The organism is Streptomyces sp. 8N114, assembly GCF_052245835.1.
Taxonomy (GTDB): Bacteria; Actinomycetota; Actinomycetes; order Streptomycetales; family Streptomycetaceae; genus Streptomyces.
This window is the reverse complement of record NZ_JBQQBT010000005.1, coordinates 57,672-286,462: the sequence shown is the minus strand read 5'-3', so window position 1 is coordinate 286,462 and position 228,791 is coordinate 57,672. Positions and strand designations below refer to the sequence as shown.

Here is a 228,791-nt window from a genome sequence, read left to right as displayed (position 1 = left end):
CGGGTGGCGAGCCGCCGGGAGGTGGCGCCCAGCAGCTCGACCTTGCCCTCCTCGCTGATGTAGCAGTAGCCGCTGCCGGCCAGGTCGTCGGCGACGACCAGCCGGTTGTGCCGCATCAGGAACTCGTGGTCGGGCCCGTGGGCGCCGCCGCGCAGCCGCCGGTCGACGGAGTCGAGCAGGTCGCGGTCGCGCGGGCCGCCCTCCACAGCCGCGCCCTCGACGGTGCCCAGTCCCGCCGGGTCGACGACGCCGCGCATCCGGATGGTGGGGTGCAGTTCGAACCCGGCCTGCCGGTAGACCCGGGCGGCGGCCGGGTGCCGGGAGCAGCAGATGATGCCGCGCAGACAGCCGCGCCCGTACTCCAGCGTGCGCTGGAGCAGCGCACGGCCGACGCCCTTGCCCTGGAGCCCGGGCGGCACGACGAGGAGGGCCAGGCCCCAGGTGCCCTCGCGGATATGGGACTGCGCGGCGCCGACGGCCTGGCCGGTCTCGTCCTCGGCGAGCCAGCTGCCCGCGGGATCGTGCCGGGCGATGTGCAGGATCTGCTCGCGGCGGCGGGGCGCCTGCGGCGGGGCGTCGCCTTTGAGGGCGTGCGGGGTTCCGAAGGCCGCCTCGGCCAGCTTTCTTACGGTCTCCGCGTCTTCTTCTGTATGTCTGACAGGGCGCAACAGCATCCGCGCACGGTACGGCTGCGTGAGGGGCCGCCTCAATGGGGCTGCTGAGGGGGTGCCCCTGTCCGCCGCCAGCAGGCTGCGGGTGCGTTGTGGCTTGTCGCGCAGTTCCCCGCGCCCCTTCGGGGCGCGTCCCTTACGGCAGGGCCAGCATGCGTTCCAAAGCGAGCTTGGCGTACTTCTCCGTCTCCGGGTCGACCTGGATCCGGTTGACGACCGTGCCGTCGGCCAGCGACTCCAGCGCCCACACCAGGTGCGGCAGGTCGATGCGGTTCATCGTCGAGCAGAAGCAGACGGTGCGGTCGAGGAAGACGATCTCCTTGTCCTCGGCGGCGAACCGGTTGGCCAGCCGCCGTACGAGGTTGAGCTCGGTGCCGACGGCCCACTTGGAGCCGGGGGGAGCCGCTTCCAGCGCCTTGATGATGTACTCCGTGGAGCCGACCTGGTCGGCCGCGGCGACCACCTCGTTCTTGCACTCGGGGTGCACCAGCACATTGACGCCCGGGATGCGCTCGCGCACCTCGCGGACCGAGTCCAGCGAGAAGCGGCCGTGCACGGAGCAGTGGCCGCGCCACAGGATCATCTTGGCGTCGCGGAGCTGCTGCGGGGTCAGCCCGCCGTTCGGCTTGTGCGGGTTGTAGACGACGCAGTCGTCCAGCGACATGCCCATGTCGCGGACGGCGGTGTTCCGGCCGAGGTGCTGGTCGGGCAGGAAGAGCACCTTCTCCCCCTCGCCGAATGCCCACTCCAGGGCCCGCTTGGCGTTGGAGGAGGTGCATATGGTGCCGCCGTGCCAGCCGGTGAACGCCTTGATGTCGGCGGAGGAGTTCATGTACGAGACGGGGACGGTCACTTCGGCGATCCCGGCCTCGGTGAGAACGTCCCAGCACTCGGCAACCTGTTCGGCACTGGCCATGTCGGCCATCGAGCAGCCGGCCGCCAGATCGGGGAGGACGACCTGCTGCGCTTCGGAGGTGAGGATGTCGGCGGACTCGGCCATGAAGTGCACGCCGCAGAAGACGATGTACTCGGCCTCCGGGCGGGCCGCGGCGTCCCGGGCCAGCTTGAAGGAGTCACCGGTCACATCGGCGAACTCGATGACCTCGTCGCGCTGATAGTGGTGGCCGAGCACGAAGACGCGGTCGCCGAGCTTCTCCTTCGCGGCACGGGCACGGGCCACCAGGTCCGGGTCGGAGGGGGCGGGAAGGTCGCCGGGGCACTCGACTCCGCGCTCGCTCCTGGGGTCGGCCTCACGGCCGAGCAGCAGCAGCGCGAGCGGGGTCGGCTGTACGTCCAGCGGCTGGGCGGCACTCACAGGACCAGCCCTTTCTGTAGCTCAGTTCTGATCTCAGTTCGACTTCGCGTCGGATTCTCGTCTAAGTGACGTTATCTATCATAACTGCTTCACGTCAGTTTGACGATGGCCATCGCGTCGATGTGACGCATTCCCAGCCGCTCCGGCGGTGTGCGAGCATGAAGTGACGCTCCTGGAATGAATCCGGGATGCCGACGGTTGAGCCGACGGTAAGAGAGCAGTCCGTACAACCCGGGAGAGAAGCAGATGTCCGTTTCGGACGAGACCGCTGTAAGCGAGGGCATCATCCTGTCCGACGCCGCCGCGGCGAAGGTCAAGAGCCTGCTTGAGCAGGAGGGCCGCGAAGACCTGGCGCTGCGCGTCGCCGTCCAGCCGGGTGGCTGCTCCGGCCTGCGGTACCAGCTCTTCTTCGACGAGCGCTCGCTCGACGGCGACGTGGTCAAGGAGTTCGACGGCGTCAAGGTCGTCACCGACCGGATGAGCGCGCCCTACCTCGGCGGCGCCTCCATCGACTTCGTCGACACCATCGAGAAGCAGGGCTTCACGATCGACAACCCGAACGCCACCGGCTCCTGCGCCTGCGGCGACTCGTTCAACTGAGCCACCCCCGGTCGGCCGCTGCCGACCGGCCGAGGTCGTGACAAGGGCGGCGGACTCCCCCCACCAGGAGTCCGCCGCCCTTGTCGTTCCCAGGGGCGGCGCCGGCCGCTAGGCGCCGGCTGCCCGGATCACTTGCGGGGCAGCTTCTCGCCGTCCCGCGCGTCGACCACCTTGCGGTCGCCCAGCTTCTTGTCGAGCTCCACCTCTGCGGTCTGCTTCTTGGCGATCTTGATGCAGACGTTCTTGCCGTCCTTCTTCGGCTTGGCGTCGATCTTGACCTTCACCGTGGAGCCGGACTCGTCGGCGGTGGCCTTGTAGGTGTCGCACACCCCGCCCCAGAAGGTCAGCTTCAGGGTGCGGCCCTCCGCCTTGTACGACTCGATCGCCTGCGAGGGCTGCTTGCCGCCCGCGCCGACGTCACCGCTGCCCGGCTTCGAGGGGTGGCCGGAGGTCTTCGAGGGCTTGAGGTACTTCTGCTGCACGGCCGGGTGGGTGACCTCCAGATCACCGCCGCCGGGCCGCTCCACCTTGTAGATCCACGCCGGGACGAGCAGTGGCCTGCCGTGCGAGCGCTCCAGCGACAGCCCGAAGACGGCATCGCCGACCTTCGCCGGCTCGTTGCCCCGCTCGCCCTCGTCCCCGTGCCCGCCGCGCGACTGGTTCGCCTTGTTCATCTCGTCGAGCGTCGCGGTGGCGCTCTGCACCGGGTAGACCTCGCCCTTGTCGGTCTTGTTCCAGCTGCCCTGCGCCCGGGTGATGGTGCCCTTGTCGTCCACCACGAAGGTGCTGTCCCAGCCGTGTGTCGGCAGGTGGTCCACCCTGGGCGAGGCGGTGACGGTACGGGTGCCGCCGACCGACGATCCGGCGTCCAGCGTGGCGTCCTCCAGCCCGAGCGCGCGCAGCGCGGGGCGTACGGCATCCTCCGCCTTCTTCTCGGAGAGGGGCTTGCCGCCCGGTGCGGGGTCGGGGTCGGCGTCCAGCGGCACGGTCTGGCCGTTCTGGTACGTCCACGCGCCGCCGGCGGCCCCGCGCTCGGCGGTCAGCCGGGGTCCCTTGCCCTGGCCGCCGCCCGCCTGCCAGCGGCCTTCCTGGTCCTTGATGGTGCCCTTGACGTGCAGCGCCTCGGCGAGCTTCGCCACCTGGGCGCGGCTCACATCATGGCCCGGCTTGTAGACGGCCGCGGCCTTGGGGCCGTCCGGCAGCTCGCCCTCGGCGCGGTAGCCGCGCGGGCCCATCGGCTCGCCGGGCGCGACGCCCTCGCCGCTGTCCCGGGCCGAGGTGGCGGTGCCGTCCAGGGCCAGCCGCGGGGGGCCGCCGTCGGGGCTGCGGCCGGCATCCGTGCTGCCCGAGCCGTTCGTGTCGCCGGAAAAGGCGGTGGACGCCCAGTACGCGCCGCCCCCGCCCGCGACGAGGACCGCGGCGGCCACGGCGCCGACGGTAAGCTGCCGCCGCCTGCTCCGGGGTGCCGGCCGGCCCTCGGTCTCGGGGGACTGGTCTGTACTCACCGAAAACTCCTTTGGCTCCGCGTCCATGAGCCCTCCCCACGCGGGGAACACTCATGCCCCCTCATGCGGGGGACGTGAGTGGGACGGGGACCGCAAGCGGACGGTTCCCGCACGGCGCGCTCCGTGACAGAGTCGGCCGTTCAGTCGCCGTACTCGGACATCCCGTCCAGGAGGCGTGCGGAGCGTACCGGAACTCGCACGCCGTGCAGCGAGGCCGGGCGGACGGGGCGCCGTTCCTCGGGCACCGCGGGCCGGACCGTCCAGTGCGGGACCATCCGTGCGCAGTCGCCGAGCAGTTGCTCCATCGACTCGTGCTCGGCGTACTCGACCGGGAAAGGCGCTGTTTTCCACATGAGGATCACGCTACGCATCGGATGAGCTGCCCGGAAGACCCTACTATGAGGTAGTTGTGTCCTGTTCGGCTCCGGGGACCCAGCGGGTAGCGTGGCGAGCGCCTTTCCCTCGTGCGCTGGACGTACGGGGGTACCCGATGTCTCTCAGGAGCAGAATTCGTCGTGCGTATCGCAGTCTGCGGCTCCATCGCAAACGACCACCTGATGACCTTCCCGGGGCGTTTCTCCGACCAACTGGTCGCCGACCAGTTGCACACGGTCTCGCTCTCCTTCCTCGTCGACCGCCTTGACATCCGCCGAGGCGGCGTCGGTGCCAACGTCGCTTTCGGCATGGGCCAACTCGGCGTCCGGCCGGTCCTCGTCGGCGCGGCAGGAGAGGACTTCGAGGAATACCGCGCCTGGCTCGAACGCCACGGTGTGGACACCGAGTCCGTGCACATCTCCGAGGTCGCGCACACCGCACGATTCGTCTGCACCACCGACGCGGACAACAACCAGATCGGCTCCTTCTACACCGGCGCCATGAGCGAGGCCCGGAACATCGAGATCAAGCACGTCGCCGACCGCGTCGGCCGGCTCGACCTCGTGCTGATCGGTGCCGACGATCCCGAGGGGATGATGCGCCATACCGAGGAGTGCCGTACCCGCGGCATCCCCTTCGCCGCCGACTACTCGCAGCAGATCGCGCGGATGGACGGCGAGGGCATCCGCAACCTCACCGACGGCGCGACCTATCTCTTCTCGAACGAGTACGAGAAGGAACTGATCGAGACCAAGACCGGCTGGAGCGATGAGGAGGTCCTCCAGCGCGTCGGCACGCGCGTCACCACGCTCGGCAAGAAGGGGGCCCGCATCGACCGGGCGGGCGAGGAGCCGATCGTTGTCGGCGTCGCCGAGGAGAAGCAGAAGGCCGACCCTACCGGGGTCGGCGACGCGTTCCGTGCCGGTTTCCTGTCCGGGCTGGCCTGGGGGGTCAGCCTGGAGCGCGCCGCGCAGGTGGGGTGCATGCTGGCGACTCTCGTCGTCGAGACGGTTGGTACGCAGGAGTACGAGTTGAAGCGGGTGCACTTCATGGAGCGCTTCACCAAGGCGTACGGGCATGATGCCGCCGCCGAGGTGCAGGCCCACCTGCCGTAACGGCTTCGCGACGTTGCTGGGGGCCCAACTCCGGGCCCCCTCCCGTCGTTCGGGCGCAATACGTCACTCCGAGAGGGAGGGCCGCACCAGTCCGCTCTCGTACGCGGCCACCACCAACTGCGCCCGGTCCCGGGCGCCGAGCTTGGCCATGGTGCGGTTGACGTGTGTCTTGATCGTGAGCGGGCTGACATCGAGCCGTTCGCCTATTTCGTCGTTGGACAGCCCGGCGGCCACCTGGGCCAGCACCTCGCGTTCGCGTGCGGTGAGCACGTCCAGCCGGGCCGCGCCGCGCCCCTCGGCGGCCGGGTCGTCCGGGTCCGAACTGCCGCCCTGAGCAAGGAACCTGGCTATCAGTCCCTTCGTCGCCACCGGGGAGAGCAGGGCCTCGCCCTTGGCCGCCGTCCGGATCGCGGCGAGCAGTTCGCCCGGCTCGGCGCCCTTGCCGAGGAACCCGGAGGCCCCGGCGCGCAGCGAGCTGACCACGTACTCGTCCACCTCGAAGGTGGTGAGGATGACGACCTTGACGTCGGCCAGGGCCGGGTCGGCGCTGATGGCGCGGGTGGCGGCCAGACCGTCGGTGCCGGGCATCCGGATGTCCATCAGCACCACGTCCGCGCCCTTTTCGCGGACCAGCGCCACGGCCTGCTCCCCGTCGGCCGCCTCGCCCACGACCTCCATGTCCGCCTCGGAGTCCACCAGCACCCGGAACGCGCTGCGCAACAGCGCCTGGTCGTCCGCGAGTACGACTCGGATCATGCGGGGGTCTCCTTCCGGGGAGCCGTCGTCTGCAGCGGCAACCGTACGTGGACCCGGAAGCCGCCGCCGGGCAGCGGTCCGGTCTCGCACGCGCCGTGCAGCGCGGCGGCCCGCTCCCGCATCCCGACCAGGCCGTGCCCGCCGCCCGCGCTCTCCGCGGGGTGGGCGGCGTCGGGATCGGCGGGGTCGCCGGCGGGGGTGGCGTCCTCGGGGATGGTGTGGGTGGTGCCCGCGCCGTCGTCGATGACGACGATCTCCAGCGCCTCCGCGTCCCGCCGTATCCGCACCTCGGCGTGGGCGCCGCTGCCCGCGTGCTTCTGCACGTTGGTGAGGGCTTCCTGGACGACGCGGTAGGCGGTCAGGTCCACCGCCGAGGAGAGCGGTGCCGCCGCGCCGGGCGGCGAGGTGTCCACGACGACGGACATCCCGGCGTGCCGGAAGCCGTCCACCAGCTCGTCCAGCACCTCCAGCCCCGGTGCGGGTTCGGTGGGTGCGGTGCTCTCCCCGGACTGCCGCAGCAGCCCGACGGTGGTCTGCAGCTCGGCGAGGGCGTGCCTGCTGGCGTCCCGGACGTGTGCGAGTGCCTGTTTGGCCTGGTCGGGGCGCTGGTCCATGACGTGCGACGCCACCCCGGCCTGTACGTTGACCAGCGCGATGTGGTGGGCGACCACGTCGTGCAGTTCCCGGGCGATCCGCATGCGCTCCTCCGCGACGCGGCGCCTGGCCTCCTCCTCGCGGGTGCGTTCGGCCCGCTCGGCGCGCTCCCGGATGGCGTTCACGAAAGCACGCCGGTTGCGGACCGCCTCACCGACGGCGGCGGCCAGCGCGGTCCAGGCGAGGATGCCGAGGTTCTCCTGCGCGTACCACGGGCGAGCCCCGAAGAGCATGCTCGTGGCGGTGAGCACGCCGACGGTGACGGCGCCGACCCGCCAGCTCGTACGGCGGTCGGTGGTGTTGGTGACGGTGTAGAGCGCGATGACCGCGGCCATGACGAGCGGCGCCTCGGGCGCCGAGCCGGCGTTGGGCCCCTCACCGGTGACGAGCGCGACGACGGAGATCAGGCCGGTCAGCAGCAGCACCGGCATCGGGGCCCGGCGGCGCAGCGCCAGCACTCCGCAGATGAGGACTGCCAGCAGCACGGTCTGCCCGCTGATCTCCCGCTCCGCGAACCGGGGCTGGCCGTTCGGGCCGTGCGGCTCGGTGGCGGCGCCGAGGAGGATGCAGCCGAACGTGCCCAGGGCGATGAGGGCATCGACCGCGTGGGGGTGCGCACGAAGTCGCTCGCGGATGTCGCGGAGTGTCACGGCAGGCACCGTAGGCCCGGCTCTCCTGTGTGTGCTGTCGGATCTGCTCTTGCAGGTCGCGTTGTGCGGTGGTGCGTATGGGCTGTGCGGGTGGTGCGTGTGGGGGGTCGGGGACGGGGCCCGCCTGTGCATGGAACCGGCGCCGGGGCTAGCCGGGGATGAGTCCGCCGTCGCCGAGCATCTGCCGCACCTCGTTCAGGCCGGCGTCGGGGGCCGGCAGGATCAGCTCGGAGGGTTCGAGTGCGTCGTCGGGAAGCGGGCTGCCCAGTCTGCGGACGGCTTCGAGCAGCGCGTGGAGGGTGCGGCGGAAGCCGGCCTCGTCACCGCTCTCCATCTCCGCGAGCAGCTCGTCGTCGAGCTTGTTCAGTTCGACGAAGTGGCTGTCGTCCAGCCTGACCTGGCCTTCGCCCATGATCCGTACGATCATGACGTTCTCCTCCTCCGGCTACGGGGGTGCCGCCGAGGCCCGGGTTCACTCCTTGTTGAACTTGGGCGCGTCCTGCTGCTCGCCGTTGGTCTGGCCCTGCTGGGCCTGGCCCCCCTCGATGGCCTGCGGGCCGCCGCTGCTGCCGCCGGCCAGCTCCGCCTTCATCCGCTGGAGCTCCAGCTCCACGTCGCTGCCGCCGGAGAGGCGGTCGAGCTCCGCGGTGATGTCGTCCTTGGCCATGCCGGACTGGTCGTCCAGCGCGCCGGAGGCCAGCAGCTCGTCGATGGCGCCGGAGCGGGCCTGGAGCTGGGCCGTCTTGTCCTCGGCCCGCTGGATGGCCATGCCGACGTCGCCCATCTCCTCGGAGATGCCGGAGAACGCCTCGCCGATCCGGGTCTGTGCCTGGGCTGCCGTGTAGGTGGCCTTGATGGTCTCCTTCTTGGTGCGGAACGCGTCCACCTTGGCCTGGAGTCGCTGGGCGGCGAGGGTCAGCTTCTCCTCCTCGCCCTGCAGGGTCTGGTGCTGCCCCTCCAGGTCGGTGACCTGCTGCTGGAGCGCCGCCCTGCGGGAGAGCGCCTCGCGGGCCAGGTCCTCACGGCCGAGCGCGAGTGCCTTCTTGCCCTGTTCCTCCAGCTTCGAGGACTGCCCCTGCAGCTGGGTCATCTGCAGCTCCAGGCGCTTGCGGGAGGTCGCGACGTCAGCCACGCCCCTGCGCACCTTCTGCAGCAGTTCCAACTGCTTCTGGTAGGAGTAGTCGAGCGTCTCGCGCGGGTCCTCAGCCCGGTCCAGGGCCTTGTTGGCCTTCGCGCGGAAGATCATCCCCATACGCTTCATGACACCGCTCATGGGCCTCGCGCGCCCCCTTCGTAACGGACTCAAGCCCTCGGCAATCTACAGACCCCAGAGTACGGGGCTGTCTTCCATTACCGCACCGTTCGGGCGCGGATGCGCTCATCCTGGAGGACGATCAGCCGCCCGCCCTCTCCGGCGCAGGGAGTAGGCACTCCTCCACGGTGCGTCCCGGTGCTTCGGGCTGCTTTCCCCTGGGGGCTGGGGCCCACTCTGATTCACACCGTACTCTTGAGATGTGTTCCGTAGCCGTTCGACGAAAGCAGGGCAGGCCGACTCACCTCAGGTGACGGCGGCCGAGTCCAAGCAGCCCCGCGACCCGCAAGCCCCCAAGGGTCGCCCCACACCCAAGCGCAACGAGGCGCGCGGTCCGCGGCGCCCGGTGGCCGGGCCGCAGACCCGCAAGGACGCGGTCAAGCGGCAGCGCGAGGCCCGCCGAGCCGCGCTGGCCAAGCAGCGCGAGGCGCTGGCCAGCGGGGACGAGCGTCATCTGCCCGCCCGGGACAAGGGCCCGGTGCGGCGGCTTGCGCGCGACTTCGTGGACTCCCGGTTCAGCGTGGCGGAGTTCTTCCTGCCGCTGGCCGTGATCATCCTCGTCCTGAGCATGCTGCCCTCGCTCCAGGTGAAGAACATCTCGCTGCTGCTGTGGCTCGTGGTGATCCTGCTGATCGTCATCGACTCGATCGGCATCTCCGTACGGCTGAAGAAGAAGATCCGCGAGCGCTACCCGGACGAGAACCGCCGGGGCGCCATCGCCTACGCGCTGATGCGGACCCTCCAGATGCGCCGTATGCGCCTGCCCAAGCCGCAGGTCGCCCGCGGCGAGAAGCCCTGATCCGGCAGGAGCTGGTCGCCCGGCAGCTCGAGGAGCGGATCGCCGCGCACTTCGAGGTGGGGCGGCGGCTCAGAGTGCTGGACGCCGGGCTGGGCGACGGCGCGCAGGCGCTGCGGCTGGCCCGGGCGGGCCACGCGGTGACGGGGCTGGAGTCCGATCCGGCGCGGCTGGCCGCTCTCGACGCGGCACTGGCGGACGAGCCCGAGGGCATCCGCGCCCGCTTCCGCACGATGGCCGGCAGCGGCCAGGACACCGGGGCCCACTTCCTGCCCGGCACCTTCGACGTGGTGCTCGGCCACGATGTGCTCGGCCGGAGACAGGACCCGGACAGCACACTCGCCGGGCTCGCGCGGGTGCTCGACACCGGAGGGCTGCTCTCGCTGGTGCTGCCCAACGTGACGGCACGGGCAATGCGGCCGGGGCTGAGCGGTGACTGGGACGGCGCCCGTGCGGCCCTGGTGGCCGAGCCGGCCCCCAGCGACCGCTTTCTGCGCCTGGAGTCGCTGACCTCGTTCCTCGCCCGGATCGGGGTGCCCATGGAGCGCTGGTACGGCGTCGGGGTCTTCGCGGCGGACGATGCGGACGATGCGGGCGATGCGGCCACGAGCGCGGAGGCCCTCGATGTGGAGGAGCGCGCCTGCCGGATGGACCCGTACCGGGGAGTGGCTCAGTCGCTGCACCTGTTCGGGGTGCGGGGCTAGCGCCCGTACGTTCAGCTTCCCGGGGGCTGGAACTCCGGAGGCTCGCGGAGCTCTATGTCGGAGATGTCGATGCCCCGCTCGCGGGCCAGGTGGGCGAGGGTCTCGGCGCGGGCGGGCGCGGGGGCCTGGGTGTCGATGAAGGCACCCAGCCACTCCCCCGTCCGCCGGTTGTAGGCCAGCCGGCGGGAGGCGGCAGCGCTGCTGATGGTGCCCGTCTCCGCGACCTTGAAGTCGGTGCCGATGGCCGCCTTGGCGACATGCGCGGCACAGGCGTCCATGAAGCGAGGGCTCGGGCGCTCGTCGCCCCCGTAGAAGAACGCCTCTATCGCCTCGGAGCCGCGGACGGACTTCTCGGCGAAGATGCCCGCCTTCTTCAGCGTCGTCAGTGTCCGGTCCCGCTTCTCGGCCGGACCCCGCAGAACCACGTAAACCGCGCCACGTACGTTCATGAGTACCGAGGGTAGCGGTTCTTCGGAAAGATCAGACCCCGCGGCGAGAGCTCGCCCTCACTCCGAGGCGGCGCCCCCGGTGTCGCTCTCCTTGGCGGAGTGCAGGCTCATCGGCCCGTAGACGGTGCTGCCGTCCTCCTGGAGGGTCACCTGATCGGTCCCGCCCGCCAACAGCTCCCGCCACACCTCACCTAGCCAGGACTCGGCGTCCGACTGGGTGGGGAAGTCCTCGGGCTGTACGGCGGGTTCCGTCTCGGTGCCGTCGGCCTTCTCGAACCGCCACGTCCACGCCATCAGTGCCTCCGTAAGATCGCCGGTTGCTCCCGGAAGCGTAGTCCCCTGTGCGCACGCGGCGGCAGCTCACGAGACGATCAGAGGGTGGAACTCACTCTGCTCGGCACCGGCGAGCCCGCCGGTCTCCCCCGGTCCGACTGCCCCTGCGCGCGCTGCGCCGCCGCGACCGGCCACGAGGCGCGGGCCGCGACGGCGCTGCTGGTGGACAGCACCCTGCTGCTCGACCTGACCCCCGGGCCCGCCTTCGCCGCGGCGCGGGCCGGGCAGTCGCTCAGCGGCGTACGGCAGGTGCTGCTGACCCATCCGCACGACGGGCCGGCGCTGGAGATTCCCGCCGGGCTTCCGGCCCCCATCCGGGTGCCGGAGCGGCAGGAGCTGGCGCTGATCAGCGGGCACCGGGTGCGGGCGCTGGCGCTGGACTCGCCGGGCACCGGCTATCTGGTGACCGGCCCGGACGGGGAGCGGCTGCTCTATCTGCCGCCGGGTGCCGCGCTCGCCGGCAGCGGGGCCGGGCACGGCGGCCCGTACGAGGTGGTGCTGCTGGACGTGGTACGGCGGCCCGACGCGCTGGCCCGGCTGCGGGACGCGGGCCTGGTCGGCGCGGCCACGGATGTGCTCGCCGTCCACCTCGGGCACGACGTACCGCCGGGCCCCGAGCTGCACCGGCGGCTGGCCGCGGCCGGTGCGCGCGCGGTGCCGGACGGTACGACGCTCACGGTCGGCGAGTTCCACGGCGGAGTGGACGTCTCCCAGATCCCGCGCCGGACGCTGGTGCTGGGCGGGGCGCGCTCGGGCAAGTCGGTGGAGGCCGAGCGGCGGCTGGCCGCGTTCCCCGGGGTGGTGTACGTGGCGACGGGCGGCACCCGCGAGGGGGACTCCGAGTGGGCCACGCGGGTGGCCGAGCACCGCGAGCGGCGGCCCGCCTCGTGGCGGACCGAGGAGACCTGCGACCTGGTGCCGCTGCTGGAGCAGGACGGGCCGCCGCTGCTGATCGACTGTCTGGCGCTGTGGCTGACCCACACCATGGACGAGGTGGAGGCGTGGGACGACGACCGGTGGGCGCGGGGCGGCGCCGCGGAGCTCGCCGCGCGGGTACGGGCGCTGGTGGAGGCCGTACGGGGCACGCGGCGGCGGCTGGTGGCGGTCAGCAACGAGGTGGGCTCCGGGGTGGTCCCGGCGACCCCGGCCGGGCGGCGGTTCCGGGACGAACTGGGCAGGCTGAACGCGATGTTCGCGGAGCAGTGCGAGCATGTGCTGCTTGCGGTGGCGGGCGTGGCGCTGCCGCTGCGGTGAGGGGTGCGCGCCCCGTCAGGGGGCGCGGGGAACGGCTCCCCCTGGGGGTACCTCCCGGCCGGAGGCTGGGGGACTCCGGCCGGGAGGTGCCCCCACCAGCCACAACGCACTCGCAGCATGCGACGCACAGCAAGGGGCACCCCCAGTGCAGCAAGGCGCCGGACACAGGCGCAGCCCGCAGCAGCTGATGAAGCCGAAAAGGCACTGACGTACGCTCAGCGAGCATGAGCGAGCGCAGCCTGGATCTGGATGACTTCTCCGACCTCATCGAGCGGCCGCACGGCGGCCTGCGCCGGGAAGCCGAGGAACGCCGGGCGCTGACCGGGCTGCCCCCGCAGGCGCTGGGGCGGCTGGAGGACGTGGGCGAGTGGCTCAGCTCCGCGCAGGCCCGGGTGCCGGTGCGGCCGGTCGCCGACCCGCGCCTGGTGGTCTTCGCGGGCGACCACGGCGTCGCCGAACTCGGCGTCTCCACCCGGCAGCCGGGCACCGCCACCGAACTCGTGCGCGAGCTGCTGGACGGCGCCTCCCCCGCGGCCGTGCTGGCGCGGCGCTTCGAAGTGCCGGTCCGCGTGGTCGACATGGCGCTCGACTGCGACCCGGGCGAACTGCCCGCCGAGGTGACCCGGCACCGGGTGCGCCGCTCGTCCGGACGGCTGGACACCGAGGACGCGCTGACGCCGGAAGAGGCCGAGGCGGCGTTCCGCGCGGGGATGGCCGTCGCCGACGAGGAGGCCGACGCCGGGACCGACCTGGTGGTGCTCGGCGATCTGAGCGTGGGCGGCACCACGGCGGCCGGAACGCTGGTCGCCGCGCTGTGCGGCACCGACGCTTCCGTGGTGACCGGGCGCGGCGGGGGCGGCATCGACGACCTGACGTGGATGCGCAAGTGCGCCGCCATCCGCGACGGACTGCGCCGGGCCCGGCCCGTGCTGGGCGACCAGCTGCAGCTGCTGGCGACGGTGGGCGGCGCCGACCTGACGGCGATGACGGGGTTCCTGCTCCAGTCCGCGGTACGGCACACCCCGGTCATCCTCGACGGGGTCGTCTCCGCGGCGTGCGCGCTGGTCGGCCAGCGGGTGGCCTTCCGCGCACCGGACTGGTGGCTGGCGGGCCAGGCCGGCAGCGAACCGGCACAGGCCAAGGCGCTGGACAGGCTGGCCGCCGATCCGCTGCTGGAGCAGGGCGTGGAGGTCGGCGGCGGCACCGGCGCACTGCTGGCCCTCCCCCTGGTGCGGGCCGCGGCAGCGCTCGCCGCCGAACTCCCGGTGCGGGAAGGGCCGGTGGACCCCGCGGAGGACCCGTCCGCCGAGCAGGCTTCCGGGGTGGGGGCGATGGACGCCACCTGAGGCCGCTGGTGGCGCGGGCGGCGCCGGTAGCCTGCTCGGCCATGGAATCCTCCTCGCCGCCTGCGGACACCAACAGGGCCTCGACAGCCGAGGGGCTGCGGTTCGCGTTCGGCACGCTGACCGTGCTGCCCGTACGCGTCGCCCGGTGGGACAGGGCCGCCGCGCGGACAGGCATGGTGTGCGCGCCGCTGGTCGGGCTGGTGGTGGGGCTGGTGGCCGCCGCCGTGGGCACCGTGCTGCTGTGGTGCGGGGCCTCTGCGCTGCTCGCCGCAGTCGCGGCCGTCGCGGTCCCCGCCGTACTGACCCGGGGCCTGCATCTGGACGGGCTCGCCGACGTCGCCGACGGGCTGGGCAGCGGCAGGCCCGCCGAGGATGCGCTGCGGGTGATGAAGCAGTCCGACATCGGGCCGTTCGGCGTCATCACGCTGGTGTTCACGCTGCTGGGCCAGGTGGCCGCCCTCGCCGCGCTGTACGGGGACGGGTGGGCTTACGGGGCCGTCGGCACCGTGGCCTCCGCCGTCGTCGCGCGGGGCGCGCTGACCCTCGCCTCCCGGGAGGGTGTTCCTGCCGCGCGGCCCGAGGGGCTCGGCGCTGCTGTCGCGGAGACGGTGCCGTTCGGCGCCGCGCTGGGGGTGGCCGCGTGCTGTGTTGCGGTGCCGGCCGCTGCGTCGGCCGCTGTTGCGGGGTCGGCGGGGCAGGTGGTCGGGGCTGCGGCCGGCGCGGTGCTCGGACTGTGTGCCGCGGAGGTGTTGTTGCGGCGCTGTGTGCGGCGCTTCGGGGGTGTGACGGGGGATGTGTTCGGGGCGGTGGCCGAGGTCGCGGCCTGCAGCACGCTCGTTGTGGTCGCTGTCCTTTGATTCTGCATGCCCGTCCATAACTCCCCCGACGTTGTGGGAATGCGGGCATACGATGCCCGGAGCGTCCGAAGCCGGAGGCGCCCCTGCGCCTTCGAAGTCATGTCCAGGAAGAAGGTCTCTCCCACGTGTCTGCACTGACTCTCAGCTCCTCGTCCGCGGCGACGCTGCGCGCGGACGCTGTCGTCGTCGGTGTCGCCAAGCGCGACACCGACGGCAAGGCGACCCGCACGGCCAAGGCGTCCGTCGTCCTCGCTCCCGGCGCCGAGGCCGTGGACAAGGCGTACGGCGGCAAGCTGGCCGCGACGCTGGAGACGCTCGGCGCGAGCGGCGGCGAGGGCGAGGTCACCAAGCTGCCGGCACCGGCGAGCGGTCTGAAGGCCCCGCTCGTGGTGGCGGTCGGCCTCGGCAACGCGGCCGGCAAGCAGGAGTCGTACGACACCGAGGCGCTGCGCCGCGCGGCGGGCGCCGCGGCCCGTGCGCTGTCCGGCACCAAGAAGGCCGCGTTCGCGCTGCCCGTCGAGGACGCCGAGGCGGTGTCGGCGGTTGCCGAGGGCGCGCTGCTGGGTGCGTACTCCTTCACCGCGTACCGGGGCAAGGACGAGAAGAACGGCAAGGCTGCCAAGGACGCCTCAGCGCCGCTCGCGGAGATCGCGCTGATCGGCGCCAAGCCGCGGGACAAGGCGCACAAGGCGGCCGTGGAGCGGGCGCTGGTGGTGGCCGAAGAGGTGCACCGGGCCCGCGATCTGATCAACACCCCGGCCAACGGGCTGGACCCCAAGACCTTCGCCGCCGAGGCCCGGGCCGCGGCCAAGGCGTTCGGCCTCACCGTCGAGGTGCTGGACGAGAAGGCGCTGGCCAAGGGCGGCTACGGCGGCATCCTGGGGGTCGGCAACGGCTCGGCGCAGCCGCCGCGGCTGGTCCGTATCGGCTGGTCGCACCCGAAGGCGAAGACGTCGCTCGCGCTGGTCGGCAAGGGCATCACCTACGACTCGGGCGGCATCTCGCTGAAGCCCGCGGGCCACAACGAGACGATGAAGTGCGATATGAGCGGTGCGGCCGCCGTCTTCTCCGCCGTCGTCGCCGCGGCCCGGCTGGGCCTGCGGGCCAATGTGACCGGCTGGCTGGCGCTGGCGGAGAACATGCCGTCCGGTTCGGCCACTCGTCCGGGTGATGTGCTGACCATGTACAGCGGCAAGACGGTGGAGGTGCTCAACACCGACGCCGAGGGCCGGCTGGTGCTGGCGGACGCGCTGACCCGGGCCGGTGAGGAGCAGCCGGACGCGATCGTGGACGTGGCGACGCTGACCGGTGCGATGGTGCTGGCGCTGGGCAACCGGACGTTCGGGATCATGGCGAACGACGACGCCTTCCGCTCCGCGCTGCACGAGGTGGCCGAGGAGGCGGGCGAGGCCGCCTGGCCGATGCCGCTGCCCGGACATCTGCGCAAGGGCATGGACTCCCCGGTCGCCGACCTCGCCAACATGGGCGAGCGGATGGGCGGCGGCCTGGTGGCCGGCCTGTTCCTGAAGGAGTTCGTTCCCGAGGGCACGCCCTGGGCGCACCTGGACATCGCGGGCCCGGCCTTCAACGACTCCGGCCCGTTCGGCTACACCCCCAAGGGCGGCACGGGCTCGGCCGTGCGCACGCTGGTCCGCTTCGCGGAGCGCGCCGCCGCGGGCGACCTGCCGTCCCTGGGCTGAACCTGCCCGGCTGAGGTGGCCGAACGGCGTGCTGACGGAGGTCGGCGACGACGCCGGACGCTCGCCGTGGTAGCGGACCGCCGTTGCGGCGGGAGGGAGCCTGGGGGCTTTGCCCCCAGGCTCCCAGGGCCCCACGTCCGTGTTCTCCGGCGGCGTGCGAAGATGGGTGACTGGCAGGACAGGGCCCCCGCACGGCTTGACAGAAGCCGAGACAGGGCCGAGCAGACAAAAGCGGCCGAACCTCAAGCCGCCCGGTCGCAGGAGACCGGCTACGGCGTACCCATGCATGGAGGACGTGACGTGGCGAACGACGCCAGCACCGTTTTCGACCTAGTGATCCTCGGAGGCGGTAGCGGCGGTTATGCCGCTGCCCTTCGCGCCGCGCAGCTCGGTCTTGATGTCGCCCTCATCGAGAAGGACAAGCTGGGCGGTACCTGCCTGCACCGGGGCTGCATCCCGACCAAGGCGCTGCTGCACGCCGGCGAGGTGGCCGACCAGTCCCGGGAGAGCGCCGAGTTCGGTGTCAAGACCTCGTTCGAGGGCATCGACATGGCCGGCGTCCACAAGTACAAGGACGGCGTGATCTCCGGGCTCTACAAGGGCCTGCAGGGGCTGGTCGCCTCCCGCAAGGTGACCTATGTGGAGGGCACCGGCTACCTCTCCTCGCCCACTTCCGTGGACGTCAACGGCCAGCGCTACGAGGGCCGCCACATCCTGCTGGCGACCGGCTCCGTGCCGAAGTCGCTACCGGGTCTGACCATCGACCACGAGCGCATCATCAGCTCCGACGACGCGCTGGTCATGGACCGGGTGCCGAAGTCCGCGATCATCCTGGGCGGCGGCGTCATCGGCGTCGAGTTCGCCTCGGTGTGGAAGTCCTTCGGCGCGGACGTCACCGTCATCGAGGGCCTCAAGCACCTGGTGCCGGTTGAGGACGAGAACAGCTCCAAGCTGCTGGAGCGGGCCTTCCGCAAGCGCGGCATCAAGTTCAACCTGGGCACCTTCTTCGACAAGGCCGAGTACACCGGCGACGGTGTCAAGGTCACGCTGGCGGACGGCAAGGAGTTCGAGGCCGAGGTGCTGCTGGTCGCCATCGGCCGCGGCCCGGTCTCCGAGGGCCTGGGCTACGAGGAGGCCGGGGTCGCCATGGACCGCGGTTTCGTGACGGTGGACGAGTACTGCCGCACCAGCGTCCCGACGATCTCCGCCGTCGGTGACCTCATCCCCACTCTCCAGCTCGCGCACGTGGGCTTCGCGGAGGGCATCATGGTCGCGGAGCGGCTGGCCGGGCTGAACCCGGTGCCGGTGGACTACGCCGGTGTGCCGCGCGTGACCTACTGCAACCCGGAGGTGGCCTCGGTCGGCCTCACCGAGGAGCAGGCGAAGGAGCGGTACGGTGCCGACAAGGTGGTCACGCTCAAGTACAACCTCGCGGGCAACGGCAAGAGCAAGATCCTGAAGACGGCGGGCGAGGTGAAGCTCGTCCAGGTACGCGACGGTGCCGTGGTCGGCGTCCACATGGTCGGTGACCGCATGGGTGAGCAGGTCGCCGAGGCCCAGCTCATCTACAACTGGGAGGCGCTGCCCGCCGAGGTGGCCCAGCTCATCCACGCCCACCCGACCCAGACCGAGGCGCTCGGCGAGGCGCACCTGGCGCTGGCCGGCAAGCCGCTGCACTCCCACGACTGACCGCCGGGTTCCAGTCAGGGCGCGACCCATCCGCACAGTTTTGTAAGGAGCAACAGAAACCATGGCGGTTTCCGTAACCCTGCCGGCGCTCGGCGAGAGCGTGACCGAGGGCACCGTCACCCGCTGGCTGAAGGCCGAGGGTGAGCACATCGAGGCCGACGAGCCGCTGCTCGAGGTCTCCACAGACAAGGTCGACACCGAGATCCCGGCCCCCGCTTCGGGGACCATCGCCTCCATCAAGGTCGCCGAGGACGAGACGGTGGAGGTCGGCGCCGAGCTGGCCATCATCGACGACGGCTCCGGCGCCCCGGCCGCCGCTGCTCCGGCCGCTGCGGAGCAGCCCGCGCAGGCCGAGGCCCCGGCTGCCGCTCCGGCCGCCGCCGAGCAGCCCGCGCCGCAGGCGCAGCCCGAGCCCGCTGCCGCTGCCCCGTCCGGCGGCGGCGCAGCCGAGGGCACCGACGTGGTGCTGCCCGCGCTGGGCGAGTCCGTCACCGAGGGCACCGTCACCCGCTGGCTGAAGCAGGTCGGTGACGAGGTCGAGGCGGACGAGCCGCTGCTGGAGGTCTCCACCGACAAGGTCGACACCGAGATCCCGGCCCCGACCTCCGGCACACTGCTGGAGATCTCCGTCGGCGAGGACGAGACGGCCGAGGTCGGCGCCAAGCTGGCCGTCATCGGTGCGGCCGGTGCCGCTCCGGCCGCCGCTGCCCCTGCACCTTCGGCCCCGGGCAAGCCTGCCGAGGCCGCGCCGCAGCCCGTGCAGGAGGCCCCGCAGGCCCCGGCCGCTCCGGCACAGCCCGCCGCGCCGGAGCCCGCACCGGCCCCGGCGGCGCCCGCACAGCCGGCTCCGGCGGCTCCGGCGGCCCCGGCCCAGCCCGCTCCCGCGGCGCAGGCCCCGGCTGCTCCGGCCGCCCCGGCTCCGGCCGCCGTGGCGGAGAGCGAAGGCGCCTATGTGACGCCGCTGGTGCGCAAGCTGGCGGCCGAGCAGGGCGTGGACCTGACCGCAGTGCGCGGCACCGGCGTGGGCGGCCGGATCCGTAAGCAGGACGTCATCGAGGCGGCCGAGGCCAAGAAGGCGCAGGCTCCGGCGGCCCCCGCCGCTCCGGCGGCTGCCGCCCGGCCGACGTCGCCGAAGCTGGAGCCGTCGCCGCTGCGCGGTCAGACGGTGAAGATGCCGCGGATCCGCAAGCTCATCGCGGACAACATGATGAAGGCGCTGCACAGCCAGGCGCAGCTGTCCACGGTCGTCGAGGTGGACGTCACCCGCATCATGCAGCTGCGGGCCCGCGCGAAGAACGCGTTCGCTGCGCGGGAGGGCGTCAAGCTCTCGCCGATGCCGTTCTTCGTGCAGGCGGCGGCCGAGGCGCTGAAGGCCCACCCGTCCGTCAACGCGCGGCTGAACGACGACGGCACCATCACCTACCACGACGTCGAGAACATCGGCATCGCGGTGGACTCGGAGAAGGGTCTGATGGTCCCGGTCATCAAGGAGGCCGGGAACCTCAACCTGGCGGGCATCGCCCGCAAGACCGCCGAGCTGGCCAAGAAGGTCCGTGAGGGCGGCCTGGGCCCGGACGACATGTCCGGCGGAACGTTCACGATCAGCAACACCGGTTCGCGGGGCGCGCTCTTCGACACCATCATCGTGAACTACCCGCAGGTCGCCGAGCTGGGCATCGGTGCCACCGTGCGCCGCCCGATGGTCGTCAACCACCCGGACCTGGGCGAGACCATCGCGATCCGCGACATGGTCTATCTGACCCTGTCCTACGACCACCAGCTCGTGGACGGCGCCGACGCCGCCCGCTACCTCAACGACGTCAAGGCCCGCCTGGAGGCCGGCGAGTTCGAGGGCGAGCTGGGGCTGTAACCCCTCCTGGTTGCCTGTTCAGCTGAAGACGGTGCCCCCGCCACATCCACGTGGCGGGGGCACCGTCGTGTGAGGGGTCCGTCTTCCGGCCCGACTTCCGGCCTGGCGGGTTATTCGATGTCCGACCTGATGTAGAAGCGCGTGGTTCCGGGCTCGTATTCGTGGGTGAAGAGGTGGATGCAGTGTCTCAGACGCTTGAGCCCGGTGGGTTCCTCGTCGATTTCATCCAACGGCATGCTGTCCGGGCAGAGAGAAGTCATCCGCAGTCCCTTGGTGAGGGTTTCGGGCTCCGGGAGGTGCAACCGGCCGTAGGGTGCCGTGGGCTGGTAGCCAGCCTTCCTGGGGTGTTTGTTGGGAACCATCACTTCACTTGACGGCTTCATGGTGGCGACGTACTTTTTCGCTTCGCCCGAAGGAAGAGTGAAGACCAGCAAGGCCGTGTCGTACCGCGACCCGCTCTTGAGGGCAGCCCGCCTGTCGGTGGCCTCATTCGGCACCCGAATCCCTAGCTTCCGACTCAGCGAAGCCGGTGTGACACCCTTCTTCCAACAGCACTTCTTCTCTTTACCTACCTGGTCCGACTCCACGGCGTCGGCGAGGAGGGAGAGGCCGACGACGAGTGCGGTGATGCCGCCCGACACTGCCACACCGATGATGAGGGCCAAGCGGCTGGTGCGCGACATCAACTGTCTCCCGGGAGTTTCTCGCTGTGCTTTCACAACTGCCTGTCGGGGTCTGCTCTTCCGCCGTCCTGTCCCAGACCAGGCCCCTCAGGCACCGGAAACTCCCCGTCACCGGAGCCGGTCAACTCGCGGTACATGACCGCACTGTTGCCGGACACGTCGAACTCTTTGGCCAATCCGGTCTCATGAAGGCTCGCAGGCTGTCCGTCAGGAACGGAAATCGGGCCGATATGTATTCCCTTGCCCTTGGACCAGTTGTAACGGTCCCATGCGTTCACCTGGTAATCGAGACCGACTTTGGGATCACCGTTGTCATCGGCCTTCACAGTGACCACGCCGGTCACGTTGGCCTGCGCCGAGCCGAGAGCGTAGAACCAGTTCGGATCGTCGTCCGGATCGAACCTGAAACCGTCACTTCGAGTCTCCACAGGGATGGAAACCGGCCTGTTGCCGTTCTCCTTGAACTCTTGCAGCGCCTGGTCGCGCCACTCGTCCTCCTGAAGCGAAATCAATTTTTTGACCTGGTCCCTGAAGAAGTGGGAGTCTTCCATCATCTTGTCGACGGAAATCTCCATAGGGGTGCCATCATTCGACAAGTAATGGTCCAGGTACCGAGAGGCATCCGACATGCCCAGCCAGCCCCCGCCCCCGGCGAATGCCAGCATCTCCGCCTCGGTCAGGCGCTCCCGTACCCCCGGCTCCCGCGCCCCGTGCCGTCCGGACCCGGCGTCCGGCGAGATCCGTTTGACGGTGGGTCCGAAGATCCCGGCGTCCTTCAGCCCGTCCTTGTGCTTCTCCCACAACTCGGCGCGGGCGCCCGGGCTCAGGGACTGCCAGAGTCGTCGTAGCTCCGCCTTCTCCTCCTTACCGGCGCTGTCACCCTGCGCGGCGAGCTTCATGGCCCGGGGCAGTTGGGCGGCGTCGAGCGAGGCGTACTTGCCATGACCCGCGTTGTGCGGCGACTTTCCATGGCTCTTGCGCAGCAGATCCCGGGTGGCCTTGTCGATCTCCGCGGCATGCGCGACCAGGTCGGTCAGATTTTCGGCGTAGTAGTCGATCAGGCCCTGCGCCCGGGCGGGGATGTAGCCGTCGACCCGGCACTCCATCGGCGAGACCCGCACGGTTCCTTCCTTGCCGTCGAAGACCAGGAGGCTGGGATTATTGGACTCTATATCGGGTGAGCCCGCCCTGGCCTCACTCGTCAACGCCTTCGCCAGCTTCTGCAGCCGGGACAGTTCCGTATAAGCGTCGTCGAGCACGGCATGAATGCTCTTCGCTTCCGCATGCAGGTCCCCGACCTCTTTGGCCGTGGCGGTGACGAACTTCTTCGTCACCGTGGCATTGGCGCCGCGCCAGACGGCTGCATTCGCCTTCGCCCGCAACCCATCGGTGGCCAAGGTCCGCAATTCGTCGAGTCCGCCCACCATGGATTTCCAGTCATCGACCGCGGCCTTGAGCTTTCCGAGGTTCAGTCCGACCAGATCCGTGTACGTAAATTTAGCCATTTGTCCCCGCTCCGGCGCGCACTACCGCTACTTCACGTATTTGAGAATTTCGGAGGGACTCATCGGACTTCCGTCCCGATGGCGCATTGAAGCCGCTATCTCACGGTCGTCATGCTCATGCGCCTTCTTCGAGTAGTCCAGGTGATTCGAGATGTGGGCGCACATCTGGAGCACCGTCTTCACCTGGGAACTCCACACGGCGAGCGTGTTGTCGAGTTCGTCACCCGTTACCAGGTGATGAGAGGACAGCTCCTGCGCCGCACTCGCAGTGGAGCAGTTACCGCCCTTGTCCAGACTTGCGTTCGCGATATCGGCCTTCTTCCGCAACATCGCATGCAGGGTGAACGCCTCATGCCCGACGGCACCGAGATCGTCCTGTTGCACCGCGAGAACGGGCTCGTCCGAAGCCGCACCGCTGCCGGCGCCGTCGGCAGGCGGGGCGTGGTTCAGTTGCATGCGGGTTTCCTGCGGCTCTTGGCCGGCTTTCAATTGCGTCCATTCACGTTCGAAGGTCATCTCGTCCCCCATTGACCAGCAAAGCGGACAGCGCACACGCTCAACTCTGCGTAAGAGTATGACGGCACGGATCGTAGCCGCCCACACTTAGCGGCCCGTCGGCTCCGTTCGGCCTGGCCTGGAATGGCAGCGCATCCCTCCGCGGGTGGCACGGAGTGCCGCGGTTGGTCGTATTGTCTATAGCGCCCTCGGCATCAACTCGCCAGGCAACCGGTAAGGAGCTTCCATGACCCCGCCCGTCGTCCAGTCGCTGCGCGAGCAGATCCGCGAGCACCTCGTGGAGGGCATCGTCAGCGGGCGGTGGAAGCCCGGTGAGCGGATCGTGGAGCGGCGGATCGCGGTGGAGCTGGAGGTCAGCCAGACCCCGGTGCGGGAGGCGCTGCGGGAGCTGGAGGCGCTGCGGCTGATCGAGTCGTCGCCGAACAAGGGCGTACGGGTACGGGAGCTGTCGGCGGCGGATCTGGAGGAGATCTATCCGGTGCGCGCCGGGCTGGAGCAGATCGCCGCCGAGCTGGCGGTGCCCCGGCTGGCGGGCGACGTCTCGGCGCTGCGGCCCCACGTGGCGGCGCTGTACGAGGCGGACCGGCACGGGGACGGAGAGGCCCAGGTGCGGCACACCGTGGCCTTCCACCGCGAGCTGGTCCGCGCCGCGGGCAACAGCGTGCTGCTGCACACCTGGGAGGGCCTGGGGATCGAGGTGTGGACCGCACTGTCGATCCGTTGGCTCGGCACGGTGCAGCAGTCGTACGCCGAGGAGCACGAGGCTGTGATGGCCGCGATCGAGCGATGTGACCCGAACATCGGGCTGCTGGTGAAGGAGCACGTGCTGGGCTGCGCCCCGGCGCCCCGGGATTGAGACGGAAACCCGCCGTTGCAGGTGGGGTCGTCGCCCGGGTGCGGGCCCTCCCCAAGCTCTTCGAGCAGGGGGTACCGCCAGGCTGGTCGCGCAGTTCCCCGCGCCCTTCGGGGCGCGTCCCTTCCGCCTGACATCCGGTGCCTATTTCCAAGGCACGGAATGCCAATTTCGGGAGAAGCTTTGATCGATCATCGATCAGAGGCGTACAGTCCCTCCGTTGGGTGCCCCCTGTCCTGCCCGTCAGGGTTCACAACACCCACCCGCACAACCGCCCTCCCGACCCGTTTGGAGGGGCCTACACGTCCGGAAGGTGGCCACCATGCCCGATCCCGTACGCCCGCGTCCGAGCGAGCTGGACCAGCTCCCGGACCGTGATCCGCAGGAGACCGGCGAGTGGCGCGAGTCGCTCGACGCCGTCGCGGCGCATGCGGGCGACGAACGAGCCGCGTACCTGGTGCGTCGTACCGTAGAGCACGCGCAGCACAGCGGACTGGCCGTGCCGGCCCTGCTGGAGACGGAGTACGTCAACACCATCCCGACCTCGGCCGAGCCCGCCTTCCCGGGCGACGAGGCGATGGAGTCCCGGATCACCGCGTGGAACCGCTGGAACGCGGCGGCCATGGTCACCCGCGGCAGTCGCTACGGCCTCGGCGGTCACATCGCGACCTTCGCCTCGGCGGCCTGGCTGTACGAGACGGGCTTCGAGCACTTCTTCAAGGGCAAGGAGGCTCCGGGAGGCTCCGGCGACCAGCTCTACGTCCAGGGCCACGCCTCCCCCGGTATCTACGCCCGCGCCTTCCTCGACGGGCGGCTGACCGAGGCGCATCTGGACCGCTTCCGGCAGGAGGCGGGCGGCGACGGGCTGCCGTCCTACCCGCACCCGCGCCGGCTGCCGTGGCTGTGGGAGTTCCCCACCGTCTCCATGGGTCTGGGCCCGATCTCGGCGGTCTACCAGGCGCGGTTCAACCGCTATCTGACCCACCGCGGCATCAAGGACACCTCCACCTCTCACGTATGGGCCTTCCTCGGCGACGGTGAGATGGACGAGCCCGAGTCGACCGCGGCCCTCGCCCTGGCCGGGCGCGAGCAGCTGGACAACCTCACGTTCGTCATCAACTGCAACCTCCAGCGCCTGGACGGCCCGGTCCGCGCCAACTTCAAGATCGTGCAGGAGCTGGAGAGCCAGTTCCGCGCCGCCGGCTGGAACGTCATCAAGTCGTTGTGGGGCTCCGCCTGGGACGAGGTGTTCGCGCTGGACACCACCGGCGCGCTGACCCGGCGGCTGCGCGAGGTGCCGGACGCGCAGTTCCAGACGTACGCCACCCGCGACGCCGCCTACATCCGCGAGCACTTCTTCGGCGCCTCCCCCACCCTCGTCGAGATCGGCAAGCTGCTGTCCGACGACAAGATCACCGAGCTGTTCAAGACCTCTCGCGCCGGCCACGAGCCGCGCAAGGTCTACGCGGCGTACAAGGCGGCCGTCGAGCACAAGGGCGCCCCGACGGTGATCCTGGCGCAGACCGTCAAGGGCTGGACGCTGGGCCCGGGCTTCGAGTCCCGCAACGCCAACCACCAGATGAAGAAGCTCACGGGCAAGGAGTTCCGCGCCATGCGGGACCTGCTGGAGCTGCCCATCCCGGACAGCAAGCTGGACGACGAGCTGGTGCCGTACGTGCACCCGGGCCCCGACTCCCCCGAGGTGCGCTACCTCCAGGAGCGCCGCGCCGAGCTGGGCGGCCCTGCGCCGGCCCGCAAGGTGCACCCGGTCGGCCTGCCCTCCCCCGCCGACAAACCCTTCGACGTGCTGAAGAAGGGCTCCGGCTCGCAGGAGATCGCCACCACCATGGCGTTCGTGCGGCTGGTCAAGGACCTGATGCGGGAGAAGGAGACCGGCAAGCGCTGGGTGCCGATCGTGCCCGACGAGGCGCGTACGTTCGGCATGGAGTCGCTGTTCCCGTCGGCGGGCATCTACTCGCCGCTCGGCCAGAACTACGACCCGGTCGACCGCGACCAGCTGCTGTACTACAAGGAGGCCAAGGACGGCCAGATCCTCAACGAGGGGATCACCGAGGCCGGTTCGCTGGCGGACTTCACCGCGGCTGCCACGTCGTACGCCACGCACGGCGAGCCGATGATCCCGTTCTACATCTTCTACTCGATGTTCGGGTTCCAGCGCACCGCCGACCAGTTCTGGGCGCTCGCCGACCAGCTGGGCCGCGGCTTCGTCATCGGCGCCACGGCAGGTCGTACGACGATGACCGGCGAGGGCCTCCAGCATGCCGACGGCCACTCCCACCTGCTGTCCTCCACCAACCCGGCGGTCATCTCCTACGACCCGGCGTTCGCCTACGAGGTGGGCGTCATCGTCAAGGACGGGCTGCGCCGGATGTACGGCCCGGACCCGGCGGCGCAGGAGAACATCTTCTACTACCTGACGGTCTACAACGAGACCAAGGTGCAGCCGCCCATGCCCGAGGGCGAGGGGATCGAGGAGGGCATCCTCAAGGGCCTCTACCGCTTCAAGGAGGCGGAGGACGCCTCCGCCGACGCCCCCCGTATCCAGCTGCTCTCCTCAGGTACAGCCATCCACTGGGTGCTCGAAGCCCAGCGAATCCTCGCCGAGGAGTGGGGCGTGGCCGCCGATGTGTGGTCGGCGCCGTCCTGGACGGAGCTGCGCCGCGAGGCCATGGAGTGTGACGCGGCGGCGCTGCGCGGCGAGGAGCGGGTGCCGTACGTGACCCGCGCGCTGGAGGGCGCACCGGGCCCTGTGCTGGCCGTCAGCGACTGGATGCGGGCGGTGCCCGACCAGATCAGCCAGTGGGTCGAGCAGGACTGGGCCTCGCTGGGGACCGACGGGTTCGGGCTCTCCGACACCCGGGAGGCCGCGCGGCGGTACTTCGGCGTGGACGCCGAGTCCGTGGTGGTGGCTGCCCTGTCGCGGCTTGCGCGGCGTGGTGAGGTCAAGTCCGAGACGGTGCGCCAGGCCGCCGAGAAGTACGGCCTCGCGTAGACCGTCGGCCTACGCTTCGTCGGGCCCCGCACTTGCGCCCGCCCACCCACCCCTGACCGGGGCGGGTGGGCGGGCGTCGTATAACAGGCGGGGACGGTGACAGCGGGACACGGGCCCGCAGGAGGGATATTAAGCATGCGGGCAGCCCGGTTGATCAAGATGGTGCTGCTGCTCCAGGCGCGGCGGGAGATGACCGCCGCGGAACTGGCGGCGGAGCTGGAGGTCTCCGAGCGCACTGTCTCGCGTGACGTCCTGGCGCTCTCCGAGGCAGGCGTGCCGGTGTACGCGGACCGGGGCCGCGCGGGGGGCTACCGGCTGATCGGCGGCTACCGCACCCGCCTCACCGGGATGGGCCGCAGCGAGGCGGAGGCGCTGTTCCTGTCCGGGGTGCCCTCGGCCCTGCGGGACCTGGGGCTGGACGACGCGGCCTCTGCGGCGAAACTGAAGGTCTCCGCTGCGCTCGACCCCGCGCTGCGCAATGTGCACGACAGTGCGGCGCAGCGCTTCCACCTGGACGCCCCGGGCTGGTGGCAGGCGCCCGAGACACCGCCGCTGCTGCCCGCGCTGGCCGACGCCGTCTGGTCGGACCGGCAGGTCGCCGTCCGCTACCGCCGCAGGGACGAGCGGGACGGCGGGGAGGTGGAGCGGGAGCTGGAGCCGTACGGGCTGGTGCTGAAGGCGGGCCAGTGGTATCTGGCGGCCCGCGTCCCGGCGGACGCGGGTCACCCGCACCGCAGCCCCTGGAGGGTCTACCGCGTCGGCCGGTTCACCGAGGTGTGCGTCCACGACGAGAGGTTCGACCGCGACACCGGTTTCGACCTCGCCGCGTTCTGGACGGAGCAGGCGGCGGCGTTCGCCCGCTCCCTCCAGCGGTGGGAGGTGACGCTGCGGCTGACCGAGTCCGGTGCCCGTCGGCTGCGGTACGTCATCGACCGGGCCGCGGCCGACGAGGCGCTGGCGGACGGCTCCGTCGACGATCAGGGCCGTACGACGGTGACGCTGCGGGTGGAGAACGAGGAGGTCGGCTACAGCCAGCTGCTCGCTCTGGGCCCGGAGTGCGAGGTGCTGGGGCCGCCGTCGCTGCGGGAGCGCTTCGCGGACGCGGCGCGGCGGACGGCGGCCCTCTACGAGTGACCGTTGCCGGCGCAGGGCTCAGCGGTAGCCGGTCACGTCCGCCGGCTTGCCCGCGTGCTCGACCTCGGTGATGTAGCGCCAGGCGTCGGGCGCCGAGCCGTCCACATCGGTGAAGCCGTAGACCTGGGCGAGTCCGCCGCTGGAGAGGGACTGCCCGTTCCAGCGGGCCACGTCCGGGTCTCCGGCGAGCGCGGCCACGGCGCGGCCGACGAAGACGGGGCTCTCGGAGATGGCGAAGTGCGGGTCTGTGGCACAGCCGTCCCGCCAGTTCTCCTCCGTCACCTTGAAATAGGTATCGAGCATCGCCTCCGAGCGCAGCCAGCCCGGGGTCAGGCAGACCACGGTGGTGCCGTACTCCTTGGTCTCCTCCGCCAGTGCGCGGGCCATCCGCAGCGGGGCTGCCTTGGCCAGGTCGTAGTAGACCGGCTCCCGGTAGCGCTGGTTGAACTCTTCGGTGCCGTCGGTGATCTCGATCAGTAGCCCGCCGGGCCGCCGGTTCAGCAGCGGCAGGGCGTAGCTGCTGGTGATCAGGTGGCTGTCGATGCCGAGCCGCAGTACGCGCAGCCCCTCGGCCAGATCGTGCTCCCACAGCTTCTTGTCGAAGCCGACCAGGTGGTCGCCGCCCCACAGGTCGTTGACGAGGATGTCGAGGGCGCCCCGTTCGCTGTCGATACGCGCGATCAGTTCCCGCACCTGCTCGGGGTCGAGGTGGTCGACGGCGACGGCGATGCCCGTACCGCCCCTCTTCCCGCCCGCCTCGGTCGCCAGTTCGGCCGTCTCCTCGATCGTCTCGCTCGCCCGGCCGACCTCGCTGGCCTTCTCCCGGGTGGTGCGGCCGGTCGCATAGACGGTGGCCCCGGCCCGGCACAGCTCGACGGCCATGGCCCGGCCCGCTCCTCTGGTGGCGCCCGCGACCAGGGCGACCTTGCCGGCCAGCGGGCCCTCGGAGCTGCTCGGTTCCTGCTGCACCTGTTCCTCCTCGCTGTTGTTCTCGTGCACGGGAGGAACACGCTGACAGCGATACCGGACAGCCTCTGTCGGGTATGTGCCAGGTATCACCTCTGCATCACGTCTCATAACGACACAGCCGCATCTGGCGCACTCCGCGTGCGTTGTGGGCGACAAGGCCCGATGCTGAGGGCGTGATGGACGAGACGGAGTTCTGGGAGCTGATCGACTCCACCCGGCAGGAGGCCGACGGCGACGCCCAGGAGCAGGCGGATCTGCTGGTCGAGCGGCTCACACAGCTCGACCCCGACGCGGTGACGTACTTCGCCCGCCACTTCGAGTCGCGCTACAACCGTGCCTACCAGTGGGACCTGTGGGCGGCTGCCTGGATTCTGCTGGACGGCGCGAGCGACGATGTGTTCGACGCCTTCCGCTGCTGGCTGATCGGCCAGGGCCGGGAGGTCTTCGAGGGTGCGGCGCACGACGCCGACGCGCTCGCCGAACTGCTGGCCGACTTCGACGAGGAGCTGGACGGCGACGGCGAGGAGCTGGGCTTCGCGGCGGACGAGGCGTACGAGCAGCTGACCGGTACCGTCCTGCCGGACCTGGGGTTGCCGGAGGCGTCGGCCGACCCCGACGGCATCCCTCTCGACATGGAGGATCCGGCAGCGCTGGCCGACCGCCTGCCCCGGCTCTGGGACCGCTTCCGGAGCGAGTGAGCACGCCGCACGGCCCCCGGTTCACTCAGGCCGTACCGACTCCAGATACTCCGCACACCGGCCCAGCAGCGAGATCAGCTGCTCGCGCTCCTCGTCGGTGAACGCGGCGGCCAGTCCCCGCTCGACGCGGATCGCGTTCTCGTCCGCCTGTGCCATCACCTCCGTACCCAGCTCCGTCAGCCCGGTCTCCAGCACGTTGCGGTGCCAGGCGTGCGGAGTGCGGGTGATGAGACCGCGCTGCTGAAGGTTCTTGAGGATCGTGTTCATCGTCGGCGCCGTCACCCGGCACGCCCGGGCGAGGGCCGCCGCCGGCATGCCGGGGTTCTCCGCGAGCTGGAGCAGCGCCGCGTACTGAGGGACCGTCAGCCCGGTGGGCTTGAGCACGGCGTGCTTCGTCGCGTTGAGCGCGTGCTCGGCGGCCTTGATGTGCGAGCCGAGGCGCTCGGCGGCGGGCATGGAGGTCATCCCTGCATCGTATCGACCAGCACAGGGATAAGTATCTTGACGAAGATTAGAACTCTAATTAGTGTGCGTACACGTCACATCGATAGGGGTCTCAGAATCGTGGCGGCCGTGCTCGCCGCCCGTGCCCCTTCTGCCACTGGAGGCACACCATTTCCCGCACGCTCCCCCTCCCCCGGCGCCGTGTCGCGCTGACCGCGCTCGCCGTGGCGACGGCGGCCACCGCGCTCACGGCGTTCACCGCGCCGGCCGCCGGCCCGGCGCCGACCGCGCACACGGCGCCTGCCGCTCACCCCTCACACGCTTCCCAGCTGCGGGTCTCCACCGCGTACGAACTGCCCGGCGACCGCGTCTACCCGGAGGGGATCGCCGCTGATCCCCGTTCGGACCGGCTGTACGCGGGGTCGTACGAGACCGGTGCCGTCTACCGCATGACGCCCGGACACCGGGTGGCCGAGACGTTCCTGCCCGCCGGTGCCGACGGGCGGCACACCGCCAACGGGCTCAAGGTCGACAACGCGGGACGGCTGTGGGTCACCGACTCCACCAAGGGTGTCTCCGTCTACGACACCCGCACCCGGAAGTTGCTGGCCCGGTTCGACGTCCCCGGCGACGATCCCTCCTTCGTCAACGACCTTGTCCTGACCCCGGACGGCTCCGCCTATCTGACGGACAGCGTGCGCAATGTCGTCTACCGCGTCACGCCCGCGCAGCTGGCCCGCGCCCAGGCGGAGGGAGGACGCGGGCGGCTGGTCACCCGCTTCGACCTGACCGGACTGCTGCCCCCGCCGTCCGGCGGAAATCCCTACGCCCTGAACGGCATCGCGGCCGGACCCGGTGGCCGCTATCTGCTCACGGCCGACATGACCGGTGGCGGCCTCTACCGCCTCGACCCGGTCAACGGCAAGGCGTCCCGCGTCCGGCTGCACGGCGCCGATCTGCGCAACGCCGACGGCCTGGAGACCGCGGGAAACCGGCTGTGGGTCGTACACAACACGGACAACGCGCTGAGCCGCTGGCGGCTGAGCCACGACGGCACCGAAGCCCGCCAGGAGGCCCGGGCGAGCGACCCCGATCTGCAACTGCCCACCACCCTCGCGCGGGCGAACGGCACCCTGTTCGTGGTCCGTTCGCAGTTCGACAAGGGCGGGCCGATGGGCCCGGGTACACCGCAGACGCCGTTCACGATCGCGGCTGTGCGGGGGCTCTGAGCCGCGACCGGCGCATCCGGTACGCATGCGCCAGGATGGGCGCATGCGTATCGCGGTCACCGGCTCGACCGGACTCATCGGCTCGGCGCTCACCCGCTCGCTGCGGGCGGAGGGCCACGACGTGCTGCGGCTCGTACGGCGGCCGGCGGCGGCGGCCGACGAGCTGCGGTGGGACCCGCAAGGGGGCCAGGTGGAGGTGGCCGGACTCGTCGGCTGCGAGGCCGTCGTCCATCTGGCGGGCGCGGGCGTCGGCGACCACCGCTGGACGGACAGCTATAAGCGCGAGCTGCGCGACAGCCGGGTACTGGGCACCCGGACCCTCGCCGGCGCCCTGGCCACGCTGGACACCCCGCCGGCCACCCTGATCGTCGGTACCGCGATCGGCTACTACGGCGACACCGGGGACCGGGCCGTCGACGAGAGCGCCGGCCCCGGTGAGGGCTTCCTGGCCCAGTTGTGCCAGGACTGGGAGGCCGCGGCGGGGGCCGCGCAGGACGCCGGGATCCGTACGGTGTTCGGCCGCACCGGGCTGGTCGTCGCCCGTGGCGGCGGGGCGTGGGGGCAGCTGTTCCCCCTCTTCAGGGCCGGGCTCGGCGGCCGACTGGGCAACGGCCGCCAGTACTGGAGCCATATCGCGCTGCACGACCATGTGGCGGCGCTGCGGTTCCTGCTGGGGGAGCCGTCGCTGAGCGGCCCGGTGAACCTCACCGCACCGGAACCGACCACCAACCGGGAGGTCACCGCCGCCATGGGCCGGGTGCTGCGCCGCCCCACCCTCTTCGCGGTCCCGGCGCCCGTGCTCCGTATCGCCCTGGGCGAGTTCGCCCAGGATGTGCTGGGCAGCCAGCGGGTGCTCCCCCGCCGGCTGCTGGACGCCGGCTTCCGCTTCGCCTTCCCGACGGTCACGGACGCCATCCGCGCCGCCCTGTGAGGCCACCCACCCCTCACAGGTGACAGGAGGGGGCTTCGTGGAATTGGCGTGCTGTATACGGGAGTTGTGCGTACCGTAATCGTTTGACGAGCGAACCGGACGGGGGCGGCGTGCAGGTTGAGATCTCGGTGCTCGGCGACGACGCGACGGCGGTCGCGGATCTGTACCAGTGGCTGCGGGACGACCCCGACGTGCGCCGGCACGCGGAACCGAGCCTGGTCCACATCCCGGGCGACGGCACCGCCATGGGCGCGCTGGAGGTCATCAACCTCGTGCTGCAACAGGGCTTCGCCGCGGCGAACCTGGGACTCGCCTACGCCGCCTGGCGAGCCGCGCGCCCCACGGCCCCGCCGCTCGCCGTGGAGGTGGACGGCAGGCGGATCACAGTACGGGGCGGCTCCGAGGAGGAAGTGGCGCGGCTGGTGCGGGCCCTGACCGGCACGGATGAGGACAGGAGCCAGGACGAGGACGGGAACGAGGAGGAGTAGCGAGATGGGGGCAGGTCTCACGGGGCCGCCGGACCCCAGCCGGTCGCGGGCCGTCATCATCGGAGCGGCCGAGTACGACGTCCTGGACAACCTTCCGACGGTGAAGAACAACGTCAACCGGCTGGCGGAGCTGCTCCGCGGCCCGGACGGCTGGGCGCTGCCGAGCGAGCACTGCGTGCCGCTCCTCGACTGCAGCCGCGAAGACGTCTTCAAGGCCGTCAGCGTTGCCGCGACGGCGGCCGAGGACGCGCTGCTGGTGTACTACGCGGGCCACGGGCTGCTGGACGGTGTCGACGGCCTGCACCTGGCTCTGCGGGGTTCGCACTCCGAAGTGCTCTACTCCGCGGTCGAGTACGCGCCCCTGCGGAAGATGATCCTCAACAGCCGCGCGCAGCACCGTGCGGTCATCCTCGACTGCTGCTACAGCGGCAGCGCGGCCGGCCAGCATCTGAACGGCTCGAACGGCATCGCGGACCACGCGGCGATCGAGGGCACGTATCTGATGACGGCCACCGCGAGGACGAGGTTGGCCCTGGCACCGAAGGGCGAGCCGTACACCGCCTTCACCGGCGAGCTGGTCAGGGTGCTGGAGGACGGGATCCCGGAGGGGCCCCGGCTGCTGGACCTGGACACCATCTTCCGCCAGGTGTGGCGCGAGCTGAAGGCCAAGGACCGCCCTGAGCCCGAACAGCGCTCGCGCAACGCGGGGCACCGGCTGATCTTCGCCCGCAACCGCTGGAGCCCGGCGCCGACCGAGGAGGCTCTGCACTACGCCGCAGCGCTGCGCGAGGTATTCGATCAGCGGCGCGATGGCGTCGCCGAGGACTCCGCGACGGTCGAGCGCTATCTGAGCGGCGCCTGGGTCGCACCGCGCAGCTTCGTGGAGGAGATCTGCCCGGAGCCGCGAGCCGAGGCGGACCGCCTGCACGCGCTGCGCCGCGCAGCCCAGAAGACCGCGAAAGACACCGAGACGCAGCTGGCGTACGCCCAGGAGGAGGGCGAGCGGCTGCGGGCCGAGGTGGAGCAGCTGCGTACGGAGACAGCCCGCCTCCAGGCCGAGGCGCTGACAAAGGAATCGAGTGCCCGGCGGTGTGCCGAACTCAGCGAGAAGCTGACGGTACTGACGCAGCAGCTCACCGAGGAGCGACAGCGCGCGGAGCGCTTGGACCGCGAGTGGCACCGGCTCCAGCAGTCGGATGCGGCCAAGCAGCGTCAGCTGGAGCACGCCGGCGCCTACGTCCGCGAACTTGAGGCCGAGCTGACGGATCTGCGCCGGGCACGCGACCGGGACCAGGAGGACATCCGCCGGCTGAGCCATGAGGTGAAGGTCCTCCAGCGCCAGCTGCGGTTGCATGCGGAGGAGGAGTCGGCAGAGGCCCAGGAAGACGTCGGCCTCGGTCGGAGTGCACGTACCGGGGCGGGGCAGCGGGCGAGCCACGAGAGCGAGGAGACAGGAGAGGCAGGGGACGCCACTGGGACGACCAGGGTGCAGGTGCAGACCCCGGGCAGTAAAGCCGCCTCTGCGCCGAAGTCCGGTGGGATGGCGGCGGGCACGGCAATCGTTCTGGGCACCATCTTCGCGATCCTGTACTTCGGCTGGGCGCTCGTCGCCGCTGCGGAGAACGAGGGGTTGACGTTCTCCAGCGGACGCGAGCCGGTCACCGCGAACAACAGCACGTCCCGGGTCAGCATCTACGACTACGCATGGGACGTGGCGGAGACGATGGACTCCACCTTCCGTCCCGTCGGGGGTTCCCTCGGCACCCCGGACCTGAGCGGCGTGAGCGGCGGCCTGGAGGTGACAGTCCCCGAAGGGTGCGGCGACAGGACCGTGCGCTGGCAGATCAAGGTCGACGGCAAGCGAGCGAAGTCCGGCGTCCTCCATGGCAAGCGGAGGTACGAGATCGACGCCTCGACTCCGCTGACGCAGCGGCCCAAGGCCGTGACGCTTCAGGCGGACTGGAACGGGGGCAGCAGTTCCTGTCCCTCCTTCGGGGTGAAGTGGCTGGACCCGGAGCTGGACGTCTCGTTCGATCCGCTGTTCCCGTTCTGATCCCCTGTGCCTCCGGGCGCCCCCCGCGCGACGTACCGCGAGCGCGATCACACACCAACTCTCGAACACGGGTATGAGGCGAGCCCGGTGGGGCATCAGGACGACAGCCGGCCCCACAGCGGCACAAGAACGCACACACAGCACCAACGCGACAGCAGCGAGAAGGCTGACCCCCAGCAGATCCCATCAGACCAGCACGCGCGTCGACGTCGGGAGGACACGTGCTGACCAGCAGCGCATACGCAGGCACCCGCACCGGGAGTGGCGGCGAGGAGGTGGAGGCCGTCGGCAGGGACCGGACCGCGGACGTGGTGATAGTCGGTGCGGGGCTGGCCGGGCTGGCCGCCGCGCACCGGCTGACCGGCGCCGGGATGCGCGTCCTCGTCCTCGAGGCGGCCTCCCGCGTCGGAGGGCGGCTGCGTACCGATCACCTCGAGGGGTACCGGCTCGACCGCAGCCCCGGGGTGCTCAGCCTGGACCGGGACGCGGAGGCTTTCGCGTGGCTGCCCGCGCTGGACGCGCTCACACTGCGCCCGTTCACACCCGGGGCGCTGCTGCACGCGGAGGGCCGGACGCACCGGGTGGCGGCCCGGTCGGCGGAGCGCGCTTCCCAGCCGGTGCGGTCCGGCCGTACGGCCCGGCTCGACCGGCGCACGAAGGGCGCAGGAAGCACGCGGGGCGCACTGACAGCGCTGACGACGGCTCGCGCGCTCACCGGCGCGCGCAGCCGCGCCGACATGTCCGACGCGCTGGGCCTGGTGCGGCTGCGCGCGTCCCTCGCCCGGTTCGCGGCAGCACCGCCCCAGGGGCTGCTGTCGCGGCCCGAACTCCCCGCCGGCCAGGCCCTGTCGGCGCGCGGTCTGCCCTCCCGGCCCGCCGAGACGCTGGTGCGTCCGCTGCTGACCGCGCTGCTGTCGGACCCGGCGCTGACCACCTCCAGCCGCGTCGCCGACCTGACGCTGCGCGGCTTCGCGCGGGGCGGGCTCGGCGTACCGGCGGGCGGGCAGGCCACCGTTCCGGAGCTGCTGGCGGCAGCGCTGCCGCCGGGCACGGTGCGCACGGGCGTACGGGTCACCTCCGTGAGCACGCACACCGTGGAGACCGAGGAGCACGGCACGTTCGGCTGCGACGCGGCGCTGGTGGCCACCGGTGCCCGCTCGGCCGCCACGCTGCTGCCGGGGCTGCGGGTGCCGCGGTTCCACCCGGTGACCGTCCTGCACCATACGGCACCTGCCGCCCTCCCGCCGGGTGCGCCCGGCCCGTCGTTCACCGTGTGCGCCGAACGGGACGGCACGGAGCCGGATCCGGTCAGCCACACCTGGGTGGCCTCGGCGGTGGACCCCTCGCGGGCCGCGGCGGGCCGGACGCTGGTCACCTCCGTCGTGCTGGGCGAGCGGGCAGCCGAGCCGCCCGCGGCGCTGGACAAGGCCGCACGTGAGCAACTCGCGGGCGTGTACGGCACTTCGACGGACCGCTGGGAGCTGCTGGCGGCGTACCACGACCCGGACGCGGTACCGGCGATGCCCGCGCCGCACGACCCGAGGCGGCCGGTGCGGGTGCTGTCGGGGCTGTACGTCTGCGGGGAGCACCGGGACACCAGCACGCTGCGCGGGGCGCTGAGTTCGGCGCAGCGGGCGACGGAACAGATCCTGCGGGACTTCGGCCGTCCGGCGGAGGCCGAGGAGGCAGCGCGGGAGGACGCGGCGGAGACCTCACCGGAGACTTCGCGGGGCACGTCGGCGGCGGCCCCGGAAGCGGCTCCTCGAACTCCGGCCCAGGAGACCGCCGCCTAATCGAACAAAGATCCCGAACTCCCTGATGACCAGCGGGTTTTGTCAGTGGGGCGGGGTAGAATCGAAGTAGTTTCCAGGAAGCGCACCGACGTCGTGAGGAGACCGTCGATGACTGCTGTCCGTTCCCGTACCTCTCGTTCGCACACCCGCCCCACGACCCGCACCCAGTCGCACCAGCAGCAGCACCTGCCGAAGATGTCCACCCTGCCCGTCCTGCCCAAGAAGCCGCTCCCGGCGGGCCGGCCGCGCGAGTGGTACGAGGCACACAACCGCCAGCTCAAGGCCATGCGGATCGCCATAGCCCTGCTCGACACCGGCGTCTACACCGCCGCGCAGGCCCGCAACCACACCATCCGGGCGACGGCGCACCGCATCGGCGTACACCCGCCGTCGCCGACCACCTGCCGCCTGGTGCGCTCCCTGCTGCACTAGCAGTCCGGAAGGGAGCACCGGAAAACCAGTGGCGTCATGAGTATGGGTAACCTACGGTCCTGACTCGCACGTGCGGTCGGTGAACCATGAAGGAGCCCTCATGGCGGCAGGCAAGGGACGCGCCGAGGCCACAGCGCTCGCAGCAGCCGGAGTCACGGTTGTGCTGTGGGCCTCGGCATTCGTCTCCATACGCAGCGCGGGCGCGCACTACGCCCCGGGCGCCCTGGCACTGGGACGGCTCGGGGCCGGTGCCCTGGTGCTGTGTGCGGTGCTGCTCATCCGGCGCGAAGGGCTCCCGCCCAAGGCCGCCTGGCCCGGCATCGCCGCCTCGGGAGTCCTGTGGTTCGGCGGCTACATGGTCGCGCTCAACTGGGGTGAACGCCTCGTGGACGCGGGCACGGCCGCGATGGTCGTCAACATCGGCCCCATCCTGATGGCGGTGCTGGGCGGCTGGCTGCTCAAGGAGGGCTTCCCCAGCCGGCTGCTGGCCGGGATGGCGGTCTCCTTCGCGGGCGCCGTCGTGGTCGGCCTGTCCGTCTCCGAGGGCGACGGCTCCTCGCCGCTGGGGGTGGCGCTGTGCGTACTGGCAGCCGTCACCTACGCCCTGGGGGTCGTCTGCCAGAAACCCGCGCTGCGGCACGCCTCCCCGCTCCAGGTCACCACCTTCGGCTGCCTGATCGGCTTCGTCGCCTGCCTGCCGTTCAGCGGTCAGCTGGTCTCGCAGGTGGCGGACGCGCCGCTGTCGGCCACGCTCAACACCGTCTATCTGGGCGTGTTCCCCACCGCGCTGGCCTTCTCCACCTGGGCCTACGCCCTCTCCCGCACCACCGCGGGCCGGATGGGCTCCACCACGTACGTGGTGCCCTTCCTCGTCGTCCTGATGTCCTGGCTCTTCCTGGACGAGGTGCCCGGCCAGCTGGCCCTGGCGGGCGGTCTGCTGTGCCTGGCGGGGGTGGCGGTCTCCCGCTCGCGCAGCCGCAAACCACGACCCCCGCAGCCCGTCACCGCGGCCGGTGCCGCTACCGCGACATCAGCCGCGCAGCAGAGTGACCCAGCCGCGCAGCCGACGTCCCCAGACCCGCAGGCCCGTCGAACGGCCACGTAGGCAGGAAGTGGCGGCGCAGATCCGCCTCCGTGTAGCGGCGGCAGCCGCGGTGCCACACCAGGATGCCCGCCATCCAGTTCTCCAGCTCCCTCACATAGCCGTCCAGCGCCGCCCGCCCCGCCTCGTCGAGCCCGAAGTCGTCGTAGAGCACGGGAAACTCGTGCGCGGCGACATGCTGGAACTGCCGCATCCTCGACTTCATCAGGTCGTCGACGATGCGCAGCGCCGTCCGATAGTCGCAGTCGAAGAAGGCGCGGACGACCAGCAGCCCGTTGTGCAGCTCGCCCTCGAACTCGATCTCCTTCTGGTACGAGAAGACGTCGTTGAGCAGGCAGGCGTAGTCGGCAGCCGCGTTCTCCAGCGACTTCATCGGGCCGCTGCGGTAGATCTCCTCCGGGATGGTGTCGGGCTGGGAGAGCCGGCACAGACTCATGGTCAGGTCCGAGCCGAAGGTCCGCCGCCGCATCTCCACGTAGTCGACGGGGTCGGGGATGCGGTTCTGCGCCTGGTTGTCGAGCTCCCACAGCCAGCTCTCGGCCATGGTCTCGACGGCGGTACGGAACCGGCGGCGCTTCCCGGGGCTCATCGGGCCCGCCGTCCTGACCCACAGATCGGCCAGTGAACGCTCGAACGGGCCGGCCGGAGGCGGGGGCGGCTCGCCGTCGACGGGCATGAAGAGGGACAGCCGCTCGGTGCACACCTTGGCGCCCGCCAGATCGCGGGTGCGTCCGAAGCGGACCGGATAGTAGTCGTCGCCCCAGGTGCCCCAGGCCAGCCAGGCGGAGGCCAGATCGAGCTCGCCGGCCGTCGCGTCCGGGTGCAGTCCGGCGGCGCACAGCGGCAGGTCGTAGTCCCGCATCAGCTCCTCGTCCCACACCCGGCCGCCGGGCACGTCCGGCTGCGGCTCCAGCAGCCCCATCCCGCGGGCCCAGCTGACGACGCGCTCCCGGGCGCCGCCCAGGTGCGGGCTGAGCCGGTGCTCGAACGGCATCTCGAAGTCGGGCAGCACGGAGGGCCCGGTGCGCTCGTGCGGTACGTGGGTGAAGAAGCGGGCGCGCCGCATCTGCGCGCGTGTGTGCGGGCGCAGCACGTCGGCTGCCGAGGTGCCGAGACCGGCCGGGACGACGGGCAGCCGCGCCGGGGCGGCGCTGCCCGCTCCGCCGCCGTTCATATAGCGGCTGGAGCGCATGTGCCACTCGTGGCCACCGGACTGCCAGTCCTGAAGTCCCTTGGTGTAGGCGGCGATGTCGGCACACGCGGCCGGGTCCAGGCCCTTGTCGGCGCAGAGCGCGGGCACTTCGGTCAGCGCGGTGTGCTCGAACTGCTGGAGGCGGGAGGTGAGCAGGTCGTTGACGGCGTCGGCGGCCTCCTGGGTGCCGCACTCCAGGAACGTCTCCAGGACGAGTACGCCGTTGGACAGCTCGCCCTCGTCCTGCGTCTCACGCTCGTACGAGAACAGGTCGTTGCGCAGATGGACGGCGTCGGAGAAGGTGTCGCGCAGTACGCACAGCGGGCGAGAGGCGGCAACGGCGGCGGGTACCTCGGCGTGCGCCGCGAACTCCACCAGTCCGGCCGACCACGGCGCGCCGCCGACCTTGCGCCGCATCTCGATGTACTCGACCGGGTTCGGCACCCGCCCGATATTGATGTTGGAGAGCTCCCACAGCGACTCGTTGAGCAGGTTCTCGGTGCTGACGGCGAACCGCGCACGCCAGTCGGCCGACATCGACGGCACCGTCCTGGCCCACAGATCGGCCAGGCCCGCCTCGACGGGGTTGGTGGGTTCGGGCACCGTGGCCGCGGGGTCGTCCTCCAGCGGCATGAACAGCGGCAGCCGATCCAGATACGCCTTGCCGCCCGCCCGGTCCTGAGTGCGCTTGAACTCCTCCAGGAAGTGGTCGTCGAAGAAGAAGACCCACACGTACCAGTCGGTGACCAGCGCCAGATCGTCCGCGTCGGCGTCGGGGTGGGTGTAGGCGCACAGCAGTGCATAGTCGTGCGCGTCCAGGTCGGCGGTGTCCCAGATCCCCGAGCCCTCCAGCATCCCCATCTCCCGTGCCCACTCCCGCGAATGGGTCCGGGCCTGGTCGACGTGCGGGTTGAGCCGGGCCGGGTAGGGCACGTAGAAGTCGGGCAGTTCGAAGGGTTGCGACAACGTCACTGTCCCCCAACTCGTCGGATCGGTAGCTGACTTGGCCTACCCGGATCCAAGCCGACGAACATCCAAATTCACTCGGACGTGGGACCCCCGTCCCTCGGGCCTGTTACGAAGTCGTCGAACAAAATGCGTGGCCCGACTGCGGATCAGGCTGCTAACTTCGCGTTCGTGGCGAAGCTGAATCAGATCATCGCAGTCGAGAAAGGCGTCAAGTCCAAGGTCGTCCAGGACCTGGCGCAGGCACAGCACGGGCTGGCGAAGTCCCAGATGCTGGCCGGTATCTCGCGTACGTACCAGCCCAAGGACGAAGAGGGCGAGCAGCTTCCGCCGGAGTCGACGCGGGTCCAGGTCAAGGCCGAGGATGTGCTGAAGGAAACGGCGAAGATCCTGACCCGCCTGTTCGATGTGACGGCGACGAAGGACTGGGCGAACCTCACGGCTCGTGCGGACGTCGTCGTCGACGGGCGCACCGTCCTGTCCGAAGTTCCCGTCTCCTACCTGCTGTTCCTGGAGAAGCAACTGGGCGAGCTCGGCACCTTCCTGCGGAAGCTGCCGGTGCTGGACGGCGCGGAGGCGTGGGAGAAGGACCCCTCCACGGACTGGTGGAAGACCGAGCAGGTCCGTACGGTGCGCACCAAGAAGGTGCCGCGCAACCATGTGAAGGCGGAGGCCACGGAGAAGCACCCGGCCCAGGTCGAGGTGTACTACGAGGACATCCCCGTCGGCTACTGGACCACGGTCAAGTACTCCGGCGCCCTGCCCGCACGACGGGTCAACGAGCTGCTGGAGCGGCTGGACAAGCTGGCCGCCGCGGTGAAGTTCGCCCGCGAGGAGGCCAACGGGACCGAGGTCACCGACAAGCGCGTCGGGGACGCCGTCTTCGGCTACCTCTTCGACTGACGCCCAGGAGGCATCTCACCACCACAGACACCCCGGCTCACGTTTCGACGACGTGGCGGCCGGGGTCCCCCGGGGCCAGGGCTTCAGCGCCCTTCGGTCACCGGGTGCGCCAGGAGCGCAAAGCTGAAGCTGAAGCTGATGTGTGACCCCCCGGGTCGCCCTGTCCTGAACACAGGGTGCCCGTCAGTCTCAACCTCTCGCTCCAAGCTCAGTATCGCCGCTCATCGTCCGGCAACCGGGGCGGTGACGACCTTGAGACGCTGGTTCGAACCCAGCCGGCGCATCCACGCTGCGCCGTGGTGGAGTGGCTCCACGCAAGGGCATCGCCGAACGATCCGCCCATAAACAGGCCGGTGCGTGTGAACGAGCGGCACCCAGGACCCCGGGGCCGGGTAAAGCCCCGGGGTCCCTTTTGTCGTTTCTCCGGTTCCTGCGGGCTGCCGCCCGCGTGGTACGTTTCAGCCGCCAGTCAAACCCTTGAACGGGTCAGGGAATCCGGTGCGAATCCGGAGCTGACGCGCAGCGGTGTGGGACTGGGGCGTGCACGAGGCCACTGGGGACGTACGTCCCTGGGAAGGCGCACGCTCCCACAGTCCCGAGCCCGAAGACCTGCTGGCACCCGCGCTCGGACTGCCCCGGGCGCGGTGGCACGCCGGGCCCCGCGACTGGGCCTCTGACGGAGAAGGAACACCTGGCCATGCGCCGACCGCGCCGTATCCGCGTACTCGTGCCGGGCCTCGCCCTCGCACTCGTCCTGGGCACCGCCGGCTGCGGCGGGGGCTCCCCGACGGAAGCTTCCGGCAAGGGCGCGGCCCCCGGTTACCCCCGGACGCTGCACAACTGCGGGCAGGACGTCACCCTCCAGCGGCCCCCGCGGCGGGCCGTCTCCCTCGACCAGGGCTCGACCGAGATCCTGCTGGCACTCGGGCTGGGCGACAGGATGGCGGGCACCGGCACCTGGACCGACCCTGTCATGAAGGGGCTCGGTGAACAGAACGCGAAGGTCCCGCGGCTGGCCGACGGTTACCCCGCGCTGGAGAAGGTGCTCGAAAAGGACCCGGACCTGGTGACCGCCTCCTTCTCCGCCACCCTCGACAAGGGCGGCGTCGCCCCGCGCGGCAAGTTCGCCGGTCTCGGGGTGCCCACCTACCTCTCCCCCGCCGACTGCGCCAAGAAGTCCGGCTCCAACGGTGACGGAGCGCGCGGCAGCCGGCTGGAGCTGAGCACCGTCTACGGCGAGATCCGCGACCTGGCGAAGGCGTTCGGCGTGCAGAAGCGCGGCGAGCGGCTGGTGGCCGGTCTCAAGGCGCGGGTGGCGAAGGCCACCCGGGGCACCGGCGCGCGCGGCACCTCCGTCATGTACTGGTTCGCCAACTCCGAGTCGCCGTATCTGGCGGGCTGCTGCGGGGCGCCGGGCATCATCACCCGCGCGGTGGGCGCGAAGAACGTCTTCGACGACACCCACGACGAGTGGCCGCAGATCGGCTGGGAGACGGTCGCCGACCGGGACCCCGATGTGATCGTGCTGGGCGATCTGACCCGCAAGAACCAGACCGCGGAGACAGCCAAAGCCAAGATCCGGAAGCTGGAGTCCGACCCGGTCACCCGCCATATGACGGCAGTCCGCCACAAGCGCTACATCCTGCTGCCCGGCGCCGCGATGAATCCCTCGATCCGCACGGTGGAGGGCGTGGAGAAGGTGGCGCGGGGGCTGCGGGATTTGGGGCTAGCGAAGTGAGGGCGGAACAGGCTGGTGGGAGCTCCGAAGCTGCTGCCGACCCGGCACCGGGGGCTGCGCTTGCCCACCCTGCGCCCCTGGCGCAGACTGCCCAAGCTTCGCAGGGGGAGGCGCGCCCCGAAGGGGCGCGGGGAACTGCGCGACCAGCTACACCCCACCCGCAGTCCGCAAGCCTCGGAAAGGGGCACCCCCTCACCGGAGCCCTCCGCACCGGGCGGGGCACCGCCCTCCTGTGCGTGGTCGCCGCACTCGCCCTCGCCGCGTCAGTTGCCCTGGCCATCACCGTCGGCCAGGCCGGGCTCGGCGTAGCCGACGTATGGCGGGTCGTCGCAGAACGACTGGGCGGCCCCGAGGCGGGCCTCTCGCCGCTCCGCGAGGGCATCGTCTGGGAACTACGGCTCCCTCGCGCCCTGCTGGCAGCACTATGCGGCGCGGGTCTCGGGCTGTGCGGCGCCGTGCTCCAGTCGCTGCTGCGCAATCCGCTGGCCGATCCGTTCGTGCTGGGCGTCTCCTCCGGCGCTTCCACGGGGGCGGTCGCCGTGGTGGTGTTGGGCGTGGGCGGCGGCGCCCTGTCGCTGTCGGCGGGCGCCTTCGTGGGAGCGGCGCTCTCGTTCGGGCTGGTGCTGCTGCTGGCGCACACCTCGGGCGGTACGACGGACCGGGTGCTGCTGTCGGGCATCGCCGGAATGCAGCTGTTCTCGGCGCTGACCTCGCTGATCGTCTTCACCTCGGCCGACGCCGAGCAGACCCGCGGGGTGCTGTTCTGGCTGCTGGGCTCGCTGGGCTCGGCCGACTGGGGTGAGGTGGCCCTGGGCGCCGGCGCGTTGGGGCTGGCGCTGGTGGTGTGCCTGGCGCGGGCCGACGCGCTGGACGCCTTCGCCTTCGGGCAGGAGGCCGCCGCCTCGCTGGGCGTACCGGTGCGGCGGGTACGGCTGACGCTGCTGCTGGTCACCGCGCTGCTGACGGCGGTACTGGTCAGCTCGTCGGGCGCGATCGGTTTCGTGGGGCTGGTGCTGCCGCACGCGGCCCGCGCGCTGACCGGGCCCGCGCACCGGCGGCTGCTACCGGTGACGGCGCTGGTGGGCGCGGTCTTCCTGGTGTGGGTCGACACTGTGGCCCGCACCCTGCTGGACCCGCGTGAGCTGCCGGTCGGGGTGGCGACCTCGCTGCTGGGGGTACCGGCCTTCGTGGTGATCCTGCACCGGGGGCGGCGCGGCAGGGCGCACGGCGTAGGCGGAGGTGCGGGGCTGTGAGCCTGAGCGCGCACTCGGTTTCCTGGCGTGCAGGGGGGCGGCTGATCGTCGACGGGGTGAGCCTGGATCCGCAGCCCGGCCAGACGGTGGGACTGCTGGGGCCCAACGGCTCGGGAAAATCCACGCTGTTGCGGCTGCTGGCGGGCATCCGGCCGACCGCCTCCGGAGTGGTCACCCTCGACGGCAGGCCGCTGCGTGAGCTGGGGCGCCGCGCTGTGGCCCGGCGGGTGGCCGTCGTCGAGCAGCATGCGGAGACCGGCGTGGAGCTGACCGTCGGCGATGTCGTACGGCTCGGCCGCATACCGCACCGCAGCATCTGGTCCGGGCACGAGGACGACGAGGCGGTGCGGGAGGCCGCCGCACACACCGGGCTGGCCGACCGGCTCGACCAGCCCTGGCACAGCCTCTCGGGCGGCGAACGGCAGCGGGTGCAGATCGCCCGCGCGCTGGCGCAGCGGCCGAGCGAGCTGCTGCTGGACGAGCCCACCAACCACCTCGACGTGCAGTACCAGTTGGAGCTGCTGGCGCTCGTCGTCCGTACGCCCGTCACCAGCGTGATCGCCCTGCACGACCTCAACCTGGCGGCGATGTTCTGCGACCACCTGGTGGTGCTGCGGCAGGGCCGGGTGGTGGCGGCGGGTCCGCCGGGCGAGGTACTGACGGAGCGGATGGTGGCCGACGTCTACGGGGTGCGCTCGGTGGTGACGCCGCACGGCCCGGACGGGCGGCCCTCGGTGCGCTTCCTGCCTCCGGAGCACATGGAGCCGCCGGTGCCGCTCGGGCCCGCCGACATCACCGCAGAGCGGCATTCATGATCCGGCCTGGACCGTGCGCGCTCACCACAACTCGGTGCTGTGCGCCCCCACGAGAGCGGTGATGCGGGCGAGGGCCTCGTCGATCGGCAGCGGGCCCGCGCTGCGGCCGTCGCGCAGCCGCAGCGCCAGCCGACCGTCGGCGGCCTCCCGGGCGCCGATCACCGCCTGGTACGGCACACGGCGCGCTTCCCGCACCCGGGTGCCCAGGCTGCCGCGTTCGGGGGCGGCCAACTCGGCGCGTAGGCCGACCGCGGCGCAGCGCCGCACCAGCGCCTCGCCGTCCGCAACCTCTGCCTCGGACACCGGCAGCACGACGATCTGGGTGGGCGCCAGCCAGCCGGGGAACGCGCCGCCGTGCACCTCGATCAGCTGCGCGACGGCACGTTCGACGCTGCCGATGACGGCCCGGTGCACCATCACGGGCCGGTGCTTGGCGCCGTCCGCGCCGATGTAGTGCAGGTCGAAGCGTTCGGGCTGGTGGAGGTCGACCTGGACGGTGGAGAGGGTCGCTTCCCGGCCCGCGGCGTCGGCGATCTGCACATCGATCTTCGGCCCGTAGAAGGCAGCCTCGCCCTCCGCCGCCTCGTACGGCAGCCCCGCCTCGTCCAGCACCTCGGTCAACAGCGCGGTGGCCTGCCGCCATTTGTCCGGGTCCGCCACGTACTTGCCGCCCGGGGCAGGGAGGGAGAGCCGGTAGCGGGCCGCCGCGATCCCGAGTGCCCGGTAGGCGTCGCGGATCAGCTCCAGCGCCGCCCGCGCCTCGGCGGCGACCTGGCCCGGGGTGCAGAAGATGTGCGCGTCGTTCAGCTGGATGGCTCGTACCCGGGTCAGTCCGCCGAGCACGCCGGAGCGCTCGGACCGGTACATGGCGCCCAGCTCCGCCATGCGCAGCGGAAGTTCGCGGTAGCTGTGGGAGCGGGACCGGTAGATGACCGCGTGGTGGGGGCACAGGCTGGGCCGGAGCACGAGTTGTTCCCCGTCGCTGCCCTCGCCCACGTCCAGCGGCGGGAACATGTCGTCGGCGTAGTGCGCCCAGTGCCCGGAGAGTTCGTACAGCTCCCTCTTCCCCAGCACCGGCGAGTACACGTGCTGGTAGCCCGCGCGGCGCTCGGCGGTGCGGACGTACTCCTCCAGCTCGTGCCGGACGGTGGCCCCGTCCGGCAGCCAGTACGGCAGGCCGGCCCCGATCAGCGGATCGGTGCCGAAGAGGCCCAGCTCGCGGCCGAGCGAACGGTGGTCGTGGCGGGCGGCGGTCATGTGGTTCTCCCTCGGGGGTGCGGGCGGGCACCCGAGGGAGCGGACGACGAAGCCCCGGGCGCTCGGCCCGGGGCTTCGGTGTACGTCTGTACGTCGGTCAGCGCGCCGGGACCGGGTCCGGCGTCGTCGTCCTTGCGATGCGTACGGCACGCTGCTGCATGGCAGAAACGTAGCAGGGGAACAGGGGACCGTCGCAGGGTTTTCCGGCGCCCGCCTCAGGACGGGGGCGAGGCGGGCAGCCACCGCCGGACGGCCTCGACGACCTCGTCGATGCTGCCGTTGAAGGCGATGGCGGCGCCAGGAGCGTGCTGGTGGACCAGATTGACCACCCGCTCGAAGAAGGTCAGCTCGGCCTTGCGCCGGATGCCGCCGCCGATGAGGACGACATCCCAGTCGCGCTCGTTCAGCGCGGTCACGAACACGGACTCGTCGGGCTCGTCGGCGGCGACCTGGACGAGGGACGCGTCGATGGAGTCCTCCGCGAACCGGGCCAGTTCCTTGTCGAGGACCGCGTGCAGCGCGTCCCCGTCCACGTCGGGGACCGTGTACGGATCGAGACCGAGGATGAGAACAGCAGTCATGCACTCCAGGACGCCGCCGGGGTGCGTCACGTTGCTTTCACAGCCGTACGGTCGCCGGCCGACCGAACTCCCAACCTGACCTGGGGGAAAGGGCGTTGGGAAGGGGAGGCAGGGGGCCGGTGGCGTCCGGCGGGAGAGTGGGTAGCATCCGGCACTGCAGATGCACCGCAGCAGTCGAGTCACGTACGGGGGAGCTCGTGTTCGGAATCGTCAGGCCCTGCAGGCACCGGCTGTCGGAGGGGCTCAGGAGCGAGTGGATGGCGCATCTGTGCGGGCTGTGCCTCGCACTCCGCGGCGACCACGGGCAGTTCGCCCGGGTGGTGACGAACTACGACGGGCTGCTCATCTCCGTGCTGACGGATGCGCAGACCGGTGTCGCGGCCGCCCGGCGCCGCACCGCGGGCCCGTGCCCGCTGCGCGGTATGCGGACCGCGTCCGTCGCACAGGGCGAGGGGGCGCGGCTGGCGGCTTCGGTGTCGCTGGTGCTGGCCTCGGCGAAGGTGCGGGACCACATAGCCGACCGCGACGGGCTGCTGCGCCGCCGCCCGGTCGCTGCCGCGGCGCGCCGGATAGCCGCGGGCTGGGACCGGGCCGGTGCCCGTACCGGCGGCACGCTGGGCTTCGACACGGCCGTCCTGGTCGACGCCGTGGACAGGCAGACCGACGTGGAGCGCGCCGCGGGCCCCGGCACCCCGCTGACGGCCGTCACCGAACCCACCGAGACGGCGACGGCCGCGGCCTTCGCGCACACCGCGACGCTCGCGGGCAAGCCCGGCAACGCGGCCCCGCTCGCCGAGGCCGGCCGGCTCTTCGGCCGCCTCGCCCACCTGCTGGACGCGGTCGAGGACAGGCTCACCGACGCCGCCGAGGGCGCCTGGAACCCGATCAACGCCACCGGCGCCACCCGCGCCGAGACCCGCCGGCTGTGCGACGACGCGGTCCGCGGCATCCGGCTGGCGCTGCGCGATGTGGACTTCGCCGACCCGCGGCTGGCGCACGTCCTGCTGGTGCATGAGCTGCCGCGCGCCGTGGACCGCGCGTTCGGCACGACGTCGTGCGCACACACGGCGGGTCACGCCACCGCCCACGCCCCCGACCCGGGCCCCGGCCCCGGCCCCGGTAACCCGTACCAGCAGCAGCCGTACGGTCGGCCGCCGCAGGGTCAGCCCCCCTACGGCCAGCCGCCGTACGGGCAGGCGCCGCAGAACCTCAACGGCCCCGCAAATCCCTACGCGGGCGGAGGTGGCGGCCAGATACCGCCCGGCGGCGGGGGCGAGGGCTGGGGTGGCTGGGGTGATGACCCGGGTGGCCAGGGCAACCCCGGCCCCCACTCCCCCAACCAGCGTTCCCCGCGCGGCTTCTTCGCCGGCTGCGCGGCCTTCGTCGGCCTCTGCTGCACCTGCCAACTGTGCTGCGCCTCGGAGTACGAGGGCCCCTGGTCCCGCAGGAGGCGCGAGGGCCTCTGCTCGGACTGCTGCGACTGCTGTGACTGCTGCAGCAACTGCAACTGTGACTGCTGCAGCAGTGGCGGTGAGGGCGGTGGCGGCGAGGGCGGTGGCGGCTGCTGCGACTGCGACTGCGGCTGCGACTGCTGACGCCCCCACGCCCCGCCCGCACGCCGTGCGGAGGTCAGCGGTGACGCGGCCCGGTGGGTGCCGGTGGGGAGATGCAAGACGAGGGCCCCGGGAACGGCCAGTGCCGTTCCCGGGGCCCGCTCATCAGCGGTGTGCGCTGTGTCAGCCCAGCGAAGCCAGCGCCTCGTTGAAGGTCTTCGACGGGCGCATCACGGCCGCCGCCTTCTCCGGGGACGGCTGGTAGTAGCCACCGATGTCGGCAGGCGCACCCTGGACGGCCAGCAGCTCGTCGACGATGGTCTGCTCCTGCTCGGCCAGCGTCTTGGCCAGCCCGGAGAACGCCTGCGCGAGCTGCGCGTCCTCGGTCTGCTTGGCCAGCTCCTGCGCCCAGTAGAGGGCGAGGTAGAAGTGGCTGCCGCGGTTGTCGATGCTGCCGAGCTTGCGGCTGGGCGACTTGTTCTCGTTCAGCAGCGTGCCGGTGGCGCGGTCGAGGGTGTCCGCGAGGATCTGCGCCCGCGGGTTGCCGGCCTTGTGCGCCAGGTGCTCGAAGCTGACGGCCAGCGCCAAGAACTCGCCCAGGCTGTCCCAGCGCAGGTAGTTCTCCTTGACGAGCTGCTGCACGTGCTTGGGGGCCGAGCCGCCCGCGCCCGTCTCGAACAGCCCGCCGCCGTTGATCAGCGGCACGACGGAGAGCATCTTGGCGCTGGTGCCCAGCTCCATGATCGGGAACAGGTCGGTGAGGTAGTCGCGCAGCACGTTGCCGGTGACGGAGATGGTGTTCTCGCCGCGGCGGATGCGCTCCAGGGAGAACGCCATCGCGTCGGCCGGGGACATGATCTCGATCTGCAGGCCCTCGGTGTCGTGCAGCGGAAGATACTCGCGGACCTTCCTGATCAGGTTCTTGTCGTGCGCCCGGGTCTCGTCCAGCCAGAAGACGGCCGGGTCGCCGGTGGCGCGGGCGCGGGTGACGGCCAGCTTGACCCAGTCCTGGATCGGCACGTCCTTGGTCTGGCACATCCGGAAGATGTCGCCCTCGCCGACCGCCTGCTCCAGCACCAGCTCGCCCTCGTCGTCGAGGACCCGCACTGTGCCGGTCGCCGGGATCTCGAACGTCTTGTCGTGGCTGCCGTACTCCTCGGCCTTCTGCGCCATCAGGCCGACGTTCGGCACCGAGCCCATGGTGGCCGGGTCGAAGGCGCCGTTGGCGCGGCAGTCGTCGAGGACGGCCTGGTAGATGCCCGCGTAGCTGCTGTCCGGGATGACCGCGAGCGCGTCCTGCTCCTGGTCGTCCTTGTTCCACATGTGGCCCGAGGTACGGATCATCGCGGGCATGGAGGCATCCACGATGACGTCGCTGGGCACGTGCAGGTTGGTGATGCCGCGGTGCGAGTCGACCATCGCCAGGTCCGGGCCCTGGGCCAGCTCCGCGTCGAACGACGCCTTGATCTTGTCGCCCTCCGGCAGCGACTCCAGACCCTTGAAGATGCCGCCCAGACCGTCGTTCGGCGTCAGACCGGCAGCGGCCAGCTTGTCACCGTACGTGGCGAAGGTCTTCGGGAAGAAGGCGCGGACGGTGTGCCCGAAGATGATCGGGTCGGACACCTTCATCATCGTCGCCTTCAGGTGCACCGAGAACAGCACACCCTCCGCCTTGGCCCGCTCGACCTGCGCGGACAGGAACTCGCGCAGCGCGGCCACCCGCATGACGGCGGCGTCCACGACCTCCCCTGCCTTGACCGGCACCGACTCGCGCAGCACGGTGGTGGACCCGTCGTCGCCGTGCAGCTCGATGCGGAGCGCACCGTCCTCGGCCAGTACGACGGACTTCTCGGTGGAGCGGAAGTCGTCACCGTCCATGTGCGCGACGTTCGTCTTCGAGTCGGCGCGCCACTCGCCCATCCGGTGCGGGTTGGCCTTGGCGTAGTTCTTGACGGAGGCCGGGGCACGGCGGTCGGAGTTGCCCTCGCGCAGGACCGGGTTGACGGCGCTGCCCTTGACCTTGTCGTAGCGGGCACGTACCTCCCGCTCCTCGTCGGTCTGCGGGTCGTCCGGGTAGTCCGGCAGCGCGTACCCCTTCTCCTGCAGCTCCGCGATGGCGGCCTTGAGCTGCGGGATGGACGCCGAGATGTTCGGCAGCTTGATGATGTTGGCCTGCGGGATCTTGGCCAGCTCGCCGAGCTGCGCCAGGGCGTCCTCGATGCGCTGGTGCTCCTCCAGGCGCTCCGGGAAGCTGGCGATGATCCGGCCGGCCAGGGAGATGTCGCGGCTCTCGACGGCGACACCGGCCGTCGAGGCGTACGCCTCGACCACGGGCAGGAACGAATACGTCGCCAGGGCCGGGGCCTCGTCAGTGTGCGTATAGATGATGGTCGAGTCAGTCACCGCTACTCCGCTTCGCGTCTACATCGTCTCGATATCAAGATATCCCGTGGGGTGGCGCCAGCGTAAAGCGGCCCGCGCTCGGGTGATCGAGGTGTTCGCGCCCAAGGGCCGGGCTCCCGCTCGACGAGCGGGAGCCCGAACCGCGCGGCCGGTCCGCGAAATCAGACCGCCGGAGCCGAGGCCGACGCCGAGGCGGGAGCCGGGTAGGTCGGGTACTCCGTACCGGAGACGTACTGGACGACGCGGATGACCTGGCAGGAGTAGCCGAACTCGTTGTCGTACCACAGGTACAGGATCGCGTTGTCGCCGTCGACCTTGGTGGCGCCGGCGTCGACGATCGAGGCGTGGCGCGAGCCGATGAAGTCGTTGGAGACCGCGTCGGGAGCGCTGATGAAGTCGATCTGACGCTTGAGCGGCGAGGTCAGGGACACGTCGCGGAGGTAGTCGAGGACCTCGTCACGACTGGTCTCGCGGGCGAGTTGCAGATTGAGGATGGCGATCGAGACGTCCGGCACCGGAACGCGGATCGAGCTACCGGTGATCTTCGCCTCGAGGTCCGGCAGCGCCTTGGCGACGGCGGAGGCGGCACCGGTCTCGGTGATGACCATGTTCAGCGGCGCCGAGCGGCCACGCCGGTCGGACTTGTGGTAATTGTCCAGCAGGTTCTGGTCGTTGGTGAACGAGTGGACGGTCTCCACGTGACCGCGCAGCACCCCGTACTCGTCCGCCATCGCCTTCAGCGGCGGAACGATCGCGTTGGTGGTGCAGGACGCGCAGGAGATGATCTGCTCGTCCGGCTTGATCATGTCGTGGTTGACGCCGTGCACCACGTTGGGCACGTCACCCTTGCCCGGCGCGGTCAGGATCACCTTGTCGATGCCGGGACGCAGATGCTTCGAGAGCCCCTCGCGGTCGCGCCACCGGCCGGTGTTGTCGACGAGGATGGCGTCCTTGATGCCGTACGCCGTGTAATCCACCGACGTCGGGTCGTCGGAGTAGATCACCTTGATCTCGTTGCCGTTGGCGACGATCGTACTGTTCGCCTCGTCGACGGTGATGGTGCCCTGGAACTGGCCGTGGATGGAGTCGCGGCGCAGCAGCGAGGCGCGCTTGACGAGGTCTTGGCCGGCGCCCTTGCGGACGACGATGGCGCGCAGCCGCAGCCCGTTGCCGGAGCCGGCCTTCTCTATGAGCAGGCGGGCGAGGAGGCGGCCGATGCGGCCGAACCCGTAGAGCACGACATCCCGCGACGCGCGGCGGTCGGTCTTGTCGGGCCCCGTCGCACCGGCGACCGCCCGCGCGGTGAACTCCTCCACCGACAGCCCGCGGTCGTCGGCCCTGTACGTCGCGGCGAGCATGCCGATGTCGATCTGGGAGGGGCCGAGGTCGAGCGTGGTGAGCGCTTGCAGGAACGGCAGCGTCTCGGTGACCGACAGCTCGGCGCCGGCTATCTGCCGGGCGAACCGATGGGCCTTGAGGATACTGATCACCGACTTGTTCACCAAGGAGCGGCTGTGCAGAAGGACCGTTACGTCCCGCTCCCGGTGCAGCTTCCCGATGATCGGGATCATCGACTCCGCGATCTCCTCGCGGTGCTTCCAGTTGGTGAACACGTCGTCGTTGACAGTCACAGAATTATCTTTCGAGCTAGGCGGTGCTCATATGCTAACGCCTGGCCGAGACAGCCTTGCGCAGGGCCTCACGGACGGCGACGGGGGCGGGCACGGGCGCACGTACGGGCGGGCGGCCGCACGTGTGCACTGTTTCGACACCCTTCTATCTTGACGTTCTTCGATACAGCGCCCACTCTTGTATTCAAGAGCATCGAATCAACCTTTCGAAGCAGCGCAATCTCTTCAGGAGCGCGTCATGAGTGAGACCGACGAACTACGCGAGACCGTCCGACAGCGGTACGCGGCCGCAGCCGTACGCGTAACCGAGGGAAGCACGGCGTGCTGCGGCCCCGACACCGCCGAGACCGACGACAACGGCGGCGCGACCTGCTACGCAGCCGACCAGCGCGAGGACCTGCCCCCCGAGGCGGTCGCCGCCTCGCTGGGCTGCGGCAACCCCACAGCCGTCGCCGAACTCCGCGAGGGCGAACACGTTCTGGACCTCGGCTCCGGCGGCGGCATCGACGTACTCCTCTCCGCCCGCCGCGTCGGCCCCACCGGCAAGGCGTACGGCCTGGACATGACCGAGGAGATGCTCGCTCTCGCCCTGGCCAACAAGGCGAAGTCCGGTGCGACCAACGTGGAGTTCCTCAAGGGCACCATCGAGGCCATCCCGCTGCCCGCGAACACCATCGACGCCGTCATCTCCAACTGCGTCATCAACCTCTCCACCGACAAGCCCGCCGTCTTCGCCGAAATGTTCCGGGTCCTCCGTCCCGGAGGCCGCCTCGGCATCTCCGACATCGTGGCCGACGACCACCTCAGCCCTCAGCAGCGGGCCGAACGAGGCGACTTCGCCAGTTGCCTCGCCGGCGCCCTCTCCTTCACCGAGTACCGCCAGGGCCTGGCGGCCGCCGGCTTCACCGACATCCGGGTACTCCCCCAAGCTCTCGGCTCCGCTCGAGCAGGGGGGACCCCCACCCGAGCTCCCGGCTCCGCCCGAGAAGCGGGGACCCCCACGGTTGCCGACAGCATGCACTCCGCCACCATCCAAGCCACCAAGCCGACCCCCACGACCGCACCACCGGGAGCCACCCCCGACTCCACACCCGATTGATCGGGGCTCCACGCCCCCCATCGCGCCGTCCCGCGGTGCCGTCCCGGGGATGACGTTCTCCGGCCCGATGTGCCTGCGGCCTGGCCCCCTCCCCCACCCCCAACGCCCGTGGGCCGCACCCCCAAGCGGGAAGTACGGCCCACGGCCCATGCACGGCCCAGGCAAGCGGAAACCCGCGACCTGCGGCGTTCTTGGACGTCGACGTAGAGCCGGGAAACGGTTCTGACCTGCACGGACGGCGCCCGTGGAGGCGGACCGGTGCACAGCGGGTGCACAGCCGGGTGATCAGGCGCAGCCCCGCACTCCGTGCAGTGCGTACCCGGGCGGTCTTCTCGGGGCGCTGACCGGTGGCTGTTCGTTGAGGCGGTCATGCATCTGGCGGCCTCCGGAGCGATGACCTGCTCGAGTGTCGTGCGGGACCGTTCGCTGCAATGCTCGTGACGTGGCGGCGGAAGCCCCATGCAGTGCCGGGACGGGAAACCTGGAGAACCAGGGGTTGCGGCCGGGAAGGGAATCTCCGGCAGAGGTTCGAGGTGCCGATGACAGGACGCGGGCAAGGCGAGGGCAGGTCTGCGGTGGACCTGTCCGAGGGATTCGGGGAGCGGCTGCTGGGGCAGCTGCTGGACCGGGCGCACGAGATGCCGCCCCAGCTCATCGCTCCGCTGGTGGCGGAGGAAGTGCGCAGGATCGGTGGCCGGGACGTCTCGATCCTTTTGCAGGACTACGAGCAGCGCGAACTGGTGCACCTCCCGGGCAGGGGGCTCACGGTCGGCGAGACGCTGCCCGTCGACGGTTCACGGGCCGGTGAGGCGTTTGTCCGCAAGATCGCTGTCGAGGACGAGCAGGCCGACGGCGTACGCATGTACCTGCCGCTCCTGGACGGCAGCGACGAGGTCGGGGTCATGGCATTCACCCTGGACAGCGTCGAGGACGACGACCGTCGGCTGGCACGGCGGCTGGCCGGACTGGTCGCCGACATGCTGGTCACCAAGAACAGCTACACGGACCGCTACACCCAGGCACGGCGCCGTCACCCCATGAGCGTCGCCGCGGAGATCCAATGGGCCCTGCTGCCGCCGCTGGCAATGGACACCCCGCAGGTCGCCGTGGCGGGAGCCCTGGAGCCCGCCTACAACGTCGCGGGCGACAGCCTCGACTACGCGCTCAACGACGACATGCTGCACCTTGCCGTCATCGATGCGATGGGCCACGGCCTGAACGCTTCCGTGCTGGCGACCGTTGCGGTGAGCGCCTACCGGCACGCCCGCCGGGCCGACGTGGGGCTCGCGGAGCTGTACACGTTCATGGACACCGCCATCGACCAGCAATTCGGACCCGACCAGTTCGTCACGGCACAGATGATGCGCCTGGACGTAGGGACCGGCCAGTTGCAATGGGTCAACGCCGGCCACCCGGAGGCGCTGCTCATCCGCGGCAACAAGGTCATCCGGCGCCTGGAGAGCGAGGGCACGCTGCCCGTCGGCTTCGGCGGCGTCACCCCGCTGATCAGCACGACCCAGCTCCAGCAGGGCGACAGGGTGATGTTCTACAGCGACGGCCTCGTCGAAGAACACAAGCGGGGCGAAGAGCAGTTCGGCGAACAACGCATGATCGACGTCCTCGAACACGTCAGCACCGTCACCGAAGACGTACAGGAGACGGCGCGCGTCCTCTCCCACACCCTGATGCGGGAACGCGGCGGCACCACCAGCGACGACGCGACCCTCTTCCTCGTCGAGTGGCGAGGCGGCACCGCAGACCACCTGGCCACCGTCGCCATCTGACGTCGGACGCCGCGACTGGTCCGGGCTCGTAGGAACTTCTCCAGGTCGTGGTCCGTCGTGGGGCGGGCCCTGCGGCCGGAGACGGTCGGCGGCCTGGTCCGGCTGGACACCGCCCTGGTGGCGCTATTGTGGGCGAATATTTCGAGGAGCGGAAGCTACGAGGTACTGCGCGATCTCCACATCTACGGGCGCAGACGGACGGACCTGTGCCTGGCGCCGCGGGTGAGAACTGAGCGCTGGGCCACCAGTGCGAGGGAAGTCCAGGGCAGCACTGGGCGAGCGCTTGCGACCGACCCGACAGAGAGAGCCGGACCCCAGGAGAGCGTCAGGTCGAGTCGCCGCCCCGCTGTTCTGTGCGACCGCGTTCCGCGAGATCCGGGTGTGCGGGATTGGTGCTGGTGTCGATGAGGATCTGCTCGGCCGTGGTGATGTTGTCGGCTCGTACGGCCTGGGCCATCGCGGCGCGTGCCGCGTCCGGCGTCGCCTGTGGGGGAACGACCAGGAGGGAGAAATGATCCCTGTCGCCCCGAGTGATGAGGACGGTGTCGTCACCGACCGGGAAGGAGTCGAGGTGCACGACCCGGTCGTCGATGATCAGTCGCGTCGGCAGTTCCTCCCAGGCACTCGCGTCCAGTCCGACGCGGGTGATCGGCCCGAGGTGCCGACTCAACTTGGTGATCAGACGGGGTAGTTCGGCAGCGATGTCACGGGAGCGCGGCCACCATGCGCCGTCGAGGATCCCCTCGCGAAGCCGTGTCGTCTCCAGCCTGAGAAGCGCGGTCCCGGGCTTCACCGAATGGTGGAGCGCGTCCGGCAGGAGCCTCGGAGGATGTGGGGTGTCGGAGTCGGCCATGGTGAGTTCCCTCGATGGGGCTCGACGTCTTCGCCGGACAGCCTGTGACAAACCGCTGGGGTCGCCACCGCACACTGTGTCGGCAATTCCACCGTACCCTTGTGCCGGCCCGCGGGCTCGTCCGTGAGGCCGGGTACGGCCGCATTCCTGAGAAATCGGTGGTCGCGGGGCATCCGGCCTGTGGACCGGAGTAGTGTGAAGGGACCGGGAGTACTTCGCACACCGGCTTCCGCGCCGGTGCCGTTCCCGGCGAGTAACAACACCGGGAACTCGAAGACGAGCCCGGAGGCAGGCGCGCGCCATGACCGCGACCACCGAAACCACAGTCACTGATGAGCGCGTCTCCCCGCCACCGGCCCGCTTGTCCCTGACCCCCGCGGACGCGCCCCCGGGGCTCCTGGACGGCGCCTGGTGGCCCCGGTCCCGAGATCTCCTCCGCGAGTTGCCCGCTCTGACAGCAAGGCTGGACGTGTGCTGGGGCCGGATCACCCGTGTCACGGTGAACCCGACTCACTGGCCAGTGATCCCACGGAAGGTGCCCGTCGCCGGGCACACGGTGGGCGTGGGCTGGTTCAGGGAAGAGCAGGACCCATACAAGTTGATATTGCTCTCCTACACCGCCGAACGTGGACGCTGGGATCTGCTGGTGATCCCGCCGGAAACCACTGCGGCCTCCGCTGCCAGGCTGATGTCCGCCGCAGCCGTCCCGGGGAGCCTCCTCACCGCCACCAGGCTGATGGATGACGAGGTCAAGATCCGCGACGCCGCTGAGGAGCGCGGCCGGACATCGGAGTGGGACGCCGAGGGCGGGGCTGCGCCCCCGCGCAGGCTCGCGATCGGGCTCCCGGCCTCCGCCCGCGAGACCTTGGGGAGGTGAAAACAGTGGACCCTCTTGTCACCACAGCTGTGATCATCGCAATGATCGCCCTGGGAGTTCTGCTGATCCACCGGCTCAACGCCCAGCACGACCGACGGATCGCGGCCTTCCACTACAACACCGCTGAACATCACGACGGGAACCGCGAGTGACCCCTACTCTTCTCTGACCAGGGCGCGTCTGACCGGGCGTGGGTGCGACGCCGAGGCGGCGCGCCCCTACAGGTCACACGGATGCCTCTGACTCCCATGTCAGCCAGATGAACGAGGGACACCATGAAACCAGCGGAACCAGTGCCCTCGGCCGGACACGCCGAGGTTCGAATCGTCGCGGCGTCCCCGGAGACGGCACGTCAGGTGGCAGAGGTTCTCCGGCGCTGCTTCGGCTCCACGGAACAACGCAGCTATCCCGTCGGCCAGGAGGGCGGGACGCGTCTCCACTTCACTGTGGACACCACGCAGACCGCCGAGCCCGCCCGCTCCTGGCTGTTGACCAGTGAGTCCTCGGACGACAACCGAGCACAATCGGACGAGTGAGGCATCACCTTCGGCCCGTTGGTTCCGGGAACGGCACTGCGGGAACGGCTGAGGGCCGCCACCCCGGGGAGGGGTGGCGGCCCTCAGCATTGTTGCTGACGCCCCGTCAGCGAACCGGGCTCCCTCACAGACAACCCGACCCCGCGGTTTAGATGTCGAAGTACAGCTCGAACTCGTGCGGGTGGGGGCGGAGCTGCATGGGGGCGATCTCGTTGGTGCGCTTGTAGTCGATCCAGGTCTCGATCAGGTCGGAGGTGAAGACACCGCCGGCCTGGAGATACTCGTTGTCGGCCTCGAGGGCTTCGAGGACGGCGGGGAGGGAGGTGGGGACCTGAGGGACGTCGGCGTGCTCTTCGGGAGCGAGCTCGTAGAGGTCCTTGTCGATCGGCTCGGCGGGCTCGATCTTGTTCTTGATGCCGTCCAGGCCCGCCAGGAGGAGGGCGGAGAAGGCCAGGTAGGGGTTGGACGAGGGGTCCGGGGCGCGGAACTCGACGCGCTTGGCCTTCGGGTTGGAGCCCGTGATCGGGATCCGCATCGCGGCGGAGCGGTTGCGCTGGGAGTAGACCAGGTTGACCGGGGCCTCGAAGCCGGGGACCAGGCGGTGGTAGGAGTTCACCGTCGGGTTGGTGAAGGCCAGCAGCGAGGGGGCGTGGCGCAGGATGCCGCCGATGTAGTAGCGGGCGGTGTCCGAGAGGCCCGCGTAGCCCTGCTCGTCGTAGAAGAGGGGCTCGCCGCCCGTCCACAGGGACTGGTGGACGTGCATGCCGGAGCCGTTGTCACCGAAGATCGGCTTGGGCATGAAGGTGGCGGTCTTGCCGTTGCGCCAGGCCGTGTTCTTGACGATGTACTTGAACAGCATCAGGTCGTCGGCCGCGGCCAGCAGCGTGTTGAACTTGTAGTTGATCTCCGCCTGGCCCGCGGTGCCCACCTCGTGGTGCTGGCGCTCGACCTGGAGGCCGGCGCGGATCAGCTCGGAGGAGATCTCGGCGCGCAGGTCGGCGAAGTGGTCGACCGGCGGGGCCGGGAAGTAACCGCCCTTGTAGCGGACCTTGTAGCCGCGGTTGCCGCCGTCCTCGAGGGCGCCGGTGTTCCAGGCGCCGGCCTCGGAGTCGATCTCGTAGAACGAGCGGTTCGCGGTGGTCTCGAAGCGGGCGCTGTCGAAGACGTAGAACTCCGCCTCCGGGCCGAAGAACGCGGTGTCGGCGATGCCGGAGGAGGCGAGGTAGGCCTCGGCTTTCTTGGCCACGTTCCGCGGGTCACGGCTGTACTGCTCGCCGGTGATCGGGTCGTGGATGAAGAAGTTGATGTTGAGGTGCTTCTCGGAGCGGAACGGGTCCACACGCGCGGTCGACAGGTCCGGGACCAGGGCCATGTCGGACTCGTGGATGGCCTGGAAGCCGCGGATCGAGGAGCCGTCGAACATCAGGCTCTCGGCGGGGTCGAAGGCCTCCGCCGGCACGGCGAAGTGCTGCATGACGCCGGGCAGGTCGCAGAACCGGACGTCGATGTATTTGACGTCGTTGTCCGCGATGTACTTCTTGGCCTCGTCGGCGTTCTGGAACATCCATCCTCCTAGTCCCGCCGCGTCGGGACGGGCTTGCTCCGGCTCCGGGTGCGGGCACGGAGTGCCGCACGCCTGGTGGCCGACCTTAAGCAGGGGCCATTTCTCCAGCATGACCCATCTGTTTCGCCGATGTTAACCACCAGGCCGGAGGGACGGCGGATGACCGTACGGAGCCCGACTGTTACGGTCGGTTTGCGATCTGCTTGCCAGGTGTTCAACCGGTTACCCGGAGCCACGGGAGACACGGCGAGCCACAGCGTTCTTACGGCGTACAGCGATTCGTCTACACCGTACGAGCCGATCCGGCAGGACAGCCGTACGGGCCGGCCGGACAGCCGTACGGGGCCGGTCCTCCGCGAAAACCGGCGCGATACCGTTGTCGGGTGGACAACAGGGACGCAATCGGGTCGTGGCTGTCAGGACCGCGCGCCGCGGCGGAGGAGATGGGAGCCGACTTCGGCTACCGCGGCAAACGGCTCGGCCTCCCCGAGGAGGGCCCCGGAGCCATCGCGCCGGTCGGACGCCGGATCGGCGCGCTGTTCATCGACTGGGCACTCTCGGCCCTCATCGCCTTCGGGCTGCTGGCGGGGCGCCGCATCGAGGCCACCAACAACTGGGCGCTGGTCGTTTTCCTCGTCATGAGCCTCCTGACCGTCGGCTCGGTCGGCTCCACGCCGGGCAAGCGGCTGCTGGGGCTGCGCGTGGTCGCCCTGGACGGGCTGGAGAAGCTGCCGGTGTGGCGTGCAGCGGTGCGCACTGTGCTGCTCGGGCTCGCCATCCCCGCGTTCATCTGGGACCGCGACAACCGCGGGCTGCACGACCGGCTCTCGGGTGCGGTCCAGGTGCGGATCTGAGCCAAGCCTTCAGACAGCAAGCAGGGTGGGCTCCCGGAGAGGGAGCCCACCCTGCTGCGTGCGGCGGTCAGCGGCCCTGCGGGCCCTTGGGGAGCTTCATGCCCTTGGGCATCGGCCCCTTCGGGATCGGCATGTTGCTCATGAGGTCGCCGAGCGCGCGGAGCCGGTCGTTGATCTGGGTGACCTCGGCGCCCTGGAGCGTACGGGGGAGCTTCACGATCTTGACGCGGAGCTTCTTCAGCTCGACCTGGCCCTCGTCGGGGCCGACGACCAGCGTGTGGACCGGTACGTCGCCGACGACGCGGTTCATCTTCTTCTTCTCGGACGCCAGCAGTCCGCGCAGCCGGTTCGGGTTGCCCTCACCGACGAGCACGATGCCCGCCTTGCCGACCGCACGGTGGACGACGTCCTGGCTGCGGTTCATCGCGACGGCCGGGGTGACCTGCCAGCCTCGTCCGATGTTCTCCAGCACGGCGGCCGCCGCTCCCGGCTGGCCCTCCATCTGCCCGAACGCGGCCCGCTCGGCGCGCCGTCCGAAGACGATCGCGCAGGCCAGCAGGGCCAAGAGCACGCCCACGATTCCCGCGTAGATCGGGTGGTCGATCAGAAAGCCGATCGCGAGGAGTACACCGAAGGTGACAAGCCCCACGCCGGCCAGGATCCAACCGATCTTCCGGTCCACGCGCCGGGTCATCTTGTACGTCTGAGCGATCTGCTTGAGCCGCCCAGGGTTCTCGGTGTTGTCCTTCCTCGCCATGCGATGAAGTTTACGTGGGAGGGCGGACGGACCGCTGCGCGGCCAGGGGTATGGGGGTCGCCCCCGGGAGGTGGCCCAGCTCAGCCGCGGGAGGCGGCCCGGCTCAGCTGCGGGAGGTCAGCAGTGTGCGGCGGTCCGATGCGGCGTTCAGTACGGTTTCCGCCTCGTGCCGGGCCCGGGCCCGGCGGCGGTCCTCCAGGACCGCCGTCCACGCGTTGCGCCGGGCGACCCGCTGCCCGTTGCCGAAGAAAAGGTGCTCCAGACCTTCCAGTGCCCACAGGGTGGTCCGCACTGTCGTCCCCTCCGTCAGTCGTCCGTCTGAACCAGGCGCCCGCCCGCACAGCAGGAAGCTGCGCTCAGCCGGGAGGCTGCGTGCGCGATATGTGGTTTCAGCGTTACGCATTGGTGTTACCAGGCGATGACCGGAGGGTCAAAGTCCACGGAAGCCTGTGCGGCGAAGCTCACTCTCCGCCTCGCCGCACAGCCCCGTGCGGACACCTCAGGCGGCGGACGTCGTGCCCGTACGGCGGGCCTCGACGGCCTGCTGGTAAAGGCGTCCGGCGCGGTACGAGGAGCGGACGAGCGGGCCGGACATGACGCCCGCGTAGCCGATCTCGTCGGCCTCCTGCTTCAGCTCGACGAACTCCTGCGGCTTCACCCAGCGCTCCACGGGGTGGTGCCGCGGGGTGGGACGGAGGTACTGGGTGATGGTGATCAGCTCGGCGCCGGCCTCGTGCAGGTCGCGCAGGGCCTCGCTGACCTCCTCGCGGGTCTCGCCCAGGCCCAGGATCAGATTGGACTTGACGACCAGGCCCGCCTCGCGGGCGCGGGTGAGGACCTCCAGCGAGCGCTCGTAGCGGAAGCCGGGGCGGATGCGCTTGAAGATGCGGGGCACCGTCTCGACGTTGTGCGCCAGCACCTCGGGACGGGAGGAGAAGACCTCCGCGAGCTGGTCGGGTTCGGCGTTGAAGTCGGGGATCAGCAGCTCGACGCCGGTGTCGGGCATCAGTCCGTGGATCTGCCGCACCGTCTCGGCGTAGAGCCAGGCGCCGCCGTCCTCGAGGTCGTCGCGGGCCACACCGGTGATCGTCGCGTAGCGGAGCTCCATCGTGCGGACCGACTCGGCGACGCGGCGGGGCTCGTCACGGTCGAGCTCGGCGGGCTTGCCGGTGTCGATCTGGCAGAAGTCGCAGCGGCGGGTGCACTGCTCGCCGCCGATCAGGAAGGTCGCCTCGCGGTCCTCCCAGCACTCGAAGATGTTGGGGCAGCCCGCCTCCTGGCAGACCGTGTGCAGACCCTCGCTCTTGACCAGGTTCTGGAGGGCGTTGTACTCGGGGCCCATTTTCGCCCGGGTCTTGATCCACTCGGGCTTGCGCTCGATGGGGGTCTGGCTGTTGCGGACCTCCAGGCGGAGCATCTTGCGACCGTCGGGTGCGACAGCGGACACGTCCGGCTCCCTACGTACTTTCGATTCAGCGGCGGGTATCAGCCTACGCCTGCGGTTTATGGCTTGCGTACGGGCCGGAGCCCAGGAAACACCCTGGCCGGCCCATGGTGGGACCGGGCTCAGACGGCGCGGGGCATCGGGGTCGCGGACTCCAGCACCTCGCGCAGGTGCTTCTCCATCAGAGGAAGCACCTCGGAGACGGGAACATTCCTGCCCAGCTCCTGGGAGAGCGAGGTGACGCCCGCGTCGCGGATACCGCAGGGGACGATCCGGTCGAAACCGGTCGTGTCCGGGTTGCAGTTCAGCGAGAAGCCGTGCATGGTCACGCCCTTGGCGACGCGGATGCCGATCTGTGCCAGCTTGCGGTCCTCACCGCGCTGGCCCGCGTTGGAGGGCGCGTACTCGGGGCCCATCAGCCGCGGGTCGTAGTCTTCCTGGTCCAGCCTCGGATCGAGGTCCAGCGCCAGGCCCGAAGACGGCCGCTGCCCGGTCCGGGCGGGCTTCTCGACGGCGTCGCCCAGCACCCACACCCCGCTGCGGCCCTCCACCCGCGTCGTCTCCAGGCCGAGCTCGGCGCAGGCGCGGATCATGGCCTCCTCGAGGCGACGGACGTGCGCGACGACGTCGACCGGGCGCGGCAGCTTGAGGATCGGATAGCCGACGAGCTGGCCCGGACCGTGCCAGGTGATCTTGCCGCCGCGGTCGACGTCCACCACGGGGGTGCCGTCGAGCGGGCGCTCGCTGTCCTCGGTGCGCCGCCCGGCCGTGTAGACCGGGGGGTGCTCCAGCAGCAGACAGGTGTCGGGGATCTCGTCGGCGAAGCGGGCCGCGTGCACCCGCTTCTGCTCCTGCCAGGCGTCCAGGTAGTCGACGGCGTTGTCGCCGAATCCCAGGTGGACAAAGCGGAGTTCGCCGTCCGCGGGACCGTCCATCAGACCGTCCGCCGGACCCTCCAGCCGGGGTTCTCCCATGCCTTCTCTCCTTCGTAAGCCCGCGCCGTACGCCTGCGCACACCGGGTGGCGGGCTGCTTCGCGCTCGCGCCCTCAGCCACTGTACGGCCGCCGCGCTCCGTCCCCGCAGGTGGCTGCCCCCTCACACGTACGGATGAATACGCGACGAAGGGCGCGAACGATGTACGAGGGACCGTTACATTCGCGCCGTTCCAGCAGGGCGCCCCGGCGTCTGACACAAGCCGTGAGGGCAGGAGACCGTAGACCTGATGACGATGGAACGACCTGGGGAGTCCGTGAACGACGCGGCCCAGCCATCCCAGCAGCGCATCCCCAACCGCCAGCTCGCCGCCCTGATCGCCGAGGCGGGCTTCTCCAACGCGGGCCTGGCCAGGCGCGTGGACCAGCTCGGCCTCGAACACGGTCTTGACCTGCGCTACGACAAGACATCGGTGACCCGGTGGCTGCGCGGCCAGCAGCCCAGGGGCACCACGCCCGCGTTGATCGCGGAGGTCTTCACCCGGCGCCTGGGGCGGCGGCTGACGGCGCAGGATCTCGGCCTCGACGCATGCGCGCCGGTGTACGCGGGGCTGGAGTTCGCGGCGACGCCCGCCGAGGCGGTGGACATCGTCAGCGGATTGTGGCGTAAGGACTCCGGAAGCCATGCGGAGCTGCGGAAGATCGCGTTCACTCCGGCGGGGCTCGTGGTGCCGAGCCGGGACTGGCTGATCGGACGGGCTGACGAACGCGTGGCGCGCGGGCCGGAACCGGACAGCCCGGGCAGCCCGGCCGGTCCCGGCGGCCCCGGTTCCGCCGGCGGGCCGACGGGCTCGGGGCCGGGACCGGGGCAGTCCGCACCAGGTGCCGCCGGCATGGGCGCACCCCGCGGACAGGGCCTCGGGCCAGGGCACGGCCCCGGTCACGGACCAGGCCACGGGCACGGCCCCGGGCACGCGGCCGCGAGCGCGGGCGGCGTGGGGCACGGCGGCGGGCTGCGGGTCCCGCCACAGTCCCGGGTCGGCGGCGGTACGGGCGTGACGACCAGGCCCCCGTCGCTGGCCGCCGCGCGGCTGGACCGGGTGGAGCGCGGGCCCGGGCAGCGGGTCTCCGGCGGCGACGTGGCGGCGCTGCGTTCCGTGTGCGAGCTGTTCCGCGCCCTGGACCATGCCTACGGCGGCGGGCACGCACGGCAGGCCCTGGTGCGGTATCTGGAGCACGAGGCCGAGCCGATGCTGCGCGGCGTCTACGGGGAGCAGTTGGGCAGGCGGCTCTTCGCCGCCGCGGCGGACCTGACCCGGCTGGCCGGCTGGACCTCGTACGACATCGCCGCGCACGGTCTGGCGCAGCGCTACTTCGTACAGGCCCTGCGGCTGACCCAGGCGGCGGGCGACCGCGCGTTCGGCGCCTATGTGCTGGTGACGATGAGCAGGCAGGCCGTCTATCTGGGGCATGGGCGCGAGGCGGTGCAACTGGCCCGGGTCGCCCAGCAGGGCGTGGGCACCTCGGTGTCGCCCGCGGTCCAGGCGCTGCTGCACGCGGCGGAGGCGCGCGGCCACGGGGTGCTGGGCGAGGTGCGGGCCTGCACGGCGTCGCTGGCCCGCGCCGAGCGGGCGCTGGAGGCCGCCCGGCCCAGCGAGGATGTACCCGCTTGGGCGAGGTTCTTCGACGAGGCGCAGCTGGCCGACGAGTTCGGGCACTGCCATCGCGACCTCCAGCAGTACCGCGCGGCGGCGCAGCATGCCGAGCGCTCGCTCCAGCTGCGCGGCGCCGGGTTCGCTCGAAGCCGGCTGTTCTGCCGGGTGGTGCTGGCCACGGCGCGGCTGGGGCTGGGCGAGATCGAGCAGGCGTGCGCGCTGGGCGCCGAGGCGGCCCACCAGGCGGCGGAGATGCGGTCCGTACGTGCTCATGAGTACGTACGGGACTTCGAGCGGCGGTTGGAACCGTATCGGGACGCGGCGGCCGTTCGGCAGTACCGGGAGAAGGTGTCGGCGCTGGTGTGAGGTTTTCTGGGGAGGGGGTGCCCCTGGTTGACTCTGGGAAGGGGGTGCCCCTGGTTGACGGTTGCAGACTGCGGGTTGGTTGTGGTTGCTCGCGCCCACGCGGCGGAGCCGCAGATCCGCACAGCCCCGCGCCCCTTCGGGGCGCGTCCCCTCCCCTGCGCTGTGGTCGCGCACGCCTCAGGTGGGGCGGCAGGGGATCTCCATGGTGACCATGGTGGGGCCGCCCGGCGGACTGCTGATGGCCAGGATGCCGTCGAACGGGCCCAGTCGGCGCTCGATACCGGCTATGCCCGATCCGTTGGAGACATCGGCGCCGCCCTGCCCGTCGTCGGTGACGGATATGCGGAGCATGCCGCCCGCGTCGTATGTGTAGTGGATGTCCAGCCAGATGTGTTCGGCCACCGCGTGTTTGACCGCGTTGGTGAGGACCTCGCTGACCGCGAAGTAGGCGGCCGACTCCACCGGTTCGGCGAACCGTCCCGGCAGTTCGACGTCGACCTCGACGGGCACCTGCATCCGCAGGGCGAGGGCCTCCGCCGCGTCGCCCAGGCCACGCTCGGCGAGCACCGGCGGGTGGATCCCGCGCACCAGGTCGCGCAGTTCGGTCAGCGCCTCCACCGAGGACTCTCTGGCCTGCGCGATGAGCTGCTTGGCCTTGGCTGGGTCGTGCTCGATCAGGGCCTCGATGGTGCCGAGGCTCATACCCATGGCGACCAGCCGGGCCTGCGCGCCGTCGTGCAGATCGCGCTCGATGCGGCGCAGCTCGGCGGCCGAGGTGTCGACGGCGTCGTGCCGCGTCTCGTACAGCTGCTCCACCCGCTGCGTCAGCAGGGCGCCCCGGGTGGGGGCGAGCAGTCCGCGGGCCAGCTGGAAGTGGGCCGTGATCAGATACGGGTTGGCGAAGCAGGCGAGCAGCAGCACGAAGCTGCCGAGGGCCGCGCACTGCACCGCGTCACCGAAGGTCTCGACGTGGACGAAGCCGTACCAGTAGCCCCCCGCGACGGCGCGCCACACGCCGGCGAACATCACCCAGCCCTCCACGCCGTAGCCGATCAGTGCGGGCGGCAGCAGGGCCAGGACGTAGCCGAACACGGCGTCGGTGATCAGCCATATGAAGTCCCGCCAGGTGGCGGGATCCTTGAGCAGCAGCACGCAGCGCTCGACGTACCCCGTCACGCCGAACGGGCCCGGCGGCAGCGGCCGGTAGGGGGTGCGGATGTGCAGGCCCGCCCACTCGCCGGCCAGCGCGCGGCGCCGGTCGGCGTGCATCCGGACGACGTGCAGGACCCATGGGGTGGTGAAGACGCCGACGCCCAGCGGCATGAACACCAGCGAGAGCAGCGTCATCAGGAACAGGGTCAGGGAGAAGCCTAGGGAGAGGACCGTCAGCACGAGGCCGCGGCCGGCCGCCAGCAGCGATACCGCCGGGCTGCCCATACGGGGCCGCAGCCGGGGCAGGGCCGGCCGCTCCGCGCTGTCGCTCCACATCGTCGCCATCCCCTTGGCCCCAGTCACCACTCGCCCCCAGCTCCGTCATCCTCCGCTGCCCGTTTTCCGGGTCACCGTGCCAGTCTGCGCTCTGCCGCCTGCCCGTGCACTGGTCCCGGCTACCGTCCCGTAGGTAGACCTAGCACCACCGTCCGGCTCTCCCTTTGCTTCTCCGCCAGGGGGTGCTGCGCTTCTCCGTCACGGGTGCTCGGCGGCTGTGGCCGCACGCCCGCCGTTTCTAGCGTCGTTGCTGCCCGGCACGGCCAGGCCAACCGACGGAAACGGGGAGAGCCCGATGCACAGACCACCCACACCCACCCGCCCTGGGACGTCCACCAGGGAGCCCCGTTCGGGGCTTGCCGCGCGGCTCGGCGGATGGAGCACCCGGCACCGTAAGACGGCAGTCTTCGGCTGGCTGCTCTTCGTCGTACTCGCCGCGACGCTCGGCGGGATGGCCGGGCTGACGGAACCCACCGACAGCGAGCAGTCCGTACGGGACTCGGCGCGGGCGACCGCCATCCTGGAGGACGCCGGGATCGAGGAGCCGCCGACCGAGTCGGTGATGGTCTCCAGCACCGGCAAGGGCGGCTGGCGGGCGACCGCAGACGAGGTCACCCGCGCCGTCAAGGACACCGGCCGGGTCAAGAACGTCCGCGACCCCCTCCCCTCCCGGGACGGCAAGGCGGGCCTGATCGGCTTCGAGATGCGCGGCGACCCCGAATCGGAGGACGAGAAGCCGATCAACGAGGTCATCGACGCGGTCGGCAAGGTCCGCGACGCGCACCACGGCGACGGCATCGAGATCCACCAGTACGGCGAGGCCAGCGCCGAGAAGTGGCTGGGCAAGATGCTCGGCGAGGACTTCGCCAAGGCGGAGTGGACGGCCGTTCCGCTGGCGCTGGGCATCCTGCTGGTGGCCTTCGGTGCGCTGGTGGCCGCGCTGCTGCCGGTGGCGCTCGCCATCACCGCGTTCATCGCCGCGAACGGCATCCTCGCGCTGGTCTCCAACGGGCTGCACATGGAGGAGACGACCAACTCGGTGATGCTGCTGATGGGGCTCGCCGTCGGCGTCGACTACTGCCTGTTCTACTTGCGGCGGGAGCGGGACGAGCGGGCCGCGGGACGGGACGCCGACACCGCCCTGCGGATCGCCGCGGCCACCAGCGGTCGTGCCGTACTGGTGTCAGGCGTGACGGTGATGGTGGCGATGGCGGGCATGTTCCTGTCGGGGCTGCTGCTGTTCAAGGGCTTCGCCGTCGCCACGATCCTGGTCGTCTTCATCGCGATGCTCGGCTCGGTGACGATCCTGCCCGCGCTGCTGTCCTGGCTGGGCGACCGCGTCGACAAGGGCAAGGTCCGTCTCTTCAGAAAGCACAGCCTGGGCGGCCGCAAGCGGGACCGCGCCGCCGGGCGGCGCAAGCCGGCCGGCCGGATCTCCGGGGCGCTGCTGCGCCCGGTGCTGGCGGCCCCTGGGCTGTTCGCCGTACTCGCCGCCGCGGCAATGCTCGTACTGGCCGCACCCGCGCTCGGGATGAAGACCGAACAGCTGGCGCTGGACAAGCAGATGCCCAAGGGCGCCGAACTGCGGGTCAATGCCGAGAAGATCTCCGAGACGTTCCCCGGCGGCCCGGAGCCCGCCCGGGTCGTCCTCAAGGCCGACGATGTGCGCTCGCCGGAGGCCCGCGCGGCGCTCGCGGACTTCAAGGAGACGGTCCGCAAGGACACCGGCCACTTCGGGCGGGGCGTCGAGACGGCCGTGCACGCCGATGAGAACGTCGCCGTCATCGACGTACCCATGGCGGGGAACGGCACCGACAACACCTCACTGGCCGCACTGGACGTCCTGCGCCACACGGTCGTCCCGGACACACTGGCACCGGCCGCCGCCGGCGGTCAGGTCTACGTCACCGGGGAGGTGGCGGGCTCCAAGGACTTCAACGACCAGCTCAAGGACGGCATCGTGCCGGTGTTCGTCTTCATCACCGTCGTCACCTTCCTGCTGATGCTCGTCTGCTTCCGCTCGGCGCCCATCGCGCTGGCGTCGATCGTCCTCAACCTGCTGTCGGTCGGTGCGGCGTACGGGGTGATGACGGCGGTCTTCCAGCACGGCTGGGGTGCCTCGCTGTTCCAGGCGGAGGCGGTCGGCGCCATCGAGTCGTGGATGCCGCTGTTCGTACTGGTCGTGCTGTTCGGCCTGTCGATGGACTACCACGTCTTCGTGGTCTCCCGGATCCGCGAGGCGAAGGACCGGGGTATAAGCACCCGGGAGGCAATCCGCGACGGAATCCGGGCCACGGCCTCGGCGGTGACCGGTGCGGCGCTCATCATGGTCGCGGTCTTCTCGGTCTTCGCGACACTGTCGATGCAGGACATGAAGCAGATGGGCGTCGGCCTCGCGGTGGCCGTCCTGCTGGACGCCACTGTGGTGCGGATGGTGCTGCTGCCCGCCGTGATGATGCTGCTGGGTGAGCGGAACTGGTATCTGCCGCGGTGGTTGCGGTGGCTGCCGCGGATGGAGCACGGCGAGGCTGTGGTTCCGGTTGCCGCCTCGCACTCGCCCGAGGGCGCGACGCCGCTCGACGCTTGGGGCGCGGGCCCTTACGGGCAGCCGCCGCAGCTGGGGGACCGGCCCCCGGAGCACGTCAGGTAACCAGGACGGCGTCTCTGGGCGGGCACAGCCCGGATGCCCACAACCGCCCCCTCAGCGTTGCGGAATCGCGTCGCCTGAGGGGGCGTCGCCGCGGCCGTAGTGGTGGGTGGTGAACATGTACAGCAGTCCGGCGGCCACGACGACGCCGCCGCTGAGCAGCACGATGTAGTTGGAGTACCAGGGCTCCTCGGGGGTGCGGGCCCAGCAGATGTTGACGATGGCGAAGATGCCGTAGGCCAGGGCCGTGCCGTTGACCAGCAGCCCCCAGCGGCCGAGCGTGAACTCGCCGGTGGCGCGCCAGCCCTTCAGCCGGGCCCGCAGTGCCGCGAGGACGACCATCTGGAACGAGCCGTAGATGCCGAGGATGGCGAACGAGACGATCTTGGTGAGGGCATCCTCGGAGACCAGCGAACCGAACGCGATCAGGCCGGGGATGACGGCCGCCACCAGCAGCGCCACCTCGGGCACGGCCCGCTTGTGCGAGAAGCGGCGCAGCAGCTTGTGGCCGACGACCATCCGGTCGCGGGCGTAGGAGTAGATGAGGCGGCCCGCGGCGGCCTGGAGGCTGATGGTGCAGGAGAGGAAGGAGATGAGGACGACGGCCATCACCAGCCGCGCGCCGACCGTGCCCATGGCGTCGTAGAGGACGTTGACGACCGGGTCGGTGTCCTTGCCCGAGATCACCGCGCCGTAGTCGGTGACGGACAGCAGCAGCGAGCCGCAGGTGAAGGTGGCGGCGGCACCGCCGACGTAGATGGTGCGGCGCATCGCCTTGGGGATGACCAGGCCCGGGTGGGCGACCTCCTCGGCGGTGTCGCCGCATGCCTCGAAGCCGTAGTACTGGTAGAAGCCGATGATGGCGGCGGCCAGGAAGACCGGGGCGTACGAGCCGTCGCCCTGGGTCTGGTAGGTGTCGAAGATGACGCCGAGGCCGTGTTCGCGGTGGGTGACCAGCAGATAGACGCCGACGATGAGGGCGCCGATCAGCTCGGCGCTGAAGCCGATGAGGGCGGCGAGCGACAGTGCCTTGGTACCGGCGTAGTTGATCAGTGCGGCGACGACGATGAGGATGACGGTGCAGATCACCGTGGTGTGCACGTTCGAGTCGAAGCCGAAGAGGATGGCGATGTAGGGACCGGCGCCGTACGCGACGCTGGTGATCGTCACCAGCAGCGCCCACATATAGACCCAGCCCGTCATCCACGCCCACCGCATCCCCCACAGCCGCCGCGCCCACGGGTAGACGCCGCCCGCGATGGGGAACTGGGCGACGACCTCGCCGAAGACGAGCGCCACCAGGAACTGGCCGCAGCCCGCCAGCAGGAACGCCCAGATCATCGGCGGCCCGCCCTCGGCGAGGGCCGAGCCGAAGAGGGTGTAGGTGCTCACCACGGGCGAGAGGTAGGTGAAGCCCAGGGCGAAGTTCGCCCACGGTCCCATCTCCTTGCGGAACTCCGAGCCGGGGACGAAGTCGTCGCCGGCCACGACCGACCGGGGCTGATGGGGCTGATGGGGCTGATGGGGCTGATGGGGCTGGGCCATCAGCGCTCGCCGCCCTCGGGCTGGGGTCCGGGGCGCCCGGTGATCAGGTCGGCGGCGCGTTCGGCGACCAGCAGCACGGTCACCATGGGGTTGATGGTCGGCATCGTCGGGAAGACCGAGGCGTCGATCACCCGCACCCCCTCCTGACCGCGCAGCCGCAGCAGCGGGTCGACGACGGCCATCGGGTCCTCGGCGGCACCCATCCGGCAGGTGCCCGCCGGGTGGTAGACGGTGTGCGCGACGCGCCGCCCGTACTCCGACAGTTCGGCGTCCGAGTTCAGACCCGGGCCCGGCGCGATCTCGCGCTTCAGCCAGCCGCGCAGCGGCGCCGTGTTCGCCACCTCGCGGGCCAGCCGCAGCCCGTCGACGATGGTGCGCTCGTCGTGCCCGTCCGGGTCGGTGAAGTAGCGGAAGTCCAGCGCCGGATGGGCGGCCGGGTCGGAGCTGCGCAGCCACAGCCGTCCGACGGAGTGGGCCCGGGGCACGTTGGGCGTCATGCACACGCCGTACGGGGGCGTGGGGTAGCCGAGGCGTTCGGTGTTGACGGTGAACGGCACCTGGTAGAAGTGCCACATCAGGTCCGGGCGGGGTTGGCCGGTGTCGCGGCGTACGAACAGCCCGGCGTCGGAGTCCATCGCGGAGTTCGGCGGCAGCGGCTCGTGGGTCTCCCAGACGATCACCGACTCGGGGTGGTCGAGCAGGTTCTCGCCCACGCCCGGCAGGTCGGCCGTCACCTCGATGCCGAGCGCTCGCAGTTCGTCGGCCGGGCCGATACCGGAGAGCAGCAGCAGCCGCGGGGTGTCCACGGCCCCGGCGCACAGCAGCACTTCGCGCTCGGCGCGCAGGGTGCCGGTGGAGCCGTCGGCGTACCGGACCCGGACCCGGGTGAGCCGCCCCGCGCCGTCGGGCACCAGCTGATAGGCCCAGGTCTCCAGTTTCAGCGTCAGATTGCGCCGCCGGTCCATGATCGGGTGGAGGTAGGCGACGGAAGCGGAGGAGCGCTGGCCGGTGGCCGGGTCGTAGGCGAGGGAGAAGAAGCCGGCGCCGTCGGCAAAGGGGCGGCGGTTGAAGTCCTCGACGACGGGCACGTGCAGCGCGTCGGCTGCGGCGGTCACGAAGTCGCGGGCGATGGGGTTCCGGTCGTCCTCGCCGACGGGGACGATGTTGTTGCGCAGCCGCTTGCGGTACGGCAGGACGGTCAGCGGGTCCCAGCCGGCGCAGCCCCTCCCCACCCACTCGTCCAGGTCCTGGGGGAAGGGGAGGAAGCTGATGAGTGTGTTGTGCGAGGAGCAGCCGCCCAGCACCTTGGCCCGGGAGTGCACGATGTGCGAGTTGCCGCGGGGCTGTTCGGTGGTGGTGTAGCCGTAGTCGTACTCCGACTCCAGCAGGTTGATCCAGTTGCGCAGCCGCAGCACCCGCTCGTCGCCGACGTCGCTGGGCCCGCCCTCGATGACGCACACCCGGCAGTCGGGGTCCTCGGTCAGCCGGGCCGCCAGCACGGAGCCGGCCGTGCCGCCGCCGACGATGACGTAGTCGTAGTCGCTCTCGGTGTTCCCGGGGTTGTCCGGGTTCTCTTCGGGTCCGTTCATGCTCGCCTCACTCGCCCGCTCAGCCCTTGAACCAGCCGGAGGGGGCCGGTGAGAGGTTCTGGTAGATGTGCTTGGCCTCCTGGTACTCGCGCAGCCCGGTCGGCCCCAGCTCGCGGCCGATGCCCGAGCGGCCGAAACCGCCCCACTCGGCCTGCGGTACGTACGGGTGGAAGTCGTTGATCCAGATCGTGCCGTGCCGCAGCCGGTTGGCCACCCGGTGGGCGCGGCCCGCGTCGCTCGTCCACACCCCGCCGGCCAGCCCGTAGCGGGTGTCGTTGGCCAGCTCGACGGCCTCGTCCTCGGTGCGGAACCGCTCGACGGTGACGACCGGGCCGAAGATCTCCTCCTGGACGATGCGCATGGAGCGGTCGCAGTCGGCGTAGACGGTCGGCAGCAGGAAGTACCCGTTGGCCAGTTCGGGATCGTCCGGGCGGCGCCCGCCGGTGACCAGCCGGGCGCCCTCCTCGCGGGCGATCTCCAGATAGCCCTCCACCTTGGCACGGTGCTCGGCGGAGCTGAGCGGGCCGGACTCGGTCATCGGCTCCAGACCGTTGCCGAGCCGGATGCCGACGGCCCGGGCGCCCAGCGCTTCCACGAACTCGTCGTGGATGCCCTCCTGCACCAGCAGCCGCGAACCGGCCGAGCAGACCTGGCCCGAGTGGAGGAAGGCGGCGTCCAGCGCGTAGTCGAGCGCGGCGGTGAAGTCCGCGTCGTCGAAGACCACGTTGGGGTTCTTGCCGCCCAGTTCGAGTGCGAGGTTCTTCACGCCGGGCGCGACGCTCTCCATGATCCGCCGCCCGGTCGCCAGCCCGCCGGTGAAGGAGACCAGATCCACCTCGGGGTGGCTGGTCATGGCCGCACCGACCGTGCCACCGGAGCCGAGCACCAGGTTGGCGACCCCGGGCGGCGCCCCGGCCTCCGCGATGAGGCGGATCATGGCGATGGTGGACAGCGGCGTCGTCTCGCTGGGCTTGAGGACGAACGTGTTGCCGGCGGCCAGCGCCGGGGCGACCTTCCAGGACGCCTGGAGCAGCGGATAGTTCCACGGCGCGATGAGACAGCAGACCCCGACCGGGTTGTAGACGACGCGGCTGAGCACGTCGGGGGCGACGTCCACCACCCGGCCGCCGTCCTTGCCGGCCAGCTCCGCGTAGTAGCGGAAGGCGTTCGCGACGTCCTGGATGTCGATGCGGGCCTCGGTGAGGGTCTTGCCGGTGTCGAGGGTCTCGGTGCGGGCGATCTCCTCCTGGTCGCGGAGCAGGAGTTCGTGCACGCGGTAGAGGACATCGGCACGCTGCCGGGTGGGAGCCGCGGACCAGTCGGCCCGCTCGAAGGCGCGCTTGGCGGCGCGTACGGCCATGTCGACGTCGGTCTCGTCCGCCTCGTCGACGGTGGTGATCACGGAGGCGTCGAACGGGTTGATCACGTCCCGCCGCCCGCCCGCGGTGGCCTGCCGCCACTCCCCGTCGATGAACAGCTCCGCCATCGCCCGTCTCCCTCGCTCGCACCTGACCGGCGCCAAGATTGCGCCAGCGCCTCACCACTGGCCACGGGGCACACCGGACGAGGGAGCCTGTGACGGGATAATCAGCACTGATGGGGCAATCCGTGCTGTCTCGCGGCCGGGCCGCACCGCCGGAGCAGCCGTGGGGGGTGCGCCGGACCTCGTAGGCTGCCCGGTATGAAGTTCGGACTTCTGGGGACAGGCCCCTGGGCGGAGCGCACCCACGGGCCCGCGCTCGCCGCGCACAGGGACGTGGAGCTGGTCGGGGTGTGGGGGCGGCGCCCCGAGCCCACGGGCGCGCTTGCCGAGCGGCTGGGGAGTCGGCCGTACGCCGATGTGGACGCGCTCTTCGACGCCTGTGACGCGGTCGCCGTCGCACTACCGCCGGACGTCCAGGCGCCGCTCGCCGTGCGTGCGGCGAACGCCGGCTGCCATCTGCTGCTCGACAAGCCCGTCGCCATCACGCCCGAGGCAGCGCGCGGCGTCGCCGAGGCGGTCGAGCGGTCCGGGGTCGGCTGCGTCGTCTTCTTCACGCTGCACTTCTGCGCGTCGACCGGCGGCTGGCTGCGCGAGCAGTCAGCACAGGCCGGCAGCTGGCAGGTCGGTCGCGCCGACTGGCTCTCCCCCGTCTTCGGCGGCGCCGACTCGCCGTACACCGCCTCCCCCTGGCGGCGTGAGAAGGGCGCCCTGTGGGATGTGGGGCCGCACGCGCTGTCCGTACTGCTGCCGCTGCTCGGCCCCGTCGAGGAGGTCACGGCAGTGCGCGGCGGCACCGGGGACACCGTGCACCTCGTGCTGCGGCACACCTCGGGAGCCTCCAGCAACTGCACGCTGAGCCACTCCGTGACCCCCGCAGCGGCAGGGGTCACGGCCGAGGTGCGGGGCACCCCGGGCATCGCGGAGCTCCCCGTCCGCGACGAGGCTCCCGCCGCGGGGTTCCGGCGTGCGGTCGACGCCCTGTTGACGGAGGTCCGCACCGGCGGGAAACACCTGTGCGGGGCGCGCTTCGCTGAGACGGTCACTTTGCTGCTGCACCAGGCGCAGCTGCAGCTCCGAGGCGTGTGAGGGGTCGCCGCGCGGCGAAAAAGGGCGTGGCGGCAAAGGCTCAAGGGCCTGCGGGGCGGTGGGCGGTGATCGTGGTGGCGGTGAGGTCGGGGTCGGTGGTGACGGTGACCGTCAGACCGGCGGCGGACAGGATGCCGGCCGCCCCCTCGGCCTGGCGGGAGCTGGTCTCCGTCAACAGAGCTCCGCCCGGGGCGAGCCAGTCCCCGGCGTCAGCGGCGATCCGGCGCAGCAAGGAGTGGCCGTCGGGCCCGCCGTCCAGCGCGGGCCGCGGCTCGTGGTCGCGGGCCTCGGGCGGGAGGAGCGGTATGTCCGCCGTGGGGACGTAGGGGACGTTGGCCGTCAGCACGTTCACGCGGCCCCGCAACCGGCCGGGCAGCGCAGCGAACAGGTCGCCCTCGTAGACGTGCCCACCCGGCCCGGCGAGGTTGCGCCGGGCACACCGTACGGCGGCGGGGTCGAGGTCCGCGGCGTGCAGTTCGCCGCGCCCTTGCAGCGCGGCGAGCAGCGCGACGCCGATCGCGCCCGTACCGCAGCACAGGTCGACCAGGACCGGGACCCCCGTGCCGGGTGCGCACGCGGCGGCCCGCCGTACCAGGAACTCGGTGCGGCGCCGGGGCACGAAGACGCCGGGGTCGACGGCGATCCGCAGGCCGGCGAACTCCGCCCAGCCCAGTACGTTTTCAAGGGGGTGCCCGGCGATGCGCCGGGCTGTCATCTCCCGCAGTTCGGCCGGGCCGCGCGCGGTCTCGTACAGCAGGCGTGCCTCGTCCTCGGCGAAGACGCAGCCCGCGGCGCGGAGCTGGGCGACAAGATCAGAGGCGTCGGTGGGGTGGTGCATGGCTTGGAAGCCCTTCCAGGTGCTGGAGCGCTCCCGTCACCCGCGACGGCCTCCGCTACCCGCGGGGCCGCACGCCGGGGGGCGAGAGCGCGTTGTCTGCCGGAGCGGAAATGCGTCTCACCTCCCTCTGTCACCGCATCGCTCGAACATCCGTTGCCGGTCGCCGCACCTTATCCCGAGCGGCGGCAGGGCGCACAAGTGCCGATGCGGCGGCCGGGCGCACGACGAGGCACGGCATCCGGGTTCAAAAAGCCGTGGACAACCGGGAGTTGAGAGGGTGGGATGGAGGTGTCACAGGTAACGGGGAGATGTTTGTGTCATCTGGTGATGTGGCCGACACCGAAGCGGAGGGCGTCGGCGAGGCTCCGCCGGACCAGGCGCCGCCCGACGAGGGGCCACCCGGCGGGGCTCCGCCGGACGAGGCGCCGATCATCGACGCGGAGCCGGTGCACCGGCTGACAGTAACGCCGTTTCCGCAATGGGCCGCGCTGCCCGTGCACGGTGCCCCCGAGGTGCGCGGCGCCTTCCGGGCGGTCCCAGGGGTGGATGACGCCCCCTGGGCGCGGGGCCGCGGCCGGCCGCACCGGTCGCGTCTCTCCCCCTCCCCCACGACCCGTACTCCAGCAGCGACCCGGCGCGGATGGCGAGCCCGCTTCGGCGGCTGGAGGAAATCGTCGCCGACGGCTGAGCAGCGGCGGCTGCTCAACCGCGGCGGCTCCTCGACGGCGGCAGGCGCACGGCGCGACAGCCGACCGCGCGCGGTGGCGGGTCAGCGCCACCACCCTGTCCCCGCGAGCCCACTACCGGCTTGCGGTGCGGGGCTTCCGCCCGAGAGAGCAAGGACCCGGCGCCTGCCCTGGCGCCGGGATGGAAGAGAAAGGACACGCTCATCAAGACCAGCCAGGACAACCTCGGAAACCGCCTCGCGCGCCGCAGTACGGGTGGCACCGGCAGGGCCGCGCGTGCGGTGTTCGTATCGGCTCTCTCCCTGGGGCTCGCCACGGCGGGCACGGTCGCCTACGCGGCCCAGGGTTCGGGTACGTCCGGGGACTCCGGATACGAGACGAAGATCATCGGCGGCGAAGAGTCCACCGAGAAGTACTCGTTCGTCGTCTCCCTGCAGAAGCAGCGCGGCGACGACCCGGACGGCCACGCCTGTGGCGGCACCCTCGTGGCTGCCGACTGGGTGCTGACGGCGGGGCACTGTGTCACCACCACGGCGGGCACGAACGACCCGGCCGCCTACCATGTGCGGGTCGGCTCCCTCGACCGGACCCAGGGCGGCGAGGTCGCCAAGGTGAAGAAGATCGTGGTTCACCCGGGCTACGACTACACGGACGAGAACCGGGGCAGCGCCGACGACCTCGCGCTCCTCAAGCTGTCGTCCAAGGTGTCGAAGAAGCCGGCGCCGCTGGCGTCCCGCACCCCCGCCGCCGGGGAGACCGTCAAGGCGACCGGATGGGGCTACACCAAGGCGACCGGCAACGATCCCTCGCAGCTGCCCGTCAAGCACCGCGAGATCGATTTGCCGGTGCTGGCTCCGGACACCCCCAAGTGCATCTCCAACGAGACGGACGGGGACGCCTGGGGCATCCGTGAGGGAGACTTCTGCACCGACAACCCGGACGGTAACGCCGGAACGTGCGGCGGCGACTCGGGGGCTCCGGCGCTGACGAAGGTGAACGGCCGCTGGCAGCTGTCCGGTGTCACCAGCCGGTCCGTGGGTGACTGCGGCACGACGCCCGATATCTACCCGAGCGTCGCGGAGCACCGCGACTGGATACGCGACCTCATCGGCTGACCTGCCGCATCCAGGGAGGGGGCTTTCGCACGCCCACCAGGCCCGGGAGCCCCCTCCCCCTGGACCGACGTTCGGAGAGGAACGCTTGGGATGAACCGGATCGACCTGGTCACGCTGCTGGTGGAGGACTACGACGAAGCGCTGGCGTTCTACGTCGGCCTCCTCGGCTTCACGGTCCGCGAGGACACCCGCGTCGACGAGCACAAGCGGTGGGTCGTGGTGGATCCGCCCGCGCCGGGCGGCACCGGGCTGCTGCTGGCCCGAGCCGTGAACCCGGCGCAGCGCAGCCGGGTCGGGGACCAGACGGGCGGCCGGGTGGGGTTCTTCCTGAGCACGTCCGATTTCGCGGCGGAGCACGCCCGACTGACCGCGGTGGGCGTCCACTTCGAGGAGGTGCCCCGCGAGGAGCCGTACGGGACGGTTGCCGTCTTCCGTGATCTGTACGGCAACCGGTGGGACCTCATCCAGCACCGGTAGGCCCGGCCGGGCCGCCCTGCGCGAGGCAGCGGATCGGCGGATTCGCCGGTAGATTCAGGCCGTCCTGCCGCCATACGGCGCAACCCGCTGCGAATTTGGAGTTTTCCGTGCGTGTCGTGATCGCCGAGGACCTTTTCCTGCTCCGGGACGGACTCGTACGGATGCTGGAGGCGTTCGACTTCGAGATCGCCGCGGCGGTCGACAACGGGCCGGAGCTGAGCCGGGCGCTGCTGGAGCTGGAGCCGGACGTCGCCGTGGTGGACGTACGGCTGCCGCCCTCGTTCACCGACGAGGGGCTGCAATGCGCGCTGGAGGCCCGCCGCAAGCGGCCGGGGCTGCCGGTACTGGTGCTCTCGCAGCACGTCGAGCAGCTGTACGCGCGCGAGCTGCTGGCGGACGGGAACGGCGGGGTGGGCTATCTGCTCAAGGACCGGGTGTTCGACGCGGACCAGTTCGTGGACGCCGTACGCCGGGTCTCCGAGGGCGGTACGGCAATGGATCCGCAGGTCATCCAGCAGCTGTTGACGCGGCGCGCGCAGGACGAGCCGATGGGCAATCTGACCGCCCGGGAGAAGGAGGTCATGGAGCTGATGGCGCAGGGCAGGTCGAACGCGGCCATCGCGGCGCAGCTGTTCGTCACCGAGCGGGCGGTCGCCAAGCACACCTCCAACATCTTCGGAAAGCTGGGGCTGCCGCCCTCGGACGACGACAACAGGCGGGTACTCGCCGTGCTCGCCTACCTCGACCGAGGCTGACCGCTTCGTTACCGTGCCTCCCCGTACGTGTCTTTGATCACATACGGCAGGACATCCGACAGGATGCCGTCACCTGGAGGCGCCCCCTATGCACGAACCGATCAACGACCGCGAAAGATACGACAAGTCCGACCAGCCCGGGGACCCCGGCCGGCGCGACGCATCCGCCGACTCCGGTGAGTCCGCGCAGCGCTCGGTCCCTGCGGCACGCTCGCCTCTCGACAGACGCGCCGTACTGGGCACCACGGGGGCGCTCGGCGCGGGTCTCGCGCTGGGGAACGGGTACTTCCCTGCCATGGCAGCGGACAGAACGCGCGCACCCCAGGACGCACAGACCACCGCCACCGCACAGGAAAAGGCGCCAACCACAAACGCCGCACTCGCGGCGCTGAAGCGGCTGCTCCCCCGGCACGCCGACCAGATCACGCTCCAGCAGATCGGCGGCCCCGAACGGTTCAAGGTCACCGGGCGCGCGGGCCGCATCCAGGTGGCGGGCACCGGCCCGGTGGCGCTGCTGACCGGCGTGCACTGGTACCTCAAGTACAGCTGTGAAGCCCACATCTCCTGGGCCGGCAGCCAGCTCGACCTCCCCGCGACGCTGCCCGCGCCCCGGAAGCAGCACGCGCAGCGGGCCACCGTGCCCCACCGGTTCGCGCTCAACGACACCCACGACGGCTACACGGCCCCGTACGCGGACTGGGGACACTGGGAGCACTTCCTGGACGTCCTGGCGCTGCACGGCTTCAACGAGGTGCTGGTCACCGCGGGCCAGGAAGCCGTCTACCACCGGATGCTCCAGGACTTCGGCTACAGCGACCAGGAGGCCCGCGCCTGGATCCCGGCGCCCACCCACCAGCCGTGGTGGCTGCTGCAGAACATGGCCGAGTACGGCGGCCCCCTCAGCACGGAGCTGCTGAAGAGGCGCACCGCGCTGGGCAAGCGCATCGTGGAGCGGATGCGGGAGCTGGGCATGAAGCCCGTACTGCCGGGCTACTTCGGCACCGTCCCCGCCGACTTCGCCAAGCGCAACAAGGGCGGCCGTACCGTTCCGCAGGGCAAATGGAGCGGGCTGGAGAGGCCGCCGTGGCTGGACCCGCGTACGGCGGTCTTCCGCAAGGTGGCGGCGTCCTTCTACAAGCACCAGCGGGAACTGTTCGGCGAGGCCGACCACTTCAAGATGGATCTGCTGCACGAGGGCGGCAACCCCGGTGACGTGCCGGTGCCGGAGGCGGCGCGGGCAGTGGAGAAGGCGCTGCACACCGCACGGCCCGGCGCCACCTGGGTGATTCTCGGCTGGCAGGAGAACCCGCGCCGTGACCTGCTCGACGGGCTCGCGGCCAAGGACAAGATGCTCATCGTCGACGGCCTCTCCGACCTGGACCGGGTCACCGACCGGGAGAAGGACTGGGGCGGAGTGCCGTACGCGTTCGGCACCATCCCCAACTTCGGCGGCCGCACCACCATGGGCGCCAAGACCCACATGTGGACGGAGCGCTTCACCGCCTGGCGCGACAAGCGGGGCAGCAAGCTGGTCGGCACCTGCTACATGCCGGAGGCCACCCACCGCGACGCGGCGGCGCTGGAGCTGTTCGGCGAACTGGCGTGGCGGCAGCAGCCGGTCGACCGGGGCACCTGGTTCAACAACTGGGCGAAGATCCGCTACGGCGGCACGGACGCCCAGGCGAAGAAGGCGATGACGGCGCTGCGCGAGACCGCGTACCGCATCAACAGCAAGGACGGCCGTCCGCACGACAGCGTCTTCGCGGCGCGCCCCAGCCTGGCGGCCCGCTCCGGCGCCTACTACGCCACCCACACCCCAGCCTTCGACCTGCCCGCTTTCGACGCCGCTTTCGAGGCGCTGCTGGGCGTCGGCGCGCGGCTGCGCAAGACCGACGCCTACCGCTACGACCTGACCGACACCGGCCGCCAGGTCCTCGCCAACCGCTCCTGGTCGCTCATCCCGCAGCTCCAGGCCGCCTACAAGAAGAAGGACGCGGCGAACTTCAAGAAGCTGGCCGCGCTGTGGCTGAAGCTGATGGAGCTGGCCGACGAGATGTCCGGCGGCCACCGCGCCTTCCTGCTGGGCCCCTGGCTGGCGGCGGCCCGCGGCTCCGCCGCCTCCGCCAAGGAGCGCGCCGAGCTGGAGCGCACGGCACGGGTGCTGGTCACCACCTGGGCCGACCGCCCCACGGCCGACGGCGGCCATCTGGCCAACTACGCCAACCGCGACTGGCAGGGCCTCATCCGGGACTTCCACCTTCCGCAGTGGAAGGCGTTCCTCGACGACTTGCAGGACGCGCTCGAACAGGGCCGCGCCCCCAAGAAGTTCGACTGGTACGCGGAGGAGGAGCCCTGGACGAAGAAGACGAACGACTACCCCACCAGGCCGCTCGCCGACCCGTACACCACCGCCACCCGGGTACGTGACGTCCTCGTCAAGGCGCCCTACCAGGGCTCGCTGAAGGTCTCCCCCGAGCCGCGCGCCGTCCCGCCGGGCAAGGCCGGCACCGTGGAGGCGGTCTTCCGCAACGAGAACGGGCTGGGCCCCACAGGTGCCGTTGATCTTTCGCTGCACGGCCTGCACGGCGCCGAGACACAGGACCCGACCTCGCACCGCGCCATCAGCCCCGGCGGCACGGCCACCGTGCGCTGGCGGTTCACCACGGCCGACCAGCAATTGACCGAGCCGCTGGAGCCGCTGGACTACACCGTCGAGGTCGAGAACGGCCCCGAGGGCCAGGAGCGGGTCACCACCGTCGAGGCCGGGCGGATCTACCGCGCGGGCGCGCTCCCCGACGACGTACGGACCGCCACGACCAACGACGCCGCCTTCGGACACCTGGAGGGGCGCTGGGCGATCGACGGCGGAGGCGCCGACCTGTGGAAGGCCACCGCCGAGTTCGGCACCGTCTACCGTCCGCAGGCGCTGGACGACGGCGGTACGGTGACGCTGAAGGTCGTCTCCCAGCAGGAGAGCGGCCCATGGGCCCGTGCGGGCATCGTCGTCCGCAACCGGCTGGCCGAGCCGGCTTCGGCCGGCTTCGTGAACCTGGCGGTGACCCCGGGCAACGGCGTCGTCCTGTCGTACGACAGCAACGGCGACGGCACCCTGGACACCTTCCGGGCGGTCCCCGGCATCAAGGCCCCGGTCCTGCTGCGGCTCTCCCGGTCGGGCGCCTCATACAAGGGAGAGCTGTCCAGCGACGCCGGAAAGACGTGGCGTACCGTCTCAACCGTCGAGGTGCCCGGCGCGTCAGGCAAACAGGACGCCGGTCTGTTCATGTCGGCCACCAACGGCGGCAGCGGCGACCGCGCACTCGTGGAGTTCGCGGACTGGCAGACGGAACCGGGCACCCGGTAGGCCGGCAAGGAACGGCGGGGCGGGGAACGGGCGGAGGGCACGGGAAGTGACGGAGGACAGACCGCGGGCCGCGGTACAGACGCACGAGTTGATGCTGGCGCTGGTGCGGGGACCCGCGCTCGCGGTCGTCACGCTCCCCCTCTCCATCCTGCTGTTCACGCTCTGCCTCGTCTCGATCGCGCTGCTGCCCATCGGGGTGGGCGTCATCACCACGCCGCCCACCCAGCTGGCCCTGCGCTGGTACGCCGGCCAGCGGCGGCGGCTGGTCCGCGAGTGGGGCGGCCTGGAGGTGCCCGAGCCGTACCGCCCCTGGCCGCGCGAACGGCACAGCGGCATCGTCGGCCACTTCGAGCTCTGCATACTGCTGCTCAAGGACCCGGCGACCTGGCGGGACATGGCGTGGCTGCCCGCCGACATGACAGCCGGTTTCGTCACGGCACTGCTGCCGCCGATGCTGCCGATCAACCACCAGATCACCAAGGCGATGCTGGAGCCCACCCGCGAAATGCTGCTGGCGCAGCGGGTGGAGCAGCTGTACGAGACACGGCACGACGCGGTGGACGCTTCCGCTGCGGAGCTGCGCCGTATCGAGCGCGACCTGCATGACGGTGCGCAGGCGCGGCTCGTCGCCATGGGGATGAGCCTGGGCACCATCGAGGCTCTGGTCGAGCGGGATCCGGCCCGCGCCAAACAGATGATCGCCCAGGCACGGGAGAACTCCGCGGAGGCGCTGACCGAGCTGCGGGATCTGGTGCGGGGCATCCATCCGCCGGTGCTCGCCGAGCGCGGGCTGCCTGATGCGCTGCGCGCGCTGGCGTTGCGGATGCCGGTCCCTGTCGAGGAGGACATCGAACTGCCGGGCCGTTTCGAGGAGCCCGTCGAAACGGCGGTGTACTTCGCGGTGAGTGAGCTGCTCACCAATGCCGCCAAGCATGCGGAGGCGGGGAAGGTGTGGCTCGACGTGCTGTATGTCGCCCCCGCTTCGGGGGGCTCCGTGATTCGGGTGACGGTCACCGATGACGGCAAGGGCGGGGCCTCGTTGGACGCCGGCTCCGGATTGAGCGGCGTCCAACGGCGGCTCGCCCAGTTCGATGGCGTCCTCGCCCTGAACAGCCCCACCGGGGGGCCAACCATGATCACCCTCGAGGTCCCCGTGTGAGGGCACCACCCGCGGTGACCCACGGGGAGGGGGCTCGTTCTCAGGGGTGTGAGTGAAGGCACGCTGGACGTCGAGCAAGCCGAACTCGCCCTCGTGGAGCACTACGAAAGACTCGTCCGTCTCGCGTACTGCGTATTGGGCGACAGCCCCCGCCGGGCACACGCAGTGACCCGCAGGGCGCTCCCCCGACGGTGTACGTCGACGGCGGCGCTCCCCCGACCCCGGCCCCGGCCGGAGGACGCGCAGGACGAGGACCCCGCGTATGTGTGGCTGCGGCTCCGCGTACTGCGCGCGGCGCTGGCCGGTCCGCGGGGCGGGGCCCCGGCCCGCGCCGCGTACGCGTTGCGGCACCTGGAACGGATGGCCGAACCGGACATCCGGCAACTGCTGCGCGCCGCCCGGGTGAAGGACCCGGACGCCGCCATGGCGGAGGCCCGCACAGAGGTCACCACCCGGCCCGCGCCGGACGCCCCCGACCCGCCGGGCACCCCGTGTCCGCTGTGCGAGGCGCAGCCCCCGCACCCCCTCGACATGGTGCGTCGGCGCCGGTACTGGCGGGCCGCGGGAGCCGCGGTGTTCGCGGCGGTGGTGTGTGCCGGGATGCTGGGGGTGCCCGGGGACACCTGGGGGCCGGACGCCGCGGCACGGCCGCCGCTGGTGCGGGGCACCGACGGGGAGCGCGCCCTCGATCCGGACGCGCTGGTCCGCGCGCGGGCCGGCGCCTGGCGGCGGGCCTCCCGTGTGGACTTCGCCGCGTGGCCCGCACGCGGCGCTCTCACCCGCGATGAATCGTTGCTGCGCCGGGCGCTGGTCACCTGGGCGCGGCCGCGCGCCGACGTATGGGTCGGTGCGACGCCCGGCACTCCGAAGGGCCCGCCGCCGGGACCGCCCCAACTGCTGTACGCGGGGCGGCTGGAGGGCTCCGCCGTGGTGCTGCTGTACGACGGGCTGCGGGTGGCGCGGTACTCCGAGCCGCTGGACCCGGACGACGGTTCGGCCGCCGCCAAGGACGGGGTCTCGCTGGAGCTGGCCCGTACGGCGGGCGCTGCCGCTGCGGCGTCCGGGGCGCTGGTGGTCGCCCGGAGCGAGGACGAGGTGCGGTATCTCACGGCTCCGTGGATCACCCGCTCCGCCGAGGTGGATCTTCTCGACCCGGCAGACGCGACGGGCCGGACACTCTCCCGCGGCGAGGACGGGGTCACCGAGCCGGTGCGGCTCCCGGTCACGCTGCCGCGCCACTGCGAGAGCTGGCCGGGCCTGGCGCTGTGGGGCAGCCCCGGCACGGTGCGGGATGAGCAGCTGTACACGGACCTGGGCGAGTTGACCCCCGCACGGCTGACGGACGGCAAGGACCGGGCACCGGCCACGAGCGCCGCAGCCCGCACGCGGCTGGCGCGTACGGTGTGCCACCTCCCGGCGGTGCTCGACCGGGGCGTCAAGGCCGTCAACTCCTGGCAGTTCGCCCGGCAGCGGCTGCCGGACGGGGACGGCGAGGCGGCATGGGTGTGCACCCGGGCCGGTACCTGGCGCGGTGCCGGTGCCCGGGTGATGACGCAGTTCCAGCCCTCGGCCGCCGCTCCTGGGCGCCCGGGAGCCGTCACCTCCCGTACGGAGGACACTCGGGCGTGCGGCCCGCGTGCCCGGGAGGTCCTCACGGGGCTGCTGTGGAAGTCCACAGACGGCCGCTGGTACCTAGTGGCCGCCGGGGACGCGAGCGTCACGCGTCTGCGGGCACGCGGCAGCGGCCTGGCGGACAGCCCGGCGGAGGCGAGGGGCAACACCCTGGCCGTACGCGCCGAACGGGACGCCTCTGCCCGGCTGTCGGCGACCCGCGCGGACGGCACCCCGGCGCGACCGCCGCACTGATCCGCCGGCACCGGTGGCCGACGTCGGCCACCGGTGCCGGGCCGTCACACGTCCCGGCGCCGCACCGTGGTGAGCGCCGCCGCCAGCGAGACGACGGCCCACAGTGCGAGGGCGAGCAGGGCGCCGTACCGGCCGTAGGTGCCGTTGCCGCCCAGCAGCAGGGCCTCCGAGGCGCCGGCGGGCAGCAGATCGGTGGCGACCTCACCGCCCGGCAGTACGTCCAGCCCCACGGGGACCAGGAACAGCAGCCCGAAGAGCGCCGTGACCGTCCCGGCGGATCTGCGGACGACGGCGGCCAGCCCCAGCGTCAGCAGGCTCACCAGCGCGGCGTGCACCCCGACGGCCAGCACCTGCGCCGTGACGTGCGAGAGACGGAAGGTGCTCCGGTCCAGGCTCAGGGCACCGCAGACCACGCCCACCAGGGCGCAGCCCAGCCCCGCGGCGAAGGTGACGGCGCCCACTGTCAGGGACTTGGCGGCCAGCAGGCGGGCGCGGTCGGGCACGCACAGGAAGGCCGTCGTCGCACTGCCGGTGGCGTACTCGCCCGTCACCGACAGCATGGCCATCGCCGCCAGCACGAGGCAGGTGCCGTTGAGTTCGGCGACGACGGCCGGGTCGGCGGGCGAGGCGCCGGGATCGTGGGTGAGGACGCCCGTGGCCGAGGCGATCAGCCCGGTCAGCGCCAGCGCCCCCAGCAGCAGGTACCAGGTCGAGCGCAGAGACCTCAGCTTGGTCCACTCGGCGGCCACGGCCCACCGCAGTGCGGTGCTCCGCCGCCAGGTCGAGGTCATCGGGTCCGCGACAGCGGCAGCCATCGTCACACCCCCGCTTCCACGCCGGTACGCCGTTCCTGGGCGTACTCCACGCTCTGGGACGTCAGCCGCAGATAGGCCGCCTCCAACGACGCCTCGGCGGCACGTAGTTCGTACAGATGCACATGTGCCTCATGGGCGAGATCGCCGACGCGTTCCAGCGGTACGCCGCGCACGGACAGCTCGCCCGGCGCGGGCCGGGTCACCTCGGCTCCCTCCCGCGCGAGCCGGTCGGCCAGGGCCGCCAGCCCGCCGTGCTGCGGGCCGCGTACACACACGGTGGGGCCGGTGCCGGCCCCGACGACATCCGCGGTCGGTCCGTCCGCGAGCAGCCGGCCCCGGCCGATGACGACGAGCCGGTCGGCGGTCAGCTCCATCTCGCTCATCAGATGGCTGGAGAGGAAGACGGTCCGGCCTTCGGCGGCCAGGGAGCGCAGAAAGGTGCGCACCCACAGCACACCGTCGGGGTCGAGGCCGTTGACGGGCTCGTCCAGCAGCAGCACCTCCGGGTCGCCGAGCAGCGCGGCGGCGATGCCCAGCCGCTGGGTCATCCCCAGCGAGAAGGAGCCCGCGCGCTTGCCCGCCACATCGGCCAGACCGACGGCGCCGAGCACTTCGGGCACCCGGCGCGCGGGGATGCCGTTGCTGCGGGCCATGGCCAGCAGATGCTGGTGGGCGGTGCGCCTGGGGTGCGCGGCGCGCGCGTCGAGCAGTGCGCCCACCACCCGTAGCGGACGGGCGAGTTCGGCGTACGGCGTGCCGCGGACCAGCGCCGTCCCGGAGGTGGGCCGGTCCAGTCCAACGATCATGCGCATGGTGGTGGACTTGCCGGCGCCGTTCGGGCCGAGGAAGCCGGTGACCTTGCCGGGCGCCACCTCCAGGGACAGGTCGTCGACGGCGGTCTTGGCGCCGTATCTCTTTGTCAGTCCGCGCAGTATGAGCATGGTTCCTTCCCCGTGCCGGCGTTCTCGTTCACCTGGGACGGTAGGGAGCGGCCGGTGCCCGGACAGTGCCCATTGGTCCCCAGCAGCACTGCACTTTGGTCAAGGCTTCACCTGCCACCGGGCACGCCCGGCGCCGCTGGGTTAGCGTGCTGCCGTATACGGGGCGGAAGCAGGGGGCGGGAGCACGATGATCCGGGTACTGCTGGCGGACGACGAGGCGATGATCAGGGCCGGGATACGGGCGATCCTCGCGTCGGCGTCCGACATCGAGGTCGTCGCGGAGGCGGCCGACGGGCGGGAGGCCGTCACGCTGACGCAGCGGCACCGCCCGCATGTGTGCCTGCTCGACATCCGCATGCCGAAGCTCGACGGGCTGCGCGCCGCCGCCGAGCTGCGGCGCACGTGCCCGGACAGCGCGGTGATGATGCTGACCACCTTCAGCGAGGACGAGTACATCGCCACCGCGCTCGGCTCCGGAGCCGCCGGCTTCGTCCTGAAGTCCGGTGACCCGCGGGAGCTGCTGTCGGGTGTGCGCGCCGTCCACGAGGGCGGTGCCTACCTCTCCCCCGCCGTCGCCCGGCACGTCATCACCCACATGGCCACCGGGCAACTGAGCCGCCGGGCAACCGCGCAGGCCCGCACCGCAGCGCTGACCCCCCGCGAGCGCGAAGTCCTGGGCCTGGTCGGCGCGGGCCTGTCCAACGCCGACATCGCAGCGCGGCTGCACGTGGTGGAGGGCACGGTGAAGACGTACGTCAGCCAGATCCTCGCCCGCCTGGAGATGAAGAACCGTGTACAGGCCGCGATCCTCGCCTACGAGGCGGGGCTGGTGCCCTGAGTGCCCTGACTCACCGATCGGGCGCGTGCGCCGTGGAGCCCCGTACCACCAGCTCCGGCTGGAAGACGAACTCCGTGTCCGCCATCGGGCTGCCGCCCATCGGCTCCAGCAGGGCGTGCACGGCGGCGTTGGCCATCGCGCGTACCGGCTGGCGGACGGTGGTCAGGGGCGGGTCGGTGAAGGCGTTGAGCTCGGAGTCGTCGTAGCCCACCACCGACACCTCGTGCGGCACCGCCAGGCCCCGCTGCCGGGCGGCCCGCACGGCGCCGAGTGCCATCAGGTCGCTGCCGCAGACGATGCCGGTGCAGCCCTCCTCGATGAGGGCTCCGGCAGCCGCGTGACCGCCCTCGACGGTGAAGAGGGTGTGCTGGATGTACGGTCGCTCCTCTCCCACGGCCCGGATGAACCCCGCGACCTTGCGCCGGGTGGGCACGAACCGTTCCGGGCCGACGGCCAGCCCGATGCGCCGGTGTCCCAGCTGGCGCAGGTGGTCGACGGCCATCGCGGCGGCGGCCTGGTCGTCAGGGGAGACGAACGGCGCGCTGATGCTTTCGTTGTAGCCGTTGATCAGGACGAACGGCACCCCGCGTTCGGCCAGCCTGGCGTAGCGGGTGGGATCGGCGGTCAGGTCGGCGTGCAGGCCGGAGAGGAAGATGATGCCGGACACGTCGCGCTCGACGAGCTGGCCGACCAACTCGTCCTCGGTCGCGCCGCCCAGCATCCGCGTCCCCAGTACGGGCGTGAAGCCGTAGCCGGACAGGGACTGTTCGATGACCTGCGCGAACGCCGGGAAGATCGGGTTGGTCAGCTCCGGAATGACCAGCCCGACCAGCCCCGCGCTGCGCTGCCGGGCGCGCGCGGGGCGCTCGTAGCCGAGCACGTCCACCGCGGCCAGCACCCGCTGCCGGGTGGCCGCTGCCACGCCCGGCTTGCCGTTCAAGACGCGGCTCGCCGTGGCCTCGCTGACGTCGGCCTGCGCGGCGATGTCGGCGAGGCGCGCGGTGAGGGCACCCGTCATCCGGCGACCCACCAGGCGGTCGTGTCGCCGGGCAGCTCGGCCTCGCCCGTCGGCTGCTGCTGCTCCGCGGGCAACGGGCGGCTGGCCAGCAGCAGTTCGCCGGGCTCGAAGTCCAGCCGTACCGGCTCCGCAAGGGTGTTGGCCGCGCACACGAACGCGCCGCGCCGGAAGGCGAGCACGCCCTCGGGTGCGGGCAGCCACTCCAGCGGCTCGCCGTCGCCCAGTTCGGGGCGTTCCCTGCGCAGGCGCAGCGCGGTGCGGTAGAGCTCCAGGGTGGAAGAAGCGTCACCGGTCTGGGCGGTGACGGAAAGCGCACCCCAGCCGGGCGGCTGCGGCAGCCAGCTGCCGCCGCTGCCGAACCCGTAGGAGCTGCCGCCGTCCGCCGTCTCCTCCTCGGCCCAGGGCAGCGGCACCCGGCAGCCGTCGCGGAGCCCGTCCTGCCCGCTGGAGCGGAAGAACGAGGGGTCCTGGCGTGCCTCGTCGGGCAGTTCCGTCACCTCCGGCAGCCCCAGCTCCTCGCCCTGGTAGACGTACGCGGAGCCGGGCAGCGCCAGCATCAGCAGCGAGGCTGCGCGCCCGCGGGCGTGGCCGCCGCCGAGCCGGGTGCGGTGGCGTACGACATCGTGGTTGGAGAGCACCCAGGTGGCAGGCGCGCCGACGGCACCCAGCGAGGTGAGGGAGGCGTCGATGACCTCGCGCAGCGCCGCGGCGTCCCAGCCGGTGTTGAGGTAGTGGAAGTTGAACGCCTGGTGCAGCTCGTCCTCGCGTACGTACAGCGCGGTGCGCTCGGCGCTGGGCGTCCATGCCTCGGCGACGCCGACGCGCTGCCCCGGGTACTCGTCGAGGACCTGCCGCCAGGAGCGGTAGATCTCGTGGACACCGTCCTGATCGAAGAACGGCAGCTCGGCCGTCCCCAGCAGCTTCAGCTGCTCGGTGCTGCCCATGTCGGGCAGTCCGGCCGCCTTGACCAGGCCGTGTGCCACGTCGATCCGGAAGCCGTCCACGCCCATGTCCAGCCAGAACCGCAGTACGGAGCGGAACTCGTCGCGGACCGCGGGGTGGTCCCAGTTGAAGTCGGGCTGCTCGGGCGCGAACAGGTGCAGATACCACAGTCCCGGCGAGCCGGGCACCGGGCTCCAGGCGGGACCGCCGAAGACGGACTCCCAGTCGTTCGGCGGCAGTTCGCCCGCGGCGCCCTTGCCGGGCGCGAAGTGGTAGCGGTCCCGGGCCGCCGTGTCCCCCGCCAGGGCGCGTTTGAACCACTCGTGCTGGTCGGAGGAGTGGTTGGGGACGATGTCGATGATGACGCGCAGCCCGAGCGCGTGCGCGTCTCGGATCAGGGCGTCCGCGTCGTGCAGCGTTCCGAACATCGGGTCGATGGCGCGGTAGTCGGCGACGTCGTATCCGGCGTCGGCCTGCGGCGAGGCGTAGAAGGGGCTGAGCCACACGGCGTCGACCCCGAGCTCGGCGAGGTGCGGCAGCCGCTGCCGTATGCCGGGCAGGTCGCCCATCCCGTCGCCGTTGCCGTCCGCGAAGGAGCGCGGATACACCTGGTAGATCACCGCGTCCCGCCACCAGCCGGCCGCGCCGGGCAGCGCCGCCGGGGCGGCCTCTTCCACGGTGCCTTCGGTTGCACTGCTGTGCTGAGTCATGTCATCCCTGAAGAGTTGAAAAAGTTCGGAGGGGGAGGGGGACGCGCCCCGAAGGGGCGGATACGGCCCTAGGACTTGGTGGCTCCAGCAGTCAGCCCTCCGACCAAGTGCCGCTGGGCGAAGCCGAAGACCACCGCGGCCGGTACGGCGATGACGACGGCTGCCGCCGTCATGGAGCCCCAGTCGGAGCCGTAGCGGTTGACGAAGGTCTGGAGGCCGCCCGCCAGGGTCAGGTTCTCCTCGCCGGTCATGAAGGCCGTCGCGTAGGCGACCTCCGCCCAGGCGGTCACAAAGGTGTAGAAGCCGGTGACGGCGATGCCCGGCTTGGCCAGCGGCAGGATCAGCCGCCAGAACGTGCCGAACGGGCTGAGCCCGTCCACCCGGCCCGACTCGTCGATGTCGACGGGGATCGTGTCGAAGAACCCCTTCATCATCCAGGCGCAGAACGGCACGGCGATCGTCAGATACGTGATGATCAGCCCGAGCGGCTGGTTGAGCAGCCCCAGCTTGGCCATCGTGTTGTACAGCGGGACGATCAGCACGGCCATCGGGAACATCTGCGTGATCAGCAGCACCCACATCAGCGGCCGCATACCGGGAAACCGGAACCGGCTGAGCGCGTATCCCGTCGTGGCGGCGATGAGAACGCCGACGACGGTGGTGCCGATGACGACGATCAGCGAGTTCCCGAACCAGGTGAGGAAATGGGTGTCGGCGACGACGTGCTGATAGTTGGCGAAGGTGAAGTTCTGGACGAGCGCCGTCGTGAACGACTCGCTCTTCGGCTTGAACGAGGTCACCAGGAGCCAGAGGGGTGGCAACAGCGCGCATGCGGTGCCCAGCAGCAGACCCGCGTGCAGTCCGACGGAGGCGAGTGGGCTTCTCTTCGTTGTTCTCATGGTTGTCACCACGCCTCTCCCTGGCGGCGCAGCGCCCGCCGGTAGACGACCGTGAACAGGGAAAGCAGCAGCAGGATGAGCACGCCCCAGGCGGCCGACGTGGCGAAGTCGCGGGGGCTGTTGACGAACGACAGCCGGAACGCGTACGTCACCAGGATCTCCGTCGAGTCCTCCGGCCCGCCCTTGGTGAGCAGGAAGATCACCGGGAACATGTTGAACGTCCAGATGGTGCTCAGCAGGATCACCGTGCTGCTGACCGAGCGCACTCCCGGCAGTGTGATGTTGCGGAACCGCTGCCAGGGCCCGGCGCCGTCCATCTCGGCCGCCTCGTACAACTCACCGGGTATCGCCTGCAGCGCGCCCAGCATTGCGACGATCATGAACGGGACGCCGAGCCATACGTTGACCGCGATCACGGAGACCTTCGCCCATGTCGGGTCCCCCAGCCACGCGACGCCGTCGATGCCGCCGCCGTCCAGCACCTTGTTGAGCAGGCCGTTCTTCTCGTTGAAGAGCATCTTCCAGGCGAAGACGGAGACGAAGGCCGGGATTCCCCAGGGCACGATCATCGCGACCCGGTAGAAGGAGCGGCCCTTCACCTTGCGGTTGAGCATGACCGCGAGGGTCAGCCCGAGACTGAAGGTGACGCCGACGCATCCGATGGTCCACACCGCCGTCCAGCCCAGGCGGTCCCAGAAGACGCTGTCGGAGAGGATGGCCTTGTAGTTGTCCAGGCCGATGAATTCGTAGGTGGCCGGGATGTGGTTGACGCCTATGGTGCGCTCGACGTTGGCCTCGTCGGCGTCGGTGAGGGAGAGGTAGATACCGCGGGCCAGGGGGTAGCCGATGATCAGCCCGATGACCAGGGCCACCGGGGTCACCATGGCCCATGCGTACCAATGTCTCGCCGCCCAGGTTCTGACCCGCGTCATGGTGAAGCCTCTCCTCTTTCTTCTTTCTTTCCGACTCGGGTGGGCCGCTACTTGTAGTCCTTCAGGAGTTTGCGGAACTCCGCGCCGGTCTTACCGGCCGCTTCCTTGGGCGACTTGCCCCCGGCGAGGACTCCGTCGACCCCCACCCGAATTGGCTCGAAGAGCGAGTTGCCCTCGGCAATCCATGGCCGCTGCACGGCCTTCTCCACGGCGGGCCGGAAAAACTTCACCATCTCGTTGCGCCGCACGGCGTCCCGCTCATACACGGATTTCCGCGTGGGCAGCAGCGACAGCTCCTTCGTCGTCCGGGCCTGCACCTCAGCGCTGCTCATGTACTTGGCGAACTCCTGCGCGGCCCGCATGTGCTTGGAACCGGCGTACACGGACAGATTCCAGCCACCCTGCGGCGACCCCTGCGCCTTGCTGCCTGCCGGCACGGGCGCAACGCCCAGGTTGTCGGCCTTCGCGCCCTTGAACTCCTTGCCCTCGCGGGCGAGAGCAATGTCCCAGGGACCGTCGACGATCATGGCGACCTTGCCGTCCTGGAACGCCTTGATCCCGTTCTCCTGGCCGTCGCTGGAGTCGGTGACGGCCGCCTTGGAGTCGACGAGATCCTTCATCGTCGCAAGTGCCCGCACTCCGGGCTTCTGATCGACGGTGACCTTCTTGCGCTTGGCGTCGATCAGATCGCCGCCCTCGCCGTAGAGGTAGGGCAGGAACCAGTAGGGGTCGTCGCCGCGCAGATAGAGCGCGGTGGCGCCGGTCTTGTCCTTGATCTTCTTGGCGTTCTTCTTCAGGTCGGCGAAGGAGGTGGGCACCTCCACTCCGGCCTTCTTCAGCAGCCGCTTGTTGTAGAAGAGGCCGAGGGTGTCGGTGACCTGCGGAACCGCGTAGGTCTTGCCCTTGAACCTGGTGGAGCCGGCCGCCGTCTTGAGGTAGTCGGACTCGTTGTCGAGCGCCGGGGTGCCGTCCAGCGGGGCGAGGTAGCCGAGGTTGGCGAAGTCGGCGACCCAGGCGACCTCGGTACGCATCACGTCGGGGGCTCCGGAGTTGCCGCCCGCCGCGTTCTTGAACTTCTGGTTGGCGTCACCGAAGTTGACGTGCACGTACTTGACGTTCACCTTCGGGTGTTTCTTCTCGAAGTCCTCGGCGATCTTCTTGTAGGTGCCCTTCTCGCCGTCGTTCGAGGTGTCCCAGTAGGTGACGGTGCCTTCGATCTTGCCGTTGGCCCCGTTGTCGGCGCCGTCCGAACCGCTGCCGCAAGCCGTTGCCGCAAGTGCCAGCCCCGCTACCAGCGCGGTGGCGCCTATGCCACGCCGCATGTCCGATCCCTCCGCAAGGTGAAAGGGCGCACGCATCGACAACTGCTGGCCTGTGGCGGCGCCCGGCTGCGGAGGAACGTAACAGCGTCGACATGCGATGGAAAGACCTTGCCGCAAATTTCTGCAAGGATGCGAGCGACCTGGCGTCGCACGTAACTCCGGGGACGTGTCCGCGTTGTCACCCTTGACACTGGCTTGCCGCACTTCGCGACCCGTTCCGGGTCCCGCCCGATGGGGAAGACTTGTGACCCAGCACGCCACCACCCCGCACGCCACCACCGAGCACGCCGTCTCGCAGCAGAGCGTCCATTCCGACCCCGCACCCGGCGCCCGCGCCCCGCAGTCCTCGCTGGGCTGGTGGCGGGACGCCGTCATCTACCAGATCTACGTCCGCTCCTTCGCCGACAGCGACGGCGACGGCGTGGGTGATCTGCCCGGTGTCCGGCAGCGGTTGCCCTACCTCGCCGAACTCGGCGTGGACGCCGTATGGCTGACGCCGTTCTACGCCTCACCGCAGGCCGACGGCGGCTACGACGTGGCCGACTACCGCACCGTCGACCCGCGCTTCGGCGAGCTGTCCGACGCCCGGGCGCTGGTGACCGAGGCGCATGCGCTCGGGCTGCGGATCATCCTCGACCTCGTGCCCAACCACACCTCCGACCAGCACCCCTGGTTCCTGCGCGCGCTGGCCGGCGACCCCGAGGCACAGGCCCGCTACCACTTCCGCGACGGCCGCGGCGAGCACGGCCGGCTGCCGCCCAACGACTGGGAGTCCGTCTTCGGCGGCCCCGCCTGGAGCCAGGTGCCCGGCTCGCCGGGACGGTGGTATCTGCATCTGTTCGCCCCCCAGCAGCCGGATCTGAACTGGCAGCATCCGCAGGTCCACGAGGAGTTCGACTCCGTGCTGCGGTTCTGGCTGGACATGGGCGTGGACGGCTTCCGTATCGATGTGGCGCACGGCATGGTCAAGGCCGACGGGCTGCCCGACATCGGCTCGGGGAAGCAGGCCCGCATGATCGGCGCGCAGCAGCTGCCGTTCTTCGACCAGGACGGCGTCCACGAGATCCACCGCTCCTGGCGCCGGCTGCTGGAGTCCTACGGCCCCGACCGGATCGGCGTCGCCGAGGCATGGGCACCCACCGCGGAGCGGCTGGCGCTCTACGTACGCCCCGACGAGCTGCACCAGGCGTTCAACTTCCACTTCCTGCAGGCCGACTGGGACGTCGACGAGCTGCGGAAGGTGATCGAGGAGTCGATGGCGGCCACCACCTCCGTCGGCGCCCCGACCACCTGGGTGCTCTCCAACCACGACGTCGTACGCCACCGCACCCGGCTCGGCTCACTGGCGCGGGCCCGCGCCGCCGCGCTGCTGATGCTGGCGCTGCCCGGCTCCGTCTACCTCTACCAGGGCGAGGAGCTGGGGCTGCCGGAGGTGACCGAACTGCCCGACGAGGCACGCCAGGACCCCGCGTTCTTCCGCGCCGTACCGGGCACGGCCGAGGGCCAGGAGGGGCTGCGCGACGGCTGCCGGGTGCCGATGCCGTGGGAGCCGGACGGGCCCTCCTACGGTTTCGGGCCCGCCGGAAGCTGGCTGCCGCAACCGCCGGACTGGCACAAGCTGTCCGTACAGGCGCAGACCGGCGACCCGCTCTCCACCCTGGAGCTGTACCGGACGGCGCTGCGGCTGCGCCGGCTGCTGCCGGGGCTCGGCGACAGCGCGATGGAGTGGCTGCAGGCGCCCGACGGCGTGCTCGCGCTCTCCCGCCCCGGTCTGGTCTGCCTCCTCAACACCCGGCCCGAAGCGGTGTCCATGGCCCCTCCCGGCGAGCTGCTGCTCTCCTCCGTGCCCGAGGAGTCGCGGGATTCCATGGAGGCCGGGGCACCCGCCGGAGAGCTGCGGATTCCGGCGAATTCCTGCACCTGGTGGGCAGCATGAAGCGGGGCCGGTAAGGTCCAGTCCTGTGACCGCGCGGCTAGCTGACATCGCAGCACAAGCGGGGGTCAGCGAAGCCACCGTCAGCCGGGTGCTCAACGGCAAGCCGGGAGTGGCCGCGACCACCCGCGAATCAGTGCTGGCCGCGCTGGACGTGCTCGGCTACGAGCGCCCCGTCAAGCTGCGCCGCCGCAGCGAGGGCCTGGTGGGGCTGATCATCCCCGAGCTGGAGAACCCGATATTCCCGGCCTTCGCGCAGGTCATCGCACAGGGCCTCACCCGGCAGGGCTATACCCCGGTCCTCGCCACCCAGACCCCCGGCGGCTCCACCGAGGACGAGCTGACGGAGATGCTGGTGGACCGGGGCGTCGCCGGGATCATCTTCGTCTCCGGGCTGCACGCCGACACCACGGCCGACATCGGGCGGTACGAACGCCTGCACGGCCAGGGTGTTCCCTTCGTCCTCGTCAACGGCTTCTCCGAGGGGGTGCGGGCGCCGTTCGTCTCGCCGGACGACCGTGCTGCCATGCGGCTGGCCGTCACCCATCTGGCCTCGCTCGGCCATGAACGCATCGGGCTGGCCCTCGGCCCGGAGCGCTTCGTGCCCGTCCAGCGCAAGATCGAGGGCTTCACCCGGACCATGCGCGAGCACTTCCGGCGGGATACCGCCGAGCTGGTCGAGCACTCCCTCTACACCCTCGAAGGCGGCCAAGCCGCGGCCGGTGCGCTGCTCGGGAGGGGCTGCACCGCCGTGGTGTGCGCCAGCGACATGATGGCGCTCGGCGCGATCCGCGCGGCCCGGCAGCGCGGGCTGTCGGTGCCCGACGACGTCTCCGTCATCGGATTCGACGACTCCCCCCTCATCGCCTTCACCGATCCGCCGCTGACCACCATCCGGCAGCCGGTCACCGCGATGGGGCAGGCCGCCGTACGGGCGCTGCTGGAGGAGATCGGCGGCACTCCCGCACCGCACAGCGAGTTCGTCTTCCTGCCGGAACTGGTGGTACGCGGCTCCACCGCATCCCGTAGGAGAAGTGGTCGTACGGAGTCCACCGACGGTACGACGTCAGGTGTCCAAGACCCGACCGCAGGATGATCGGGCGGCGGCCCCTGTCTGGCAGACTGTCGCCCTATGGGGGTACCGACCACGAGGACCGAAGACGCCAGCCCGCAGGAGACCACCGAGGCCCCGGCTGAGCAGACCGCTGCACATGCCGAGAGGGACGAAGCGGAAGTCGGCGGAGCGCAGGCCGCGGAGCGCGGGACCCTGGCACGGTGGCGTTCGCCCCGGCACCCCCGGCTGTGGTTCGAGATCGTGCTGATCGCGGTCAGCTACTGGACGTACTCCCTGATCCGCAACGCGGTCCCGGAGCAGCGTGCGGAGGCGTTGCGCAACGCCGACTGGATCTGGCGTACCGAGCATGCCCTGGGGATCGCCGTCGAGCACTCCATCAACCATGCGGTGGGCGGCGTGACCTGGCTGATCGTCACGATGAACTACTACTACGCCACGCTGCACTTCATCGTGACGATCGGAGTGCTGGTGTGGCTCTACCGCGCGCATCCGGGGCGGTACGCCGCGACCCGGCTGGTGCTGTTCGCCACCACCGGCAGTGCGCTGCTGGGTTACTACCTCTTCCCGCTCGCGCCGCCGCGGTTGATGGACGGCGGGCACTTCATCGACACCGTGCAGGTGCACCAGACGTGGGGCTCCATGGCGTCCGGGAACCTCGCGCAGATGTCCAACCAGTACGCGGCCATGCCCTCCATGCACATAGGGTGGTCCGTCTGGTGCGGGATCACCATCGCGATGCTGGCTCGGCCTGTGTGGGTGAAGGTGCTCGGGGCGTTGTATCCCGTCACCACGTTGACCGTCATCGTGAGCACGGCCAACCATTTCTGGCTCGACGCCGTGGGAGGGCTTCTCTGCCTCGCCTTGGGCTTCGCCCTCTCCTACGCCTGGTACGGCCGCGTCTCCTATCACCTCCCCCGGTTGGCCACGTCCCCCGCGTGAGGATCACGTCGCCTGCCCGGTGAGGACCGGGGGTTCGGGGGGCGAAGCCCCCAACTACTCCGCGGAGTAGAAGACGCGGTCGACGACGGCGCGGGCCCGCCGGGTGACCCGGCGGTAGTCGTCGAGCATTTCGCCGACGTGCCCCGGCTCATAGCCGAGATAGCGCCCGACGGCGGCGAGTTCCCGGGACTCGGAGGGAAAGGTGTCCCCGGGCCGCCCCCGCACGAGCATCACGGCGTTACGGACCCGCGAGGCGAGCACCCATGCCTCGTCGAGGACATCGGCGTCGTCGGCACCGATCAAAGCGGCGTCGCGCGCGGCGGTCAGCGCGTCCCGCGTCCGGGTGGTCCGCAAGGCGGACACCTCCGCACCGTGCCGCAGCTGCATCAACTGCACGGTCCACTCGACATCGGTGAGCCCGCCGCGGCCCAGCTTGGCGTGGGTCGTGGGGTCGGCACCGCGCGGCAGCCGTTCGCTCTCCATGCGGGCCTTGAGTCGGCGGATCTCGCGCTCGGCGTCGTCGGCCAGGCCCCCGGCGGGGTAGCGGAGCGGGTCGATGAGCTCGATGAACCGCTCCCCCAGTCCGGCGTCGCCCGCGACGAACTCGGCCCGCAGCAGCGCCTGGCTCTCCCAGACGACGGACCAGCGGTCGTAGTAGGCGGCGTAGGAGCTGAGCGAGCGGGCGAGGGCGCCGGACTTGCCCTCGGGGCGCAGGTCGGCGTCGATGACCAGCGGCGGGTCGGAGGTCGGCAGCTGGAGGAGCCGTCGCATCTCGGTGGCGACCGCGAAGGCGGCCTTGCCCGCGTCGTGCTCGCTGACGCCCTCCCGGGGTTCGTGGACGAAAAGCACGTCCGCGTCGGAGCCGTAGCCCATCTCGTGGCCGCCGAAGCGGCCGACGGCGATGACGGCGAACCGGGTGGGCAGCTCGTCGCCCCACTGCTCGCGGACGGCGGCGCGCAGGGCTCCGGCGAGCGTGGCGGCGTTGAGGTCGGTGAGCGCGTTGCCGACCCGGTCCAGGGCCTCGCCCGGCTCCTGCTGGGCCACGTCCTCGGTGCCGTACGCGCCGATCAGGTCGGCGGCGGCGGTACGGAACAGCTCCCGGCGGCGCACCCCGCGCGCGGCGGCGACGGCTGCTTCGGCGCCCTCGGCGCGGCCGACTGCGGCCAGTGTCTCCTGGGTGAGCGCGGGCCGTGACCGGGGGCGCAGCCCGTTCTCGTCGCCGAGCAGGGCGACGGCCTCGGGGGCACGCAGCAGGAGGTCGGGGGCGAACCGGCCGGCCGACAGGACGCGGGCGAGGTTCTCCGCGGCGGCGCCTTCGTCGCGGAGGAGGCGTAGGTACCAGGGCGATTTGCCGAGCGCGTCGGAGACCTTGCGGAAGCCGAGCAGTCCGGCATCCGGGTCGGCGGAGTCGGCGAACCAGCCCAGCAGCACCGGCAGCAGGGTGCGCTGGATGGCGGCCTTGCGGGTGACGCCGGAGGCCAGCGCCTCCAGATGGCGCAGCGCGGAGGCCGGGTCGGCGTAGCCGAGGGCTTCGAGGCGCTGCCGGGCAGCCTGCGGCGAGAGGCGTTCGTGCCCGGCCTCCAGCTGGGCCACGGCGTCCAGCAGCGGCCGGTAGAACAGCTTCTCGTGCAGGCGGCGTACGGCTGTGGCATGCCGCCGCCACGCCTTGTGCAGCTCGGTGACGGGCTCGCTGCGGTAGCCCAGCGAGCGGCCCAGGCGGCGCTGGTCGGGCTCCGACTCGGGCATCAGATGCGTACGCCGCAGCTGGTGCAGCTGGATGCGGTGCTCCATGGTGCGCAGGAAGCGGTAAGCGGCATCCAGCGCCGCCGCGTCCTGGCGGCCCACATAGCCGCCCGCGGCCAGCGCGTCGAGCGCCTCCAGGGTGGTGGAGCTGCGCAGCGAGGTGTCGCTGCGGCCGTGTACGAGCTGGAGAAGCTGGACGGCGAACTCGACGTCCCGCAGCCCGCCTGGGCCCAGTTTCAGCTCGCGGTCCAGGTGGGCCGCGGGGATGCTGGCGACCACGCGGCGGCGCATCTGCTGGACGTCGGTGACGAAGTTGTCCCGTTCGGCCGCCTGCCAGACCATCGGCGCCACGGCTTCCACGTACTCCTGGCCCAGTGCCACGTCGCCCGCCACCGGGCGGGCCTTGAGCAGCGCCTGGAACTCCCATGTCTTGGCCCAGCGCTGGTAGTAGGCGAGGTGGCTGCTGAGGGTACGGACGAGCGGCCCATTGCGGCCCTCGGGGCGCAGGTTGGCGTCGACGGGCCAGATGGTGCCCTCGGCGGTGGTGTCGGAGCAGATCCGCATCATGTGCGCTGCCAGCCGGGTGGCGGCCTTGAGCGCCTGCTCGGCCTCTTCGCCCGATTCGGCGCCCGGGCTTGCGGTGGCCGGTTCGGCGACGAAGATGACGTCCACGTCGGAGACGTAGTTGAGCTCGTGGCCGCCCGCCTTGCCCATGGCGACGACGGCCAGCCGGCAGGCGGCGGCATCCTGTGGTGCCGCGGTCTCGGCGATCGTCAGCGCCCGGCGCAGAGTGGCGGTGGCCAGATCCGCAAGCTCGGCTGCGGTCTGCGAGACATCGCTGGTGCCGCACACATCGCGCGCGGCGATGGACAGCATCGCCCTGCGGTAGGCGACGCGCAGCGCGTCGGGCCCGTCGACGTCCTGCAGCGCCGCCTCGAACTCCGCCACCCCCGGGTGCAGATCGGACGACTCGTAGGTGACCAGCGCCTCCCAGTCGTGCGGGTGGCTCGCGAGATGGTCGGCCAGCGCGTCGGAGGCGCCGAGGACGCCGAGCAGCCGGTCGCGCAGCGGCTTGGCCGTCAGCAGGGTGTCGAGGAGGGGCTGCGCGTCCTTGTCGAGCACTTCGAGGGATTCGATGAGGCGGACGAGGCCGAAGAGTGCCAGGTCGGGGTCGGCGGTGGCGCCGAGCGCGTCGAGGAAGAGGGCGTCGTCACGGACCGGGGCGAGCGGCGGGCTGTCGAGCAGACGCGCCGCGGTCTCCGGGTCGGTGAAACCGTGCCGCAACAGGCGCCCGTACCGGGTGCCCCGCCGCCCGTCTGGTGTCACGCTCACTCCTGTGTTCCTTTCCCCAGCCCCGCCCCTGCCCATTTTCGCCGGAGGCATCCCACGCCTCAGGAGGGACTACAAAGTAGTCCCTCCGGCGAGCGTGGGTCCGGGGGCGGAGCCCCCACAGAACCGAAGGCGGCCCTCACAGCACAGGCAGGCTCTTGCGCAGCTCGAAGGCGGTGACTTCGCTGCGGTACTCCTCCCACTCCTGCTTCTTGTTGCGCAGGAAGAAGTCGAAAACGTGCTCCCCCAGCGTCTGGGCGACCAGCTCGCTGCGCTCCATCAGGCTGATCGCCTCGCCGAGGTTCTGCGGCAGCGGCTCGATACCCATGGCGCGCCGCTCCGCGTCGGAGAGCGCCCATACGTCGTCGTCGGCCCCGGCGGGGAGCTCGTACCCCTCTTCGATGCCCTTGAGGCCCGCGGCGAGCAGCACGGCGTAGGCGAGGTAAGGGTTGGCGCCGGAGTCGAGGGAGCGCATCTCGATGCGCGTCGAGCCGGTCTTGCCGGGCTTGTACATCGGTACGCGGACGAGCGCGGAGCGGTTGTTGTGGCCCCAGCAGATGTACGAGGGCGATTCGCCGCCCTCGCCGGCGGTGCGGTTGGCGCCGCCCCAGATGCGCTTGTAGGAGTTGACCCACTGGTTGGTGACGGCGGAGATTTCGCCCGCGTGAGTGAGCAGCCCGGCGATGAAGGAGCGGCCGACCTTGGAGAGCTGGTACTCGGCGCCGGACTCGTAGAAGGCGTTGCGGTCGCCCTCGAAGAGGGAGAGGTGGGTGTGCATGCCGGAGCCGGGGTATTCGGAGAACGGCTTGGGCATGAAGGTGGCCTGGACGCCCTGCTCCAGTGCGACCTGCTTCATGACCAGGCGGAACGTCATGATGTTGTCAGCCGTGGACAGTGCGTCGGCGTAGCGCAGGTCGATCTCCTGCTGACCGGGGGCTCCCTCGTGGTGGGAGAACTCCACCGAGATGCCCATGGACTCCAGCATGGTGATGGCCTGGCGGCGGAAGTCCATGCCGACGTTCTGCGGGGTGTGGTCGAAGTACCCGGAGGAGTCGGCGGGGACGGGGCGGGAGCCGTCCACCGGCTTGTCCTTGAGCAGATAGAACTCGATCTCCGGGTGGGTGTAGAAGGTGAACCCGAGATCCGACGCCTTGGCCAGCGCGCGCTTGAGGACGTAGCGCGGGTCGGCGTAGGAGGGGGACCCGTCCGGCATCAGGATGTCGCAGAACATCCGCGCGGTGCCGGGGGCCTCGGCCCGCCACGGCAGTATCTGGAAGGTACTGGGATCGGGCTTGGCGATCATGTCGGACTCGTAGACGCGGGCGAATCCCTCGATGGCCGAGCCGTCGAAGCCCATCCCTTCATCGAAGGCCTGCTCGAGTTCGGCGGGGGCGACCGCGACTGACTTCAGGAAGCCGAGGACATCGGTGAACCAGAGCCGGACGAACCGGATGTCGCGCTCCTCCAGCGTGCGGAGGACGAATTCCTGCTGCTTGTCCATGGGCCTATCCTTGCAGGTCAGAGGGTTCGCTCGGGTCCCCCGGCACACGGGGCCGTATCAGCATTCCACCACAGGGTTTCCACCAGGTTGCGTGCCCGGAGTCGATCGCCTTCGGGCACGCTTCCGCGCACCCTGTTTCGATCGTTTCACAGTGACCGCGGACGAGCACCGCGTGCCCGTGCGGCCGGAATTTCCAGGGGCGAGGAGGCATTGAGAGGAGCATCTAGTTTAATAGTCAACTACTTACCCACTACTTCGACGAGCGCACCTCCGAGGCACTCCGAGGACGGCGAGCAGCATGACGGCCACGGCCACTCCCACCCAGCCCCCCGGTCCCACCCCCATCCAGTTCGGGATCTTCACCGTCGGCGATGTGACGCCAGACCCCACCACGGGGCGGACGCCGACCGAGCACGAGCGGATCAAGGCGATGCTGGCCATCGCCCTGAAGGCGGAGGAGGTGGGACTCGACGTCTTCGCCACCGGCGAACACCACAACCCGCCGTTCGTGCCGTCCTCGCCGACGACCATGCTCGGCTATCTGGCGGCCCGGACCGAGCGGCTGATCCTCTCCACCTCCACCACCCTGATCACCACCAACGACCCGGTGAAGATCGCCGAGGACTTCGCGATGCTCCAGCACGTCGCGGACGGCCGGGTCGACCTGATGATGGGCCGCGGCAACACGGCGCCCGTCTACCCCTGGTTCGGCCAGGACATCCGGCAGGGCATCCCGCTGGCGATCGAGAACTACGCGCTGCTGCGCAGGCTGTGGACGGAGGACGTGGTCGACTGGGAGGGCCGCTTCCGTACGCCGCTCCAGGGCTTCACCTCCACCCCCCGCCCGCTGGACGGCGTACCGCCCTTCGTCTGGCACGGCTCGATCCGCAGCCCGGAGATCGCCGAGCAGGCCGCGTACTACGGCGACGGCTTCTTCGCCAACAACATCTTCTGGCCCAAGGACCACTTCAAGCGGCTGATCAACCTCTACCGCGACCGCTTCGAGCACTACGGCCACGGCACCCGCTCGCAGGCCCTGGTGGGGCTGGGCGGGCAGGTCTTCATGCGGCGCAGGTCCCAGGACGCGGTCAGCGAGTTCCGCCCCTACTTCGACAACGCGCCCGTCTACGGGCACGGGCCCAGCCTGGAGGAGTTCACCGACCAGACGCCGCTGACCGTCGGCAGCCCGCAGGAGGTCATCGAGAAGACGCTGACCTTCCGCGAATCCTTCGGCGACTACCAGCGCCAGCTCTTCCTCATGGACCACGCGGGGTTGCCGCTCAAGACCGTGCTGGAGCAGCTGGACATGCTGGGTGAGGAAGTCGTGCCGGCGCTGCGGAAGGAGATGGCGGCGGACCGACCGGCCGGTACGGCTGACGCGCCGACGCATGCGGCGCGGGTGGCCGCGGCGTCCGCCGGCAGCGGTTCCGGCGACCGCTGATCGACGCTCTTCGGCTTTCGGCTTTCGCCTTTCGCCGCCTTTCGGCTTTCGGCTTTCGGCTTTCGGCTTTCGGCTTTCGGCTTTCGGCCGGGATTCCCGAGGAGCTGTCGGAATGCAGGAGGAACTCACCGATAGAGCGAGAGGCCCTCGGCGCCAAGGGGCTCTCGCTCTGTCGTCATGCCAGGCCGGTCAGGCGCTGTGCTCGCACAGCTCGTCCGCCACGACGGCCGGGTTGATGGTTTCGTCACCGAATGCGTCGGCGTTGTCCTTGAACTTGTTGTACAGGGCCCCGCCCGGTTCGACCTCCACGAGGCCGGTGCCCTTCACCTCGTCGTCCTTGTCGTCGCCGTGGTAGTTCTTGGACGCGGGGACGGGGAAGTCGTGCCCCTTGCCATCACCTTCCTCGGAATTGGACATCCCGTGGTAGGCGGGCTTGATCCAGATGCGTGGGAACTCCTTGCCGAGCCCCGCCTCGTCGCCGTTCGCGTTCCAGCTCTCGGCCTCCCCCCACGGCTTGGAGTCGTGCTCCCCGTCTTCCGACGTCAGGAGCTCGGAGCGGGTCCAGTTGTCACCGTTTCGGGTCCAGACGACGTCGATGTGCTCGAAGTCGTGCGACTGGGCACTGAGCCCCTCCCGTTCAATGCCCTGGTAGATGGTGTAGCTGACGCGGACTTCTTCGTCCTCAGTGCCCGCATTGCACTTCTTGGCCGTGTAGTAGGTCGGGAAGGCCAAACCGGCTTCCCCACCGTCCTCGGCCGTGATGCACTTCTTGCCCTGCTTCGGATTGCCCTCCCGGTCGAACGCCTTCTCGGGCCAGCAGTTGTCGTCCTTGACGAAATTCCACTGGGGCTGGGACGCCCAGGCGAAGTCCTCCATGTGGGCGGAGCCTTCCTCCAGCGGCTCGTCGGCCTGGCCGACGCCGGCCATGAGCAAACCGGTGGTGACTCCCAGCGTCACTGTCGCCGCGATCGTGACGCGACGGGCCCTACGGCTGTGGTTGAACATAGGTGATGGTCTCCTCGGGGTTCTCTTGGATGGTTTCCCTTGGACACTTTCTTCTGCGGGATTTTCCGGCGGCCGAACAAAATACGTTGATGGGTGCGCGGCGACAAAGATCAAGTCGCCGCCAGAAAGGGGCACATCCGATGACCGGAAGTCCTTCCCCGGTCCAGGCCACAAACGCATTCAAGGAACGTACGCGCCCATGGTGAGCTCCGTACCGCAGGTGACCTGCCGGCACCACGGCCGAGCATCTTCGATTGTTCGACGAAAAGACATGCTCGATCTCCGAATCCACTGGGCAGGCCGTTGTATTCAGTGGTCAGGGCATTGCTGCCCCCGATTTCCGGGTGCGCAGCATTGAACTTCACGCACGCTGTGTCCGCCCCCCACTGCGGCGCCCTGGCGGTACGGTCAAGAACGGATCACGGGACAATACGCACCGGCGCAGCAAACGGTTCAAATCCGTTGGCGTGACGCGGATTTGAGTCCCCATCAGCCGCGGTCGAGGGCTCGGCCGTCCAAGAGCTGTCCCGTAACTGCCGGTCACAGTGATCGGGTAACGCCGACCGTCGTCAGCCGAAGAGGAGGTCGACGTCTTTCTCGATGCAGAGCTGCAGGACGACCACCAACTGGCGGGCGTCGTCGATGTGCCGTTGGAGGAGCGGGTCGATGCTCCCCTCTTGAGGCTGGTCGGCGATCCCCTGCAGGCGGGGCAGGAGCGCGGCGCACTGGATCGGCGAAAGGTCGGGGCCATCATCGTCGGGGTGATCGAGGAGTAGTGCCAAGGTGGTGGAGACGTCGTTCCAGGGGCGCTGTCCACCGAAGCCGTGCATCTCGTCCAGTGAGAATCCCTCGGCCTGCGCCAGCCACCGCCGGAACTCTCCGAAGCCGGTGTAGGACCAGGACACGTCCGGACTGCTGGTGTCGTCGTCCCCTGGGAAGAGAACGAGCCCCACGTCTCCTCCTCGCTGACCGAGTACACAGGATCGGCCTCAGGAAAGGGCGGCGGCAACTGAACCTCCTGCTGCCATTCGGGCTGTCGCACGCGCCGATTAGGCTGCCCAGGTGTCTGACGAACGTCTGGTCCTGAGCAGCGCGGCGCCTGATGGCCGGATCGATGGCCTTGCCCTGGTCGATGTGGACGGGGCGCCATTGGTGGTGTGCACCGGCTTCTACAAGCTGTGGAGCTGGGCTCCGCTGCGGGACGAGTGGCTGGAGCGGCCGTTGACATACGCCTTCGCAGAGGACCCGCTCGCCGCCGCGTACCCGGATGCCGAGAACGATATCGACTCGGTTGCCGTGGCCATTTCGGACGGGCGCGTGGTGGTGGCCGCTGGTGGGGACGAACAGGGAGGAGCCGTCTGGGAGCTGGACAGCGGGGAGTTGCTCCGCGGGACGACCTACGACGAGCCCTACGTCTCGTCCATCGCCACGGTGAAGCGCGAGGGGCCACCACTGTTCGTGGCAAGCAGCGGCATCCACTGGGACGGAGTCCGAGTGTGGGGGCTGTCCGGCGAGGATCCTCCGGTGGAGCTGGAAGCCGGCTCCGTCTGGGGTCTCGCCACCGCACGGATCGACGGCCGCTCGCTGGTCGTTGGGGGCGGGGAGGAGGAGGTGAAGATATGGAATGTGGCGAATGGCGAGCAGGTCGCGTCGTTCTCTGTGGACGGCGACGAGAGGGCATATGCCGTCGCATTTTCCCAGCTCGATGGCCGTCCTGTCGTCGTGGCGGGAACGGACTCCGGAAAGCTGTACGTATTCGACCTGTCCGGGGACGATGACGGTGATCCGATCCACGAACCCTCTACCGGTCATGCGGGCAGGATCAACGCCTTGGACGTCGCCATGGTCGGCGACCGGGCGGTCGCAGTGACCGGCGGCGAGGACGGGACCGTACGGATCTGGGACCTCGCCGGCGGTCGACAAGTCGGGCCGCCGCTGACCGGCCACAACTGGAGCGTTGAAGCGGTCACGGCCACCACGATGCACGATCGGCCGGTCGCCCTGACCGCCGGTCGGGACGGAGTCGTACGCCTCTGGGACCTGACTCTCTGAGTCCCTCCAGCCAGGCACCGACCACGATGGCCTCCGGCCACCGCGAAGGTGACACTTTGCCTCGATGAAGTTGTGCGCTCCAGCGAGCCCCTCCGGCATCACGGCCGCACCAACCGGGCTCACTGGGCAGCCACATCACTCGCTCCGCCACATGCGGCGGACCGACGCCGGGACGCCGGGGTCAGCGCCCCAAGCGCTTCACGTCTCCGACGAACACCTGCCAGGCGGCGACGGAGAACGACAGCGGCGGGCGGGTGGTGTCCTTACTGTCCCGCACCGGAACGAGGCCGTCGGCGGACACGAGACCCGGGGCCCACTCGACGCAGTTGCCGCCCTCGCCGTCGCTGTAGCTCGACTTGATCCATACGGGCTTGTCGTTCATGAGCGTCCCTCTGCACCGGAGCGCTTTACGCCGTCGATGAACGCCTGCCAGGCGGACGACGAGAACGACAGGGGCACTCGTGCGGCGTCCTTGCTGTCACGCACCGGGACGACGCCCTCGCCGGACACGAGACCCGGGGCCCACTCGACGCAGTTGCCCCCTTGCTTGTCGCTGTAGCTGCTTCTGGTCCACTGCGTTTCGCTCATGCTTGTCCCTTACAGCGCTGATGAAGGCCACTGATTCCCCCGGGCTCAACGAACTGGCCCGAATCTCATCGTAGAGGTGGGCAGAGTTGGCGACAGTCCCCGGTCCTTCGTACGGCCGCCCGCCTTGAGGGCCTTCAACGAAGACACGCCACTTGCTGTCCGGGCCTTCCAACAGGACGTAAGCGCCGCCATGAGGAAAAGCGCTCATGGCGCGACATCGTAGCCGTTTCCGTGTTGTTCTCACCACAGAAAGTGACGAGCAGCTACCGCAGCAGGTGAGGACCGTGGAGCGAACCGAACCGCAGGAGTGGCCGTGCGAGGACTGTGCATGGTTCCGCACGATGATCAATCGGGCGGCATTCGACCCGAAGCCACGGGCCGACCTCGAAGCGCTCTTCGGCGCGCATCTGCACCGCAAGCACGCGCCGGAGGCGTCAGGTGGGCAGCGGCGGTCTCGGAGTGTGTGACGTGTGGGCCGTGGGCGAGATCGCGCAGGATATGAAGACCGGGAAGACGGGGGAGATCATCCAGGTGACGGGGCCCGCGCCATTCATCTACCGGCTCATGGTCCAGGAGGACGGCCCGCCCATCGTGGTCTACCGGTACGGGGAACAGTTGCGCCGAGTACGGCCTCGCAGCGAGACCGGCACGGGTGATCCCGCAGAAGAAGGCAACGCCGCCTCGCACTTGAGAAGTGCCAGCTTCAGCGCTCCACACTGACTCCCCGGTGGAGGGCCCATGCACGCGCCGCCTCGACCATGGCCCTGAGCCATTCGTGGCCGGTTCGTTCGGCCCGGAGGCGGTACATGCGCAGGGTGGCCGCTGCGAATGCGTCAATGGCGTAGGGGTCAGCTTCAGCCCAAGCTGGGCAGCCGTCAGCCCAGCCTTCAGCTGCCTTGGCGGTGTGTCCTGTTGCGATGAGCTGCATGACCAAGCAGGCGGGATCGATGAATCCCGCCCCTCGGGTCGGCCACGCCCAGTCAACCGCCCAGGTGGCTCGACGCCCAATGATCAGGTTGCTGGGGTTGATATCGGTGTGGAGAAGGGCGTCTCCCTCGAACAGAGCTACCTCCGCCTCGGTTTCGGCGTATCGGTTCCACCGAGTCTCCGGCCAGCCCTGGGCTACTTCGGGCAGCTCCAGTTGTCCGATCCGGTTGAGGACGCCGACGATCTCCGGGAGGTCGGTCGAGTCCGGCTCGAAGCGGGCCGGTCGCCCTTCGACGACCTCGAAGCCCAGGGCAACCCACTCTTCATCTTCCGTGTGCCACCGGAGGACTGGCGAGATGGGGTGGACGAATGGGTTGATCAACCTCTCCCGGACGAGGGAGTCGCGTCGGCCGCCGCGCCGGTTGCGGACTGCCTTGACGAAGAAGGGCCCCTTCTCGCATGCGAGCGTCGCGGTGAGGTCCGAGGAGAACCCACGGGTACTCGGCCGGGCCCCGGTCACGTCGCCGGTGTGCGGGTGGATGAGTGCCCAGAAATCCCGTCCGGGAAGGCTGTCGTCCATGGCTTCCTTCAGTTCCTCTGGGTGCATTCACTGCCTGGGAACCCGGGGCTGCACTCTTCGTCGCGGGCCGGGTCGCGGTCATTCTCCCCGCCATCCGGGGGGCTGAACGCCGATGCAGAAGTCCGCCGCAGGCCGCGTGCCCTCCCCTGCGTCGTACGTGAGAGGTACGCCGCCAGTGCGGTCAAGGGCCCTCCGGGTGCCGGGCGGGGAGCCAGATGCGCATGGCGGAGGGGGCGCGTTCGGCCCACTGGTGGTACGGAATGAGGGGGAGCTCAATCGTCAGGGCGGCGGCGTCCGGGGGGTGCGGGGCGGGGGCCGGGACGTACGGCCAAGGCGGTCCGGGAGTGGGGTGGGGGGTGGTGAAGGCGCGGATGAGGAGTTGGCCGTCGCGTTCCAGGGGCGGGGTGGCGGCGTCCAGCGTGAGGTCGTCGAGGGTGGTGCCGGCCGGGAGGTCGGGGGATTCCGCGCAGTAGACGAGGGGGCCGCTTTCGACGGCTACGCAGCCGCGTACGGCGTCGATGCGAGGGTCGGGCCAGGTGTAGCGCGGGGATGTGGGGATGGTCAGATGGATCTCCTCGCCTGCTACCAGTTCGCGGTCCACTACGGCCAGTCCCTGGGCGGCGGGGTGCTGGTGGCCGCCCTCGGCGAGTGTCGCGCCGCGGGCCCAGGCGGGGACGCGCAGACGCAGGGCCATCGGGCCATCGGGGGCCCGGAGTACGCGTACGGTCACGAGGCCGTCGTGGGGGTAGGCGGTGTCGACCTCGATCTCGACGGTGCGTCCGTCCCCCAGTTGGGCGCTGATCCGTGCGGCGGAGTACTGGAGCAGTGTCAGGTCCCGCTCCCCTGCCGTGGCGCAATAGGTGTGCCACGTGGCCAGGGTGCGGGCGACGTTGGTGGGGCAGCACGAGACGTCGAACCAGGCGGCGCGGGTGCCGCCGTCCGCGCGGGGGCTCACCTCGTCGTCGTCGTCGGATGCTTCGCAGGCTGCGCGCTGGTGCAGCGGGTTGGCGTAGAAGAAGGCCCGGCCGTCCGAGCGCGGCGAGGTGGCGATCACGTTGAAGGCGGTGCGCTCGATGAGGTCGGCGTACCGCAGCTGTCCGGTGGCGAGATAGAGCCGCCAGGACACCATGACGGAGGCGACGCCCGCGCAGGTCTCGCAGTAGGCGCGGTCCGGGGGCAGCTCCCAGTCCCCGCCGAAGCCCTCGTCCTGGTGGCGGGAGCCCATGCCGCCGGTCAGGTAGGTGCGCCGCGCCACCGCGTTCGTCCACTGGCGCTCGACCGCGGCGAGCAGCTCGGCGTCGTCGCACTCCACCGCCACGTCGACCGCGGCGGCCGACAGATACAGCTGGCGTACGGCGTGGCCGCGCCAGGTGCCGGCCTTGCGGATCGGCTCGTCGTCCTGGAAGTAGCCGCCGCTGCCGATACCGAACGGGACCTTCAGGGTCCGGTGACCGCGGCGGTCGAGGAACAGCCGCGCCTGCTCCACGTAACGCTCCTGGCCGAGCGCGCGCCCCAGTTCGGCAAGACCCACCTCGATCTCCGGGTGGCCGCAGATGCCCGGCAGTCCGTCAGGGCCGAAGGTCGCGCAGACGTGGTCGGCGGCCCTACGGGCGACGGCCACCAGTTCGTCGTCGCCGTAGGTGCGCAGCCGGGCGACGGCCGCCTGCAGCAGGTGGCCCGTGCAGTAAAGCTCGTGCCCGAACTCCAGGTCGCTGTAGCGGGGCGGGTGGTTCGCATGGCCGAAAGCGGTGTTGAGATAGCCGTCGGGGTCCTGGGCGCGGGCGATGCGCGCGGTCAGCCGCCGTACGGCGTCGTCGTGCGCGCGCTCGCCCGACCGGCCGTACTCCCAGGCCAAGGCCTCGAGGAGCTTGTAGACCTCAGAGTCGGAGAAGGACCACCCGGGCCGGTCCTGGCCGGTGGTGCCGTCCGCGACGCGGTCGAAATTGGCCAGCCAGCCCAGCCGCTCCATCCACTCCTCGCAGTGCGCGAGGGTCGCGGTGGCGTTGGTGGCCTGCAGCTTCGCCCAGAAGCCGCCGGTGAGCGCCACCTCTCCCATGCCGAGTGGCCGGTGGACGCCCCGAGTCGGGACGACCGGCCGGCCACCGTGCGGATCGACGCCGTTGCCGACCCCGCTTTCGACCCCGAATGCCGCGGACTCGGCCGCGGACTCGGCCGCGTGCTCAGTCGCGTTCTCCTCGGCCCTCACGCGGCTCCTCCCCTGTATTCGTCCAGCGGCACGTCCGCTCCCTCGCGGGTGAAGACGGGGATACGGTCGATGGGCGCGGCGGCTTCCACAGTGGTTCCGCCGTCGTGGAGCTCGCCCGTCGCGGTGTCGGTCCAGCGGGTGCCGGCCGGGAGGTGGACGGGGCGTGAGCGTTGCCCGGCGCGGGCGACGGGTGCGACAAGGATGTCCGGGCCGAACAGGAACGCGTCGTCGCTCTGCCAGGCCCGCGGATCGTCCGGGTAGTCGATGAACAGGGGCCGCATCGGCGGCAGCCCGGTCTGTGCGGCGGTACGCATCTGCCGGTGGATGTAGGGGCGCAGCCGCTCGCGCAGGTGCAGCAGGCCGGAGATGATCTCGTACGCCTCGTCCCCGTACGACCACACCTCGTTCGGTCCGCCCGATTGCGCGTACGAGGTGGGGGTGCGTGGTTCGCGGTCGCCGTGCAGCCGGAAGAGGGGGCAGAACACGCCGAACTGGAACCAGCGGATCATCAGTTCGCGGTAGGCGGGGTCGCGTGCGTCGCCGCCGTGGAAGCCGCCGATGTCGGTGGTCCACCACGGGATGCCGGAGACGGCGACGTTCAGGCCCGCGCGGATCTGCTGCCGCAGGGATTCCCAGGTGGCGGGGATGTCCCCGGACCACACCGCGGCGCCGTACTTCTGCGCGCCCGCCCATGCCGAGCGGCACAGCAGAACTGTCGGCTCAGTCTCGCCGTCGGCGGCCATTCCCTCGGCGAACAGGCGGGCGTTGTCCCGCGGATAGATTCCGGCGACCTCCGCGCCGGGGCCCGCGTACAGGGCCAGGTTCGCCGGGTGGGCCGGGTTCAGCTCGGGTTCGCAGGCGTCGAGCCAGAAGACTCGGATGCCCAGGTCGCGGTAGCCCTGCCGGACCAGCTCCCAGACGTAGGCGCGGGTTTCGGGGTTGGTCGGGTCGTAGAAGGCCACCGGCATCGGGGCTGCCATGTGCTTGTCCTGGATGGTCTGGTGGAACTCGACGCCCTGGTCGGTGCCAACCAGCAGGCCACGGTCCCGGTAGTCCGGGAAGTGCTCGGCCAGTGGGGAGACGGTCGGCCAGATGGAGACCATCAGCTCGACGCCCATTTCGGCCAGTTCGTCGACCATGGCCTTGGGGTCGGGCCACTCGCTCGCGTCGAAGCGGTAGTCGCCCATCGCCGACCAGTGGAAGTAATCGGTGACGATCACGGACAGCGGCAGCCCGCGGCGACGGTGCTCGCGGGCGACGGCGAGGAGTTCGTCCTGATCGCGGTAGCGCAGCTTGGACTGCCAGAAGCCGCTGGCCCACTGCGGGAGCTCCGGGGCGTGCCCGGTGGCGTCGGCGTACCGGGCGAGTATCTGAGCGGGTGTGGGGGCCGCGGTGAACCAGTAGTCGATCTCCCGGGCCTGGCCGGCCTGCCAGCGGGTGGCGTTTTCGGCGAACTCGACCCGTCCGAGGGCGGGGCTGTTCCACAGCAGTCCATAGCCGCGGTCGGACAGCACGAAGGGGATCGACACCTCGCCGTTGCGCTGTACGAGATCCAGGGCCAGGCCCTTGAGGTCGAGCCGGCCGTGGGTGCGCTGGCCCATTCCGTACAGCTGCTCGTCGGGGTGGGCGGCGAACTGCTGGTGCACCTCGTAGGCGCCGGAGCGGTTGCCGTGGAAGACCCGTGCGCCGGGCAGCCAGAAGTGCTCCCGGCTCTCGGCCAGCAGCACGGCTCCGGTGCTGGTGCGGGTGAAGGTCAACAGCGGCTCGGGGTAGGCGGCGGAGCGGTCGAAGTCCACCGTCACGGTCAGGTCGCCGTGGACCATCGTCGCGTGGTCCTCGGCGACGTCGATGTGTGGTGCCGGGGACGGCGGGGGTGTCTCCAGGGCGCCGTGGCTCTCGGCCGGGATGCGGTACTGCGCCGCGCGTATCCGGACGCTGTCCGCGCCCCACGTCTGGAGGGTCAGGACCTCGTGCCGGTGCCGGACTTCGAGGGCGGTGGCGGACGGGTGGAAGGTCACCATGGGCTTCAGTCCTTCGGTCCTTCAGTCCTTCACGGCACCGGCGGTGACCCCGCCGGCGACGAAGCGCTGGGCGACGACGAGGAGCACGGCCGCGGGCACGGACGCGACGACGGCGGTCGCCATGATCGAGTTCCATTCGGTGGTGTTGTTGCCGATGTAGGCGTAGATACCGAGAGTGATCGGGATCGCCTCGCCGTTCCGGTCGAGGGTGGAGGCGAAGACGAAGTCCGACCACGCCCACAGGAACGAGAACAGCGACACCGTCAGCACGGCGTTGCGGCCGAGCGGCAGCACCACGGAGACGAAGGTCCGCCAGGTGCCGGCGCCGTCGATCCGGGCGGCCTGCATCAGCTCGGAGGGGATGCCGGACATGAAGGCGGCGAGGACCATCACGCCGAACGGGACGGCGATGGTCGAGTCGGCGACGATCAGACCCCATACGGAGTTGATCCAGCCGAGCCGCACATAGACGGCGTAGAAGCCGATCGCCATGACCACGCTGGGGATCATCTGGGCGACGAGCAGGACGAAGCTGACCGTGCCTCTGCCCCGGCGGAGCAGTTTGGCGAGGGCGAATCCGGCAGGTGCGGAGATCAGCAGGGTGAGCAGCACACAGCCCAGGCCGATGCCGAGGCTGGTGCCGAGTGCGGGCAGCTGGTCCCGCAGGACGTCGCCGTACCCCTCGAACGTCGGGTTCCAGGGGAACCAGTGCGGCGGGTCGGCCCGCATGTCCTCGGTCCTGGTCAGGGAGACGTTGAACATCCAGTACACGGGGAAGAGCATCAGCGCGGTGAGGAAGACGCCCAGTGCGGTCTTCCACCGGGTGCGGCGCCTGGGTGCGGGCGGTGCCGTGCGGGTGGTCATGGCTGCTCCTCCAGGTTCTGTCGGTCTTGTCGACGCTGCAGCTGGAGGTAGACGAAGCCGAAGGCCAGCGCCATGAGGATGAGCAGGTTGCCGACCGTGGCCGCTGGGGAGAAGTCGGGCTGCCCGGTGCCGAACGCCTCGCGGTAGGACCAGACCGCCAGGGTGGTGGAGACGTTGCCGGGGCCGCCGGTGGTCATGATCCAGATAACGTCCACGACCTTGAGCGTGTAGACCAGGCCGAGCAGCAGCGTGATCGCCGAGACGGGGCGCAGGAGGGGGAACGTCACGCGCCAGAACTGCTGCCAGGCGTTCGCCCCGTCCAGGGCCGCCGCCTCGTACAGGTCCTCCGGGATGTTCTGCAGCCCGGCGTGCAGGATGACGAGGTTGAACGGGATGCCGAGCCAGATGTTCGCGGTGATCACGGAGATCAGGGCCCAGTCCGGATCGGTCAGCCAGTTGATCTGACCGATACCGAACGCCTCCAGGGCCGCGTTGACGATGCCGTTGTCGCCGGCCAGCATCCACGCCCAGGTGGAGCCGGAGACGATCAGCGGCAGCAGCCACGGCACCAGGAACATCGCGCGCAGCACTCCGGAGAGCCGGAAGTTGGCGCGGAAGAACACCGCGAGGGCGAGGCCGATCGCGTACTGCGCGGCGATCGAGACGAAGGTGAAAAGCAGCGTGTTGCGCAGCGCGAGGCCGAAGGTGTCGGAGGTGAGGACCTCGCGGTAGTTGGCAAGGCCGGTGAACTCGGCGTCGCCCATCACGAAAGCGCGGACCGTGTAGTCGTGCACGCTGAGTTCGAGGTTCCGGTACAGCGGATAGGCGTAGAAGATCAGCAGGTAGGCCAGGAGCGGGGCCAGGAACGCCAGTCCCGCCCACTGGGTGGAGCGGATGCGCCGGTGCCGGCGCTGCCGCGGCAGCGGGGCGACGGGCGGCGGCTCGCCGCCCGGGGCGCGCTGTGCGGGCGCGGCCGGCTTGGTGGTCACTCTCATGTCGGTTTCCTCCGGCCGGCGCTCAGCCGTCCTTGCCCTTCGCGGTCTTCGCGGCCGACTGCGCCTCCCGCAACGCCTCCTTGGGGCTCTTGGAACCGCTGAGACTCTTCTGTACGGCGTTCCAGAGCGGCTCGGAGATCTTCGGGTAGTCGGTGCCGAGGTTGTCGCTGGTGCGGCCCTTGGCGGTACGCACCGCCTCGACCCACGGCTTCAACTTGGGCTCGTCCTTGAGCAGTTGCTCCTGGGTGGCCTTGGTCGGCGGGATGTAGTACGCGAAGGTCTTGGCCGTCTCCACCATCCCCTTGGGGGTGGTCATGCACTTCACGATCTTCTTGGTGACCTCGTAGCGGCCGGTGTCCTTCTGTACGGGCGCGGTGATGAACTCGCCGCCGGTCGGGGTCGGGGCCACGCCGCCGTTCTTGCCGGGGATCTGGATGACGCCGGTGTCGAACTTCGCCTTCGCGGCGCTGTCGACCTGCCAGGTGCCGTTCACGGCGAAGGCGAACTTGCCGGTCAGGAACTCCTCCCAGGTCGAGTTCTGGGAGTTGTTGATCACCGACTCGGGGGCATAGCCCTTGTTCCGCCAGCCGGTCCACAGCTTCAGCGCGTCGGTCGCCTTCGGCGAGTCGAGGTCGTGCAGGTCCGCGCCGGCTCCCCAGAACCACGGCAGGAACTGGAAGGAGCCTTCCTCGGTGCCGATCCCGGCGAAGGTGATGCCCTTCTTGCCGGCTCCGGTCACCTTTTTCAGCGCGGCGGTGAGAGAGTCCCAGTCCTTGACCGAGGCGGGGTCGACACCCGCGTCGTCGAGGATGTCCTTGTTGTAGTAGAGCGCAAGCGTGTTGGCGCCGACGGGGATGCCGTACTCCTTGCCGTCCGCGACGCCGGCCGCCAGCAGGTTCTTGTCGATGCCGGAGGTGTCGAGGCCGAACTCCTTCATCGTGGCGAGCATGCCGGTGTCGGCGAGGGTGGAGACGGCGGGGTTGTCGAGCAGCATGAGGTCCGGCGACGTGTTCTCCTGGGCCGCCAGGAGCGCCTGGTTGGTGAGGGCTGTGGTGTCGTACGCGGTTCGCTTGATCTTGACGCCGGCCTTGTCGCCGCACTTGGCGACGCGCTTGGCCCAGCCGGACGACTTCTTGTGCTGCGGGTACGGGTCCCACCAGGTGTAGGTGTCGCCGGACTGCGCGCCTGAGGCGCCGCCGGTGTTGGACGCGCATCCGGTCATGGCCAGGACGGCGGCTCCGAACACGGCTATCGCGCGGGCGGACTTCGATGCGCTGCTCATGATGTTCCTCCTTGAACAGATGAGGTGCTGGGTATTGCGGGAGGCGGCCCGGTACTGCCGCGGTCGACGAGCTCGGGCGGGAGGAGACGCAGGACGTGCGGCTCCGCGCGGTTCTCCGGCGAGACGATGCGGCGCACCAGCTGGGTCACGGCAAGTTCGCCGAGCCGGTCCGGCGCGCTCTCGATCGAGGAGAACGGCAGGGAGAAGGTGCGGGCGAACTCGTCGGAGTACCGGCCGACGACCGACAGGTCCCGCGGCGCCGCGAGTCCGCGTGCGTGCAGCACCGACGGCAGGGCCGCGGCGGCGGCCTCGTTGCCCAGCAGCAGACCGGTGGCGGTCGGATGGGCGTCGAGCAGCGCGTGCAGGGACCGCCCGACCTGAGGCTGCTGTGACTCGCCGAAGGACGCGTGGAGCCGGATCCCTCGGGCCCGTGCCTGCTGGGCCACCGCGTTCTGCAGCCGCCAGACGTAGGCGCCGCCCCGCTCGACGACGTGCGCGGGCTGCGAGACGAGGATCAGTTCGCGGTGGTGCAGCCGGTACATGTGATCGACCATCAGCCGCCCTGCCGCCTCGAAGTCGAGGTCGAAGACGTCCACTCCGGAGCAGTCGCCGGGCAGTCCGACCAGCGTGCCGGGCTGCGGGGCCTTGCGCAGCAGGGGCAGCCGGGCGTCGTCCTGCGCGACGTTGAGCAGGACGACGCCGTCGACCATCCGCGAGGAGGTGATCCGGCGGAGTGCGCGGGCGCCGTCGGCCTCCGTGACGAGCAGCGTGTCGTAGCCGAGCGCCCGCGCGGTGTCGCTGACGCCGCGGATGTACTGCAGCATGGCCGGGGCGAACTCGTCCTCGAAGAACTGGGCGAGCAGCCCGATCACCCTCGTCTCCGCGGTGGCCAGCGCCCGGGCACCGGCGTTGGGCGTGTAGCCCAGCTCCCGGGCCGCGTCCCGGACGCGTTCTTGTACCTCCTCGGAGATGGAGCGCTTGCCGGACAGCGCGTACGACGCCGTACTGCGTGACACTCCGGCGGCGCGGGCGATATCGCCAATGGTGACCATGCTGCCTTCTCTTTCGGGCGGTTGACGTGCTGCGGCCGGCTGCCGACTGACTGTCGGCGGACTGTCGGCGGCCCTCACCCCTCGTCCGAGGGCCGCCGACGGCTTCTACGGCCGTTCCGCGAACGGTGCGAGCGTGATCTTGTCGAGCACGGGTGCGTACCGCGAGCGCAGCAGGATGCCCGGGAACGTGTCGGACGCGTAGGACTTGCCGTCGAAGTTGGGCAGTTCCTCGGCCGAGAACCGGATCGTGTTGCTGCCCTTCTTCAGCTGCACGGGGACGGTCTGCTCCCAGAAGTTGTTCTCGTGGAACGTGTGCGGGAACAGCGTGCGGCGCGGCTCGGCTCCGTTGACGGAGATGTCCGCGGGCCGGGCGAGCGGGTCCGGGTTGTAGTGGGTGGCCTCGGACTGCTCGGGGTTGGAGTAGCGCACACGCATGGCGTACCGGCCCGCTTTATCGGCCTTGACCTGGAAGGTCGCGGTGTTGCCGTTGCCCGGCTTGCCGCCGATGCCACGTACCGCGGAGCCGTCGTCGGCCAGCGACAGCTTCGCCGGTTCGGCGGAACCGGCGAGCTCGGCGTCCTCGGCCTGGTAGACGGTCGGTTCGAGGGCCTTGGAGGTCCGCTCGGCGGCGAGGTGGTCGACGAGCATCGTGCCCGACTTCCCGGTGACGGTGACCTTGTTGATGCCGCCGGACAGGGACGCGGCCACCTTCTTGTCCGACGGCGTGACGCGCAGTGCCTCCTGGCCGTTCACGCTGAGCTGCGCCTGGCCGGCCCCTCGGGTGGCGAGGGCGAGCGTGGACTCCGTGTCGGCGGGCGAGTAGACCCAGAAGGTCGCGCTGTCGCCCTTCTTGACCTCCGCAGCCCCCGCGCCGGTCACGCCGCCCTGGTCGTAGACGGGGCGCCCGCCGTCCAGCGCGGCCAGCTCGCCCTCGTAAACCGCCTTCTCGGCCTTGGGGCCGGGCAGGCTGAGCGTGAGCCGGTCGACGATCGCGTCACCCTTGGTGGCCCGCTTGCCGTCGAGGTTCTTGGCCGCGAGCGAGAGGGTGTGCTTGCCCTTGGTCAGTTTGACGGTGGTGTCGGTGTGGTCCCAAACCACCCACTTGTAGCCCAGTGGCAGGGACAGCTCCTGCTCGGCGCCGCCGTCCACCGTGAGGAACACATTGGTGGGGCCTTGTTCCTTGACCTTGTCGAAGGTGTTGAGCGAGTTGGCGAAGACGCTCAGGTCGTAGGTGCCGTCCTCGGGCACGTCGACGGTGAAGTCGAGCTTCACATCGGAGCCCGTCCGCAGGCCCCCGACGTCGTGACCGCCCGAGGTGTAGAACTTCGCCACGTCGGACGGTGAGCCCTCGGGACCGTTCTTGCTGTAGCCGGAGCCGGTGTGCGCGGCGTCCTCGGCCTCGTAACCGGCCTCCCACCGTGTCGTCGGAGCCGCAGTCTCCGTGTCCCTGCCGCCCGGGGCGAGGACGATCTCGTACGCCGACGACTCCTTCAGCGCCGGCATGCCGTCGTCGCCGAAGTCGAACGCCACCGAACCGTCGTCGCGGACCTTGACGTCTCTCTCCGCGATCAGCCGCGGCCGGGCGGAGTCGCCGATCTGCCCGGTCCACGGGATCTCGCGGATCCAGGCGTGCACCGTGTCCCCGAAGACATCGTCCGGCACATGGTCGAACGTGATGTGCCCGCCGCCGTCGGAGCCGCCGAAGATCGTCCGCGCCTGGCGCTTCTTCTCGTCCAGGGACGCCACGCCCTGCATGGTGTAGTTCTCGCCCGGGAAGGGCGGGTTCACCTGCACGGTACTGCCGGTCATGCTGCCGTACGCCTGGTAGAGCCACCACTGGCCGTTGCCGCGGTTGGACTGGACGGCCGAGTCCGACAGATTGCCGTCGATGTTCCAGTACGCGATGTCGGCGTCGACCTTGGACTCCTCGATCGCGGAGATCCACTGGATCATCTGGCCGGGGACCGAGGTGTGGTAGTTGTACGCGTACTCATTGATGTTGACGGGCAGTTCGGTGCCCTCGTGCGCGGTACCGGCGAAGGCATCCTTCTCCCAGCCGCGGTACTTCCTGACGCTGGTGCGGATCTGCTCCGGGTGGCTCAGCTCGTGCCAGGTCATGACCTCGGGGACGGTGCCGGACTGCACCGCGTGCTTCAGAAAACCCTCGACCTGGGGGAACAGAACACTGGTGTTGGGTCCGGCGATCCGCGCATCCGGCATCTTGTCCTTGATCAGCCGGTTCACGTCGTCCCATGCGGCGAAGTAGTCGTCCGGCTTGTCCAGCCAACTGGTGCCGTTGTAGCTCCACTTGCCGGTGCCGAACATATTGCCCTCGGGCTCGTTGAAGGGCACGAAGACGATGTTGTCCTGGTACTTCGCGGGCAGTTTCCGGACCTGGTCGACCTGCTTGGCGATCTTCTCCTTGTAGATCCGCATCTTCTCCGCCGGCGTGTCCCCCTCCCACTGGTAGGGAAAGCCGCGGTGGATGTCGGTCATATAGATGTAGACATCGCCGTCCGTGCTGTCCGCGAGCGGCTTGACGACCTCGAGCGCGTCGGCGCCCGGGTGCTGCGGTCCGTCCTGCGCCTTGGTGGAGACGGTGCGCAGGTTCATTCCCTCGATGAGGTTGTTCGTCGGTACGTCCTGCCCGTAGAGCCCGTAGAGGGATCCGGACGCGCCGCCGTGGAACGGGCCGGTCTGCTTGCCGAGGTCGACGGTGAGCTCGCCCTCACGGTCCACGGTCGGCAGTTCGGCGGCGGACGCCGACACCGGCGGGCCCGCGCCCACCAGGCCGATCCCCAGCGCGACGGCCAGCGCCACGGACAGGCCCGCACGGACCTGTCCCGTTCCCGGCCGTCGCTGCCGTGCTCTCGCACGTATCTGTCGCGCTCTCGGTAGCACCATCGTTGCGGCTCCTGCGAGATGTCGGAGGGGCTGCGTCGAACCGGTTCGACACAGTCGAGGGCTGCGCCGAACCGGTTCGACACCCCGGAAATTCAGTGCCTTCTCGGTGTGCGGCTGGGGCGGAGGTCAGGGGACACGCATGCGCGCGCCGTGGGAGGTCGGGGAGGGAGGGCGTCCGAGCCCAGTCGAGTCGTTCGAAATATCGGACGTCATCCCATCTGCCGAACGCAACATAGGGTGAGGCAGATGGGGCGTCAATGCTCCGCGCAGCACCTTTCACAGACGGATCTCGCATCGCCGCCGCCGTACACCGCCGGCCTCCCGCAACGGCCAGACCGTGCTCGGCCAGATCGCCGCATACACAGAAGGCAATGAGCCGATTTACTGGTAATCGCCTCTAAAGTGTCATTAAGGGCGCCTCGAAGCTGACGAGGAATGAGAGGGACGTATGGAATTCGCGTTCAGCCGGTTCGCCGGGCGCGGTGCGGCCCTCGGGCTCGCGTTGGCGCTGGTGACCGCCACAGGGTGGGAGGCCGGTGCCGCGCCGGGGCGCGCCGGGGTCCTCGCGCTGGTCAATGCGGAGCGGGTCCGGGCCGGCTGCCCCGTGGTCGCCGGAAACGGGGCGCTGCGGAGGGCCGCGCAGCAGCACAGCACGCGGATGGCAGATGCCCGGCGCCTCTCCCACACCCGGCCCGGCGGCTCCCCCGGCCGACGGGTGGCCGCCAAGGGCTACCGGTTCCGGCGTGTGGGAGAGAACCTCGCCCGGGGCCAGGGGAACGCCGCCGAAGTGGTGCGGGCGTGGATGCGCAGCCCGAAGCACCGCGCAGCGCTGACCAACTGCGCCTACCGAGACGCCGGTGTGGGGGTGAGCGACGGACCCGGGGGCCCGTGGTGGACGCTGATGCTGGCCAGCAAGCGGAAGTGACACCACCGGCAGAGCACACAGGACCGCGGCCCGGTGTGTGGGGCACCGGGCCGCGGAAGGTGGGGGTGTCGGACGAGTGTCGTTCCTCGTCACCCACTGTTGTTCAGTTGCGTGTTACTTGACGACGTTCAGCAGCAGGTTGGGCGAGCCCTGACCCGGGTTGCCGACGACATCCTTGGACGCGCCCTCGGTCAGCGCCTTGGAGACGGCGTCCGGCTTGGCGTCCTTGTGACCCGAGAGGTAGACCGCCGCGGCGCCCGCGACGTGCGGCGAGGCCATCGAGGTGCCGGAGATGGTGTCGGTGGCGTCGTCGCCGGTGTTCCAGGCTCCGGTGATGTCCACGCCGGGGGCGTACAGGTCGAGGACATCTCCGTAGTTGGAGAAGTCGGCCTGGGCGTCCTTGTTGTCGGTCGCGCCGACCGTGATGGCTTCCTTCACCCGGGCCGGCGAGTTGTTCCCGGCGTCCGTGGACTCGTTGCCCGCGGCCACCGCGAAGGTGATACCGGCCTTGATGGAGTTCTGCACGGCCTTGTCCAGCGCCTCGTCGGCGCCGCCGCCGAGCGACATGTTGGCGACCGAGGGGGCCTTGGCGTTCTTGGTGACCCAGTCGATGCCCTGGACGACCTGCTCGGTGGTGCCGGAGCCCTGGTCGTCCAGGACGCGGACGGCGACCACGTTGGCCTTCTTCGCGACGCCGTGCGCCTCGCCCGCGACCGTGCTGGCGACGTGCGTGCCGTGCCCGTTGCCGTCGGAGGCGTCGTCGTCACCGTCGACCGCGTCGAAGCCGCTCTTGGCGCGGTCGCCGAAGTCCTTGTGCGTGGTGCGGACGCCGGTGTCGATGATGTAGGCGTTCACGCCCTCGCCCGCGCCGTCCGGGTAGACGTACTTCTTGTCCAGCTTCAGATCGGGCGTGTCGATCCGGTCCAGGCCCCAGGACGGCGGGTTGGCCTGCTCGCCGGCGAGGGAGTGCTTCTGGTTCGCGTAGACCTTGTCGACCGCCGGGTCGGCCGCCAGCTTCTTGGCCTCGTCGGCGGACATCTTCGCGGAGTACCCGTTGAGGGCCTTGGTGAAGGTCTTGCGCACCTTGCCGCCGTGGTCGGCGATGACCGACTTGCCCTTCGCGGCGGCCGACTTGGTGCTCACGGCCGACTTCTTCATCGTGACGATGTAGCTGCCCTTGACGGCCTTCGCCGAGCTCGCGCCGACGACCGTGCCTTCCGGCTGCGCCTCCGGAGTCGCGTTCGCGGGGAGCGCCGTGACGGTGCCGATGGCCGCCGCGGCCACCGCCGCCGATATACCGAGGGCAACTTTCTTGCGCGTCACTGCCATGGGGAGGGTGCCTCCTCGTGTGGGGGATGCGCTGTGGGGTGCGCGATCGGAACGCTAGGCGCCTGTTCCGAGCAGGACAAGGGGTCCCGGGTGACGCGGGTAGATTCTCAATTGCCTTACGAGGGGGCATTCTTGGCGGTTCGGGCAGGGTCCGGTGCCGGCGCCGGTGTCTGTTCCTGTGTCTGCGTCTGTGTCTGTGTCTGTGTCTGAGGTTGCGACTGCGTCTGTGGGAGCCAGCCGAGACTGGCCGCGCGAACGCCGAGCTGGAACCTGGTCGTTGCGCCGAGGCGCTCCATCAGCCCGTGCAGCCGCCGCTGGAAGGTGCGGTAGCTGATGCCCAGTTGGCGGGCCATCACCTGGTCCGTCATACCGGTCGTCAGCAGCGCCAGCAGCTTGGCCTCCTGCGGGCTGGGTCCGTCCGGCGCCCCCGGGCGGCGGCCCGACAGATACTCCGAGATCGGCAGCGCCCTGCCCCACAGCACCTCGAAGAACTCGCACAGCACCTCCAGCAGCCCGGAGGGGTGTACGACGACGCTGCTGGCCAGCTCGTTCGGCGCGGCGCGCAGCGGGATCAGCGCGATGCGGTCGTCCGCGATCAGCATCTTCGTCGGGGTGTCCGCCATCACCCGGGCGTCCTCGCCCAGTTCGGCCGCTGCGCCGATGTCCTTGTCGAACCGGTGGAAGGTGGCGAGCCCTTCTGTGTCGTAAATCACCCGGTAACTGATGCCCCGCCGCATCATCTGGGCCTGCACCGGCATCATGCCGGTCTTCGGGTCGAGGCGGTCGGGGTCGCTGTTGGCATAGGGCGGCCGGTCGATGCCCCGTATCTCGGCGCGTGCGCTGCGCTGGAGCTGGTCGACCTGGCGGATGACGGCCGCCCGCCCCGTGACGATCTCCACCAGCTCCAGCGGATCGCGGCCCGCGGTGTGCGCCCGGAAGCGGGCCGCCAGATGCTGGATATGGCGGCGTGTGCGGTGAATCTCCTCCTCACGGGCGAGCAGCAGCGACTCGAAGGCGATCTCGGGGGCCACCGGCAGATAGCGTTCAGCTCCCTTGCCGCCCCCGTCCGCATTGCCGGCACCGTCCACCCTGCTGGCACCGTCCGCGGAGAAGCGTCCCACCAGGTTCAGCTTCTCCAGGGAGGCGAGTGCGGCACGGACGCGGGCGGCACTCACCCCGGCGGCGGCACGCAGCTCGTTGACGGTCACGGCACCGTCCACCAACGCCTCGTAGACCTGCTGCTGGACGGGGTCGAGATCAAGAGCCTCCAACATGCTGGGCATCCTGTGCGCGGTGGCGAGTTCACGTCAATGACCGAACACCGCCAGGGCATCGGCAAATACGGAGGAAGCCTGCGGAAACCGGCGCGGCGTCGCGGTGCCGCGCCGGTCTGCCCCGGTACCGCGCCGGGTTGCACCGGTGCGGGACCCGTGCGGGCCGCTGCATACCCCCGCCCCGCATACGGTTAGGGTGATCGCATGCTGACCGGCGAGCGTGCACCCGGCGCCCGCACCGTGTGGTGCGGGCGGGTACTGCTGCTTGCCGCGCTGTTGTTGGGGATCGTCACCATGCATTCGCTCGGGCACCTTGTGCCCGAGCGTCCCGTGATGGAGCACGTCTCCGCGGCTCCGGTTTCGGACCACGCCTTGGGCCACCACGTGACCGAGGGCCACGCTCCGGCTCATGACGACGGGCACGGGACGTGGATGGACCCGCGCTCTGTTTGTCTGGCCGTACTGGGTGTGTGGACGGCTGCCGCGCTGCTGGGGGCGGCAGTGCTGGTGGTGCGGGGTGCCGGTTCGTGGGCGCCGTACCGTGCCCCGGTGTTGCGGGTGTTGTGGCCGTTGCCGCCGCCTCGGACGGCGTTGAGGCTTGCGCAGTTGTCGGTGCTGCGGACCTGAGAGGGCCCCGCACGTTCTCTCTCTGCCTCTCTCTGCCTGGGGATGTGGGGGCACGCCTCCTTTCGCTTTCGGCTGCCGCTGAGTGCTTGTGGGGGCACGCCCCCTTGGGTTTTCGGCTGCCGCCGACAGGTCGTGTCGGTGGGCTCCGCCCGGGCTGGAAGCCGTTTGTCTGCGGGTGGCGCCCATAGCTGGGGTGGAGAGAGGACGTGTGCGCGGTTTCGCAAGTGATCCGACAACATCGTGAGGTACACACATGCGTTCCCTTCCCACGCGGCGAGCCGTGCTCGGAACCGGCGCGGCCCTTGCCGGGGCCGGGCTGTTGGGGGCCTGCTCGAACAGTGAGGGCTCCGGTAAGGGCTCCGACGGATACGTCGAGCCGGGCGGGCCCGAGGTCCGGGCCGCCGAGGCGGAGCGGCCCAAGGGCCGTACGGAGAAGGTGCGGCTCACCGCGACCCGCACCCGGCTCGAACTGGGCTCCGGCACCACCGTGCCGACCTGGGCGTACGGCGATCGGGTGCCCGGCAAGGAGATCCGGGTGACCGCGGGCAACACGCTCGCGCTCACCCTCGCCAACCATCTGCCGGAGGCGACCTCCGCGCACTGGCACGGGCTCGCCCTCCGCAACGACATGGACGGGGTGCCCGCGCTCACCCAGCGGGAGATCCGGCCGGGCGCCGATTTCACCTACCGGTTCGCTGTCCCGCAGCCGGGCACGTACTGGTTCCATCCGCACTCCGGCGTCCAGCAGGACCGCGGGCTGTATGCGCCGCTGATCGTCGAGGACCCGAAGGAGCCGCTGCGGTACGACAAGGAGTGGGTGGTCGTACTCGACGACTGGGTGGACGGCGTCGACGGGTCGACACCGGACTCCGTCCTGACCGAACTGCGCCAGGGCATGGACCACGGTGGGCACGGCATGCACGGCATGGGTGGCCGTTCCGAGCCGTCGCCCGGGAAGGGCGGTCCCTCGCGGATGATGATGGGGGCTGCCAGTGAGGTGCTGGGCGGGGACGCAGGTGATGTGAAGTACCCGCACTATCTGGTCAACGGCCGGGTCCCGGCAGACCCCGAGAGCTTTCGGGCGAAGCCGGGTGACCGTATCCGGATCCGCTTCATCAATGCGGGCGGGGACACGGCTTTCCGCGTCGCGCTCGGGGGCCATCGGATGACGGTCACGCACGCCGACGGCTATCAAGTCGAGCACGCCGCTACCGACGCGCTGCTGCTCGGTATGGGCGAGCGGTACGACGTGCTCGTGACGGCGGAGGACGGTGTCTTCCCGCTCACCGCGCTGGCCGAGGGCAAGAAGGCGACGGCCCGGGCGCTGCTGCGTACCGGCTCAGGCGCTGCCCCCTCTCCCGCGGTCCGTCCGAAGGAGCTGGCGGGCACGCCGCTGACCGCCGAGAAGTTGAAGGCGGCGGGCTCGGCGCGGCTGGAGCCGGGCAAGCCGGACCGTACGGTCACGCTGCGGTTGACCGGCTCCATGGCGAAGTACGACTGGGGGCTCAACGGCAAGCAGTACGACCCGCGGCAGCGGCATGCCGTCACTGCGGGTGAGCGGGTGCGGCTGCGCTTCGTGAACACGACGGAGATGTGGCACCCGATGCATCTGCACGGCCACACTTTCGCGCTGCCGGACGGCGGACCCCGTAAGGACACCGCGATCGTGCTGCCGGGGAAGACTCTGGAGGTGGACTTCGACGCGGACAATCCGGGGCTGTGGATGGTCCACTGCCACAACGTCTATCACGGTGAGGCAGGGATGATGACGGTGCTTGGCTACCGTAAGTAGTCGTTTCGGAGAGGTCCCGGGAAAGGTTCCGGGACCTCTCCCGGCCATAACGTCAGCCCGACGATTACACTCGGCTGCGTGGCTCAACTACGTCTCGCGCTGAATCAGATCGACTCCACCGTCGGCGACCTGGAGGGCAATGCCGCGGCTGTCCTCCGGTGGACCCGGCACTCCGTCGAACAGGGCGCCCATCTGGTCGCGTTCCCGGAGATGATGCTGACCGGGTATCCGGTCGAGGACCTGGCGCTGCGCCGGTCGTTCGTCGAGGCGAGCCGCACAGCCGTGCGGGAGCTCGCGCGGCGGCTGGCCGACGAAGGGCTGGGCGAGGTGCCCGTCGTCGTCGGCTATCTCGACCGCTGCGAGCAGGCCCAGCCCCGCTACGGTCAGCCCGCCGGTGCCCCGCAGAACGCGGCGGCCGTGCTGCACCGCGGCGAGATCGTGCTGGCCTTCGCCAAGCACCATCTGCCGAACTACGGCGTCTTCGACGAGTTCCGCTACTTCGTGCCCGGCGACACCATGCCCGTCCTGCGTGTGCACGGCGTGGATGTGGCGCTCGCCATCTGTGAGGACCTGTGGCAGGAGGGCGGCCGGGTCCCGGCGGCACGCACCGTGGGCGCGGGGCTGCTGCTGTCGGTCAACGCCTCGCCGTACGAGCGGGACAAGGACGACACCCGGCTGGACCTGGTGCGCAAGCGCGCGCAGGAGGCGGGGTGCACGACCGCGTATCTGGCCATGATCGGCGGCCAGGACGAGCTGGTCTTCGACGGCGACTCGATCGTCGTCGACAGCGACGGGCAGGTGCTGGCGCGTGCGCCGCAGTTCGAAGAGCAGTGTCTCGTCCTCGACCTGGAGCTGCCGGCTGCCGCCGCGACACCGCCGTCGGGTGAGGTGGACGACGGGCTGCGAGTCGAGCACCGCGTCCTCTCGGCCGAGCCGCTGCCCGCCTACGAGCCTGAGGCCACCGGTGGCGAGGCGCCGCGTATGGAGGACGACGAGGAGATCTACACAGCGCTGGTGGTCGGGCTGCGCGCGTATGTGGTCAAGAACGGCTTCCGCTCGGTGCTGATCGGGCTGTCCGGCGGCATCGACTCGGCCCTGACGGCCGCGATCGCCTGCGATGCGATCGGCGCGGAGAACGTGTACGGCATCTCGATGCCGTCGCGGTACTCCTCGGAGCATTCGAAGGAGGATGCCGCCGAGCTGGCGGAGCGCACCGGGCTCAACTTCCGCACCGTCGAGATCGAGCCGATGTTCGCCGCGTACATGGGCTCGCTCGGCCTCACCGGGCTCGCCGAGGAGAACCTCCAGGCGCGGCTGCGCGGCACGCTGCTGATGGCCGTCTCCAACCAGGAGGGCCACATCGTGCTGGCCCCGGGCAACAAGTCCGAGCTGGCGGTGGGCTATTCGACGCTGTACGGCGACGCGGTGGGCGCCTACGGCCCGATCAAGGACGTCTACAAGACGAACATCTTCCGCCTCGCGAAGTGGCGCAACCGCGCTGCCCACGAGCGCGGCCAGACCCCGCCCGTCCCCGAGCGTTCCATCACCAAGCCGCCCAGCGCCGAGCTGGCCCCCGGCCAGGTGGACACCGACTCGCTGCCCGACTACGACGTCCTCGACCGCCTCCTGAAGCGGTACGTCGACGGCGACCAGGGCGCGGCGGCCATCGTCGAGGCGGGCTTCGACGCGGAGACCGTGGTGCGGGTGCTGCGGATGACGGACCGCGCCGAGTACAAGCGCCGCCAGTACCCGCCGGGCACGAAGATCTCCCCCAAGGGCTTCGGCAAGGACCGCCGGCTGCCGATCACCAATCGGTGGCGGGAGGGCTGACGGCCGCTGTCGGGGGCGTTCGCAGCCACCAGGCGCGGGCGGGCGGGAGGTTGGCCCAGGCGGTGCTGGAGCCGGCGCGGCACCGGTCGCGGTAGCCCGCGAGGACGGCCTCCACCGCGCGGTGCCTGTTCGCCTCGGCCGCCGACGCGAACAGCCGGCGTGCCCGGGCGGTACCCAGATACGCGAAGTAGGTGAGGGTGCCGCCCGGCTTCAGCAGCGTCAGCAGGCGCTCCATGACGGTCTCGACCTGAGCCGGGCGGAAGTTGGTGAAGGGCAGCCCGGAGACGATCACGTCGTAGCGGTGGCCGGGCTGCCAGCGCTCGATCCGCGTCTCCCGCACGCTCACCTGCGCCTCGCCGGGGTGCGCTCCGGCCAGCGCCCGCAGCCGGGCGGCGAAGCGGGGATTGCTCTCGACGACATCCAGTCTGCTGCCCTCGCCGAGCGCGTCCAGCAGCAGCCGGGTGACCGGACCGGTGCCCGCGCCCACTTCCAGCACCGTGAGGGGGCGGTGCCCGGCCTGGCGGCGTACGGGCTCGGCCAGCAGCCCGGAGAGGCGGCGACCGCTGGGGGCGAGGGCCCCGGTGGTACGTATGTCGGTCAGCGCCTCGGCGAGGAACATCAGCCCCGGGCTGCCGGGACGGCGCGGCCGGGCGCTCTCGTCAGGGGTGGTCCCAGGGTTCCCCTCAGGGGCCGCCGCCGGACCGGCGCCGGGCGGAAAAGCCGTGTTCAGGGCGGTGTTGGGGGCGGTGCTCTTGACGTGCGAGTCGTTCATGGCGGCGACGCTAGGAGCGGCACCCGGGGAGAGAATCCGCCGTCATGCGACGGCAACCCCCTACGAAAGTCGGGGGTGACGGCGTTCACAGGTCGGAGCCGCTGAGCGCGGTCCGTCCCTAGGCTCGGTCCGGTGGACGCGCAGATACGGGGCCGGCCGGGCCCGCGGGCGACGCGGTGGGCCGATGGCGCCGTCGTGGCGCTCGCGACAGCACTTTCCGTACAGGAGGCCGCCCTCGGCAACGGGGCCCGGTACGGCTCCGTCTGGGTCGCCCTCGCCGTGACGGCCGGTCTGTCGCTCGCCGTACGGCACCGGTGGCCGTCGGCGGTCGCCGCGCTGACCGGCGCCGTGGCCGGGCTGGCCGGGCTCGTCCTGCCCCTGCTGGTGGCGCTCTCCCACCTCGCTTCCCGCGGGCGACCACGCGCGGCGGGCTGCGCCGTTCTCTTCGCGGTGACGGTCAACGCGGCTGCGCTCGCCCTGCACTTGGGGCCCGCTCCGCATCTGTGGGAAACCCGCTCCTACGGGCCGGTGCTGCTGCCGGTCCTCGCGGTGGTGCTGGGGCTGTGGACAGGCGGCAAGCGGCGGCTGGTGGAAGCCCTCGACGCCCGTGTCGAGCACCTGCGTACGGAGCGCATGCTGCGGGAGCGCTCGGCGCGGCTCGCGGAACGGGCGGCCATCGCGGCGGAGATGCACGACGTACTGGCGCACCGGCTGAGCCTGATCGCGCTGCACACGGGCGTACTGGCCACCCGTAAGGAGGCCCTGCCGGAACGGGTGGCGGACCGGGTCGGGCTGCTGCGCACGGCAGCCACGGAAGCGCTGACCGATCTGCGGGACGTCCTCGGCGCGCTGCGCGACCCGGACACCGGCCATGACGGCGATCAGTACTGCGGAGCGGACAGCGGTCCGGCGTGCGGGGACGGGGCGCGCGGGGGCGGAGCCGAGGGACCGGCGCTCCGGGATCCGGCGGACGTGGTCGCCGAGGCGCGGGCCGCGGGGCAGCGGGTCACGGCGGTGCTCGACGAGGCTCCGGCGCGCGCCCCCGCCGCGCACCGGCTGGCGGTCCTCCGGATCGTGCAGGAGGCGCTGACCAACGCCCGCAAGCACGCGCCGGAGTCGGCCGTGCGGATCGCCGTCGGCTACGGCCCGCCGGTCACCCTGGTCGAGGCCGTCAACGGGACGGGGCCCGCGTCCGGGCCGCTCCGCCTGCCGCCGTCCGGCTACGGTCTGGTCGGGCTGCGGGAGCGGGTCGAAGCGCTGGGCGGCGAGCTGTCGGCGGGTCCGCACGAGGCGCCCGGCGGGGAGACGTGCTGGCGTCTGGTTGCCCGTATTCCGCACTCGGAGAGGGGGCGGAGCGAGTGATCCGCGTCATGATCGTCGATGACGACGCGCTGGTCCGGCTGGGCCTCACCGATCTGATCGAGGGCGACAGCACCCTCGAACTCGTCGCCGCGGCACGGGACGGTGCCGAGGCCGTCGCGGCGGCGACCGCGCACCGGGTGGATGTCGCACTGGTGGACGTCCGGATGCCGGGTACGGACGGCATCACCGCCACCGCGCGGCTCCGCGCCCTGCCCCGGCCGCCGCGAGTGATCACGCTGACCACCTTCGACCTGGACGCGTACGTCTACGACGCGCTCGCCGCGGGTGCGGACGGCTTCCTGCTCAAGGACACCGACCCCGCGGAGATCCTGCGCGCCGTGCACCTGGTGGCCGCGGGCTCCGCCATGCTGCACCCCGCGGCGGCGCGCCGGCTGATCGACCGGCACCACCGGCGCGGCGCGGCCCGGGCGGCTGCGGCCCGGGCCGCTGTGGAGGGGCTCACCCCGCGGGAGCGCGAGGTGCTGGCTCTCCTGGCGGAGGGCGCGGCCAATGCGGAGATCGCTGGCGCTCTGGCCATGCGGGAGAGCACGGTCAAGGCGCATGTGAGCCGGATACTGGCCGTTCTCGGCGTCGACAACCGGGTGCGGGCCGCGCTTATGGCGCGCGATGCAGGGGTGGTGTGAGGCCAGGCCCCGGGCGGGGCTGCGGATCTCCCCCAGCGTTCCGGGGCCCGAGAGGTCCCTACTGGACGAACAGCGCCCAGCCGCGCATCGGGTCCAGCTGGCAGATGTATTCGCTGTAGCCGTGCCGGAGGTAGTACGCACCGCCGTTCTGGCACTGCGTCTTGTTGGGGTAGAAGGCCACGAACTCCCAGGCGGCGGCCTGCTGCGCGGAGGACGGGGCGGCGGGCGGAGCGTTGTCGGCGGGGGCGGCAACGGCCGGCGCCGCGGCGGCCAGGGTGCCGAGGAGCGCCACTGCTGAGGCTGTGACAGCGAGACGGGCCGAACGGGATCTCATACGAGTTCCTCCCTCTAGAACATGGACGACCCCACGGGTGCGCGAGCAGATTGTGCGAAGGGTCGAACGAGCACCCCTCACGACCTCCCCAACTCGCCTTCTTTGAAGGCGAGTTGGGAAACCGTGGAGATGCCGATGAGCGTATGCAGGTACCGGGGCAACTGCCACTGACATACGAGGTGACTCAGGTCACACATTTCCCCCACGACGCGAACGCCCCATGTTGTGCAGAGTCGATCCCGCGTACCCCGCGGAGGGTGTGCGCCCCGAAGGGGCGCGGGAAACTGCGCGCTCGACCACGACCCACCCGCAGTCTGCGCGCTTCGGGCAGGGGCAGCCCCGTCCCAGCACAGGGAGGAGGGCAAGCACCGCCGGACACGGCCTACCTAGTGGGTCGAGTGCGCCTCCACAGGCAGCTCGCCGGCGCGAGCGACCACGCGGGAGTCGCCGCGGTCCAGTACGCCCGCCGTGACGGCTATGGCGAGCCCGGCCAGGGCGAGGGCCGCGCCGACCAGGGTGGGGGATGTCCAGCCCCAGCCGGCGGCGATGACGGCACCGCCGAGCCACGCGCCGCCCGCGTTGGCGAGGTTGAACGCCGAGTGGTTGGAGGCCGAGGCGATGGTGGGCGCGTGCGAGGCGGCCCGCATCACCAGCATCTGGACCGGCGTGGTGATCAGGAAGCCGACGGCCCCCAGCAGCCCCACCAGCGCCAGCGCGGCCCACTTCACGGGCGCCGCGAAGTGGAAGGTGACCATCAGGGCGGCCATCAGACCCAGCGCCACATACAGGGTGCGGCGCGGGGCGCGGTCGGTCAGCGGGCCTGCGATCAGAGTGCCCAGCGTCATACCGATGCCGAAGAGGGCGAGCACCCAGGTGACCGAGGTGTCGGCAAGCCCTGTGACCTCGGTCATCATCGAGGCGAGGTAGCTGTAGACGGCGAACACGCCGCCGAAGCCGAAGACGGCGGTCAGCAGCCCGAGGACCACCTGGCGGTTGCCCAGGGCGCGCAGTTCGTGGCGTACGCCACCCTGGTGCTCAAGCGGCATACGGGGCACGAGCAGCGCGAGTGCCGACATCGCGACCAGCCCGATGAGGGTGACGACGACGAAGGTGGCGCGCCAGCCGAGTTGCTGGCCCAGCGCGGTGCCGCCGGGCACGCCGACGATGTTGGCGACTGTCAGCCCGAGGAACATCGTGGCCACGGCGCGGGCCGCGCGGCCCTCCTTCACGAGCCGGGCCGCGACCACGGCACCGACGCCGAAGAACGCACCGTGCGGCAGCCCCGCCAGCACCCGGCCGGCCAGCAGCGTGCCGAATCCGGGGGCGAGCGCCGAGGCGAGGTTGCCGAGGGTGAACAGCCCCATCAACAGCAGCAGCATCAGCTTGCGCGGGACGCGGGCGCCGACGGCGGTCAGCAGCGGGGCACCGAGTACGACACCGAGGGCGTAGGCGGAGACCAGGTATCCCGCGGTCGGTACGGACGTGCCGAGATCGTCGGCGACGTTCGGCAGCAGGCCCATCATCACGAACTCGGTGGTGCCGATTCCGAAGGCGCCCACGGCGAGTGCGAGCAGAGCCAGAGGCATGCGGAGAGAACCTTTCGCGTAAAGGAAGGTGTAACCGATTACATTGCCGAGCGCCCCGGACGGCCGGGTGCTCGAGGGAGGGTGGCGAGCCGACGCGGCTCGGGGCGGGGCGGTCGCACGAGGCGACACTGCCCCTATGTTTTGCTGTGCAACAAAGTCTCGCAGCCAGATGTGCCAGGGCGCAAAACGAGAGGTTACGGGGCGTGGAATCCTGCCGGCCCGGGCGATCCGGGGCTCCCTGCCCGCCGGGTACGCGCGATCCGCCGGATATGGCCTAGCCGGTCAGATCGATCTTCGCCGCGATCGGCAGGTGGTCGCTGTCGGTCGCCGGGAGCGTCCACGCGGAGACGGGGTCGGCGCCCTTGGCCATGATCTGGTCGATCCGCGCCATCGGGAACGAGGCGGGCCAGGTGAAGCCGAAGCCGTCCCCCGCCGCGCCCTGTGCGGAGCGCATCTGGGAGGTGATCGGCGCCAGCGCGCGGTCGTTCATGGTGCCGTTGAGGTCGCCGAGGAGGAGGACCTTGCCTGCCGGGTCGTTGGCGATCGCCTCACCGAGCGCGTCGGCGCTGCCATCGCGCTGCCCGGCCGTGAAGCCGGAGCGGAATTGCACCCGGACCGACGGCAGATGGGCGGCGTAGACGGCGACATCGCCCTTGGGCGTCTGCACCGTGGCACGCATGGCACGCGGCCAGCCCATCTTGATGTCGACCGTCCTGGTGTCCTTCAGCGGGTACTTGCTCCACAGCCCGACCGTGCCGGTGAGCTTGTGGTAGCGGTGCGTCCTGTCGAGCGCGGCCTGGTAGGAGGCTGCCTTCGCGGGGGAGACCTCCTCCAGCGCGATCACATCGGCCCCGGAGTCGACCAGCACCTTGGCAGTGCCCCGGGGGTCGGGGTTGCCCGCGTTGACGTTGTGGGTGACGACGGTGAGGTCACCGGCACCGCTGCCGGTCTTGTCCTCGAACAGACCGCCGAACAGGTTTGCCCACATCAACACCGGCAGCAGCAGCGCGATCAGCGCGGTGGCCGACCGGCGCAGCACGGCGGCGACCAGCAGCACGACGATCAGCAGCCCGCCCCACGGCAGGAACGTCTCCCACAGCGAGCCGAGGTTGCCGATGGCGTTGGGGACCTCGGCGTGCAGCCAGAAGGCGAGCCCCAGGAGTACGGCGGCCACCGCGACGATCCAGCCGCGCCGCCACTTCCCTGGCCCTGACCAGCCCCGGGAAGCACCGTCGGCGCGGCTGCCGGTGAACCGGGACCAGAGTCCCTGCCGTTCCCCGCCGTCCTCGCTGAAGGTGGCCTCCGACGTGTACACGCGCGCCATCCGCCGTCCGTCCTCACTTGCCTGTGTTGGTGCCCGATGAACGATAGGCGATGCCCGTTTTTATGCAGTTGAACCCTTCGGTTCGACTGCCGCTTTCGCCCTGAAGTCCGGTGTGGAATCTGAGAGAAGGACGAGAGCCGACAGCCCTCGGGTTCCGGCAGGTCGGGGCTGGTTCGCCACTGTGACACAACCCTCACGCAGCCTGTACGGCCCCCTGACCGGCCGTAGGGGCACGACCCACGCACCGGCCGCCGTCCGGTGACGGGATGTCACCTCCGAGGGCGGAGGCCGTCCAGAAAGGCGTCGACGATCTGGCGGGGCATCTCCTCGGGCAGCTCTTCCCAGTCGCGCAGCAGGATGCGGGCGAGGATCGGCGCCGTCAGCATGTCGACGAGGACGTCGATGTCGATGTCGCCGCGCAGCTCCCCGCGCTCGATCCCGCGCCGCAGTACGAAGGCCAGGCGCTCGCGGCGGGCGCTGATGACGGTTTCGTGGTAGCGCTTCCACAGCTCGGGGCGGCTGTGCACATGGCCGGCCAGCACCCGCAGCAGCGTGGAGCGCCGCTTGGCGAGACCGATCTGGCGCAGCCAGCTCAGGGCCCCGATGAGGACCTCGCGCAGCGGCCCGTCCCCGGGGCCCTCGTACGCCGGCTCCTCCATCTCCTTGACGACGTACAGGAACAGCTCGTCCTTGCCGGACCAGCGCCGGTAGACCGCGGCTTTGCCGACGCCCGCGGTGCGGGCGATCTGCTCGACGGAGAGGGCGTCGTAGGAGACGCCCTCCTCCAGGAGCCGTGTGACCGCGTCCAGGATGGCGCGCTCGACGGCCTCGCTGCGCGGACGCCCGCGCGCCTTGCCGGAGGGCTTTCCGGGCGGGAGGGACGGGTTCTCGCCGGCGTCCGGGAGCTCTCCCGCCGTACCCCTGTCACCCGCACGCTTCACCGCAGACTCACCGCTCCGTCCCCACTGGCTGCTTCTCCTCTTCCCCGCCGGTCTCATCTTCCCCCGCGGCCTCCGCAACGGGCTTGCCGGGCAGCCAGCCGGCGACGACCAGTGCGCCCAGCAGCGCGACGGCCCCGGAGACGAGCACGGTGGTGTGCATGGCGTCCACGAAGGCCGACTTGGCCGGGTCCACCAGCGCCCGCCCCGCCGGCCCCAGCCGGTCGGCGAGCGCGAGGGTGGCCTCGATGGACTCGCCGGCCGAGTGCTGCGCGTCGCCGGGCAGGTGCGGTACGGCGGCGAGGGTGCCGTCGACGCTGTCCCGGTAGCGGGTGGAGAGCAGCGAGCCGAGGACGGCCACCCCGAGCGCCCCGCCGACCTGGCGGAAGGTGTTGTTGACGGCCGAGCCGGAACCCGCCTTCTCGCGGGGCATCGACTGCATGATCGAGACGGTGGCGGGCGGCATGATGTACGCCATCGCGCCGCCGAGCACGAAGTAGATGACCTCCAACTGCCACAGTGGCGTCGTCTCGTCCAGCGTGGTGAAGGCGAACATGCTGACGGCGACCAGCACCATGCCCACCGTGCACACGGCCTTGGCGCCGAAGCGGGTGACAGCCTTGGCGGCACGCGGGGAGAAGATCATCTGGGCGACGGCCAGTGGGAGCATCAGCAGCCCGGCCTCCAGCGGGCTGAAGCCGCGCACGCTCTGGATGTAGAAGACGCCGAAGAACATCACCCCCATGAGCGCGAAGAAGACCAGGGCGATCGCGGCGACTGCGGCGGAGAACGCGGGATTGCGGAAGTAGCGCACATCGAGCGCTGGATGGCTGCTGCGCCGCTCGTGCAGCAGGAACAGCGCCAGGACGAGGACGCCGCCGCCCGTGGTGGCGAGCACCTTCGGGTCGGTGAAGTCGGCCAGCTGGCCGCCTTCGATGATCCCGTAGACCAGCAGCACCAGCCCGGCGACCGAGAGCAGCACGCCCAGCGGGTCGAGCCGGCCCGGCGCCGGGTCGCGGGAGTCGGGCACCAGCGCCAGGTTGGCCACCAGCGCGACGAGCACGACGGGTGCGTTGACGAAGAAGACCGAGCCCCACCAGAAGTGCTCGAGCAGCAATCCGCCGGTGATGGGGCCGATGGCGACACCGAGCCCGACGGCGCCCGCCCAGATGCCGATGGCCTTGGGCTGTTCCTCGCGCGGGAAGACGTTCATCAGGATGGCCAGGGTGGCCGGCAGCACGAAGGCCGCCCCGAACCCCATCAGGGCGCGGTAGACGATCAGTTCGCCCGGCCCGGTGGAGAAGGCCGCCAGCACGGAGCCCAGGCCGAACACCAGCAGCCCGGCCATGAGCACCTTCTTGCGGCCCAGCCGGTCACCGAGGAGGCCCGCGGTGAACAGGAGACCGGCGAAGACGAGCGTGTAGGCGTTGATGGCCCACTCCAACTCGCTCTGGGTGGCGCCCAGTCCGACGGGCGCGGGCCGGGCGAGGGTCTTCATCGCCACGTTGAGGATGCTGTTGTCCAGGACGACGACCAGCAGACTGAGCATCAGTACACCGAGGACCGTCCACCGGCGCGGGTGGAGCGCCTCGGCTTTCCCGGACACCTCTGGTGCAGCAGAAGAACTGGGGCTACTCATGGCAGGCAGCGTAGGTCCTGTTTTCGAAACGGGATCGTTCCGTTTCGTAAAAACTTCGTCATGCGTCACCCCGCCCCCGGCCCTCTACCGGGTGACAGAGGGGCGTGCCAGCATGGGACGCAGATCCGGAGACGCCGTACGGGCGCTTCGAGACGACAACAGGAGTCATCAGCCATGCCACAGACTCTCTACGGGGGAACCCGTAATCGCCGTGTGACCGTGCGCGACCTCGCACTCGCCAAGGAGCGGGGCGAGAAGTGGCCCATGCTCACCGCCTACGACGCGATGACCGCCTCCGTCTTCGACGAGGCCGGCATCCCCGTCCTGCTCGTCGGCGACTCGATGGGCAACTGCCATCTCGGCTACGAGACGACCGTGCCGGTCACCATGGACGAGGTCACCATGCTGACCGCCGCCGTCGTACGGGGTACCGACCGCGCTCTGGTCGTTGCCGACCTGCCGTTCGGCTCGTACCAGGAGGGCGAGGTCCAGGCGCTGCGCAGCGCCACCAGGCTCGTCAAGGAAGCCGGTGCGCAGGCCGTCAAGCTGGAGGGCGGCGAGCGCTCCGCCGACCAGATCGGGCTGCTGGTGCGGTCGGGCATCCCGGTGATGGCACACATCGGACTGACCCCGCAGTCCGTGCACGCCATGGGCTACCGGGTGCAGGGGCGCGGCGAGGAGGCCGCGCACCAGTTGATGCGGGACGCCAAGGCCGTCCAGGACGCCGGGGCCTTCGCCGTCGTCCTGGAGATGGTGCCCGCACCGGTCGCCGCCGAGGTCACCCGGGCGCTGCATGTGCCCACCGTCGGTATCGGCGCGGGGAACGACTGCGACGCCCAGGTGCTGGTGTGGACCGATATGGCGGGCCTCACCCCGGGCAAGCTGCCGCGCTTCGTGAAGCAGTACGCCGCGCTGCGTACGACGCTGGGCGACGCGGCGCGGGCCTTCGCCGAGGACGTCGTCGAGGGCGCCTTCCCGGCGGCGGAGCACTCCTTCGAGTAGCCCCTTCGAACCACTCCTTCCGCAGCTCTTTCCAGTGAGCGGCGCGACGGCCCACCGACAGACCCGGCTCGGGTGTCCGATTCGGGTGTCGGTGGGCTGTCGGTCGTTTGTCGGTCGTTTGTCAGTGGGGCCTGGCACAGTGGCGGCATGACGCGAGAGAAGACGACGAACGCGGTCGAGGTCCGCGGACTGGTCAAACACTTCGGGGAGACGAAGGCCGTCGACGGCATCGACCTCGATGTGCGCGAAGGCACCGTGATGGGTGTGCTGGGCCCCAACGGCGCGGGCAAGACGACGCTCGTCCGGATGCTCTCCACGCTCCTGCAACCCGACGCGGGCACGGCGAAGGTCGCCGGGTTCGACGTGGTGCGCCAGCCCCGCGAGTTGCGCCGCACGATAGGTCTGACCGGCCAGTACGCCTCGGTGGACGAGAAGCTGGCGGGCTGGGAGAACCTCTACATGATCGGGCGGCTGCTCGACCTGCCCCGTACGGAAGCACGCAAGCGCGCCGACGAACTGCTGGAGCGGTTCTCCCTCACCGAGGCGGCCCGGCGCCCCGTGATGAAGTACAGCGGCGGTATGCGGCGCCGGCTCGACCTGGCGGCTTCCATGATCGGCCGCCCCAAGGTGCTGTATCTGGACGAGCCCACCACGGGTCTCGACCCGCGCACCCGCAACGAGGTGTGGGACGAGGTCAAGAGCATCGTGGCCGACGGCAACACCGTGCTGCTCACCACGCAGTACATGGAGGAGGCCGAGCAGCTGGCCGGCGAGCTGACGGTCGTCGACCGCGGCCGGATCATCGCCGAGGGCCGGGTGCCCGAGCTGAAGGCGAAGGTCGGCGGCCGCACGCTGGAGATCCGCCCGGCGGACCCGGGCGAGCTGACGCGGATGGTCGGAGCCGTCGCCCAGGCAGGTCTGGACGGGGTTGCCGGTGCCACCGCGGACGAGGAGTCGGGCGTCGTCAGCGTCCCGATCGTCAGCGACGAACAGCTGACGGCCGTCGTCGCGCTGCTGGGCGAACGCGGCTTCGCGATAGCCGACATCGCCACCCACCTGCCCAGCCTGGACGAGGTGTTCCTGGCCCTCACCGGCCAGAAGGCCACCCACCAGGACGACGAGAACGAGCTCGAGGAGGTCGCGGCGTGAGTACCGCCACCGTCAAAGCACCCGGGCCCGAGCAGGCCCCGACCGGCTCCGGGTCCGGGACGGACCGCGCACCCGGCAAGCCCGGCACGGTAGAGGGCCGCATCGGACTGCGGGCCAACCTGCGGCACATCGGCGCGCTCGTCCGCCGCAACGCGCTGCAGATCAAGCAGGACCCCGAGTCGATGATGGACGCACTGCTGATGCCCATCATCTTCACGCTGCTGTTCGTCTACGTCTTCGGTGGTGCCATCGGAGGGGGCGGCGGCAACGGCAGCCGGCAGCAGTACATCCAGTATCTGATCCCCGGCATGATGGGCATGATGGGCATGTCCATCGCGATGGCCGTCGGCACAGGCATCAACGAGGACTTCCGCAAGGGCGTGATGGACCGCTTCCGGTCCATGCCGATAGCCCGCTCCTCGGTGCTGATAGCCAAGTCGGTGGTGGAGATCGGCCGGATGCTGGTCGCCGTCACCGTGCTGCTGACCGTGGGTTTCCTGGTCGGCTTCGACATCCACGGGCACTGGCTGGGCATGCTGGCCGCCATCGGGCTGACCGCGCTGTTCGGCGCTTCACTGCTGTGGATCTTCATCCTGCTGGGCCTGACGATGAACACGGCCCAGGCCGTGCAGGGCGTCTCCTTCCTGGTGCTGATGCCGCTCCAGTTCGGCTCCTCGGTCTTCGTGCCGCCCGGCACCATGCCCGGCTGGCTGAAGACGTTCACCGACATCAACCCGCTCACCCATGTCGCCGACTCCGCCCGCGGGCTGATGCTCGGACGGGGCGAGGTCGCGAGCCCGGTGATGTGGACGGTGATCTGGGCCGTCGGCCTCACCCTGGTCACGGCGCCGATCGCCATCTCCAAGTTCCGCAAGAAGACCTGACGGTCTTTGCCGCCCCACCTTGTCGCCCCGACTTGCTGTGCTTGGGCACTCTGCGCCTGGGGGTACACCCTGCTCGAAGAGCCTGGGGGCGCAGGGTGGGCAAGCGCACCCACCCTGCTGCGCTTGGGCAGTCTGCGCCAGGGGCGCAGGGTGGGCAAGCGCAGCACGGGCCACCGGGCCGCAGACGAAGGGCGCCCACGCAGCGGTGCGGGTGCGGCCGTCGCGCGAGTGCGGGGCACCCAATGGCCGCGGCGGGACCCCGTCAGGCGTCGCGGACCAGGTTGACGGCCTCTTGGAGGGAGAGGTCACGACCAGAGGCGTACGCCCTCGCATACGCCTCCTCGGAAGACAGCACTTCCCGCACAGCCGCCTCCGCGGCCGCCCGCGACTCGCGCTCGACGGGGTGCGGGAAGTGCCCCTCCGGAAGCTGCGACAGACCGTCGTAGGCACCCACCAGCGACCCGGCCTCCTCGCCGCGGCCGAGCGCGGCCAATGCCTGGGCGGCGCTCAGCAGCTGACTTAGCGTCAGGTGCGGAGCGACCGCCTCCGCCATCAGATCGCGGGTCTTGACGATGGACCCGCGCAGCTTGGCCAGCGCCTCGTCCGGCTTGCCCTCGACGACGTACGACCAGGCCGTGATCCCCTCGATCATCCCCGCGAACAGCTGCGGCACCCGGTCGGCGAACTCCTCCTCCAGCGGGCTCAGCAGCTCCCTGCCCCGCACGGGCTCCCCCTGCCGGATGAGGTGCACGGCGTACTGGACGGCCGCGAAGTTGGGGCCGTCGCCATGGAGGTGCTCGGACTCCTCGACCGCCTCCCGCATCAACCGCACGCCCTCCACGACGAGTTCCGGGTCGTCCAGCTCCACCAGCACCGAGCCGAGCCGGGACTTGAGCTGCGGCACCTGGCTGTGGGCGCCCAGTTGCTCGGCCCGCGTGATGGCCAGCCTGCACGCCTCGGCAGCGCGGGCGAACTCCCCGCGTGCGGTGAGCGCCTCGGCACGGCCGGAAAGCGCCTCGGCCTCGCCCCAGGCGTCCCCCATCCTGCGGAAGATCTCCAGGCTCTCCGCCGCGTCCGCCGCCGATCTCTCCCAGCTGGCGGGGTGGTCGCTGGTCAGCTTGGCGCGCAGCTGGAGGGCGAAGGCCAGCTCCCACTCGTAGCCCAGCTCACGGCAGCCGGCCACGAACGCGTCGGACAGCTCGGCAAGTTTCCCGAAGTTGCCGGTCATCAGCCATGCGAAGAACCACATACAGCCGGGGATGCGGCACACCTGCGGCATCCCCGGGGAGTAGACCTGGGTGACGTTGCGCAGTTCGGCCTGCCGCCCAGGGCTCTCCAGACTCTCGACGCCGTCCTCGGCATCGGCCAGCACCATCAGCCGCACCCCGCGCCGGGCCTCCCACAGCTGCTCCTCGCTCATCGGCGGCGGCGTGGCCGTGCACGGTTCGTACAGCGGTGGCGCGGGACGCGGCGGCGTGGCGAAGGGATCGGGGCCGAGCGAGAGCGCGGCCTCGCTCCAGTTGCGCGAGTCGGCGCGGTGGCCGCGCAGCTGCCAGAACCAGGTCATCGACAGGATCAGACACAGCGCCTCGTGCTCGTCGCGCGCGGCGATCGCCCGGCGCAGCGCGGTGCGGATGTTGTCGTGTTCGCACTCCAGCCGGTCCAGCCACGTCACCTGCTGGGGTCCGCGCAGCAACGGGTCGGCCTTCCGGGCCAGTTCGCGGTAGACGGTCAGATGGCGGCGCTCGGCGTGCTCCCGTTCGCCGGGCACCGCGTCCAGCTTCTCGGCCGCGTACTCGGCGACGGTCTCCAGCAGCCGGTAGCGCATCCCGGCCGCGCCCTCCCCGGGTACGGCCACCACCAGCGACTTGTCGACAAGGGAACTCAGCAGCGCGGCAGCATCCTCGGCGTCTCCGTCCGCCTCCTCGACGAGATCCGCGCACACCTCCTCGGCCTGCTCCAGCTCGCAGCCGCCTGTGAAGACCGCCAGCCGCCGCAGCACCGCACGCTCCGCCGCGTCCAGCAGCTCCCACGACCAGTCCACAACCGCGCGCAGCGTCTGCTGACGGGGCAGGACAGTGCGGTTCCCGCTGGTCAGCAGCCGGAACCGGTGGTCGAGGCGGCGGGCGAGCTGACCGGGCGTCAGCGAGCGCAGCCGGGCCGCCGCCAGCTCGATCGCCAGCGGCAGCCCGTCGAGCCGGCGACAGATCTCCGCGCATGCCTCCGGGTCGTCCTCGATCCGGAAACCGGGCCGCGCCGAGGCGCCCCGCTCGGCGAGGAGCCGCAGCGCCACCGGGTCGGGCAGCGGCTCGACGGGACGCACGAACTCCCCGGGAACCCCGAGCGGTTCGCGGCTGGTCGCGAGCACGGTGACGCCCGGGCACTCCACCAGCAGCGTCTCCACCACCCGGGCCGCCGCGTCGATGAGGTGCTCGCAGTTGTCCAGCACCAGCAGCATCCGGCGGGCCGCACAGCGCTCGGCGAGCTGGGCGAGGGGGTTCCCTGCGATGGGATCGGTCGCCGCGCGCAGCCCCTCGGCGGTGGTGCCGGTCAGCACCGTCTCGCGACCGCCGAGCGCGGTGAGCACGGCCTCGGCCGTCGCGCCCTGGTCGTGCGGGTCGCGTACGGCGGCGAGTTCGGCCACCCAAACGCCGTCCGCCCACTCCGCGCCCCGCTCGGCGCGCGCCCGGGCCGCCGTCTCCACCGACAGCCGCGTCTTGCCCGCCCCTCCGGGCCCGGTGAGCGTCACCAGCCGCGCCGTGCCGAGCTCCTGGCACAGCGCGTCGATCTCCATCTCCCGCCCCACGAACGAGGTCACACCGGCGCGGAGGTTGCCGGGAGCCCGCCGGAACGGCCGCGGCTCACGGGGAACGGCCGCGTGTGCGGCGGCATGCGGTACGGGATGTATTGCGGCGGACGTCGCCGTGGAGTGCGTCGCGGGCCGGTTCGCAGCGGGGACAACCGTCTCGTCGGCCAGCAACTCCGCGTGCAGGGCGCGCAGCTCGGGGCTCGGGTCGGTGCCGAGCTGGTCGGTGAGCCGGGTTCTGACCGTTTCGTACGCCGCCAGTGCCTCGGCGGTACGCCCCGCGTCGCGCAGGGCGCGCAGCAGCAGCGCCTGGAGCGGCTCGTTCAGCGGGTGCTCGTCGGCGAGCTGCCGCACCGTGGGCAGTACGGATTCGGCATGGCCCAGCGCGAGCGCTGCCTCGGCCCGGTGGCGGCGTGCGGCCAGTGCGCGGTCGGCGGCGCGGACAGCGGCGGCCCCTCCCCCGTCGGGCAGGTCGGCCAGCGCGGGGCCGCGCCAGAGCGCGAGGGCGTCGTCGAGCAGGTCGGCGGCCTTGACCGGGTCGCCGTCCGCGAGGGCTGCCGCGCCCTCGGAGGCCAGCCGCTCGAAGCGGTACAGGTCGATGTCGTCGCGGGTCGCCACCAGCCGGTAGCCGCCCTCGACGGAGCCGACCGCCTCCCGCCCCAGCGACCTGCGCAGCCGCCCGACGAGCGCCTGGAGCGCTGCCGTCTCGTCAGCGGGCGGGTCCTCGTGCTGCGACCACACGGCCGCGGCGAGCTCACCGGCGTGTACGGCGCGGCCTCCCGCGAGGGCGAGCGCGGTCAGCAGAGCCCGCAGCCTTGCCCCGCCGATCGGCACGGTGGTGCCGTCTTCGCGGAGGGCCTGGGTGGTGCCCAGAACGCGGTAGAGGTAGCGCACCCCCACATACTGCCACCGGTCCCGCGCCGCCCCGTCGGCAGTCGGCCCCTGCCAGCTGGAGCAGCGGGCGGCGCCCCGTGCATAGGGTGGCCGGCATGACTGCGACACGGAGTACGTCGCTGGTGGGGGCCGTCGGCTACGCGGGATCTCTCGCCCTGCTGCCTTGGACGCTGAGAGCGGACCGGCCGGTGTTCGGCTGAGCCTCGCCGCGCGGCACCGAGCCGGCGCCGGCCGGGCAATGGAACGGGCCGGGGTCACGGCACTCCGTGTCCCCGGCCCGGGCGTTTCTGCCGCAGGTCAGCCGTGGTGGTGGTGCGGGTGGCAGTGCTTGCCGCGGACCCACTTGGGAGTGTTGGCCCAGCCGGAGACGCCGTGCTTGGGCACGCACACGACCTTCTTGTGGTGCTTGCCGTGGTGGCCCTTGCGGGTCTCGATGGTGAACGTGCCGCGGATGAGGCCCTTGCGCGGCGCGTTGATGGCCTTGCAGTGGCCGATGCCGACCGCGGCGTGGTGGTGCTTCACCAGCTTGTCGCAGATGTAACCGCGCTTGTGGTGGTGGCCGCCGCTCGGCCCGTCACCGGCGACCGCCGCCACCGGCGCCATGCCCACCAGAGCGGTCGCCATCGCCGCCACCACGGACAGGGCCCGTACGCGACGGGTCGTTTCGGACTTCCTCATTCTGTGGTCCTTTCGCTTTCCCAGTCTGCTCCGCCTCCACCGGCGGGAGTTCGGGGGGTGTGCAGTCGCACACGTTCAGCAGAGCAGGCGAGCCGGGCTCCGGCGCCGATACATGACGCCAAGTCACCCGTTGAGCGAGTCCAGACCACCCTCTCGGTCGCATACGCACGAGGGCGGCGGCACTGCCCGCTACGGGAGCGGGTCGGCGCCCGCGGCTTCGCGCATGGCACGCACCGCCGCACTGACCGCCGGACGGTTCAGGAGACAGTCGCGGGTGACGGCGAACAGGCGGCGAGTCGGGACGGGTACCAGCGGGCGCAGCACCGCCCCCGCGGGCAGCGGACCCCGCCCCAGGTGGGGCAGCAGGGCGATGCCCAGGCCCTCCGCCACGAGGGCCACCTGGGTCTGGAACTCGGCCACGTAGTAGGCGACGTCCGGTTCCTGGCCCGCGGTCCGCAGCGTCGTGTGCAGCCAGTCGTGGCAGACCGTGCCGGGCGGCTGGCACACCCATCGTTGGCCGGCCAGGTCCGCCGTGACGAGCTTGTCGCGCGCGGCGAGCGGATGTCCGGCGGGCACCAGCACCTCGCAGGTGTCCTCGCCCAGCGGGATGCTGCGCACCCCTTCGGGGGCCGGCATCGGCGTGATGTCCCAGTCGTGGGCGAGGGCCAGGTCAATCTCTCCCCTGGCCACCAGCCCCACCGACAGATGCGGGTCGACCTCCGACATCCGCAGATCCAGTTGCGGGTGGTCGGCGGCGAGTCCCGCCAGCACGCGGGGCATCAGACCGCGGGCCCCGCTGGGGAACGCGGCGAGCCGCAGCCGGCCCTCCGGACGGCCCTTGCGCTCCTCCAGCGCGACCTCCGCCCGCTCGGCGAGACTGAGCATCTCCTCAGCCGTACGAACGAGCATCAGCGCGTCGTCCGTCAGCGCGATGCCGCGCCCCTGCCGCTCCAGCAGCGTGGTGCCGGTCTCCCGCTCCAGCTTGGCGATCTGCTGGGAGACGGCGGACGGGGTGTAGCCGAGCGCCTGCGCGGCGCCGCCCACCGAACCGTGCAGCTGGACGGCGTGCAGGGCGCGCAGCCTGGACAGGTCGAGCATGCTTCGCTCCTCGTTCCTCGTTCCTCCCCGTCCCGCGGACGCTCCCGCCGGACAGCTCTCAGCCAGGACACTTCAGTATTGCTGAATCCAACCATGCACGAATCTGTGCTGGTGCTGAACGATGTGGACGGCGACGATCAAAGGCATGCGTCTGCGTCCCCTTCACATCGCCCTCGCGGTGCTCGTCACCGCCATCTGGGGCTTCAACTTCGTCGTCATCGAGCTCGGGCTGCGGCACTTCCCGCCGCTGCTGTTCTCCGCCCTGCGCTTCCTGGTCGCCGCGCTGCCCGCCGTCTTCTTCGTCCGCCGCCCGCGCGTGGCGCTGCGATGGATCCTGGGGGTCGGACTGATGCTGGGCGTGGCGAAGTTCGGGCTGCTGTTCCTGGGCATGCACCAGGGGATGCCCGCCGGGCTCTCCTCGCTCGTCCTCCAGGTGCAGGCGGTCTTCACCGCGGTGTTCGCCGCGGTGACGCTGGGCGAACGGCTCGGCCGCGTACAGCTGACCGGGATGGCCGTGGCGCTGGCCGGGATAGCGGTGGCCGCCGTCGGCCAGGGCGCCTCAGGCCCGCTGGGCGCTTTCCTCCTCGTCATCGCCGCCGCCGCGGCATGGGGCGTCTCCAATGTGCTGACCCGCAAGGCCGCGCCGCCCGACGCGCTGTCGTGGATGGTGTGGGTCTGTCTCGTCCCGCCGCTGCCGCTGTTCGTCCTCTCCCTGCTGTTCGAGGGGCCGTCCGCCGATCTGGCCGCGCTGCGCTCTCTCGATCTGGGCGGTCTGAGTGCCATCTGCTTCATCGCCTGGGTCGCCACGCTGTTCGGCTTCGGTGCCTGGGGCTTCCTCCTGCGGCAGTACGACGCCTCGTCGGTCGCTCCCTTCACGCTGCTGGTGCCGGTGTTCGGCATGACCTCCGCCGCGCTGCTGCTCGGCGAGGGCATCACCGCGCTGGACGCCCTCGCCGCCGCGCTGCTGATCGGGGGCGTCACGCTGGTCTCCCTGGCGGGCGGGCGCCGCGCCGGGGGTAAGCCGGTACCGCCCCCGGCGGTGCAGGAGAGGGCACCGGTGGCCGAGGGGGCACCGGTGGCCGAGGGGGCGGGTTCGCGGGGCTGACGGCGTGGTGCCGATACGAGCAAGGCAGGCCACTACGGGCCAATGGCACGCTCGCGTACCAACGTCCCGTATCGTGCGCGCGGTTCGCGGGGGGCGGGCCGCTGCCGGTACGGTCTGGCTCCATGACCAGCGCAGCCACCCACCCGGACCATCACCGGATCAGCCCGGTCTTCCTCGGACTCGTCGCGATCATGGCGGTCTCCGGCTGGGCCGTATGGTCCGGCTGGGCCGAGGTGACGGGCGTGGCCGTCTTCTTCTTCGTCGTCTCCGGGTGGATCGTCTCGCTGTGCCTGCACGAGTACGCGCACGCACGGTCCGCGCTGGGCGCGGGGGACGTGTCCGTGGGGGCGAAGGGGTATCTCACGCTGAACCCCCTGCACTACACCCATGCGATGCTCAGCATCGTGCTGCCGGTGATCTTCGTCGTCCTCGGCGGCATCGGACTGCCCGGAGGTGCGGTCTACATCGAACGGGGCCGGATCAGGGGGCGCTGGAAGCACAGTGTGATCTCGGCGGCGGGACCGCTGACGAACGCGCTGTTCGCGGCCGTGCTCACGGCGCCGTTCTGGCTCGACGCCATGCACGATGTGCCCGTCGCCTTCCGCTGCGCCCTCGCCTTCCTCGCGCTGCTCCAGGTGACGGCCGCGCTGCTGAACCTGCTGCCGGTGCCGGGGCTCGACGGCTTCGGCATACTCGAACCCTGGCTGTCTCCGCGGGCCCGGCAGCAGGCGGAGCCGTTCGCTCCGTTCGGCTTGCTGATCGTCTTCGGCTGCCTGTGGATCCCGCAGGTCAACGAGGTCTTCTGGGACTTCATCGATGCCCTGCTGCGCGGCATGAACGTCTCCGAGCTGGAGACCTACCTCGGCCTCGAGTACTTCCGCTTCTGGGAGGGCGAACCCCAGAACGTCCTGCTCCCCTGAGGGCCGCCGAGTGCGCTCGCCCCGGGGGCCGCGGGGGCGGAGCCCCGCCGTCCGGTTACTCGGCGACCCGGGCCGTACGGCGGTGGTAGTACCAGGCCATGTTGGAGGTCAGGCCCGCCAGCAGTACCCATACGATGCCGAGCCAGCTGCCGTTCGCGAAGGAGACCACGGCTGCGACGACGGCGAGGACGCAGATGACGGTCGCGTAGAGGGCGAGGCCCTTGGGGATGCGGCGGGTGGCGGCTGGCATGGCTCGGTCTCCAACGAGAGGGGCGGTGCGCTGTGTGCACCCGTCATTCTCCCTCACGCCTCCCGGCGTGCGGCGCGGCGCCCGTACACGATGTCGACGACGGCCACCACCAGCGCGCCCGCGACGAAGCACACGGCGGTGAGCAGGCCGTAGTCCAGCGCGGTCGCCCAGTTGTGGCTGCTGGCGAGCCAGGCGAAGAACACGGCGCCCACGGCGGCGATCCCGGCGGCGGAGCCGATCCGCTGGCCGGTCTGGATCACACCGCCTGCGGCGCCGCCCTGGGCGACGGGCACGGAGCGCAGCGCGAGCGTCTGGTTGGGGGCGATGACCAGCCCGGAGCCAAGGCCCGCACACAGCATGGGCCCGATCAGCGCCCAGCCCACGCTGCTGTTCTGCACTTCGTGCACGGCCAGCGCCGCGCCCGCGAGGCCGACCAGGACGAGCACCAGGCCGACGGCGATCAGCGGGCGGCCCACGCGGATGATGAACCGGCCGCCCACGGCGGCGGAGACCGCCGAGCCGAGGGCGAAGGGGGTCAGGGTGAGTCCGGCCTGCAGCGCGCTGTAGCGCATCCCCTTCTGCAGGAAGAGCGTGAAGATGAAGAAGATCGTGGTGAATCCGGCGAAGTAGACCAACCCCAGCAGCGTTCCCAGCGAGTACGAACGGTCCCGGAAAAGCCGCAGGTCGACCAGGGGTTCGTTGCCGCGGCGCAGATAGAACCGCTCCCACCACACGAAGGCGCCGATCAGCGCCGCGCCCAGCGGCACCAGCAGCCATTTGCCCTGGCCTGGCCACTGCCGTTCCTCCACCAGCGGCAGCATCACGGAGAGCACCCCGGCGCCCAGCAGCAGCACGCCGGCCGGATCCAGGGTGTGCCGGTGCTCGGTGTCGCGCTCGGCGCACGCGCGGGGTACCAGGCGCAGGGCGAGGAGAAAGGCGATGATGCCGATGGGCAGGTTGACGAAGAAGACCCAGCGCCAGCCCTCGTCGGCGCCGAAGCCCTGGATGAGCAGCCCGCCCAGCAGCGGGCCGACCGCGGTCGACAGGCCGATGGTGGAGCCGAGCATCCCGAACGCCTTGCCGCGTTCGGCGCCGCGGAACAGCTGCTGGATCATGCCGGAGATCTGCGGCATCACCAGTCCGCCGCCCACGCCCTGGAGCAGCCGGGCGCCCACCAGCCACCCAGCCCCCTGGGGGCGAAACCGCAGGCCATGGAGGCGACGATGAACAGGACCAGGCCGCCGACGAAGGCGGTGCGCCTGCCCAGCGCGTCGCCGATCCGGCCGGAGGGGACGAGGACGAGGCCGAAGGTGAGGGCGTAGCCGGACACCACCCAGGAGAGCGCGGACTCCGAGGCACCCAGCCCCTTCTCGATGGCGGGCAGCGCGACGTTCACGATGGAGACATCCAGCAGCGACATGAAGCCGACGAGGAGACACACCGACAGGGCCTTCCAGCGCCGTGGGTCCGGCGTGTACGCGTGCTCATCCGACGTCGCCCCGGCCCGCCCGGCGGGTGCGGGCTGCTCTGCCATGCCCCCATGATGGTCGCGGCAGGTGCGGCCCGCATGTCTTGCGTATCCGGCATGGGGGCTGCGCTTGCCCACCCTGCAGCCCGCAATCGAGCGCCCCCTCACCGGTACGACGAGGGCCCCCTCACCGGAACAACGAGGTGGCGGAGCAAAGCACGCCGGGCACGACCTAGCCGCGGGCCCTGGCCTGGGCCGCGAGCCGGCCGGCCAGCTCGGTGACCTGGCCGCGGGAGAGCACCCGCGTACGGTCGGCGCCGATGGCGCCGATGCTGACGACGAGGGCGAGGTCCCCCTTGCCGGTGGCCGGCAGCCGGACCGCGGCGACGTTACCGCTGGAAGTGAGCAGCGGTTCGCCGGGCTTCGCCCGCTGCGCCCGGACCGCGAACGTACGCAGATCGTCCATGGAGATCGCGGCGTCGTGCTGGATCTGCGGCAGCAGCACATCGACGGCGGTGTCCTTGGTGACGCCGACGGTGAACAGGCGTACCCGCTCCTTGCCGAGGCGGTAGCCGCAGTCGACCAGTGCGCCGTCGACCCGGGCCAGCGGTGAGCCGTCGTCGTCGGGCAGCTCGCCCTCGACGGAGCCGGCCTTGACGGCACCGGCGCCGTCCACACCGGCGGCCCGCGCCGCACCGGCCAGGTCGTAGGGGACGGGGCACTCGGCACCGGGCCGGGCCGCCATCCGCTTGACGGCGGCCACGCTCAGCGGCGCGGGCCGGTGCTGCTTGCCCCGGCCGCTGCCCTCGCTGTCGTCCCCGCCGTGCTGCGAGCAGCTGGCGAGCACCGCCGCCACCACGACGGCGACCGTCCAGCCGCCGCCGGGGATCTTCCGCTCCCCCACCGTGTGCTGCCGCTCCCGTCCCTCAGCCGCCGGTCTCAGATGTCGGTGAGGCGGATACCCGCGTGCGCCTTGTAGCGCCGGTTGACGGAGATGAGGTTGGCGACCAGCGACTCCACCTGGTGCGCGTTGCGCAGCCGTCCGGCGAAGACACCGCGCATACCGGGGATACGGGCCGCCAGTGCCTGCACGATCTCGCAGTCGGCGCGCACCTCGCCCAGCACCATCACATCCGTCTCGATCTCCTCGACCTCCGGGTCGGAGAGCAGTACGGCGGACAGATGGTGGAAGGCGGCCGTCACCCGCGACTCGGGCAGCAGGGCCGCGGCCTGCTCGGCGGCGCTGCCCTCCTCGGGCACCAGCGCGTAGGCGCCCTTCTTGTCGAAGCCGAGCGGATTGACGCAGTCCACGACGAGCTTGCCCGCCAGCTCCTCGCGCAGCGACTCGATCGTCTTGGCGTGCCCTTCCCACGGGACGGCGACGATCACGATGTCGGAGTCACGGGCACACTCGGCGTTGTCCGCGCCCCGCACCCCATGCCCGATCTCCTCGGCCGCCTGCTGCGCCCGTTCGGCGGCCCGCGACCCGATGGTGACGGCCATCCCCCCGCGCGCGAGCCGATACGCCAGCCCCCTCCCCTGGTCCCCGGTCCCCCCGAGCACCCCGACCCGCATCCCGGACACATCCGGCAGCTCCCAGGGGTCCTTCTTGGGCGCACTGGCATTGGCGGCAGAAGAGGCAGCAGAAGTCATACGCCGCATCCTGCCATCCGCTCACGCGGGGCGTGCGGGGCGTCGGCCGTGAAGGTGATCACGTCCCCGCCAGGACAGGGAGGCTCACCTGCTCTCGCAGGGAAGCCTCTTCACGACCTCAGCCATGGCCACCTGGGCGAGTTCACCAAACACCTTGTGAGCCCGGTCAGGGTCGTCGTTGAGCGGGGTGTCGTTGGCGTAGATATCGACCAGGTATCTCGTGAATGACGCGTCATCATCACCACGCGGGCGGGGGCAGTCAATCGCGGCAACTGCACCGTTCTGCCAGGTGGCCACGTCGTAGGGACCTGTGTATTTTTTCGGCTTGTCCCGGGTGTTGTGCCACTTGATCGCCTCGGTTGGCGTCGAGGGGGCCGCTTTATCGTTCACCTCGGCCCATTCTCCCGAAACAGTGACAGTGAGTTCGCCGTCCACGAAATAGGAGCAACCCTGCGAAGTAACTCTTGAGCTTCCGAGTTTCACTGGATCCTCGTCTCGGTAGATCTTATTGCCCGGCCCGAATAGGGGGGAATATTTTTTCTCAGGGATCGACAGCCCGCACAAACTCTGGGGGACGCTGTACTTACGTTCCGGCGCCTGACTGCAGGATGTAAGCATCACCACAAAGCCGACCAGGAAGATGAACACCCCGGAACGCCTATCACCGCGTGAACCGATCCTCACCCGCCGCACCCCTACTCCGTGGGTCCCGTGCTGCCATGAGAGCCTGACGTACCTGAACCATCCTGGAAGCCAGCAATGGATTCAATCCGCACGCCATCCATTACACCGTCGAGAATTTCCCGGTCCAAACCAGCCTCTCGCCCCACACTTTCCGCCAGATCATTATGGAAATTCCGAACCCGCTCTTGAGTCTCAGAGAAATTGTATCTCCCCTGACTTTCACCCTTTTCAGCCTCGGTCGGCACGTCCTTCTTGATCTGCTCCATGACGGCAGCACTCAAATCCTCCTGAGCCCATCCCGTCGGAGCGGCCAGCATCGCTCCACCACCTTGCCCGCCCCCAATATTTCCGGTCCCCAGACCAACAAATCTGTTGACCCATTTGCTGGCCTCGTCGGCGTTCTTGTTGAAGTCACTGGCCTTGGCGATCTTTTCGTCGTACAAGGCATCCGCTTTTGCTTCGCTGAGGATCCCTGATACATACGCGCCACCGGCCACCGCGTCACCGGCGTAGTCGCGGGCGTCGCTCGCGTCAACTTCCGGCGGAAGATTGTTGAGCACGTGCCGAAGATGTTCAGCGGTGTACATCTGCTGGGATGCCTTGACGACGCCATACCCGTAGGGATCCCGTCCGACCTGGTTCAGGTACTCATGAAGCGCACCGGCATCAAAGTTCGCAGCGTGCCCCCTCACCTTCAGGTCGTTGTCGCCATACGTCTCGCGCTGCACGTCGCCGGGGTAGTCCGCAATCATCTCCGCGAGGGTCCGCCGAAAGCCGACGAAATCCTCGCCCTTGGCGATCGGCGAGACCTCTCCCTTACCGGGCGGTCCACCGAACACCCGCACAGCCTCTTCCATAACATTCGCATTGGCCGCAGAGTGATCGGGCGGTGTTGCGGAGGCAGTAGCATCCGGAAGCCGACCAGTAGCCCCGGCCTTCAGCGCGGCCTCGAATCCATTCCGGGCATCGCTGTCAATTTTGTCGTCCCCGTTAGTGGTATCTGGGCCAACGGCAGCGTCGGGAGAGTTGATGATTTTCCAATCCCTGTCCTTGACGAGATACTCAAGGCGGTCGTTCTTCTCCGGCTTGCCGTCTGCCGGGTTCGGATCGGAAGCAGGGTTCAGATAGCTGGCTGCGGCGTCGGGGTCCTTGGCCATGATGCCGAGGAGGCCGTCGTAGGGGTCGTTGGCGACAGGGGTTCGCTCTCCGCCGAGGAAGCTCGCCCCCTCCTTGTCGGTGCCCCGCCGGTCCCAGACATGTGGGTCCTTCTCCTCGGCGGCGCGGACGTCATCGGCTAAGTCGTGCAGCATCTGGGGTGAGTAGCCTTCTCCGTGCTGCATCAGGGTCACCAATGTCGGGTAGCCGAGGCCCGTAACCTTTGTTTGCGGTGCCGTTCCTGCCCTGCCGTAGGTGTGGGACCACTCCTTGACTCCGGCCTCGCGCATGTCCTCGCGCCAGTCCTTGTAGAAGGCGCCGTCCTTGCTGTGCAGCCAGGCACGGTACTTGTCGCCGTACTCCGCCTGGCCGGCGTCGAGTACCTTCCCCTTCTCGTTTCGGAAGGTCGGCACCCTTGTCGCGGTGGCCAGCGAAGTAGCGAGGTCCTCTCTTATGCCCTGGAACTGGCTTCGGTTCCCCTTGTCGCCTCTGTCCCCCAGGGCATTCAATTGGTAACCGGCCTCGATCAGTCCCTCGGGGCCGAGGGAGTCGAGCAGGGTCCGGGTAAATCGCTTGTCGTCGGAGTTCGCGCGCAACATCACCTGGAGTTCGCGTCGCTCTGCCGGGCTGAGTCCGCCACCCTTCTTCGCGGAATCGAGGTGCCCGGTCAGCTCAGCCGATCGCTGGGCAGCGTGCTTCTCCACGTCGCCCACAGCCTTGCTGTTGAACCCGCCCGATTCGCCCTTGCCGTCCGTGTCCTTTGCGGCGGCTTTCAGCGCCAGCATGTTGTCGTAGTCCACGTCGTCGACGTGTTTGACCGCCTCTTGGATGCGGCGGTTCCATTTGGCTTCGGTGTCCATACGGCTGGGGTCGTGCAGGGCGCCTTGGGCTTCCTCGTCCGTCATCTTGCTGGTGTCGAGGTTGCACTTGCCGTACTCGTCGACCTTCATGCCGCCTTCGTGGATGGCCTGGTCGCGAACCTTCTTCAGGTGTTCGCGGGCCTCGACCAAGCGGCCATGCGCGTCGTCCAGCAGTTCGGCGATCCTGGTCGCCTGGCGTTTCGCTGCGGACAGCTCGTGGAGGGTGATGTCCGAGGACGTCCAGAAGGCAGTCGCGGACTCACCCGCCCAACCGGTGAGCTTCTTTCGGACGTGGTCGCGGTAGTTGTCCCGCAGCGTCCCGCAACGCTTCGCCATCGCCCGCCAGTTCTTGGCTGTCTCCGTGAGTGCGGAGAAGCGGGCATTCATGATGTCGTGGTACGTCAGTTCCATACCGGCCCGCCCGTCACAGGTCGTTGAGACGGCTGCTGCTGGGCGGAGTCAGCAGGCTGTTGAAACCCCGGACACGGTCCAGCTCCTGGTTCTGGAAGGCGACCTTCGTGGCGTTGAGGGCGTGCATCTCGCTTCTGAGCCGGCCGGCGGCCTTCTTCCAGGCCGCTTCCCACCGTTCCAGGCAGAAGTCGAGTCCCTTCCTGGTGTCCCAGCCCCGTAACTCGCCAGGCGTGGTGTTGCTGCTGCCGAAGACGCTGGTCGACGCCAGCACGGCCTGGCCGCCCTCGCGTAACGCGGCCGGGCCGAGTTCCTTCTCGATATAGCCGGCGGCAGCACGCTTGTCGGCCGCCGTCACCGACAGGTCCGCGCCGTCTTCCCTCTTCCCCCCGGCGTTACTCGGTGCGCCGTTGAGTTGCGTACGGGCGGACCCACCCGCGTGGCTCCACTCTTCCTTGAAGGACAACGCCTTCCCCCCTGCTGTTCGGTGAACTCGATTCCCCCGTGCTCTCCCGCACCGCAGTCTGTGCGTACATGCATACGTACTGTAACAAGCCGAGTGCCCACCGCCCGTGCGTTCGACGAAGTCAACCGTCTGCGCCGGCCACCGCCTGGCCACGGCCCGCAAGAAGCCGTTGCCTGGCTGCCTCGTACAGGACCGCCGTCGCGGCGTTGGCGGCGTTGAGGGAGGAGGCGGTGCCGTGCATGGGGATGTGGACGGTGTGGTCGCAGCGTTGGCGCCAGGTGGTGCTGAGGCCGGTGGTCTCGTTGCCGATGAGGAGGAGGACAGGGCCGGTCAGGTCGGCGTCGAAGAGGGCGGTGTCACCGTGTTCGTCGGTGCCGATGACGGTGATGCCGTGGCCGGACAGCCAGTCGTCGACCTGGCGTGGGGAGGGGACGCGGACGGCGGGGAGGGAGAAGAGGGAACCGGTGCTGGCGCGTACGGATTTGGGGTCGTAGACGTCGGCGGCGTGCCCGGTGACGATCAGCCCGTCGGCACCGAAGGCGTCGGCGGAGCGGATGAGGGTGCCGATGTTGCCGGGGCTGGTCGGGCGATCGAAGAGGACGCCGAGGAAGGCCGGGCCGACAGGGATGCGGGACAGGTCGTCCTCGGGCAGGCGGGCCACCGCCACCAGTTCGGCGTCTCCCTCCGTGCGCTCGCTCAGTTCGGCGAGGAGTCCGGGCGCCATGGCGATGCGCTCGCCGGGCGCGGGCGAGTCGAGCAGTGCGCGGGCCCAGTCCGACAGCCGGCGGCCCTCGGCGTACAGCAGGGCGCTGATCGGCCAGCCGCCTTCGACGGCGAGCGTGATCGGGCGTACGCCCTGGACCAGGAACTCCCCCGCGCGCTGCCGCTTGCTGCGGTTGGTCAGCAGAGCCTGCCACTGCTGGAATCGGGCGTTGCGGGTGGTGATGCGGTGAGTCCGCCGCGTCTGTGGAACCTGGGGCATTCGGTCGAGAGTAGCGGGGGTCAGGCGAGCTCCGTCACGGGGATGCGGCGGAAGGTGAGGGTCTCGTAGGCGCTGGCCTGGCCCGTCTCGAAGAGGAGGCCCACGGTCTTCTCGTCCACGCGTACCAGATCGGAGTAGGCGGCGCGCCGCTCGTCCACGGCGTGTGCCTCGCGCCAGGTGGCGCCGCCGTCCGTGCTGGCCCGTACGGACATGCGGTAGCGGGTGTCGGGGCGTGAGGGTGCGGAGAAGAGGAGGACGTCGGGGTCGCGGAGCTGGAGGACGGAGGCTTGGACGACCGGTGCTGTGAGGCCGTCCTGAGGGCTGAAGGGGGCTGTGAGGGTTTCGCCGCCATCGGTGGAGCGGGCATCGGCGCGGTGGGCGGGGGCTTCGGAGTCGTTGCGGGTGTTGAAGTAGACGGTGCCGTCGGGGAGTTCGGCGGCCGTGGTCTCGTTGACGTTGACCCAGCCGTCCGGGTTGTCGTCCACGTAGCCGATGCGCCAGTTGGCGCCGCCGTCGTCGCTGAGCAGGTCGTGGCCGCCGTTGTAGCGGCCCTCGGTGCCGTCGTCGCCGGGCTCTGTGGGCGGGGTGGAGTGGTTGGCGGGGACCAGGATCCGGCCGGAGGCCAGCTGGAGGGCGTGCCCCGGCGTGGTGGCGTACCAGCGCCAGTCGGCTTTCTTGACCGTGGCGGTGATCTCACGGGGCGCGCTCCACGAGGCGCCGTGGTCGTCGCTGAACTGCACCCAGACACGGCGTCCTTCGGCGTCGCCGACCTCGCCGCGCCGGATGCGTTCCTCGGTGGCGTCGGCCGCGCTGCGTACGAAGACGAGGAGGATGCGGCCGTCGGCGAGGGTGACGGGGGCCGGGTTGCCCGCCGTGCCCTTGACCGCGCCGTCGCCGTCCTCGTCGCTGTAGCGGGCCACGACGGTCAGGGGGCCCCAGTTGCGGCCCCCGTCCGTGGAGCGTTTGAGGACGAGGTCGATGGCTCCGCTGTCCTCGACGGAGTCGACCCGGCCCTCGGCGAAGGCGAGAAGGGCGCCGTCGGACGCGCGGACGGCGGCGGGGATCCGGAAGCTGGCGTAGCCCTCGCTCCCGGCACGGAACGGTACGGAACTCTCGTACGGCATCGAGCGATTCCCAACTGCCGGAGGTAGAACGTCCCTTGTCCTGGGGCGCACGGTAGGCAGCCCGCAGAGAGCCGTCAAGAACGTGCGGCGTGAACGTGCGGCCGGAGCGAGGGGCCGCAACACGGCAGTAACGCGCGGCACAAAGGCGTCGAGCGTGTGCTGATTCTTCACCAGGCAGTGCACCATGTGGAGATCTTGAGACGAGTAGGCCCTCAAGTGGCGGACGGCTGCACCGGCGTGTTTCGCTCTTCGAGCAGTCGGGCGGAACGACCGCTACCGGTTCCGAATTCGTCCGGTTTTCCGGGTGTGCCCACGCCCGGCTGATGAGCGCCCCGATCGGCATTTCACGCCGCCTGGGGCGAGTCCCCCTCATAATCCCGAAAGCAATGAAGGGAAGCGCATTTATGCGTCACCAGATCGAGACCGCTGAGCTTGCCGACACCGAGCTGGACGCCGTTTCCGGCGGCGTTCTGGCCGAGCACGTGGGCGACGCCGCCTCCACCATCGGCGGCGTCGAGGGCCTGGTCGCCAGCACCGTGCCCGGCGTCAGCACCCAGGCTGTCCCCAGCAGCGGTGCCTCGTTCAGCGCCGGCGCCTCGGCCAGTGCCTGAGCAACTGCTCTGAATCCAGGTGTCATCGACTGACTCTTCACGTCGTTGACTGACACTTTTCTCCGCGCCCTCCCGGAAGTGCTCGCAATTCCTGGGCGCGGAGACCAGACATAAGCCCCGGAACCTCGTTCCGGGGCTTATGTGTTACGGTCATGCGCCGTTGCCGCCACATGGGTGACGGGCTACAGGCCAAAGCGTGAAGGAAAGGTAAGGAAAGGTGACGTGGAGTTCCGGCAAAAGGCGCTTGCCAAGCTGCAATCGCCCGAAGAACTCGACGTTCCGGTACGTTTTGCACGGCCGCAGGGCCTTCTCGTACTCGTCGTCACACTTGTGGTGATGGCGGCGGGCTGCGTCTGGGCCGTCACCGGCACGGTGTCGTCCAAGCTCACCGCGCCCGGCGTCCTCACCCATACGGGGGGCAGTTACCTCCTCCAGAGCCCCGTCGCGGGGCAGGTGACCGCCGTGCACGCCAAGCCGGGGCAGCAGGTCGAGAAGGACGCGCCCGTGGTGAGCGTGCGCACCGACCGGGGCCTGCGTGCGGTGCGCGCGGTGGCACGCGGCCGGGTCAGCTCCCTGGCCGCCGAGGTCGGCTCCGTGGTCACCACCGGAGCGGACGTGGCGACCGTGGAGCGCATCAAGAGCCCCGACGATCCGCTGGTGGCGATGGTCTACGTCCCCGCGGACAAGGGCGGGACGTTGCGGGTGGGCGCGACCGTGGACCTGACCGTCGGCTCCGTGTCCACGGACCGGTACGGACTGCTGCGCGGCACCGTGCAGGCCATCGGGCAGGCCCCGCAGACCCGGCAGCAGATCAGCGGCTTCCTGGGAGACAAGGACTTGGCACAGCAGTTCACCCGCCAGGGCCGGCCGCTGGCGGTCCAGGTGCGGCTCAAGCGCTCGTCGGCCACCAAGTCCGGGTACGTCTGGTCCCGCAAGGGAGGGCCGCCGTCCGCGCCCGGGTCCGCGACGCCGGTGAGCGGCGCCGTCCACCTCGCCGCACAGCGGCCCGTCGACTGGCTGCTGCCGTGACCGCGGAGCAGCAACAACAGCAGCGGCAACAGCACCGCCGTCGGCACCGCTCCCGCTCGGCCCCTTCCCCAGCGCCCACCCCCACCGCGCGCAGGCCGAAAGGCGGATCCAAAGCGCGGGCCAAAGGGACCGGAGCGGGGCCCAAGGCCGCACCCGAACGCGGCTACAAGAGCGTGCGTACCCCCACCGTGCTCCAGATGGAGGCCGTCGAGTGCGGTGCCGCCGCGCTCGCCATGGTGCTGGGCCACTACGGACGGCACGTACCGCTGGAGGAGCTGCGTATCGCCTGCGGCGTCTCCCGGGACGGCTCACGGGCCAGCAGCCTGCTGAAGGCGGCCCGCGGCTACGGGCTGACGGCCAAGGGCATGCAGATGGAGCCCGCGGCACTGGCCGAGGTACGCACACCGGCCGTCCTGTTCTGGGAGTTCAACCACTACGTCGTCTTCGACGGCCTCGGCCGGCGCTTCGGCCGCCGCGGCGTGCACATCAACGACCCGGCGCGGGGGCGCAGGTTCGTGCCCATGGAGGAGTTCGACACCTCCTTCACCGGTGTGGTGCTGACCTTCGCCCCGTCCGAGGATTTCCGGCGCGGCGGCAGCAGGCCGAGCGTCACCGGGGCGCTGCCCGCGCGGCTGCGCGGCACCTCGGGCGCGATGCTGGCGGCGCTGGTGGCCAGCTTCCTGCTGGTGGTCGTCGGCGCCTCGGTGCCCGCGCTGAGCCGCACCTACATCGACACCTTCGTCTTCGGCGGCCAGGACTCGCTGCTGGACGTGCTGTTCGCGGCGATGGGCGCCACCGTGCTGCTCACCGGTGTGCTGACCGCGCTCCAGCAGGGCAATCTGCTGCATGCCCGGCTCATCTCCTCCACGCTCAGCAGCGCCCGGTTCCTGCGGCATCTGCTGCGGCTGCCGGTCACCTTCTTCTCGCAGCGCAACCCGGCCGATCTCGTACAGCGCCTGCAGTCCAACGACACGGTGGCCGAGACACTGGCCAGGGACCTGGCGGCGGCGGGCGTGGACGCGGTGGTCGTCGTCGGGTATGCGGTGCTGCTGTGGACCTACGACCCGCAACTCACCCTCGTCGGCGTGGGGATCGCGCTGCTGAACGTGGTGGCGATGCGGGTGGTCATCCGGCTGCGGGCCACCGGGACGCAGAAGCTGCGCGCCGACCGGGCCAAGCTCACCAACACCTCCTACAGCGGCCTCCAGCTCATCGAGACGATGAAGGCGACGGGCGGCGAGAACGGGTACTTCCGCCGCTGGGCGGGCCAGCACGCCACGACGCTGGACGTACAGCAGCGGCTCGGGGTGCCGAGCGCCGCGCTGGCGGTCGTCGCGCCGACGCTGGCCACGCTCAACAGCGCCATGATTCTGCTGATCGGCGGGTCGCGCGCGGTGGAGGGCGCCATCACCGCTGGGCTGCTGGTCGCCTTCCAGGCACTGGTCACCAGCTTCACCGCGCCGCTGACCCGGCTGAACTCGGTGGCGGGCCGCATCCAGGACTTCGCCGCGGACGTCACCCGGCTGAAAGACGTGGAGACCTTCCCCGCCGACCCGCTCTACACCCGGCGCGAACCGCCCGCCAGCACCCGGCGGCTGGCCGGGCACGTGACGCTGACGAACGTCACCTTCGGCTACAACCCGCTGGACAAGCCGCTGCTCACCGGGCTGTCGCTGGCCGTAGGGCCGGGCCGGCAGATCGCGCTGGTCGGCGGCTCCGGCAGCGGCAAGTCCACCGTCTCCCGGCTGCTCGCGGGCCTGTACACGCCCTGGGAAGGGGTCATCCGCATCGACGGGCAGCGGCTGGAGGACCTGCCGCGCGGCGCGCTGGCGGCCTCCGTCTCCTTCGTCGACCAGGACGTGTTCCTCTTCGAGGGCACCGTGCGGGACAACGTGGCGCTGTGGGACCCGTCCATCTCCGACGACGCGGTGGAGGAGGCGCTGCGGGACGCGGCGCTGTACGAGGACGTCGCGCGGCGCCCCGGTGGCCTGCACAGCCGCGTCGAGCAGGACGGCCGCAACTTCTCCGGCGGCCAGCGGCAGCGCCTGGAGATCGCCCGCGCGCTGGTACGGCGGCCCAGCATCCTGGTACTCGACGAGGTGACCAGCGCGCTGGACGCCGAGACCGAGGCCGTCATCATCGACAACCTGCGACGCCGCGGCTGCGCCTGCGTGGTGATCGCGCACCGGCTGAGCACCGTACGGGACAGCGACGAGATCGTGGTGCTGGACCGCGGCACCGTCGTGGAGCGGGGGCGGCACGAGCAACTGCTCGCCGCGCAGGGCCCGTACGCCCGACTGGTCAAGGAGCACTGAGGAACTTCAGGTGACGTACGCGCATCCGCCCCAAGGCGTGCAGCCCGCTCATCCCGCGAGCGATGTGGTGGTCGCCCACTTCGGGCAGCTCGGCGAGGCGGTGACCCACGCGCCGGGCAGCGGCCTGGCCCTGGAGGGGCCGCAGGTGCTGTGGCTGGTCGCCGAGGGCGCGATGGACGTGTTCGCGGTGGACGCCGCGGGGCAGGGCCACTGGCACTTCCTGGGCCGGCTGGAGGCGGGCACCCTGCTGCTCGGCCCCGTTCAGGGTCCCCGGCACACCCTGGTCGGACGCCCCGTACGGGGCGGAGTGCTGCGCCGGATACCACTGTGGGAACTGTTCCGGCAGCACACCCAGGGGGGCTACCAGGGCTACGGCGACGCGGGCGCTTACGACACGGGGGGCTATCCCGTGTACGACACCGGCTCCTATCCGGCGTACGACACGGGCTCGCACCCGGTGTACGACACCGGCTCGTACCCCGTGTACGACACCGGCTCGCACCCGGCGTACGGCGGGCAGGCCGATCCCTGGGGCCAGGCGGCCGCGCTCGGGCCGCTGGAGGACGCGTTCGCGCGGGGCGTCGGGCGCGGGCTGCGGGTGCTGTTCGAGGCGCCGTTGGACGGGCAGCCCGGACACGAGGGGCACGGGGGCCATGAGGCGCCCGCGACCGACGACGACATCCTGTGGATGCCCATAGCGCCGGGCAGCGTGCGGTACGGCAGCTCGACCGAGCTGCTGATCGACGGTACGACCTGGCAGCTCATGGTCGACCAGCTCGCCCGGCTGCTGTTCACCCTGGACCGCTGGATCGAGCGGCTGGAGAGCGCCCACGAGGACCGTACGGCGGCGGGCATGGAGGCGGGCGAGACCGTCCGTGCCGAGGCCGACGAGGCGCTGCTGGCGGCAATCGACAAGTCCGCGCGCAGCGGCACCGGAGGGCAGGGGTCGGACGACAGCACGGTCGCCGTGTGCCGCGCAGTCGCCGAGGCGGCCGGAGTCACGCTTCGGCTGCCTCCGGAAGGGCTCACCTCGGACGACCGGATGGACCCCGTCGAGCGTCTCGCCCTCACCTCCGGGCTGCGCACCCGTCCGGTGAAGCTGTCGGGCGACTGGTGGAAGGAGAACACCGGCCCGCTGGTGGGCTACCGCGCCGCGAGCGGTGCGCCGGTGGCGCTGCTGTGGCGGCGCGGCCGGTACGAGGCGGTACAGCCCGGCAGCGGCAGCCGGTGGCGGCTGGGCAACGCGAACGCCAGTACCCTCGCCCCTCGCGCCGTGATGTTCTACCGGCCGCTGCCCGAACAGCCGCTGTCAGCACGGCGACTGCTGCGCTTCGCACTGCACGGTGCCCGCGGGGACCTGCTCACCCTCGTGCTGAGCGGGCTCGTCGCGGTCGGCCTCGGCGCGCTGGTGCCGGTGGCCACCGGGCAGGTGCTCGGCGAGTACGTGCCCAACGCCGAGAAGGGCCTCATCGTGCAGGCCGCCGCGGCGATCGTGGGCACGGCCGTGGTGGCGGCGGCGTTCATGCTGCTGCAGAACACCGCGCTGCTCCGGCTGGAGGGACGCATCGAGGCCAGCCTGCAGCCGGCGGTGTGGGACAGGCTGCTGCGGCTGCCGACGCGGTTCTTCGCCCAGCGCTCCACCGGGGAGCTGGCCAGCGCCGCCATGGGAGTCAGCGCCATCAGACGGGTGCTGTCGGGGATCAGCTCGATCGTCGTACAGTCCGGCACGGTTGCCGCGGTCAACCTGGTGCTGCTGCTGGCCTACAGCGTGCCCCTCGCCCTGGCGGCGCTCGGCGTGCTGGCGGTGGTCGCATCGGTGTTCGCCGCCACCGGGCTGTGGCAGCTGCGCTGGCAGCGGCGCCTGGTCAAGCTCAACAACAAGCTGAACAACCAGGCGTTCCAGACCCTACGTGGGCTGCCGAAGCTGCGCGTCGCGGCGGCCGAGTCCTTCGCGTACGCGGCCTGGGCGCAGGAGTTCGCCCGCAGCCGGGAGCTGCAGCGGCGCGCCGGGCGCATCCGCAATCTGAGCACGGTCGTCAACGCCGTCTATCTGCCGCTGGCGACGCTGCTGCTGTTCGTCCTGCTGGCCGGCCCCGCACGGGGCGCGCTCTCCCCGAGCGGGTTCCTCACCTTCACCACGGCCATGACGATGCTGCTGACGTCCGTCACCCAGCTGACCAACGCGCTCATCTCGTGCGCCGCCGTGCTGCCGATGTACGAGCAGATCAAGCCGGTGCTGCACGAGCTGCCCGAGGTGCGGAGCGGCAGCGTGCAGCCGGGTACGCTCGCGGGCGCACTGGAGGCACGGGACGTCACCTTCCGCTACTCCGAGGACGGGCCGCTGGTGCTGGACGGTGTCTCCTTCCGGATCGAGCCGGGGGAGTTCGTGGCTATCGTGGGGGCGAGCGGTTGCGGCAAGTCGACGCTGCTGCGGCTGCTGATCGGCTTCGACCGGCCCACCTCGGGCGAGGTCCGCTACGACGGGCAGGACCTCGCCGCCCTCGACCAGGCGTCCGTGCGCCGCCAGTGCGGCGTCGTGCTCCAGAACGCCCAGCCGCACGCCGGCTCCATCCTGGAGTGCATCTGCGGAGCGGAGACCTTCCCGCTGGAGGAGGTGTGGGAGGCGGCGCGGATGGCGGGGGTGGCCGACGACATCAAGGCCATGCCCATGGGCATGCACACCATGCTCTCCGACGGCGGCGGCACCGTCTCCGGCGGCCAGCGGCAGCGCCTGATGATCGCCCAGGCGCTGGTGCGCCGCCCCCGGCTGCTCTTCTTCGACGAGGCGACCAGCGCGCTGGACAACGAGACGCAGCGGGTGGTCACCGAGTCCACCCGGGAGCTCCGCGCCACCCGGGTCGTCATCGCCCACCGGCTGTCCACCGTCCTGGACGCGGACCGGGTCATCGTCATGTCCGAGGGCCGCGTCGTGCAGCAGGGCGCCCCTGCGACGCTGCTGGCCGACACGGGAGGGCTCTTCCACGAGTTGGTGCGACGCCAGCGGTAGTTGGAGGGGGGACCTCTTTCCCACCACAACGGTGCGCCACCACCGAGGCGAGGGTCCGGCGGAAGGAGCGGCGGCCCTCACCGGAACGTTCGCCGCGCAAGGCTTTCCGTATCGTAGGGGGAAACGGTCAAACGAAAGGGTTACCGCCGTGCGCGAGGGGGCCGCCGTGAGGCGGGAGAGGGTGCTGGAGGCGGTCCGTACGCGGGGCGAGGTGCGGGTGACGCAGCTGGCCGCCGAGCTGGATGTGTCGGTGGTGACGCTGCGCCGCGATGTGGAAGAGCTGGCGCGGCTGGGGCAGTTGCGGCGGGGGCACGGGGTGGCGCGCTCGCTCTCGCCGGTGCCGGCGCGGCACGACGCCTCGGCGCCGGCAGTGGGGCTGATCATTCCGGAGAACCACTCCTATCTGTTCGAGGCGGTGCGCGGCGCACGGGACGCGCTGGAGGCGGCCGGCGTCCGGATGGCCCTGCACATCGCCCCGCACCAGCCCGGCGCCGAGCGGGCGATGGCCCGGCAGGCGGTGCAGCAGGGGGTGCGCGGACTGCTGGTCTCGCCGCGCTGGCACACCGCCAACTCCGCGGTGCAGGACGAGGAATGGCTGGCCGAACTCGCTGTCCCCGCCGTCCTGATGGAGCGCCGCCCGCCCTGTGGCTCGCCGCTGCACGCCCACGACTCGGTCCGCAGCGACCACTGGTACGGCGCCCATCTCGCGCTGGACCACCTGGTGTCGCTGGGGCACCGCCGCATCGTGCTCGCTGCCCGGGACGACAGCCCCACGGCGCGTACGCTCCGGGCCGCATTCGCGCAGATCGCGAGCGAGCGGCAGGAGGTGGCACGGTGGGCGGTGGTGCTCAGCGCGGGCCGGGGCGAGGGCGCGGAACGGCGCCCGGAGCCGGTCGTCGATCTGCCCGCGGTGCTGCGTGAGCACGGGGCGACGGCCGCCGTACTGCACGCGGACGTGGACGCGCTGATGCTGGTGCAGCAGTTGCGCGAGCAGGGCGTACGGGTGCCGGAGGACTGTTCGGTGGTGGCGTACGACGATGTGGTGGCGGCGCTGGGCAGTCCGCCGCTGACGGCCGTGGCGCCGCCGAAGGAGGAGATCGGCCGGGCGGCTGCCGAACTGCTGCTGCGCCGGCTGCACCATCCCCGGGGCGCGGCGCCGGAGGCGGTACGCCGGATCGAGTTGTTGCCGGAGCTGAAGGTGCGGGGCTCCACGGCGGAGGTCGCGCGGTGACGGATGCGGGCTGACGGGCTGGCCGATGAGGGCCGACAGCTGACCCACGGGGGCCGCGGGCTCCCTCTCCGGGGGGCAACTCCCGTCCTCGCACGATCGTTTGACCGTTTTATTTTCCCCTGATCGATCCATTGACCCCCTTCGTTCGAGCGATCAGGATGCGGATGTCCCCCTCCTCCCGCGAAGGAGGCATCCACCGTGCACGGCCGCCGTATCCCACGGTTCATCCGCACCGCGCTGACCGCCCTCGCCGCGCTCCCTCTCCTGCTGACCGCCGCCTGCACCGGCGGCGGTGCCACGGCCACCGGAGCCGGCGCCGAGGCGGCGGGCAAAGGTCCCGTCCACCTCACCTTCTGGTCCGCGCTGCGCGGCAGTCAGGAGGTGGTGGACGCCTACAACAAGAGCCAGCGCCGCGTCCACGTCGACTTCCAGCAGATCCCCGCAGGCAACCAGGGCGGGTACGCCAAGCTGAGCAACGCGGCCCGGGCCGGCAACGCGCCCGACGTCGCCACCCTCGAATACCCGCAGGTCCCCGGCTTCGCCATCGACGGAGTCGCCCGCGACATCACGCCCCTGGTCAGTGAACGGCTGCGCAAGAAGCTCCTGCCGCAGGCGCTGGCACTGACCACGTTCGAGGGCCGCACCTTCAGCGTGCCGCTGGACGTGGAGCCGATGGTCTTCCTCTACCGCCGCGACCTGTTCAAGAAGCACGACATCGCCGTACCGCGCACCTGGGCCCAGTTCGAGAAGGCGGCGCGGCAGATCAAGCGTGCGGCTCCCGGCTCGCGTATCGCCACCTGCCCCACCGACGGCGGCACCCAACTGGCGAGCTGGGCCTGGCAGGCGGGAGCGCGCTGGTTCGACACCCGCGACGGGACCTGGACCGTCTCCATGACGGACGAGCCGACCCGGAAGGTGGCCGCGTACTGGCAGCGGCTGATCGACCAGAAGCTGGTCTTCCTCAACTCCGTGGACACCCAGGAGGGTTCGGCACAGGTCGGCAGGGGCGAGGTCTTCGGCAAGCTGGCCGGCGCCTGGGACGCGGGCGGGACGATGTCCTCCCAGCCGGGCCAGAAGGGCAAATGGGGGGTGGCCCCGATGCCCCAGTGGGACCCGGCTCATCCGCACGTCGGCACGCACGGCGGCTCCACGTTCGCCATCACCAAGGACAGCCGGCACCCGAAGGAGGCCATGGACTTCATCGAGTGGCAGGTCTCCAGCCCCGAAGCGCTCAAGGCCCGGCTCTCCAGCGGGATCAGCAGCCAGTATCCGGCCGCGACCGGGCTGGTGCCCGTCGCCCGGAAGGCGATGGACACCAGCTTCTTCGCCGGCCAGGACATCTACGCCCTCTTCCGGCGCGAGGCCGGCCACATCTCCGGGCAGTGGAAGTGGGGCCCGCGGATGACGGCCACCCTCAAGACCGTCCAGGACCGGCTGGCCCGCGTCGGCGAAGGGGAGGGCACCGTGCTGGAGGCGTTGCGCGCGGGCCAGCGCGCGACGATGCCGGACCTGAAGTCCCTCGGGCTGAACGCGCGGGAGGGGTCCCGATGAGCGCGACCGCCGTTCCGGAGACGGGACCGGGCGCGGGCACGGATGCCGGCACCGGCGCCGGCGCCCGCCCCGCCGCCGTCCCGCAGAGCAGGGCACGCCGCACCGCACGGCGGCGGGAACTGGGCGCCTGTGCCGCGCTGATGACGCCGTTCTTCGTGCTGCTGGTCGTCGTCTTCCTGGTGCCGGTGGGCGGTGCGGTGTGGCTCAGCTTCTTCCAGGACGACCAGCCCGGGCTCGGCTTCGGCCCGGAGCGCACCGTCTTCGCCGGGCTGCGCAGCTACCGGGCCGTGCTCTCCGACCCCACCTTCCTCGCGGGCCTGGGCACCACCGCGCTCTACTGTCTGGTCTACCTCCCGCTGATGGTGGTGCTGGCGCTCGCGCTGGCGCTGCTGCTGGACTCGGGGGCGGCGCGGCTGCGGCGGACGGCACAGCTGGCGCTGTTCCTGCCGCACGCGGTGCCCGGCATCATCGCCGCCGTCATCTGGCTGTACCTGTACACGCCGGGTCTGAGCCCGGTCGTCGAGGCGCTGGGCAAGGCCGACATCACCGTCGACTTCCTCGGTGCGGACACCGTCCTGCCGTCCGTCGTGAACATCGCGATGTGGAGCAACCTCGGCTACAACGTGGTCATCTTCTACGCGGCTCTGCAGGCCGTGCCGCGCGAGCTGACGGAGGCCGCGCTGGTGGACGGCGCCGGACCGGTCCGTACCGCGCTGCAGATCAAGGTGCCGCTGGTGCGTGCGTCCGCCGTGATGGTGGCGATGTTCACGCTGATCTGGTCGCTCCAGCTGTTCACCGAACCGATGCTGATCAGCCAGACCACGCCGGTGGTCGGCAGCCGCTACACGCCGAACATGTACATCTACGACGCCGCCTTCACCCGGAACAACTACGGCCTGGCAGCCGCCGCCTCGGTGGTCGTGCTCGCCGTCACCGTCGCGCTGTCGTACGGGCTGAGCCGGTGGAGCAACCGTACGGGGGCGGGTGGCGGGGGCTCCGCGGACGTCGCGGCAGAGGAGGATTCCCGATGAGTGCCACCGCTTCCGCGGCTCCGCGCGCGACGCGGCCCCGGCTGCTGGGACGGACCGCCGTCAACGCCGTCGTCGGACTGTCCGTCCTCTACACCCTGCTGCCGGTGCTGTGGCTGCTGCTGGCCGCCGCCAAGAACCGGGACGCGCTCTTCCGCAGCGACCTGCTCTCGCTGGGCGACTTCTCGCTCGCCGACAACCTCTCCACGCTGTTCGCCATGGAGGACGGCATCTACGGGCGCTGGTACGTCAACAGCCTGCTGTACGCGGTGCTGGGCGCGGCGCTGGGCTCCATGGTGAGCGTCGCGTGCGGGTACGCCTTCGACAAGTACCGCTTCCGCGGCAAGGAGAAGCTGTTCGGGCTGGTGCTGGCGGGCGTCATGGTGCCGCCCACCGTGCTGGCGCTCCCGCTGTATCTGATGGCGTCGAAGGTGGGGGTGGTGAACACCTTCTGGTCGGTGTTCATCCCCGTGCTGTTCAATCCCTTCGGGGTGTATCTGGGGCGGGTCTTCAGCCAGGGATACGTCCCCGACGAGGTGCTGGAGGCCGCCCGGGTGGACGGCGCGGGCGAGCTGGCGTCCTACTTCCGGGTCGCGTTGCGGATGCTGGGGCCCGGGGTGGTGACGGTGTTCCTCTTCCAGCTCACCGCGATCTGGAACAACTTCTTCCTGCCCATGGTGATGCTGTCCGACCACTCGCTCTTCCCGGTGAGCCTCGGGCTCTACGTCTGGAACAGCTCCGCTGTGGTGACACCGGACTACTACCCCGTCGTCATAGCGGGCTCCCTGCTGGCCGTCCTCCCCCTGATCGCCGCCTTCGTGCTGCTCCAGCGCTACTGGAAGTCCGGCCTGACCGCGGGCAGCGTGAAGTGAACGAGGGGCTGGACGTGTGCCCCGCACGACAACGAACCAGGAGCCACATGCCCCGCACCAAGCCAGTCGCCGCGCTCGCCATGGACAAGCGGGCGGCGGACGCAGTCGTGAAGCCCTCCGTACGGCGCCGGCTCGGCGAAGTGATCGATCTCGCCGAGCCGGTGCTGACCGACTTCACCACCAAGGCGGCCCGCGAAGTCCTGCACGAGGTGGAGCTCCTGGTCACCGGCTGGGGCTGCCCACCACTGGACGCCGAAGTGCTCGCGTACGCCCCGCGGTTGCGTGCCGTGGCGCACACGGCGGGCAGCGTACGGGGGCACTTCACCCCGGCATGCTGGGCCCGCGGTATCGAGGTCTCCACCGCGGCGGCGGCGAACGCGGCGCCCGTCGCCGAGTACACGGTCGCCATGATCCTGCTGGCGAACAAGCGGGTACTGCCCGCAGCCCGTGCCTACCGGCAGCAGCGCACCCGCGAGGACTGGCTCTTCCCCGACCCGGCCCTGGGCAACTACCGCCGCACCGTGGGCATTCTGAGCGCCTCCCTCGTCGGCCGCCGCGTCATGGAACTGCTCCGCGCCCACGATCTGCGGGTCCTCCTCTACGACCCGTACGTCGGGGAAGCCGAGGCGGCGGCGCTCGGTGCGGCCAAGGCGGAGCCGGCCGAACTGTTCGCCGCGTCCGACGTGGTCAGCGTGCACACCCCGCTCCTGGCCGCGACCCGCGGCCTGGTCAGCGGTGAGCTGCTCGCCCGGCTGCGGGACGGCGCAACGCTGATCAACACCGCACGCGGCGCGGTCGTCGACCAGGAAGCGCTCACCGAAGAGCTGCTCAGCGGCCGGATCCACGCGGTGCTGGATGTCACGGAGCCCGAGGCGCTGCCGGTGGACCATCCGCTGTGGGAGTGCGAGAACGCGCTGCTCACCCCGCATCTGGCGGGCTCGCAGGGCAACGAGCTGGACCGGCTGGCGGAGCTGACCCTCCAAGAGGTGCGCCGCTGGGCGGCGGGCGAAGGCTTCGCGCATGCCGTACACCCCGACCGGAAGGAGCTCCTGGCGTGACGGAGCCCATGGCGGCAGGCGCGCCCGGCGTGCTCGGCATACCGCCGCTCGACCACTCCCTCAGTCCCCGTACCGGCTACACCCGCGCCCACTGGGAGGCCGCGGCCGACGGGCTGTTGCGGGCCGCGTGGCGGTGGGCCACCCCGCACGGGGCGCTGCTGGATCTGCCGGGGCGGCCCTCCCGCTCCGGCACCCGCTCTGACGGGCTCGAAGGGTATGCGCGGACGTTCCTGGCGGCAGCCTTCCGCACTGCGGGCGGCAACGGCGCCGACCCCGCCGGGCTGCTGGAGCGCTACGCGGAGGGACTGGAGGCGGGCACCCGTACGCCGGGCCGCGAGGATGCCGAGTCGTGGCCGCCGGTCCTCGACTACACCACCGCGGGCCAGCCGATGGTGGAGGCCGCCTCGGTCGCGCTGGGGCTGCGGCTGACCCGGCCGTGGCTGTGGGACCGGCTGGAGGACGCCACCCGGGACCGGGCCGAGGAGTGGCTGCGGGGCGCGCTGCGGAAGACCCCGGCGCCGAACAACTGGTATCTGTTCCCGCTCTCCGTCGCGGGCTTCCTGGAGTCGGTGGGGCGCGGCGACGCGGAGACCGGGGCCGCGATCGAACGGGGGCTGGAGCTGCTGGAGGGCTGGTGGCGGGGCGAGGGGTGGTATGCGGACGGCGACGGCCGCGCCTTCGACCACTACAACGGCTGGGCGCTGCACCTCTATCCGCTGCTGCACGCCCATCTCGCGGGGGACGAGGCGCTGTCGGCCCGCTACGGCCTCCGGCTGCGCGACCATCTGGCCGGCTACGCGCCGATGTTCGGCGGCGACGGCGCCCCGCTGCACTTCGGCCGCTCCCTCACCTACCGCTTCGCCGCCTGCACCGCCGTCGGCCTCGGCGCACTGACCGGGCACACGCCGCTGTCCCCCGGTGTCTCCCGGCGGCTGCTGAGCGGGGCACTGCGCTACTTCCTCGACCGGGGCGCGGTCGGCGACGACGGTCTGCTGACGCTGGGCTGGCACGGCCCGCACGCCGCGACGCTGCAGACGTATTCGGGCCCGGCGTCTCCGTACTGGGCCTCGAAGGGTTTCGTGGCGCTGCTCGTACCGCCCGGCGATCCGCTGTGGACGGCGACCGAGGAGGCCGCACCGAGCGAGGGTCCCGACCGGGCGCTGGCGGTGGCCGCACCGGGGCTGCTTCTCCAGTCGACCGGCAGCGACGGGCTGGTCCGGCTGCACAACCACGGCAGCGACACCGTACGGCCGTGGCAGGGCGAGGTGTTCGAGGAGGAGGACCCGCTGTACGCGCGCTTCGCGTACTCCACAGCCACGGGGCCGACCGCCCGCGACAACCCGCCCGACAACCACCTGGCGCTCCAACTCCCGGCGCGGCCCGGCATCTGGAGCGTACGACGGCGTGTCCACCCGCTGGGCGCCGAATCGGCCGCGGACGGGGAGTGGGGCTGGGCGGCGTCCTGGCACCGGCCCGTCTTCCCGGCCGGCGTACCGGCGCCGCCGTCGCTGCGGGTGGAGAGCGTGACGGTGGTACGCGGACGCTGGGAGGTGCGGGCACACCGGGTGGTGGGCGCTCCCACCGGTACCCGGATCCGGCTCACGGGCTGGGCGGCCGGCGAAGCGCCGGCGACGGATCTGCTGCCGCTCCACGGCCTCACGGCGGCCGACCCGCTGCGGGCCCCGCACGGGACCGCGTACGCGCGGTGGGTGCGGGTGCCGGCGGTGGAGGGAGAGGTGAACGGTACGGGGGTGTGTGTGGCGGCGGCCACGCTGGGCGGCAGCGGCGAGAGCGCTGCCGCGCCGCGGGTGTCCGTGGCCGAGGGAGGTGCGGGGACCCCGGAGGTCGAGGTCGTGTGGGGCGACGGGGGCGGGCGGGTGCGGGTCGGCTTCGATCCGCCGTCGGTCGAGGAGGCCGGGGACGGCTGAGGGGTTGCGGACCGGGCGAAATCCGGTTGCTCCCCCTTGTGCAGGGCCGGAAGGATGCCCCCTCGTGCTTCCGGATCTCTCCCCATGGCGGGAGTCACGCGACTTCCGCATCTTGTGGTCCGCGGGCCTGATCACCACCTTCGGCAGCTTCCTCACGTTCGTCGCGCTGCCCCTCCAGGTGAAGGAGCTGACCGGCTCGGCCGCGGCCGTCGGCGCGCTGGGGGCCGTGGAACTGGTGCCGCTGATCGTGTTCGGGCTGTACGGCGGGGCGCTCGCCGACGCCTTCGACCGGCGCACGCTGATCCTGGGCAGCGAGGCCGCGCTGGGCGCCGTGGCGCTGGGGCTGCTGCTCAACACACTGCTGCCGCACCCGATGGTGTGGCCGCTGTACGTCGCGGCGGCGCTCAGCAGTGCGCTGACCGGCGTCCAGCGGCCGGCGCTGGACGCGATCCTGCCGCGGATCGTCGCACACGCGCAGCTCAGCGCGGCGGCGGCGCTCAACTCGCTGCGCTGGCAGGTGGGTGGCGTCGCCGGACCCGCGGTCGCGGGCATCCTGATCGCCTACGCGGGCCTGGAGACGGCGTACGCCATCGACCTGGCGACATACGCGCTGTCACTCGTGATGGCGCTGCGGCTGGCCGCCTCGCCGCCCGCGCACGACGCCGCGAAGCCGTCGCTGGGCCGGATCTGGGAGGGCGCGCGCTACGCGTGGGGCCGCAAGGAGCTGCTGGGCACATACACGGTGGACATCGTCGCGATGCTGTTCGCGTTCCCGATCGCGCTCTTCCCGTTCCTGGCCGACCAGCTGGACGCGCAGTGGTCGCTGGGCCTGATGTACGCGGCGCTGCCGTTCGGCTCGATGCTGGTGAGTGCGACCAGCGGATGGACGTCGCGGGTGCACAGGCACGGTCTCGCCGTGCTGCTGGCCGCCGCGGGCTGGGGCGCGGCGATGACGGTGGCGGGGGTGGTGCGCAACGTGTGGCTGGTGCTGTTCTTCCTCGTCCTCTCCGGCGCCTTCGACATGATCAGCGGGATCTTCCGCTCGACGATGTGGAACCAGACCATCCCGGACGGGCTGCGCGGCAGGCTCGCCGGAATCGAGCTGCTGTCCTTCTCGGCGGGCCCGCAGCTGGGACAGGTCCGCTCGGGCGGAGTGGCCTCGCTCACCTCCGTCCGTACGTCCGTGTGGTCGGGCGGGCTGGCGTGTGTGGCAGGCGTGGCACTGCTGGCTGCGGCCCTGCCGAAGCTGCTGGCGTACGACGCCCGCACCAGCGAGCACGCACGGGCGGTACGGACGGCCCGGGAGGGCGCGGCAGCACCGGGACGTCCGTCGGGCGGGGAGGGCTGAGCCCGCGCCTCCGTCAGCCGCGGCCCGTGTCGTCTCCCCCGTCGCGTCCCCCGTCGCGGTCGCGCCAGCGCGGGTCGTTCTCCCACTCGGAGGTGCGCTCCCGTGCGGTCTCCAGCGCCTGGGCCGCCTCCTCGCGGCTCGCGTAGGGACCCATCCGGTCCTTGCCCGGCGACTGCGGGCCCTCCTCGACGGTGCCGGTCTCGACGTTGAAGAACCACTCTCCGGGCTTGCCGACCGTCTTGCGCTTGAACAGAGCCATACGAGCATGGTCCCGCACCGGCGCACCGTGCGCAGCCCCCACGGAGGCCCCCGGCCGCAGGCGACCGCGGCCGGAGCGGAGCCGGCGGCCCGGATTAGACTCGCAGACATGTCTGGCCAGTCACTCCTCGTCCCCGGCACGATCTCCCCGCCCCGCGCCGTGCCCGCCTCGATCCCGCGTCCCGAGTACGTCGGCAAACCCGCGCCCACCCCCTACGACGGGCCCGAGGTGCAGGACGCCGAGACGGTGGAGAAGATGCGCGTCGCCGGGCGTATCGCCGCCCGCGCCATGGAAGAGGCGGCCAAGCACATCGCCCCGGGCGTCACCACGGACAAGCTGGACGAGGTGGCACACGCGTACATGATCGACCACGGTGCCTACCCCTCCACGCTGGGCTACCGGCAGTTCCCCAAGTCGCTGTGCACCTCCGTCAACGAGGTGATCTGCCACGGCATCCCCGACTCCACGGTGCTGCGCGACGGCGACATCGTGAACCTGGACGTGACCGCGTACCTCGACGGCGTGCACGGCGACAACAACGCCACCTACCTGTGCGGGGACGTGGACGAGGAGTCGCGGCTGCTGGTGGAGCGGACCCGCGAGGCGCTGAACCGCGCGATCAAGGCCGTCAGGCCGGGCCGCCAGCTCAACATCGTCGGCCGGGTCATCGAGTCGTACGCGAAACGGTTCGGCTACGGCGTGGTCCGCGACTTCACCGGTCACGGCATCAACAGCTCGTTCCACTCCGGGCTGATCGTCCCGCACTACGACGACCCGCGCGCCACCACCGTCATGCGTCCCGGGATGACCTTCACCATCGAGCCGATGCTGACGCTGGGCACCTACGAGTGGGACATGTGGGAGGACGGCTGGACGGTCGTCACCAAGGACCGCAAGCGCACGGCGCAGTTCGAGCACACGCTGGTGGTGACGGAGACCGGCGCGGAGATCCTGACGCTTGCGTAGGGCGCCCGTGGGGTAGTGGGTTTTCCGACAGGGTGTCGGCAACTGCTTGACTTAGGTAAGCCTAAGTAGCAGGATCGCACCGTGTCGGAGCCCCGCACGCCTGCCCCCAGCCTCCGGCCGGGCGGTGCCCCCACGTCCACCCTGGGAGTCAGCTTGTCGTCTGCAGCCCCTTCCCAAGACACCCCGCCTTCCCCCGACACCCCGCCGGACTTCTCCACTCTCATCCGCACCGCGTCCCACCAGCAGCACACCGAGGCCGAGAACTCCTCCTTCATGAGCGAGATGCTCGGCGGCAGGCTCGGCGTGGCGGCGTACACCCGCTACACCGAGCAGCTCTGGTTCATCTACGGCGCGCTGGAAGGCCCCGCCGACAAGCTGACCCACGACCCCGTGGCGGGCCCCTTCGTCCGCGGCGAGCTCTTCCGGCTGCCCGCGCTGGAGCGGGACCTGGCCCATCTGCACGGCGGCACGGCCGACTGGCGCGAGGGTCTCACCCCGCTGCCCGCCACCGCCGCCTACGCGGCCCGGATCGCCGAGCTCGCCCGCGAGTGGCCCGGCGGCTATGTCGCCCACCACTACACCCGCTACCTCGGCGACCTCTCCGGCGGCCAGGTCATCCGCGGCACCGCCGAGAAGACCTGGGGCTTCGCGCGCAAGGGCGACGGGGTCCGGTTCTACGTCTTCGACGCCATCCCCAACCCCGCCGCCTTCAAGCGCGAGTACCGCGCCCTGCTGGACGCCCTCCCCTGCGACGAGCTGGAAAAGCGCCGCATCGTCGAAGAGTGCAAGCACGCTTTCGCTCTGAACACCGCGGTCTTCCGCGAGTTGGGCACCCACTTCCGGCTGAGCGCCTGAGGGTTCTCGGCTGCCGCGGTCCCTTTTGCCGCCGTTCCAGCCGTCGTTCGCCGCCGCCGCACCGATCGCGGCGGCGGCGCCTTGTTCCATGGTGCGCGCCGAAAACCCTTTGCCGTCGCGGGTGCGCAGGGGCGCACAATGAAGGCCGCGGGAAGCCCGTCACGGGGGCGGGCTTCCGGATTCGTACAGACGATTTGCTGTGTTTGCTGGAATACGGGGGAGTTGGACTTCATGTCGTACGTGGAGATGCCCGGGGCCCGGGTGCCGATCCGGATGTGGACGGACCCTGGCACGGTGGAGGACGCGGCGCTGCGGCAGCTCCAGAACGTGGCGACGCTGCCGTGGATCAAGGGGCTCGCGGTGATGCCCGATGTGCACTACGGCAAGGGCGCGACCGTCGGCTCGGTCATCGCGATGCACGGCGCGGTCTGCCCGGCGGCCGTGGGGGTGGACATCGGGTGCGGGATGTCGGCGGTGCGTACGTCGCTGACGGCCAACGACCTGCCGGGGGACCTCTCGCGGCTGCGCTCGAAGATCGAGCAGGCCATTCCGGTGGGGCGGGGCATGCACGACGAGCCGGTGGAGCCCGGCGATGTGCACGGGCTGCCGACCTCGGGCTGGGACGACTTCTGGGCGCGCTTCGGCGGCGTCGCCGAGTCCGTACGGTTCCGGCAGGAGCGGGCCACCAAGCAGATGGGCACGCTGGGCGGGGGCAACCACTTCATCGAGGTGTGCCTGGACACCACGGACCAGGTGTGGCTGATGCTGCACTCCGGTTCGCGGAACATCGGCAAGGAGCTCGCGGACTTCCATATCGGCGAGGCGCAGAAGCTCCCGCACAACCAGGGCCTGGTCGACCGCGATCTGGCCGTCTTCGTCAAGGACACCCCGCAGATGGCGGCCTACCGGCACGATCTGTTCTGGGCCCAGGAGTACGCCAAGTACAACCGGACGCTGATGATGGGTCTGCTCAAGGACGTGGTCCGCAAGGAGTTCAAGAAGGCGAAGCCGGTCTTCGAGGAGACCATCTCCTGCCACCACAACTATGTGGCGGAGGAGACTTACGACGGGATGGACCTGCTTGTCACCCGTAAGGGCGCGATCCGCGCGGGCGGCGGCGAGTTCGGCATCATCCCGGGCTCGATGGGCACCGGCTCGTACATCGTCAAGGGCCTCGGCAATGCGGCCTCCTTCAACTCCGCCTCGCACGGCGCGGGTCGGCGCATGAGCCGGAACGCCGCCAAGCGGAGGTTCTCCGAGCAGGATCTCGTGGAGCAGACGCGCGGGGTGGAGTGCCGCAAGGACGCCGGGGTGGTGGACGAGATTCCCGGCGCCTACAAGCCGATCGAGCGCGTCATCGACCAGCAGCGGGACCTGGTGGAGGTCGTCGCCAAGCTGCGGCAGGTCGTGTGCGTGAAGGGCTGAGCGCGGCCCGGCCGGCGGAGCAGGGGCGCTCGGGGCTCATCGGGGGTGACCGGCGATGAGGTGACTCATCGCCGGTCCTTGTCCCGGTCGCGCCCCTGCTCCAGGCAGTGAGCCATCAGCCGGAGCGCGTACGCCGCGTCGCGCGCAACCGGCCGGAAGAGGTGGCGATTCAGGCTCAGGCCACCGTCCGTACCGTCGCCTTCCGCAGCGCGTCCCGCAGACGGTCGCGGGCCTCGGTCTGGGCGGCGATCCGGGCCTCCAGGACGGCGAGCCGCTCCTGAGCGATGCGCAGGCCCTCCCGGGAGGGCGGGACGGTGGCCATGTCGCCGTCCAGACAGGCGGCGAAGAAGCCTACATCCTCCAGGGTCAGCCCGGCATCCAGGAGGTAGCGGATGTTGCGGACGCGGACCTCGGCAGCGGCGTCGTAGACGCGGTAGCCGTTCGGTGCCCGCCGGGAGGTGAGCAGTCCCGCTTGCTCGTAATGCCGCAGCGCCCGCGCCGTCGTACCCGTCCGCCGTGCCAGCTCTCCGATCCGCATGCTGCCACCACCTCCCGGAGGGAGTGTTATCACGGCGGGCGGCGCGGCAGGTATGGCCATCCCCACAGGAGCTGTCATGCCAGCACCGCTCCCCCGTCCACCGGCAGCACGGCGCCGGTGATGAACGACGCCTCGGGCGCGGCCAGTCCGACGATGGCCCAGGCCACTTCCTCGGGCCGGCCGATGCGGCCCAGCGGGGTGTGGGCGATCTGCCACTCACGGATCGCCTGGCGCCGCTCGGCGGGAAGGCCGCTGTGCTCGCCGATGGGGGTGTCGACAGCGCCCGGCGCCACGGCGGCGACCCGGATCCCGTGCGGTGCCAGGTCAACGGCCCAGCTGCGGGTGAGGAGTTCGAGCGCGGTCTTGGTGGCGGCGTAGAGGGAGTTGCCGGGCCAGGCGCGCTGGCCGACGGACGTACCGACGTTGACGACCACGCCGCCCGCGGGGGCCGCCTTGAGCGCGGGGAGCGCGGCCTGCGTCAGCAGGACGGGCGCGGTGAGATTGGTGGCGAGCTGGGTGTCGATGCTCTCGCGGGTGTAGTCGCCCAGGCGCTCCGCGCAGACGATGCCGGCGTTGTTGACCAGCACGTCGAGCCGTCCGGTCGCCTCCAGCGCGGCAACCACGATGCGCTCGGGCACGTCCTCGTCGGTGAGGTCGGCGACGAACGGGGTGATGGCGCCGGGGCCGGGCTCCGCGGCGGTCTCCTCAAGCGGTGCGGTGCGGCGGCCGACGGCCAGGACATGGGCTCCCTGCGCGGCGAAGGCACGCGCCGTGGCCCGGCCGATGCCGGTTCCGGCACCGGTGACGACGACGGTACGGGGCTGCGGGCTGCGGGTGTTCTCGGTCATGCCCGCATCCTCGAACCCTGCCGCAGGCGTCAAGGTCAAGCCGGGTGCCGGGGGCTCTGCCGAGGCCGGGACCAGGGCCGGAGCAGGCAGCGTTTTCCGGCGGGGATTCTGCCCAGTGAATCACCCGGAATATACGCGTACTGCCTGACAACCCCCACCGCACTCTCCGCACTTCTTATGGGGAAGTGAACACCTGGGCACGCAGAGTGCTCATATGGCTTAAGGTCTGGGCAGTCGGCGCATCTCCACTAAAAGGGGCGGGGTCAGGTGCGCCGTGGGGGTTCCGTGTACCTGGGGGGGTTCATGCGGCGCGACTCTGCGTTCGTGTCCGAGGTGGGGAGACCGGCCGAGCCGGGGATGGGGAGAGGCGGCAGCGGCAGGAGGGGCAGCAGGGGTAAGGGGCCGGAGCGGTCCGGTGCCCGCGACACCAGGGACAAGTCCGGCTGGTACCGGCCTGTGGCGCTCGCCGTCGACACCGTCGGCATCGCGCTTCCGGTGGCGTTCTTCTTCCACCAGGCCGGGCAGTCGCACATCGCCGCGGCCACCGCGACGGCCACGCTCACCTGGTTAGGGGTGCTGACGGCGCACCGGCGGTACGGCCGGTGCCGGCTCGGTGAGACGCGGGGGATGGTGACCACCCTGCACGACTGGCTGACGCTCCTCGGACTGCTCGCCGTCGTCCGCGTACTGACGGGCGAGCACTCACCACCCGCCGTCGCGCTGCTCGCGCTCGCGCCGGCGCCGCTGCTCACCACGGCCTGCCGGTCACTGACACACCGTCACCTGACGGGCCAGCGCCGTGAAGCGCACGCCGTGCAGCGGGCGCTGGTGGTCGGCGAGGGCAGCGCCGTGGACCGGGTGGTGGAGCAGCTGGCGAGCCGGACCGACCATCCGTACGTCGTCATCGGCGCCGTACCGGTCGGCCCCACGGCCAACCGCAGCGGCGTCCCGGAGGCCGGGCAGCTGGAAGCCGACCCGCAGAGGCCGGAGGGCGGCGGCGCGGACGGTGCTGCCGTACTCACCGCGGCACGGCAGAACCAGGCCGACACCGTGCTGGTGGCTCCCGGCTCGCTGCTGAGCGGCGAGCGGCTGCGCACGCTGACCTGGGCGGTGCAGGACGCGGGGCTGCCGTTGGTGATCGCCTCGGGGCTGGCCGATGTGGCGCTGCGCCGGGTACGGCCGTCCACCGCCGCCGGGCTGCATCTGCTGCATGTGGACCCGCCGGTACGGCGCGGCCCGCAGCTCGCCCTCAAGGCAGCACTGGACCGGACGGGCGCCGCGCTGGGACTGGTGCTGCTCGCCCCGCTGTTCGCGCTCCTCGCGCTGGTGGTACGGCTCGACTCGGCCGGGCCCGCGTTCTACCGGCAGACCCGGATAGGCCACCGCGGAGTGCCCTTCACCATGTGGAAGTTCCGCTCCATGGCCGTCGACGCCGACCGGCTGCGGCCCCAGCTCATCGCCGCGAACGAGGTGGACGGCCCGCTGTTCAAGATGCGGGCCGACCCCCGGATCACCCGGGTGGGCCGGGTGCTGCGCCGCACCTCCCTCGACGAACTGCCGCAGCTGCTGAACGTTGTGCGCGGCGAGATGTCATTGGTGGGCCCGCGGCCCCCGCTGCCGGAGGAGGTGGCCGCGTACGGTTCCACGGCGCTGCGCCGACTGCTGGTCAAGCCAGGGCTGACCGGACCGTGGCAGGTCAGCGGGCGCTCCGATCTGTCCTGGGACGAGAGCCTGGCGTTGGACCTGCGGTACGCCGACAACTGGTCGTTGACGACCGATCTGGATCTGCTGGCCCGCACGGTGCGGGCCGTGGTCGATGGACGGGGGGCTTACTGATGCTAACCCCGCATGGGGGCTGCGCTTGCGCCGCCGAGGGACACGCGCCCCGTCAGGGGCGCGGGGAACTGCTCCCCCAGCCTCCGGCCGGGAGGTGCCCCCACCAGCCAGAACACACCCGCGGCCTGCGGACGACGGGCAGGGGCACCCCCTCCCCAGCCGCCGGAGACGGCCTACGCCGCAGATGCGGTGCGGAGCCACCACTCGTACGTCGAGCGGATGCCCTCCCGGAGGGAAATCTCCGGGCGGAAGCCCAGCTTGAACAGCCGGGAGACGTCCAGGAGTTTGCGCGGGGTACCGTCCGGACGACTGGTGTCCCACCCGATGCGGCCCTCATAGCCGACCACGTCGGCCACCGTCCCGGCGAGCTCGGCAATCGTCAGATCCTCGCCGCAGCCCACGTTGACCGGCGAAGCCGCATCGTACGCGCGCAGCAGCAGCAGACAGGCGCGCGCCAGATCGTCGACGTGCAGGAACTCACGGCGCGGGGTACCGCTCCCCCACAGCACCACCTCCTCCGCACCGTTCCGCTTCGCCTCGTGGAAGCGGCGGACGAGGGCCGGGAGGACGTGCGAGGTCTCCAGATCGAAGTTGTCGCCGGGGCCGTAGAGATTGGTGGGCATGGCCGAGATGTAGGAGGCGCCGTACTGCTCGCGGTGGGCGCGGATCTGGGTGATGCCCGCGATCTTCGCCAGCGCGTACGGCTCGTTCGTCGGCTCCAAAGCGCCGGTGAGCAGAGCTTCTTCGGTGATCGGCTGCGGCGCGTGCTTGGGGTAGATGCAGGACGAGCCCAGAAACAGCAGCCGGGGCACGCCCGCCGCGTGCGCGCCCGCTATGACGCTGAGCTGGATGCGCAGATTGTCCTCCAGGAACGGCACGGGCTGCGTCTTGTTCGCCATGATGCCGCCGACCTTGGCCGCCGCCAGCACCACCGCGTCCGGCCGCACCTCGCGCAGCCAGCGCTCGGTGCGGTCCGCGTCGCGCAGGTCGAGCGCCGTGCGGTCGCGGGTCAGCACCTGATACCCCTCCGCGGCCAGCCGGCGGACCACGGCCGAGCCCACCAGCCCGCGGTGGCCCGCGACGAAGATCCGGGCTTCGGACGGCAGCAGGTCGCGGTCCGGGGCGACCATAACGGGCTCGGTGCGGGGCTCCTGCGTATGCGGCTTCGGCGTCATGCTGCCGGATTCTGCCAGCAGCCACCCCCGTTCGGGGAGATAGCCGACAAAAAGAACGTAACGAACAGACCGCCGCACCACTCGGCTGCGGCGGACCACTCCACCCTCGACCACCACCAGGACGGCGGCACATGGCCAAGAGCGCACTGATCACCGGCATCACCGGCCAGGACGGGTCGTATCTGACCGAACTCCTGCTCGGGAAGGGCTACACGGTGCACGGCCTGGTACGCCGTTCCTCGTCCTTCAACACCGGCCGCATAGACCACCTGTATGAGGACCCGCACGACGAGGGCCGCTCCCTCGTGCTGCACCACGCCGACCTCGCGGACGGCGTCGCCCTCGTCAACCTGCTGCGTGACCTGCGGCCCGACGAGGTCTACAACCTCGGCGCCCAGTCCCATGTCCGGGTCTCCTTCGACTCCCCCCTCTACACCGGCGACGTGACAGGGATGGGCACCATGCGATTACTGGAGGCAATCCGGGCCAGCGGCATCGACACCCGTATCTACCAGGCGTCGTCCTCCGAGATGTTCGGCGCCGCCCCGCCGCCGCAGCACGAGGCGACCCCCTTCCACCCGCGCAGCCCCTACGGCTGCGCGAAGGTCTTCAGCTACTGGGCGACGGTCAACTACCGCGAGGCGTACGACCTGTTCGCGGTGAACGGCATCCTGTTCAACCACGAGTCCCCGCGGCGCGGTGAGACCTTCGTGACCCGCAAGATCACCCGCGCCGTCGCCCGTATCAGAGCCGGACTGCAGCAGCATCTGTACCTGGGCAATCTGGACGCGGTACGCGACTGGGGATACGCGCCCGAGTACGTCGAGGCGATGTGGCTGATGCTGCAGGCCGACGAGCCCGACGACTACGTCGTCGCCACCGGAGTCGCGGCGACGGTACGGGAGTTCCTGCACGAAGCCTTCCGGGCCGGCGGGCTGGACTGGCAGGAGCACGTCCGCTTCGACCCCGCGTACGAGCGGCCCACCGAGGTCGACGCACTGATCGGCGACGCGGCGAAGGCGGAGGCCCGGCTGGGCTGGAAACCGCGCGTGATGTGGGGCGAGTTGGCCCGGATCATGGTCGAGGCCGATATCTCCGCGCTGGACGCCGAGCTCTCGGGAAGAGCGGTCCGCGTTGATCGCGGGTGACGGCCCCAATTTGCGTACCCGGCATGGGGGGCTGCTCCCCCTGGGGGCACCTCCCAGCGGTAGCTGGGGGACTCCGGCCGGGAGGTGCCCCCACCAGCCCTGCTCCCCCAAGCTCTTCGAGCAGGGGGTACCCCCAGGCGCAGACCTCCCAAGCGCAGCAGCGCCCCGAAGGGCGCGGGGAACTGCGCGACCAGCCACGACGCACCCGCAGGCCGCAAGCGCCGTGCAGGGGCAACCCCTCACCGGAACAGAACAGACGCGGCACAACCCAATGGGGGACAGCAAATGAAACGCAGCAAAAGCCGCAAAGCGGCAGCCGCGGCAGCGGCCATCGCGCTGGCCGCAACCGCACTGGTCGGCCCCGCCCTCACCGAGCGCGGCGCCCAGCAGGCGCACGCCCTCACCGCGCCGGTGGCGATGACGGCGGACGACTTACCGACATGGCAGACGAACGGCGTCGTATGGGCGATGGCTCAGTCCGACGGAGTCGTCTTCGCGGGCGGCACGTTCTCCGCCATCCGCCCGCCCGGCGCGGATCCCGGCACCGGCGAGCGGCAGGCCGTCAACTTCGCGGCGTTCGACGCGGCGACGGGCGCGCCCACCGACTGCCGGCTCAACTTCACGGTGGGCAGCGGCACGGCCACCGTGCGGGCGCTGGCAGTCTCCCCGGACGGCAAAACCCTCTACGCGGGCGGCAACTTCGCCGCGGTGAACGGCACATACGTCAGTCGCCTCGCCGCCATCGACATCGCGACGTGCAAGGTGAAGCCGGACTTCAACGTATCGGTGTCCTCGACCGTGCACGCGCTGGCCGCCACCGATGACACCGTCTACCTGGGCGGTGACTTCACCTCGGTGGAGGGCCAGAGCCGCAGCCGGTTCGCGGCGCTGAGCACCGGCGGAGAGCTGCGGTCCTGGAGGGCGGACGCGGACCTGACGGGACGCGCCGTGGAGGTCACCCCGGACGGGAAGAGCGTGGTACTCGGCGGCGACTTCGCCCGGGTGCGCGGTACGGACTCGCACGCGCTGGCCGTCGTCGACGCGGCCTCCGGCGCACTCAAGCGTGCCTACGGCCGCACCTTCGTGCCCCGCAACTCCGTGGTCAAGAGCCTGTATGTGGACGAGACCGGGATCTACACCGCGAACGAGGGCACCGGCGGCGGGGTGTTCGACGGGCGGATCGCGCTGGACCTGGACGACTTCTCCCAGCGCTGGCGGGACACCTGCCTGGGCGCCACCCAGGACGTCACCGTCTACAAGGGTGTGCTCTACAGCAGCTCGCACGCGCACAACTGCTCCAGCATGGGCCAGTTCGGCGAGCTGTACGAGCGCCAGCATCTGCTGGCCGAGTCGGTGGACGACCCGACACCGCTGCTGTCGTGGTTCCCCGACACGGACGACGGGCCGGCGAACGTGGAGCAGGTGGGGCCGCGCGTCATGGTGGCCTCCTCCAGCGGCGGCAGGGACTACATGTGGGTGGGCGGCTCGTTCTCCCGGATCGCCAGCAACGGCAACAAGCCGCAGCAGGGCCTGGTGCGCTTCGCCAACGGACCCGACACCAGGGACCCGACCGTCCCCGAAGGGGTGAACGCGGCAAACGTCACCTCGGGCGTACGGGTGACCTGGCCAGCCAGCACCGACCTGGACGACCGCACACTCACCTACCGCATCTACCGCAACGGCGCGTCCGAGCCGGTGGGAACCGTCCGGGCCAACTCCACCTTCTGGGACCGGCCCACGGTCAGCTTCACCGACACCACCGTCAAGCCCGGCACGGACTACACCTACCGGATCACCGCCGGTGACGCGGACGACGCCAACACCAGCGCCCGCTCGGAAGGGGCGACGGTACGGACGCCGGGTACGCCGACGGAGACGACGGTGGAGCGGGAGGCGACCGGCGACGCCTATGTGAACGGGTCCTCGGTCACCTCGAACTACGGCACCCACCAGCAGCTGGCCGTGCGCGGCTCGTCCCCGTACGAGACTTATGTGCGCTTCAGCGTGCCGTCGCCGCCCAGCGGCATGGTGCTCCAGGATGCCAAGCTGACGGTCACCACCAGCGGCGACAGCTTCGCCCCGACCGGCGACACGGTCAGCGTCCGCCCGGTCACCGGCTCCTGGTCGGAGTCCGGGGTGACCTACGCCGGGCGGCCCTCCCTGGGCACGACGGCGCTGGGCTCCCTGAACGGCGCGGCGGAGTCGAATGCGGCCTACGACATCCCGCTCAGCAAGAGCGCCGTCGGCGACGCGGCCGGTGACAGTCTCGATCTGGCGCTCACCAGCACCGGCAGCGACAGCATGTGGCTGCTGGCGCGCGAGTCCGGGGGCACCGGCCCCAAGCTCACGCTGACCTACCGGAAGCCGTGAGCGTCCGTAAGGCCGCAGCCGCGGTGGCCGCCCTCGTGGCGGCCACCCTGGCGCTGACGGCCGGTTGCAGCACGGGCGGGGACAAGCAGAACGGGGCGGAGGAGAGCCACCCCGGCGGGCGGCCGGGCGCGAGCGCCCCCGCGTCGCCGGGCACGGAGCCACCGCCGCCGCAGGACGGCCAGGAGCGTCAGCCCACGGACCCGGACGGCAAGGCCACACCGAAGGTGCCCCGCGCCCAACTCACCCCCGCCACCGGTTCGTTCACCAAGAAGGAGAAGAAGTACCTGGTCGGCCGGGTGCCCGAGGGCCTGGAGCCCGCCACCGTGCTGGAGGCGGGCCGGACCGCCTGCGCGCGGCTGCGGACGACGGCCGAGGCGAGCCGCAAGGACGCGATCAGTGCGCTGAAGGCCGGTGAGATCGACAACGCCGGGCCCGCGGTCAAGCACCTGTGCCCGAAGCTCAAGCCGCTGCTCGAAGCGGCGGGCAAGAAGTGACAACCGAAACACGAAGTGACATCCGAAAGACGTGACACCCCGAACCCAGGAGAGAACCTCGTGGAGAAGCTGCCCGTCGTCGTCGCGATACCGACCAAGAACGAGGCCGAGAACATCGAGACGACCGTACGGTCCGTGATCGACCACTTCGCGCACGTCGTCGTGGTCGACTCGGACAGCACGGACGACACCCGCGCGCTCGCCAAGGCCGAGGGCGCCGAAGTGCTGCCCTACACCTGGGACGGCGGGTATCCGAAGAAGAAGCAGTGGTGTCTGGAGAACGTCCACCCGGAAATCGACTGGGTCTTCTTCCTCGACGGCGACGAGACACCCAGTCCGGAGCTGCTGGCCGAGATACGGCACATCTTCCGCCCGCCGCCCGGCCACACGGTGCGCCCCGCCGCCTTCGACATCCCGCTCGGCTACTGGTTCGCGGGGCGCAGGCTCCGGCACGGGTACACCATCGTCAAGCGTGTGCTGCTGGACCGCACCCGCTGCCGCTTCCCCGAACCGGACGATCTGGCCGCGCCCGGGATGGGCGAGCAGGAGGGCCACTACCAGCCACTGGCCGACCCCGTGGTCCGCCTGCACTCCCCCATCGAGCACCAGGACCTGGACCCGGTACGCACCTGGTTCGAGCGGCACAACCGCTACTCGGACTGGGAGGCCTGGCTGGAGCAGCACCCGGCCGTACGGGAACAGATCCGGCAGGCCAAGACCCGGCAGGGCCGCGTCTTCCACCGGGCCCCGCTCAAGCCGCTGGTCTCCTTCGCCTACGCCTACGGCTGGAAACGGGGCTTCCTGGATGGCCGCGCCGGGCTCGACTACGCGCTGGCGATGAGCTTCTACCGCTGGCAGATCGGGCTCAAGGCACGCGAGTCGGCGTCCGGGCAGCGGGGCCTCGGGAGGGGTCCGCACTGACCCGGTCCCGCAGCACCTTCGCGTATATGTCCCGCAAGGTGTCCACCACCGCATCGAGCGTGAAGCTGTCCTGCGCCAGCCGCCAAGCCGCCTGCGAGGCGGCGGCGTTGGCCGCCGGGTCCAGCAACTCCAGCACCGCCCGGCCGACCCGGGCCGCGTTCTCCGGGTCGGCCGGCGCGCTGTCCACCAGCCGTCCGGCACCGGCCGCCGCCACGTCCGGCGCCAGTCCGCTGGTCCGGGTGACGACGACGGGCAGCCCCACCGACAGTGCCTCCAGCACGGAGACGGAGAAGGCGTCCTTGATGGACGGCAGCACATACACGTCGCTGGTACGCAGCCGCTCGACGACGCCGGCGTGGTCGAGCGCCCCGACGTACTCCAGCGCGTGCCCGGCTCCCAGCGACCGGGCCAGCGCCAGCATGTCGCCGGCCAGCGCACCGGTGTCGGGCCCGGCCATGACGAACCGCGCGTCGGGGTGCTTGTCCAGCACTGTCGGTATCGCTCCGACGAAGTCCTGCGGGCGCTTGCCCTCCTGCACCCGGGCGCAGTACAGCACCGTGGGCGGGCGGCCGGGCTCCCTGGTCGTCGCGCGCATCGGCTGCGGGGCGACGCCGTTGACCAGCCGGTACGCCGGGCCCATCGGCTCCGGCGCAACCACCGCTGCCGTCAACTCCCGCTCGCGCGGGGTGAGATGGAGTACGGCATCGGCCTGCTTCAGCACCCAGCGCAGGCCCAGCACATCCACGGCGCGCGCCACCCGCTTCTCGGTCGGGTCGATCATGCCGTGCGTCTGCAGTACGAGGGGGCGGCCCATCCGGGCGGCCAGCAGCGCGACGGGGAGGGTGACCAGATCCCGCATGAGATGGACGTGCACGACGTCCGCGGAGCGCAGCATCCGGGGGGCCGCGGCGAGGAGGGCGGCAGAGGTGATGCCGCTGACCTCGAAGCGCGGCAGCACATGGCGGGCCTGGAAGAGGCGGGCCGGAACACCGTCCACCGTGCGCGGAAGCGCCTTCCCTTCGGGGAAGCCGTCGCCCAGGGCCACCACGACGGCCTGGTCGCCCTTCGCCCGTAATCCCCGGCACAGGTTGAGCGCGACCCTGGTGGGCCCGCCGAAGTCGTGGGTGGGCGTGTGCAGCGTGACGATGTGCAGCGCCTTCAATGGTCCCCCCTCGTTGGCTACTTGCAGAGACATTAGCCGATATATGGCTGTCTGCCCCTGCTCTTCCCGTTTCTGGCGCAGACCTCCCGGGGCAAAGGCATGAGCGCGGCCACCGAACGGACCGCGGCGGCGGCGTTCCACGGCTCGGCGCCCCGCGCAGTGCTGTCCCGCGCGCTGGCAATTCCGCTGGTCGCCGCGCTGGTGGCGGTGCTGCCCGCGACGGTGGCAACGCAGCCGGGGCCGGGCCCGCACGACGCCGCGTACTGGCTCCAGTTGGCGACCTGCGCATACTCCGGCACCCGCCTGGCGGCCATGGTGCTGACCGCGCACCGCCGCCTCACCCAGGGCGCGTTCTGGCTGTTCTGCTACATCGCGATGGGCATCGCACCCCTGGCGCAGACGGTGCTGGACAGCACGCCGACCCCGGTCGTCGGCCCCCGGTCCGACACGGTGCTGGCCTCGGCGCTGGTCCTGGTGGGCATTGTCGCGTTCGACGTGGGGGCGCTGCTGGCCCGCCACCGGCCGCCGCTGCGCAGCCGGATGCACGACCGTCACCGGCCCGCGGCGACCGTGCACCCGTGGCGGCTGTATGTGCTGTGCGTCCTGGCGCTGGCGGGCAGCGGGCTGCTGACGGCCGAGCTGGGCGGCCCGGGGGTCTTCTTCAGCAACCGGCAGGAGATCAGCGAGTCGATCGAGGGCGCGGCGGGTGCGGCAGGCGCGGAGGCGGCCTCGCAGGCGGGCTCCGCGTTCCTGCGCGGGTTCGGCACCGTGCCCGCGCTGCTGGCGCTGCTGTTCCTCACCCGCTGGCTGGTGGTCTCCCGGGCGGCGCGGCGCAGGCCGCTGGTTCCGGTGCTGTGGCTGGCGATGCTCGCGCTCAACGTCGTCGTCAACAACCCGGTCTCCAACCCCCGGTACTGGTTCTTGACGGTGCTGTTCTCACTGCTGTTCACCGCGTTCCCGCGCAGCCCGGTGATGTACCGGGCCGCGCTGGCGACGGGGGTGGCCGTGGCGCTGGTGGTGTTCCCGTTCGCGGACCGGTTCCGCTACGAGGAAGGCACCGACCGGCCCCAGCAGTCGACGGGTTCGATCCTGGAACCGCTGACGATGAAGGACTACGACCAGACGGGCATGCTCGCCAACACGGTCACGTTCGTCGGCTCCGGCGAGGGCCACAGCTACGGGCGTCAACTGGCGGGCACCACCCTGTTCTTCGTGCCACGGTCGGTGTGGACCGGTAAGCCGCACGACCCGGGCACCCGGGTGGGCGAGTGGATGGGCATGCCGTATCCGAACCTCTCCTCCCCGCTGTGGGCGGAGTTGTGGCTGGACTTCGGGCCACTGGGCATGGCGCTGGGCTTCGCCGCCGTCGGCTACGGCGCCGCCCGCGCGGACCGGCGCTATGCGCGCCATGCGCGGCGTACGGCACAGGAGTCCCCCGCGGGCCCGGGCAGCGTCGCCGCTGTGACGGTGCCGCTCGTCGCCGGTTACAGCTTCATCCTGCTGCGGGGTTCTTTGCTCCAGGGCATGGGGCGGGTGGCGATCGCGGTGCTGTGCGTCGGCTTTGTCACGACGTTTCGGGAGGGCCGCCCGGGCGTTAGGTAGGGGGTGCCCCTATCCACCGTCCGCTGATTGCGGGTGGGTTGTGGCTGGGCGCGCAGTTCCCCGCGCCCCTTACGGGGCTCGTCCCTCCCCTGCTGCGCTGTGCTTGGGCAGTCTGCGCCAGGGGCGCAGGGAGGGCAAGCGCAGCCCTCCATGCGGGGCACCCAATAGCCGGGTCACCCGCAGCCAGCTGGCCGCGCCCTTCGCGGCGGAGCCCACGCACAGGCCCCACGCCGCGCCGAGCACCCCGCCCAGCGCGTAACCGCCCAGCAGGCAGCCGACGGACGCGAGGGAGAAGACGAGCTGGATCGGCAGCGTCGTCCGCGGGCGCAGCACCCGCAGGGTCAGCAGCCCGCAGGTGCCCAGCGCCATCGCCGCGTACTGGCTGCCGGTGGCGGGCAGCAAGCGCGCTGCCGACGCCCAGGTGTCGCCGAGCAGCGCCCGCCCGTAACCGTCAGGAAGCAGCAGCAGAACGGTGGTCCACGCCGCGGCCACCCCGGCCAGCACTCCCCCGGCGGCGCCCGCCGCGCGCGCGGCACGGCGGGTGTCCCCGGCCCGGTTGAGAAGCGGGGGCCCGAACCCGGTGGCCGCGTTGAACAGCACGTTCATCGGACCGTAGAGGGTGGTGGCCCCGCGCAGCGCGCCCACCGCCAGCGGGTTGGCGATCAGTCCCAGCCCGATGATGGCCAGTTGGCTTCCCGCGTTGCCGACGCCGAACTCGACGGCGAACCGGCGGCCCAGATGGTCCCGGCGCAGATAGCAGGCCGGATCCTGGCCCGCACCCCGGGTGTGCCGGCGCAGCAGCCACAGCGCCACCGCGAGCGCGGGCAGCGCGGACAGGCCCCAGGCCAGCAGGAGCCTGGGTGCACCGGCACCGGGCGGCTGGGTGGCCAGCGCGGGCAGCACGGCCGCCAGCCGTGACACATCGGCGATCAGGGCGTGGTGGGGGCGGTGCAGGGTGGAGAAGGCGTAACGGGTGGTCTCCTGCGTCAGCGCGAGCGGCAGCACCAGCGCGAGGGCCGCCAGCGCCGTTGCCGTTCCGCCGCCGGTCACCCACAGCGCGAGGGCTGCGGGCGCGCCGAGCGCGGTTGCCGCCACCGCGGTGAATGCCACCGCGGAACGGCATGCCCGTGCCACGCTTTCCGCTCCCCCCTGCTCCAGCACGAGGGCCTGGCCCACGTAGGCCACGGTGAGGCCGAGGAGGACGGTGAAGACCGTGTAGACGAGGGAGAACGTGGCGAACGCGTGCACGTCCGATCGCCGTGCGGCGACGATGAGGACGGCGATGTTCGTCCCCGCGGCCACGCCTTGATCGGCGACGGAACATAGGAGGGCCGTGCGGGGTCTTGGCCGCCGTGGCATGGACTCCCTCCCGTGTTCCGGCACGGGGTGCCCCTGCCCCCCGCTCATCGGCTGCGGCCACGTCGTGGCTGGTGGGGGCACCTCCCGGCCGGAGGCTGGGGGAGCAGTTCCCCGCGCCCCTTACGGGGCGCGTCCCCCATGCCAGGTACGCTCACCGGTCCAGCACCCGCAGGCCGACGCCCTCCCGCACGAACTCCCGCTCCGGCGGGGCCGCGGAGCCTCCGCGCTCCGGCGGGGCCGCCCGCGCAGCGGTGGGCTCACTGCCGGCGCCCTCCGCATGGAGAAGCGCACCGAGCACACACCCTCCGGCGCCGACGACCAACTCCCGTACGCGGGCCAGGTCGTCCCGCCGTACTTCCCGGGGGTCGCAGACGATCAGCACGCAGTCGACCCGGTCGATCAGCGCTATCGCGTCGGCGTACGACAGCACGGCGGGCGCGAGCACGAGGAGCACCGAGTTGTGCTCGTCGGCGTGCCCGATCAGCTGGGTGACGGCCGACGAGGTGAGCGCACGCGGCACCTTGCTGACCCGGTGGCCGGGCACCAGGTCGAAGACGCCGGACTCGCCCGCGTCGATGGGGACGCGGTTCCCGGTGGGCCAGCCGATGGTGCCGTGACCGGGTGCGCGGGCCCACCCTGGCTGGACTCCGTCGGCCTGCCGGAGCCGCTCGGTGAGGGAGGGGGTGCGCAGATCGGCCTCCAGCAGCAGCACTTCCTTGCCCATCTCGGCGAAGGACGCCGACAGGTTGACGGAGGCGGCAAGCGCCGTGCCGATGCTGCCGCGCGGCGGTACGACGAGGACGCGGCGGCGCCGCGCGAACGTCTCGTCGTAGGCGAGCCGGAAGGCGACCGAGCGGTACTCCTCCGCGAGCCGGCCGCCGGCGAGCAGCGAGCGTCGTCCGGCACGCTTCCCGCTGCCGCGCCGCCCGCGCGGCAGCGTGCCCAGCACGGGCGCGTGCAGGGCGCGTACGACATCTCCGGGGGTGCGGACGGCGGGGTCGAAGACGAGCCGTACCCAGGCGGCGAGCAGACCGAGACCGACGCCGACGGCCGCGCCGAGGCCGAGCATCAGCGGCAGCCCTGGCCCGGCGGGAGCGCCGGGCGGGGTGGCCTTGGTGACGACGCGGCCCGGGGTGGTGTCCTCGGCACGCAGGTCGCTGATGCTGCCGTTGATCTCGGCGATGCGGTTGACGACGGAGGAGTGCGCCGAGAGCGTGCCGTCGAGGGCGCCTTCCCTGCCGGAGGAGGCGATCTCCTCGGCGAGCCGGTCGCGCTCCTTGAGGAGCGGGGCGCGCTGCTTCTCGTAGGACTCGACCATGCTTGTGACGCGGCTGGTGGCGTCCTTCTCGCGGTTGTCGAGATAGGCCGTGGCGAAGGCGTTGGCCCTGCGCGCTGCGGTCCTGGGACTGGGCGCGGTGTAGGCGAAGCGCAGCATACGGGTCTCGGGCGGGTTGGTGACCTGGAGGTCGGCCGCGAGCCGCTGGGCGCCGGTGTCGGTGTGCAGTGTGCGCGCGGCACGTTCGGCGACGACGCTGCTGAGCGCGGTGCGCCGCTCCGAGCCCATGCTGGTCTCGCCGGGGGCCGTCTTCTCGCTGCTGCTGTCGATGGGCAGCGGGCGGACGGTGATCTCGGTGGTGGCGGTGTAGGAGTCGGCACCGCGTACGCCGAGCCAGCCGCCGCCGAGGACGCCCAGCACGATGCCGAGCGCTATCAGCCAGCGGTAGCGCAGCAGTTGGCGGAACTGGTCGCGGAGCAGATCGGGTTCGTCGTCGGCGGGGGCACCACCGCCCGGGGCACGCCCGGCCCCGGCGGCTGGTGCCCCGCGCTCGCTCACGCCGCGCCGCCCTGCTGCCGTGCCGCACCCGGGGCCGCGCCGGTCCGGATGCCGCGCCGGGGCCGTGCTCGGGGCCCGGTCCGGTGGCGCCCGGGGACGGGGGGCAGCGTGAGGGCTTCCTCCAGCAGCGCCGTCAGCCGGGCCAGTGCTGCCGTACGGCCGAGGTGCCCGGTGGCATAGGCGCGGCCCGCGGCACCGAGCGAGGCGGCGCCGGCGGGCTCGGCGGCGAGGGTGCGGAGGGCGGCGGCGAGCGCCGCGGGCTCCTCCGGCGGTACCAGCACTCCGGCGCCGGAGCGGCGCACTTCCCCTGCGGTGCCGCCGTCCGCGGCGACGGAGGCGACGACGGGGCGGCCCGCGGCGAAGTAGGAGGTGAGCTTGGAGGGGACGCTCATGTCGAGCACGGAGGCGCGCTGGGTGACGGCCAGTATGTCGGCGGCGGCCAGCACGTCGGGGAAGTCGGCCTCGGCGGCGGGCGGCAGCAGTTCGACGCCGGGCAGCGGTGCCGCCAGCTGAGCGAGGTGCTGCCGCTGGTTGCCGTCGCCCATCAGGACGATGCGTAACCGTTTCCCCGGCAGCGGTTCCTCCTGGAGCAGCCGGGCGGTCCCGATCAGCACTTCCAGGCCCTGTTTGAGGCCCATGTTGCCGGAGTGGAGCACGATCGTCTCGTCCCGCCGCCAGCCGAGCCGGGCCCGGGTCTCCTCCCGGGGCCGGGAAGGCGCGGCGATATGCGTCCAGTTGGGGACGGTACGGATACGGGAGGCGGCCACGCCCATGGCGGCGACGCGGTCGGTGAAGCTCTCGTGGATGACGCCGACGAGCGTGGCCGCCGCCAGCACCCGGCGCTCGACCGAGCCGGCGAGCGCGGCTGCCCGGTCGCCGCCCCGGATGCCGCTCTGCGCCGCCGCCGCGCCCATCAGGTCCTGCACGACGGGCACGAACGGCACCCCGGCAGCACGGGCCAGCCGCGCGCCGAGCACCCCGCCCGCGAGGCTGGGCAGTTGGGCGACGACCGCGTCGGGCCGCCCGCCCAGGCGGGGCGGAACCAGCAGCCCGTGGGCGAGGATGGACGCCTCGTACAGCGCCCGGCGCCCGGCGGTCTGCCGGGGCGGCACGGTGTGTCTGCGCCGGTGCACCCGCACTCCGGCCCGCTCTTCGGTCGCCCGCCAGATGCCCCGGTAGTCAGGGTCCGTACGCCAGGCGGGGTAGTGCGGCATACCGGCCAGGACGTGGACATCCCACCCGGGCTGTGCTGCCCAGTGTTCGGCGAGCTGCGCGGCATAGGGGCCTATGCCGGCCTGCTCGGGTGCGTAGTTGGTCGATACGAGCATCACGCGGCGTCCGGGCACCCTCGTGCGCCGTTGCCCGGGCGCGGTGCCGCTTCCGTACACGGTGTCGTTTCCGGGCACAGCGTCACTGTTCACCATAGATCCCCCCACAGGATTCCCCGTGTGCAGCGTAGCGCCTGTCGTGCACGCTTTCGCCAACCTGTCCCAGTTTCTTGCGGGTTGTGGTTGCATGCAGCGATGTACGGCGGCCGGGGAGGGCCGCCATACATCCAACGGCACTCGCCCTGGGGGGATTTCGCATGACCCACACCGTCGGCTACGCGCCCGGTGCCTACGACCTGTTCCACGTCGGCCATCTGAACCTGCTGCGGCACGCCCGCTCCCGGTGCGACTACCTGGTCGCGGGCGTCGTCTCGGACGAGATGGCCGAGCGCGCCAAGGGCCGCCCGCCCGTGATACCGCTCGTCGAACGGCTGCAGATCGTCCGCAGCATCCGCTTCGTGGACGCCGCGTTCGTGGAGACGGTGCCCGACAAGCTGGAGACGTGGCAGCAGGTCAGGTTCGACGTGCTGTTCAAGGGGGACGACTGGCGCGGTACGCCCAAGGGCGAGAAGCTGGAGGCGGATTTCCGCACCGTCGGCGTAGCGGTCGTCTACTTCCCGTACACCATGCATACGTCCAGCACTCAGCTGCGGCGTGCACTGGACGCGCTCGCCGCGCCCGCGGGCCCGCCGGAGTCCGTCACCCCGGAGGTGGGGCGGACAGTTCCCGGAACCATTTGACGGCGAACGCCACGAGGAACAGCGCGTAGCAGCCGAACAGGACGGCGTACCCGGCCCGGAACAGCCCGGGGGCGCCGAGCAGCAGGAAGACGGCGCAGAAGACGCCGTAGTCGACGGGCAGCAGCGCGAGGGCCCGCAGCGGCGAAGGGGGCCGGCTGGGGGTACCCCCAGCGGTAGCTGGGGGAGCGCCCCCGCCGGGCTGCCGGGGCCGGAGCTTGTCGGTGAGCAGACCGCCGAAGAAGATCAGCACCGCCACGAGCTGGAAGGCCAGCGGCAGCAGCAGCCAGCCCTCGCCGGGCAGCTCTGCGAAGCGGTGGAAGGAGATCAGCACGGCCGAGTGCAGCCCGGTGATCTTGGCGCAGTCCACGACGTGGTCCAGCCACTCCCCCGCCGGGCTGCCACCGCCCCGTAGCCGCGCCAGCTGCCCGTCGGCGGAGTCCAGCGCGAAGCCGACCACGAGCGCGGCGTAGACGCACAGCCCCAGCGTCCACGACGGCCGTACCAGCGCAAGGGCCGCCACCCCCGCGAAGCTGCACACCGCGCTCGCCAGCGTCACCTGGTTCGGGCTGAGCCCGGCCCGGTGCGCCGCGGCGGCGAAGAGACGGCCGAGTGGCCGGTTGACGTACCGCGAGTAGAGCGACACGCCTTTTGCGGTCTTCTGCGCCGCCCGTAACTGGCGCAGCGCCGTGCTGAACGATTTGGTCCCCGTTGCCGATTCCGTACTCCGAGCCATGGTCCCCCCTCGAGCCCCCATTGATCGCACTGCCGTCCGGCGGCTGGGTAGGGGGTGCCCCTGCCGACCACCGCAGGCTGCGGGCGCGTTGTGGCTTGTCGCGCAGTTCCCCGCGCCCCTGGCGGGGCGCACGCCCTGGACCATGCAGGATAGGGTGCGTTCGCCGACAGCACCGGGAGGGTGGGAACAGGTGAAGGGGTTGAGGGCTGGCAAGCCCCCGCGCATACCGTTGGCAGCGGCCGTGACGACCGGGGCGCTGCTCGCCTCGCTCACGGGCTGTGTGACCGTGCACGGCGAGAGCGCCACGGTCCCCGCGTTGAGCAAGGCCGAGGCGGCGAAGGTCCTCACCACCTTCGTCGAGAAGAACAACCGGGCCAACACCGCCTACGACGCCCGGCTCAACGCCACCATCGAGTCGGGCGCGCTCGGCGCCATCGACCAGGCGGGGCTCAAGTCCCGCAAAGAGGTCGACCCCAAGGGCAACCCCGACTACAAGCCGCTGAAGCTGACCGACACCCGCTATCTGATCCCCGAACAGGCGGGCTGGCCGAAGTTCTTCGTCACCGACTCCCGCAGCAACCGCAAGGGGCAGGGCCGCTGGCTGTTCGTCTTCCAGCGGGACCGGGCCGACGGGCCGTGGAAGGCGTCGTACCTGGCGGTTGTCGGCCCCGACGAGATGCCCCGGTTCACCCGCGACGAGCAGGGCCATGTGAAGGCCGTGCCGGTGGGCGGCGCCTCGGGGCTTACCGTGGCGCCGGACCGGCTGAGCGAGCGCTACACCCGCTATCTCCAGGAGGGCTCGGGCACCGACTTCGCCCCGGGGCCGCATACGAGTGAGCTGCGCGAGAAGCGCGAGATGGCGCTGAAGCGCACCAGCGTGCGCAACGAGTTCGCGGACCAAGCGGCGCAGCCGCCGCAGTTCGCACCGTTCGGGCTGCGCACCAAGGGCGGCGGGGCGCTGGTGTTCTTCACCTCGCACCACCACCACAAGCAGACGCTGCCGCGCGGCTACAAGCCCCAGATCAAGGACCCGCTCGTCAAGGCGCTGATGTCGGGCAGCCCGAAGCAGTCGGTGACCTTCGAGCGCGTCTCCGAACAGGCCGTCACCGTTCCGGGCAAGCGCAAGCAGGGCAAGGTCACCTTCCTGAGCCGCATCGAGGGCCTCACGGCGGCACGCGGCAGCTGAGCCGCCTCCGGATACCCGTTTCCCCGTACGCCCGTACGGGATTGCGGCACCATGGAGGCGTGACGAGGAGATCGCGGGTCGTGGTGGGAGCAGTTGCCGTCATCTGCGCCCTGGTATCGGTGGGCCTGGTGGTGCTGGTCGTGGTCAGGGACCTCAACACCGCAGGTCAGGCAGCGGGCATCGTCGGATGCGTGGCCAGCCTGGCCGCGTTCGTTCTGTCCCTCCACGCCCTCTACCGCTCCCCCGCCACACCTCCGTCCGGAACGAGGGCCGGGGCCGGAGCCCGGACCGCTCCGCACTCGGTCACCGCTGCCGGCAGCATCGGCCGGGCCGTCACCGGAAACGACAACCGCCTCCCGGGCCCCGCACCGAGCCCACCCGTACCGCCCGTCGTACCGCCCGGAAACAGCGGGAGCGGCCAGACGGGCGCCGCGCCCACGTCCGGGCCGCGGAGCGCCCCGCACGCAGCCGGCGAACGTGGCGTCAGCGCGGGGGGCGACATCGGTGAGGCCGTCACCGGGGACGGAAACACCGTCGAATGAGTCCCCGCCTGCCGTGGCCGGGGAAGAACACCCCGCCCGCCGACTCCCCCCAGGCGCCGGGCCCTTCGTCCGGCCACCCGGAGGCGAGCGCCTCCGGTGCGCCCGGGAGCGGCGAGCGTGCGGTCGTCATCGGAGGCGACGCCGAAACCGTCATCACCGGTGACGGCAACACGGTGCTCACGGCCGGCAGGAAGGTGCCCCCTCACCTGCGCGATCCCGCACGGTGGCCGCTCGCCGAGGCGTGGGAAGCGCTGGCTGCGGGCGTGCACCGCGCGCGCCCCGACGCCGCCGACAACGCCGTGCCGTCGTATGTCCCCCGCGACATCGACGCCGAGCTGCGACGGCGACTGGCCGCAGCCGGGCGCGACGGCGGAATGGTGCTGGTGCTGGGGGATTCCACTGCGGGCAAGACCCGTGCCGCCCATGCGGCTGTTCAGGCCGAACTCCCCGGACACCGCGTCTTCGCCCCGCCCGTCGGCACCGACCTCCCGGCGGCGGTGGAGGTGATCGAGCGCACCGGCGTGGCATGTGTGGTGTGGCTCGACGATGTCGAGAAGTACCTCGGTCCCGGCGGACTCGATCCAGCGCTGCTGGCGGAGCTGACACGGCTGCGGTTGCCGATTCTGGCCACCATGCGCACCAGCCAGTACGCGACCTACACCCGCGCCCACGGGCGGGACGCGGACGGGGACCGGGCCGAGCAACTGGCCGTGGACCTGGGGGCGCGCGTGCTGAACCTGGTACAGCCCGTGGAGATGGACCGCGTCTGGAGCGAACAGGAGCTGGAGAGGGCGCGGGAGAGCCACGATGCGCGGATCACCGACGCGGCCGCCCACCACGGGCCCCACGGCATCGCCGAGTACCTCGCCGCCGGGCCGGCGCTGCTGGCGGAGTGGCGGCGTGCCTGGCACGCGGGCGGGCACCCGCGCGGCGCGGCTCTCGTCGCGGCGGCCGTCGACCTCGCCAGGACCGGGCTGCGTCCGCCGTACCGCACCGCTGTGCTCGCCGAGTTGCACCGCCACCACCTGAAGGAACGGGGCGGACCGCGGCTGCGGCCCGAGCCGCTGGAACAGGCTCTGGAGTGGGCGGGGAAGCTCCGCTACGGCACCACGAGCCTGCTGATCCCCGCAGTCGGCGACGACGACTGCACGGAGGAGGCGTGGGAGGTCTTCGACTATCTCACCGACCACACCACCGGCCCGCTCTCCGAGGTCGTCTGGAACACCGCGCTGGAGCACGCCGTCGATGGCAACGAGCGCGTCACCATCGGGTCCCACGCCTACCTGAACGGTGCCATGGAGGCGGCCGAGGCAGCCCTGAGGCCCGCGGTCGAGGCCGGAACCGGCCATGCGGCCAACAACCTCGGCATCCTGCTCACCGACACCGGGCGCCCGGAGGAAGCCGAGCGGATTCTCCGTCCCGCGGCCGAGGCCGGGGACCACGATGCGATGAACAGCCTGGCCAGTCTGCTCTGCCGGACCGGACGTTTCGATGAAGCCGAGGCCATCTGGCGCACCACGATCGACGCCGGGTACCCGGAGGACGCCCTCAACCTCGCCGTCCTGCTGGACATCACCGGCCGCATCGAGGAAGCCGAAGCCATCCTCCGCCCCCTCGCCGACGCCGGGAACAGCAGAGCCGCCTACAAACTCGGCTGCCTGCTCCGCGCTGCCGGCCGCCCCGGCGAGGCCGAAACCGCCCTGCGTACTGCGGCCGACGCCGGATATCCGGATGCCGCAGGCGCCCTCGGAATCCTGCTGTGGGACGAGGGGCGACCCGAAGAAGCCGAGCCGTTCCTGCGCACCGCCGCCGACTCCGGTGACACCGACGCCGCCAACAACCTCGGCAACGTGTTCCACATGACCGAGCGGACAGCGGAGGCCGAACAGCTCTACCGCACCGCAGCTGACGCCGGAAGCCTCGGGGCCGCCGCCAACCTCGGCATCCTGCTCCGCAGGACTGACCGCACCGCCGAAGCCGAGACCGTTCTGCGCACCGCCGCCGACGCCGGACACCCGGCTGCCGCAGGCGCCCTCGGAATCCTGCTGTGGGACGAGGGGCGACCCGAAGAAGCCGAGCCGTTCCTGCGCACCGCCGCCGACGTCGGCGCTGTCACCGCCGCATCCAACCTCGGCGCCTTCCTCCACGAGACGGGGCGCGACGACGAGGCCGTGACCGTGTGGCGTACCGCGGCCGACGCCGGAGACCTGGATGCCGCCAACAACCTCGGTACCGTGCTGTGGAACGCGGGGCAACTCGCCGAGGCCGAGCCCTTCTTGCGCGCCGCGGCCGACGCCGGGTACCCCGACGCCGCCAACAGCCTGGGGCTCCTCCTCGTCCGGCGCGGGCGGCTCGCCGAGGCGGAGCGGGTCTGGCGCGCCGCGGCCGACGCCGGGGACACCGTCGCCCTCACCAATCTGGGCAACCTGCTGTCCCAGACAGGGCGCCACGGGGAAGCCGAACCGCTCCTTCGCACGGCGGCGGACGCCGGGAGCCTGGACGCCGCCAACAACCTCGGCGCGCTGCTCCACCGGACCGGCCGCCTCGACGAAGCCGAACCCTTCCTCCGCACAGCGGCCGACGGCGAACACCTCGCAGCCGTCAAGAACCTCGGCACCCTGCTGCTGCAGACCGGACGCACCGGGGAAGCGGAGACCTGCTACCGCACCGCGGCCGCGGCCGGACACCCCGGCGCCGCCTTCGACCTCGGCCAGCTGCTGCACGAAGCCGGACGGCTCGACGAGGCCGAAGCCGCCTGGCGTTCCGCTGCCGACGCCGGGCATCTCGGCGCCGCCAACAACCTCGGCAGCCTGCTCGCCGATACGGGACGCTCCGAGGAGGCCATGACGGTCCTGCGCGCCGCAGCCGAGGCGGGGCACCCCGTCGCCGCCTACAACCTCGGCGATCTGCTCCACGACGCGGGACACACCAAACAGGCGAGGCTCTTCTTCCGCACCGCCGCCGACGCCGGACACCTCGGGGCCAGCTACCGCCTCGGCGACCTGCTCCACCAGGCCGGACGGACGAAGAAGGCCGAAGAGCTCTACCGCGCAGCAGCCGGCGCGGGACATTCCGAGGCGGCCCGCGCTCTCGCCGCCCTGCTTCGCCGGACGGGCCGGGCAGAGGAGGCCGAGGAGGTGGAACGGCAGGCGGCACAGGCAGGGCAGCCGACGGCGGGGGGAGCGTTCAGCCGACCGGGCGCTGCGGTCAGCGCACCGGCCAGGGCGCCGGTTCGTCCAGACCCTCCACCGTCACGGCGTACTCCGCGCAGGCATCGGTGAGGGTTTCCAGCAGGGCGAGGGGTTCGGGCAGGAGGCTTCCCGGGCGCGGGGGGTGCAGCCAGCGGACTCCCTCGGCGGAGTCGGACAGCCGCGAAGGGGGCAGCAGCACATAGCTGCCCCGGCAGTGCCAGCGCAGGCCGGGGTGCTCCTCCATCGTCTCCGGATGGCTGTCCAACTCGCAGGGCCACCACTCGTCCTCGTCCTCGGGCGTGCCCCGGGTCTTGGTGAAGAAGAGCATCCGGTCCCCGCCCAGCAGCGCGACAGGTCCCAGTGCCGACTCGTCGCCGGGCTCGGCGGCAGCCTCCTGCTCCTCCAGCCTGGCCAGCGCCGCATACCCCGCCTCGGCGGGCACGTCCAGCACATCGTGGGCGCGACCGGTGGCGGTGATGAAGTTGGCGTCCGGCTCGGCCCGCAGCCAGCGCTCGATCTGGGCGCGCTCGGTGGTGGCCTGGGTCTGCCAGGCGAAGGAGACGGGGTGCCTGCCGGGGGTGGGGCAGCCGATTCGTACGCAGGAGCAGCCGTACCCGGACGGATGAGCGGCGGGGGCCAGCGGGAACCCGGCCTCGGCGGCCGTGAGCAGGAGGGTTTCGCGGTCCCGGGCCGCTTCCGCGGCCTCGGCGGCCGGCTGGCCGCCCCGTCCGCCCCAGCGCCGTCCCCCGGAGCCACGGGCCGAGGCCGACCGCACCTCGGACCCTGCACCGGGCCGTGCGGCCCCAGTGCCCTGAGCGCGCTCGGCGGCGCGCTCGGCCCTACGGCGCAGCCATTGGGCGATCCTGCTCTCGCGTTCCATCTACCGCCTCACTCCGCGTCCGAGAACCATGAACTCCGAGGGTACGCAGCCCTGCGGCGCGCTGAGGGGGAATCCACGGATCACGGATGTCTCTCCTCTATCCTGCGCTCCCCCCTGGGCGGTCCGGTACGCGGGGTCGGATGCGTCACTCCTGAGGGCCACCCGGCCGGACGCCCCGCCCGGCGCATCGCCCCACTCGCACCTAGCTTGGGGCTATGGTCACAAAGGCGGTTTTTGTACCGATTGCCCCGATGATCGCCCTGACCCTCGCCACGGCCCCGGCCACTCCGGCGACATCGGCGGGTGCGGTCGGCCGCGCCGGTCCGGCGTTCGCCGCACCGGGGGCATCTCCCGACCGAAGGCCGGGGGAGGCATCCCGCGAGGGCGTGCCCCGAGGCGCCCGGCTTTCCGGCACCACCTTCACCGCACACCGGGGCGGCTCCATGGAGGTCCCGGAGAACAGCATGCAGGGGTTGATCGCGACCCAGCGGCGCGGATACGCCCGCGTCCTGGACGCCGACATCCGCCGACTGCGCGACGGCATGCTGGTGGCGATGCACGACGCGACGCTCGACCGCACCACGAACAAGCACGGCCAGGTCGGGGCGCTGGACTGGAAGGCGTGGCAGAAGGTGCGGCTCACCCCCAAGCGCAGCCTGCCGGGGCAGTGGCGGCGCGAGCGGCCCCCGGCCGCCCGGGAGATCCTCGACCGCTTCGGCGGCCACACCCTGCTGATGCTGGAGCTGAAGGACCCGGCGGGGCTGTCCCGGCTGGCCCGGCTCATCCGGAACCGGCACCTGGCCCGCTCCGTCCTGGTGGAGTCCAACGATCCGAAGGTGGCGGCCAGAGCCCACAAGCGGGGCCTGCTGACCGGCGTGTGGCGGTCGGCACACCAACTGGCCCACGATCAGCCGAAGCGGTGGAAGAAGTACGTGACGATGCTCAGCGTCGACCACCGGACGGCCAAGCAACACATCCGCAAGGCCGTACGTTCGGGCATCACCTATGTGTGGTCACACACCGTCAACACCCACGCGACCCGCGACCGGATGCTGAAGCTGGGCTGCGACGGCATCGTCACCGACCGGCCGGGCAGCCTGGCGTTCACGGGCGTCCGGCCGTAGGCCGACGGCAGCGCCCCCGGGACGGCACCCGGCTCAGTGCGTGCCGCCGCGGGGAGCGAGGGCACGCAGCACCAGCTCGACCAGCCGGTCGGTGAACTCGTGGGTCAGCGGCCCCGAACGGTTGAGCCAGCGCTGCTGGAAGGGGCCGAGCAGCAGTTCGACGGCGAGGTTCAGATCAACGTCCGGGTCGATCTGCCCGGCTTCCTGCCCGGCGCGCAGCCGCTCCTGGTACACCCTGAGACCCGGCTCGTTGAGACGGGTGACGAACTGTTCCGCCAGCGCGGCGTCGGCGGCTGCGGCGACGGCCAGCGCACGGTAGGGCGCCTCGAACGCGGCGTCGGAGAACTCGTCGGCAGTGGCCCGCAGCACCGTCTTCAGATCGGCCTCGATGTCACCGGTGTCGGGAAGACCGGCGTCGTAACCCTCGTCGTGGACGACCTCCGTACAGGCGTCGAGCAGCACGGCGGCCTTGGAGGGCCACCAGCGGTAGATCGTCTGCTTGCCGACCCCGGCCCGGGCGGCGATCGCCTCGATGGTCAGCTTCGGATAACCGACCTCGCCGACCAGTTCCATGCTGGCCTGCAGGATCGCCTTACGGGAGCGCTCGCTGCGGCGCGAGACGTCGGGGCTCTTCGCGGTCATGGGTGACATGCCACGAATCTAGCAGCGGAAAGAGACGAGACGAACCGTCTTGACAAGACGATACGTCTCGCGGCACTCTCTGAGAGTCCGCAGCGAGACGATACGTCTCGGACTGCACCTGACTGTCCCAGCGGCAGAAGCTGTCCCGGCAACGGAAGAGGAGAACGTTTCATGAGCAAAGGACGCGGCGGAAAAATGCTCGGCGTCGGCGGCACCCGCGCACATCTGTCCCGCAAGCAGTTGCGGGGCACCGGCGGAAGCGGCGGACACGGACCGGGCGGCAGCACCGACCCGCTCGCCCAGAAGCGCGAACTGCTGCGCAGGCTGCGGGAGTCACGCGAGTAGGGCGGACGGCTCCGGTGCGGTACCCCGCACTTGACCGGCAATCCATACAAACAGGCTCCTCAGGGAGCACCATGGGCACACCGCATCACGCACGTTCCCTGAGGAGCCTGAGATGTACGCAACCCGTCGCTATCTGATGTGCCCTCCGGCCCACTTCCGCGTCACGTACTCCATCAACCCCTGGATGGACCCCGGCAAACCCGTTGACCTCCCCCTCGCGCTCGCCCAGTGGGAGGCCCTCCGCGACCGCTACCGGGCGCTCGGCCACACCGTCGAGATCCTCGACCCGGTCCCGGAGCTGCCCGACATGGTCTACGCCGCCAACGGTGCGACCGTCGTCGACGGGAGAGTTCTCGGCGCCCGGTTCGCCCACCCCGAACGCGCCGGGGAGGCGGCCGCACACCGGGACTGGTACCGCGCGCACGGATTCACCGACGTCGCCGAGCCCGCCCACATCAACGAGGGCGAAGGCGACTTCGCCGTCACCTCCTCGTGGCTGCTGGCCGGCCGCGGCTTCCGCAGCAGCCCGCTCTCGCACGGCGAGGCCCAGGAGTTCTTCGGCCGCCCCGTCATCGGCCTCGACCTGGTCGACCCGCGCTACTACCACCTCGACACGGCCCTGTGCGTGCTGGACGCCGAGACGGACGACGTGATGTACCACCCCGCCGCCTTCTCCCCCGGCAGCCAGGCCGTACTCGCCCGGCTGTTCCCCAACGCCCTGCTCGCGGAGGAGTCCGACGCCCTTGCCCTCGGCCTCAACGCCGTCAGCGACGGCCACCACGTATTCCTCCCCGAAGCCGCCACCGGTCTCTTCGCCCCCCTGCGGGACCGGGGCTACGAGCCCGTCCCCGTCGACCTCACGGAACTGCTGAAGGGCGGCGGCAGCGTCAAATGCGTCACCGCGGAGCTACGGCTGTAAGAGCCTGACGTGGTGGTTGCGGCCGCCTCGCATCCCGCCGGACCCTCGCCGTGGTGGCCCGCGCCGTGGCGGCGGTCAGTGGCCTGGGGCTGACACCCCCAGGCCCAACCGTTCGGGCGGTCCGGCGTCCGGGCGGTCCAGGCATCGACAGCCCCACCCTCCCCACCCCCACCCGGCGCTCGCGGACGGGTGGGCGGGTGGGCAAAAGGGCCGCGACCACACGGCGGGACAGGAGGCGGGCCCGCGCCATTGGGGTGCGGAATCAGGGGTGGGCGGGCGGGAAAGGCGCGCCCCAACCCGATTTGCGGGCAGCGCGATACGCGGAGCCCTCCCGCTTGGTGACGGCACGGCGCCGCAAGCCGCCCCCGCCCTCGCCCTCGCAAAGATCCAGCAGCACCTGCCCCTTACGGAGCTGCGGCTTCCGCACGATGCGAGCTTCCGAGGGGGCACCCGGGACCATGTCGCGAACCGCCACCACGTAGCTGAACTTCTCGTCCTCGTAGGGCAGCTCCCCGCCCTTGATCCGCCGGTGCAGCGAGGACCGGGCGACCCGCACCGCGAAGTGACACCAGTCCTGTCCGGCCACTATCGGGCAGGCCGCGTCGTGCGGGCAGGGCGCGAGCACCCGCAGCCCGGCGGCGATCAGCGCCTCGCGGCCCTCCCGGATACGCAGATAGCCGTCCGGCGTACCGGGCTCCACCAGCACCACGGCACCCCGCGCAGCACGCGCCGCCGCGTCCACGACGGCGCGCCGGTCCTCGTCCGCGAGCTCCCCCAGCACGTAGGAGACCGTCACCAGATCCGCGGGCTCCCATTCCGGCGCCGTGCCGCCGCGCAGCGAGCCGCGACGCCATTCGGCCTCACCCAGCGCGTCCACCCTCGCCGCCAGCCCGCGGCCGAGGGCCAGGGCGGGCTCCGCCCAGTCCAGGACGACAGTCGCAGGTGCCGTGTCCCATACCTGTGCTGCCGCCCACACGGCGGCGCCCGTACCACCGCCCACGTCCAGATGGCTGGCGGGCGTCCACTCCGGGGCGCGCTCGGCCAGCGCTTCCAGCGCCGCGGAGGCCGCGGCGAAGGTTGCGGGCATCCGGTAGGCGGCGTACGCGGCCGCGTCGGCGCCGTCCCGCAGTACGGGTGCGCCGGTGGGCGTCTCGCCCCGGTAGTGGGCGATCAGCCGCTCGACTGCGGCCGACGCCTGCCGGGCGGGCAGCCCGTCCAGCGCTGCGGCGAGCGCGCCGCGCAGTTCTTGCTCGATCACTTCGACAGTGTAAGAAAACCGGACGCCGATCCGAGGGGGCGTGCCAGCACCGGCTCGGGCCGGCGGCGTTCACAGCACGGCTCGGGCCAGCCGGGTGGCCGCCGCGGCGCGGGGGCGGCTGTCGGCGGGCCGGCGTACGGGGTGGACGGTGTTGGCGAGCAGCACCAGGAAGGTGTCGGTCGCCGGGTCGAGCACCAGGCTGGTGCCGGTGAAGCCGGTGTGCCCGGCGGCACGGGAGTCCGGCCCGGCCAGCTCGCCCATGAACCAGGCGGCGCCGGTCACAAAGCCGAGCCCCGGCGGGCCTAGGAGCTCGGCCACCGAGGAGGGGGCCAGTATCCGCGCCGGCCCGTAGGCGCCGCCCGCGAGCAGGGTGCGGCACAGGACGGCGAGGTCGCGCGCTGTGGAGAAGAGCCCGGCATGCCCCGCCACACCACCCATGGCGTAGGCGTTCTCGTCGTGGACGCGGCCGTGGATCAGTCCGCGGTTGACCTTGGCCCAGGGCTTGCGCTGGTCCTCGGTTGCGGCGATACGGGAACGCCAGGAGCGGGGCGGGTTGAAGCGGGTGCGGTCCATGCCGAGCGGCGTGGTGATGCCTTCGCGTACGAGTACGTCCAGCGGCTGCCCCGTCGCGTGCCACAGCACGCTTTCGAGCAGCAGCAGGTTGAGGTCGGAGTAGACGTACGTGGAGCCCGGCTCGGTCAGCGGCTTCTCGGCCCACAGCAGGGCGAGGTGCTCGGCGGTGTTGTATTCGTAGAACGGCAGTTCGGCGCGCAGCCCGGAGGTATGGGTGAGCAGGTGGCGGACGGTGATGCCGTGGTCGGTGACCAGTCCGGCGCGCGGGTCGGCGTGGTCGACGAGGGGCGCGTCGAGGTCGAGCGCGCCGCGCTCGACCTGCTGCAGTGCGGCGACCGCGGTGAACAGCTTGGTGAGTGAGGCCAGGTCGAAGACGGTGTCCGTCCGCGTCGGCAGCCACTTCTCGTGCGGCAGCTCCACCGGCAGCCCCGCCTCGGGGTCCCAGGCGGCGTACCGCAGCGCCCACCCGGTGGCGTGCTCCAGCGCGATGTACGGGCCGCGGCCGGCCAGCGCGACGGCACCGGCGCACCAGCCCGCGCCGGGCAGTGTGTCGGTCTCGTCGGCCAGCGCGGCAAGCTGGTCGCTGTCGAGCCCGGCCTTCTTCTGGAAGCGGCGCCGCGCCTCGGCACCGTCCAGCGAGGCCACGCTCCTCAGTCGCGTACGCGCCATGGACGGCAGAGTCCCACGAAGGCGAGCACGGCGAGGGCCACCGCGCTGAGCTGGACGAGCGCCATGGGTACGGCGGTCTGCTCGCCCGCGACACCGACCAGGGGAGAGGCGAGCGCTCCGGTCAGGAACTGCGAGGTGCCCAGCAGCGCCGAGGCCGAGCCGGCCGCGTGCGGAGTCCGCAGCAGAGCCTGGGAGTTGGCGTTCGGCATGATCAGGCCCATGCCGGACATCATGACGCACAGCCCGGTGGCCAGCGGCACCAGCCCGACGTGTCCGAAGATGCCGCTGGTCATCAGCAGCAGCGCCACGGTGGCGGCGCCGGCCATGCACAGCCCGAAGGCCAGCACCCGGTCCAGGGAGACGCGGCCGACCAGGATCTTCCCGTTGAACTGGCCGAAGGCGACCAGCCCGATCGAGTTGACCATGAACAGCAGGCTGAAGGTCTGCGGCGAGGCGCCGTAGATCTCCTGGACGACGAACGGCGAGGCCGCGACGTAGGAGAAGAGCGCGGCGAAAGCGAAGCACGCGGTGAGCAGATAGCCGGTGAAGACGCGGTCGGCGAGCAGTCCGCGCATGGTGCGCAGCGCGTCGGGCAGCCCGCCGCGGTGCCGGTGCTCGGGCGGCAGCGTCTCGGGCAGCTTGCGCAGGACGACGAGGGTGAGCAGCAGACCGATCCCGGCGAGGATGCAGAAGACACCCCGCCAGTCGGTGAAGCGCAGCACCTGGCCGCCGAGGACCGGCGCGAGGACCGGCGCGACGCCGGAGATCAGCATGAGGGTGGAGAAGAACCGTGCCATGGCCAGCCCGTCGTACATGTCACGGACGACGGCACGGGCTATCACGATGCCGGCGGCGCCCGCGAGGCCCTGGGCGAGCCGGAAGACGGTGAGGGTGGCGGCGGTGGGCGCCAGCGCGCAGGCGATGCCGGCGACGACGTAGCAGACCATGCCGATCAGCAGCGGCCGGCGCCGTCCGAAACGGTCGCTCATCGGCCCGGCGACGAGCTGCCCGACGGCCAGCCCGATCAGGCAGGCCGTGAGGGTGAGCTGCGCGCTGGCGGCGGGAACATGGAGCGCTCCGCTGACCTCCGGGAGTGCCGGGAGGTACATGTCGATGGAGAGGGGCGGGAGCGCGGTCAGCCCGCCGAGGATGAGGGTGAGCAGCAGTCCCGCGCGGCGCCGCGGCGTCATGGGAGCCTCTCCCGGCCGGGGGCTGCGGGAGGGTGCGGGGGCGGTGGTTTCCGCGGCGGGCTGCGCGGCGGGTTCCGGATGCTGCGAGGGGTCGGCGGTCAGTGCGGCCGGTTGCTGGGGGCCGGGCTTGGTCATGCACCTCTCCAGGAGATTGTCACGGGCCCGAACATTCTCCCAGGGATTCCGGGAACGGCCCACACGTTTGTTCCCCAATCGGCCGTCCGGGACGGCATTCCGCCCTCCGCCGACGACAGTTCCCGGCCACCCGGGAGCCGCACGTACGCTGCGCTCATGACGCAGCAGAACCACGAGGCACACGGGCAATCCACCGGTACGGCGGATACGGCCGGTCCGTCCGGCACGGCCGGCACGGCGCCCGGTACGCAAGAGGCGTGGGCCGCGGCCGGAGCGGCAGCGGGGGCCCGGGTCCCCGGTACCGCTGTGGTGACCGGTGCGGGCTCCGGCATCGGCCGCGCCGTCGCCCTCACCCTCGCCGACGCGGGCTGGACGGTGGTCCTCGCGGGCCGCCGCCCGGAGACGCTGGAGCAGACCGCGCAGCTTGCCGGGGGCGCCGCCACCCGGTGCGTCCCCACGGATGTCACGGAACCGGCCGCGGTCACGGCCCTGTTCGACGCGGTACGCGAGCAGGAGGGCCGCCTCGACCTGCTGTTCAACAACGCGGGCACGTTCGGTCCCGCGGTATCGCTGGAAGAGCTCTCCTTCGAGGACTGGCGCGGCGTCGTGGACGTCAATCTGCACGGCGCCTTCCTCTGTGCCCAGGCCGCCTTCCGGCTGATGCGCCATCAGCAGCCGCAGGGTGGCCGCATCATCAACAACGGCTCCATCTCGGCGCACACCCCGCGGCCCGGCTCGATCGCCTACACCGCGACCAAGCACGCGATGACGGGTCTGACCAAGTCCCTCTCCCTGGACGGCCGCCCGTACGACATCGCCTGCGGCCAGATCGACATCGGCAACGCCGCCACCGAGATGACGGCGGCCATGTCCCAGGGCGTCCCCCAGGCGAACGGCAGCCGCGCCCCGGAGCCGACGATGAACGCCGAGGACGTGGCCCGCACCGTGCTGCACATGGCGTCCCTGCCGCTGGAGGCCAACGTCCAGTTCGCGACGGTGCTGGCGACGAAGATGCCGTACATCGGGCGGGGCTGAGCCGCGCCGCCGAGCGGACCTACCGCGCACCGGACGGTCTGTCCCCGCACGACCTGTGGCAGCGCTGAGCTGACGGCCGGGTGCCCGGCGGCCGGGGCCGGTCGCAGGGCACCCGGCGGGTACGATGGCCACACGGCGGACGAGCCGGCCGGGCGGTCGCGTCGAGGGTGTTTTCGCACTCTCGCCGAGGAACGTCCGGGCTCCACAGGGCAGGATGGTGGGTAACGCCCACCCGGGGTGACCCGCGGGAAAGTGCCACAGAAAGCAAACCGCCGGGGCTGTGCTCTCTCAAGAGAGGGCGGTCCTCGGTAAGGGTGAAACGGTGGTGTAAGAGACCACCAGCGCCCAGGGTGACCTGGGCGGCTCGGTAAACCCCATCCGGAGCAAGGTCAAGAGGGGCCGCGGTCGCGGCCCTGCGCGGACGACCGAGGGCGGCCCGCCCGAGTCCGCGGGTAGACCGCACGAGGCCGGTGGCAACACCGGTCCCAGATGGATGACCGCCACCCCGGCAGCCGCAAGGCCACCGGGTGACAGAACCCGGCGTACAGGCCGACTCGTCCGCCCTTCGGCTCTTGCCGCCCGGCCCGCCGGGCGGCTCGCGGCTCAGTCGTCGTCGAGGTCGACGCGGATCGTGAGGAGTTGCGTTCCCACCGCGCGGACCACGGTGCTGTTGCCGCGGGGGAGGGTGGCGAGGCGGGCGATCGGGTCGTCGTCGGGGAGCAGGTGGGCCGTGCCGGTGTGCCAGCGGCCGGAGAGACGGACGCGGACCCGCGGCTCGGCCTGAATGTTGCGGACGTACTGAGATCTGGTGCCGTACTCGGACACCAGCCAGAAGTGCTGGCCCTCGCGGCGCCCGCCGACCGGAGTGCGGCGGGGCTGCCCGGAGACGCGGCCCGTGGTCTCCAGGAGGATCTGGCCCGGCAGCCGGCGGGTGAGCGGGTTGACCACGCGGCGCTGGAGCGCCGTGACGGCTCGGAACTTCCGTCCGCCCTCATGGTCGGCGTCGCCTGTCATCCCGTTCCTCCGTTCGCTGAGCGGCCCCACCGCGCTGTCGGCGGGGCCTTCCGTCCACACGCAGCCAGCATGATGGTTACGGATGACCAGAGTCTGGCACCAGGCACTGACAGCGGCCGCCGTCCGCCAGACCGAGGCCGAGGCCGGGGCCGGAGGTCACCGGGGCGCCGGACGCTCCGTGAGGTGGAACAGCTCCGCCCACTGCGCTGCCGTCAGCGACTTGGGCAGCGCGCCCGGTCGGATACCTTGGCCACGCAGCCACTCCAGGACCCGGCCCCGGGGCGGTCGGGCTCCACGCCCGCGGCCACGTTCGCGTTCCTGTACGGCCAGCGGGACGATCTCGGCCAGACCGCGGCCCGGCCCGGTGAAGACGCGGTGGACGAAGTCCTGGTAGCGGTGCCGCTCATGGGCCTCCAGCAGCGGCTCGGTGCGGCGGGTGAGCGTCATGAGTCCGCCGTCCACCCCGGGCCGCGGCCGGAAGGCCGTCGCCGGTACGCGCTGGACGAGCCGGAAGTCGTACCAGGGCCACCACTGCGCCGTCATCATCGTCGCGCCGCCCACACCGGCCCGACGCCGGGCGACCTCCCACTGGACGAGGAGCACCGCCTCGGTCCAGCCGGGCGCGTGCAGGATGCGGCGGAGCATGGCGGTGGTGTGGTGGAACGGAAGGTTGCCGACGAGGACGTGCGGAGTCCGTGGCGCCTTCCAGCGCAGGAAGTCGGCGTGCAGAACGGTGGTCGAGGCCGCCGTACGCCGCCGGAGGCGGTCGGCCGTACGGGCGTCGGCCTCCAGAACGGTCAGCGGCCGGCCGAGTCGTTGCAGCGGGAGCGTCAGTGCGCCGTCGCCGCCGCCGATCTCGGTGACCGGGCCCTCGGTGCGCGCGACGAGGGAGACGAAGGTGCTGATCGTCGCCGGGTCGGTGAGGAAGTTCTGGCCGAGCTCGTGACGGCCTTCGTGCCGGCGGGTCCGGTGGTGCCGGGTTTCGTGGTGTCGGGTTTCGTGGTGTCGGGTGCTGTGCCTGGGCAACGGGTTCTCCGCGGCTTCGTGGGGAAGCCGGGCAGCACGACGGGCCGCCCGGCGCTGACGCGCTGAAGCGGCGGGGTTCTCCCGAATGCGTCGGAGAGTGGGCCGCCGCTAGGGGCGGCGGATCCGCGTGATGGCGCAGCACGCGGCGCAGGAACAGGCCGCGCAGGCGCAGGAACAGGCCGACATGGGGCGCACTGTAGGCGCCGTATGCGAGAGCGCCAACCGGATTTCGGGCGCTTCGGCACCGTGGGGCCATGAGGGCTGTCGCCACGTCGGGCCTCGGCACACAGGAAGGGCGCGGCTCCCACGTAGGCCGCGCCCTTCGGCTGTTTGCGGCTGCCTGACGGCAGCCGGGGTCACATTCCGGGCATGTGCCCGAGGCCCATCGGCCGCATGTTGTCCTGCATGCCGCCCATCGGGCCCATCCCGCCCATCCGGCCCTGGTCGGCCATCTGCCCCTGGTCGGCAATCGGGCCCTGCTGCGGCGCGGCCTCCTGCTGGCCCTGGTGCTGCTGCGGCGGCATGGCCTCCTGCTGACCCTGCTGCGGCGCAGCCTCCTGCTGGCCCTGGTGCTGCTGCGGCGGCATGGCCTCCTGCTGCGGCGCAGCCTCCTGCTGGCCCTGGTGCTGCTGCGGCGGCATGGCCTCGTGCTGGCCCGCGGGAGGCTGGGCGCCCTGGTCCGCCGCAGGGTCCATGGCGCCCTGGTTCTCCTTGGACTGCTGCTGCTCCTGGGGCTCCGGAGCCTGCTGCGGCTGAGCCGAGCCGTGCTGGTCACGGCCGTGCTGGTGTTCGGGGCACGCGACCGCGGAACCCGCGGCGGCGAGGATCGCGGTGGTGGTCAGTGCGACGGCTGCGAAGGCTGTGCGCTTGAGCATTGGGGGGTGCCTTTCTCGTATTGCCCCGGTGGGCCTGGTGGACCACCGAACAGGAGCGGGCTGCCCCGGTCGCGTACCGGTCATTCGGAACATATCCGCACTTCACTCGATGATCCGTCACCCAGACGGAACCCCTGACCCTCCCGTACCACCCTCCACAGGTGCGGACCGTTGGCCACAGTTGCACGCTGGAGTTATGACCCCACCCATCGTCGTACACCCTCCGTCCGGCACCAGCGGACGGAAAGTGACCGCTCATACCGAAAGCCTCGGGTACGCGCACCGGCCCGAGGACGTCTTCGAGTTCCTGCGCCGCGCCGGTCTCGATCCTGCCGACATCCAGCTGGACGATCCCAACCTCATCGAGTGGCGCGGCGGCGGCCCCGACGTGTGGGGGTGAGCGTCCCGGCACACCGGGCCAGACGTACGGAACAAGAGGCAGGTGTGTGGCTCTTTCGGGCGCGGGAGTACCGTCAGGTATGCCCCCGGGCCGCGAAGTGAGGAGCTTGATCACACCATGCCGCCAACGCCGACTCCCCTGCCGATGCCGTCCCCCGTACCGTCGGGGCGGGGCCGGCAGGACCAGCGGGACCCCCGGGAAGGGGCCGACCGGACCGCACTGGTCGAGGACCTGATGGAGCGCTTCCCGCACATCCCGCGGGAGGCCGTGCTGAAGGAGGACCTGCTCCGGGGCGGGATGGCCTTCGACGACTCGGCGCTCAGTGACACCGCCGACAAGGCGACGGGCGAGATCAAGCCGAAGTCGTACTTCATCTTCTCCTTCGACCACCGCACCCTCCCCGAGCTGGGCGAGGCCGCGCTGCGGCGGCCGCCGGAGGAGATCGTCCTGACGGGCGGCCCGTACGACCTGAGCCGCACCGTCGTCTCCGTACGGGTGAACCCGTCCTCGCCGTACCGCGTCCGCGCCGGCGAGGACGGCACTCTCGGCCTCTATCTGGACGGGCGGCGGATCGCCGACGTCGGTCTGCCGCCGATGCCGGACTACTACCGGCACACGCTCGCCAACGGGAAGTCCGTGATGGAGGTGGCGCCCACCATCCAGTGGGGCTATCTGATCTATCTGACGGTCTTCAGGGTGTGCCAGTACTTCGGCGCCAAGGAGGAGTGCCAGTACTGCGACATCAACCACAACTGGCGCCAGCACAAGGCCGCAGGGCGCCCGTACACCGGGGTGAAGCCGGTCGAGGAGGTCCTGGAGGCGCTCCAGATCATCTCCGACCACGACACCCTCGGCGCCTCCAGCGCCTACACCCTCACCGGTGGCTCGATCACCTCGCAGGTGCAGGGCAAGGACGAGGCGGACTTCTACGGGCAGTACGCCAAGGCCATCGAGGAGCGCTTCCCCGGCCGCTGGACCGGCAAGGTCGTGGCGCAGGCGCTGCCCAAGGAGGACGTCCAGCGCTTCCACGACTACGGCATCCGCATCTACCACCCCAACTTCGAGGTGTGGGACAAGCGGCTGTTCGAGCTGTACTGCCCCGGCAAGGAGCGCTACGTCGGCCGCGAGGAGTGGCACCGCCGGATCCTGGACTCGGCGGAGGTCTTCGGGCCACGGAACGTGATCCCGAACTTCGTCGCCGGGGTCGAGATGGCGGAGCCGTTCGGCTTCGGCTCGGTGGACGAGGCCATCGCCTCCACCACCGAGGGCCTGGACTTCTTCATGTCCCACGGCATCACCCCGCGCTTCACCACCTGGTGCCCGGAGCCGACGACGCCGCTGGGCAAGTCGAACCCGCAGGGCGCCCCGCTGGAGTACCACATCCGGCTGCTGGACGCCTACCGCGCGGCCATGCAGCGCCACGGGCTGTCCTCGCCGCCCGGATACGGCCCGGCCGGCGCGGGTCGCGCGGTCTTCTCCGTCAGCTCCTTCATGGACACGCTGCCTGCGGAGGAAGGCGCGCCGGTCGCATGAACCGCGTGGTTCGCCGCCGATGAGTTCTCCTGAGGGCTCCGGTCTCTTCCTACGGGAGGGACCGGAGCCCTTCCGTACGAGGAACTCCGAGGAACAAGGAGGCGAGGACCATGGCGAAGCTGACACTGACCACCTTCCTCACGCTGGACGGTGTGATGCAGGCACCCGGCGGCCCCGAGGAGGACCCGCGCGACGGCTTCGACCTCGGCGGCTGGGTGGTGCCCTACGCCGACCAGGCCATGGGGGACCACGTCACCACGTGGTTCGAACGCGCGGGCGCCTTTCTGCTGGGGCGGCGCACCTACGAGATCTTCGCGGCGTACTGGCCGCAGGTCAGTGACGAGGAGGACCCGGTCGTCGCCCGCCGGCTGAACTCGCTGCCCAAGTACGTCGCCTCGACCACGCTGGAGCACGCCGACTGGCAGGGCACCACGGTGCTCGGCGGCGACGTGGTGGACGCCGTACGCGAGCTGAAGCAGCAGCCGGGCGACGAGTTGCAGATCCACGGCAGCGGCGTGCTGGCCCAGTCGCTGATGGCGCACGATCTGATCGACGAGTACCGGTTCCTGGTCTATCCGGTGGTCCTGGGCAAGGGACACCGGCTCTTCCCGGAGGGCGCCGTGCCCACAGCACTCCGGCTGGAGGCCACCGACGCGCTCCCCTCGGGCGTCACGATGCAGACCTACACCCCGGCCGGGCGGCCGACGTTCGGGTCGTTCTGAGGGCTCTGCCGCTGTGCTGCGGCCGTCAGCGGCCGGTGGCGCCGTCGGTCTGCTCGCGGAGGATGTCGGCGTGGCCCGCGTGCCGCCCGGTCTCCTCGATCATGTGGACGAGGATCCAGCGCATCGTGGGCGGTTCGGCATCGCGCATATGGCGTGCGCCCCGGCGGCCGAGGTCGTCGCAGCCGGCGATGATCTCGTCCGACTCGCGGATCGCCTCCTGGTACGCGGCGATCAGCGAGGCGCTGGTCTCGCCCGGCGCGGGCGGCTCGTCGTCGTCCAGGCGCTTGTCGCGTCCGGCGTACACATAGCTGAACCAGTTGCGCTCCACCCGGGTCAGATGCCTGACCAGGCCCAGCAGGCTGGTGCCGGAGGGGACGCCCGGGGCGAGGCCCACTTCGTCGGTGAGCCCGGCCGCCTTGGCGATCACCGCCTCCCGCAGATAGCCCAGGAACGCCGTCAGGGTCTCCTTCTCGCCACCCGCCGTCTCGGGGGGCCGTACGTCGCCGCGTGCGGAAAATCCGGTCACATCAGTCATGCCGCCGACTGTAACCAGAATTGGCTGGCGGGGGTGCGGTGCTGCTGGTTGGCTTCCGGGGTGACCGTCACCCCGGAAGTCCCTGTGCCGCTACGCGAAGTCGGTTGTCTCCAGCGTCATGGAGAAGGGCTCCGGGAGGGCGATCTCCTTGCCGAACGGCATGGTGACAACTTGTTGGTAGTCGTCGTTGTCGGGCTCGCTGAAGAGGGTCACGGCACCTCGCTCCCGGTCGATGAGGAGATAGAGGGGGATGCCGCCGAGGGCATAGCAGTGGCGCTTCGCTTCCCGGTCCCGCTCGGGCTTGATCGACGTCACCTCGGCCACCATGGCCACTCCGTCACCGGGCATCCATGGCTTGGCGCCGCGGAAGAGACGGCGCTCTCTCGGGACCCACGTCCCGTCCGGAATCACGAAGTTGGGCAACTGGCCGGTGCCGCTCCCGAGCCGCAGACCTTTGTGTCCGGAGAAGTCCATCTCTGTCGAGGACTTCCAGATCACCTGGTCCAGCACCAGGCCGAGGCAGTGCTCGTGGCTGCCGGGGGGCAGGGGCTTGACGACGATCTCGCCGTCGAGGAACTCCGGCCGGCACCACTCCGGGATGCTCATGGCCATAAAGCCCTCCAGCAGCAGCCCTTCCTCCGTCGTTGCCCTCGCCCTCATGCCCTCCCCTTTCGGCGATCAGGCATACGATCCGTCATCGCACGGCTCTGCGTTGCCGGGCCGCCCAGTTGTCACCCGTTCGTGGGAGCACGCCCCCGCGCAGTCCGCCGCACACCCCACGGAACCGCCTTACCCGCACATCCGTCCCCACCCACGACGGAGTCGATCTTCGTCGACGACCAGTGGGACCAGCGGCACAGCAGGGGGCGGCGAGCGAAATGGCCAGGACAGCGGGGACGACGCGGCGTGGGCTGTTGCGGGGCGGGGTTGCCGCCGGGATCGCGGCGGCAGCCGGGGGGACGTGGATGACGGGGAGCAGGGCTTTCGCGGGGGACGGCACGAACGCGGCGTGGGCGACGCTGGGCAAGGGGCTGGACGGAACGCTGCTGCGGCCCGGGGACCGGGACTTCACGGCGGCCCGCAAGCTGTTCAACCCGCGGTTCGACGCGGTGCGTCCCGCCGCGGTGGCGTACTGCGCGGGGCCCGGTGACATCGCCGAGTGCCTGTCCTTCGCGCGCCGCCACGAGATACCGGTGGCCGTGCGCAGCGGGGGGCACTCGTACGCGGGCTGGTCCAGCGGCAAGGGCCGGCTCATCATCGACGTGCAGAAGATGGCGGCGGTCAAGGCGTCCGGGCGCAGCGCCACGGTGGGCGCGGGGGCCAAACTCATCGACGTCTACGCCGGGTTGGCGGCGCACAAGCGGACCATACCGGCGGGCTCCTGCCCCACGGTCGGGGTATCGGGTCTCACGCTGGGCGGCGGGATCGGCGTCGTCGCCCGGGCCTACGGGCTGACCTGCGACAGCCTGACCGGCGCCACGATCGTCACCGCCGACGGCAAGCTGCGCAAGGTGACCGAGGAGAGCGACGGGGAACTCTTCTGGGCGCTGCGCGGCGGGGGCGGTGGCAATTTCGGCGTCGTCACCTCCCTGGACTTCCAGACCCATGTGGCGCCCACCTGCCAGACCTTCTTCCTCTCCTGGCCCTGGTCACGCGCTGCGGCCGTGCTGCGCGAGTGGCAGCGGTGGGCGCCGGTGGCGCCCGAGGAGATCTGGGCGAACCTCCATCTGTCGGCGCCGGCCGGTGGCCGTCCGGGCAGTGTGCGGGTCGGCGGGCTGTCGCTGGGGGCGCGCCGGGAACTGGAGAACCAGCTCGACCGGCTGGCGGGCCGGATCGGAGCGGCGTCCCCCAGCCTCCGGCCGGGGGGACCCCTGGACATGTCGCTGCGGCGGCACTCGTACCTGGACGCGATGAAGGTGATGGGCGGGGTCTCCGGCTGGACGCTCGCCCAGGCGCACCAGCGGGGCACGCTGCCGGGCCGTACGAAGCGGGGGAAGACCGCCCGCGAGTCGTACGCAGCGCGGTCCGACTTCTACACCCGTTCCCTGCCCCCCGCCGGGATACGGGCGCTGCTCGACCGGGTCGAGCGGCTGTCGGGGCTGCGGGACGGCGGCGCCGGAAGTGTCGCGCTCGACGCGCTGGGCGGCGCCGCGAACCGGCCCCGGCCGGATGCGACGGCGTTCGTGCACCGGGACGCGCGCTTCCTGGCGCAGTACATCATCTCCTGGCCGGACGCCGCCGACCCCGAGACCGTCGCCGGGCACCGCGGCTGGCTGGACACCACCCATACGGCGATGCGCCGCTGGGCCAGCGGCTTCGCCTACCAGAACTACCCCGACCCCGCGCTGCGCGACTGGCGGCACGCCTACTACGGCAGCAACGCCGAGCGGCTGGCCAAGGTCAAGACGGTGTACGACCCGGACCGGGTCTTCACCTTTCCGCACGCCGTGTGAGCGCCCCACAGCGGTAGCGGGACGGCAGGCCCGTACGCTGGGGGCGCCATCGCCGCATTCCCCCGGCCCCTGCCGGGAGGCACCCCCAGAGGAGAAGTTCCGTGCTCGTGCTGTTGCCGCCGTCCGAGGGGAAGGCCGAGGGCGGCAAGGGCCGTCCGGTGGACCTGGAAGCGCTCTCGCTGCCGGAGCTGACACAGGCGCGGGAGACGGTGCTGGACGAGCTGGTGGCGCTCTGCGGCGCGGACGAGGAGAAGGCGCGCGAGGTGCTGGGGCTCAGCGAGGGGCTGCGCGGCGAGGTCGCCAAGAACGCGCGGCTGCGGACCGCTCCGACGCGGCCCGCTGGCGAGATCTACACCGGGGTGCTCTACGACGCTCTGGGCCTGGCAACCCTCGATCCGGCCGCCAAGCGGCGCGCCGCCCGCTCGCTGCTGGTGTTCTCCGCGCTGTGGGGCGCGGTCGGGATCAAGGACCGGATCCCCTCCTACCGGCTCTCCGGCGGCGTGAAACTGCCGGGCACCGGGGCGCTGGGCCGCTTCTGGCGCGGCCCGCTGGAGTCGGTGCTGCCCGAGGCGGCGGGCGGCGGCCTGGTGCTGGACCTGCGCTCGTCGGCGTACGCGAACATGTGGAAGCCCAAGGGCGAGCAGGCCCGGCGCACCGCCACCGTGCGGGTGTTGCAGTCGCGGCTGGTGGACGGGGTGGAGAAGCGGTCGGTCGTCAGCCACTTCAACAAGGCGACCAAGGGCCGCCTCGTGCGGGCGCTGCTGGAGGCGGGTGCGGCGCCGAAGACCCCGGCTCAGCTGGCCGGGACGCTGCGTGAGCTGGGCTATGTCGTGGAAGGTGACGACGAGCCGGAGGCCACGGCGCTGGACGTGGTGGTGACGGAGCTTTAGCGCTATTGCGCAGGGTGCAACGCCTGTTGCGTGCAGTGTGGCGCCCGGGCACGATACGGGCATGACTCCCGCGCCCCGCGAGCTCCCCTCCGTACTCGACCTCGCCCCCGTCGTCCCGGTCGTGGTGCTGGAGGACGCGGCGGACGCCGTACCGCTCGCCCGGGCGCTGGTCGCGGGCGGGCTGCCCGCGATCGAGGTGACGCTGCGCACCGAAGCCGCGCCGGAGGCGATCCGCGCCATTGCGGACGCCGTGCCCGAGGCGGTCGTCGGCGCGGGCACGGTGCTCGGCCCGGAGCACGTAGGGACGGCCGTGGCGGCGGGGGCGCGTTTCCTCGTCAGCCCTGGCTGGACGGACACCCTGCTGGAGGCCATGCGTGGTTCCGGGGTGCCGTTCCTGCCCGGCGTCTCGACGGCCTCGGAGGTCGTGGCGCTGCTGGAGCGCGGGATCGAGGAGATGAAGTTCTTCCCGGCGGAGGCGGCGGGCGGCACCGGCTATCTGAAGTCGCTGGCCTCGCCCCTCCCCCAGGCCCGGTTCTGCCCCACCGGCGGTGTGACGGCAGCCAACGCCGCCACCTATCTGGCGCTGCCCAACGTCGCGTGTGTCGGCGGCACCTGGATGCTGCCCGCCGATGCGCTGGCGGCCAAGGACTGGGAGCGGGTACGGGCACTGGCGGCCGAGGCGTCGGGGGTGCGCCCCGCCGGGTAGGTTGCCGCCATGGCAACTCACGAGGCTCACGGGGGACCTGGGGCGATATGCCCCGCGTGTGGCGGTGCGAACGCCCGCCCGGTCTCCGAGGCGCGCGCCGGTAAGGGCGCCATGCGCAAAGATCTGCTGACCCGGCTGGCGCCCGGCCCGGAGAAGTCGGGCGACGGCTGGATGCACCTCCTGGAAGGCATGGTCCTCACGGGTATCGGCGTCGCCCTCGCCTACACCGGCAAGGAGCAGGACAAGCCGCTCTACCTCGCGGGCGGGATCGCGCTGGCGGTGCTGTGTTTCGTCGGCACCATCGCCGTCGTCCGCAGCGACCGCCGCGAACGCACGGCGGAGTCCGCCGGTTCGGGGCGCGCCGCGCGGGTGTGGGACCCCGCCTTCTACTGCTACGGCTGCGAGTCGGTCTTCTGCCCCGGCGGGGTGCCCTGGCAAGGGGTGCTGACGCCGGAGCAGTTCAAGAAGTTCGTATGGACGGAAGCGGGCTACGCGGACCAACTCACGGGCCCCGCCAAGGAGGCTCGCCTCTGACGGAGGCGGCCCCTCTCTTTTCCGCCCCCTGCCCTCGAACTTTTCCGCCCCCCTGCCCTCGAAGGGGGCGCGGCGCTACCGCAGGTGCCCCGTGTCGTTCAGCAGGCGCAGGGAGGCGTTGCCGTCGGCGTAGTAGGCAATGGCGGACAGCGAGGCGGCGGACAGCTCCATGCGGTAGAGGGAGTCGGGCGGGGCGCCCAGGGCGAGGCGGACCAGGGTCTTGACCGGGGTCACATGGGTGACGAGCAGCACCGTGCGGGCCGCGTAGCGGGCCAGGAGCTTGTCGCGGGCCGGCGCCACCCGCCGGGCGACCTCCTCGAAGGACTCGCCGCCACCCGTGGGCCGGGCCGCGGGAGAGGCCAGCCAGGTTTCCAGGTCCTCCGGGTAGCGCTCGCGGACCTCCGCGAAGGTGAGGCCCTCCCAGGCGCCGAAGTCGGTCTCGCGCAGCCCCTCGTCGGTACGGACGCTCAGCCCGAGGCGGTCCGCGACGGTGGCGGCGGTCTCCTGGCAGCGGCGCAGCGGCGAGGAGACCACGGCCTCGACGGTGCCGCGCGCCGCGAGCGCCTCGGCGACGGCGGCGGCCTGCCGCCGCCCCACCGCGGAGAGTTCGGGGTCGGAGCCGCCGCTGCCGGAGAACCGCTTCTCGGGCGTGAGCGGCGTCTCGCCGTGCCGCAGCAGTACGAAGGTGGTGGGGGTGCCGAGGTCGGGCCCCCAGCCCGCGACGGCGGCGGGTGCTGTGGGGCCGGGCTCGGTCGCGGCGGAGGGCTCCGGAGCGACGGTCCCGGTGCCCGGTGCCGCGTCCAGCTCCGCGCGGGAGGCGCCCGCGTCCCAGCGTTCGCCGCGCTTGCCGGCGTCCATCGCCTCGTTGGCGAGGCGGTCCGCGTGCTTGTTCTTCTCGCGCGGAATCCACTCGTAGCTGACGGCGTCCGGCGGGAAGACGGCGGCGGCCTCCATGGCGAGCGGGCGCATGTCGGGGTGCTTGATCTTCCAGCGGCCCGACATCTGCTCGACGACGAGCTTGGAGTCCATCCGCACCAGCACCGCGGCGTGCGCGTCGAGCTCGTACGCGGCGCGCAGCCCGGCGAGCAGACCGCGGTACTCGGCGACGTTGTTGGTGGCCTTGCCGATGAACTCGGCGGTCTCGCGGAGGGTTTCACCGGAGGCGGCGTCCTTGACGACGGCGCCGTATCCGGCCGGACCCGGGTTGCCCCGCGAGCCACCGTCCGCCTCGACGACGAAGGTGCGGCGCGCCTGAGCGCCACTCACCGCACTCCTCCGTTCGCCCCACCGCGGCAGCGGCCGATGTCACTGTCACTCACAGTCCGGACTCCGGCGTGCGCACCAGGATGCGGCGGCAGTTCTCGCAGCGCACCACGGTGTCGGCGGGCGCCTCCCGCACCTCGTTGACCTCGGTGATGTTCAGCTCCAGGCGGCAGCCCTCGCAGCGCCGCTGGTAGAGCTTGGCGGCGCCGACGCCGCCCTCGCGCGCGCGGATCTTGTCGTAGAGCTTGAGCAGCTCGTCGGGGACGGCACCGGCGACGGTCTCCCGCTCCTTGCTGACGCTGCCCAGCTCGGCCTCGATCTCGGCCAGCGCGGCGTCCCGGCGCGCGGTGGCGTCCTGGACCTTGGTGCTCACGGACTCGACGCGCTCGCCCAGTTCGGCGGCGCGCTCGGCGGCGGACTCGCGGCGCTCCATGACCTCCAGTACGACATCCTCCAGGTCGCTCTGGCGCTTGGCGAGGGAGGCGATCTCGCTCTGCAGGTTCGCCAGGTCCTTGGGGTTGGTGACGGCGCCGGAGTCCAGACGCTGCTGGTCGCGGGCCGCGCGCTGGCGGACCTGGTCGACGTCCTGCTCCGCCTTGGTCTGCTCGCGCGCTGTGTCGCTTTCCTCGGTCTGCGCGGCCACGAGCAGGTCGCGGAGCTGTGCGAGGTCGGCCTCCAGCCGCTGGATCTCCTCGTGCTCGGGCAGGGTGTTGCGCTTGTGCGCGAGCTGCGTCAGGCGCGTGTCGAGTGCCTGGACGTCGAGCAGGCGGATCTGATCGGCGGGCGCGGCGTTCAGTTGGGGGCTCCCGGGGTGAGGTCGTTGTCGGTCAGTGCGGTCTGCTGGGCCGTGTCCTGCTGCGCCAGCGGGGAAGCTTGCGGCAGCGAGGGGGCGTGCGCGGTCCACGGGTCGGTGACGGTACGCGAGACCTCGGTGCGCAGGTCCCAGCCCTCCCGTTCGGCGACGGCGTCGAGCTGGGCCGCTGCCTGCTCGCACCAGGGCCATTCGGTGGCGAAGTGTGCGGCGTCCAGGAGGGCGAGCGCGGAGTGCTCGCGGGCCTCGGAGGCGGGGTGGTGGCGCAGGTCGGCGGTGAGGTAGGCGTCGACGCCCGCGTCCCGTACGACGTCGAAGAGGCTGTCGCCCGAGCCTCCGCACACGGCGACCGTGCGTACCGTCATGGCCGGGTCGCCCGCCGCGCGGATGCCCTGTGCCGTGACGGGCAGCGAGGCGGCGGCCTGTTCGACGAAGTCGCCGAGCGGCAGCGGACGCTCCAGCTCGCAGATCCGGCCCAGGCCGCGGCATCCGCTCGGGTCGGTGGCATCGGGCACCAGGGGGCGCAGCACCCGCAGCCCGAGGGCTCCGGCGAGCGCGTCGGAGACACCGGGGTCGGCGTTGTCGGCGTTGGTGTGGGCGACGTGCAGGGCGACCCCGTTCTTGATCAGGGTGTGGACGACGCGGCCCTTGAAGGTGTCGGCGGCGACGGTGGTGGTGCCGCGCAGATAGAGCGGATGGTGGGTGACCAGCAGCTCGGCGCCCTTGCTGACGGCCTCGTCGGCGACCTGCTGCACAGGGTCGACGGCGAACAGGACCCGGCTGACGCGCGCCTGCGGGTCGGTCGGGTCACCGCAGACCGTGCCGACGGCGTCCCACTGCTCGGCGCGGTCGCGCGGCCACAGGGCGTCGAGCGCTGCGATGACTTCGGAGAGTGTGGGCTGTGCTGGCACGGGGCCAAGGCTACCTGTCCACGACCGTGCCGCCCCCGGCCCGGTCGGCGCCCGTCGGGGGCCCTGCGGCGCCGGGCCCCCGAGGCCGCCAGCACACTTCTCGGCGCCCGCGCAGGCGAACGCCGTATTCGGTCACCCGTACGCGTGAAGCGGTTCAACTCTCGTGGTTCGGCTGCGAGTACGACACCTAGCTTCATCACCGGAGGTGATCGAGGCATGACTGCGAGTGTCGCCAGGGTCATGAACGAGAGCTTCACGGTCGCGGCGGACGGCTCGTACGCCGCCAGGCTCACCACGCAGGCCGGCACGGAGCTCTGGTACCCGGAGCGCTGGACGCTCGGCGGCCCGGAGCCGTACGCGGTACCACTGCCCGTGGAGCAGCCCGAGGACGCCGACAGCGGTGTGCTGCCGCTCGCCGACGGGCGGGTGCTGATCGCCCGCCGGGCGCAGGGACGTTACTCCCTGGCGCTGCTCTACCCCTCGGGCCCGGAGACGGGCGAGCGGCGGCTGGGCTCCGTGGAGACGGACGAGTTGCGGCTGCTGCCCCCGGCGCCCTGCGGCATGCGCGCCTTCGCCCTGGCCCGCGAGCAGGACGGCCGCACCACCGGCGTCTGGCTGGTGACCGACAGCTCCTCCCGCCCGCCCGTGCGGGTCGCGCAGCTGAGCGGCCGATGCTCGGGCGGCGCCTGGCTGGACCGGGAGGGACGGCTGCTCGCCCTCGACACCGCGGGCCCGGACGGCGAGGGGCCCACCAAGACGGTCGCGGTGGACCTCGGAGCGGGCGGCGAGGTCTCACCGCTGCTGGAGATCGCCGAGGACAGCGACGACCGGCTGCTGCTGGCCGACCGGGACAGCGGCCTGCTGCTCGTCCGCTCGAACGCGCCGGGCGAGGAGCGGCTGGGCTGGGGCGTACTGGGCAGCCACCGCCCGGTCAGGTTCCCCGAGGCGCTGCACCCCAAGGACACCCGGCTGACGCCGATCGCCGTACAGCCGGGGCAGACGCTGCTGCCCGAGCGGTGCGGGGTGGCGCTGCGCGTGGACGCCGCGATCCGGATGCCTCCCGGCCCTCCGGGGCCTGGCGGAGGCACCTGGCTCGCCGTATGGCGGCCGGGGCTGCGGGAGTTGCGGCACGTCGCGAGCCCGCCGGGATGGCTGACGGGGCACGGGATGTGGACGGCCGAGGGTGAGCTGTGCGTCCCCTATTCGACGGCGCACAACCCGTGCGGGCTGGCGCGGATGCGGAATCCGCTGCCGGAGGAGGAGGCGTTGGGGGCGGGGTCGGGGGCGGTGGCCATGTCTGCGGCTGGGCGTGCGCCTGCGGGGAGGGAGACGGCTGTTGCGGCGCACCCGGGTTCACCGCCGAGTCCGTCGCCGAGTTCACCCCCGAGTGCGTCGCCGAGTCAGCGCCCGGGTCCGGCGCCGGGGACGCCGCCGAGAGTGGCCGAACCGCCGGAGGCACCGGCTCCGGCCAGCAGTGACGTCACGGCTCTACAACATCACGATCACGGAGTGCCGCCCTCCGGACTGTTGGGTTCCATGGTGCACAGAAGGGTTTCCGCAGGCAGTGAAGGGTCGTTGGGGACCATGGGGGAAACGGTCCCGAAACCGGTTCCGTTGCAGCAGGCCCCGCTGGCCAGCGGAACGGCGTGACCGGCCGGTAAAACGGTCTGAAGGGTGTCAGTCCGAATCGATAAACTCCGCCGGGTACGACGGCAGAGCAAGAGATTGACGGAGTGACATCACGATGTCGGACACCCAGACCGAGACGCCCAGCAACACGCAGACGGCCGGCGAGGGGACTCACCGGGGGAAGCACAGGGGGGAAGCCGCCGCATATGAGGAGCAGACCGTACCGGCGCAGGGCCGCCATCGCCGCCCGGAGCCCGCACAGTAGCCCAGAACGCACAGCACGAGAGCGCACAGCAGCCGAGGAGCGGTAGCCGCAGGACGGCGAGTTGCTCGTCAGAGGCCCCGGCCACCGCCTGACCAGCGGCGGCCGGGGCTTCGCCGTATGTCAGCCCTTCAGGCATCCGCCCGTTTCTGCCGGCCCTTCTGTGTCAGCCTTTCTTGAGGCCGAGCACCTCGACCGCTGCGAAGGTCTCCTGCGCGGAGCGCTCGGCGAAGAACGGGGTCAGCTGTTCGTCCAGTTCCTCGACGGTGAACACGTCCTTGGCGGTGTCGAACTTCGCTGCCACCTTGGGCCGTTCCAGCAGCGCCACCATGCCGCCGTGCACCACCAGCAGCTGCCCGTTGACCCGGGCTGCCGCCGGGGAGGCCAGATAGCCCACCAGCGGGGAGACATGTGCGGGCGCCAGCGGGTCGAGACCGTCCGCCGGTACCTCGAAGCCCTTGAAGACGTCCTCGGTCATCCGGGTACGCGCGCGCGGGCAGATGGCGTTCACCGTCACCCCGTACTTGGCCAGCGCGTCCGCCGTGGAGGTGGTCAGCCCGACGATGCCGCCCTTGGCCGCCGCATAGTTGGGCTGCCCGGGGGAGCCCGCCAGGAACGCTTCGGACGAGGTGTTGACGATCCGCCCGTAGACGGGACCGCCCGCCGCCTTGGACGCCTCGCGCCAGTGCGCAGCGGCGAAGTGGGTGGTGTTGAAGTGGCCCTTGAGATGGACGCGGACGACCGTGTCCCACTCCTCCTCCGTCATCGAGAAGACCATCCGGTCCCGCAGGATGCCCGCGTTGTTGACCAGCACCTCCAGCGAGCCGAAGGTGTCCAGCGCCAGTCGGATCAGTCCGCGGGCCTGCCCGAAGTCGGCCACGTCGCCGTGGTGGGCGACCGCCTCTCCTCCGGCGGCGCGGATCTCGGCGGCAACCTGCTCTGCGGGCGCCGCCGATGCCCCGCCGTCCCCCGCCCTCCCGTCGACTCCGACATCGTTGACGACGACACGCGCGCCCAGCCGCGCCAGCTCCAGCGCCTCCGCGCGCCCCAGCCCGCGTCCCGCACCGGTGACGACGGCGGTCCTGCCCTGCAAACAGCCCTGCACAGACATACGGGTCCTCTCTCGCCATCGTCCTCGATGGCGCACTGCGCTAGAGGGAGATGCTGGTGCGGAGCGCCTCCCCGGTGCGCATCTGGTCGATGGCCTCGTTGATCTCGCCGAGTCGCACCCGGTGGGTGATCAGGCCCTCCAGATCGATCCGTCCGGCGCGCCACAGCGCCACCGCACGGTCGTACGAACGCAGCACGTCGCCGCCGCCGTACAGGGAGGGGAGGATGCGCTTCTCGTCGAAGAACAGCTCGAACATGTTGAACTGGAGCTGGTCGTCCATGGCGCCCGCACCCACCACGCACAGTGTGCCGCCGCGCCGGGTGGTCTCGTAGGCGGTGCGCGCGGTCGCCGATCTGCCGACGACCTCGAAGACGTGGTCGAAGCCCTCGTCGGCGGTGATCCGGCGCTTGGCGTCGGCGAGTTCGCCGGGCGCGACCGCCTCGGTCGCGCCGAACCGCAGCGCGGCCTCGCGGCGTCCGGCGACCGGGTCGACCGCCACGATCTGCGCGGCGCCGCAGGCCCGCGCGCCCTGGATCACGCTGATGCCGACGCCGCCGCAGCCGATGACGGCAATCGACGAACCCGCTTCCACCCGCGCGGTGTTGAAGGCCGCTCCCAGGCCCGTGGTGACGCCGCAGCCGATGAGCGCGGCGATCTCGAACGGTACGTCGTCAGGTATGGGCACTGCGCAGGGTGCGTCGAGGACGACCTCCTCCGCGAAGGTCCCGGTGCCGGCGAAGCCGAACACCTCACTGCCGCCGGTGGTACGGCGGAAGTTGGGCGTACCCGCGTTCATGAACCCGGTCAGGCACAGATGGCTCTGGCCGCGGCGGCACGCGGGACAGCTGTTGCACGCGGGCAGCCAGCACACCACGACGCGGTCCCCTTGCCCGAGGTGGGTGACCCCCTCCCCCACCTCCAGCACCTCGCCCGCGCCTTCATGGCCCGGCACGAACGGGGCGGGTTGCGGCAGTACGCCACTCATCGCGGAGAGGTCCGAATGGCACAGCCCCGTCGCCTTGATGCGGACCCGCACCTTGCCGGGTCCGAATCCGGCCGGTTCGATGTCGTCGAGGACTTCCAGCTTGTCCTGGCCGGTCTCTTGCAGTACCGCTGCGCGCACGTCGGCTCCCTTCGGAAGCGCTGGTCGGTGAGTGCGTTGCCGTCTGCGGGTGCGGCTGTTGCCGTGTTCGGGTGCGGCTGTTGCCGTGTAAGGGTGCGGCTTACGTGTGCGTCACCACGCCGTCCCCCAGCACCACCGCGTCCTCCCTCTCCACCGCCGTGGCGGTCAGCTGGAGGCGGCCCTCCTCAAGGCACCAGGCCCGGATCCGCAAGGTCTCGCCGGGGTGGACAACGCCGGCGAACCGCACCGCGTACGAGGAGACCCGGGCGACGTCGCCGTCGAGTACGCCGTCGACGACGGCCTTCAGCGCCATCCCGTACGAGCACAGCCCGTGCAGGATGGGCCGGTCGAACCCGGCGAGCCGGGCGAACTCCGGGTCGGCGTGGAGTGGGTTCCAGTCGCCGGAGAGGCGGTACAGCAGCGCCTGCTCCTCGCGGATGGCCCGCTCGGTGGCGAAGTCGGGCTCCCGGTCGGGCGTCTCCAGTCGTCCGGAGGGCCCGCGCTTGCCGCCGAAGCCGCCTTCGCCGCGGACGAAGATCTGCGCTTCGCTGGTCCACAGCGGGCCGTCCTCGTCGGCGACTTCCGTACGCAGCACGAGGATCGCGGCCTTGCCCTTGTCGTAGATGTCGGCGACGCGGGCTGTGGCGGTGGCGTGTCCGCCGACGGGGATCGGGCGGTGCAGCTCGACGGACTGGGTGCCGTGCAGCACCGCGGCCAGGTCGACCTCGATGCCGGGTGCGGAGAGCCCGCCGACCACTCCCATGCCGGCGCCCGCGACGGTGGCGAACGATGGCAGGACGTGCAGCTTGCTCTCCAGCGTGTAGCGCAGCTCGGCCGGGTCGGTGGCGGGCACGCCCGCGCCCAGTCCGAGGTGGTAGAGCTGGACGTCCTTGTGGCCCCAGGAGATCTCGGTACTGCGGGGCTCGGCCGCGAGGGCCTTCGCTGCGTCGATGGGCATCGGGGGCTGGGCTCCCTTGTTTCTCGGGCTTCTCTCGGGCTTGTCTCGGGCTCTTTCCGGGCGTTTTCCGGGCCGGGGTGTGCGAAGACCCTGGCCCGGCCGTCCGCACCGTCGGCCGGGCCAGGGCCGCTGGGGACCGGCCAGACGCCGCCCGCGAGCCGGAGCGGTAGTGAAACACGTTCTAACCGATCGGCTACCTGTATAACGCAGAGCCCCGGACAAGGGAAGAGCTGACGTAGCGTCAGCAACCCTGGGCGCTCCCCCTGAGCACCGCGAACTGGGGGTGCGTCGTGGCCGGGGGCGCCCACGCGCCCCGGAGCCCTTGGGGCATGTCCCCCGCGCTTGCCGGGTACGCGAGGTCCGTCGGAGGCCCCCCGGCCCCGGTGTCCGGTCCGGGAATAACGGCTTGATTCGCGCCCATTGCACCTCAGTTAACGGCACACTCATACCAATGACCGACTAATTCAAACGAAATCGCCTGGGCCCGTCTCCGGTCGGACTGGGGAGCGGAGCGCTCCTTACGGTGACCGGTGGAGTGCGCGCCGTACCGACCTTCACCGGCAACTGTGCACTGCGGGGCCAAACGCAGTTGCATACGGCCCAGTAGCCCTGGATCGGACACCAGGGAAATAGAAACCCGCCAGTAAGTTTTCGGGTTCACCGAAGACGCAGGGCGGCCCGTGGATAGCCCCGTCCGGAATATCCGCCCCTGTTGCGCGGCGCCAACGGGACCGTTTCGAATCAGAGACGATCCGGAGCCTCGATCCGCTCGACACCGCTTCTCACGTCCGGCACAGTGGTCACCCCGTTCGGCCCGTTTCCACGGGACGTCGGATGAATTGAGGCCGTTGGGCCCAACAGATCCCAACGGGCTCGGAACAGAGAAAACTGATGTAGCGGTACTCCCCCAACAGCATTGCCCTGGCAGGCCGTCAGGCCTGTCGCGGCGTGCGTGCGCGATTTGCCCGTTTCGGGCATGTCAGGGGCAGTGCTCTTCCCGCAGGAGCAGCGGGAAGAGCATGGGGCCGCAGCAGAGCAGCCGACGCAGATGCAACTGAACGCAACCACAGGAACCACCATGTTCAGCAGCGGGGCCTTGAAGGCCGATCTCGTTGTACCCGACGGCGAGTTGGGGACGATCGCCGACATTTGCGTTCTGCCTGCACGACCGGATTTAGGAAGGCGGACGGCGCTCGTGGCGGAAGCGCACGATCGCGGTCCGTCTTCTCGGTGAGGGCAGTCTCGGCGGACTGTCCGGCGCCCTCCTGAAGGTGAACGACGACCGGGTCGGCACCCTCAAGGAGGGCTTCGGACCGATCTCCAGCCACCTGGACATTCTCGTGCAAGAGCCACGCTTACAAGGCGCGGACAACGTCCTCGGCATGAACGATGCCGCTGAACACGCGACGATGCGTCCAGGACCTCCGATCACGCACACACCGATGACGCAGAAGAGCGGCATGAACGGGGTATCCATGGCCAAGACAATGATGTCTTACCGCGACCTGAGCGAGTTGAAGTTCGCCACGCTGGACGCCGCCATCAAGAAGTGGAAGAGCATCAGCAAGGAGTTCGGCGACATCTCGACGGGCGAGGGAGACGGCGCCGACGTCCCCACACTGGAGGCGCGGGCCAAAAGCGCCAACTGGTCGGGCGCCGGCGCCACCCGCGGTAAAGAGTTCGTCACCGAAGTGGCCGCCGAATTCCACGACGCGGCGCGCTCCGCGAAGAGCATTTACCGCATGATCAAGCTCTCCCGTACGCGGATGCACAAACATCAGGCAGACCTGCACAAACTGGTCGAGGACGCCAAGGGTGTCATCGTGAAGAGCGACGGCTCCATCACGGCCACCCAGTGCTATGAGGACGAGGCCGAACAGAAGGCAGCGGACCGCAAGGTCGACGCGCTCAAGCAGGAGATCGAGAAGATCCTGCTGGCGGCGGCGCGCACGGAGCACAACCTCGCCGAGGCGCTGCGCCTGCTGGTCAAGTCTCCGCACGATTTCTCCGGCGCCGACTACGACAGCTACGAGGATGCCAAGAAGGCGGTCGGCAAAGCCGACGCCGACAAGGCTGTCGACCTGGCCAAGGAGCTGTCCAAAGGCGCCAAGGACGGCGACATCAGCCCCACCAAGCTCGCCGAGCTCAACGACCTGGCCCTGCTCCAGCGCACCAACCCGGCCTATGCCGAGCGTTTCGCCACGCAGATGGGGGCGAAGGACACCCTGCAGTTCTGGCGGATGATGCCCGGCGACGGCCTCGAGGTCAAAGCCGACAGCGCGAAGGGCAAGGAGCTGGCCCGGCTGCGGGACAACCTGGGCATGACGCTCGCGACCGCGTCCCGGGAGAAGAGCCCGGAGATGATGAAGTGGAAGCAGGACCTCATCAACCTGGGCGGAAAGCCGATCGGACGCCCGGGCCAGGACCTCCCCAACGGCCCGTTCGGCTTCCAGGTCATGGGCAGCCTGATGGGCAAGGGCAAGTTTGACACGAACTTCCTGCATGACTACGAGAAGGAGCTCCGCACCTTCGACAAAGCGCATGGGAAGGGCAGTGAGTGGCGCCTCCCCATGAATCAGAACACCGACCTCGATCCCGCCCACCAGGGGGAACGCAGCTCAGACCCGATGACCGGATTCCTCAAGGCGGCCAGCCACAACCCGGACTTCGCGACCGAACTGCTCAAGGACAAGGAAGCGGCCGACTACTACCTCACCGACCGGGCCTACGAACCTGAGGACTCCTTCGAAGGCAGCAAGAACCGCGCGGCCGAGGCCCTGGGAGACGCTATCTTCGCAGCCGGCAGCGGCATGAACCCCGACGATACGGATGCCAAGTTCGTCGAGCACCGGCCCGAGCACGACCAGGTGTTCAAGGGCGCCCTGGACCGTCTCGCGGCGAAGGGGGACGACATGATGCCCGAACTGCGTGATGACATGGCGAAGCTGATGGGCAACCACGGCGACGACGTACACAAGTCGATGAGCGATCCGCTGGGGGGCGGGCAGCTCGATGAGAGGAAGCTGCTGGAGGTCAGCAAGCAGGTGTCCCGGGAT

At 71.0% G+C, this 228,791-nt stretch carries 193 protein-coding genes, 1 other RNA gene, 1 pseudogene and 1 riboswitch (2 of these 196 cut by a window edge); of the genes and pseudogenes, 98 read left to right on the top strand and 97 right to left on the bottom strand.

The window, feature by feature from the left end:
* Nucleotides 1–674, bottom strand: the 5' portion of a protein-coding gene (locus ACTWQF_RS14120; RefSeq protein WP_443279698.1) for a GNAT family N-acetyltransferase. Its footprint begins 190 nt before the window's first position; only the first 674 of its 864 coding nucleotides appear in the window; the start codon lies at nt 672–674; its stop codon lies beyond the left edge, outside the window.
* A 133-nt stretch (nt 675–807) separates the two neighbouring features.
* Nucleotides 808–1,986 carry a quinolinate synthase NadA gene (gene nadA, locus ACTWQF_RS14115; protein ID WP_443279697.1) on the bottom strand — a complete coding sequence of 393 codons (1,179 nt, stop codon included), beginning with the start codon at nt 1,984–1,986 and terminating at the stop codon, nt 808–810.
* A 246-nt stretch (nt 1,987–2,232) separates the two neighbouring features.
* Here nadA and erpA point away from each other — a divergent pair, with 246 nt between their 5' ends.
* A complete protein-coding gene (gene erpA, locus ACTWQF_RS14110) occupies nt 2,233–2,586 on the top strand; it encodes an iron-sulfur cluster insertion protein ErpA (protein ID WP_099880034.1) in 354 nt (117 codons plus the stop codon).
* A gap of 128 nt (nt 2,587–2,714) precedes the next feature.
* Here the strand turns inward: erpA and ACTWQF_RS14105 are convergent, their stop codons facing one another.
* Nucleotides 2,715–4,091, bottom strand: a complete 1,377-nt coding sequence (locus ACTWQF_RS14105) for a hypothetical protein (RefSeq protein ID WP_443279696.1) — start codon at nt 4,089–4,091, stop codon at nt 2,715–2,717.
* A gap of 140 nt (nt 4,092–4,231) precedes the next feature.
* Entirely contained in the window at nt 4,232–4,444 is a 213-nt protein-coding gene (locus tag ACTWQF_RS14100; protein WP_443279695.1) for a hypothetical protein, read from the bottom strand.
* Nucleotides 4,445–4,606: 162 nt separating this feature from the next.
* Between ACTWQF_RS14100 and ACTWQF_RS14095 the strand changes: the two genes are divergently transcribed.
* Nucleotides 4,607–5,581, top strand: a complete 975-nt coding sequence (locus ACTWQF_RS14095) for a carbohydrate kinase family protein (protein ID WP_443279694.1) — start codon at nt 4,607–4,609, stop codon at nt 5,579–5,581.
* 63 nt (nt 5,582–5,644) lie between these two features.
* On the opposite strand, the gene ACTWQF_RS14090 is transcribed toward ACTWQF_RS14095, so the two are convergent.
* From ACTWQF_RS14090 to ACTWQF_RS14075, 4 genes are all read right to left on the bottom strand, one after another.
* The gene (locus tag ACTWQF_RS14090) at nt 5,645–6,337 is read right to left on the bottom strand and encodes a response regulator (RefSeq protein ID WP_443279693.1); all 693 of its coding nucleotides are present in this window, start codon (nt 6,335–6,337) and stop codon (nt 5,645–5,647) included.
* On the bottom strand, nt 6,334–7,650 hold the full coding sequence (locus ACTWQF_RS14085; protein ID WP_443279692.1) for a sensor histidine kinase: 1,317 nt from the start codon (nt 7,648–7,650) through the stop codon (nt 6,334–6,336). The genes ACTWQF_RS14090 and ACTWQF_RS14085 overlap by 4 nt, the downstream gene beginning before the upstream one ends.
* A gap of 139 nt (nt 7,651–7,789) precedes the next feature.
* Nucleotides 7,790–8,068, bottom strand: coding sequence for a PspA-associated protein PspAA (gene pspAA, locus ACTWQF_RS14080; RefSeq protein ID WP_443279691.1), 279 nt, complete (start codon nt 8,066–8,068; stop codon nt 7,790–7,792).
* Nucleotides 8,069–8,113: 45 nt separating this feature from the next.
* Complete coding sequence (locus ACTWQF_RS14075) at nt 8,114–8,902, bottom strand: PspA/IM30 family protein (RefSeq protein ID WP_443279690.1); 789 nt, start codon at nt 8,900–8,902, stop codon at nt 8,114–8,116.
* Nucleotides 8,903–9,155: 253 nt separating this feature from the next.
* Between ACTWQF_RS14075 and ACTWQF_RS14070 the strand changes: the two genes are divergently transcribed.
* Both ACTWQF_RS14070 and ACTWQF_RS14065 read left to right on the top strand, forming a co-directional pair.
* Nucleotides 9,156–9,752, top strand: a complete 597-nt coding sequence (locus tag ACTWQF_RS14070) for a DUF3043 domain-containing protein (RefSeq protein ID WP_443279689.1) — start codon at nt 9,156–9,158, stop codon at nt 9,750–9,752.
* Nucleotides 9,749–10,453, top strand: a complete 705-nt coding sequence (locus ACTWQF_RS14065) for a class I SAM-dependent methyltransferase (RefSeq protein ID WP_443279845.1) — start codon at nt 9,749–9,751, stop codon at nt 10,451–10,453. The genes ACTWQF_RS14070 and ACTWQF_RS14065 overlap by 4 nt, the downstream gene beginning before the upstream one ends.
* An 11-nt stretch (nt 10,454–10,464) precedes the next feature.
* Here the strand turns inward: ACTWQF_RS14065 and ACTWQF_RS14060 are convergent, their stop codons facing one another.
* Complete coding sequence (locus ACTWQF_RS14060; RefSeq protein WP_443279688.1) at nt 10,465–10,902, bottom strand: hypothetical protein; 438 nt, start codon at nt 10,900–10,902, stop codon at nt 10,465–10,467.
* A 57-nt stretch (nt 10,903–10,959) separates the two neighbouring features.
* On the bottom strand, nt 10,960–11,196 hold the full coding sequence (locus tag ACTWQF_RS14055; protein WP_443279687.1) for a hypothetical protein: 237 nt from the start codon (nt 11,194–11,196) through the stop codon (nt 10,960–10,962).
* 84 nt (nt 11,197–11,280) lie between these two features.
* On the opposite strand from ACTWQF_RS14055, the gene ACTWQF_RS14050 reads away from it, so the two are divergent.
* From ACTWQF_RS14050 to sucB, 6 genes are all read left to right on the top strand, one after another.
* Nucleotides 11,281–12,489: a bifunctional adenosylcobinamide kinase/adenosylcobinamide-phosphate guanylyltransferase gene (locus tag ACTWQF_RS14050; RefSeq protein ID WP_443279686.1), complete on the top strand. Its 1,209-nt coding sequence runs from the start codon at nt 11,281–11,283 to the stop codon at nt 12,487–12,489.
* Nucleotides 12,490–12,713: 224 nt separating this feature from the next.
* Nucleotides 12,714–13,835, top strand: a complete 1,122-nt coding sequence (locus ACTWQF_RS14045; RefSeq protein ID WP_443279685.1) for a nicotinate-nucleotide--dimethylbenzimidazole phosphoribosyltransferase — start codon at nt 12,714–12,716, stop codon at nt 13,833–13,835.
* A 41-nt stretch (nt 13,836–13,876) separates the two neighbouring features.
* A complete protein-coding gene (locus tag ACTWQF_RS14040; RefSeq protein ID WP_443279684.1) occupies nt 13,877–14,692 on the top strand; it encodes an adenosylcobinamide-GDP ribazoletransferase in 816 nt (271 codons plus the stop codon).
* Between the two features lie 125 nt (nt 14,693–14,817).
* A complete protein-coding gene (locus ACTWQF_RS14035; protein WP_443279683.1) occupies nt 14,818–16,392 on the top strand; it encodes a leucyl aminopeptidase in 1,575 nt (524 codons plus the stop codon).
* A 282-nt stretch (nt 16,393–16,674) separates the two neighbouring features.
* Nucleotides 16,675–18,081, top strand: coding sequence for a dihydrolipoyl dehydrogenase (gene lpdA / locus ACTWQF_RS14030; protein WP_443279682.1), 1,407 nt, complete (start codon nt 16,675–16,677; stop codon nt 18,079–18,081).
* Nucleotides 18,082–18,142: 61 nt separating this feature from the next.
* Nucleotides 18,143–19,951: a 2-oxoglutarate dehydrogenase, E2 component, dihydrolipoamide succinyltransferase gene (gene sucB, locus ACTWQF_RS14025; RefSeq protein WP_443279681.1), complete on the top strand. Its 1,809-nt coding sequence runs from the start codon at nt 18,143–18,145 to the stop codon at nt 19,949–19,951.
* A 110-nt stretch (nt 19,952–20,061) separates the two neighbouring features.
* Here the strand turns inward: sucB and ACTWQF_RS14020 are convergent, their stop codons facing one another.
* Genes ACTWQF_RS14020 through ACTWQF_RS14010 form a run of 3 tightly spaced genes read right to left on the bottom strand, consistent with a single transcriptional unit; the run spans nt 20,062 to nt 22,655 of the window.
* Nucleotides 20,062–20,634, bottom strand: a complete 573-nt coding sequence (locus tag ACTWQF_RS14020; RefSeq protein ID WP_443279680.1) for a hypothetical protein — start codon at nt 20,632–20,634, stop codon at nt 20,062–20,064.
* Between the two features lie 32 nt (nt 20,635–20,666).
* Complete coding sequence (locus ACTWQF_RS14015) at nt 20,667–22,139, bottom strand: hypothetical protein (protein WP_443279679.1); 1,473 nt, start codon at nt 22,137–22,139, stop codon at nt 20,667–20,669.
* A 27-nt stretch (nt 22,140–22,166) separates the two neighbouring features.
* Complete coding sequence (locus ACTWQF_RS14010) at nt 22,167–22,655, bottom strand: hypothetical protein (RefSeq protein ID WP_443279678.1); 489 nt, start codon at nt 22,653–22,655, stop codon at nt 22,167–22,169.
* A 226-nt stretch (nt 22,656–22,881) separates the two neighbouring features.
* Here ACTWQF_RS14010 and ACTWQF_RS14005 point away from each other — a divergent pair, with 226 nt between their 5' ends.
* The 3 genes from ACTWQF_RS14005 (at nt 22,882) to ACTWQF_RS13995 (ending at nt 27,655) form a co-directional block, all read left to right on the top strand.
* Nucleotides 22,882–23,511: a GntR family transcriptional regulator gene (locus tag ACTWQF_RS14005; protein ID WP_443279677.1), complete on the top strand. Its 630-nt coding sequence runs from the start codon at nt 22,882–22,884 to the stop codon at nt 23,509–23,511.
* A 319-nt stretch (nt 23,512–23,830) separates the two neighbouring features.
* On the top strand, nt 23,831–26,521 hold the full coding sequence (aceE, locus tag ACTWQF_RS14000; protein WP_443279676.1) for a pyruvate dehydrogenase (acetyl-transferring), homodimeric type: 2,691 nt from the start codon (nt 23,831–23,833) through the stop codon (nt 26,519–26,521).
* Between the two features lie 135 nt (nt 26,522–26,656).
* Complete coding sequence (locus tag ACTWQF_RS13995; protein WP_443279675.1) at nt 26,657–27,655, top strand: helix-turn-helix transcriptional regulator; 999 nt, start codon at nt 26,657–26,659, stop codon at nt 27,653–27,655.
* 18 nt (nt 27,656–27,673) lie between these two features.
* On the opposite strand, the gene ACTWQF_RS13990 is transcribed toward ACTWQF_RS13995, so the two are convergent.
* Nucleotides 27,674–28,654, bottom strand: coding sequence for an SDR family oxidoreductase (locus tag ACTWQF_RS13990; protein WP_443279674.1), 981 nt, complete (start codon nt 28,652–28,654; stop codon nt 27,674–27,676).
* A 146-nt stretch (nt 28,655–28,800) separates the two neighbouring features.
* Here ACTWQF_RS13990 and ACTWQF_RS13985 point away from each other — a divergent pair, with 146 nt between their 5' ends.
* Nucleotides 28,801–29,322 (top strand): DUF4240 domain-containing protein, encoded by a 522-nt coding sequence (locus tag ACTWQF_RS13985; RefSeq protein ID WP_443279844.1) that lies wholly within the window; start codon nt 28,801–28,803, stop codon nt 29,320–29,322.
* Nucleotides 29,323–29,343: 21 nt separating this feature from the next.
* On the opposite strand, the gene ACTWQF_RS13980 is transcribed toward ACTWQF_RS13985, so the two are convergent.
* The gene (locus ACTWQF_RS13980; protein WP_443279673.1) at nt 29,344–29,787 is read right to left on the bottom strand and encodes a MarR family winged helix-turn-helix transcriptional regulator; all 444 of its coding nucleotides are present in this window, start codon (nt 29,785–29,787) and stop codon (nt 29,344–29,346) included.
* Nucleotides 29,788–29,990: 203 nt separating this feature from the next.
* On the opposite strand from ACTWQF_RS13980, the gene ACTWQF_RS13975 reads away from it, so the two are divergent.
* The 7 genes from ACTWQF_RS13975 to ACTWQF_RS13945 all read left to right on the top strand — a co-directional run bounded on the left by ACTWQF_RS13975 (nt 29,991) and on the right by ACTWQF_RS13945 (nt 37,797).
* Nucleotides 29,991–30,995, top strand: coding sequence for an SMP-30/gluconolactonase/LRE family protein (locus ACTWQF_RS13975; RefSeq protein ID WP_443279672.1), 1,005 nt, complete (start codon nt 29,991–29,993; stop codon nt 30,993–30,995).
* A 43-nt stretch (nt 30,996–31,038) separates the two neighbouring features.
* Nucleotides 31,039–31,926, top strand: a complete 888-nt coding sequence (locus ACTWQF_RS13970; protein ID WP_443279671.1) for a TIGR01777 family oxidoreductase — start codon at nt 31,039–31,041, stop codon at nt 31,924–31,926.
* Between the two features lie 83 nt (nt 31,927–32,009).
* Nucleotides 32,010–32,414: an effector-associated constant component EACC1 gene (locus ACTWQF_RS13965; protein ID WP_443279670.1), complete on the top strand. Its 405-nt coding sequence runs from the start codon at nt 32,010–32,012 to the stop codon at nt 32,412–32,414.
* Between the two features lie 4 nt (nt 32,415–32,418).
* Nucleotides 32,419–34,467: a caspase, EACC1-associated type gene (locus ACTWQF_RS13960; protein WP_443279669.1), complete on the top strand. Its 2,049-nt coding sequence runs from the start codon at nt 32,419–32,421 to the stop codon at nt 34,465–34,467.
* A 221-nt stretch (nt 34,468–34,688) separates the two neighbouring features.
* Nucleotides 34,689–36,260, top strand: a complete 1,572-nt coding sequence (locus ACTWQF_RS13955) for an FAD-dependent oxidoreductase (RefSeq protein WP_443279668.1) — start codon at nt 34,689–34,691, stop codon at nt 36,258–36,260.
* A gap of 108 nt (nt 36,261–36,368) precedes the next feature.
* Nucleotides 36,369–36,692, top strand: a complete 324-nt coding sequence (locus ACTWQF_RS13950; RefSeq protein WP_443279667.1) for a hypothetical protein — start codon at nt 36,369–36,371, stop codon at nt 36,690–36,692.
* Between the two features lie 100 nt (nt 36,693–36,792).
* The gene (locus ACTWQF_RS13945) at nt 36,793–37,797 is read left to right on the top strand and encodes a DMT family transporter (protein ID WP_443279666.1); all 1,005 of its coding nucleotides are present in this window, start codon (nt 36,793–36,795) and stop codon (nt 37,795–37,797) included.
* On the opposite strand, the gene ACTWQF_RS13940 is transcribed toward ACTWQF_RS13945, so the two are convergent.
* Complete coding sequence (locus tag ACTWQF_RS13940; RefSeq protein ID WP_443279843.1) at nt 37,712–39,952, bottom strand: terpene synthase family protein; 2,241 nt, start codon at nt 39,950–39,952, stop codon at nt 37,712–37,714. The two genes, ACTWQF_RS13945 and ACTWQF_RS13940, sit on opposite strands and share 86 nt — an antisense overlap.
* A gap of 171 nt (nt 39,953–40,123) precedes the next feature.
* Here ACTWQF_RS13940 and ACTWQF_RS13935 point away from each other — a divergent pair, with 171 nt between their 5' ends.
* From ACTWQF_RS13935 to ACTWQF_RS13920, 4 genes are all read left to right on the top strand, one after another.
* The gene (locus ACTWQF_RS13935; RefSeq protein WP_443279665.1) at nt 40,124–40,855 is read left to right on the top strand and encodes a DUF7873 family protein; all 732 of its coding nucleotides are present in this window, start codon (nt 40,124–40,126) and stop codon (nt 40,853–40,855) included.
* 449 nt (nt 40,856–41,304) lie between these two features.
* Nucleotides 41,305–41,486, top strand: a riboswitch (cobalamin riboswitch).
* Between the two features lie 66 nt (nt 41,487–41,552).
* Nucleotides 41,553–42,593 carry an ABC transporter substrate-binding protein gene (locus ACTWQF_RS13930; protein WP_443279664.1) on the top strand — a complete coding sequence of 347 codons (1,041 nt, stop codon included), beginning with the start codon at nt 41,553–41,555 and terminating at the stop codon, nt 42,591–42,593.
* A gap of 236 nt (nt 42,594–42,829) precedes the next feature.
* Nucleotides 42,830–43,846, top strand: a complete 1,017-nt coding sequence (locus ACTWQF_RS13925) for a FecCD family ABC transporter permease (protein WP_443279663.1) — start codon at nt 42,830–42,832, stop codon at nt 43,844–43,846.
* A complete protein-coding gene (locus ACTWQF_RS13920; protein WP_443279662.1) occupies nt 43,843–44,661 on the top strand; it encodes an ABC transporter ATP-binding protein in 819 nt (272 codons plus the stop codon). The genes ACTWQF_RS13925 and ACTWQF_RS13920 overlap by 4 nt, the downstream gene beginning before the upstream one ends.
* A gap of 21 nt (nt 44,662–44,682) precedes the next feature.
* On the opposite strand, the gene thrS is transcribed toward ACTWQF_RS13920, so the two are convergent.
* Nucleotides 44,683–45,918: a threonine--tRNA ligase gene (gene thrS / locus ACTWQF_RS13915; RefSeq protein ID WP_443279661.1), complete on the bottom strand. Its 1,236-nt coding sequence runs from the start codon at nt 45,916–45,918 to the stop codon at nt 44,683–44,685.
* A gap of 215 nt (nt 45,919–46,133) precedes the next feature.
* Nucleotides 46,134–46,499 carry a hypothetical protein gene (locus ACTWQF_RS13910; protein WP_443279660.1) on the bottom strand — a complete coding sequence of 122 codons (366 nt, stop codon included), beginning with the start codon at nt 46,497–46,499 and terminating at the stop codon, nt 46,134–46,136.
* 197 nt (nt 46,500–46,696) lie between these two features.
* Between ACTWQF_RS13910 and ACTWQF_RS13905 the strand changes: the two genes are divergently transcribed.
* On the top strand, nt 46,697–48,094 hold the full coding sequence (locus tag ACTWQF_RS13905; protein ID WP_443279659.1) for a DUF5685 family protein: 1,398 nt from the start codon (nt 46,697–46,699) through the stop codon (nt 48,092–48,094).
* A gap of 141 nt (nt 48,095–48,235) precedes the next feature.
* Here ACTWQF_RS13905 and ACTWQF_RS13900 read toward each other — a convergent pair whose 3' ends face one another.
* Nucleotides 48,236–50,455: an NADP-dependent isocitrate dehydrogenase gene (locus ACTWQF_RS13900; protein WP_443279658.1), complete on the bottom strand. Its 2,220-nt coding sequence runs from the start codon at nt 50,453–50,455 to the stop codon at nt 48,236–48,238.
* A gap of 161 nt (nt 50,456–50,616) precedes the next feature.
* Nucleotides 50,617–52,086 carry a glyceraldehyde-3-phosphate dehydrogenase gene (locus ACTWQF_RS13895; protein WP_443279657.1) on the bottom strand — a complete coding sequence of 490 codons (1,470 nt, stop codon included), beginning with the start codon at nt 52,084–52,086 and terminating at the stop codon, nt 50,617–50,619.
* Nucleotides 52,087–52,324: 238 nt separating this feature from the next.
* On the opposite strand from ACTWQF_RS13895, the gene arsM reads away from it, so the two are divergent.
* The gene (arsM, locus tag ACTWQF_RS13890) at nt 52,325–53,185 is read left to right on the top strand and encodes an arsenite methyltransferase (RefSeq protein WP_443279656.1); all 861 of its coding nucleotides are present in this window, start codon (nt 52,325–52,327) and stop codon (nt 53,183–53,185) included.
* Nucleotides 53,186–53,724: 539 nt separating this feature from the next.
* Complete coding sequence (locus ACTWQF_RS13885) at nt 53,725–54,969, top strand: PP2C family protein-serine/threonine phosphatase (RefSeq protein WP_443279655.1); 1,245 nt, start codon at nt 53,725–53,727, stop codon at nt 54,967–54,969.
* Between the two features lie 325 nt (nt 54,970–55,294).
* Here ACTWQF_RS13885 and ACTWQF_RS13880 read toward each other — a convergent pair whose 3' ends face one another.
* Nucleotides 55,295–55,822: a DUF5994 family protein gene (locus tag ACTWQF_RS13880; protein ID WP_443279654.1), complete on the bottom strand. Its 528-nt coding sequence runs from the start codon at nt 55,820–55,822 to the stop codon at nt 55,295–55,297.
* 301 nt (nt 55,823–56,123) lie between these two features.
* On the opposite strand from ACTWQF_RS13880, the gene ACTWQF_RS13875 reads away from it, so the two are divergent.
* From ACTWQF_RS13875 to ACTWQF_RS13865, 3 genes are all read left to right on the top strand, one after another.
* Nucleotides 56,124–56,699 (top strand): DUF5994 family protein, encoded by a 576-nt coding sequence (locus tag ACTWQF_RS13875; protein ID WP_443279653.1) that lies wholly within the window; start codon nt 56,124–56,126, stop codon nt 56,697–56,699.
* Between the two features lie 5 nt (nt 56,700–56,704).
* Nucleotides 56,705–56,851: a hypothetical protein gene (locus ACTWQF_RS13870; protein WP_443279652.1), complete on the top strand. Its 147-nt coding sequence runs from the start codon at nt 56,705–56,707 to the stop codon at nt 56,849–56,851.
* A gap of 123 nt (nt 56,852–56,974) precedes the next feature.
* Nucleotides 56,975–57,235, top strand: a complete 261-nt coding sequence (locus ACTWQF_RS13865; RefSeq protein ID WP_443279651.1) for a hypothetical protein — start codon at nt 56,975–56,977, stop codon at nt 57,233–57,235.
* Nucleotides 57,236–57,383: 148 nt separating this feature from the next.
* On the opposite strand, the gene glnA (ACTWQF_RS13860) is transcribed toward ACTWQF_RS13865, so the two are convergent.
* A complete protein-coding gene (gene glnA / locus ACTWQF_RS13860; protein WP_443247192.1) occupies nt 57,384–58,799 on the bottom strand; it encodes a type I glutamate--ammonia ligase in 1,416 nt (471 codons plus the stop codon).
* Between the two features lie 383 nt (nt 58,800–59,182).
* Between glnA (ACTWQF_RS13860) and ACTWQF_RS13855 the strand changes: the two genes are divergently transcribed.
* Nucleotides 59,183–59,653 (top strand): RDD family protein, encoded by a 471-nt coding sequence (locus ACTWQF_RS13855; protein ID WP_443279650.1) that lies wholly within the window; start codon nt 59,183–59,185, stop codon nt 59,651–59,653.
* Nucleotides 59,654–59,720: 67 nt separating this feature from the next.
* Here the strand turns inward: ACTWQF_RS13855 and ACTWQF_RS13850 are convergent, their stop codons facing one another.
* The 4 genes from ACTWQF_RS13850 to lipB form a co-directional block, all read right to left on the bottom strand.
* The gene (locus tag ACTWQF_RS13850) at nt 59,721–60,410 is read right to left on the bottom strand and encodes a DUF4191 domain-containing protein (protein WP_443279649.1); all 690 of its coding nucleotides are present in this window, start codon (nt 60,408–60,410) and stop codon (nt 59,721–59,723) included.
* A gap of 103 nt (nt 60,411–60,513) precedes the next feature.
* The gene (locus ACTWQF_RS13845) at nt 60,514–60,702 is read right to left on the bottom strand and encodes a hypothetical protein (RefSeq protein ID WP_443279648.1); all 189 of its coding nucleotides are present in this window, start codon (nt 60,700–60,702) and stop codon (nt 60,514–60,516) included.
* Nucleotides 60,703–60,909: 207 nt separating this feature from the next.
* Nucleotides 60,910–61,857 carry a lipoyl synthase gene (gene lipA, locus ACTWQF_RS13840; RefSeq protein ID WP_209263457.1) on the bottom strand — a complete coding sequence of 316 codons (948 nt, stop codon included), beginning with the start codon at nt 61,855–61,857 and terminating at the stop codon, nt 60,910–60,912.
* 119 nt (nt 61,858–61,976) lie between these two features.
* Nucleotides 61,977–62,828 carry a lipoyl(octanoyl) transferase LipB gene (lipB, locus tag ACTWQF_RS13835; RefSeq protein ID WP_443279647.1) on the bottom strand — a complete coding sequence of 284 codons (852 nt, stop codon included), beginning with the start codon at nt 62,826–62,828 and terminating at the stop codon, nt 61,977–61,979.
* 249 nt (nt 62,829–63,077) lie between these two features.
* Between lipB and ACTWQF_RS13830 the strand changes: the two genes are divergently transcribed.
* The gene (locus ACTWQF_RS13830) at nt 63,078–64,808 is read left to right on the top strand and encodes a regulator (RefSeq protein ID WP_443279646.1); all 1,731 of its coding nucleotides are present in this window, start codon (nt 63,078–63,080) and stop codon (nt 64,806–64,808) included.
* Nucleotides 64,809–64,985: 177 nt separating this feature from the next.
* Here ACTWQF_RS13830 and ACTWQF_RS13825 read toward each other — a convergent pair whose 3' ends face one another.
* On the bottom strand, nt 64,986–66,245 hold the full coding sequence (locus tag ACTWQF_RS13825; RefSeq protein WP_443279842.1) for a sensor histidine kinase: 1,260 nt from the start codon (nt 66,243–66,245) through the stop codon (nt 64,986–64,988).
* A gap of 346 nt (nt 66,246–66,591) precedes the next feature.
* Between ACTWQF_RS13825 and ACTWQF_RS13820 the strand changes: the two genes are divergently transcribed.
* Nucleotides 66,592–68,946, top strand: coding sequence for an MMPL family transporter (locus ACTWQF_RS13820; RefSeq protein WP_443279645.1), 2,355 nt, complete (start codon nt 66,592–66,594; stop codon nt 68,944–68,946).
* Between the two features lie 51 nt (nt 68,947–68,997).
* Here ACTWQF_RS13820 and ACTWQF_RS13815 read toward each other — a convergent pair whose 3' ends face one another.
* From ACTWQF_RS13815 to ACTWQF_RS13805, 3 genes are read right to left on the bottom strand one after another with little or no spacing between them, the layout of a single operon-like run.
* Nucleotides 68,998–70,431, bottom strand: a complete 1,434-nt coding sequence (locus tag ACTWQF_RS13815) for an APC family permease (protein WP_443279644.1) — start codon at nt 70,429–70,431, stop codon at nt 68,998–69,000.
* A gap of 56 nt (nt 70,432–70,487) precedes the next feature.
* Complete coding sequence (locus ACTWQF_RS13810) at nt 70,488–72,077, bottom strand: GMC family oxidoreductase (RefSeq protein ID WP_443279643.1); 1,590 nt, start codon at nt 72,075–72,077, stop codon at nt 70,488–70,490.
* A 19-nt stretch (nt 72,078–72,096) separates the two neighbouring features.
* Complete coding sequence (locus tag ACTWQF_RS13805) at nt 72,097–73,563, bottom strand: aldehyde dehydrogenase family protein (RefSeq protein WP_443279642.1); 1,467 nt, start codon at nt 73,561–73,563, stop codon at nt 72,097–72,099.
* A gap of 195 nt (nt 73,564–73,758) precedes the next feature.
* Here ACTWQF_RS13805 and ACTWQF_RS13800 point away from each other — a divergent pair, with 195 nt between their 5' ends.
* Nucleotides 73,759–74,646 (top strand): Gfo/Idh/MocA family protein, encoded by an 888-nt coding sequence (locus tag ACTWQF_RS13800; RefSeq protein ID WP_443279641.1) that lies wholly within the window; start codon nt 73,759–73,761, stop codon nt 74,644–74,646.
* A 40-nt stretch (nt 74,647–74,686) separates the two neighbouring features.
* On the opposite strand, the gene ACTWQF_RS13795 is transcribed toward ACTWQF_RS13800, so the two are convergent.
* The gene (locus tag ACTWQF_RS13795) at nt 74,687–75,484 is read right to left on the bottom strand and encodes a putative protein N(5)-glutamine methyltransferase (RefSeq protein ID WP_443279640.1); all 798 of its coding nucleotides are present in this window, start codon (nt 75,482–75,484) and stop codon (nt 74,687–74,689) included.
* 967 nt (nt 75,485–76,451) lie between these two features.
* Here ACTWQF_RS13795 and ACTWQF_RS13790 point away from each other — a divergent pair.
* The 6 genes from ACTWQF_RS13790 to ACTWQF_RS13765 all read left to right on the top strand — a co-directional run bounded on the left by ACTWQF_RS13790 (nt 76,452) and on the right by ACTWQF_RS13765 (nt 84,903).
* Entirely contained in the window at nt 76,452–77,285 is an 834-nt protein-coding gene (locus ACTWQF_RS13790; protein WP_443279639.1) for a S1 family peptidase, read from the top strand.
* A 90-nt stretch (nt 77,286–77,375) separates the two neighbouring features.
* Nucleotides 77,376–77,762, top strand: a complete 387-nt coding sequence (locus ACTWQF_RS13785) for a VOC family protein (protein ID WP_443279638.1) — start codon at nt 77,376–77,378, stop codon at nt 77,760–77,762.
* A gap of 107 nt (nt 77,763–77,869) precedes the next feature.
* Entirely contained in the window at nt 77,870–78,517 is a 648-nt protein-coding gene (locus ACTWQF_RS13780) for a LuxR C-terminal-related transcriptional regulator (RefSeq protein WP_443247207.1), read from the top strand.
* 88 nt (nt 78,518–78,605) lie between these two features.
* Nucleotides 78,606–81,878 (top strand): alpha-N-acetylglucosaminidase, encoded by a 3,273-nt coding sequence (locus tag ACTWQF_RS13775; RefSeq protein ID WP_443279637.1) that lies wholly within the window; start codon nt 78,606–78,608, stop codon nt 81,876–81,878.
* 46 nt (nt 81,879–81,924) lie between these two features.
* Nucleotides 81,925–83,037: a histidine kinase gene (locus tag ACTWQF_RS13770; protein ID WP_443279636.1), complete on the top strand. Its 1,113-nt coding sequence runs from the start codon at nt 81,925–81,927 to the stop codon at nt 83,035–83,037.
* A gap of 48 nt (nt 83,038–83,085) precedes the next feature.
* Nucleotides 83,086–84,903, top strand: a complete 1,818-nt coding sequence (locus ACTWQF_RS13765) for a hypothetical protein (RefSeq protein WP_443279635.1) — start codon at nt 83,086–83,088, stop codon at nt 84,901–84,903.
* A gap of 44 nt (nt 84,904–84,947) precedes the next feature.
* Here the strand turns inward: ACTWQF_RS13765 and ACTWQF_RS13760 are convergent, their stop codons facing one another.
* Complete coding sequence (locus ACTWQF_RS13760; RefSeq protein ID WP_443279634.1) at nt 84,948–85,718, bottom strand: ABC transporter permease; 771 nt, start codon at nt 85,716–85,718, stop codon at nt 84,948–84,950.
* Nucleotides 85,719–85,720: 2 nt separating this feature from the next.
* Nucleotides 85,721–86,659 carry an ABC transporter ATP-binding protein gene (locus ACTWQF_RS13755; protein WP_443279633.1) on the bottom strand — a complete coding sequence of 313 codons (939 nt, stop codon included), beginning with the start codon at nt 86,657–86,659 and terminating at the stop codon, nt 85,721–85,723.
* A 187-nt stretch (nt 86,660–86,846) separates the two neighbouring features.
* Here ACTWQF_RS13755 and ACTWQF_RS13750 point away from each other — a divergent pair, with 187 nt between their 5' ends.
* Nucleotides 86,847–87,497, top strand: a complete 651-nt coding sequence (locus ACTWQF_RS13750; protein ID WP_443279632.1) for a response regulator transcription factor — start codon at nt 86,847–86,849, stop codon at nt 87,495–87,497.
* Between the two features lie 10 nt (nt 87,498–87,507).
* Here the strand turns inward: ACTWQF_RS13750 and ACTWQF_RS13745 are convergent, their stop codons facing one another.
* From ACTWQF_RS13745 to ACTWQF_RS13725, 5 genes are all read right to left on the bottom strand, one after another.
* The gene (locus ACTWQF_RS13745) at nt 87,508–88,515 is read right to left on the bottom strand and encodes a LacI family DNA-binding transcriptional regulator (RefSeq protein WP_443279631.1); all 1,008 of its coding nucleotides are present in this window, start codon (nt 88,513–88,515) and stop codon (nt 87,508–87,510) included.
* Complete coding sequence (locus tag ACTWQF_RS13740; RefSeq protein WP_443279630.1) at nt 88,512–90,167, bottom strand: glycoside hydrolase family 13 protein; 1,656 nt, start codon at nt 90,165–90,167, stop codon at nt 88,512–88,514. Before ACTWQF_RS13740 ends, ACTWQF_RS13745 begins: the two co-directional genes overlap by 4 nt.
* 68 nt (nt 90,168–90,235) lie before the next feature.
* On the bottom strand, nt 90,236–91,066 hold the full coding sequence (locus tag ACTWQF_RS13735; RefSeq protein ID WP_443279629.1) for a sugar ABC transporter permease: 831 nt from the start codon (nt 91,064–91,066) through the stop codon (nt 90,236–90,238).
* 5 nt (nt 91,067–91,071) lie between these two features.
* On the bottom strand, nt 91,072–91,998 hold the full coding sequence (locus ACTWQF_RS13730; protein WP_443279628.1) for a carbohydrate ABC transporter permease: 927 nt from the start codon (nt 91,996–91,998) through the stop codon (nt 91,072–91,074).
* A 47-nt stretch (nt 91,999–92,045) separates the two neighbouring features.
* The gene (locus ACTWQF_RS13725; RefSeq protein ID WP_443279627.1) at nt 92,046–93,320 is read right to left on the bottom strand and encodes an extracellular solute-binding protein; all 1,275 of its coding nucleotides are present in this window, start codon (nt 93,318–93,320) and stop codon (nt 92,046–92,048) included.
* Between the two features lie 244 nt (nt 93,321–93,564).
* Here ACTWQF_RS13725 and ACTWQF_RS13720 point away from each other — a divergent pair, with 244 nt between their 5' ends.
* Genes ACTWQF_RS13720 through ACTWQF_RS13710 form a run of 3 tightly spaced genes read left to right on the top strand, consistent with a single transcriptional unit; the run spans nt 93,565 to nt 97,267 of the window.
* Nucleotides 93,565–95,256, top strand: coding sequence for a glycoside hydrolase family 13 protein (locus tag ACTWQF_RS13720; protein WP_443279626.1), 1,692 nt, complete (start codon nt 93,565–93,567; stop codon nt 95,254–95,256).
* Nucleotides 95,257–95,281: 25 nt separating this feature from the next.
* Nucleotides 95,282–96,349: a LacI family DNA-binding transcriptional regulator gene (locus tag ACTWQF_RS13715; protein WP_443279625.1), complete on the top strand. Its 1,068-nt coding sequence runs from the start codon at nt 95,282–95,284 to the stop codon at nt 96,347–96,349.
* 36 nt (nt 96,350–96,385) lie between these two features.
* Entirely contained in the window at nt 96,386–97,267 is an 882-nt protein-coding gene (locus ACTWQF_RS13710; RefSeq protein ID WP_443279624.1) for a phosphatase PAP2 family protein, read from the top strand.
* A gap of 54 nt (nt 97,268–97,321) precedes the next feature.
* Here ACTWQF_RS13710 and ACTWQF_RS13705 read toward each other — a convergent pair whose 3' ends face one another.
* Nucleotides 97,322–100,336 (bottom strand): bifunctional [glutamine synthetase] adenylyltransferase/[glutamine synthetase]-adenylyl-L-tyrosine phosphorylase, encoded by a 3,015-nt coding sequence (locus ACTWQF_RS13705; protein WP_443279841.1) that lies wholly within the window; start codon nt 100,334–100,336, stop codon nt 97,322–97,324.
* 142 nt (nt 100,337–100,478) lie between these two features.
* Nucleotides 100,479–101,840: a type I glutamate--ammonia ligase gene (glnA, locus tag ACTWQF_RS13700; RefSeq protein ID WP_433105979.1), complete on the bottom strand. Its 1,362-nt coding sequence runs from the start codon at nt 101,838–101,840 to the stop codon at nt 100,479–100,481.
* A 343-nt stretch (nt 101,841–102,183) separates the two neighbouring features.
* On the opposite strand from glnA (ACTWQF_RS13700), the gene ACTWQF_RS13695 reads away from it, so the two are divergent.
* Complete coding sequence (locus ACTWQF_RS13695; protein ID WP_443279840.1) at nt 102,184–103,281, top strand: LLM class flavin-dependent oxidoreductase; 1,098 nt, start codon at nt 102,184–102,186, stop codon at nt 103,279–103,281.
* Nucleotides 103,282–103,470: 189 nt separating this feature from the next.
* On the opposite strand, the gene ACTWQF_RS13690 is transcribed toward ACTWQF_RS13695, so the two are convergent.
* A complete protein-coding gene (locus tag ACTWQF_RS13690; RefSeq protein ID WP_443279623.1) occupies nt 103,471–104,286 on the bottom strand; it encodes a hypothetical protein in 816 nt (271 codons plus the stop codon).
* A 569-nt stretch (nt 104,287–104,855) separates the two neighbouring features.
* A complete protein-coding gene (locus ACTWQF_RS13685; RefSeq protein WP_443279622.1) occupies nt 104,856–105,239 on the bottom strand; it encodes a hypothetical protein in 384 nt (127 codons plus the stop codon).
* A gap of 109 nt (nt 105,240–105,348) precedes the next feature.
* Between ACTWQF_RS13685 and ACTWQF_RS13680 the strand changes: the two genes are divergently transcribed.
* Entirely contained in the window at nt 105,349–106,338 is a 990-nt protein-coding gene (locus ACTWQF_RS13680) for a WD40 repeat domain-containing protein (protein WP_443279621.1), read from the top strand.
* Nucleotides 106,339–106,519: 181 nt separating this feature from the next.
* On the opposite strand, the gene ACTWQF_RS13675 is transcribed toward ACTWQF_RS13680, so the two are convergent.
* Together ACTWQF_RS13675 and ACTWQF_RS13670 are read right to left on the bottom strand one after the other, a co-directional pair.
* Nucleotides 106,520–106,720, bottom strand: a complete 201-nt coding sequence (locus ACTWQF_RS13675) for a DUF397 domain-containing protein (RefSeq protein ID WP_443279620.1) — start codon at nt 106,718–106,720, stop codon at nt 106,520–106,522.
* On the bottom strand, nt 106,717–106,926 hold the full coding sequence (locus tag ACTWQF_RS13670) for a DUF397 domain-containing protein (RefSeq protein WP_443279619.1): 210 nt from the start codon (nt 106,924–106,926) through the stop codon (nt 106,717–106,719). Before ACTWQF_RS13670 ends, ACTWQF_RS13675 begins: the two co-directional genes overlap by 4 nt.
* 284 nt (nt 106,927–107,210) lie before the next feature.
* On the opposite strand from ACTWQF_RS13670, the gene ACTWQF_RS13665 reads away from it, so the two are divergent.
* A complete protein-coding gene (locus tag ACTWQF_RS13665; RefSeq protein ID WP_443279618.1) occupies nt 107,211–107,393 on the top strand; it encodes a hypothetical protein in 183 nt (60 codons plus the stop codon).
* 10 nt (nt 107,394–107,403) lie between these two features.
* Nucleotides 107,404–107,646: a hypothetical protein gene (locus ACTWQF_RS13660; RefSeq protein WP_443279617.1), complete on the top strand. Its 243-nt coding sequence runs from the start codon at nt 107,404–107,406 to the stop codon at nt 107,644–107,646.
* Here the strand turns inward: ACTWQF_RS13660 and ACTWQF_RS13655 are convergent.
* From ACTWQF_RS13655 to ACTWQF_RS13620, 8 genes are all read right to left on the bottom strand, one after another.
* Nucleotides 107,630–108,433, bottom strand: coding sequence for a phosphotransferase (locus tag ACTWQF_RS13655; protein ID WP_443279616.1), 804 nt, complete (start codon nt 108,431–108,433; stop codon nt 107,630–107,632). The two genes, ACTWQF_RS13660 and ACTWQF_RS13655, sit on opposite strands and share 17 nt — an antisense overlap.
* A gap of 181 nt (nt 108,434–108,614) precedes the next feature.
* The gene (locus ACTWQF_RS13650) at nt 108,615–110,639 is read right to left on the bottom strand and encodes a glycoside hydrolase family 127 protein (protein WP_443279615.1); all 2,025 of its coding nucleotides are present in this window, start codon (nt 110,637–110,639) and stop codon (nt 108,615–108,617) included.
* Nucleotides 110,636–112,660 carry a glycoside hydrolase family 31 protein gene (locus tag ACTWQF_RS13645; RefSeq protein WP_443279614.1) on the bottom strand — a complete coding sequence of 675 codons (2,025 nt, stop codon included), beginning with the start codon at nt 112,658–112,660 and terminating at the stop codon, nt 110,636–110,638. Before ACTWQF_RS13645 ends, ACTWQF_RS13650 begins: the two co-directional genes overlap by 4 nt.
* A gap of 21 nt (nt 112,661–112,681) precedes the next feature.
* Nucleotides 112,682–113,524, bottom strand: coding sequence for a carbohydrate ABC transporter permease (locus ACTWQF_RS13640; RefSeq protein ID WP_443279613.1), 843 nt, complete (start codon nt 113,522–113,524; stop codon nt 112,682–112,684).
* Nucleotides 113,521–114,519, bottom strand: a complete 999-nt coding sequence (locus tag ACTWQF_RS13635; protein WP_443279612.1) for a carbohydrate ABC transporter permease — start codon at nt 114,517–114,519, stop codon at nt 113,521–113,523. Before ACTWQF_RS13635 ends, ACTWQF_RS13640 begins: the two co-directional genes overlap by 4 nt.
* A 22-nt stretch (nt 114,520–114,541) precedes the next feature.
* On the bottom strand, nt 114,542–115,801 hold the full coding sequence (locus tag ACTWQF_RS13630) for a sugar ABC transporter substrate-binding protein (protein ID WP_443279611.1): 1,260 nt from the start codon (nt 115,799–115,801) through the stop codon (nt 114,542–114,544).
* A complete protein-coding gene (locus ACTWQF_RS13625; protein ID WP_443279610.1) occupies nt 115,798–116,853 on the bottom strand; it encodes a LacI family DNA-binding transcriptional regulator in 1,056 nt (351 codons plus the stop codon). Before ACTWQF_RS13625 ends, ACTWQF_RS13630 begins: the two co-directional genes overlap by 4 nt.
* A 105-nt stretch (nt 116,854–116,958) precedes the next feature.
* Entirely contained in the window at nt 116,959–119,757 is a 2,799-nt protein-coding gene (locus tag ACTWQF_RS13620) for a cellulosome protein (RefSeq protein WP_443279609.1), read from the bottom strand.
* 448 nt (nt 119,758–120,205) lie between these two features.
* Here ACTWQF_RS13620 and ACTWQF_RS13615 point away from each other — a divergent pair, with 448 nt between their 5' ends.
* Nucleotides 120,206–120,682 carry a CAP domain-containing protein gene (locus tag ACTWQF_RS13615; RefSeq protein ID WP_443279608.1) on the top strand — a complete coding sequence of 159 codons (477 nt, stop codon included), beginning with the start codon at nt 120,206–120,208 and terminating at the stop codon, nt 120,680–120,682.
* Nucleotides 120,683–120,796: 114 nt separating this feature from the next.
* Here the strand turns inward: ACTWQF_RS13615 and ACTWQF_RS13610 are convergent, their stop codons facing one another.
* Both ACTWQF_RS13610 and ACTWQF_RS13605 read right to left on the bottom strand, forming a co-directional pair.
* Nucleotides 120,797–122,011, bottom strand: coding sequence for a S8 family peptidase (locus tag ACTWQF_RS13610; protein WP_443279607.1), 1,215 nt, complete (start codon nt 122,009–122,011; stop codon nt 120,797–120,799).
* A gap of 116 nt (nt 122,012–122,127) precedes the next feature.
* Nucleotides 122,128–123,285, bottom strand: coding sequence for a DprA-like winged helix domain-containing protein (locus tag ACTWQF_RS13605; protein ID WP_443279606.1), 1,158 nt, complete (start codon nt 123,283–123,285; stop codon nt 122,128–122,130).
* Nucleotides 123,286–123,489: 204 nt separating this feature from the next.
* On the opposite strand from ACTWQF_RS13605, the gene ACTWQF_RS13600 reads away from it, so the two are divergent.
* The 3 genes from ACTWQF_RS13600 to ACTWQF_RS13590 all read left to right on the top strand — a co-directional run bounded on the left by ACTWQF_RS13600 (nt 123,490) and on the right by ACTWQF_RS13590 (nt 127,534).
* A complete protein-coding gene (locus ACTWQF_RS13600) occupies nt 123,490–123,912 on the top strand; it encodes a hypothetical protein (RefSeq protein WP_443279605.1) in 423 nt (140 codons plus the stop codon).
* A gap of 253 nt (nt 123,913–124,165) precedes the next feature.
* Nucleotides 124,166–125,704 (top strand): multicopper oxidase family protein, encoded by a 1,539-nt coding sequence (locus ACTWQF_RS13595; protein ID WP_443279604.1) that lies wholly within the window; start codon nt 124,166–124,168, stop codon nt 125,702–125,704.
* 78 nt (nt 125,705–125,782) lie between these two features.
* On the top strand, nt 125,783–127,534 hold the full coding sequence (locus tag ACTWQF_RS13590) for an NAD+ synthase (protein ID WP_443279603.1): 1,752 nt from the start codon (nt 125,783–125,785) through the stop codon (nt 127,532–127,534).
* Here the strand turns inward: ACTWQF_RS13590 and ACTWQF_RS13585 are convergent.
* On the bottom strand, nt 127,509–128,153 hold the full coding sequence (locus ACTWQF_RS13585) for a class I SAM-dependent methyltransferase (RefSeq protein ID WP_443279839.1): 645 nt from the start codon (nt 128,151–128,153) through the stop codon (nt 127,509–127,511). The two genes, ACTWQF_RS13590 and ACTWQF_RS13585, sit on opposite strands and share 26 nt — an antisense overlap.
* A 285-nt stretch (nt 128,154–128,438) precedes the next feature.
* Between ACTWQF_RS13585 and ACTWQF_RS13580 the strand changes: the two genes are divergently transcribed.
* Both ACTWQF_RS13580 and ACTWQF_RS13575 read left to right on the top strand, forming a co-directional pair.
* Nucleotides 128,439–129,668 (top strand): sensor histidine kinase, encoded by a 1,230-nt coding sequence (locus ACTWQF_RS13580; protein WP_443279602.1) that lies wholly within the window; start codon nt 128,439–128,441, stop codon nt 129,666–129,668.
* Nucleotides 129,665–130,312: a response regulator gene (locus ACTWQF_RS13575; protein WP_443279601.1), complete on the top strand. Its 648-nt coding sequence runs from the start codon at nt 129,665–129,667 to the stop codon at nt 130,310–130,312. The genes ACTWQF_RS13580 and ACTWQF_RS13575 overlap by 4 nt, the downstream gene beginning before the upstream one ends.
* Before the next feature lie 58 nt (nt 130,313–130,370).
* Here ACTWQF_RS13575 and ACTWQF_RS13570 read toward each other — a convergent pair whose 3' ends face one another.
* The 5 genes from ACTWQF_RS13570 to ACTWQF_RS13550 all read right to left on the bottom strand — a co-directional run bounded on the left by ACTWQF_RS13570 (nt 130,371) and on the right by ACTWQF_RS13550 (nt 136,133).
* The gene (locus ACTWQF_RS13570) at nt 130,371–130,646 is read right to left on the bottom strand and encodes a hypothetical protein (RefSeq protein ID WP_443279600.1); all 276 of its coding nucleotides are present in this window, start codon (nt 130,644–130,646) and stop codon (nt 130,371–130,373) included.
* A 386-nt stretch (nt 130,647–131,032) separates the two neighbouring features.
* The gene (locus ACTWQF_RS13565; protein WP_443279599.1) at nt 131,033–132,232 is read right to left on the bottom strand and encodes an MFS transporter; all 1,200 of its coding nucleotides are present in this window, start codon (nt 132,230–132,232) and stop codon (nt 131,033–131,035) included.
* 274 nt (nt 132,233–132,506) lie between these two features.
* On the bottom strand, nt 132,507–133,556 hold the full coding sequence (locus ACTWQF_RS13560) for an endonuclease/exonuclease/phosphatase family protein (protein WP_443279598.1): 1,050 nt from the start codon (nt 133,554–133,556) through the stop codon (nt 132,507–132,509).
* 269 nt (nt 133,557–133,825) lie between these two features.
* Nucleotides 133,826–134,497 carry a TetR/AcrR family transcriptional regulator gene (locus ACTWQF_RS13555; RefSeq protein WP_443279597.1) on the bottom strand — a complete coding sequence of 224 codons (672 nt, stop codon included), beginning with the start codon at nt 134,495–134,497 and terminating at the stop codon, nt 133,826–133,828.
* A gap of 7 nt (nt 134,498–134,504) precedes the next feature.
* Complete coding sequence (locus ACTWQF_RS13550; RefSeq protein WP_443279596.1) at nt 134,505–136,133, bottom strand: DHA2 family efflux MFS transporter permease subunit; 1,629 nt, start codon at nt 136,131–136,133, stop codon at nt 134,505–134,507.
* 174 nt (nt 136,134–136,307) lie between these two features.
* Here ACTWQF_RS13550 and panB point away from each other — a divergent pair, with 174 nt between their 5' ends.
* The 3 genes from panB (at nt 136,308) to ACTWQF_RS13535 (ending at nt 139,168) form a co-directional block, all read left to right on the top strand.
* The gene (panB, locus tag ACTWQF_RS13545; protein WP_443279595.1) at nt 136,308–137,135 is read left to right on the top strand and encodes a 3-methyl-2-oxobutanoate hydroxymethyltransferase; all 828 of its coding nucleotides are present in this window, start codon (nt 136,308–136,310) and stop codon (nt 137,133–137,135) included.
* 147 nt (nt 137,136–137,282) lie between these two features.
* Nucleotides 137,283–138,284: an ATP-binding cassette domain-containing protein gene (locus ACTWQF_RS13540; protein ID WP_443279594.1), complete on the top strand. Its 1,002-nt coding sequence runs from the start codon at nt 137,283–137,285 to the stop codon at nt 138,282–138,284.
* A complete protein-coding gene (locus tag ACTWQF_RS13535) occupies nt 138,281–139,168 on the top strand; it encodes an ABC transporter permease (protein WP_443279593.1) in 888 nt (295 codons plus the stop codon). Before ACTWQF_RS13540 ends, ACTWQF_RS13535 begins: the two co-directional genes overlap by 4 nt.
* Nucleotides 139,169–139,430: 262 nt before the next feature.
* Here the strand turns inward: ACTWQF_RS13535 and ACTWQF_RS13530 are convergent, their stop codons facing one another.
* The 3 genes from ACTWQF_RS13530 to ACTWQF_RS13520 all read right to left on the bottom strand — a co-directional run bounded on the left by ACTWQF_RS13530 (nt 139,431) and on the right by ACTWQF_RS13520 (nt 144,644).
* Nucleotides 139,431–142,874 carry an AfsR/SARP family transcriptional regulator gene (locus ACTWQF_RS13530; RefSeq protein ID WP_443279592.1) on the bottom strand — a complete coding sequence of 1,148 codons (3,444 nt, stop codon included), beginning with the start codon at nt 142,872–142,874 and terminating at the stop codon, nt 139,431–139,433.
* Nucleotides 142,875–143,165: 291 nt separating this feature from the next.
* On the bottom strand, nt 143,166–143,546 hold the full coding sequence (locus tag ACTWQF_RS13525; protein WP_443279591.1) for a hypothetical protein: 381 nt from the start codon (nt 143,544–143,546) through the stop codon (nt 143,166–143,168).
* 189 nt (nt 143,547–143,735) lie between these two features.
* Nucleotides 143,736–144,644: a LysR family transcriptional regulator gene (locus ACTWQF_RS13520; protein WP_443279590.1), complete on the bottom strand. Its 909-nt coding sequence runs from the start codon at nt 144,642–144,644 to the stop codon at nt 143,736–143,738.
* Nucleotides 144,645–144,795: 151 nt separating this feature from the next.
* Between ACTWQF_RS13520 and ACTWQF_RS13515 the strand changes: the two genes are divergently transcribed.
* Both ACTWQF_RS13515 and ACTWQF_RS13510 read left to right on the top strand, forming a co-directional pair.
* Nucleotides 144,796–145,749, top strand: a complete 954-nt coding sequence (locus tag ACTWQF_RS13515; RefSeq protein ID WP_443279838.1) for an EamA family transporter — start codon at nt 144,796–144,798, stop codon at nt 145,747–145,749.
* 122 nt (nt 145,750–145,871) lie between these two features.
* Entirely contained in the window at nt 145,872–146,669 is a 798-nt protein-coding gene (locus tag ACTWQF_RS13510) for a site-2 protease family protein (protein ID WP_443279589.1), read from the top strand.
* 55 nt (nt 146,670–146,724) lie between these two features.
* Here the strand turns inward: ACTWQF_RS13510 and ACTWQF_RS13505 are convergent, their stop codons facing one another.
* From ACTWQF_RS13505 to ACTWQF_RS13465, 9 genes and pseudogenes are all read right to left on the bottom strand, one after another.
* Complete coding sequence (locus ACTWQF_RS13505) at nt 146,725–146,919, bottom strand: hypothetical protein (RefSeq protein ID WP_443279588.1); 195 nt, start codon at nt 146,917–146,919, stop codon at nt 146,725–146,727.
* A 53-nt stretch (nt 146,920–146,972) separates the two neighbouring features.
* A pseudogene (locus tag ACTWQF_RS13500) lies at nt 146,973–148,453 on the bottom strand (MFS transporter).
* Between the two features lie 166 nt (nt 148,454–148,619).
* Complete coding sequence (locus ACTWQF_RS13495) at nt 148,620–149,291, bottom strand: hypothetical protein (RefSeq protein ID WP_443279587.1); 672 nt, start codon at nt 149,289–149,291, stop codon at nt 148,620–148,622.
* Between the two features lie 35 nt (nt 149,292–149,326).
* The gene (gene npdG / locus ACTWQF_RS13490) at nt 149,327–150,040 is read right to left on the bottom strand and encodes an NADPH-dependent F420 reductase (protein ID WP_443279586.1); all 714 of its coding nucleotides are present in this window, start codon (nt 150,038–150,040) and stop codon (nt 149,327–149,329) included.
* Nucleotides 150,041–150,124: 84 nt separating this feature from the next.
* The gene (locus ACTWQF_RS13485) at nt 150,125–150,688 is read right to left on the bottom strand and encodes a hypothetical protein (protein WP_443279585.1); all 564 of its coding nucleotides are present in this window, start codon (nt 150,686–150,688) and stop codon (nt 150,125–150,127) included.
* Nucleotides 150,689–150,735: 47 nt separating this feature from the next.
* On the bottom strand, nt 150,736–153,150 hold the full coding sequence (locus ACTWQF_RS13480; protein ID WP_443279584.1) for a hypothetical protein: 2,415 nt from the start codon (nt 153,148–153,150) through the stop codon (nt 150,736–150,738).
* Nucleotides 153,151–153,163: 13 nt separating this feature from the next.
* Nucleotides 153,164–153,613 carry a hypothetical protein gene (locus ACTWQF_RS13475; RefSeq protein WP_443279583.1) on the bottom strand — a complete coding sequence of 150 codons (450 nt, stop codon included), beginning with the start codon at nt 153,611–153,613 and terminating at the stop codon, nt 153,164–153,166.
* Nucleotides 153,614–153,734: 121 nt separating this feature from the next.
* Complete coding sequence (locus ACTWQF_RS13470; RefSeq protein WP_443279582.1) at nt 153,735–154,595, bottom strand: TrmH family RNA methyltransferase; 861 nt, start codon at nt 154,593–154,595, stop codon at nt 153,735–153,737.
* Between the two features lie 20 nt (nt 154,596–154,615).
* Nucleotides 154,616–155,719 carry a sialidase family protein gene (locus ACTWQF_RS13465; RefSeq protein ID WP_443279581.1) on the bottom strand — a complete coding sequence of 368 codons (1,104 nt, stop codon included), beginning with the start codon at nt 155,717–155,719 and terminating at the stop codon, nt 154,616–154,618.
* A 404-nt stretch (nt 155,720–156,123) separates the two neighbouring features.
* Between ACTWQF_RS13465 and ACTWQF_RS13460 the strand changes: the two genes are divergently transcribed.
* From ACTWQF_RS13460 to ACTWQF_RS13410, 11 genes are all read left to right on the top strand, one after another.
* Nucleotides 156,124–156,330 (top strand): hypothetical protein, encoded by a 207-nt coding sequence (locus ACTWQF_RS13460; RefSeq protein ID WP_443279580.1) that lies wholly within the window; start codon nt 156,124–156,126, stop codon nt 156,328–156,330.
* Nucleotides 156,331–156,552: 222 nt separating this feature from the next.
* Nucleotides 156,553–157,359: an HlyD family efflux transporter periplasmic adaptor subunit gene (locus ACTWQF_RS13455; protein ID WP_443279579.1), complete on the top strand. Its 807-nt coding sequence runs from the start codon at nt 156,553–156,555 to the stop codon at nt 157,357–157,359.
* A 197-nt stretch (nt 157,360–157,556) separates the two neighbouring features.
* Entirely contained in the window at nt 157,557–159,674 is a 2,118-nt protein-coding gene (locus ACTWQF_RS13450) for an NHLP family bacteriocin export ABC transporter peptidase/permease/ATPase subunit (RefSeq protein ID WP_443279837.1), read from the top strand.
* Between the two features lie 10 nt (nt 159,675–159,684).
* The gene (locus tag ACTWQF_RS13445) at nt 159,685–162,681 is read left to right on the top strand and encodes an NHLP bacteriocin export ABC transporter permease/ATPase subunit (protein ID WP_443279578.1); all 2,997 of its coding nucleotides are present in this window, start codon (nt 159,685–159,687) and stop codon (nt 162,679–162,681) included.
* Between the two features lie 148 nt (nt 162,682–162,829).
* Nucleotides 162,830–163,912, top strand: coding sequence for a substrate-binding domain-containing protein (locus ACTWQF_RS13440; RefSeq protein ID WP_443279577.1), 1,083 nt, complete (start codon nt 162,830–162,832; stop codon nt 163,910–163,912).
* Nucleotides 163,913–164,110: 198 nt separating this feature from the next.
* The gene (locus ACTWQF_RS13435; RefSeq protein WP_443279576.1) at nt 164,111–165,463 is read left to right on the top strand and encodes an ABC transporter substrate-binding protein; all 1,353 of its coding nucleotides are present in this window, start codon (nt 164,111–164,113) and stop codon (nt 165,461–165,463) included.
* A complete protein-coding gene (locus ACTWQF_RS13430; protein ID WP_443279575.1) occupies nt 165,460–166,494 on the top strand; it encodes a carbohydrate ABC transporter permease in 1,035 nt (344 codons plus the stop codon). Before ACTWQF_RS13435 ends, ACTWQF_RS13430 begins: the two co-directional genes overlap by 4 nt.
* Nucleotides 166,491–167,363: a carbohydrate ABC transporter permease gene (locus tag ACTWQF_RS13425; RefSeq protein ID WP_443279574.1), complete on the top strand. Its 873-nt coding sequence runs from the start codon at nt 166,491–166,493 to the stop codon at nt 167,361–167,363. The genes ACTWQF_RS13430 and ACTWQF_RS13425 overlap by 4 nt, the downstream gene beginning before the upstream one ends.
* A 47-nt stretch (nt 167,364–167,410) precedes the next feature.
* Nucleotides 167,411–168,421 carry a hydroxyacid dehydrogenase gene (locus ACTWQF_RS13420; RefSeq protein WP_443279573.1) on the top strand — a complete coding sequence of 337 codons (1,011 nt, stop codon included), beginning with the start codon at nt 167,411–167,413 and terminating at the stop codon, nt 168,419–168,421.
* A gap of 8 nt (nt 168,422–168,429) precedes the next feature.
* Nucleotides 168,430–170,349, top strand: coding sequence for a DUF2264 domain-containing protein (locus ACTWQF_RS13415; protein ID WP_443279836.1), 1,920 nt, complete (start codon nt 168,430–168,432; stop codon nt 170,347–170,349).
* A gap of 64 nt (nt 170,350–170,413) precedes the next feature.
* Entirely contained in the window at nt 170,414–171,697 is a 1,284-nt protein-coding gene (locus ACTWQF_RS13410; protein WP_443279572.1) for an MFS transporter, read from the top strand.
* Between the two features lie 13 nt (nt 171,698–171,710).
* On the opposite strand, the gene ACTWQF_RS13405 is transcribed toward ACTWQF_RS13410, so the two are convergent.
* Nucleotides 171,711–171,956 (bottom strand): hypothetical protein, encoded by a 246-nt coding sequence (locus tag ACTWQF_RS13405; RefSeq protein WP_443279571.1) that lies wholly within the window; start codon nt 171,954–171,956, stop codon nt 171,711–171,713.
* Nucleotides 171,957–172,064: 108 nt separating this feature from the next.
* On the opposite strand from ACTWQF_RS13405, the gene map reads away from it, so the two are divergent.
* The 3 genes from map (at nt 172,065) to ACTWQF_RS13390 (ending at nt 175,202) form a co-directional block, all read left to right on the top strand.
* Nucleotides 172,065–172,922: a type I methionyl aminopeptidase gene (gene map, locus ACTWQF_RS13400; RefSeq protein WP_443279570.1), complete on the top strand. Its 858-nt coding sequence runs from the start codon at nt 172,065–172,067 to the stop codon at nt 172,920–172,922.
* 153 nt (nt 172,923–173,075) lie between these two features.
* On the top strand, nt 173,076–173,777 hold the full coding sequence (locus ACTWQF_RS13395) for a biliverdin-producing heme oxygenase (RefSeq protein WP_443279569.1): 702 nt from the start codon (nt 173,076–173,078) through the stop codon (nt 173,775–173,777).
* Between the two features lie 231 nt (nt 173,778–174,008).
* On the top strand, nt 174,009–175,202 hold the full coding sequence (locus ACTWQF_RS13390) for an RtcB family protein (protein ID WP_443279568.1): 1,194 nt from the start codon (nt 174,009–174,011) through the stop codon (nt 175,200–175,202).
* A 175-nt stretch (nt 175,203–175,377) separates the two neighbouring features.
* On the opposite strand, the gene ACTWQF_RS13385 is transcribed toward ACTWQF_RS13390, so the two are convergent.
* Entirely contained in the window at nt 175,378–175,740 is a 363-nt protein-coding gene (locus tag ACTWQF_RS13385) for a MerR family transcriptional regulator (RefSeq protein ID WP_443279567.1), read from the bottom strand.
* Between the two features lie 74 nt (nt 175,741–175,814).
* Entirely contained in the window at nt 175,815–176,588 is a 774-nt protein-coding gene (locus ACTWQF_RS13380; RefSeq protein WP_443279566.1) for an SDR family NAD(P)-dependent oxidoreductase, read from the bottom strand.
* Between the two features lie 303 nt (nt 176,589–176,891).
* Between ACTWQF_RS13380 and ACTWQF_RS13375 the strand changes: the two genes are divergently transcribed.
* Nucleotides 176,892–178,424, top strand: coding sequence for a sugar transferase (locus tag ACTWQF_RS13375; protein WP_443279565.1), 1,533 nt, complete (start codon nt 176,892–176,894; stop codon nt 178,422–178,424).
* Nucleotides 178,425–178,597: 173 nt separating this feature from the next.
* On the opposite strand, the gene ACTWQF_RS13370 is transcribed toward ACTWQF_RS13375, so the two are convergent.
* Nucleotides 178,598–179,554, bottom strand: coding sequence for a GDP-L-fucose synthase family protein (locus ACTWQF_RS13370; protein ID WP_443279835.1), 957 nt, complete (start codon nt 179,552–179,554; stop codon nt 178,598–178,600).
* 176 nt (nt 179,555–179,730) lie between these two features.
* Between ACTWQF_RS13370 and gmd the strand changes: the two genes are divergently transcribed.
* The 4 genes from gmd (at nt 179,731) to ACTWQF_RS13350 (ending at nt 184,532) form a co-directional block, all read left to right on the top strand.
* On the top strand, nt 179,731–180,747 hold the full coding sequence (gene gmd / locus ACTWQF_RS13365) for a GDP-mannose 4,6-dehydratase (protein ID WP_443279564.1): 1,017 nt from the start codon (nt 179,731–179,733) through the stop codon (nt 180,745–180,747).
* A 285-nt stretch (nt 180,748–181,032) separates the two neighbouring features.
* On the top strand, nt 181,033–183,117 hold the full coding sequence (locus ACTWQF_RS13360) for a CBM96 family carbohydrate-binding protein (RefSeq protein WP_443279563.1): 2,085 nt from the start codon (nt 181,033–181,035) through the stop codon (nt 183,115–183,117).
* Nucleotides 183,114–183,611: a hypothetical protein gene (locus ACTWQF_RS13355; protein ID WP_443279562.1), complete on the top strand. Its 498-nt coding sequence runs from the start codon at nt 183,114–183,116 to the stop codon at nt 183,609–183,611. Before ACTWQF_RS13360 ends, ACTWQF_RS13355 begins: the two co-directional genes overlap by 4 nt.
* Nucleotides 183,612–183,671: 60 nt before the next feature.
* The gene (locus ACTWQF_RS13350; RefSeq protein WP_443279561.1) at nt 183,672–184,532 is read left to right on the top strand and encodes a glycosyltransferase family 2 protein; all 861 of its coding nucleotides are present in this window, start codon (nt 183,672–183,674) and stop codon (nt 184,530–184,532) included.
* Here ACTWQF_RS13350 and ACTWQF_RS13345 read toward each other — a convergent pair.
* On the bottom strand, nt 184,477–185,694 hold the full coding sequence (locus ACTWQF_RS13345) for a glycosyltransferase (protein WP_443279560.1): 1,218 nt from the start codon (nt 185,692–185,694) through the stop codon (nt 184,477–184,479). The two genes, ACTWQF_RS13350 and ACTWQF_RS13345, sit on opposite strands and share 56 nt — an antisense overlap.
* Before the next feature lie 99 nt (nt 185,695–185,793).
* Between ACTWQF_RS13345 and ACTWQF_RS13340 the strand changes: the two genes are divergently transcribed.
* Nucleotides 185,794–187,296, top strand: a complete 1,503-nt coding sequence (locus tag ACTWQF_RS13340; RefSeq protein ID WP_443279559.1) for a hypothetical protein — start codon at nt 185,794–185,796, stop codon at nt 187,294–187,296.
* Nucleotides 187,297–187,365: 69 nt separating this feature from the next.
* On the opposite strand, the gene ACTWQF_RS13335 is transcribed toward ACTWQF_RS13340, so the two are convergent.
* The 3 genes from ACTWQF_RS13335 to ACTWQF_RS13325 all read right to left on the bottom strand — a co-directional run bounded on the left by ACTWQF_RS13335 (nt 187,366) and on the right by ACTWQF_RS13325 (nt 191,817).
* Entirely contained in the window at nt 187,366–188,655 is a 1,290-nt protein-coding gene (locus tag ACTWQF_RS13335; protein ID WP_443279558.1) for a hypothetical protein, read from the bottom strand.
* A gap of 151 nt (nt 188,656–188,806) precedes the next feature.
* Complete coding sequence (locus tag ACTWQF_RS13330) at nt 188,807–190,489, bottom strand: lipopolysaccharide biosynthesis protein (protein WP_443279557.1); 1,683 nt, start codon at nt 190,487–190,489, stop codon at nt 188,807–188,809.
* Nucleotides 190,486–191,817: a glycosyltransferase family 4 protein gene (locus ACTWQF_RS13325; protein ID WP_443279834.1), complete on the bottom strand. Its 1,332-nt coding sequence runs from the start codon at nt 191,815–191,817 to the stop codon at nt 190,486–190,488. Before ACTWQF_RS13325 ends, ACTWQF_RS13330 begins: the two co-directional genes overlap by 4 nt.
* 257 nt (nt 191,818–192,074) lie before the next feature.
* Here ACTWQF_RS13325 and ACTWQF_RS13320 point away from each other — a divergent pair, with 257 nt between their 5' ends.
* Nucleotides 192,075–192,557, top strand: a complete 483-nt coding sequence (locus tag ACTWQF_RS13320; protein WP_443279556.1) for an adenylyltransferase/cytidyltransferase family protein — start codon at nt 192,075–192,077, stop codon at nt 192,555–192,557.
* Here ACTWQF_RS13320 and ACTWQF_RS13315 read toward each other — a convergent pair.
* Complete coding sequence (locus ACTWQF_RS13315) at nt 192,517–193,290, bottom strand: CDP-alcohol phosphatidyltransferase family protein (RefSeq protein ID WP_443279555.1); 774 nt, start codon at nt 193,288–193,290, stop codon at nt 192,517–192,519. The genes ACTWQF_RS13320 and ACTWQF_RS13315 overlap by 41 nt on opposite strands.
* A gap of 241 nt (nt 193,291–193,531) precedes the next feature.
* Between ACTWQF_RS13315 and ACTWQF_RS13310 the strand changes: the two genes are divergently transcribed.
* Genes ACTWQF_RS13310 through ACTWQF_RS13300 form a run of 3 tightly spaced genes read left to right on the top strand, consistent with a single transcriptional unit; the run spans nt 193,532 to nt 198,299 of the window.
* Nucleotides 193,532–194,476 (top strand): hypothetical protein, encoded by a 945-nt coding sequence (locus ACTWQF_RS13310; protein WP_443279554.1) that lies wholly within the window; start codon nt 193,532–193,534, stop codon nt 194,474–194,476.
* Between the two features lie 59 nt (nt 194,477–194,535).
* A complete protein-coding gene (locus tag ACTWQF_RS13305) occupies nt 194,536–195,018 on the top strand; it encodes a hypothetical protein (protein ID WP_443279553.1) in 483 nt (160 codons plus the stop codon).
* Nucleotides 195,015–198,299 carry a tetratricopeptide repeat protein gene (locus tag ACTWQF_RS13300; RefSeq protein ID WP_443279552.1) on the top strand — a complete coding sequence of 1,095 codons (3,285 nt, stop codon included), beginning with the start codon at nt 195,015–195,017 and terminating at the stop codon, nt 198,297–198,299. The genes ACTWQF_RS13305 and ACTWQF_RS13300 overlap by 4 nt, the downstream gene beginning before the upstream one ends.
* Here ACTWQF_RS13300 and ACTWQF_RS13295 read toward each other — a convergent pair.
* Nucleotides 198,226–199,089, bottom strand: coding sequence for a bifunctional DNA primase/polymerase (locus ACTWQF_RS13295; RefSeq protein ID WP_443279551.1), 864 nt, complete (start codon nt 199,087–199,089; stop codon nt 198,226–198,228). The genes ACTWQF_RS13300 and ACTWQF_RS13295 overlap by 74 nt on opposite strands.
* 251 nt (nt 199,090–199,340) lie before the next feature.
* Between ACTWQF_RS13295 and ACTWQF_RS13290 the strand changes: the two genes are divergently transcribed.
* The gene (locus ACTWQF_RS13290) at nt 199,341–200,213 is read left to right on the top strand and encodes a glycerophosphodiester phosphodiesterase (RefSeq protein ID WP_443279550.1); all 873 of its coding nucleotides are present in this window, start codon (nt 199,341–199,343) and stop codon (nt 200,211–200,213) included.
* A 33-nt stretch (nt 200,214–200,246) separates the two neighbouring features.
* Here the strand turns inward: ACTWQF_RS13290 and ACTWQF_RS13285 are convergent, their stop codons facing one another.
* Complete coding sequence (locus ACTWQF_RS13285; protein ID WP_443279549.1) at nt 200,247–200,864, bottom strand: TetR/AcrR family transcriptional regulator; 618 nt, start codon at nt 200,862–200,864, stop codon at nt 200,247–200,249.
* Nucleotides 200,865–201,026: 162 nt separating this feature from the next.
* Here ACTWQF_RS13285 and ACTWQF_RS13280 point away from each other — a divergent pair, with 162 nt between their 5' ends.
* Both ACTWQF_RS13280 and ddaH read left to right on the top strand, forming a co-directional pair.
* Nucleotides 201,027–201,200: a DUF6243 family protein gene (locus tag ACTWQF_RS13280; protein WP_443279548.1), complete on the top strand. Its 174-nt coding sequence runs from the start codon at nt 201,027–201,029 to the stop codon at nt 201,198–201,200.
* 112 nt (nt 201,201–201,312) lie between these two features.
* On the top strand, nt 201,313–202,119 hold the full coding sequence (gene ddaH / locus ACTWQF_RS13275; protein WP_443248920.1) for a dimethylargininase: 807 nt from the start codon (nt 201,313–201,315) through the stop codon (nt 202,117–202,119).
* A gap of 262 nt (nt 202,120–202,381) precedes the next feature.
* Here ddaH and ACTWQF_RS13270 read toward each other — a convergent pair whose 3' ends face one another.
* The 3 genes from ACTWQF_RS13270 to ACTWQF_RS13260 all read right to left on the bottom strand — a co-directional run bounded on the left by ACTWQF_RS13270 (nt 202,382) and on the right by ACTWQF_RS13260 (nt 205,944).
* On the bottom strand, nt 202,382–203,377 hold the full coding sequence (locus tag ACTWQF_RS13270) for a small ribosomal subunit Rsm22 family protein (protein ID WP_443279547.1): 996 nt from the start codon (nt 203,375–203,377) through the stop codon (nt 202,382–202,384).
* A 69-nt stretch (nt 203,378–203,446) separates the two neighbouring features.
* The gene (locus ACTWQF_RS13265) at nt 203,447–204,619 is read right to left on the bottom strand and encodes a serine hydrolase domain-containing protein (protein WP_443279546.1); all 1,173 of its coding nucleotides are present in this window, start codon (nt 204,617–204,619) and stop codon (nt 203,447–203,449) included.
* Nucleotides 204,601–205,944, bottom strand: coding sequence for a multidrug effflux MFS transporter (locus tag ACTWQF_RS13260; protein ID WP_443279545.1), 1,344 nt, complete (start codon nt 205,942–205,944; stop codon nt 204,601–204,603). The genes ACTWQF_RS13265 and ACTWQF_RS13260 overlap by 19 nt, the downstream gene beginning before the upstream one ends.
* Before the next feature lie 156 nt (nt 205,945–206,100).
* Here ACTWQF_RS13260 and ACTWQF_RS13255 point away from each other — a divergent pair, with 156 nt between their 5' ends.
* Together ACTWQF_RS13255 and rnpB are read left to right on the top strand one after the other, a co-directional pair.
* Nucleotides 206,101–206,979 (top strand): SDR family oxidoreductase, encoded by an 879-nt coding sequence (locus ACTWQF_RS13255; protein ID WP_443279544.1) that lies wholly within the window; start codon nt 206,101–206,103, stop codon nt 206,977–206,979.
* A gap of 140 nt (nt 206,980–207,119) precedes the next feature.
* Nucleotides 207,120–207,540: RNase P RNA component class A (rnpB, locus tag ACTWQF_RS13250), an RNA gene on the top strand.
* A gap of 42 nt (nt 207,541–207,582) precedes the next feature.
* Here the strand turns inward: rnpB and ACTWQF_RS13245 are convergent.
* From ACTWQF_RS13245 to ACTWQF_RS13235, 3 genes are all read right to left on the bottom strand, one after another.
* Nucleotides 207,583–207,993, bottom strand: a complete 411-nt coding sequence (locus ACTWQF_RS13245; RefSeq protein WP_443279543.1) for a nitroreductase/quinone reductase family protein — start codon at nt 207,991–207,993, stop codon at nt 207,583–207,585.
* 156 nt (nt 207,994–208,149) lie between these two features.
* The gene (gene erm, locus ACTWQF_RS13240; RefSeq protein ID WP_443279833.1) at nt 208,150–208,899 is read right to left on the bottom strand and encodes a 23S ribosomal RNA methyltransferase Erm; all 750 of its coding nucleotides are present in this window, start codon (nt 208,897–208,899) and stop codon (nt 208,150–208,152) included.
* A gap of 476 nt (nt 208,900–209,375) precedes the next feature.
* Nucleotides 209,376–209,894, bottom strand: a complete 519-nt coding sequence (locus tag ACTWQF_RS13235) for a hypothetical protein (protein WP_443279542.1) — start codon at nt 209,892–209,894, stop codon at nt 209,376–209,378.
* Between the two features lie 196 nt (nt 209,895–210,090).
* Between ACTWQF_RS13235 and ACTWQF_RS13230 the strand changes: the two genes are divergently transcribed.
* The 3 genes from ACTWQF_RS13230 to ACTWQF_RS13220 all read left to right on the top strand — a co-directional run bounded on the left by ACTWQF_RS13230 (nt 210,091) and on the right by ACTWQF_RS13220 (nt 212,549).
* Complete coding sequence (locus ACTWQF_RS13230; protein ID WP_443279541.1) at nt 210,091–210,294, top strand: hypothetical protein; 204 nt, start codon at nt 210,091–210,093, stop codon at nt 210,292–210,294.
* Between the two features lie 234 nt (nt 210,295–210,528).
* Nucleotides 210,529–211,827 carry a radical SAM protein gene (locus ACTWQF_RS13225; RefSeq protein ID WP_443279832.1) on the top strand — a complete coding sequence of 433 codons (1,299 nt, stop codon included), beginning with the start codon at nt 210,529–210,531 and terminating at the stop codon, nt 211,825–211,827.
* Nucleotides 211,828–211,937: 110 nt separating this feature from the next.
* The gene (locus tag ACTWQF_RS13220; RefSeq protein ID WP_443279540.1) at nt 211,938–212,549 is read left to right on the top strand and encodes a dihydrofolate reductase family protein; all 612 of its coding nucleotides are present in this window, start codon (nt 211,938–211,940) and stop codon (nt 212,547–212,549) included.
* Between the two features lie 25 nt (nt 212,550–212,574).
* On the opposite strand, the gene ACTWQF_RS13215 is transcribed toward ACTWQF_RS13220, so the two are convergent.
* Together ACTWQF_RS13215 and ACTWQF_RS13210 are read right to left on the bottom strand one after the other, a co-directional pair.
* Nucleotides 212,575–213,084, bottom strand: coding sequence for a DinB family protein (locus tag ACTWQF_RS13215; RefSeq protein ID WP_443279539.1), 510 nt, complete (start codon nt 213,082–213,084; stop codon nt 212,575–212,577).
* 90 nt (nt 213,085–213,174) lie between these two features.
* Entirely contained in the window at nt 213,175–213,744 is a 570-nt protein-coding gene (locus ACTWQF_RS13210; RefSeq protein ID WP_443279538.1) for a Uma2 family endonuclease, read from the bottom strand.
* A gap of 305 nt (nt 213,745–214,049) precedes the next feature.
* Here ACTWQF_RS13210 and ACTWQF_RS13205 point away from each other — a divergent pair, with 305 nt between their 5' ends.
* The 4 genes from ACTWQF_RS13205 (at nt 214,050) to ACTWQF_RS13190 (ending at nt 217,667) form a co-directional block, all read left to right on the top strand.
* Nucleotides 214,050–215,537: an FAD-binding oxidoreductase gene (locus tag ACTWQF_RS13205; protein ID WP_443279537.1), complete on the top strand. Its 1,488-nt coding sequence runs from the start codon at nt 214,050–214,052 to the stop codon at nt 215,535–215,537.
* Nucleotides 215,538–215,638: 101 nt separating this feature from the next.
* A complete protein-coding gene (gene yaaA, locus ACTWQF_RS13200) occupies nt 215,639–216,427 on the top strand; it encodes a peroxide stress protein YaaA (RefSeq protein WP_443279536.1) in 789 nt (262 codons plus the stop codon).
* 61 nt (nt 216,428–216,488) lie between these two features.
* Entirely contained in the window at nt 216,489–217,133 is a 645-nt protein-coding gene (eda, locus tag ACTWQF_RS13195) for a bifunctional 4-hydroxy-2-oxoglutarate aldolase/2-dehydro-3-deoxy-phosphogluconate aldolase (protein ID WP_443279535.1), read from the top strand.
* Between the two features lie 9 nt (nt 217,134–217,142).
* A complete protein-coding gene (locus ACTWQF_RS13190; protein ID WP_443279534.1) occupies nt 217,143–217,667 on the top strand; it encodes a hypothetical protein in 525 nt (174 codons plus the stop codon).
* 75 nt (nt 217,668–217,742) lie between these two features.
* Here the strand turns inward: ACTWQF_RS13190 and ACTWQF_RS13185 are convergent, their stop codons facing one another.
* The 3 genes from ACTWQF_RS13185 to ACTWQF_RS13175 are packed head-to-tail and all read right to left on the bottom strand — an operon-like array spanning nt 217,743 to nt 220,652.
* Nucleotides 217,743–218,933 carry a bifunctional RNase H/acid phosphatase gene (locus ACTWQF_RS13185; RefSeq protein WP_443279533.1) on the bottom strand — a complete coding sequence of 397 codons (1,191 nt, stop codon included), beginning with the start codon at nt 218,931–218,933 and terminating at the stop codon, nt 217,743–217,745.
* Between the two features lie 49 nt (nt 218,934–218,982).
* Nucleotides 218,983–219,726 carry a zinc ribbon domain-containing protein gene (locus ACTWQF_RS13180; protein ID WP_443279831.1) on the bottom strand — a complete coding sequence of 248 codons (744 nt, stop codon included), beginning with the start codon at nt 219,724–219,726 and terminating at the stop codon, nt 218,983–218,985.
* Nucleotides 219,723–220,652 (bottom strand): Nif3-like dinuclear metal center hexameric protein, encoded by a 930-nt coding sequence (locus tag ACTWQF_RS13175; protein WP_443279532.1) that lies wholly within the window; start codon nt 220,650–220,652, stop codon nt 219,723–219,725. The genes ACTWQF_RS13180 and ACTWQF_RS13175 overlap by 4 nt, the downstream gene beginning before the upstream one ends.
* Nucleotides 220,653–220,868: 216 nt before the next feature.
* Here ACTWQF_RS13175 and ACTWQF_RS13170 point away from each other — a divergent pair, with 216 nt between their 5' ends.
* On the top strand, nt 220,869–222,302 hold the full coding sequence (locus ACTWQF_RS13170) for a hypothetical protein (RefSeq protein WP_443279531.1): 1,434 nt from the start codon (nt 220,869–220,871) through the stop codon (nt 222,300–222,302).
* Nucleotides 222,303–222,709: 407 nt separating this feature from the next.
* Here ACTWQF_RS13170 and ACTWQF_RS13165 read toward each other — a convergent pair whose 3' ends face one another.
* The 3 genes from ACTWQF_RS13165 to ACTWQF_RS13155 form a co-directional block, all read right to left on the bottom strand.
* Complete coding sequence (locus ACTWQF_RS13165; protein ID WP_443279530.1) at nt 222,710–223,654, bottom strand: 3-oxoacyl-ACP reductase; 945 nt, start codon at nt 223,652–223,654, stop codon at nt 222,710–222,712.
* A 40-nt stretch (nt 223,655–223,694) separates the two neighbouring features.
* The gene (locus tag ACTWQF_RS13160; RefSeq protein WP_443279529.1) at nt 223,695–224,777 is read right to left on the bottom strand and encodes a Zn-dependent alcohol dehydrogenase; all 1,083 of its coding nucleotides are present in this window, start codon (nt 224,775–224,777) and stop codon (nt 223,695–223,697) included.
* Nucleotides 224,778–224,877: 100 nt separating this feature from the next.
* Nucleotides 224,878–225,735: a MaoC/PaaZ C-terminal domain-containing protein gene (locus tag ACTWQF_RS13155; RefSeq protein WP_443279528.1), complete on the bottom strand. Its 858-nt coding sequence runs from the start codon at nt 225,733–225,735 to the stop codon at nt 224,878–224,880.
* A gap of 1,271 nt (nt 225,736–227,006) precedes the next feature.
* On the opposite strand from ACTWQF_RS13155, the gene ACTWQF_RS13150 reads away from it, so the two are divergent.
* Nucleotides 227,007–228,791: the 5' portion of a hypothetical protein gene (locus tag ACTWQF_RS13150; protein ID WP_443279527.1), read on the top strand. Its footprint extends 549 nt past the window's final position; the window shows 1,785 of its 2,334 coding nt (coding positions 1–1,785); its start codon is at nt 227,007–227,009; the stop codon falls past the right edge of the window.

What these genes read in the sequence shown, in the direction of transcription:
- erpA (WP_099880034.1), top strand. Translation starts at nt 2,233, where the DNA reads ATGTCCGTTTCGGACGAGACCGCTGTAAGCGAGGGCATCATCCTGTCC.
- ACTWQF_RS14100 (WP_443279695.1), bottom strand. Translation starts at nt 4,444, where the DNA reads ATGTGGAAAACAGCGCCTTTCCCGGTCGAGTACGCCGAGCACGAGTCG.
- ACTWQF_RS14090 (WP_443279693.1), bottom strand. Translation starts at nt 6,337, where the DNA reads ATGATCCGAGTCGTACTCGCGGACGACCAGGCGCTGTTGCGCAGCGCG.
- pspAA (WP_443279691.1), bottom strand. Translation starts at nt 8,068, where the DNA reads ATGATCGTACGGATCATGGGCGAAGGCCAGGTCAGGCTGGACGACAGC.
- ACTWQF_RS14075 (WP_443279690.1), bottom strand. Translation starts at nt 8,902, where the DNA reads ATGAAGCGTATGGGGATGATCTTCCGCGCGAAGGCCAACAAGGCCCTG.
- ACTWQF_RS14060 (WP_443279688.1), bottom strand. Translation starts at nt 10,902, where the DNA reads ATGAACGTACGTGGCGCGGTTTACGTGGTTCTGCGGGGTCCGGCCGAG.
- ACTWQF_RS14055 (WP_443279687.1), bottom strand. Translation starts at nt 11,196, where the DNA reads ATGGCGTGGACGTGGCGGTTCGAGAAGGCCGACGGCACCGAGACGGAA.
- ACTWQF_RS14045 (WP_443279685.1), top strand. Translation starts at nt 12,714, where the DNA reads ATGAGCGAGCGCAGCCTGGATCTGGATGACTTCTCCGACCTCATCGAG.
- ACTWQF_RS14040 (WP_443279684.1), top strand. Translation starts at nt 13,877, where the DNA reads ATGGAATCCTCCTCGCCGCCTGCGGACACCAACAGGGCCTCGACAGCC.
- lpdA (WP_443279682.1), top strand. Translation starts at nt 16,675, where the DNA reads ATGCATGGAGGACGTGACGTGGCGAACGACGCCAGCACCGTTTTCGAC.
- sucB (WP_443279681.1), top strand. Translation starts at nt 18,143, where the DNA reads ATGGCGGTTTCCGTAACCCTGCCGGCGCTCGGCGAGAGCGTGACCGAG.
- ACTWQF_RS14020 (WP_443279680.1), bottom strand. Translation starts at nt 20,634, where the DNA reads ATGTCGCGCACCAGCCGCTTGGCCCTCATCATCGGTGTGGCAGTGTCG.
- ACTWQF_RS14015 (WP_443279679.1), bottom strand. Translation starts at nt 22,139, where the DNA reads ATGGCTAAATTTACGTACACGGATCTGGTCGGACTGAACCTCGGAAAG.
- ACTWQF_RS14010 (WP_443279678.1), bottom strand. Translation starts at nt 22,655, where the DNA reads ATGACCTTCGAACGTGAATGGACGCAATTGAAAGCCGGCCAAGAGCCG.
- ACTWQF_RS14005 (WP_443279677.1), top strand. Translation starts at nt 22,882, where the DNA reads ATGACCCCGCCCGTCGTCCAGTCGCTGCGCGAGCAGATCCGCGAGCAC.
- aceE (WP_443279676.1), top strand. Translation starts at nt 23,831, where the DNA reads ATGCCCGATCCCGTACGCCCGCGTCCGAGCGAGCTGGACCAGCTCCCG.
- ACTWQF_RS13995 (WP_443279675.1), top strand. Translation starts at nt 26,657, where the DNA reads ATGCGGGCAGCCCGGTTGATCAAGATGGTGCTGCTGCTCCAGGCGCGG.
- ACTWQF_RS13985 (WP_443279844.1), top strand. Translation starts at nt 28,801, where the DNA reads ATGGACGAGACGGAGTTCTGGGAGCTGATCGACTCCACCCGGCAGGAG.
- ACTWQF_RS13980 (WP_443279673.1), bottom strand. Translation starts at nt 29,787, where the DNA reads ATGACCTCCATGCCCGCCGCCGAGCGCCTCGGCTCGCACATCAAGGCC.
- ACTWQF_RS13970 (WP_443279671.1), top strand. Translation starts at nt 31,039, where the DNA reads ATGCGTATCGCGGTCACCGGCTCGACCGGACTCATCGGCTCGGCGCTC.
- ACTWQF_RS13960 (WP_443279669.1), top strand. Translation starts at nt 32,419, where the DNA reads ATGGGGGCAGGTCTCACGGGGCCGCCGGACCCCAGCCGGTCGCGGGCC.
- ACTWQF_RS13950 (WP_443279667.1), top strand. Translation starts at nt 36,369, where the DNA reads ATGACTGCTGTCCGTTCCCGTACCTCTCGTTCGCACACCCGCCCCACG.
- ACTWQF_RS13945 (WP_443279666.1), top strand. Translation starts at nt 36,793, where the DNA reads ATGGCGGCAGGCAAGGGACGCGCCGAGGCCACAGCGCTCGCAGCAGCC.
- ACTWQF_RS13930 (WP_443279664.1), top strand. Translation starts at nt 41,553, where the DNA reads ATGCGCCGACCGCGCCGTATCCGCGTACTCGTGCCGGGCCTCGCCCTC.
- thrS (WP_443279661.1), bottom strand. Translation starts at nt 45,918, where the DNA reads ATGACCGCCGCCCGCCACGACCACCGTTCGCTCGGCCGCGAGCTGGGC.
- ACTWQF_RS13910 (WP_443279660.1), bottom strand. Translation starts at nt 46,499, where the DNA reads ATGACTGCTGTTCTCATCCTCGGTCTCGATCCGTACACGGTCCCCGAC.
- arsM (WP_443279656.1), top strand. Translation starts at nt 52,325, where the DNA reads ATGAGTGAGACCGACGAACTACGCGAGACCGTCCGACAGCGGTACGCG.
- ACTWQF_RS13885 (WP_443279655.1), top strand. Translation starts at nt 53,725, where the DNA reads ATGACAGGACGCGGGCAAGGCGAGGGCAGGTCTGCGGTGGACCTGTCC.
- ACTWQF_RS13880 (WP_443279654.1), bottom strand. Translation starts at nt 55,822, where the DNA reads ATGGCCGACTCCGACACCCCACATCCTCCGAGGCTCCTGCCGGACGCG.
- ACTWQF_RS13875 (WP_443279653.1), top strand. Translation starts at nt 56,124, where the DNA reads ATGACCGCGACCACCGAAACCACAGTCACTGATGAGCGCGTCTCCCCG.
- ACTWQF_RS13865 (WP_443279651.1), top strand. Translation starts at nt 56,975, where the DNA reads ATGAAACCAGCGGAACCAGTGCCCTCGGCCGGACACGCCGAGGTTCGA.
- glnA (WP_443247192.1), bottom strand. Translation starts at nt 58,799, where the DNA reads ATGTTCCAGAACGCCGACGAGGCCAAGAAGTACATCGCGGACAACGAC.
- ACTWQF_RS13850 (WP_443279649.1), bottom strand. Translation starts at nt 60,410, where the DNA reads ATGGCGAGGAAGGACAACACCGAGAACCCTGGGCGGCTCAAGCAGATC.
- lipB (WP_443279647.1), bottom strand. Translation starts at nt 62,828, where the DNA reads ATGGGAGAACCCCGGCTGGAGGGTCCGGCGGACGGTCTGATGGACGGT.
- ACTWQF_RS13830 (WP_443279646.1), top strand. Translation starts at nt 63,078, where the DNA reads ATGACGATGGAACGACCTGGGGAGTCCGTGAACGACGCGGCCCAGCCA.
- ACTWQF_RS13825 (WP_443279842.1), bottom strand. Translation starts at nt 66,245, where the DNA reads ATGGGCAGCCCGGCGGTATCGCTGCTGGCGGCCGGCCGCGGCCTCGTG.
- ACTWQF_RS13820 (WP_443279645.1), top strand. Translation starts at nt 66,592, where the DNA reads ATGCACAGACCACCCACACCCACCCGCCCTGGGACGTCCACCAGGGAG.
- ACTWQF_RS13810 (WP_443279643.1), bottom strand. Translation starts at nt 72,077, where the DNA reads ATGAACGGACCCGAAGAGAACCCGGACAACCCCGGGAACACCGAGAGC.
- ACTWQF_RS13805 (WP_443279642.1), bottom strand. Translation starts at nt 73,563, where the DNA reads ATGGCGGAGCTGTTCATCGACGGGGAGTGGCGGCAGGCCACCGCGGGC.
- ACTWQF_RS13800 (WP_443279641.1), top strand. Translation starts at nt 73,759, where the DNA reads ATGAAGTTCGGACTTCTGGGGACAGGCCCCTGGGCGGAGCGCACCCAC.
- ACTWQF_RS13795 (WP_443279640.1), bottom strand. Translation starts at nt 75,484, where the DNA reads ATGCACCACCCCACCGACGCCTCTGATCTTGTCGCCCAGCTCCGCGCC.
- ACTWQF_RS13785 (WP_443279638.1), top strand. Translation starts at nt 77,376, where the DNA reads ATGAACCGGATCGACCTGGTCACGCTGCTGGTGGAGGACTACGACGAA.
- ACTWQF_RS13775 (WP_443279637.1), top strand. Translation starts at nt 78,606, where the DNA reads ATGCACGAACCGATCAACGACCGCGAAAGATACGACAAGTCCGACCAG.
- ACTWQF_RS13760 (WP_443279634.1), bottom strand. Translation starts at nt 85,718, where the DNA reads ATGGCTGCCGCTGTCGCGGACCCGATGACCTCGACCTGGCGGCGGAGC.
- ACTWQF_RS13755 (WP_443279633.1), bottom strand. Translation starts at nt 86,659, where the DNA reads ATGCTCATACTGCGCGGACTGACAAAGAGATACGGCGCCAAGACCGCC.
- ACTWQF_RS13750 (WP_443279632.1), top strand. Translation starts at nt 86,847, where the DNA reads ATGATCCGGGTACTGCTGGCGGACGACGAGGCGATGATCAGGGCCGGG.
- ACTWQF_RS13745 (WP_443279631.1), bottom strand. Translation starts at nt 88,515, where the DNA reads ATGACGGGTGCCCTCACCGCGCGCCTCGCCGACATCGCCGCGCAGGCC.
- ACTWQF_RS13740 (WP_443279630.1), bottom strand. Translation starts at nt 90,167, where the DNA reads ATGACTCAGCACAGCAGTGCAACCGAAGGCACCGTGGAAGAGGCCGCC.
- ACTWQF_RS13735 (WP_443279629.1), bottom strand. Translation starts at nt 91,066, where the DNA reads ATGAGAACAACGAAGAGAAGCCCACTCGCCTCCGTCGGACTGCACGCG.
- ACTWQF_RS13730 (WP_443279628.1), bottom strand. Translation starts at nt 91,998, where the DNA reads ATGACGCGGGTCAGAACCTGGGCGGCGAGACATTGGTACGCATGGGCC.
- ACTWQF_RS13725 (WP_443279627.1), bottom strand. Translation starts at nt 93,320, where the DNA reads ATGCGGCGTGGCATAGGCGCCACCGCGCTGGTAGCGGGGCTGGCACTT.
- ACTWQF_RS13710 (WP_443279624.1), top strand. Translation starts at nt 96,386, where the DNA reads ATGGGGGTACCGACCACGAGGACCGAAGACGCCAGCCCGCAGGAGACC.
- glnA (WP_433105979.1), bottom strand. Translation starts at nt 101,840, where the DNA reads ATGGACAAGCAGCAGGAATTCGTCCTCCGCACGCTGGAGGAGCGCGAC.
- ACTWQF_RS13690 (WP_443279623.1), bottom strand. Translation starts at nt 104,286, where the DNA reads ATGTTCAACCACAGCCGTAGGGCCCGTCGCGTCACGATCGCGGCGACA.
- ACTWQF_RS13675 (WP_443279620.1), bottom strand. Translation starts at nt 106,720, where the DNA reads ATGAACGACAAGCCCGTATGGATCAAGTCGAGCTACAGCGACGGCGAG.
- ACTWQF_RS13670 (WP_443279619.1), bottom strand. Translation starts at nt 106,926, where the DNA reads ATGAGCGAAACGCAGTGGACCAGAAGCAGCTACAGCGACAAGCAAGGG.
- ACTWQF_RS13655 (WP_443279616.1), bottom strand. Translation starts at nt 108,433, where the DNA reads ATGGACGACAGCCTTCCCGGACGGGATTTCTGGGCACTCATCCACCCG.
- ACTWQF_RS13645 (WP_443279614.1), bottom strand. Translation starts at nt 112,660, where the DNA reads ATGGTGACCTTCCACCCGTCCGCCACCGCCCTCGAAGTCCGGCACCGG.
- ACTWQF_RS13640 (WP_443279613.1), bottom strand. Translation starts at nt 113,524, where the DNA reads ATGACCACCCGCACGGCACCGCCCGCACCCAGGCGCCGCACCCGGTGG.
- ACTWQF_RS13635 (WP_443279612.1), bottom strand. Translation starts at nt 114,519, where the DNA reads ATGAGAGTGACCACCAAGCCGGCCGCGCCCGCACAGCGCGCCCCGGGC.
- ACTWQF_RS13630 (WP_443279611.1), bottom strand. Translation starts at nt 115,801, where the DNA reads ATGAGCAGCGCATCGAAGTCCGCCCGCGCGATAGCCGTGTTCGGAGCC.
- ACTWQF_RS13625 (WP_443279610.1), bottom strand. Translation starts at nt 116,853, where the DNA reads ATGGTCACCATTGGCGATATCGCCCGCGCCGCCGGAGTGTCACGCAGT.
- ACTWQF_RS13620 (WP_443279609.1), bottom strand. Translation starts at nt 119,757, where the DNA reads ATGGTGCTACCGAGAGCGCGACAGATACGTGCGAGAGCACGGCAGCGA.
- ACTWQF_RS13615 (WP_443279608.1), top strand. Translation starts at nt 120,206, where the DNA reads ATGGAATTCGCGTTCAGCCGGTTCGCCGGGCGCGGTGCGGCCCTCGGG.
- ACTWQF_RS13610 (WP_443279607.1), bottom strand. Translation starts at nt 122,011, where the DNA reads ATGGCAGTGACGCGCAAGAAAGTTGCCCTCGGTATATCGGCGGCGGTG.
- ACTWQF_RS13605 (WP_443279606.1), bottom strand. Translation starts at nt 123,285, where the DNA reads ATGTTGGAGGCTCTTGATCTCGACCCCGTCCAGCAGCAGGTCTACGAG.
- ACTWQF_RS13600 (WP_443279605.1), top strand. Translation starts at nt 123,490, where the DNA reads ATGCTGACCGGCGAGCGTGCACCCGGCGCCCGCACCGTGTGGTGCGGG.
- ACTWQF_RS13595 (WP_443279604.1), top strand. Translation starts at nt 124,166, where the DNA reads ATGCGTTCCCTTCCCACGCGGCGAGCCGTGCTCGGAACCGGCGCGGCC.
- ACTWQF_RS13585 (WP_443279839.1), bottom strand. Translation starts at nt 128,153, where the DNA reads ATGTTCCTCGCCGAGGCGCTGACCGACATACGTACCACCGGGGCCCTC.
- ACTWQF_RS13570 (WP_443279600.1), bottom strand. Translation starts at nt 130,646, where the DNA reads ATGAGATCCCGTTCGGCCCGTCTCGCTGTCACAGCCTCAGCAGTGGCG.
- ACTWQF_RS13565 (WP_443279599.1), bottom strand. Translation starts at nt 132,232, where the DNA reads ATGCCTCTGGCTCTGCTCGCACTCGCCGTGGGCGCCTTCGGAATCGGC.
- ACTWQF_RS13560 (WP_443279598.1), bottom strand. Translation starts at nt 133,556, where the DNA reads ATGGCGCGCGTGTACACGTCGGAGGCCACCTTCAGCGAGGACGGCGGG.
- ACTWQF_RS13550 (WP_443279596.1), bottom strand. Translation starts at nt 136,133, where the DNA reads ATGAGTAGCCCCAGTTCTTCTGCTGCACCAGAGGTGTCCGGGAAAGCC.
- panB (WP_443279595.1), top strand. Translation starts at nt 136,308, where the DNA reads ATGCCACAGACTCTCTACGGGGGAACCCGTAATCGCCGTGTGACCGTG.
- ACTWQF_RS13540 (WP_443279594.1), top strand. Translation starts at nt 137,283, where the DNA reads ATGACGCGAGAGAAGACGACGAACGCGGTCGAGGTCCGCGGACTGGTC.
- ACTWQF_RS13525 (WP_443279591.1), bottom strand. Translation starts at nt 143,546, where the DNA reads ATGAGGAAGTCCGAAACGACCCGTCGCGTACGGGCCCTGTCCGTGGTG.
- ACTWQF_RS13520 (WP_443279590.1), bottom strand. Translation starts at nt 144,644, where the DNA reads ATGCTCGACCTGTCCAGGCTGCGCGCCCTGCACGCCGTCCAGCTGCAC.
- ACTWQF_RS13510 (WP_443279589.1), top strand. Translation starts at nt 145,872, where the DNA reads ATGACCAGCGCAGCCACCCACCCGGACCATCACCGGATCAGCCCGGTC.
- ACTWQF_RS13505 (WP_443279588.1), bottom strand. Translation starts at nt 146,919, where the DNA reads ATGCCAGCCGCCACCCGCCGCATCCCCAAGGGCCTCGCCCTCTACGCG.
- npdG (WP_443279586.1), bottom strand. Translation starts at nt 150,040, where the DNA reads ATGACTTCTGCTGCCTCTTCTGCCGCCAATGCCAGTGCGCCCAAGAAG.
- ACTWQF_RS13480 (WP_443279584.1), bottom strand. Translation starts at nt 153,150, where the DNA reads ATGGAACTGACGTACCACGACATCATGAATGCCCGCTTCTCCGCACTC.
- ACTWQF_RS13470 (WP_443279582.1), bottom strand. Translation starts at nt 154,595, where the DNA reads ATGCCCCAGGTTCCACAGACGCGGCGGACTCACCGCATCACCACCCGC.
- ACTWQF_RS13465 (WP_443279581.1), bottom strand. Translation starts at nt 155,719, where the DNA reads ATGCCGTACGAGAGTTCCGTACCGTTCCGTGCCGGGAGCGAGGGCTAC.
- ACTWQF_RS13460 (WP_443279580.1), top strand. Translation starts at nt 156,124, where the DNA reads ATGCGTCACCAGATCGAGACCGCTGAGCTTGCCGACACCGAGCTGGAC.
- ACTWQF_RS13450 (WP_443279837.1), top strand. Translation starts at nt 157,557, where the DNA reads ATGGAGGCCGTCGAGTGCGGTGCCGCCGCGCTCGCCATGGTGCTGGGC.
- ACTWQF_RS13430 (WP_443279575.1), top strand. Translation starts at nt 165,460, where the DNA reads ATGAGCGCGACCGCCGTTCCGGAGACGGGACCGGGCGCGGGCACGGAT.
- ACTWQF_RS13425 (WP_443279574.1), top strand. Translation starts at nt 166,491, where the DNA reads ATGAGTGCCACCGCTTCCGCGGCTCCGCGCGCGACGCGGCCCCGGCTG.
- ACTWQF_RS13420 (WP_443279573.1), top strand. Translation starts at nt 167,411, where the DNA reads ATGCCCCGCACCAAGCCAGTCGCCGCGCTCGCCATGGACAAGCGGGCG.
- ACTWQF_RS13415 (WP_443279836.1), top strand. Translation starts at nt 168,430, where the DNA reads ATGGCGGCAGGCGCGCCCGGCGTGCTCGGCATACCGCCGCTCGACCAC.
- ACTWQF_RS13405 (WP_443279571.1), bottom strand. Translation starts at nt 171,956, where the DNA reads ATGGCTCTGTTCAAGCGCAAGACGGTCGGCAAGCCCGGAGAGTGGTTC.
- map (WP_443279570.1), top strand. Translation starts at nt 172,065, where the DNA reads ATGTCTGGCCAGTCACTCCTCGTCCCCGGCACGATCTCCCCGCCCCGC.
- ACTWQF_RS13390 (WP_443279568.1), top strand. Translation starts at nt 174,009, where the DNA reads ATGTCGTACGTGGAGATGCCCGGGGCCCGGGTGCCGATCCGGATGTGG.
- ACTWQF_RS13385 (WP_443279567.1), bottom strand. Translation starts at nt 175,740, where the DNA reads ATGCGGATCGGAGAGCTGGCACGGCGGACGGGTACGACGGCGCGGGCG.
- ACTWQF_RS13380 (WP_443279566.1), bottom strand. Translation starts at nt 176,588, where the DNA reads ATGACCGAGAACACCCGCAGCCCGCAGCCCCGTACCGTCGTCGTCACC.
- ACTWQF_RS13375 (WP_443279565.1), top strand. Translation starts at nt 176,892, where the DNA reads ATGCGGCGCGACTCTGCGTTCGTGTCCGAGGTGGGGAGACCGGCCGAG.
- ACTWQF_RS13370 (WP_443279835.1), bottom strand. Translation starts at nt 179,554, where the DNA reads ATGGTCGCCCCGGACCGCGACCTGCTGCCGTCCGAAGCCCGGATCTTC.
- gmd (WP_443279564.1), top strand. Translation starts at nt 179,731, where the DNA reads ATGGCCAAGAGCGCACTGATCACCGGCATCACCGGCCAGGACGGGTCG.
- ACTWQF_RS13360 (WP_443279563.1), top strand. Translation starts at nt 181,033, where the DNA reads ATGAAACGCAGCAAAAGCCGCAAAGCGGCAGCCGCGGCAGCGGCCATC.
- ACTWQF_RS13340 (WP_443279559.1), top strand. Translation starts at nt 185,794, where the DNA reads ATGAGCGCGGCCACCGAACGGACCGCGGCGGCGGCGTTCCACGGCTCG.
- ACTWQF_RS13335 (WP_443279558.1), bottom strand. Translation starts at nt 188,655, where the DNA reads ATGCCACGGCGGCCAAGACCCCGCACGGCCCTCCTATGTTCCGTCGCC.
- ACTWQF_RS13325 (WP_443279834.1), bottom strand. Translation starts at nt 191,817, where the DNA reads ATGCTCGTATCGACCAACTACGCACCCGAGCAGGCCGGCATAGGCCCC.
- ACTWQF_RS13320 (WP_443279556.1), top strand. Translation starts at nt 192,075, where the DNA reads ATGACCCACACCGTCGGCTACGCGCCCGGTGCCTACGACCTGTTCCAC.
- ACTWQF_RS13315 (WP_443279555.1), bottom strand. Translation starts at nt 193,290, where the DNA reads ATGGCTCGGAGTACGGAATCGGCAACGGGGACCAAATCGTTCAGCACG.
- ACTWQF_RS13300 (WP_443279552.1), top strand. Translation starts at nt 195,015, where the DNA reads ATGAGTCCCCGCCTGCCGTGGCCGGGGAAGAACACCCCGCCCGCCGAC.
- ACTWQF_RS13295 (WP_443279551.1), bottom strand. Translation starts at nt 199,089, where the DNA reads ATGGAACGCGAGAGCAGGATCGCCCAATGGCTGCGCCGTAGGGCCGAG.
- ACTWQF_RS13290 (WP_443279550.1), top strand. Translation starts at nt 199,341, where the DNA reads ATGATCGCCCTGACCCTCGCCACGGCCCCGGCCACTCCGGCGACATCG.
- ACTWQF_RS13285 (WP_443279549.1), bottom strand. Translation starts at nt 200,864, where the DNA reads ATGTCACCCATGACCGCGAAGAGCCCCGACGTCTCGCGCCGCAGCGAG.
- ACTWQF_RS13280 (WP_443279548.1), top strand. Translation starts at nt 201,027, where the DNA reads ATGAGCAAAGGACGCGGCGGAAAAATGCTCGGCGTCGGCGGCACCCGC.
- ddaH (WP_443248920.1), top strand. Translation starts at nt 201,313, where the DNA reads ATGTACGCAACCCGTCGCTATCTGATGTGCCCTCCGGCCCACTTCCGC.
- ACTWQF_RS13265 (WP_443279546.1), bottom strand. Translation starts at nt 204,619, where the DNA reads ATGGCGCGTACGCGACTGAGGAGCGTGGCCTCGCTGGACGGTGCCGAG.
- ACTWQF_RS13260 (WP_443279545.1), bottom strand. Translation starts at nt 205,944, where the DNA reads ATGACCAAGCCCGGCCCCCAGCAACCGGCCGCACTGACCGCCGACCCC.
- ACTWQF_RS13255 (WP_443279544.1), top strand. Translation starts at nt 206,101, where the DNA reads ATGACGCAGCAGAACCACGAGGCACACGGGCAATCCACCGGTACGGCG.
- ACTWQF_RS13245 (WP_443279543.1), bottom strand. Translation starts at nt 207,993, where the DNA reads ATGACAGGCGACGCCGACCATGAGGGCGGACGGAAGTTCCGAGCCGTC.
- ACTWQF_RS13235 (WP_443279542.1), bottom strand. Translation starts at nt 209,894, where the DNA reads ATGCTCAAGCGCACAGCCTTCGCAGCCGTCGCACTGACCACCACCGCG.
- ACTWQF_RS13230 (WP_443279541.1), top strand. Translation starts at nt 210,091, where the DNA reads ATGACCCCACCCATCGTCGTACACCCTCCGTCCGGCACCAGCGGACGG.
- ACTWQF_RS13225 (WP_443279832.1), top strand. Translation starts at nt 210,529, where the DNA reads ATGGAGCGCTTCCCGCACATCCCGCGGGAGGCCGTGCTGAAGGAGGAC.
- ACTWQF_RS13220 (WP_443279540.1), top strand. Translation starts at nt 211,938, where the DNA reads ATGGCGAAGCTGACACTGACCACCTTCCTCACGCTGGACGGTGTGATG.
- ACTWQF_RS13215 (WP_443279539.1), bottom strand. Translation starts at nt 213,084, where the DNA reads ATGACTGATGTGACCGGATTTTCCGCACGCGGCGACGTACGGCCCCCC.
- ACTWQF_RS13210 (WP_443279538.1), bottom strand. Translation starts at nt 213,744, where the DNA reads ATGAGGGCGAGGGCAACGACGGAGGAAGGGCTGCTGCTGGAGGGCTTT.
- ACTWQF_RS13205 (WP_443279537.1), top strand. Translation starts at nt 214,050, where the DNA reads ATGACGGGGAGCAGGGCTTTCGCGGGGGACGGCACGAACGCGGCGTGG.
- eda (WP_443279535.1), top strand. Translation starts at nt 216,489, where the DNA reads ATGACTCCCGCGCCCCGCGAGCTCCCCTCCGTACTCGACCTCGCCCCC.
- ACTWQF_RS13190 (WP_443279534.1), top strand. Translation starts at nt 217,143, where the DNA reads ATGGCAACTCACGAGGCTCACGGGGGACCTGGGGCGATATGCCCCGCG.
- ACTWQF_RS13170 (WP_443279531.1), top strand. Translation starts at nt 220,869, where the DNA reads ATGACTGCGAGTGTCGCCAGGGTCATGAACGAGAGCTTCACGGTCGCG.
- ACTWQF_RS13165 (WP_443279530.1), bottom strand. Translation starts at nt 223,654, where the DNA reads ATGTCTGTGCAGGGCTGTTTGCAGGGCAGGACCGCCGTCGTCACCGGT.
- ACTWQF_RS13155 (WP_443279528.1), bottom strand. Translation starts at nt 225,735, where the DNA reads ATGCCCATCGACGCAGCGAAGGCCCTCGCGGCCGAGCCCCGCAGTACC.